General features: G+C 38.9%; 236 protein-coding genes and 7 pseudogenes (2 of these 243 running past the window's edge). 174 read left to right on the top strand and 69 right to left on the bottom strand.

Annotated elements, in window-relative coordinates; all coding sequences use genetic code 11:
* The 5 genes from F887_RS08050 to F887_RS08070 all read right to left on the bottom strand — a co-directional run.
* Window positions 1-1,139 carry the 5' portion of a cytochrome ubiquinol oxidase subunit I gene (locus tag F887_RS08050; RefSeq protein WP_005294567.1) on the bottom strand. It extends 439 nt beyond the left edge of the window, so only the first 1,139 of its 1,578 coding nucleotides appear in the window; its start codon is at window positions 1,137-1,139; its stop codon lies off the left edge, out of view.
* Window positions 1,139-1,330 carry a cytochrome oxidase putative small subunit CydP gene (cydP, locus tag F887_RS08055; protein WP_005294565.1) on the bottom strand — a complete coding sequence of 64 codons (192 nt, stop codon included), beginning with the start codon at window positions 1,328-1,330 and terminating at the stop codon, window positions 1,139-1,141. Before cydP ends, F887_RS08050 begins: the two co-directional genes overlap by 1 nt.
* A gap of 551 nt (window positions 1,331-1,881) precedes the next feature.
* Window positions 1,882-2,493: an OB-fold-containig protein gene (locus F887_RS08060; RefSeq protein WP_171067468.1), complete on the bottom strand. Its 612-nt coding sequence runs from the start codon at window positions 2,491-2,493 to the stop codon at window positions 1,882-1,884.
* Window positions 2,494-2,515: 22 nt separating this feature from the next.
* A complete protein-coding gene (locus F887_RS08065) occupies window positions 2,516-2,821 on the bottom strand; it encodes a Rieske (2Fe-2S) protein (RefSeq protein WP_141669874.1) in 306 nt (101 codons plus the stop codon).
* 16 nt (window positions 2,822-2,837) lie between these two features.
* A complete protein-coding gene (locus F887_RS08070; protein ID WP_005294558.1) occupies window positions 2,838-3,851 on the bottom strand; it encodes an adenosine kinase in 1,014 nt (337 codons plus the stop codon).
* A gap of 289 nt (window positions 3,852-4,140) precedes the next feature.
* On the opposite strand from F887_RS08070, the gene F887_RS08075 reads away from it, so the two are divergent.
* The 4 genes from F887_RS08075 (at window position 4,141) to F887_RS08090 (ending at window position 9,363) form a co-directional block, all read left to right on the top strand.
* Window positions 4,141-4,575, top strand: a complete 435-nt coding sequence (locus tag F887_RS08075) for a GNAT family N-acetyltransferase (RefSeq protein WP_005294555.1) — start codon at window positions 4,141-4,143, stop codon at window positions 4,573-4,575.
* A 128-nt stretch (window positions 4,576-4,703) separates the two neighbouring features.
* The gene (locus F887_RS08080) at window positions 4,704-7,643 is read left to right on the top strand and encodes an insulinase family protein (RefSeq protein WP_005294552.1); all 2,940 of its coding nucleotides are present in this window, start codon (window positions 4,704-4,706) and stop codon (window positions 7,641-7,643) included.
* 21 nt (window positions 7,644-7,664) lie between these two features.
* The gene (locus F887_RS08085; RefSeq protein ID WP_005294551.1) at window positions 7,665-8,834 is read left to right on the top strand and encodes a phospholipase A; all 1,170 of its coding nucleotides are present in this window, start codon (window positions 7,665-7,667) and stop codon (window positions 8,832-8,834) included.
* A 1-nt stretch (window position 8,835) separates the two neighbouring features.
* Window positions 8,836-9,363, top strand: coding sequence for a cysteine peptidase family C39 domain-containing protein (locus tag F887_RS08090; RefSeq protein ID WP_005294549.1), 528 nt, complete (start codon window positions 8,836-8,838; stop codon window positions 9,361-9,363).
* Here F887_RS08090 and F887_RS08095 read toward each other — a convergent pair.
* Window positions 9,351-10,688, bottom strand: coding sequence for a TrkH family potassium uptake protein (locus tag F887_RS08095; protein ID WP_005294545.1), 1,338 nt, complete (start codon window positions 10,686-10,688; stop codon window positions 9,351-9,353). The two genes, F887_RS08090 and F887_RS08095, sit on opposite strands and share 13 nt — an antisense overlap.
* Before the next feature lies 1 nt (window position 10,689).
* Window positions 10,690-11,340 carry a potassium channel family protein gene (locus F887_RS08100; RefSeq protein WP_005294542.1) on the bottom strand — a complete coding sequence of 217 codons (651 nt, stop codon included), beginning with the start codon at window positions 11,338-11,340 and terminating at the stop codon, window positions 10,690-10,692.
* A gap of 234 nt (window positions 11,341-11,574) precedes the next feature.
* On the opposite strand from F887_RS08100, the gene F887_RS08105 reads away from it, so the two are divergent.
* Entirely contained in the window at window positions 11,575-11,973 is a 399-nt protein-coding gene (locus F887_RS08105) for a hypothetical protein (RefSeq protein ID WP_005294539.1), read from the top strand.
* A 75-nt stretch (window positions 11,974-12,048) separates the two neighbouring features.
* Here the strand turns inward: F887_RS08105 and ilvA are convergent, their stop codons facing one another.
* Window positions 12,049-13,593: a threonine ammonia-lyase, biosynthetic gene (ilvA, locus tag F887_RS08110; RefSeq protein WP_171067402.1), complete on the bottom strand. Its 1,545-nt coding sequence runs from the start codon at window positions 13,591-13,593 to the stop codon at window positions 12,049-12,051.
* Between the two features lie 98 nt (window positions 13,594-13,691).
* Here ilvA and rpiA point away from each other — a divergent pair, with 98 nt between their 5' ends.
* Window positions 13,692-14,363, top strand: coding sequence for a ribose-5-phosphate isomerase RpiA (gene rpiA, locus F887_RS08115; protein ID WP_005294533.1), 672 nt, complete (start codon window positions 13,692-13,694; stop codon window positions 14,361-14,363).
* A complete protein-coding gene (locus F887_RS08120; RefSeq protein WP_005294530.1) occupies window positions 14,363-15,055 on the top strand; it encodes a YgjP family zinc-dependent metalloprotease in 693 nt (230 codons plus the stop codon). Before rpiA ends, F887_RS08120 begins: the two co-directional genes overlap by 1 nt.
* 18 nt (window positions 15,056-15,073) lie before the next feature.
* Here F887_RS08120 and F887_RS08125 read toward each other — a convergent pair whose 3' ends face one another.
* The gene (locus F887_RS08125; RefSeq protein ID WP_005294528.1) at window positions 15,074-15,685 is read right to left on the bottom strand and encodes a CDP-alcohol phosphatidyltransferase family protein; all 612 of its coding nucleotides are present in this window, start codon (window positions 15,683-15,685) and stop codon (window positions 15,074-15,076) included.
* Between the two features lie 148 nt (window positions 15,686-15,833).
* Window positions 15,834-17,345, bottom strand: a complete 1,512-nt coding sequence (locus F887_RS08130; protein ID WP_005294525.1) for a hypothetical protein — start codon at window positions 17,343-17,345, stop codon at window positions 15,834-15,836.
* 275 nt (window positions 17,346-17,620) lie between these two features.
* On the opposite strand from F887_RS08130, the gene argC reads away from it, so the two are divergent.
* The 6 genes and pseudogenes from argC (at window position 17,621) to F887_RS08155 (ending at window position 23,172) form a co-directional block, all read left to right on the top strand.
* Complete coding sequence (gene argC, locus F887_RS08135) at window positions 17,621-18,670, top strand: N-acetyl-gamma-glutamyl-phosphate reductase (protein ID WP_005294522.1); 1,050 nt, start codon at window positions 17,621-17,623, stop codon at window positions 18,668-18,670.
* Window positions 18,671-18,751: 81 nt separating this feature from the next.
* Window positions 18,752-19,501: a DUF6776 family protein gene (locus tag F887_RS08140; RefSeq protein WP_005294520.1), complete on the top strand. Its 750-nt coding sequence runs from the start codon at window positions 18,752-18,754 to the stop codon at window positions 19,499-19,501.
* Window positions 19,502-19,523: 22 nt separating this feature from the next.
* The gene (gene clpS, locus F887_RS08145) at window positions 19,524-19,937 is read left to right on the top strand and encodes an ATP-dependent Clp protease adapter ClpS (protein WP_167515355.1); all 414 of its coding nucleotides are present in this window, start codon (window positions 19,524-19,526) and stop codon (window positions 19,935-19,937) included.
* Window positions 19,938-20,319: 382 nt separating this feature from the next.
* Window positions 20,320-20,406 (top strand): annotated as a pseudogene (locus F887_RS18815) (ATP-dependent Clp protease adapter ClpS); the annotation flags it as partial.
* Between the two features lie 118 nt (window positions 20,407-20,524).
* Window positions 20,525-22,810 carry an ATP-dependent Clp protease ATP-binding subunit ClpA gene (clpA, locus tag F887_RS08150; RefSeq protein ID WP_005294516.1) on the top strand — a complete coding sequence of 762 codons (2,286 nt, stop codon included), beginning with the start codon at window positions 20,525-20,527 and terminating at the stop codon, window positions 22,808-22,810.
* Window positions 22,810-23,172: a YnfA family protein gene (locus tag F887_RS08155; RefSeq protein WP_005294514.1), complete on the top strand. Its 363-nt coding sequence runs from the start codon at window positions 22,810-22,812 to the stop codon at window positions 23,170-23,172. The genes clpA and F887_RS08155 overlap by 1 nt, the downstream gene beginning before the upstream one ends.
* Before the next feature lie 54 nt (window positions 23,173-23,226).
* Here the strand turns inward: F887_RS08155 and F887_RS08160 are convergent, their stop codons facing one another.
* The gene (locus tag F887_RS08160; RefSeq protein WP_005294512.1) at window positions 23,227-24,801 is read right to left on the bottom strand and encodes an ATP-binding cassette domain-containing protein; all 1,575 of its coding nucleotides are present in this window, start codon (window positions 24,799-24,801) and stop codon (window positions 23,227-23,229) included.
* A gap of 619 nt (window positions 24,802-25,420) precedes the next feature.
* Between F887_RS08160 and F887_RS08165 the strand changes: the two genes are divergently transcribed.
* Window positions 25,421-26,461: a 3-deoxy-7-phosphoheptulonate synthase gene (locus F887_RS08165; protein WP_005294511.1), complete on the top strand. Its 1,041-nt coding sequence runs from the start codon at window positions 25,421-25,423 to the stop codon at window positions 26,459-26,461.
* Between the two features lie 51 nt (window positions 26,462-26,512).
* Here F887_RS08165 and F887_RS08170 read toward each other — a convergent pair whose 3' ends face one another.
* Together F887_RS08170 and F887_RS08175 are read right to left on the bottom strand one after the other, a co-directional pair.
* Window positions 26,513-27,433, bottom strand: coding sequence for an alpha/beta fold hydrolase (locus F887_RS08170; protein ID WP_005294510.1), 921 nt, complete (start codon window positions 27,431-27,433; stop codon window positions 26,513-26,515).
* Window positions 27,433-27,993, bottom strand: a complete 561-nt coding sequence (locus F887_RS08175) for a PadR family transcriptional regulator (protein ID WP_005294509.1) — start codon at window positions 27,991-27,993, stop codon at window positions 27,433-27,435. The genes F887_RS08170 and F887_RS08175 overlap by 1 nt, the downstream gene beginning before the upstream one ends.
* 124 nt (window positions 27,994-28,117) lie before the next feature.
* On the opposite strand from F887_RS08175, the gene F887_RS08180 reads away from it, so the two are divergent.
* From F887_RS08180 to F887_RS08195, 4 genes are all read left to right on the top strand, one after another.
* Window positions 28,118-30,142 carry an NADPH-dependent 2,4-dienoyl-CoA reductase gene (locus F887_RS08180; protein WP_005294508.1) on the top strand — a complete coding sequence of 675 codons (2,025 nt, stop codon included), beginning with the start codon at window positions 28,118-28,120 and terminating at the stop codon, window positions 30,140-30,142.
* 71 nt (window positions 30,143-30,213) lie between these two features.
* Window positions 30,214-30,621: a nuclear transport factor 2 family protein gene (locus F887_RS08185; protein ID WP_005294507.1), complete on the top strand. Its 408-nt coding sequence runs from the start codon at window positions 30,214-30,216 to the stop codon at window positions 30,619-30,621.
* A gap of 39 nt (window positions 30,622-30,660) precedes the next feature.
* Complete coding sequence (locus F887_RS08190) at window positions 30,661-31,380, top strand: SGNH/GDSL hydrolase family protein (RefSeq protein WP_005294506.1); 720 nt, start codon at window positions 30,661-30,663, stop codon at window positions 31,378-31,380.
* 16 nt (window positions 31,381-31,396) lie between these two features.
* Window positions 31,397-32,482 carry a YheT family hydrolase gene (locus F887_RS08195; protein WP_005294505.1) on the top strand — a complete coding sequence of 362 codons (1,086 nt, stop codon included), beginning with the start codon at window positions 31,397-31,399 and terminating at the stop codon, window positions 32,480-32,482.
* A gap of 77 nt (window positions 32,483-32,559) precedes the next feature.
* Here F887_RS08195 and F887_RS08200 read toward each other — a convergent pair whose 3' ends face one another.
* Entirely contained in the window at window positions 32,560-33,024 is a 465-nt protein-coding gene (locus tag F887_RS08200; protein WP_005294504.1) for a hypothetical protein, read from the bottom strand.
* A gap of 370 nt (window positions 33,025-33,394) precedes the next feature.
* Here F887_RS08200 and F887_RS08205 point away from each other — a divergent pair, with 370 nt between their 5' ends.
* The 10 genes from F887_RS08205 to F887_RS08250 all read left to right on the top strand — a co-directional run bounded on the left by F887_RS08205 (window position 33,395) and on the right by F887_RS08250 (window position 43,369).
* On the top strand, window positions 33,395-35,026 hold the full coding sequence (locus F887_RS08205; protein ID WP_005294503.1) for a CTP synthase: 1,632 nt from the start codon (window positions 33,395-33,397) through the stop codon (window positions 35,024-35,026).
* Window positions 35,027-35,058: 32 nt separating this feature from the next.
* Entirely contained in the window at window positions 35,059-35,916 is an 858-nt protein-coding gene (kdsA, locus tag F887_RS08210) for a 3-deoxy-8-phosphooctulonate synthase (protein WP_005294502.1), read from the top strand.
* 45 nt (window positions 35,917-35,961) lie between these two features.
* Complete coding sequence (eno, locus tag F887_RS08215) at window positions 35,962-37,251, top strand: phosphopyruvate hydratase (protein ID WP_005153307.1); 1,290 nt, start codon at window positions 35,962-35,964, stop codon at window positions 37,249-37,251.
* Between the two features lie 125 nt (window positions 37,252-37,376).
* Window positions 37,377-37,748, top strand: a complete 372-nt coding sequence (gene ftsB, locus F887_RS08220; RefSeq protein WP_005153300.1) for a cell division protein FtsB — start codon at window positions 37,377-37,379, stop codon at window positions 37,746-37,748.
* Window positions 37,732-38,436, top strand: coding sequence for a 2-C-methyl-D-erythritol 4-phosphate cytidylyltransferase (gene ispD / locus F887_RS08225; RefSeq protein ID WP_005294501.1), 705 nt, complete (start codon window positions 37,732-37,734; stop codon window positions 38,434-38,436). The genes ftsB and ispD overlap by 17 nt, the downstream gene beginning before the upstream one ends.
* A gap of 144 nt (window positions 38,437-38,580) precedes the next feature.
* Window positions 38,581-39,057, top strand: coding sequence for a DUF6438 domain-containing protein (locus F887_RS08230; protein WP_005294499.1), 477 nt, complete (start codon window positions 38,581-38,583; stop codon window positions 39,055-39,057).
* 135 nt (window positions 39,058-39,192) lie between these two features.
* A complete protein-coding gene (locus F887_RS08235) occupies window positions 39,193-39,612 on the top strand; it encodes a YeeE/YedE family protein (protein WP_005294497.1) in 420 nt (139 codons plus the stop codon).
* Window positions 39,609-40,019 (top strand): DUF6691 family protein, encoded by a 411-nt coding sequence (locus F887_RS08240; protein WP_005294496.1) that lies wholly within the window; start codon window positions 39,609-39,611, stop codon window positions 40,017-40,019. The genes F887_RS08235 and F887_RS08240 overlap by 4 nt, the downstream gene beginning before the upstream one ends.
* A 10-nt stretch (window positions 40,020-40,029) precedes the next feature.
* Window positions 40,030-40,905: an MBL fold metallo-hydrolase gene (locus F887_RS08245; RefSeq protein ID WP_005294495.1), complete on the top strand. Its 876-nt coding sequence runs from the start codon at window positions 40,030-40,032 to the stop codon at window positions 40,903-40,905.
* Between the two features lie 133 nt (window positions 40,906-41,038).
* On the top strand, window positions 41,039-43,369 hold the full coding sequence (locus F887_RS08250; RefSeq protein WP_005294494.1) for a TonB-dependent receptor: 2,331 nt from the start codon (window positions 41,039-41,041) through the stop codon (window positions 43,367-43,369).
* A gap of 81 nt (window positions 43,370-43,450) precedes the next feature.
* Here F887_RS08250 and F887_RS08255 read toward each other — a convergent pair whose 3' ends face one another.
* Window positions 43,451-43,936: a DUF2867 domain-containing protein gene (locus tag F887_RS08255; RefSeq protein ID WP_005294492.1), complete on the bottom strand. Its 486-nt coding sequence runs from the start codon at window positions 43,934-43,936 to the stop codon at window positions 43,451-43,453.
* Window positions 43,937-44,195: 259 nt separating this feature from the next.
* Here F887_RS08255 and F887_RS08260 point away from each other — a divergent pair, with 259 nt between their 5' ends.
* The 5 genes and pseudogenes from F887_RS08260 to F887_RS18315 all read left to right on the top strand — a co-directional run.
* Complete coding sequence (locus F887_RS08260; RefSeq protein WP_005294490.1) at window positions 44,196-45,293, top strand: LLM class flavin-dependent oxidoreductase; 1,098 nt, start codon at window positions 44,196-44,198, stop codon at window positions 45,291-45,293.
* Window positions 45,294-45,474: 181 nt separating this feature from the next.
* Entirely contained in the window at window positions 45,475-45,735 is a 261-nt protein-coding gene (locus F887_RS08265; protein ID WP_005294488.1) for a hypothetical protein, read from the top strand.
* 162 nt (window positions 45,736-45,897) lie between these two features.
* On the top strand, window positions 45,898-46,719 hold the full coding sequence (locus F887_RS08270) for an AraC family transcriptional regulator (RefSeq protein ID WP_005294487.1): 822 nt from the start codon (window positions 45,898-45,900) through the stop codon (window positions 46,717-46,719).
* A 70-nt stretch (window positions 46,720-46,789) separates the two neighbouring features.
* Window positions 46,790-47,413, top strand: coding sequence for a LysE family translocator (locus tag F887_RS08275; protein ID WP_228129825.1), 624 nt, complete (start codon window positions 46,790-46,792; stop codon window positions 47,411-47,413).
* 157 nt (window positions 47,414-47,570) lie between these two features.
* A pseudogene (locus F887_RS18315) lies at window positions 47,571-47,711 on the top strand (G:T/U mismatch-specific uracil/thymine DNA-glycosylase); the annotation flags it as partial.
* Window positions 47,712-47,850: 139 nt separating this feature from the next.
* Here the strand turns inward: F887_RS18315 and F887_RS08280 are convergent.
* The 9 genes from F887_RS08280 to F887_RS08320 form a co-directional block, all read right to left on the bottom strand.
* Window positions 47,851-48,972 (bottom strand): phage integrase Arm DNA-binding domain-containing protein, encoded by a 1,122-nt coding sequence (locus tag F887_RS08280; RefSeq protein ID WP_005294482.1) that lies wholly within the window; start codon window positions 48,970-48,972, stop codon window positions 47,851-47,853.
* Between the two features lie 2 nt (window positions 48,973-48,974).
* On the bottom strand, window positions 48,975-49,205 hold the full coding sequence (locus tag F887_RS08285; RefSeq protein WP_005294480.1) for a hypothetical protein: 231 nt from the start codon (window positions 49,203-49,205) through the stop codon (window positions 48,975-48,977).
* Between the two features lie 212 nt (window positions 49,206-49,417).
* Complete coding sequence (locus F887_RS08290) at window positions 49,418-50,137, bottom strand: ERF family protein (RefSeq protein ID WP_005294478.1); 720 nt, start codon at window positions 50,135-50,137, stop codon at window positions 49,418-49,420.
* 11 nt (window positions 50,138-50,148) lie between these two features.
* A complete protein-coding gene (locus tag F887_RS08295) occupies window positions 50,149-50,694 on the bottom strand; it encodes a hypothetical protein (protein WP_005294476.1) in 546 nt (181 codons plus the stop codon).
* Between the two features lie 4 nt (window positions 50,695-50,698).
* Window positions 50,699-50,896, bottom strand: a complete 198-nt coding sequence (locus tag F887_RS18665) for a hypothetical protein (protein ID WP_005294473.1) — start codon at window positions 50,894-50,896, stop codon at window positions 50,699-50,701.
* 116 nt (window positions 50,897-51,012) lie between these two features.
* On the bottom strand, window positions 51,013-53,007 hold the full coding sequence (locus tag F887_RS08305) for an AAA family ATPase (protein ID WP_005294470.1): 1,995 nt from the start codon (window positions 53,005-53,007) through the stop codon (window positions 51,013-51,015).
* 1 nt (window position 53,008) lies between these two features.
* Window positions 53,009-53,458, bottom strand: coding sequence for a hypothetical protein (locus tag F887_RS08310; protein ID WP_005294468.1), 450 nt, complete (start codon window positions 53,456-53,458; stop codon window positions 53,009-53,011).
* Window positions 53,455-54,360, bottom strand: coding sequence for a hypothetical protein (locus tag F887_RS08315; protein WP_005294465.1), 906 nt, complete (start codon window positions 54,358-54,360; stop codon window positions 53,455-53,457). The genes F887_RS08310 and F887_RS08315 overlap by 4 nt, the downstream gene beginning before the upstream one ends.
* Window positions 54,361-54,380: 20 nt before the next feature.
* Complete coding sequence (locus tag F887_RS08320; protein WP_005294464.1) at window positions 54,381-55,046, bottom strand: LexA family protein; 666 nt, start codon at window positions 55,044-55,046, stop codon at window positions 54,381-54,383.
* A gap of 133 nt (window positions 55,047-55,179) precedes the next feature.
* Here F887_RS08320 and F887_RS08325 point away from each other — a divergent pair, with 133 nt between their 5' ends.
* From F887_RS08325 to F887_RS08500, 38 genes and pseudogenes are all read left to right on the top strand, one after another.
* Window positions 55,180-55,431, top strand: coding sequence for a hypothetical protein (locus tag F887_RS08325; RefSeq protein WP_005294460.1), 252 nt, complete (start codon window positions 55,180-55,182; stop codon window positions 55,429-55,431).
* A 24-nt stretch (window positions 55,432-55,455) separates the two neighbouring features.
* A complete protein-coding gene (locus tag F887_RS08330) occupies window positions 55,456-55,908 on the top strand; it encodes a phage regulatory CII family protein (protein ID WP_005294459.1) in 453 nt (150 codons plus the stop codon).
* A 75-nt stretch (window positions 55,909-55,983) separates the two neighbouring features.
* Window positions 55,984-56,175 (top strand): hypothetical protein, encoded by a 192-nt coding sequence (locus tag F887_RS18660; protein WP_005294455.1) that lies wholly within the window; start codon window positions 55,984-55,986, stop codon window positions 56,173-56,175.
* Window positions 56,172-56,468: a hypothetical protein gene (locus F887_RS08340; protein WP_005294452.1), complete on the top strand. Its 297-nt coding sequence runs from the start codon at window positions 56,172-56,174 to the stop codon at window positions 56,466-56,468. The genes F887_RS18660 and F887_RS08340 overlap by 4 nt, the downstream gene beginning before the upstream one ends.
* The gene (locus F887_RS08345) at window positions 56,465-57,370 is read left to right on the top strand and encodes a helix-turn-helix domain-containing protein (protein WP_005294450.1); all 906 of its coding nucleotides are present in this window, start codon (window positions 56,465-56,467) and stop codon (window positions 57,368-57,370) included. The genes F887_RS08340 and F887_RS08345 overlap by 4 nt, the downstream gene beginning before the upstream one ends.
* Complete coding sequence (locus F887_RS08350) at window positions 57,367-57,744, top strand: HNH endonuclease (protein WP_005294447.1); 378 nt, start codon at window positions 57,367-57,369, stop codon at window positions 57,742-57,744. Before F887_RS08345 ends, F887_RS08350 begins: the two co-directional genes overlap by 4 nt.
* Window positions 57,741-58,151 carry a DUF1064 domain-containing protein gene (locus F887_RS08355; RefSeq protein WP_005294444.1) on the top strand — a complete coding sequence of 137 codons (411 nt, stop codon included), beginning with the start codon at window positions 57,741-57,743 and terminating at the stop codon, window positions 58,149-58,151. The genes F887_RS08350 and F887_RS08355 overlap by 4 nt, the downstream gene beginning before the upstream one ends.
* A gap of 3 nt (window positions 58,152-58,154) precedes the next feature.
* Window positions 58,155-58,592: a hypothetical protein gene (locus F887_RS08360; protein WP_005294441.1), complete on the top strand. Its 438-nt coding sequence runs from the start codon at window positions 58,155-58,157 to the stop codon at window positions 58,590-58,592.
* Between the two features lie 14 nt (window positions 58,593-58,606).
* Window positions 58,607-58,861, top strand: coding sequence for a hypothetical protein (locus F887_RS08365; protein ID WP_005294439.1), 255 nt, complete (start codon window positions 58,607-58,609; stop codon window positions 58,859-58,861).
* A gap of 144 nt (window positions 58,862-59,005) precedes the next feature.
* The gene (locus F887_RS08370; RefSeq protein ID WP_005294435.1) at window positions 59,006-59,734 is read left to right on the top strand and encodes a DUF2971 domain-containing protein; all 729 of its coding nucleotides are present in this window, start codon (window positions 59,006-59,008) and stop codon (window positions 59,732-59,734) included.
* 251 nt (window positions 59,735-59,985) lie between these two features.
* Window positions 59,986-60,720 (top strand): hypothetical protein, encoded by a 735-nt coding sequence (locus F887_RS08375; RefSeq protein ID WP_005294433.1) that lies wholly within the window; start codon window positions 59,986-59,988, stop codon window positions 60,718-60,720.
* A gap of 278 nt (window positions 60,721-60,998) precedes the next feature.
* Window positions 60,999-61,445, top strand: a complete 447-nt coding sequence (locus F887_RS08380) for a hypothetical protein (RefSeq protein WP_005294430.1) — start codon at window positions 60,999-61,001, stop codon at window positions 61,443-61,445.
* Window positions 61,446-61,606: 161 nt separating this feature from the next.
* The gene (locus F887_RS08385; RefSeq protein WP_005294426.1) at window positions 61,607-61,822 is read left to right on the top strand and encodes a hypothetical protein; all 216 of its coding nucleotides are present in this window, start codon (window positions 61,607-61,609) and stop codon (window positions 61,820-61,822) included.
* A 115-nt stretch (window positions 61,823-61,937) separates the two neighbouring features.
* Window positions 61,938-62,153 carry a hypothetical protein gene (locus F887_RS08390; protein WP_005294422.1) on the top strand — a complete coding sequence of 72 codons (216 nt, stop codon included), beginning with the start codon at window positions 61,938-61,940 and terminating at the stop codon, window positions 62,151-62,153.
* 55 nt (window positions 62,154-62,208) lie between these two features.
* The gene (locus F887_RS08395; RefSeq protein WP_005294419.1) at window positions 62,209-62,850 is read left to right on the top strand and encodes a putative metallopeptidase; all 642 of its coding nucleotides are present in this window, start codon (window positions 62,209-62,211) and stop codon (window positions 62,848-62,850) included.
* 59 nt (window positions 62,851-62,909) lie between these two features.
* Window positions 62,910-63,428 (top strand): DUF2280 domain-containing protein, encoded by a 519-nt coding sequence (locus F887_RS08400; RefSeq protein WP_005294417.1) that lies wholly within the window; start codon window positions 62,910-62,912, stop codon window positions 63,426-63,428.
* A complete protein-coding gene (locus F887_RS08405; RefSeq protein WP_005294414.1) occupies window positions 63,388-64,680 on the top strand; it encodes a terminase large subunit domain-containing protein in 1,293 nt (430 codons plus the stop codon). Before F887_RS08400 ends, F887_RS08405 begins: the two co-directional genes overlap by 41 nt.
* Before the next feature lie 39 nt (window positions 64,681-64,719).
* A complete protein-coding gene (locus F887_RS08410; protein ID WP_005294411.1) occupies window positions 64,720-66,060 on the top strand; it encodes a DUF4055 domain-containing protein in 1,341 nt (446 codons plus the stop codon).
* Window positions 66,061-66,069: 9 nt separating this feature from the next.
* Window positions 66,070-67,176 carry a minor capsid protein gene (locus F887_RS08415; RefSeq protein WP_005294409.1) on the top strand — a complete coding sequence of 369 codons (1,107 nt, stop codon included), beginning with the start codon at window positions 66,070-66,072 and terminating at the stop codon, window positions 67,174-67,176.
* Window positions 67,177-67,196: 20 nt separating this feature from the next.
* Entirely contained in the window at window positions 67,197-67,412 is a 216-nt protein-coding gene (locus F887_RS08420) for a hypothetical protein (protein WP_005294406.1), read from the top strand.
* 48 nt (window positions 67,413-67,460) lie between these two features.
* A complete protein-coding gene (locus F887_RS08425) occupies window positions 67,461-67,835 on the top strand; it encodes a hypothetical protein (protein ID WP_005294403.1) in 375 nt (124 codons plus the stop codon).
* Between the two features lie 117 nt (window positions 67,836-67,952).
* Window positions 67,953-68,744: a hypothetical protein gene (locus tag F887_RS08430; RefSeq protein ID WP_005294400.1), complete on the top strand. Its 792-nt coding sequence runs from the start codon at window positions 67,953-67,955 to the stop codon at window positions 68,742-68,744.
* Window positions 68,745-68,756: 12 nt separating this feature from the next.
* Window positions 68,757-69,707 carry a major capsid protein gene (locus F887_RS08435; protein ID WP_005294397.1) on the top strand — a complete coding sequence of 317 codons (951 nt, stop codon included), beginning with the start codon at window positions 68,757-68,759 and terminating at the stop codon, window positions 69,705-69,707.
* Between the two features lie 44 nt (window positions 69,708-69,751).
* The gene (locus F887_RS08440) at window positions 69,752-70,075 is read left to right on the top strand and encodes a hypothetical protein (protein WP_005294394.1); all 324 of its coding nucleotides are present in this window, start codon (window positions 69,752-69,754) and stop codon (window positions 70,073-70,075) included.
* A 3-nt stretch (window positions 70,076-70,078) separates the two neighbouring features.
* Complete coding sequence (locus F887_RS08445; protein WP_005294391.1) at window positions 70,079-70,459, top strand: hypothetical protein; 381 nt, start codon at window positions 70,079-70,081, stop codon at window positions 70,457-70,459.
* Window positions 70,459-70,827: a hypothetical protein gene (locus tag F887_RS08450; RefSeq protein ID WP_005294388.1), complete on the top strand. Its 369-nt coding sequence runs from the start codon at window positions 70,459-70,461 to the stop codon at window positions 70,825-70,827. Before F887_RS08445 ends, F887_RS08450 begins: the two co-directional genes overlap by 1 nt.
* A 38-nt stretch (window positions 70,828-70,865) precedes the next feature.
* Window positions 70,866-71,579 (top strand): hypothetical protein, encoded by a 714-nt coding sequence (locus tag F887_RS08455; protein ID WP_005294385.1) that lies wholly within the window; start codon window positions 70,866-70,868, stop codon window positions 71,577-71,579.
* A gap of 101 nt (window positions 71,580-71,680) precedes the next feature.
* A pseudogene (locus F887_RS0117990) lies at window positions 71,681-72,088 on the top strand (hypothetical protein).
* Complete coding sequence (locus F887_RS08460) at window positions 72,060-72,428, top strand: hypothetical protein (protein WP_005294382.1); 369 nt, start codon at window positions 72,060-72,062, stop codon at window positions 72,426-72,428. The pseudogene F887_RS0117990 and the gene F887_RS08460 overlap by 29 nt, the downstream one beginning before the upstream one ends.
* Window position 72,429: 1 nt before the next feature.
* Complete coding sequence (locus F887_RS08465) at window positions 72,430-72,828, top strand: hypothetical protein (RefSeq protein ID WP_005294379.1); 399 nt, start codon at window positions 72,430-72,432, stop codon at window positions 72,826-72,828.
* Between the two features lie 68 nt (window positions 72,829-72,896).
* Window positions 72,897-73,250, top strand: coding sequence for a hypothetical protein (locus F887_RS08470; RefSeq protein WP_005294377.1), 354 nt, complete (start codon window positions 72,897-72,899; stop codon window positions 73,248-73,250).
* Entirely contained in the window at window positions 73,250-74,236 is a 987-nt protein-coding gene (locus F887_RS08475) for a phage tail fiber protein (protein WP_005294374.1), read from the top strand. Before F887_RS08470 ends, F887_RS08475 begins: the two co-directional genes overlap by 1 nt.
* 52 nt (window positions 74,237-74,288) lie before the next feature.
* Window positions 74,289-75,206: a phage tail tube protein gene (locus F887_RS08480; protein ID WP_005294371.1), complete on the top strand. Its 918-nt coding sequence runs from the start codon at window positions 74,289-74,291 to the stop codon at window positions 75,204-75,206.
* Between the two features lie 71 nt (window positions 75,207-75,277).
* Window positions 75,278-75,793 carry a hypothetical protein gene (locus F887_RS08485; RefSeq protein ID WP_005294369.1) on the top strand — a complete coding sequence of 172 codons (516 nt, stop codon included), beginning with the start codon at window positions 75,278-75,280 and terminating at the stop codon, window positions 75,791-75,793.
* A 98-nt stretch (window positions 75,794-75,891) separates the two neighbouring features.
* A complete protein-coding gene (locus tag F887_RS18655; protein WP_171067399.1) occupies window positions 75,892-76,047 on the top strand; it encodes a hypothetical protein in 156 nt (51 codons plus the stop codon).
* 278 nt (window positions 76,048-76,325) lie between these two features.
* Window positions 76,326-77,000, top strand: coding sequence for a hypothetical protein (locus F887_RS08490; RefSeq protein ID WP_032863135.1), 675 nt, complete (start codon window positions 76,326-76,328; stop codon window positions 76,998-77,000).
* A 79-nt stretch (window positions 77,001-77,079) separates the two neighbouring features.
* The gene (locus F887_RS08495; RefSeq protein ID WP_005294365.1) at window positions 77,080-81,573 is read left to right on the top strand and encodes a tape measure protein; all 4,494 of its coding nucleotides are present in this window, start codon (window positions 77,080-77,082) and stop codon (window positions 81,571-81,573) included.
* A gap of 101 nt (window positions 81,574-81,674) precedes the next feature.
* On the top strand, window positions 81,675-82,157 hold the full coding sequence (locus F887_RS08500) for a L,D-transpeptidase family protein (protein ID WP_005294362.1): 483 nt from the start codon (window positions 81,675-81,677) through the stop codon (window positions 82,155-82,157).
* A 46-nt stretch (window positions 82,158-82,203) separates the two neighbouring features.
* Here F887_RS08500 and F887_RS08505 read toward each other — a convergent pair whose 3' ends face one another.
* Both F887_RS08505 and F887_RS18810 read right to left on the bottom strand, forming a co-directional pair.
* Complete coding sequence (locus F887_RS08505) at window positions 82,204-82,698, bottom strand: hypothetical protein (protein ID WP_005294359.1); 495 nt, start codon at window positions 82,696-82,698, stop codon at window positions 82,204-82,206.
* Between the two features lie 53 nt (window positions 82,699-82,751).
* On the bottom strand, window positions 82,752-83,105 hold the full coding sequence (locus F887_RS18810) for an Arc family DNA-binding protein (protein ID WP_005294357.1): 354 nt from the start codon (window positions 83,103-83,105) through the stop codon (window positions 82,752-82,754).
* Window positions 83,106-83,215: 110 nt separating this feature from the next.
* Between F887_RS18810 and F887_RS18475 the strand changes: the two genes are divergently transcribed.
* The 14 genes from F887_RS18475 (at window position 83,216) to F887_RS08570 (ending at window position 93,911) form a co-directional block, all read left to right on the top strand.
* A complete protein-coding gene (locus F887_RS18475) occupies window positions 83,216-83,338 on the top strand; it encodes a toxin-antitoxin system HicB family antitoxin (protein WP_155757582.1) in 123 nt (40 codons plus the stop codon).
* A 32-nt stretch (window positions 83,339-83,370) separates the two neighbouring features.
* Window positions 83,371-84,081: a phage antirepressor KilAC domain-containing protein gene (locus F887_RS08515; protein ID WP_005294352.1), complete on the top strand. Its 711-nt coding sequence runs from the start codon at window positions 83,371-83,373 to the stop codon at window positions 84,079-84,081.
* A gap of 80 nt (window positions 84,082-84,161) precedes the next feature.
* Entirely contained in the window at window positions 84,162-84,458 is a 297-nt protein-coding gene (locus tag F887_RS08520; protein ID WP_005294345.1) for a hypothetical protein, read from the top strand.
* Window positions 84,459-84,635: 177 nt separating this feature from the next.
* Window positions 84,636-85,337, top strand: a complete 702-nt coding sequence (locus tag F887_RS08525; protein ID WP_005294342.1) for a hypothetical protein — start codon at window positions 84,636-84,638, stop codon at window positions 85,335-85,337.
* A 19-nt stretch (window positions 85,338-85,356) separates the two neighbouring features.
* A complete protein-coding gene (locus F887_RS18150; protein ID WP_005294339.1) occupies window positions 85,357-86,055 on the top strand; it encodes a DUF1353 domain-containing protein in 699 nt (232 codons plus the stop codon).
* A 79-nt stretch (window positions 86,056-86,134) separates the two neighbouring features.
* Window positions 86,135-86,533: a hypothetical protein gene (locus tag F887_RS08530; protein WP_005294335.1), complete on the top strand. Its 399-nt coding sequence runs from the start codon at window positions 86,135-86,137 to the stop codon at window positions 86,531-86,533.
* Window positions 86,533-87,039, top strand: a complete 507-nt coding sequence (locus tag F887_RS08535) for a DUF1833 family protein (protein ID WP_005294332.1) — start codon at window positions 86,533-86,535, stop codon at window positions 87,037-87,039. The genes F887_RS08530 and F887_RS08535 overlap by 1 nt, the downstream gene beginning before the upstream one ends.
* Window positions 87,036-87,398 carry a hypothetical protein gene (locus F887_RS08540; RefSeq protein WP_005294330.1) on the top strand — a complete coding sequence of 121 codons (363 nt, stop codon included), beginning with the start codon at window positions 87,036-87,038 and terminating at the stop codon, window positions 87,396-87,398. Before F887_RS08535 ends, F887_RS08540 begins: the two co-directional genes overlap by 4 nt.
* The gene (locus F887_RS08545; RefSeq protein ID WP_005294327.1) at window positions 87,391-90,822 is read left to right on the top strand and encodes a host specificity factor TipJ family phage tail protein; all 3,432 of its coding nucleotides are present in this window, start codon (window positions 87,391-87,393) and stop codon (window positions 90,820-90,822) included. The genes F887_RS08540 and F887_RS08545 overlap by 8 nt, the downstream gene beginning before the upstream one ends.
* Before the next feature lie 63 nt (window positions 90,823-90,885).
* Window positions 90,886-91,167 (top strand): phage holin family protein, encoded by a 282-nt coding sequence (locus F887_RS08550; RefSeq protein WP_005294324.1) that lies wholly within the window; start codon window positions 90,886-90,888, stop codon window positions 91,165-91,167.
* Window positions 91,157-91,369, top strand: a complete 213-nt coding sequence (locus F887_RS08555) for a hypothetical protein (protein WP_005294322.1) — start codon at window positions 91,157-91,159, stop codon at window positions 91,367-91,369. Before F887_RS08550 ends, F887_RS08555 begins: the two co-directional genes overlap by 11 nt.
* 214 nt (window positions 91,370-91,583) lie before the next feature.
* Window positions 91,584-92,291 (top strand): hypothetical protein, encoded by a 708-nt coding sequence (locus tag F887_RS08560; protein WP_005294320.1) that lies wholly within the window; start codon window positions 91,584-91,586, stop codon window positions 92,289-92,291.
* 169 nt (window positions 92,292-92,460) lie between these two features.
* Window positions 92,461-93,252 carry a DUF4882 family protein gene (locus F887_RS08565; protein ID WP_005294318.1) on the top strand — a complete coding sequence of 264 codons (792 nt, stop codon included), beginning with the start codon at window positions 92,461-92,463 and terminating at the stop codon, window positions 93,250-93,252.
* 104 nt (window positions 93,253-93,356) lie between these two features.
* On the top strand, window positions 93,357-93,911 hold the full coding sequence (locus tag F887_RS08570) for a lysozyme (protein ID WP_005294316.1): 555 nt from the start codon (window positions 93,357-93,359) through the stop codon (window positions 93,909-93,911).
* A 146-nt stretch (window positions 93,912-94,057) separates the two neighbouring features.
* Here F887_RS08570 and F887_RS18805 read toward each other — a convergent pair whose 3' ends face one another.
* Both F887_RS18805 and F887_RS08575 read right to left on the bottom strand, forming a co-directional pair.
* Window positions 94,058-94,684 carry a hypothetical protein gene (locus tag F887_RS18805; RefSeq protein WP_005294313.1) on the bottom strand — a complete coding sequence of 209 codons (627 nt, stop codon included), beginning with the start codon at window positions 94,682-94,684 and terminating at the stop codon, window positions 94,058-94,060.
* A 154-nt stretch (window positions 94,685-94,838) separates the two neighbouring features.
* Window positions 94,839-95,087, bottom strand: a complete 249-nt coding sequence (locus tag F887_RS08575; RefSeq protein WP_005294312.1) for a CPCC family cysteine-rich protein — start codon at window positions 95,085-95,087, stop codon at window positions 94,839-94,841.
* A gap of 88 nt (window positions 95,088-95,175) precedes the next feature.
* Here F887_RS08575 and F887_RS08580 point away from each other — a divergent pair, with 88 nt between their 5' ends.
* Window positions 95,176-95,811, top strand: coding sequence for a hypothetical protein (locus F887_RS08580; protein WP_005294310.1), 636 nt, complete (start codon window positions 95,176-95,178; stop codon window positions 95,809-95,811).
* Between the two features lie 67 nt (window positions 95,812-95,878).
* Here F887_RS08580 and F887_RS08585 read toward each other — a convergent pair whose 3' ends face one another.
* Together F887_RS08585 and F887_RS08590 are read right to left on the bottom strand one after the other, a co-directional pair.
* Window positions 95,879-96,988 carry an ImmA/IrrE family metallo-endopeptidase gene (locus F887_RS08585; protein ID WP_005294307.1) on the bottom strand — a complete coding sequence of 370 codons (1,110 nt, stop codon included), beginning with the start codon at window positions 96,986-96,988 and terminating at the stop codon, window positions 95,879-95,881.
* A gap of 12 nt (window positions 96,989-97,000) precedes the next feature.
* Window positions 97,001-97,714: a hypothetical protein gene (locus F887_RS08590; RefSeq protein WP_005294304.1), complete on the bottom strand. Its 714-nt coding sequence runs from the start codon at window positions 97,712-97,714 to the stop codon at window positions 97,001-97,003.
* Window positions 97,715-98,077: 363 nt separating this feature from the next.
* Between F887_RS08590 and F887_RS08595 the strand changes: the two genes are divergently transcribed.
* The gene (locus F887_RS08595) at window positions 98,078-99,970 is read left to right on the top strand and encodes a hypothetical protein (RefSeq protein ID WP_005294302.1); all 1,893 of its coding nucleotides are present in this window, start codon (window positions 98,078-98,080) and stop codon (window positions 99,968-99,970) included.
* A gap of 24 nt (window positions 99,971-99,994) precedes the next feature.
* On the opposite strand, the gene F887_RS08600 is transcribed toward F887_RS08595, so the two are convergent.
* Window positions 99,995-100,390 carry a hypothetical protein gene (locus F887_RS08600; RefSeq protein WP_005294300.1) on the bottom strand — a complete coding sequence of 132 codons (396 nt, stop codon included), beginning with the start codon at window positions 100,388-100,390 and terminating at the stop codon, window positions 99,995-99,997.
* Window positions 100,391-100,532: 142 nt separating this feature from the next.
* On the opposite strand from F887_RS08600, the gene F887_RS08605 reads away from it, so the two are divergent.
* The 4 genes from F887_RS08605 to F887_RS08620 all read left to right on the top strand — a co-directional run bounded on the left by F887_RS08605 (window position 100,533) and on the right by F887_RS08620 (window position 103,025).
* Window positions 100,533-101,417, top strand: coding sequence for a phage antirepressor N-terminal domain-containing protein (locus tag F887_RS08605; protein ID WP_005294298.1), 885 nt, complete (start codon window positions 100,533-100,535; stop codon window positions 101,415-101,417).
* Window positions 101,418-101,429: 12 nt separating this feature from the next.
* Entirely contained in the window at window positions 101,430-101,711 is a 282-nt protein-coding gene (locus F887_RS08610) for a hypothetical protein (protein WP_005294296.1), read from the top strand.
* Between the two features lie 249 nt (window positions 101,712-101,960).
* Window positions 101,961-102,551, top strand: coding sequence for a uracil-DNA glycosylase family protein (locus tag F887_RS08615; RefSeq protein WP_005294294.1), 591 nt, complete (start codon window positions 101,961-101,963; stop codon window positions 102,549-102,551).
* Between the two features lie 27 nt (window positions 102,552-102,578).
* Entirely contained in the window at window positions 102,579-103,025 is a 447-nt protein-coding gene (locus tag F887_RS08620; protein ID WP_005294293.1) for a DUF6334 family protein, read from the top strand.
* 1 nt (window position 103,026) lies between these two features.
* Here F887_RS08620 and F887_RS08625 read toward each other — a convergent pair whose 3' ends face one another.
* Window positions 103,027-104,550: a phospholipase D family protein gene (locus F887_RS08625; RefSeq protein WP_005294290.1), complete on the bottom strand. Its 1,524-nt coding sequence runs from the start codon at window positions 104,548-104,550 to the stop codon at window positions 103,027-103,029.
* Between the two features lie 278 nt (window positions 104,551-104,828).
* Between F887_RS08625 and F887_RS08630 the strand changes: the two genes are divergently transcribed.
* The 13 genes from F887_RS08630 to F887_RS08690 all read left to right on the top strand — a co-directional run bounded on the left by F887_RS08630 (window position 104,829) and on the right by F887_RS08690 (window position 118,852).
* Window positions 104,829-105,104, top strand: coding sequence for a metal/formaldehyde-sensitive transcriptional repressor (locus F887_RS08630; protein ID WP_004653592.1), 276 nt, complete (start codon window positions 104,829-104,831; stop codon window positions 105,102-105,104).
* Between the two features lie 20 nt (window positions 105,105-105,124).
* A complete protein-coding gene (locus F887_RS08635) occupies window positions 105,125-106,234 on the top strand; it encodes an S-(hydroxymethyl)glutathione dehydrogenase/class III alcohol dehydrogenase (RefSeq protein WP_032863131.1) in 1,110 nt (369 codons plus the stop codon).
* A 55-nt stretch (window positions 106,235-106,289) separates the two neighbouring features.
* The gene (locus tag F887_RS08640; protein ID WP_005294286.1) at window positions 106,290-106,646 is read left to right on the top strand and encodes a winged helix-turn-helix domain-containing protein; all 357 of its coding nucleotides are present in this window, start codon (window positions 106,290-106,292) and stop codon (window positions 106,644-106,646) included.
* Between the two features lie 250 nt (window positions 106,647-106,896).
* Window positions 106,897-108,723, top strand: a complete 1,827-nt coding sequence (gene atzF / locus F887_RS08645; protein ID WP_005294284.1) for an allophanate hydrolase — start codon at window positions 106,897-106,899, stop codon at window positions 108,721-108,723.
* A gap of 15 nt (window positions 108,724-108,738) precedes the next feature.
* A complete protein-coding gene (gene uca / locus F887_RS08650; protein ID WP_005294281.1) occupies window positions 108,739-112,356 on the top strand; it encodes an urea carboxylase in 3,618 nt (1,205 codons plus the stop codon).
* Between the two features lie 6 nt (window positions 112,357-112,362).
* Window positions 112,363-113,055: a GntR family transcriptional regulator gene (locus F887_RS08655; RefSeq protein ID WP_005294280.1), complete on the top strand. Its 693-nt coding sequence runs from the start codon at window positions 112,363-112,365 to the stop codon at window positions 113,053-113,055.
* 86 nt (window positions 113,056-113,141) lie between these two features.
* Window positions 113,142-113,408 carry a hypothetical protein gene (locus F887_RS08660; protein WP_005294278.1) on the top strand — a complete coding sequence of 89 codons (267 nt, stop codon included), beginning with the start codon at window positions 113,142-113,144 and terminating at the stop codon, window positions 113,406-113,408.
* 58 nt (window positions 113,409-113,466) lie between these two features.
* On the top strand, window positions 113,467-113,778 hold the full coding sequence (locus F887_RS08665; protein WP_005294276.1) for a hypothetical protein: 312 nt from the start codon (window positions 113,467-113,469) through the stop codon (window positions 113,776-113,778).
* A gap of 177 nt (window positions 113,779-113,955) precedes the next feature.
* Window positions 113,956-114,834: an AraC family transcriptional regulator gene (locus F887_RS08670; RefSeq protein ID WP_005294275.1), complete on the top strand. Its 879-nt coding sequence runs from the start codon at window positions 113,956-113,958 to the stop codon at window positions 114,832-114,834.
* A 4-nt stretch (window positions 114,835-114,838) separates the two neighbouring features.
* Window positions 114,839-115,852 (top strand): NAD(P)H-quinone oxidoreductase, encoded by a 1,014-nt coding sequence (locus F887_RS08675; RefSeq protein ID WP_005294273.1) that lies wholly within the window; start codon window positions 114,839-114,841, stop codon window positions 115,850-115,852.
* A gap of 99 nt (window positions 115,853-115,951) precedes the next feature.
* Window positions 115,952-116,827, top strand: coding sequence for a glyoxalase III HchA (hchA, locus tag F887_RS08680; protein WP_005294271.1), 876 nt, complete (start codon window positions 115,952-115,954; stop codon window positions 116,825-116,827).
* 212 nt (window positions 116,828-117,039) lie between these two features.
* Entirely contained in the window at window positions 117,040-117,717 is a 678-nt protein-coding gene (locus F887_RS08685; protein WP_005294269.1) for a winged helix-turn-helix domain-containing protein, read from the top strand.
* A 133-nt stretch (window positions 117,718-117,850) separates the two neighbouring features.
* Window positions 117,851-118,852, top strand: a complete 1,002-nt coding sequence (locus F887_RS08690) for a 2-dehydropantoate 2-reductase (protein ID WP_005294267.1) — start codon at window positions 117,851-117,853, stop codon at window positions 118,850-118,852.
* Between the two features lie 75 nt (window positions 118,853-118,927).
* On the opposite strand, the gene F887_RS08695 is transcribed toward F887_RS08690, so the two are convergent.
* Window positions 118,928-119,800: a bile acid:sodium symporter family protein gene (locus F887_RS08695; RefSeq protein WP_005294265.1), complete on the bottom strand. Its 873-nt coding sequence runs from the start codon at window positions 119,798-119,800 to the stop codon at window positions 118,928-118,930.
* A gap of 742 nt (window positions 119,801-120,542) precedes the next feature.
* On the opposite strand from F887_RS08695, the gene F887_RS08700 reads away from it, so the two are divergent.
* The 6 genes from F887_RS08700 (at window position 120,543) to F887_RS08725 (ending at window position 128,228) form a co-directional block, all read left to right on the top strand.
* Window positions 120,543-121,604: an HlyD family secretion protein gene (locus F887_RS08700; RefSeq protein ID WP_005294262.1), complete on the top strand. Its 1,062-nt coding sequence runs from the start codon at window positions 120,543-120,545 to the stop codon at window positions 121,602-121,604.
* Window positions 121,605-121,628: 24 nt separating this feature from the next.
* Window positions 121,629-123,176 (top strand): DHA2 family efflux MFS transporter permease subunit, encoded by a 1,548-nt coding sequence (locus tag F887_RS08705; protein ID WP_005294260.1) that lies wholly within the window; start codon window positions 121,629-121,631, stop codon window positions 123,174-123,176.
* 150 nt (window positions 123,177-123,326) lie between these two features.
* Entirely contained in the window at window positions 123,327-124,148 is an 822-nt protein-coding gene (locus tag F887_RS08710) for a hypothetical protein (RefSeq protein ID WP_005294257.1), read from the top strand.
* Window positions 124,145-125,731 (top strand): GH3 family acyl-acid amido synthetase, encoded by a 1,587-nt coding sequence (locus tag F887_RS08715; RefSeq protein ID WP_005294256.1) that lies wholly within the window; start codon window positions 124,145-124,147, stop codon window positions 125,729-125,731. The genes F887_RS08710 and F887_RS08715 overlap by 4 nt, the downstream gene beginning before the upstream one ends.
* A complete protein-coding gene (locus F887_RS08720; protein ID WP_005294254.1) occupies window positions 125,728-127,062 on the top strand; it encodes a TolC family protein in 1,335 nt (444 codons plus the stop codon). The genes F887_RS08715 and F887_RS08720 overlap by 4 nt, the downstream gene beginning before the upstream one ends.
* The gene (locus tag F887_RS08725) at window positions 127,062-128,228 is read left to right on the top strand and encodes a hypothetical protein (protein ID WP_005294252.1); all 1,167 of its coding nucleotides are present in this window, start codon (window positions 127,062-127,064) and stop codon (window positions 128,226-128,228) included. The genes F887_RS08720 and F887_RS08725 overlap by 1 nt, the downstream gene beginning before the upstream one ends.
* Before the next feature lie 72 nt (window positions 128,229-128,300).
* Here F887_RS08725 and F887_RS08730 read toward each other — a convergent pair whose 3' ends face one another.
* The 3 genes from F887_RS08730 to F887_RS08740 form a co-directional block, all read right to left on the bottom strand.
* Window positions 128,301-128,774: an SRPBCC family protein gene (locus F887_RS08730; RefSeq protein ID WP_005294250.1), complete on the bottom strand. Its 474-nt coding sequence runs from the start codon at window positions 128,772-128,774 to the stop codon at window positions 128,301-128,303.
* Entirely contained in the window at window positions 128,752-129,111 is a 360-nt protein-coding gene (locus tag F887_RS08735) for an ArsR/SmtB family transcription factor (RefSeq protein ID WP_005294248.1), read from the bottom strand. Before F887_RS08735 ends, F887_RS08730 begins: the two co-directional genes overlap by 23 nt.
* A 92-nt stretch (window positions 129,112-129,203) precedes the next feature.
* Window positions 129,204-130,097 (bottom strand): DMT family transporter, encoded by an 894-nt coding sequence (locus tag F887_RS08740; RefSeq protein WP_032863130.1) that lies wholly within the window; start codon window positions 130,095-130,097, stop codon window positions 129,204-129,206.
* A gap of 90 nt (window positions 130,098-130,187) precedes the next feature.
* On the opposite strand from F887_RS08740, the gene F887_RS08745 reads away from it, so the two are divergent.
* The 5 genes from F887_RS08745 (at window position 130,188) to F887_RS08765 (ending at window position 134,827) form a co-directional block, all read left to right on the top strand.
* Window positions 130,188-131,060 carry a LysR family transcriptional regulator gene (locus tag F887_RS08745; protein WP_005294244.1) on the top strand — a complete coding sequence of 291 codons (873 nt, stop codon included), beginning with the start codon at window positions 130,188-130,190 and terminating at the stop codon, window positions 131,058-131,060.
* 245 nt (window positions 131,061-131,305) lie between these two features.
* On the top strand, window positions 131,306-133,510 hold the full coding sequence (locus F887_RS08750; RefSeq protein WP_005294243.1) for an OsmC domain/YcaO domain-containing protein: 2,205 nt from the start codon (window positions 131,306-131,308) through the stop codon (window positions 133,508-133,510).
* Window positions 133,511-133,789: 279 nt separating this feature from the next.
* Window positions 133,790-134,101 (top strand): CopM family metallochaperone, encoded by a 312-nt coding sequence (locus F887_RS08755; protein WP_005294241.1) that lies wholly within the window; start codon window positions 133,790-133,792, stop codon window positions 134,099-134,101.
* A gap of 94 nt (window positions 134,102-134,195) precedes the next feature.
* Window positions 134,196-134,537 (top strand): ISC system 2Fe-2S type ferredoxin, encoded by a 342-nt coding sequence (gene fdx / locus F887_RS08760; RefSeq protein ID WP_005294240.1) that lies wholly within the window; start codon window positions 134,196-134,198, stop codon window positions 134,535-134,537.
* Between the two features lie 101 nt (window positions 134,538-134,638).
* Window positions 134,639-134,827 (top strand): heavy-metal-associated domain-containing protein, encoded by a 189-nt coding sequence (locus F887_RS08765; protein ID WP_005294238.1) that lies wholly within the window; start codon window positions 134,639-134,641, stop codon window positions 134,825-134,827.
* Window positions 134,828-134,929: 102 nt separating this feature from the next.
* Here F887_RS08765 and cueR read toward each other — a convergent pair whose 3' ends face one another.
* The 4 genes from cueR to F887_RS08785 form a co-directional block, all read right to left on the bottom strand.
* Complete coding sequence (gene cueR, locus F887_RS08770; protein ID WP_005294236.1) at window positions 134,930-135,388, bottom strand: Cu(I)-responsive transcriptional regulator; 459 nt, start codon at window positions 135,386-135,388, stop codon at window positions 134,930-134,932.
* Between the two features lie 13 nt (window positions 135,389-135,401).
* Complete coding sequence (locus tag F887_RS08775; protein ID WP_005294234.1) at window positions 135,402-137,888, bottom strand: heavy metal translocating P-type ATPase; 2,487 nt, start codon at window positions 137,886-137,888, stop codon at window positions 135,402-135,404.
* A gap of 257 nt (window positions 137,889-138,145) precedes the next feature.
* The gene (locus F887_RS08780; RefSeq protein ID WP_005294232.1) at window positions 138,146-138,988 is read right to left on the bottom strand and encodes an SDR family NAD(P)-dependent oxidoreductase; all 843 of its coding nucleotides are present in this window, start codon (window positions 138,986-138,988) and stop codon (window positions 138,146-138,148) included.
* On the bottom strand, window positions 138,989-140,521 hold the full coding sequence (locus tag F887_RS08785; RefSeq protein ID WP_005294230.1) for a flavin-containing monooxygenase: 1,533 nt from the start codon (window positions 140,519-140,521) through the stop codon (window positions 138,989-138,991).
* Between the two features lie 115 nt (window positions 140,522-140,636).
* Between F887_RS08785 and F887_RS08790 the strand changes: the two genes are divergently transcribed.
* The 5 genes and pseudogenes from F887_RS08790 (at window position 140,637) to F887_RS18650 (ending at window position 145,551) form a co-directional block, all read left to right on the top strand.
* A complete protein-coding gene (locus tag F887_RS08790) occupies window positions 140,637-141,662 on the top strand; it encodes an AraC family transcriptional regulator (protein WP_005294229.1) in 1,026 nt (341 codons plus the stop codon).
* A 117-nt stretch (window positions 141,663-141,779) separates the two neighbouring features.
* Window positions 141,780-142,493 carry a helix-turn-helix transcriptional regulator gene (locus tag F887_RS08795; protein WP_005294227.1) on the top strand — a complete coding sequence of 238 codons (714 nt, stop codon included), beginning with the start codon at window positions 141,780-141,782 and terminating at the stop codon, window positions 142,491-142,493.
* Between the two features lie 85 nt (window positions 142,494-142,578).
* The gene (gene iaaH, locus F887_RS08800) at window positions 142,579-144,042 is read left to right on the top strand and encodes an indoleacetamide hydrolase (RefSeq protein WP_005294225.1); all 1,464 of its coding nucleotides are present in this window, start codon (window positions 142,579-142,581) and stop codon (window positions 144,040-144,042) included.
* 178 nt (window positions 144,043-144,220) lie between these two features.
* A pseudogene (locus tag F887_RS0117975) lies at window positions 144,221-145,253 on the top strand (M20/M25/M40 family metallo-hydrolase).
* A 148-nt stretch (window positions 145,254-145,401) separates the two neighbouring features.
* Window positions 145,402-145,551 carry a hypothetical protein gene (locus tag F887_RS18650; protein ID WP_005294219.1) on the top strand — a complete coding sequence of 50 codons (150 nt, stop codon included), beginning with the start codon at window positions 145,402-145,404 and terminating at the stop codon, window positions 145,549-145,551.
* A 104-nt stretch (window positions 145,552-145,655) separates the two neighbouring features.
* On the opposite strand, the gene F887_RS08805 is transcribed toward F887_RS18650, so the two are convergent.
* From F887_RS08805 to F887_RS08815, 3 genes are all read right to left on the bottom strand, one after another.
* Window positions 145,656-147,035 carry a heavy metal sensor histidine kinase gene (locus F887_RS08805; protein WP_005294218.1) on the bottom strand — a complete coding sequence of 460 codons (1,380 nt, stop codon included), beginning with the start codon at window positions 147,033-147,035 and terminating at the stop codon, window positions 145,656-145,658.
* Window positions 147,028-147,708, bottom strand: coding sequence for a heavy metal response regulator transcription factor (locus F887_RS08810; RefSeq protein ID WP_005153017.1), 681 nt, complete (start codon window positions 147,706-147,708; stop codon window positions 147,028-147,030). The genes F887_RS08805 and F887_RS08810 overlap by 8 nt, the downstream gene beginning before the upstream one ends.
* A gap of 121 nt (window positions 147,709-147,829) precedes the next feature.
* Window positions 147,830-148,444, bottom strand: coding sequence for an HvfX family Cu-binding RiPP maturation protein (locus tag F887_RS08815; protein ID WP_005294216.1), 615 nt, complete (start codon window positions 148,442-148,444; stop codon window positions 147,830-147,832).
* 163 nt (window positions 148,445-148,607) lie between these two features.
* Here F887_RS08815 and F887_RS08820 point away from each other — a divergent pair, with 163 nt between their 5' ends.
* From F887_RS08820 to F887_RS08875, 12 genes are all read left to right on the top strand, one after another.
* The gene (locus F887_RS08820; RefSeq protein ID WP_005294213.1) at window positions 148,608-148,916 is read left to right on the top strand and encodes an HvfA family oxazolone/thioamide-modified RiPP metallophore; all 309 of its coding nucleotides are present in this window, start codon (window positions 148,608-148,610) and stop codon (window positions 148,914-148,916) included.
* A 69-nt stretch (window positions 148,917-148,985) separates the two neighbouring features.
* Window positions 148,986-149,849, top strand: coding sequence for an HvfB family MNIO-type RiPP peptide maturase (locus F887_RS08825; RefSeq protein ID WP_005294212.1), 864 nt, complete (start codon window positions 148,986-148,988; stop codon window positions 149,847-149,849).
* A complete protein-coding gene (locus F887_RS08830; protein WP_005294211.1) occupies window positions 149,800-150,558 on the top strand; it encodes an HvfC family RiPP maturation protein in 759 nt (252 codons plus the stop codon). Before F887_RS08825 ends, F887_RS08830 begins: the two co-directional genes overlap by 50 nt.
* A complete protein-coding gene (locus F887_RS08835) occupies window positions 150,555-151,175 on the top strand; it encodes an RNA polymerase factor sigma-70 (RefSeq protein ID WP_005294209.1) in 621 nt (206 codons plus the stop codon). The genes F887_RS08830 and F887_RS08835 overlap by 4 nt, the downstream gene beginning before the upstream one ends.
* Complete coding sequence (locus tag F887_RS08840) at window positions 151,169-151,348, top strand: zf-HC2 domain-containing protein (RefSeq protein WP_005294208.1); 180 nt, start codon at window positions 151,169-151,171, stop codon at window positions 151,346-151,348. Before F887_RS08835 ends, F887_RS08840 begins: the two co-directional genes overlap by 7 nt.
* Before the next feature lie 203 nt (window positions 151,349-151,551).
* On the top strand, window positions 151,552-152,541 hold the full coding sequence (locus F887_RS08845; protein ID WP_005294207.1) for an acyl-CoA desaturase: 990 nt from the start codon (window positions 151,552-151,554) through the stop codon (window positions 152,539-152,541).
* Window positions 152,538-153,815 carry an NAD(P)/FAD-dependent oxidoreductase gene (locus tag F887_RS08850; RefSeq protein ID WP_005294205.1) on the top strand — a complete coding sequence of 426 codons (1,278 nt, stop codon included), beginning with the start codon at window positions 152,538-152,540 and terminating at the stop codon, window positions 153,813-153,815. Before F887_RS08845 ends, F887_RS08850 begins: the two co-directional genes overlap by 4 nt.
* Before the next feature lie 10 nt (window positions 153,816-153,825).
* Entirely contained in the window at window positions 153,826-154,641 is an 816-nt protein-coding gene (locus F887_RS08855; RefSeq protein WP_005294202.1) for a DUF1365 domain-containing protein, read from the top strand.
* Complete coding sequence (locus F887_RS08860) at window positions 154,616-155,815, top strand: SAM-dependent methyltransferase (protein ID WP_005294200.1); 1,200 nt, start codon at window positions 154,616-154,618, stop codon at window positions 155,813-155,815. Before F887_RS08855 ends, F887_RS08860 begins: the two co-directional genes overlap by 26 nt.
* A gap of 34 nt (window positions 155,816-155,849) precedes the next feature.
* Window positions 155,850-156,629 (top strand): DUF1295 domain-containing protein, encoded by a 780-nt coding sequence (locus F887_RS08865; protein ID WP_005294199.1) that lies wholly within the window; start codon window positions 155,850-155,852, stop codon window positions 156,627-156,629.
* 8 nt (window positions 156,630-156,637) lie between these two features.
* Window positions 156,638-157,687: an SAM-dependent methyltransferase gene (locus F887_RS08870; RefSeq protein WP_005294197.1), complete on the top strand. Its 1,050-nt coding sequence runs from the start codon at window positions 156,638-156,640 to the stop codon at window positions 157,685-157,687.
* 31 nt (window positions 157,688-157,718) lie between these two features.
* On the top strand, window positions 157,719-159,044 hold the full coding sequence (locus tag F887_RS08875) for a sensor histidine kinase (RefSeq protein ID WP_005294195.1): 1,326 nt from the start codon (window positions 157,719-157,721) through the stop codon (window positions 159,042-159,044).
* On the opposite strand, the gene F887_RS08880 is transcribed toward F887_RS08875, so the two are convergent.
* The 4 genes from F887_RS08880 to F887_RS08895 all read right to left on the bottom strand — a co-directional run bounded on the left by F887_RS08880 (window position 159,041) and on the right by F887_RS08895 (window position 161,386).
* Window positions 159,041-159,736 (bottom strand): response regulator transcription factor, encoded by a 696-nt coding sequence (locus tag F887_RS08880; RefSeq protein WP_005294193.1) that lies wholly within the window; start codon window positions 159,734-159,736, stop codon window positions 159,041-159,043. The two genes, F887_RS08875 and F887_RS08880, sit on opposite strands and share 4 nt — an antisense overlap.
* 15 nt (window positions 159,737-159,751) lie before the next feature.
* A complete protein-coding gene (locus tag F887_RS08885; RefSeq protein WP_005294191.1) occupies window positions 159,752-160,246 on the bottom strand; it encodes a chalcone isomerase family protein in 495 nt (164 codons plus the stop codon).
* A 76-nt stretch (window positions 160,247-160,322) separates the two neighbouring features.
* Window positions 160,323-160,889 carry a nuclear transport factor 2-like protein gene (locus F887_RS08890; RefSeq protein ID WP_005294190.1) on the bottom strand — a complete coding sequence of 189 codons (567 nt, stop codon included), beginning with the start codon at window positions 160,887-160,889 and terminating at the stop codon, window positions 160,323-160,325.
* A gap of 194 nt (window positions 160,890-161,083) precedes the next feature.
* Entirely contained in the window at window positions 161,084-161,386 is a 303-nt protein-coding gene (locus F887_RS08895; RefSeq protein WP_005294188.1) for a DUF3817 domain-containing protein, read from the bottom strand.
* 421 nt (window positions 161,387-161,807) lie between these two features.
* On the opposite strand from F887_RS08895, the gene F887_RS08900 reads away from it, so the two are divergent.
* Window positions 161,808-162,782: an NAD(P)H-dependent flavin oxidoreductase gene (locus tag F887_RS08900; RefSeq protein ID WP_005294186.1), complete on the top strand. Its 975-nt coding sequence runs from the start codon at window positions 161,808-161,810 to the stop codon at window positions 162,780-162,782.
* Window positions 162,783-162,832: 50 nt separating this feature from the next.
* Here F887_RS08900 and F887_RS08905 read toward each other — a convergent pair whose 3' ends face one another.
* From F887_RS08905 to F887_RS18940, 3 genes and pseudogenes are all read right to left on the bottom strand, one after another.
* Window positions 162,833-164,077 (bottom strand): saccharopine dehydrogenase family protein, encoded by a 1,245-nt coding sequence (locus F887_RS08905; RefSeq protein ID WP_005294184.1) that lies wholly within the window; start codon window positions 164,075-164,077, stop codon window positions 162,833-162,835.
* Window positions 164,078-164,205: 128 nt separating this feature from the next.
* Window positions 164,206-164,334, bottom strand: coding sequence for a hypothetical protein (locus F887_RS18885; protein ID WP_265596639.1), 129 nt, complete (start codon window positions 164,332-164,334; stop codon window positions 164,206-164,208).
* 9 nt (window positions 164,335-164,343) lie between these two features.
* Window positions 164,344-164,448 (bottom strand): annotated as a pseudogene (locus F887_RS18940) (acetoacetate decarboxylase); the annotation flags it as partial.
* Window positions 164,449-164,835: 387 nt separating this feature from the next.
* Here F887_RS18940 and F887_RS08910 point away from each other — a divergent pair.
* Together F887_RS08910 and F887_RS08915 are read left to right on the top strand one after the other, a co-directional pair.
* Window positions 164,836-165,666, top strand: coding sequence for an alpha/beta fold hydrolase (locus F887_RS08910; RefSeq protein ID WP_005294178.1), 831 nt, complete (start codon window positions 164,836-164,838; stop codon window positions 165,664-165,666).
* A gap of 202 nt (window positions 165,667-165,868) precedes the next feature.
* Complete coding sequence (locus F887_RS08915; RefSeq protein WP_005294176.1) at window positions 165,869-167,107, top strand: NADH:flavin oxidoreductase/NADH oxidase family protein; 1,239 nt, start codon at window positions 165,869-165,871, stop codon at window positions 167,105-167,107.
* Window positions 167,108-167,285: 178 nt separating this feature from the next.
* Here the strand turns inward: F887_RS08915 and F887_RS08920 are convergent, their stop codons facing one another.
* The 3 genes from F887_RS08920 to F887_RS08930 form a co-directional block, all read right to left on the bottom strand.
* Entirely contained in the window at window positions 167,286-168,323 is a 1,038-nt protein-coding gene (locus F887_RS08920) for a hypothetical protein (protein WP_005294172.1), read from the bottom strand.
* A 192-nt stretch (window positions 168,324-168,515) separates the two neighbouring features.
* Window positions 168,516-169,325: a type 1 glutamine amidotransferase domain-containing protein gene (locus F887_RS08925; protein ID WP_005294170.1), complete on the bottom strand. Its 810-nt coding sequence runs from the start codon at window positions 169,323-169,325 to the stop codon at window positions 168,516-168,518.
* 122 nt (window positions 169,326-169,447) lie between these two features.
* On the bottom strand, window positions 169,448-169,861 hold the full coding sequence (locus tag F887_RS08930; RefSeq protein WP_005294167.1) for a MerR family transcriptional regulator: 414 nt from the start codon (window positions 169,859-169,861) through the stop codon (window positions 169,448-169,450).
* A gap of 92 nt (window positions 169,862-169,953) precedes the next feature.
* On the opposite strand from F887_RS08930, the pseudogene F887_RS0117970 reads away from it, so the two are divergent.
* Window positions 169,954-170,551 (top strand): annotated as a pseudogene (locus F887_RS0117970) (type 1 glutamine amidotransferase domain-containing protein).
* Window positions 170,552-170,659: 108 nt separating this feature from the next.
* Here the strand turns inward: F887_RS0117970 and F887_RS08935 are convergent.
* A complete protein-coding gene (locus tag F887_RS08935) occupies window positions 170,660-171,364 on the bottom strand; it encodes an FMN-dependent NADH-azoreductase (RefSeq protein ID WP_005294161.1) in 705 nt (234 codons plus the stop codon).
* A gap of 127 nt (window positions 171,365-171,491) precedes the next feature.
* Here F887_RS08935 and F887_RS08940 point away from each other — a divergent pair, with 127 nt between their 5' ends.
* The 10 genes from F887_RS08940 to F887_RS08985 all read left to right on the top strand — a co-directional run bounded on the left by F887_RS08940 (window position 171,492) and on the right by F887_RS08985 (window position 182,827).
* Window positions 171,492-172,349 carry a LysR family transcriptional regulator gene (locus F887_RS08940; protein ID WP_005294159.1) on the top strand — a complete coding sequence of 286 codons (858 nt, stop codon included), beginning with the start codon at window positions 171,492-171,494 and terminating at the stop codon, window positions 172,347-172,349.
* Between the two features lie 152 nt (window positions 172,350-172,501).
* Window positions 172,502-173,023 (top strand): sigma-70 family RNA polymerase sigma factor, encoded by a 522-nt coding sequence (locus F887_RS08945; RefSeq protein ID WP_171067398.1) that lies wholly within the window; start codon window positions 172,502-172,504, stop codon window positions 173,021-173,023.
* On the top strand, window positions 173,024-174,031 hold the full coding sequence (locus F887_RS08950; RefSeq protein WP_005294153.1) for a FecR family protein: 1,008 nt from the start codon (window positions 173,024-173,026) through the stop codon (window positions 174,029-174,031).
* A 202-nt stretch (window positions 174,032-174,233) separates the two neighbouring features.
* Window positions 174,234-177,395 carry a hemophilin receptor HphR gene (locus F887_RS08955; protein ID WP_322782744.1) on the top strand — a complete coding sequence of 1,054 codons (3,162 nt, stop codon included), beginning with the start codon at window positions 174,234-174,236 and terminating at the stop codon, window positions 177,393-177,395.
* A gap of 186 nt (window positions 177,396-177,581) precedes the next feature.
* Window positions 177,582-178,373, top strand: a complete 792-nt coding sequence (locus F887_RS08960) for a Slam-dependent surface lipoprotein (RefSeq protein ID WP_005152951.1) — start codon at window positions 177,582-177,584, stop codon at window positions 178,371-178,373.
* A gap of 106 nt (window positions 178,374-178,479) precedes the next feature.
* Window positions 178,480-179,946: a hemophilin secretion modulator gene (locus F887_RS08965; protein WP_171067465.1), complete on the top strand. Its 1,467-nt coding sequence runs from the start codon at window positions 178,480-178,482 to the stop codon at window positions 179,944-179,946.
* A gap of 11 nt (window positions 179,947-179,957) precedes the next feature.
* Window positions 179,958-180,878, top strand: coding sequence for an energy transducer TonB (locus tag F887_RS08970; RefSeq protein ID WP_005294144.1), 921 nt, complete (start codon window positions 179,958-179,960; stop codon window positions 180,876-180,878).
* Window positions 180,879-180,903: 25 nt separating this feature from the next.
* Window positions 180,904-181,503, top strand: coding sequence for a biliverdin-producing heme oxygenase (locus F887_RS08975; RefSeq protein WP_171067464.1), 600 nt, complete (start codon window positions 180,904-180,906; stop codon window positions 181,501-181,503).
* Window positions 181,504-181,528: 25 nt separating this feature from the next.
* A complete protein-coding gene (locus F887_RS08980; protein WP_005294138.1) occupies window positions 181,529-181,969 on the top strand; it encodes a YbaN family protein in 441 nt (146 codons plus the stop codon).
* Between the two features lie 183 nt (window positions 181,970-182,152).
* Complete coding sequence (locus tag F887_RS08985) at window positions 182,153-182,827, top strand: YjjG family noncanonical pyrimidine nucleotidase (RefSeq protein ID WP_005294136.1); 675 nt, start codon at window positions 182,153-182,155, stop codon at window positions 182,825-182,827.
* On the opposite strand, the gene F887_RS08990 is transcribed toward F887_RS08985, so the two are convergent.
* Window positions 182,822-183,253, bottom strand: a complete 432-nt coding sequence (locus F887_RS08990; RefSeq protein WP_005294134.1) for a hypothetical protein — start codon at window positions 183,251-183,253, stop codon at window positions 182,822-182,824. The two genes, F887_RS08985 and F887_RS08990, sit on opposite strands and share 6 nt — an antisense overlap.
* 160 nt (window positions 183,254-183,413) lie before the next feature.
* Here F887_RS08990 and mhpT point away from each other — a divergent pair, with 160 nt between their 5' ends.
* Window positions 183,414-184,670 carry a 3-(3-hydroxy-phenyl)propionate transporter MhpT gene (gene mhpT, locus F887_RS08995; RefSeq protein ID WP_005294133.1) on the top strand — a complete coding sequence of 419 codons (1,257 nt, stop codon included), beginning with the start codon at window positions 183,414-183,416 and terminating at the stop codon, window positions 184,668-184,670.
* 80 nt (window positions 184,671-184,750) lie between these two features.
* On the opposite strand, the gene F887_RS09000 is transcribed toward mhpT, so the two are convergent.
* The 4 genes from F887_RS09000 to F887_RS09015 all read right to left on the bottom strand — a co-directional run bounded on the left by F887_RS09000 (window position 184,751) and on the right by F887_RS09015 (window position 188,582).
* Entirely contained in the window at window positions 184,751-185,182 is a 432-nt protein-coding gene (locus tag F887_RS09000) for an SRPBCC family protein (RefSeq protein ID WP_005294131.1), read from the bottom strand.
* A gap of 345 nt (window positions 185,183-185,527) precedes the next feature.
* Window positions 185,528-186,532 carry a cytochrome d ubiquinol oxidase subunit II gene (gene cydB / locus F887_RS09005; RefSeq protein WP_005294127.1) on the bottom strand — a complete coding sequence of 335 codons (1,005 nt, stop codon included), beginning with the start codon at window positions 186,530-186,532 and terminating at the stop codon, window positions 185,528-185,530.
* Window positions 186,525-187,967, bottom strand: a complete 1,443-nt coding sequence (locus tag F887_RS09010; protein ID WP_005294126.1) for a cytochrome ubiquinol oxidase subunit I — start codon at window positions 187,965-187,967, stop codon at window positions 186,525-186,527. Before F887_RS09010 ends, cydB begins: the two co-directional genes overlap by 8 nt.
* Before the next feature lie 147 nt (window positions 187,968-188,114).
* Window positions 188,115-188,582, bottom strand: a complete 468-nt coding sequence (locus F887_RS09015; protein ID WP_005294121.1) for a DUF2946 family protein — start codon at window positions 188,580-188,582, stop codon at window positions 188,115-188,117.
* A 332-nt stretch (window positions 188,583-188,914) separates the two neighbouring features.
* On the opposite strand from F887_RS09015, the gene F887_RS09020 reads away from it, so the two are divergent.
* On the top strand, window positions 188,915-189,844 hold the full coding sequence (locus F887_RS09020) for an LpxL/LpxP family acyltransferase (protein WP_005294119.1): 930 nt from the start codon (window positions 188,915-188,917) through the stop codon (window positions 189,842-189,844).
* Between the two features lie 222 nt (window positions 189,845-190,066).
* Here the strand turns inward: F887_RS09020 and F887_RS09025 are convergent, their stop codons facing one another.
* From F887_RS09025 to F887_RS09035, 3 genes are all read right to left on the bottom strand, one after another.
* Window positions 190,067-190,927 (bottom strand): siderophore-interacting protein, encoded by an 861-nt coding sequence (locus F887_RS09025; protein WP_005294117.1) that lies wholly within the window; start codon window positions 190,925-190,927, stop codon window positions 190,067-190,069.
* A gap of 141 nt (window positions 190,928-191,068) precedes the next feature.
* Window positions 191,069-192,580: a hypothetical protein gene (locus F887_RS09030; RefSeq protein ID WP_005294115.1), complete on the bottom strand. Its 1,512-nt coding sequence runs from the start codon at window positions 192,578-192,580 to the stop codon at window positions 191,069-191,071.
* Window positions 192,581-192,919: 339 nt separating this feature from the next.
* Entirely contained in the window at window positions 192,920-193,816 is an 897-nt protein-coding gene (locus F887_RS09035) for a LysR family transcriptional regulator (protein ID WP_005294114.1), read from the bottom strand.
* 124 nt (window positions 193,817-193,940) lie between these two features.
* Between F887_RS09035 and F887_RS09040 the strand changes: the two genes are divergently transcribed.
* From F887_RS09040 to F887_RS09110, 15 genes are all read left to right on the top strand, one after another.
* Window positions 193,941-194,693 (top strand): SDR family oxidoreductase, encoded by a 753-nt coding sequence (locus tag F887_RS09040; RefSeq protein WP_005294112.1) that lies wholly within the window; start codon window positions 193,941-193,943, stop codon window positions 194,691-194,693.
* A gap of 875 nt (window positions 194,694-195,568) precedes the next feature.
* Window positions 195,569-197,728, top strand: a complete 2,160-nt coding sequence (locus F887_RS09045) for a TonB-dependent receptor (RefSeq protein WP_005294110.1) — start codon at window positions 195,569-195,571, stop codon at window positions 197,726-197,728.
* Window positions 197,729-197,771: 43 nt separating this feature from the next.
* Window positions 197,772-199,550: an IucA/IucC family protein gene (locus tag F887_RS09050; RefSeq protein WP_005294107.1), complete on the top strand. Its 1,779-nt coding sequence runs from the start codon at window positions 197,772-197,774 to the stop codon at window positions 199,548-199,550.
* Complete coding sequence (locus F887_RS09055; protein WP_005294104.1) at window positions 199,543-200,733, top strand: type III PLP-dependent enzyme; 1,191 nt, start codon at window positions 199,543-199,545, stop codon at window positions 200,731-200,733. The genes F887_RS09050 and F887_RS09055 overlap by 8 nt, the downstream gene beginning before the upstream one ends.
* On the top strand, window positions 200,733-202,175 hold the full coding sequence (locus tag F887_RS09060) for a DHA2 family efflux MFS transporter permease subunit (protein WP_005294102.1): 1,443 nt from the start codon (window positions 200,733-200,735) through the stop codon (window positions 202,173-202,175). The genes F887_RS09055 and F887_RS09060 overlap by 1 nt, the downstream gene beginning before the upstream one ends.
* Window positions 202,176-202,200: 25 nt before the next feature.
* Window positions 202,201-204,054 (top strand): IucA/IucC family protein, encoded by a 1,854-nt coding sequence (locus F887_RS09065; protein WP_005294099.1) that lies wholly within the window; start codon window positions 202,201-202,203, stop codon window positions 204,052-204,054.
* Window positions 204,055-204,093: 39 nt separating this feature from the next.
* The gene (locus F887_RS09070; RefSeq protein ID WP_228129824.1) at window positions 204,094-204,855 is read left to right on the top strand and encodes an HpcH/HpaI aldolase family protein; all 762 of its coding nucleotides are present in this window, start codon (window positions 204,094-204,096) and stop codon (window positions 204,853-204,855) included.
* Between the two features lie 19 nt (window positions 204,856-204,874).
* Window positions 204,875-206,812 (top strand): IucA/IucC family protein, encoded by a 1,938-nt coding sequence (locus F887_RS09075; protein ID WP_005294094.1) that lies wholly within the window; start codon window positions 204,875-204,877, stop codon window positions 206,810-206,812.
* 69 nt (window positions 206,813-206,881) lie between these two features.
* The gene (locus F887_RS09080; RefSeq protein WP_005294092.1) at window positions 206,882-207,796 is read left to right on the top strand and encodes an ABC transporter substrate-binding protein; all 915 of its coding nucleotides are present in this window, start codon (window positions 206,882-206,884) and stop codon (window positions 207,794-207,796) included.
* A gap of 11 nt (window positions 207,797-207,807) precedes the next feature.
* Window positions 207,808-208,842, top strand: coding sequence for a FecCD family ABC transporter permease (locus F887_RS09085; RefSeq protein ID WP_005294088.1), 1,035 nt, complete (start codon window positions 207,808-207,810; stop codon window positions 208,840-208,842).
* Complete coding sequence (locus F887_RS09090) at window positions 208,835-209,872, top strand: FecCD family ABC transporter permease (protein WP_005294086.1); 1,038 nt, start codon at window positions 208,835-208,837, stop codon at window positions 209,870-209,872. Before F887_RS09085 ends, F887_RS09090 begins: the two co-directional genes overlap by 8 nt.
* 12 nt (window positions 209,873-209,884) lie before the next feature.
* Window positions 209,885-210,733 (top strand): ABC transporter ATP-binding protein, encoded by an 849-nt coding sequence (locus F887_RS09095; protein ID WP_005294084.1) that lies wholly within the window; start codon window positions 209,885-209,887, stop codon window positions 210,731-210,733.
* Window positions 210,727-211,527, top strand: a complete 801-nt coding sequence (locus F887_RS09100; RefSeq protein WP_005294080.1) for an IucA/IucC family C-terminal-domain containing protein — start codon at window positions 210,727-210,729, stop codon at window positions 211,525-211,527. Before F887_RS09095 ends, F887_RS09100 begins: the two co-directional genes overlap by 7 nt.
* Complete coding sequence (locus F887_RS09105; protein ID WP_005294077.1) at window positions 211,520-212,143, top strand: RraA family protein; 624 nt, start codon at window positions 211,520-211,522, stop codon at window positions 212,141-212,143. The genes F887_RS09100 and F887_RS09105 overlap by 8 nt, the downstream gene beginning before the upstream one ends.
* Window positions 212,144-212,288: 145 nt before the next feature.
* Window positions 212,289-214,409 carry a TonB-dependent siderophore receptor gene (locus tag F887_RS09110; protein WP_005294074.1) on the top strand — a complete coding sequence of 707 codons (2,121 nt, stop codon included), beginning with the start codon at window positions 212,289-212,291 and terminating at the stop codon, window positions 214,407-214,409.
* 189 nt (window positions 214,410-214,598) lie between these two features.
* On the opposite strand, the gene F887_RS09115 is transcribed toward F887_RS09110, so the two are convergent.
* On the bottom strand, window positions 214,599-215,297 hold the full coding sequence (locus F887_RS09115; protein WP_032863127.1) for a DUF1826 domain-containing protein: 699 nt from the start codon (window positions 215,295-215,297) through the stop codon (window positions 214,599-214,601).
* A gap of 289 nt (window positions 215,298-215,586) precedes the next feature.
* Here F887_RS09115 and ppk1 point away from each other — a divergent pair, with 289 nt between their 5' ends.
* A complete protein-coding gene (gene ppk1 / locus F887_RS09120; protein WP_005294071.1) occupies window positions 215,587-217,665 on the top strand; it encodes a polyphosphate kinase 1 in 2,079 nt (692 codons plus the stop codon).
* A gap of 257 nt (window positions 217,666-217,922) precedes the next feature.
* On the opposite strand, the gene F887_RS09125 is transcribed toward ppk1, so the two are convergent.
* Window positions 217,923-218,156, bottom strand: a complete 234-nt coding sequence (locus F887_RS09125; RefSeq protein WP_005294069.1) for a hypothetical protein — start codon at window positions 218,154-218,156, stop codon at window positions 217,923-217,925.
* A 356-nt stretch (window positions 218,157-218,512) separates the two neighbouring features.
* Between F887_RS09125 and mdcA the strand changes: the two genes are divergently transcribed.
* The 9 genes from mdcA (at window position 218,513) to madM (ending at window position 225,815) form a co-directional block, all read left to right on the top strand.
* Entirely contained in the window at window positions 218,513-220,192 is a 1,680-nt protein-coding gene (mdcA, locus tag F887_RS09130) for a malonate decarboxylase subunit alpha (protein ID WP_005294067.1), read from the top strand.
* Window positions 220,192-221,061, top strand: a complete 870-nt coding sequence (locus tag F887_RS09135; protein ID WP_005294064.1) for a triphosphoribosyl-dephospho-CoA synthase — start codon at window positions 220,192-220,194, stop codon at window positions 221,059-221,061. Before mdcA ends, F887_RS09135 begins: the two co-directional genes overlap by 1 nt.
* Before the next feature lie 17 nt (window positions 221,062-221,078).
* Window positions 221,079-221,381, top strand: a complete 303-nt coding sequence (locus tag F887_RS09140; RefSeq protein WP_005294063.1) for a malonate decarboxylase subunit delta — start codon at window positions 221,079-221,081, stop codon at window positions 221,379-221,381.
* Window positions 221,374-222,225, top strand: coding sequence for a biotin-independent malonate decarboxylase subunit beta (locus F887_RS09145; RefSeq protein WP_005294060.1), 852 nt, complete (start codon window positions 221,374-221,376; stop codon window positions 222,223-222,225). The genes F887_RS09140 and F887_RS09145 overlap by 8 nt, the downstream gene beginning before the upstream one ends.
* 1 nt (window position 222,226) lies before the next feature.
* Complete coding sequence (mdcE, locus tag F887_RS09150; protein WP_005294058.1) at window positions 222,227-223,048, top strand: biotin-independent malonate decarboxylase subunit gamma; 822 nt, start codon at window positions 222,227-222,229, stop codon at window positions 223,046-223,048.
* The gene (locus F887_RS09155) at window positions 223,045-223,647 is read left to right on the top strand and encodes a malonate decarboxylase holo-ACP synthase (RefSeq protein WP_005294055.1); all 603 of its coding nucleotides are present in this window, start codon (window positions 223,045-223,047) and stop codon (window positions 223,645-223,647) included. The genes mdcE and F887_RS09155 overlap by 4 nt, the downstream gene beginning before the upstream one ends.
* 12 nt (window positions 223,648-223,659) lie before the next feature.
* Window positions 223,660-224,574, top strand: coding sequence for a malonate decarboxylase subunit epsilon (gene mdcH / locus F887_RS09160; protein ID WP_005294053.1), 915 nt, complete (start codon window positions 223,660-223,662; stop codon window positions 224,572-224,574).
* 64 nt (window positions 224,575-224,638) lie between these two features.
* Window positions 224,639-225,055 (top strand): malonate transporter subunit MadL, encoded by a 417-nt coding sequence (gene madL / locus F887_RS09165; protein WP_005294048.1) that lies wholly within the window; start codon window positions 224,639-224,641, stop codon window positions 225,053-225,055.
* Window positions 225,048-225,815, top strand: coding sequence for a malonate transporter subunit MadM (madM, locus tag F887_RS09170; RefSeq protein WP_005294047.1), 768 nt, complete (start codon window positions 225,048-225,050; stop codon window positions 225,813-225,815). The genes madL and madM overlap by 8 nt, the downstream gene beginning before the upstream one ends.
* 46 nt (window positions 225,816-225,861) lie before the next feature.
* On the opposite strand, the gene F887_RS09175 is transcribed toward madM, so the two are convergent.
* The 5 genes and pseudogenes from F887_RS09175 to F887_RS09190 all read right to left on the bottom strand — a co-directional run bounded on the left by F887_RS09175 (window position 225,862) and on the right by F887_RS09190 (window position 229,850).
* Complete coding sequence (locus F887_RS09175; RefSeq protein WP_005294046.1) at window positions 225,862-226,782, bottom strand: LysR family transcriptional regulator; 921 nt, start codon at window positions 226,780-226,782, stop codon at window positions 225,862-225,864.
* Between the two features lie 274 nt (window positions 226,783-227,056).
* Window positions 227,057-227,293, bottom strand: a complete 237-nt coding sequence (locus tag F887_RS09180; RefSeq protein ID WP_005294043.1) for a VF530 family protein — start codon at window positions 227,291-227,293, stop codon at window positions 227,057-227,059.
* Window positions 227,294-227,406: 113 nt separating this feature from the next.
* A pseudogene (locus F887_RS18900) lies at window positions 227,407-227,523 on the bottom strand (site-specific integrase); the annotation flags it as partial.
* A 468-nt stretch (window positions 227,524-227,991) separates the two neighbouring features.
* Window positions 227,992-228,990, bottom strand: a complete 999-nt coding sequence (locus tag F887_RS09185; protein ID WP_005294042.1) for an NADP-dependent oxidoreductase — start codon at window positions 228,988-228,990, stop codon at window positions 227,992-227,994.
* Between the two features lie 56 nt (window positions 228,991-229,046).
* On the bottom strand, window positions 229,047-229,850 hold the full coding sequence (locus tag F887_RS09190) for an oxidoreductase (protein WP_005294041.1): 804 nt from the start codon (window positions 229,848-229,850) through the stop codon (window positions 229,047-229,049).
* A gap of 234 nt (window positions 229,851-230,084) precedes the next feature.
* Here F887_RS09190 and F887_RS09195 point away from each other — a divergent pair, with 234 nt between their 5' ends.
* Window positions 230,085-230,686, top strand: the 5' portion of a protein-coding gene (locus tag F887_RS09195; protein ID WP_005294039.1) for an alpha/beta fold hydrolase. Its footprint extends 412 nt past the window's final position; 602 of the gene's 1,014 nt are visible here — the first part of the coding sequence; it begins with the start codon at window positions 230,085-230,087; its stop codon lies beyond the right edge, outside the window.

Raw genomic sequence — 230,686 nt, 5'->3', positions numbered from 1 at the left:
TCTTTAGTTGCCGCTTGAATATGTGCTTCAGTGGCATCGACTACATTTGGAGAGTATTTTTTCAAGAGTAGACCATAACCTAAGTCTTTTTGATTTTTCTCAAATGAAGCCAACAGTTCTGGCGAACGATCACCAGCACGAAGTTTTTCGAGCTCGCTATAGGCCACCATACCATTACGGATTCGCACTTCATGTTCTTTCATCAAGTCACGTAAACCAGTCACTTCTTTGTCTGTAGAACGTGTTGCAATAATCCCCATCACATAAGGAATCTTAATCGCATAATCGGTACGCATTTCCTGCTGATTTGGGAGACCAAACAAGGTGAATGCAGCAGGTGCAGGTTCGGTATGCCATTCAGCTTCAATCGCAGCAAGTTTGGTTTTCTGAACATCACCTAACTCGTAGCCTGATTCATCACCGAGTAGAATGACAGATAAAGTTGACGCTAAACCAAAAATTGCAGCGATGGCGAATGAGCGACGTGCAAATGGTAAATCACGTTTCTTTAATAAATAGTAGCTTGAAATGGCAAGGACGAAGATCGCACCTGTGACATAACCTGCAGAAACGGTATGTACAAATTTAACCTGAGCAACAGGGTTAAAGATCAAGGCACCGAAATCTACCAATTCCATACGCATGGTTTCGTAGTTAAATGCAGCACCGACAGGGTTTTGCATCCAACCATTGGCAATCAAAATCCACAAGGCAGACATATTCGAGCCAATCGCGACTAACCAAGTCACACCTAAGTGTTGGACTTTAGATAAACGATCCCACCCGAAAAAGAATAAACCAATAAAGGTTGATTCAAGGAAGAAAGCCATTAAGCCTTCAATTGCAAGTGGTGCTCCGAAGATGTCACCTACATAGTGAGAATAATAGGCCCAGTTGGTACCAAACTGGAATTCCATGGTTAAACCAGTGGTTACACCTAAAGCGAAGTTAATCCCGAAGAGTTTTCCCCAGAATTTGGTCATATCTTTATAAATTTCTTTACCTGAAATCACATACGTGGTTTCCATAATGGCAAGAATGAAAGCTAGACCTAAAGTTAAAGGGACGAAAAGAAAGTGATACATTGCGGTCATTGCAAATTGGAACCGCGAAAGATCGACCACGCTTTCAGAAATCATCAACGTGTCTCCTGAGTTTTGGACATGTCGCCAGCAATACGCTCGGCAACTTCATTGTTAAAATCTTTTGGAATCGTTGGGGCATCAAACCAGATATGTTTAATCACCAAGAGCAGTACAACTTTAATAATAAGAATAATTGTAATTTCTCGAATGAGTCGCCGATTTGGGTCTTGAGAACTTATGCTCATAGAACCTAGCCTCATATTTAAAGAAGATGTAAAACATTATTAAATAAAATTCATTAAAAATAAACCTTTAAAGTTTTTAAATAAATTAATTTAAAATTGTTTATGTAAATCAGTTATTTGTATTGATTTTATTAAATTATTTAAAATAATTATTTTAACCAACTAAAATAATATGGATTTATTTTTAAATCTGATTAAAACAGTTGTATTTATCATTTTAAATCTGATTAAAAAGCTATAGTTTAAAATGAATTAAATAAATATTAAACCAACTAAAATAGTATGAATATAAAATTTATAATATATACAGTGGCTTAACTATTTGATTACAAAATTACAGAGTTTTTATAGTGAAATAACCACAAAACCTAGTGTATGACTAGAGATTATTCTAAAAATTGTGATGGGCATCACTGTTGAGTTTTGGGCAATAGCACGATCATGAAAACAATAAGAAGGGAAGAGCTAAACTGAAAAAAATTGCAGCATATATTTGTAATAAAATGTAAAAACAACTCTTTTTTCTTTGAAAGCGCTTTTTAAAGCAGGAATCAGTCAGGAGTAAATAAATTATTTGAGAGCGATATTTTTTTCGCGAGATAGTGTGAATTCGATTTTTGGCTAATTAATAACACTTGTGATTGTAATTCGAGTTCGCCATATTCTGGTTCAACTTGCACATAATAGAGTTGACCAAACTCATCACGAACACGTGCCTGAGCAGAAAAACCTGGGCGGGCATTCCCAGTTGAGATTGTGGCTAAGCGTCCAACCAAATTGGTATGGGTATGTGTAACCTTCGGTTTAATCACTTGATCTAGGCAGTGAATCATAAACACGGTAAAGAAGATATCGATGATCAGTGCTGGAACAAATAAATAGTAAGGCGAGATAAAGTAATGCTGCAAAGCAAAGAACGATAGTTCCAAAAAATAGCCTGCAAAACTAAAATTGATCAGTAAGAAAACAAAGATCAAATACTTAGAAAATTTTACATCGAGTAGTGGAGAGTTCAGTAACCAATCTGGAGTGAGCTTTTGAACTAAATGGCTTGGCCGTAAACCAATTACGATGCCAATGGTTTCCGCAATGCTGAGCACAATTAAAGCGACTACGCTCATATGAAATGGCATAAGGTAGTAGTTTAGAAAAAACTCAGTCATCGCAGAATTCATGATTTAAAGCTTAGTCAATATAGATACCACCATCTGAGTGGACTTCCAAATTTACTTTTTCAAGGAAGTCACCCAAACATGGTCCAGAAATACATTCACCTGTTTCGACAGAAAATAAAGCACCATGCGTAGAACACTGAATATATTCTTTATCTTGGTCCAAGAATTGATTTTCTAAATACTCAAGTTCAGTTTGCAAATGTGGGCAAACATTCTGATAGGCATAAAAACTACCATCTTTTTGAGTAATAAAAATCGTGGTTCCTTTCATGGTGTCATAGGCACGAGATTCCCGTTCTGGGACTTCTTCGGTCATGCAAATCTTTTCCATGTTATGCACATTCCTGTTGAGCTTTTTGGAATTGTTCAAAGAGTTTAGCGTAATTTTCTACGCTTAAACGTGGTCCATATTGAGCAACCACTTCACTTGAGATCAAAATAGCAAGTTGTGCTGCTGCTTCCAAGCTTAAACCTGCATTGATTGCATATAAAAATGCACCAGAGAATGCATCGCCAGCACCATTGGTATCCACCGCTTCAACCGCACGACCATTGACATGGAAGTGATGTGCTTGATCTACAATGACAGCACCTTTGGCACCTTGAGTAATCACCACATGTTGATTTTTTAATTTTAAAATTTCAATTGCAGCATCAAGGTTTTCTGTTTCGGTAAACATGAGTGCTTCTTGCTCGTTACAGAACAATAAGTCAACGCCATCATCTAACAGTTCTTCTAGACCTTGACGTGCGTATTGCACCATCGCTGGGTCTGAAAGCGATAAAGCAATTTTAACACCATGCGCTTTAGCCAATTCACGCGCTTGTTTGACTGCAACACGAGCAGTATCACTGGTAGACAAGTAACCTTCGATATACAGCCATTTTGCAGTTTTAAGCGGCTCAAGGTCGATTTGTTCATCAGACAATTCAGCAGTAATCCCAAGGTAGGTTTGCATGGTGCGCTCTGAATCAGGGCTGATCAGAACCATACATGTACCTGTTACGCCTTCACTAATTGATTGTGTCGCGGTTTTAATGCCTGCTTCATTTAAGCCATCGAGATAGATATGACCGAGTTCATCATTACCGACACGGCAACCATAAAATGCAGTACCACCTAGTGCACTGAAAGCGACTGTGGTATTTGCTGCTGAACCACCACTGGCTTGGCCTTTGTAGCTTTGCGTCGCTTGTAATTGTTGATATAAATTTGCCTGAGTTTCACCATCGGCTAACTGCATTGTGCCTTTTTGCAACGCTTGTTGTGTCAAAAACTCATTTGAGACTTTAAATTCTTGGTCAATGAGTGCATTACCAATTGCAAAAAGATCAACAGTTGCCATGTTTGTCATCACAGTAAAAATCAAAAAGCAAAGTTTACACTAATGCTCAAGATTACAGTAGTTTGTTGAAAGAAATTCATCTTATTTATTCTAAAAACCAAAGATATACAACAAAAAAGGACAATAATCAGAATTGGAGAAGATGTGCTTGTATCGATAATAATTCTCAATTAAAAGTAATCGGAATGTATTGTGGTTACGTGGATCGTGAGAATAGATTCAAATATAAGAGTAGCACGCAGCTGAAATGACGCTTTTTTTAAACTTGTATGGTTTATGGGGATGTTGAATGAGAACAGAACGAATTGATTACTTACCGCCAGCATTGGATGGGTTAATCGAATGTTCAGAACGCGAAGGCTTTCAATTTTTAAACCGATTAAAGCAGGATTTTCAAACTGGTAAGAATTGTTTCGATCGATTTGGTGAAGCTTTATTTGTTGTTTATTCACAAAATCAATTGATTGCAGTCGGTGGGCTGAATCAAGATCCTTTTGATCATTTAAATAAAGTTGGTCGCTTGCGCCGTTTCTATATCCATCCTGATTATCGTCGGAAAAGAATAGGAACGTATTTATTGCTGCATGTGGAACGATATGCACAAGCTCATTTTGAAAGATTACATTTACTCACTGATACAGAAAACGCAGCTTACTTCTATCAAAGTATGGGATATGAGCCACTGGTTTCGCTCCATAGTAATTTTCAAAAAATTTTTGAATAAAGTGTGTTTTGATTAGCCGCTGCATTTTTCTACAAAAACATAGTAATTTACATGGATATCCATACGTATTCTTCGGTAGACTCTCTATAATCAATTGTAATGATTTAAATAGATAAATTGGAGATCACATGACTGTCGATGTTACTGAAAGCATTACTCAAACGACACATCCCGCGTTTCAGCTATTACGTCAACACCATGTAGAAGCACTCGATATTCAAGTTTCAGAATATAAGCACAAAGTGACTGGTGCAGTTCACTACCATTTGGCTACAACACACGATGAAAATGTGTTCTTGGTGGCATTTAGAACTCAGCCGATGGATTCCAAAGGCGCTGCACATATTTTAGAGCATACGGCACTTTGTGGTTCTGAAAAGTTCCCTGTACGTGACCCTTTCTTCTTGATGATCCGCCGCTCATTGAATACATTTATGAATGCATTCACAGCAGCGGATTGGACGGCTTATCCTTTTGCAACACAGAACAAAAAAGACTTTCAAAACTTATTATCTGTGTATTTAGATGCTGCCTTCGCGGCCAATTTGAATCCTTTAGACTTTGCGCAGGAAGGGATTCGGATTGAGTTGGAAAATGATCAAGCCGTTTATAAAGGTGTGGTGTTTAATGAGATGAAAGGGGCTATGAGTTCTCCTTCAGATCAGCTTTATCATCAACTTGCACATCATTTATTCCCAGAAACGACTTACCACTACAATTCTGGTGGCGATCCGAAGGATATTCCAGACTTAAGTTATGAGCAGTTGGTTGATTTCTATAAAACACACTATCATCCAAGTAATGCTGTATTTATGACCTTTGGTAATCAAAGTGCATATGACTTGCAAGAACAGTTCGAAAAACTCGCTTTACATAAGTTCTCTCAAGGGACCACGTTATATTCAAAACCAGAGAAGCGTTTAACGGCACCTGTAGAGGTGACTGAAAGTTATGCCGTCGATAGTGAAGATCTAAAAGACAAGACTTACCATGTAATGTCATGGTTATTGCCTGAAACTAGCGATACTAAATTACGTTTAGGGATGCGTTTGGTCGAGGGGATCTTATTAGAGAACTCGGCTTCACCATTACGTCATTATTTGGAAACCTGTGGTTACGCACAATCAACTGGTCCACTCATGGGCGTTGATGACAGCAACTTTGAAATGACCTTCTATTGTGGTGTTCAAGGTTCAAATGCTGAACATGCAGACACATTTAAAAATGGCATTCTCGATATTCTAAAAGATGTGGCTTCCAAGCCTGTAGATACTGATTTTGTCGATGCCATTCTTCATCAAATTGAATTACATCAGCGTGAGATCAATGGTGATGGTACTCCATATGGTTTAAGTCTGATTCTCAATGGATTAGGTAGTGCGATTCATCACAGTGATCCTGTTCATGTCTGGGATGTGGACTCTGCGATTGAACAAGTGAAAGAAGAGTTGAAAGACCCGATGTGGTTATCAAACTTGATTCAAACCCACTTGTTGGATAATCCGCATCGTGTACAAATGACCTTAGTCCCTGATGCAACCAAATCAGTGAAAGAACAACAGGCTGAACAAGCACGTTTGGCTGAGATTACCGCTCATCTGACTGATGCGCAGAAAGTTGAAATTCAGGAAAAAACCGCGGCATTGAAGCAGCGTCAAGACACACCTGATGATCTTGAACTATTGCCTAAAGTTGGTTTGGAAGATGTGCCTGCTGAACTGCAAATTGTGCAAGGTCAACTGCGTGAAATCATCTGTAATGGTTTAGATACACCGTTGAATCTATATCATGCTGGAACCAATGGGATTTACTACCAACAAGTGTTGATTCAGATCCCTGATGAAATCGTACAGTCTCCTTACTTCAATTTACTCTCAATTTTAATGGGTGAGGTTGGTGCAGGTGAGTATGATTACTTGGAGTTCCAGCAAATCCAAACAGCAGTCAGTGGTGGCTTGGGTATGGGTGCATCTTTGCGCAGTAAGGTCGATGATAAAGACCGTATCAGTGCATGGCTCACTTTGACCACAAAATCACTGACGCAAAAACTGGATGCAATTCAATTATTAAAATTGGCATTTGAGCAACTTCGTTTTGATGAGAAAGACCGCATTATCGAGTTATTACAACAGCGTAAAACGCGTTGGCAGTCACGTTTGTCTGGTTCAGGTCATAGTTATGCGATGCAAGCTGCTTCACGTCAAATGAGTGCTCTTGCACGCCGTGATTATCACAATACAGGTTTAGGCGCATTGAATTGGCTCAGTGACTTGGTTGCGAAAATTGATCAAGACGATAGCGCTTATCAAGCCTTGATTAGTGAGTTGCAATCAATTCATCGCAAATTGCTGCAAGCGCCTAAACAGTTCCTATTGGTCTGCGAAGAACACCAGTCTGATCGTTTGGTTGAAGAGGTTCAAAATGTCTGGGATAAGCTGACCGTTGATCAAGCACCTGTGACTTTAACCTCAGTTGAGCATATCAATACCACAGCAGATGAAGCATGGTTAATCCAAGCCAATGTTCAATTCTGTGCATCTGCTTATCAAGCTGTTGATGTTGCTCATCCTGATGCGGCGCCTTTAATGGTGTTGGCGGCTTATTTACGGAATGGTTTCTTGCATAGTGCCATTCGTGAAAAAGGTGGCGCATATGGTGGTGGAGCAAGCTATGATGGCAATGCGTGTTCGTTCCGTTTCTATAGCTATCGTGATCCACGCTTAGCTGAAACGTTTAATGATTTTGAAGCCAGTGTGCAATGGTTACTCAATACCGAACAACAACCACATCAGCTTGAAGAAGCGATTCTGGGGCTTGTGGCGGGTATGGATAAACCGGGTTCACCTGCAGGGGAAGCAATTACTGCATGTTATGCATTATTGCATGCACGTACGCCAAAATTCCGAAAAATCTTGCGAGAACGTCTGTTAAACGTGAATTTGGATGATTTACAGCGTGTTGCACAGCAATACTTATTGGCTCAAAAACCAGTGAAAGCTGTTGTTGCGCCATTTGCGAAACGCGAAGAATTGCAGAAACTTGGATTTAATATTCAGCAAGTCAATTAAAATAAAAAATCGGAGAAATCTATGGGGTTCAAATCTTTTGAACGTAGTCATTTGGAGCTCAGTATCATGGCGATACTTGGCTCTTTAACGACGTCGTTGGCGAATGCACAATCAACTGCACCGACTAGCCCTGCGAGTGTTGAAGCATGTGTGGCTCTGGCTGCAAATGCGGAACGTTTGGCTTGTTATGATAGCCTGTATAAAGCACCTACCATTATTCCAACACAAGCTCAGACAGATGCCGCGCCTGTGGTTGCTGCAGCGATGCCCGTGGTTGAGTCTAATGAAAAAGCCAAGCCTGAATCTTTAAAAGACAAAGTGGTTCAAAAAGTCAGTGACTTGCATCTGTTGGGTGCTGCACCGAAGTTTGATCCGAATGTTTCTTTGTTGGATCGTCGTTGGGAGTTGTCTGAGGAAAGTAAATTGGGGGTGTGGAATATCCGTGCCTATCAGCCTGTTTACTTATTGCCGATGTTTTGGACCAGTGACAAAAACGAATTTCCAAGTAGTCCAAATCCTGAAAATACAGTCAAAGATAAACAAGACTTAAAGTCGAGTGAAGCCAAGTTCCAGTTGTCGTTTAAGACCAAGGCTTGGGAAAATATTTTTGGTGATAATGGTGACCTTTGGGTTGGTTATACTCAATCATCTCGTTGGCAAGTGTATAACTCGGAAGAGTCTCGACCATTTCGCGAGACCAATTATGAGCCTGAAGCAAGTTTGATGTTTAGAACTAACTATGAAGTTTTGGGTCTCAATGCACGTTTGCTTGGTGTGACTTTGAATCACCAATCCAATGGTCGTTCTGATCCATTATCACGTAGCTGGAACCGTGTCATTTTCAATCTTGGGTTTGAAAAAGATAATTTCGCCTTGATGGTTCGTCCTTGGTATCGTGTCGAGGAAGAAGCGAAAGATGATAATAATCCAGACATTAAAGATTATATCGGTCGTGGCGATTTAACTGCATTTTACCGCAAGGGTGATAACGACTTTTCCTTGATGTTACGACATTCATTGAAAGGCGGAGACCGTTCACACGGTGCTGTTCAGTTCGACTGGGCTTTTCCAATCAAAGGCAAATTGCGTGGTCACCTGCAATTATTTGATGGTTATGGCGAAAGTCTGATTGATTATAACCACCGAGCAACATATGCGGGCTTGGGTGTGTCATTGATGAACTGGTATTAAATTGAGTTTAAATATTCCAGATACTTTGTTGCAGCTTGAAGCAAATTGCGGTGTGTTTGCAGTCTGGCTTATCTTAAAGCAATATCATCCGCATATTGATATTGCTGACCTGATTCAATTATGTGGTCATGATCAGAAAGATGGAACCTTTAGCATTGCTTTGGCTGTGGCACTGAAAAAATTAGGCTTTGAGGTGTCGTTCTATACGGCACCTGATCCTCATATGGATGAAAAAGAAAAGCAAAGTTATCTGGAGGCGCAAAGTCTCCAGATTTCGATTCAGGCTGCTTTAACTTATTCAGAGATCCAGAACACTTTTGAACAAGGTAACTTTGTGATCGTGTTTTATGACACATTACAAGGTGTGGGAAACCAATCCTTGATTTATTCAATTGATGAACAAGAGATTAGTTTCTGTGATCATTTTGACGTGATGCCTAAAGCAGTCTTTGAGCAGCAACGTCAAAGTGATGAAATTTGTCGACAAGTGATTGTGATCGAACAGCCTTTAGATCATCATCCAATCTGAATATTGGCATTGGCATGTTTTAAGCGGCTCTTCTTTGGAGTCGCAATTAAATAGGCAAGGGTTAATGGTCCCAGTCGTCCGGTAAACATCAGCAGACTGAGCACAAACAAACTCCCATCATGGAGTTCACTGGTTACACCACGTGATAGACCTACAGTACATGCCGCTGAGACCACTTCGAACATCAGGTCGAGCACATCGAGTTTTGGTTCAAGCAAGAAAATAATAAAGCAGCCAACAAACACCAGCATACCTGTAATTGAAGTCACGGCCAGTGCTTTATAGGTGGTTTCCTGTGAAACGGAATGATTGAAAATACGGATTTCTTCATTACGCCGTAGAAAGGAAATCACACAGAGCAACAAGATTACAAAAGTACCGACTTTAATACCACCTGCGGTACTGAGTGAACCCCCACCAATGAACATCAATAACATGGTCAATAAGGCCGTACTATGTTCCATAGAGCCTGTATCAATGGTATTAAATCCAGAAGAACGTGGCACAGTCGCTTGGAACCAAGCATTCATGGCTTGTTCGCCCAAACTCATTGAACCTAAGGTGAGCGGATTATTAGACTCTAATAGCCAAATCAAGACAAATGCAACGAGGTTTAAAATAGCAATGGTACTGAGAATGAGTTTACTGTTCGGTGTCAGCTTACTCCAACGTTTATTTTGTTTAACATCAATGAGTACCAAAAAGCCAATCCCACCTAGGGTATATAACATGCTGATGGTTAGACAAATCAGATAGTGGCTTTGAAAGTTAATCAAACTGTTATCAAATAACGAAAAACCTGCGTTATTAAAAGCAGAAACGCTATAAAAAACAGCATAATAAAGCCCACGTGCAAAACCATACATGGGGGCAAAAGAAGCGGTCAGGATAATCACGCCAATTAATTCAAACAACAGGGTATACAGCACCACACCTTTGGCGACAAAAGTAACTTTAGATAGACTGGTTTGACCCAAACTGTCCTGCGCCATCATTTGCTGTTTTAAGCCGAGTTTAGGAGCAAGACTTAATGCAGCCAATATGGCAAAGGTCATAAAACCTAAACCACCCGATTGAATCAACAACAGAATAATAAACTGCCCAAGATGATTAAAAGATTCGTTTAGATTAACGACAGATAAACCTGTAATAGTGACCGCTGAGGTTGCTGTAAACAAAGCGTCCATCCAGCTGACATTACCTTTATTGGCAATTGGCATTTTCAGTAATATCGTGCCAATGATAATAAAACTGAGAAATCCAATCGCCAGCAAAGACGGCGGGCTGAGATTGAAAATTTTCTGGGAGTTTATTTTGAATGCCATGTTATGCGAAACATCCTGAAAGTTTTCTAAGATGGCTGAGTGAACCTTCTAAAATCAGGACATCACCCGTTTGTAAGGTAAAATTTGCATCTGTTTCATAGAGAATCTGTTGATCGCGTTTCAGTAACAGCAGTTTAATGTTTGGTTCTTGTTTTAAGATGCCGGATAAATTCACATGGTTGAGCTTTTCATTGACTGGAACTTTAACGATGTAATGATCATCATCCAAAGCCATATAACGGCTTACCATTGGGTAATTTAGTGCTTGAGCAACGCGTACACCCATATCTTCTTCAGGATGGATAATCTTACTGACATTTAAATGGGAAAGGATCGTGTGATGTGCCTTGGTTTTGGCTTTCACCAGAATCTTCTCTACGCCTAAATTCTTGAGATTCAGCACACACAGGATACTCGCCTCAATATCTTCTCCAATTGCGACCACAACCGCATCACAATTTTGTATATTCAGCTCTTCTAGGACATGTTCATCAGTGGCGTCGGCAATCACTGCATGGGTAATACGATCAGCCAAGCTTTCGACATTGCGTTTGATGGTATCAATACCAATAACATCATGATTCAGTTTAGTTAGCTCTAATGCAACAGTTGCCCCAAAACTACCTAAACCAATGACTGCAAACTGTGCCATAACTGTCCTTAACTAAATGATAAAAATGTCTTTTTATTCATTTTAAGATGGATCAATTTATTAGTTTGTAATGATTTTGTTGGCTTGGCAAAGATACATCAGTTGTTGTTTTGATAAAAATAAAAAAGCGGTTTCAAAGCAACATGCTTTGTAAATTTTGTTTACAATGTTAATTGTATTCAGCAACTCTTTTTAAGGGTAAACATCAATTTTAGATCAAGTTAGTGGATAAAAATGAGTTTCTTAGTAAAAACACAACTCCTTAATAATATATTAAAAGAAATTGTATATGTAGCTCCTAAAAATTGGAGGGAAATTATTTATTATGTTGAAAGGATTAAAGATAAGAGTCTAGATCTGAGGCGTGGATCTACTGCCAAATGTTGGCTATCACCAAGTATGAATGAATATAATGAATCTCAAAGACCTGCTATACCCGTTTCTTTCGAGCTGATAGAGGCTGAAGATAATTTATTTTGGAAGAGTGATATGGTTGGTGAGACTTGGTGTGGTCTTGTGATGAAAATTGATAATGCAGGTAAATATATAAGTAAATTTTATTACGAAGGTACCCCTTTGCTGGATGGAAATGATACTGAATTATCAAAAAGACTAGCAGAAATAAAACCTTAAAAAGATTATTGCCTTGTTTCACAGTACATGATGAAAACAAAGCCGACACGAGGTCGGCTTAAGGTACTAGAACGCTTATTTAAGAAAACGCTTATATCCAATATTATTGCTGATTTCAGCATATGGATAAGTGATTTTTTCCAATGTTTCGACTAAGCCATCTGGATTTTGCTTCGCATCGGTTGCTTGCAAGCCAACCAGAACACGACCTTCAGCTGCGCCGTGGTTGCGATAGTGGAACAAGGTAATGTTATGGGTTGGGCCTAAACGTTCTAGGAAGGTTAATAGGGCACCTGGACGTTCTGGAAATTCAACACGGAACAAACGCTCATGTTCGATATTGGCATGACCGCCGATCAAATAACGAATATGCAGTTTCGCAACTTCATCATCAGACAGATCATCTACTTCATATTGTTGTTTCAACATGTCGTGAATTTCATGACGTTCGGTTTCACCACCTTTAAGGCTGATCCCGACAAAGACTTGAGCAAGATTGCTATCACTGGCACGATAGTTAAACTCAGTAATGTTACGACCTTGCAGGGCACGGCAGAAATGCAGGAAGGCACCTTTTTGCTCAGGAATCGTTACGGCATAGATGGCTTCACGACGCTCACCAAGCTCAGTACGTTCTGCAATATAGCGCAAACGATCAAAGTTCATGTTGGCACCACAAACAATTGACACCATATTTTTGTCGGTCAATTGATGCTCTGCGACATATTTTTTGATGCCTGCTAAAGCCATGGCACCTGATGGCTCTACGATACTGCGATTCTCATCATAGGTATCTTTAATGGCCGCACAAATTTCATCTGTATCGACAGTGACAATAACAGGCTCTACGATTGGACCTGAATTATCCGACTTACGTAAACGGATCACATCAAATGGCAACTCGCCAATTTGCGCAACGGCTGTACCATCAGCAAATAGACCCACATGTGGTAACACCACGCGCTCATTTGATTCAAGTGCTGCTTTTAAACATGCAGATTCTTCGTATTCTACACCAATCACTTTGACGTGTGGTGCAACTTCACCTAAATACGCTGCAACACCTGCAATGAGTCCGCCACCGCCAACGGCAACAAAAACATATTCAACATCACGCCATTGACGCAATAATTCATTGGCAATCGTCCCTTGACCAGCAATCACCAGTTCATCGTCATAAGGCGGGATAAAAACTAATCCTTCATCTTCTGCACGTTGTTTTGCATATTTGTTGGCAACATCGAAACTATCGCCATGTAACACAACTTGACCACCTAGGCGTTTAACTGCCTGGACTTTAATATCAGGTGTCGTGCTTGGCATCACAATGATCGCGGGAATGCCTAATTTTTTGCCAGATAGTGCAACGCCTTGGGCATGGTTGCCTGCGGATGCACAAATCACACCACGATCGAGTTGATCTTTAGGAAGTTGGCTAATGCGGTTGTAAGCACCGCGTAGCTTGAAAGAGAATACGGGTTGTAAATCTTCACGTTTAAATCGAATGTTATTATTAATTTTTTGACTAATTCGTGGAGCTGCTTCAAGCGGTGTTTCAATCGCAACATCATAAACCGTTGCTTGTAAAATTTGTCGTACCACACGAGACAGCATGTTCATCTTCCCTATAACAGTTTAAAATAGGCAATCATTGTAGCAAACCCCCGTGCATTTGCGCTGTTTTCTTAGTGCAAATGTCAAAATAGTTGAGTGAAGTCATGAGTCTATATGCAACCCAAGATGAAAAAAAACAAGCTGCAGCTAAAGCAGCTTTGAAACATTTGCCTAAAGGCGGCATTTTGGGCGTAGGAACAGGAAGTACCGTTAATTTTTTAATTGATTTATTGCCTGAATTGCAATTAGAAGCGGCAGTGGCAAGTTCAACTGCGACAGCTGAACGTTTGAAAAAGTTGGGTATCGAAGTGGTCGATATGAACTCTGTCGGTGGTTTAGATGCCTATGTTGATGGTGCAGATGAAATTGACCGTCATATGCATATGATCAAAGGTGGTGGTGCAGCGTTAACGCGTGAAAAAATTGTTGCATCGATTGCGAAGAAATTTGTATGTATCGTGGATGATTCAAAATGGGTGGATCAATTAGGACGTGATTTCCCGCTTCCAGTTGAAGTCATTCCGATGGCGCGTTCTGCGGTGGCACGTAAGATCGTTGCTTTAGGCGGTGATCCAGTTTATCGCGAAGGTGTGGTGACTGATAATGGCAATGTGATTTTAGATGTATTCAATCTAAATATTCTAAATGCGATTGAGTTGGAAAAGACTATTAATGACATTCCAGGTGTTGTGACCAATGGTATCTTTGCATTAAATGCAGCAACAATTGCTGTTGTTGCAATGGACAATGGCATTGAAGAGCGTACAGCACAATAATGCAATCAGTTTCATTAGAAACGCTGTTACCTGAAATTAAAGTGGTTCGACACGCAAGGGCAAGAAATTTGCGCTTGCGTGTTGAGCCAACAGGTATTCGTCTCACAGTTCCATTGTTTTGTAGTAAAAGACAGATTCAGCAATTTCTGCATCAGTCTGAACAGTGGCTGATTGAAACATGGGGCAAACAACAACAGCAATTTAATCAAACTACAACATTTCCCAAATTTTTGACTTTATTTCGCCATAATCAGCCTTTTAAAATTATTCAACAACAGCAACGACATATTTTTAAGTTTGATTTCGAGCAGCAACAGTTATTGATTCGGGATGAACAGTCAGAGCAGGCTTTACAAGCTGCTGTCATGGCGTATGCAAAACAGTATTTACCCGAATATTTGGCGCAGATCAGTCAAGATATTGCTTTGCTATATCAACAATGTTCAATTCGAAGACCAAAAACACGTTGGGGCAGTTGTAGTTCCAAACATGACATCATGCTTCATGCCGCTTTGGTGCTTATGCCTGAACATATTGTGCGATCAGTCTGTGTGCATGAATTAGTACATACAAAACATTTTGATCATAGTGCCGCTTTTTGGAATGAAGTTGAAAAGCATGATACCAACTATCTTGAGCATCGGAAGCAATTGAAACAGACTCAATTGCCAAGTTGGTACTATAAAAAATAATCGAATATACGTTTTGCCTTAGCCATTAAACAGGCGATTGTTTTGAACGCTTAAACCTTTGCGAATACGTAAGGCTTGTTTTAGGGTGGGGACATCATTTTGCCACTGTTTGAGTACTAAGATAATTGCAATAATTTCAGCTCGTGTCAGGATGCCCAGCCAGAAAACTATAATAAATAAAATTTGCGAGTGTCCTGTGATTGTGACTTGTACCAATAAAGCAAATAGAAATAAGGTCCATATTTTGGCGCCTAGACTATGCGTGGCGACTTCTTTTCGAAATTTAATGAAACTTACGGTATAAATGGCAACTTCTGACAGGATTAAAATGACAATTGCCCAAAGGTGTTGATTAAAGAAATCCGGCTGCTGTAGGTAAATCGAAGCAATTGCAAAAATAAAAAAAACTTGGTCAACGTTAGAGTCGAGTCGACGTAATCTTTCAGTAGCAACACCCAAATGTCTTGCAATGATACCATCAAAGATATCACTGAGAAGTCCCAGTGTTAAAAATACCACGGTGTAAATCGGGAAGAATTGAGGTTGTAGCAGGGTAACTGCGACAATGAGAAAACCCAAGAGTAGTCTGGAATAAACAAGTAAAGTTGGAATTTGATATTTTAAAGACATTCAACATCAATAATAAAAACATTTATTTGAGTATAGCAGCCGACATTGAAAATCAAGAAGGCAAATACATATTTTATAAAAATGAGGCTACATGATACATATAAGCAATGGAATCATTGCTCCATTGCTTATATATGCGAATTAAGTCTTAAAAATTGCACTGTAACAACGTTGTTTGCAATTGATCAGGAGCTTTGCGGCTGTCTAGTCCAGCGCTGGCACTTAAGACCTGATTTGCTTTAAGCTTAAGTTGAACAAAATTATATTGCAAAGTGCTATTGTTTGGTTCTGCTGAGCTACTATTTAACAAATATTCAAAGTTGGCTTTATCGACTTGTAGTAAGTTATCTGTGGTATCACCATCCAGTTTAGAACTGTAGGTTTTTCCATCTTTGGTTAGCTCTAACCACCCATCTCCACGAATATTGAGTTGGCAGTTGCTGGTTGAATCTTTGTAATTCCCAATTAAATATTCAATCGAAGGTAAGTTTGCAGTTACAATGTTAATTCCTGTAATGCCTTGTTTACACGGGTAAATTGAGCCATTACATGTTTGAGTTGTATCTGAAAAACCCACAGCAGGACGATAATCACCTGCGCCAAAAATACGGAACGAGGTAGCCGCATTGCTAGTAGGAGCACTACCAGCATAAGCTTTTTGTTGTAATGAGGCATAACCTTTTGGATTTACTATAGCTTGTTGATGGATATCGGCTAGTTGCAATACCGCTTGTTTCAAAGATATTGCAAAATTTTCTCTTGCACTTTTTTGATTTGCGGCAATTGTTATCGCATTATTCTTGGTCGAATCAATATTATCAGGTGCTGTCGTCACTAATGATGTCAACGCACTTTGATCACCACGTATTTTTTTTGCATCAAGATAGCCATCTTTTAAATCAATGGCTAAGTTCTTGGTAAATTCGGCATAATTATTATTTGGATAGACATTTGCCCATTGTTGAATAAAACCAAAACTTAGATATGTATCGGTATATAAACTCAAATTAGTATTTGGTGGTGAAAATATATCTAAAAGATATGATGAGTTTAAATTGGGGATATCTAACTGATAAAAAGCATTTGTTAATGCTGAATTTACATCAGTTGTTGCAAGGTTTAGCTGTAATGCACTGATTTTTGTTGGAGTGCTATTTGTATCCGTTGGGAGTGTACCTGAACGCACTAAAGCACGTTGATAAACCGCTTCTGAGCTAGGGCTGATATAAATAGTCTGAGTCAGAGTATTGGTGTTTACCTCAACGAGACCGTGTAAAGTCATTGATATGCTTTGGTACTGGCGGCTTTGGGAGTCATAGATCAAAGAATTTGGAGTCGTTGAAATCTCAATCCGATACAAACGATCCCGATCTAAAATTCGTGGTAATACAATATCTATTTCTGAGGTTGTTGTTAAATTTCGTTCTAAGACCAAGCTATCATCAAAATTATCAAAAACTTTTAGAGTGACATTTCGCATCTCGACAGGGGTCTTGATATTGAAGTTTTTAGGTTTTGGGACAGAGACCGTTGGAGTGGTTTCTTTTGTTGCTTTACTTTCACCGCTACCACAACCAATCAATGCTGAGCTGAGTAAAAGGGTGCTTAGTCCTAAGCAAATATGATGATGTAATCTTTGTTTTGACATCAAAGAAGGCATTCCAGCTCTCCAGAAAAATTTTGCATCCATGAAATTTATTATTACCACAATTTTTTTATTCTATTCGAATAGTGAAAGGTTTCAATAGTATTTCTTGACCAATGGTAGAATCAATTTAAATATAATGAGTTTATTAGTCTTTATTTATAAATTTATGATCATTTTATGAGGATTCATTACACTTTTATTTTCTTAAAAGTTAGGTACTTGAAGATTGTGTAAAGCGGGTCAAACTGCCATACTATTTGCCTACATGAAAGCTTGAGGTGTTACACGTGATTTCTGTTGGTATTGTTGGTGGAACTGGATACACTGGGGTTGAGCTATTACGTCTTCTATTAAGACATTCACAAGTTCAAGTTCGTATTCTCACTTCTCGTACAGAAGCAGGAAAGCGCGTTGCAGATATGTTCCCAAGTTTACGAGGGCATACAGCACTTGAGTTTTCAGATTTTGATTTAAACCAATTAAAACAATGTGATGTTGTCTTCTTTGCCACGCCTCATGGTGTCGCAATGCAGCATGCAGAAGCGCTTATTGCTGCTGGTACAAAAGTCATTGATCTCGCTGCAGATTTTCGTTTGCAGAATCTAACTCAATTTGAAAAATGGTATGGCATGCAACATAGCTGCCCTACTGTATTAAAAGACTCAGTATATGGTTTAACTGAGTTAAATCGTGAAAAAATCAAACAAGCTGAAGTGATTGGTAATCCTGGATGTTATCCAACGACCGTACAATTAGGTTTAGCGCCACTACTTAAAAATTCAGATCAGTTGATTGATACACAAAGTATTATTATCGATGCTAAATCAGGTGTGTCTGGCGCTGGTCGTAAAGCAAGCCTTGGCATGATCTACAGTGAAAATGCCGATAATTTCAAGGCTTATGGTGTTGCAGGACATCGCCATCATCCTGAGATTGTAGAAGCACTGGAAAATATATCTGGGCAAAAAGGACAGTTTGATCAACTGATTTTTGTACCGCATTTAGTGCCAATGATTCGTGGCATGCTGAGCACAATTTATGTCGACCTGACTGAACAGGCACAACAGGTTGATCTTCAAGCGTTATATGAAGATTTCTATAAAAATGAACGTTTTGTAGATGTGATGCCTGCAAATAGTTCACCAGAAACACGAAGTGTTCGTGGTGCCAATGAGTTACGAATTGCACTATATCGTCCTCAACCCAATAAATTGATTATTTTGGTTGCACAAGACAATTTGGTGAAAGGTGCAGCAGGTCAAGCCATTCAGAATATGAACTTAATGTTCGGTTTTGATGAAGCAGCTGGCTTGGAAGGTATTGGTTTATTACCATAAAAAACGCTTTTTTACTTCACACACATTTAAATTTCGATTCTAATGTGTGCTTTGATGTAGATCATAAAGATAGAGATGATGATGGAAAACGTTGAACCGACTACTTCACCAGACAGTTCCGTTGAAAAAAATAAATTCTTAAAAACGAATTTACCTTTGATTGTTGGCGCCGTGATTCTGATCGGCGGCAGTTTTACGCTTGGTTATACGGTAGGTCATCGTCAGGGTTTAACTGTGGTTGGTTATGATGCAGATGCTGAGCAATTGGTAGATGTGGTTCAGAAACAAAAAACTGCATTGGATTCTGTGACTAAGAGCCTGAATGCTGCTGTTCAAGAGCGTGATATGGCGGTAGGTAATGCAGATGATTTATTTAAAGCGGTAAACCAAGCCAATGCAGATAAATCGCAGTTTGAAGGAATGAATGCGATTTATCGTGACATTTTGAAACAGCGCGGTGGTGTAAGTCTAACCATTCAAAATATGGCCATTAAGTCTTTACCTGAAAATGCTTATGAATATCAGATTGATCTTGTTCAAGTCAGCCCAACTAAGCGCCGTGCCACAGGTTCGGTTGAGTTGCGCTTGATTAAAGATACAGAAGTTCTGGTTGTACCTTTAGAAGACAAAAACTTTAACTTTGATGATTTTGAACGTTTAACGGGGCGTTGGACAATGCCTAAGGGCTTTATGCCTCAATTTATCGAAGTACGTTTAACAGGGGCTGGTACGCCAGTCATCAAACGTTTTAGTTGGCAACGTGGTAAGCCTGTCGATGTAGGCTCTGCTTTCGTGTCAGAAATACCACAAGCTGAAGCTAACGCTCAATAATTTTTTAGATTAAGAACTCAATATGCGAAGATATAAACGTCAAATGAATTTAAGTGAAGTGAAAAATTCTTTTCATCAATCAGGTTATGTCGATTGGCACTTAAGTCCACGTTTAAGTGATTCGCAAGAGGATCATGAAGGTGAGGTGGTTGTACAGACAGCCCCTCCAGAATTAAAACGACCGCCTTTATATGCGGTTGTTTTAATGAATGATGATTACACACCAATGGATTTTGTCATTGAAGTATTGCAAAGTTATTTTGGCATGGACCTTGATCAAGCAAGTCAGGTGATGCTGACGGTTCATTACGAAGGTAAAGGTACCGCGGGCATTTACCCACGTGATATTGCTGAGACAAAAGCAAATCAAGTGAATAACTATGCACGAGCTCAAGGTCATCCTTTGTTGTGCCAGATCGAACCTGAGCGAGGATAAAAACAAAGCGAAGCTTTGTTCCGAGCGCAAGACGAGCAACTATGTTGCAAGTAACAGCGTTAAGAAAAGTAACGCTCTTGCGGAATTTCATTCCTCATACGCGAGACCTTGCGCCATGGTATGGCTCATATGTTATGAGTAATAGCGTTAAGAAAGAAAAGCTATATTCGTCATGTGATTTAAGTGCTAAATCAACACATATATTGTTTTGTGCTAAAAATATGAATCAATATACTGACTATCTTTATATTCAACCTATAAATGATTAGTTAGGCTTTAAACAAGATCATGGTGTATTACAATTTTTCATAGGTTTAATGCTCTTTCATAAATGAAGAGTAGGTTTGCTGAGTTTTTGAACGATTAGATAAGTCTTATTCTCTTTGTAATTAAATTTTTACAACAATACTTTGTTTTGAATCTTGACCAAGATACTCAACTAATGCTAACAGTAAGATATGAAGCAAAGAGGCTTGTAAGACGTATCTTCAAAACGATTACAGACGCTCAGCGGATCAAGTCAATAATTAGCTTTTTCATGAAAAGATTTCTCTTTTTTGATTAAGCCCAAGAGATAAGGGGGTTACATGCTCAGTCGTCAATTAGAAGTATCGTTACGTTTGGCTGTTAGCATGGCTCGTCAAAAGAGACATGAGTTTCTGACAGTTGAACATTTGTTGCTTGCCTTGCTAGATAATGATTCTGCCGTAAATGCATTAAAAGCATGCGGTGCTGATATCGTTACTTTGCGTAAAGAATTAGAGGAATATGTAGAGCAACATACCCCAAAACTTGGTGATAATAGTGAACAGGCACCTCATCCAACCGAGAGCTTTGACCGAATTTTACAACGTGCAATTTTCCATGTTCAGTCAAGTGGTGGTGATCGTACTGTTGAAGGTGCGGATGTTTTAGTTGCGATGTATTCGGAACGGGATTCTTTTGCTGTTTATTTATTAAAGCGTCATCAAATCAACCGTTTAACTTTGACACAATACTTATCTCATGGCACACGTAAAGATGAGATTCAAGTTGAAGAAGAAGTTGAAGATATTGAAGGTGAAAGTGCAGCTTCAGCAAATGCTGGGCCACTTGAGCAATACACGCTTAACTTAAACATCGAAGCACAAAAGGGTAAAACTGATCCTTTAATTGGACGTGAAAAAGAAATTGAGCGTGCGGCTCAGATTTTATGTCGTCGTCGTAAAAACAATCCACTTTTAGTGGGTGACCCAGGTGTGGGTAAAACGTCGATTGCAGAAGGTTTGGCATGGTTAATCGTCAATGGTAAAGCGCCTAAACCACTTGCGAATGCTGAAGTCTATAGCTTAGACATTGGTGCTTTGGTTGCAGGGACTAAATATCGTGGTGACTTTGAGAAGCGTTTAAAACAATTGTTGAATGCTTTGAAAAAGAATCCAAATGCGATCTTATTCATTGATGAAATTCATATGATTATTGGTGCAGGCTCAAGTATGGGCAGTACCATGGATGCATCGAACTTGATTAAACCTGCTTTGGCAAATGGTAGCTTACGTTGTATTGGTTCAACGACCTTCCAAGAATATCGTCAAGTGTTTGAGAAAGACCATGCTTTATCACGTCGTTTCCAGAAAATTGATGTGAATGAACCAAGTATTGGTGAAACGATCGAAATTTTACGCGGCTTGAAAAGCAAGTTCGAAGATTTCCATCATGTTGAATACGATGATAAAGCTCTTGTCGCTGCTGTTGAGTTGTCAGCTAAATTTATCAATGATCGTTTTTTACCAGATAAAGCGATTGATGTGATTGATGAGGCTGGTGCACAACGCCGTTTGAAAGCTGAAGTTGATGGCACAACCATCTCGGTTGAAAATATCGAAGACATCGTTTCTAAGATTGCACGTATTCCACCGAAAACAGTGTCTAAAGATGACAAGTCTGTACTTGAGAATCTGGAGCGTGATCTTAAACGTGTTGTATTTGGTCAAGATGAAGCGATTACAGCACTTGCATCAGCGATCAAATTATCTCGTGCAGGCTTGAAAGCTCCAGATAAACCAGTGGGAAGTTTTGTCTTTGCAGGTCCAACAGGTGTGGGTAAAACCGAGGTTACGAAACAACTGGCGAAATTGCTTGGTGTCGAGTTGGTTCGTTTTGATATGTCTGAATATATGGAACGCCATGCGGTTTCTCGCTTGATCGGTGCACCTCCAGGCTATGTTGGATATGATCAAGGTGGTTTGCTGACAGATGCGATTCATAAAAATCCGCATTGTGTACTCTTGCTTGATGAGATTGAAAAAGCACATCCAGATGTATTCAATTTGTTGTTACAAGTCATGGATCATGGTGCTTTAACAGACAACAATGGCCGTAAGTCTGATTTTAGAAATGTGATCATTGTTCTTACGACCAATATCGGTGCAGAAAGTATTGTTCGTGCAAGTATTGGTTTCACTGAACAAGATCATAGTGCAGACAATCAGGATGCAATGAAACGTGCATTCTCGCCTGAATTCCGTAACCGTTTAGATGGCGTGATTCAATTTAAATCACTTCCAACCACAATTATCGATTCAGTAGTGGACAAATTCTTAACCGAGTTGCAAGCGCAGCTTGATGAGAAACAAGTGGTACTCGAAGTGGATCAAAGTGCTCGTGATTGGTTGTCAGCTAATGGTTATGATCGTCTGATGGGTGCTCGCCCAATGCAACGTCTGATTCAAGAGCATTTGAAAAAGCCGCTTGCTGAGATGATTTTATTTGGTGAGCTTGCTGAGCATGGTGGTAACGTTGCGGTTTCTGTGAAAACAGAAAATGGCAAAGACGTTGGTTTAAAATTGGAAGTATTTGAAGATCATATTAACCCGAGTGCTGAACCTGCTTAATGTTTGAACTTTCTTTCTCGATAACCCAAGTACTTAAAGTATTTGGGTTATTTTTCGTCACAGCAATTGCTGAAATCTTAGGTTGTTATTTTCCTTATTTAATTTTGAATCAAGGAAAATCGCATTGGTTATGGGTTCCTACGGCTTTAAGCTTAGCAGTCTTTGTTTGGTTACTGACTTTGCATCCTGCGGCATCAGGTCGTATTTATGCAGCCTATGGTGGGATTTATATTTTTACTGCCCTGATGTGGTTGCGTTATGTCGATCAAGTCATGCTAACGCGTTGGGATATTTTAGGTGGGATCGTTGTTCTTTGCGGCGCTTGCCTAATTATTTTGCAGCCGCAAGGTTTGGTTCGTTAAACGGAAATTAGCATGGTGCACATTGTTACCATGCTGATCTATATCAATGAAAGTTTAACCTAATAGATAACTTTCATTGATTCCGCATTCTTTAACAAAATTTTCATCATGCGACACCAATATCACTGCACCATTAAAAGAATCAATGGCTTGGGCGAGTAACTCACGCGATTCAATATCGAGGTGGTTTTCTGGTTCATCCAAAAGTAATAGCTCAACAGCTTGTTGTTTCAACCCAAGCAGAGCGACTTTTAAACGTTCGCCACCACTTAAATTGCTTAAAGAGCTCAGCGCCTTATCTCTACGGATTTTTAGGTTTCCTAAACGTGTACGTGCTTGTTGCTCAGTCAGATTTGGATCAATAGCACATAAATATTCAGCAGCAGATATATTTTCATCGAGTAATGAAAGATTCTGATCCAGATAAATAGAACTTACTTTGCAATAAATTTCTCCTGCACGCGGAGAAATTAAACCTTGAATGGTTTTGAGTAAAGTGGATTTACCCGTACCATTTGCACCGCTTAAATGTAATTTATCTCCCGCAGTTATCGCTAGATCAATAAGTTTAGTTTCGACATAAGCAAGTTTTAATTGTTGGCAACGTAAGATTTCTCCTGATTTACCAGTGGTATGAGTAAACTCAAAAGATTGGGTTTTAAGATGCTCCAGTTGGGTTTGCTTCTGCTGTAATTCATCTTTTGCATCTGAAAGCTGTTTACTCTGTTGTTTGCGTAGGTGAGAAAGAGATTGCTCGGACTGTTCTTTCTTGGCATCCAATAAGATGGGGGCTTGAGAGCCAGAAGCCCTTATTTTTTCACCTACTTTTTTGCGCTTTTGCGCTTTGATTTGGCTTTGATGTTGCTGCTCCTTGAGTTGTTTCAGCTCGCGTTTCTCTTGCGATACAACGTGTGATAATGCTGCGACTTGTGCTTGATACTGTTGTTGATACAGTGCGTAGTTACCACCGTAATAATGCATGCCAAATTGATTGAGCATAAAAATACCTTGTACATGCGCTAAAAGCTGTCGGTCATGGCTAATGATGAGCCCACCTGTAGGATGTTGAACCATTTGATCGATTAACCATTGTCGTCCTTGGGCATCCAGATGATTGCTTGGTTCATCCAAAAGCAGATAATGATCTTTCAATAGGAATAAACGACAAAGGGCAAGTTTGGTTTTTTGGCCCTCACTCAAATTTTGAGTCGGGGTATCTAGTGCTGTAGGTAAACCTGCACTTTCTAAAAGTTGCTGCCATTCTGTTGGTAAGTGCCAAAGATGTTCGACTAGATCGTAATCCGTAAATGATGCGGTCCCTTGCTGGATACGCTCAAAGCATAGATATAAATCTTCAATATCGAGGGCTTGAGCAATGGTATTGGCTTGGACTCGCTGGAGTTGAGCAAGATGTTGATGTGGGCATTGCCAAGAAATTTGGCCTGAATAGGGCAGTTCGGATGCTGTTTGTTCGTGCAAAAGAGACATCAATAGCGATTTCCCTTGACCATTACGTCCGATCAGTCCTGTAAACTGATGTAAAGGAAGTTGGAATGTAAGATGATCAAACAGTTTTTGCTGAGCTAGTTCAAGTGATAAATTCGAAACGATACATGCCTGTTGAGTCATAAGAAACCTCATAAACAGGATATGCAAAATAGCGAGATCGAGATAAATTTTAGAATGACAATCGCTAAACGATAGATAAGTCTATTTTGCACATCAAAAAGAAAAAAGAACTTTGATGATGGAAATAGAACTTACTTCATTGGCGTAATCTCGAATTGGTTTATTTTTCAACTATTCTATGGATGAAAACACGAAAGGTCAAATTTTACTATTTTGAAGTTTTGATTAAAAAAAGATAAAAAGTGCTTGTCAAATGCTGAAATAGTGCGTAATTTAAGGGTTAGGAACAGTTTTTTAGATATTTGAAATAAACATGTTAAAGCATACTGTAAACACAAACGCATACTTTTATTTTTGGCAATATATGTAGTTGCCTGATGCGTTTCGGGCAGCAAAAAAGGGTTGCCCAACCAGTTAATACCTGATCGGCAACACCGATCAGGTTTTTTTATGCTTTAACAATCATGATTTTAGGAGAAATACCATGTATACATTTAATTATTCATATTTTAGCAAGATTTCTTGGTTTTACTTTGCAAAAAAATCAACATCGCTTAGATCACACTTGCTCAAATAAATGATAGGACTGCGAAGAAGGTCAGTCCAAAGGAATTGAAAAATGAATGCTTTAAATACTGCTTTGACACAACCAACACATACAAAAGAATCAATGCTCAGCTTGCCATCACAACTCAAAGCGCAGTATCCCTTGTCTGCAACTTTAGCGCAGCAAATTTCAAAACATCGTCAAACGATTCAGAATATTTTATCAGGACATGATCATCGTTTAATGGTGATTACGGGTCCTTGTTCGATTCATGATCCTATCGCAGTACTCGAATATGCTGATCGCCTCCAACAACTACAAGAACAGGTAAAAGATCAAATATTCTTGGTGATGCGTGCATATATTGAAAAGCCACGTACGACCGTGGGCTGGAAAGGTTTCTTGTATGATCCCAATTTAGATGGATCATCAGATTTACAACTTGGTTTAGAAAAGTCTCGTGCGCTTTACTTGCAACTCGTCGAAAAAGGCTTGCCGATTGCCAGCGAAATTTTAAGCCCAATGGCAACAGGTTACTTTGATGATTTACTGGCGTGGGGTGCAATTGGTGCACGCACCAGCGAATCACAGATTCATCGTGAAATTGCCAGTCACATGCCGTACAGCATTGGCTTCAAAAATGGTACAGATGGTTCGATTCAAATTGCTTTGGATGCGATTCAGTCAGCACTGCATGGCCATCAATTCTTGGGGATGACCCAGCAAGGTTTACCTGCAATTTTGCATAGTCATGGTAATCCATTACCACACTTAATTTTACGTGGTTCAAATCATGGGACCAATTATGATTTGGCTTCGATCCAAGCCATGCACTTCAAACATAAGCATTTACCTGCATTAGTCATTGATTGTAGTCATGGCAATAGTGGTAAAGATCCTTTATTACAGCCACAGGTTTTACAGCAAATTATTGCAGAACGTGCGGAATCAAAAGTACGTGGTGTGATGATTGAAAGTCATTTGGTCGATGGTAATCAAAAGATTTCTTGTGATATGACCTATGGCCAATCCGTTACAGATGGTTGTTTGGGCTGGGACAAAACAGCACAAGTCTTGTTAGATGTTGCTGAACAAATGCGACATAAAAACTAAATTTGAATAAAAAAGCCAGTCTTCAAGACTGGCTTTTTTATTGGTTTAGAATCAAGCAGCGTGGATGGATTGAGCAGCAAGAAAGTGACCAATTTCTTGGCTGAATTTTTTGGGTTCCGTAATCAAGGGTGTATGACCAGAGCGTTCAAAATAAATCGCTTTTGCATTGCTTAAACTTTCTGCAATCAGTGTTTGTCCCGTTTCTGGATAAAGCGTAGATTCGCGGCCAATAAAGAATGTCGTTGGACAGTTGAGTTGGCTGATTGCTTCGCGGTAGTCTTCATCATGGTTTAGATAGTTTTCTACATACCAAAGTAAATAATCTAAACGTTGAATCGGAAGTAAATATTTTTGTAAGAACGGGCGGTGTAGCGCAAGTTTAACGATTTTAGGGGTATAGTTATTGCTGCCTTGCAGTTCAATAAAATCTCCCCATAAGCTCACAAGGTTGTAGCGAACATCATTGGGTAGATACTCTAATGTTTGTGCATTTTTATAATCGAGCAATAAGGTTTGGATATCAATTAACAGTTTTTTAAATTGAGGGTGTTTCTGTCCAAATAAGCCATATTGCCAAGAGTCATCAACAGAAATTTTCGGCGTTTGGTCAATATGCAGATAGGCTTTGAGTTTGGATGCTAATTCACCGTGTTTCATGCCATGCATTGCCGTGGTTGCACCCATGGAATAACCCATCAAAATAAATTGATCGAGTTTTAGTTGCTGGATCAATGAATCAACATCATTCCAGTGGCTTGATATGGCGTCTAAATCTGGAATGTTGCAGTTCTTAGACCCCCCAAAACCGCGCCAATCAGGAATGATAAATTCATATTGTTTACGATTGGCAAATAAGAACGGTAGCCATTGCCAGCTTTGCATACCCAGCCCAGATAAGACGAGTACAGGTTCGCCTTCACCGACACGTCGTACAAATAATTTTTCTTGATCGGGCATGGTATAAAACGGCATTATTTTTCTCCAATATCGTTTGCTTCCTCAAACTTCTTAAGTTGAGGAATCATTTGTTCCAACCATTTTATCCATTCATTTTCTTTAATGATACCGAGTTCCAGAATCATTTTATGGATAAACAAAACACGATTGGTTGGTTCGTTATCTTTAAAGTCTTTATCATGAATTGCTTGATAAAGGCTTAATTTTTCCTTATGCAATACCAAATGACGCTCTAATTCGGGCAAAATATTATTGCCGCCAAGTTGAGCTTCTGCTCTTAATCTGACCATGAGGTCATCACGCAGTTGAGCAGGTTCACTTTGTTGTTCAATCCATGAAGCCAGTTGTATTCTTCCAAGTTGTTCAACTTGATAAGTTTTTTTACGGCTATTGGCAGCTTGTTCTTCTAATGTCGAAATCCATCCTTTTTTCAGCATACCGTTGAGTTCACGATAGATCTGCTGATGAGTCGCATTCCAAAAGAAGCCCATTGAACGGTCAAAGCGACGAGCCAAATCAAAACCGGTACTTGGTTTCTCTAATAAGCTGGTCAATAAAACATGGGCGAGTGACATGATGTTCCATAATAAAAAATGACTCATCAGAATTATGCAATATGTTGCATAAAAATCAAATCTTGTTTATAACTTTATGCAACAAGTTGCATTAGCTAGCAGAGCGCGAGCCAAAGGAGAAACCATGTCAGCTTATCCACATTTATTAAAGCCGCTTGATTTAGGCTTTACCACCTTAAAAAATCGTGTCCTTATGGGGTCTATGCATGTTGGCTTAGAAGAAGCACCACAAGGTTATGAGCGTATGGCTGCATTTTACGCGGAACGTGCGAAAGGTGATGTGGGATTAATCGTAACAGGTGGTATTGCTCCAAATGATGCAGGTCTTACCTTTGCCCATGCGTCTAAGCTTGATAGCATTGCAGAAGCAGAAAAACATAAAGTGATCACCCAAGCTGTACACGATGCGGGTGGTAAAATTGCGATGCAAATCTTGCATACAGGTCGTTATTCTTATCAACCTGAGATCGTTGCGCCTTCAGCCATTCAAGCCCCAATTAACCCAATCAAACCTAAAGCATTGAGTTCTGCGGAAGTCCAGCAAACCATTGATGACTTTGCCAACTGTGCCAAGCTTGCACAATATGCGGGTTATGATGGCGTGGAAATTATGGGGTCAGAAGGTTATCTGATCAATGAATTCATTGCAGCACGGACCAACCATCGCGATGATGAATGGGGCGGCAGTTATGAAAAACGTATTCGTTTTCCGATTGAAATTGTAAAACGTACCCGCGATTTAGTCGGTGAAAATTTCATTCTTATTTATCGTTTGTCGATGCTCGATTTGGTGGAAGGCGGTTCTACGCTGGAAGAAGTTATCTATCTTGCAAAAGAAATTGAAAAAGCTGGTGCAACGATTATCAATACAGGCATTGGTTGGCATGAAGCACGTATTCCAACGATTGCGACCAAAGTACCGCGTGCAGCATTTACCTGGGTGACTGAGAAACTCAAAGGTGAAGTTTCAATTCCTTTAATTACCTCGAACCGTATCAATACACCAGAAATGGCGGAACATGTATTGGCATCTGGCCATGCGGATATGGTGTCGATGGCTCGTCCAATGTTGGCAGACCCAGAATTTGTATTGAAAGCCAGCGAAGGCCGTAGTGATGAGATCAATACTTGTATTGGTTGTAACCAAGCCTGTCTGGATCATATTTTCTCAATGAAAATTGCAACGTGCTTGGTCAATCCACGTGCTTGCTATGAAACAGAACTTATTTTCAAAGAAACCAATGCAGTTAAAAACATTGCCGTGATTGGTGCTGGCCCAGCAGGTTTAAGCTTTGCAGTTTATGCGGCGAGTCGTGGGCACAAAGTCACAGTCTTTGATGCAAGCAATCAGATCGGCGGCCAATTTAATATCGCGAAGACTATTCCAGGCAAAGAAGAGTTCTACGAAACTTTACGTTATTTCAAACGTCAAATTGAATTACAGCCCAATATTGAATTAGTGCTCAATCATACAGCAACCTATGAAGAACTGAGTCAAGAAAATTACGACGATATCGTGGTTGCAACTGGGGTTACGCCACGCCAATTACAGTTTGAAGGGATTGATCATCCAAAAGTGTTGAACTACATCCAAGTGTTGAAAGAGCGTGTGCCTGTCGGTAAACGCGTTGCCATTATTGGTGCGGGTGGTATTGGTTTTGATACTGCGGAATATTTAACTCATGAAGGTGATAGTGGCAGCTTAAATCCTGAAAAGTTTTATGCAGAATGGGGAATTGATACATCTTATGCACATGTGGGTGGCTTAAAAGCAGCCGAATTAGAAAAGTCAGAACGTGAAATTTATCTATTACAGCGTAAGAGCGCATCTGTGGGAGCTGGTCTTGGTAAAACCACAGGCTGGATTCATCGCACAGGCTTAAAACATCGTGACGTGAAAATGATTGCGGGTGCAAGCTACGACAAAGTGGATGATCAGGGTTTGCATATTACGGTGGATGGTCAAAGTCGTGTGCTTGATGTCGACAACGTGGTGATTTGTGCAGGTCAGGAATCATATACCGCGATGTTTGATCAACTTCAAGCAGATGGTAAGCGTGTTCACCTGATTGGTGGCGCTAAAGAAGCGGGCGAGCTGGATGCAAAACGTGCGATTCGCCAAGGTGCAGAATTAGCAGCAACGTTATAAGCAGACCGTGAGCATTTTCTATTGAGCAAATGCTCACGGATATTGCGATTAAATCTCAAGGGAGAATAACAATGACACTGGAAACAACAAAGCAATCACTTGAAAATTGGCATCAGATGATTAAAACAGGTGATTTATCAAATTTAAATGACTTACTGGCGGAAGATGTAGTGTTCCGTTCACCGGTTGCCTATAACCCTTATGAAGGCAAACATGTGGTTTTCTTTATTTTGACCAATGTGATTCAAGTTTTTGAGAACTTTACTTATCACCGTGAGTTTTATACTGAAGATGGTGCAAACGTGGTATTGGAATTCAGTGCCAATGTCAGCGGTAAATCTTTAAAAGGGATTGATATGATTCGCTTTAATGAACAAGGCAAAATCATTGATTTTGAAGTAATGATTCGTCCAATGAGCGGTTTGGCGGCATTGGCAGAAAAAATGGGTGCAAGATTCGCCAAGTATCAGCCTAATTAATGCCTGAAAAATAGCCTAAGTAATATTGAGAGAATGAGAATGTGGTTAAAGCTTTCAACTTTTGCATTATTACCTGTATTGCTGATACAAGGGATAAAGGTTCGTAAGAATACGCCACGTCTTTTAGAAGCCCGTGGGGATCGCCAAGGCATGATTGGTCAAGGAAAACCACTCTCTCTACTGATCTTAGGGGATTCTGCAGCAGCGGGTGTTGGCGTTGAAACCCAGCAAGATGCTTTATCTGGAGCAATCATTTCCGAGCTGCAAAATGAGTATCGTTTAGAATGGAAGCTACATGCCAAAACAGGTGATACAACTCAACAGGTTTTTCAGGCGGTACAACAGTTAGATCGGCAATGCTATGATGTGGTTATCACCTCAATGGGTGTCAATGACGTGACTAAACTGACTTCTGCAAAATCGTGGTTAAAACAGCAGAAGCGATTGTTTCAATACATCCAGAATCAGTTTCAGCCTCAGTTGATTGTGGTCTCGGGTGTGCCGCCAATGCAGCATTTTCCTGCTTTACCCAATCCTTTGGCTTGGTTGTTTGGACAATATGCTGAGCAAATGAATCAAGCATTACATCAATGGCTAGCGCCACAGTCACAATTTAGATTTATTCAATATGATATTGAAGCTTTTCAGGCAATGGACTTGCCTATGGCAAGCGATGGTTTTCATCCAAGCAAAGAAATTTATGCCATTTGGGGACAACAGGTTGCAGCTTTAGTGCGGCAAACATTCAACTCACAGTGAGAGGCGGTTATTGGATATGGGTATATCGGCTTTAGACAAAATTAAAGTGTTAGGTTCAACATTATTCGATTCGGTGCTCGGTGCTGAACAGCCCAAAATGTATTATGACCCAAAAGGGAAAATTAAAGATGTTTTGGAAAAATTACCGCAGCTCAAGCAAAAATATCGTCCGACGCCTTGGCTGAGTAATACCCATATTCATTTGCTCTACTTTGATATCATTCGCAAGAAAAGCATAAAACTTGAATATGATCGTATAGATCAACTGACCATGCAGGACAGTGGCGTGACTGCTATTGCATGGTATGGCTATGATCTTCCTGTTGAAACGCCGACAGTCGTCATTATGCATACCATTACGGGTACACCTGAAAGTATGCGTGAGTTGGTGAAAGATCTACATGAATACACAGGTTGGCGAATTGCACTTTGTTTGCGTCGAGGACATGCAGGCCTGCCGATGCCTGTGCCGCGTATTTCTCTTTTCGGTTCGACCAGTGATTTGAATGAGCAACTAGAGCATATTCAAAACTTGTTTCCAAAATCAGATTTATATGCAGTAGGATCTTCGGCTGGTACAGGACTACTGGTGCGTTACTTGGGAGAGCAGGGTTTAGATACTCCATTTAAAGCAGCTTTCGCAATGTGTCCAGGTTATAATACTGAGCTTGGTTTTAAAAATGTTCATCCTTTTTATAGCAAAATGATGACCAAGAAATTATTTAAATATTTTATTTATCCATATCAGAATACATGGGGACAGATTGCTTCTGTTGAAAAAGTACTGAGCACAACAAGCTTGGAAGAGTTTGAAAAAGAGTACTTTGAAATGGCGGGATTTCAGGATTATCAAAGTTATTGCCAAGCGATTAATCCGATTTATGTATTTGAAAATGTCAAAATTCCGCTGATGATTCTTAATTCAGAAGATGATCCTGTCTGTTCGATTAAGAATTTAGAACCGTATAAAGATGCAATTCAGCATATGGAAAATATTGCGGTTGTAACGACTAAGAAAGGCAGTCATTGTGGTTTTTATGAGAGTTTAAGTGTGAAGTCTTGGGCTTCACGTTTGATGGCCGATTTTTTTAAGAATTATTAATTAATGTCGTAGAAATAAAAAAGCCATGAGCTGCAATTAACAGAGTTCATGGCTTTTTACCGTAAGCAATTAAAACATTAGTTGTTTAATGCAGGTGTAGCAGCGGCAATTGCAGCAGCAACGGCATCATCTTCACTTTGAGCTGGTACAGATGATTTTGGTGCTTTGGCAGTTTGCTCCGCTTTAGGCTGTTCTGTTTTTGCTGGCTTTTGTTCAGCTTTTACAGGTTTTGGCTCTTCAGTTGCAGTTTGTGTTGCAGCAGGCTCTTCAGTTTGAGCAGGGCGAGTCTCACGACGGATTTCAGTCGTCGTGTTTGGTGTTTCTTCACGCGTTGTTTCAACAACAGGTGCTGGAGCTTCGTGTTTGTCAACGCTTTCCAAAGACTCGAACTCTTGAATTTTTTCAGGTTCAGGCTGTGGCTGAGTTTCAGTTGTTGCCTGTTCTGGCTGCTCTTCGTTTTTAGGTTCTTCTTTTTTCACACAAGCAGTTAATAAAAGGCCAGTCGCAAGTGCTGCACAAATTAAAAGTTTTTTATTTGCCATTGCTAAAACAACATATTAAATAAGGACAGCCGCAATTATAACAGTAAATGTAGGTGAAGAAATCCCTGTGCATTGTTGAGTTTGTTTATATTTTATAAATGCTTGCAATTAAACTGACGAGCAGCAAAGAATTTGAAAGTGAAGAATGCACAATTTTGAATGCAGATTTAAGTGGTTTTGAGCTACTCATCGTAATTTATGGATGAAAAATCCACAAATCCCGTAAATTTTTATCGAAAATGCTGATAGAATAGCCAGTTGTTTATAGTTCTTTGAATTGATGCGGTTTGACTTTGCTTTCTAGGGGCAGAGTACAGTAAAATTGCCCAACATTGTAGGCCGATTTCGGCTCGATTGTACGAGAAACTCAATGACCCATTTTATTTTTGTCACTGGTGGTGTGGTTTCATCACTAGGTAAAGGTATTTCTGCTGCTTCTGTTGCTGCACTTTTGGAAGCTCGTGGCTTAAAAGTCACTATGGTAAAAATGGATCCATACATTAATGTCGATCCAGGTACCATGAGCCCATTTCAGCACGGTGAAGTTTTCGTCACAGAGGATGGTGCTGAAACTGACTTAGATTTGGGATATTACGAACGTTTCTTACGTCGTGCGAAAATGACCAAACTGAATAACTTTACCAGTGGTCGTGTATATCAAGACGTTTTGAATAAAGAACGTCGTGGTGACTACTTAGGTGGTACGGTTCAAGTTATTCCACATATTACAGACAACATTAAAGAACGCGTACTTCGCGCTGGTGAAGGTTACGACGTTGCGATCGTTGAGATTGGCGGTACGGTTGGTGATATCGAATCACTTCCTTTTATGGAATCAGTACGTCAGTTAATGGTAGAACTTGGTCATAAACGTACCATGTTGATGCATTTGACCTTGTTGCCATACATCAAATCTGCGGCTGAGTTAAAAACCAAGCCAACGCAACACTCTGTGAAAGAGCTGCTTTCTATCGGTATTCAGCCAGATATCTTGATCTGCCGTACCGAATACGATGTCGATGTTGATACGAAACGTAAGATTGCATTGTTCACAAACGTTGAAGCTCGTGCCGTTGTGGTCTGTAAAGATGCAAAAACGATTTATCAAATTCCACGTACATTCTATGAACAAAATGTTGACGATTTAATTTGTGAACGTTTTGGTTACAACGATCTTCCAGAAGCAAATCTTGAAGATTGGGATAATGTAGTAGAAGCATTACTCAATCCAGAATACACAGTGCGTGTAGCGATGGTTGGTAAATATGTAGAATTGCCAGATGCTTATAAATCTGTCAATGAAGCGTTGTTACATGCAGGTATTCAAAACCGTGTCAAAGTTCAGATTGATTATGTCAATGCTGAAGAGCTTGAACAGCAAGACATTAGCGTTTTAAGTACTGCTGATGCGATTTTAGTTCCAGGTGGTTTTGGTGAGCGCGGTACTGAAGGCAAAATGAAAGCCATTCAATATGCACGTGAAAACAAGATTCCATTCCTTGGTATTTGTTTAGGCATGCAATTGGCTGTGATTGAATATGCACGTAATGTTGCAGCAATGCCTGAAGCAAGCTCAACAGAATTTAACCGCTCAACCAAATATCCACTCATTGGTTTAATCACTGAATGGTTAGATGAGCGTGGTGAATTACAGCAACGTAGCCTTGAGTCTGACCTGGGCGGCACGATGCGTTTGGGTGCTCAGAAATCTGAACTGGTTGAAGGCACTAAAACACGTGAAGTATATGGCAAAGCTGAAATTACTGAGCGTCACCGCCATCGTTATGAAATGAACGATCGTTTTATTCCAGCGCTTGAAGAAGCTGGCATGAAAATTTCAGGTTATTCATCAGTACAACATTTAGTTGAAACTGTGGAAATTCCTGAACATCCTTGGTTTATTGCTGTACAATTCCACCCAGAATTTACAAGTTCACCACGTGATGGACACCCATTATTTGCTAGTTTTATCGGGGCTGCTAAAAATCAGCACCAAAAGTAAGTACTGAGTTTTAAATAAACTGGGAAGTTTAAATGTCACAATTAAAACCACAAGAAGTTGTACGTTTAGGCGATATACAAATGGCAAATCATTTGCCATTTGTATTATTTGGCGGAATGAACGTATTAGAGTCAAAAGATTTGGCATTTGAAATTGCTGAAACTTATGTCGATATTTGCAAGCGCTTAGATATTCCTTATGTATTTAAGGCGAGCTTTGATAAAGCAAACCGTTCAAGCCTGAACTCATACCGTGGACCAGGTTTGGAAAAGGGTATTGAATGGCTTGCTGACATAAAAAAGCATTTTAATGTGCCCATTATCACTGACGTTCATGAGCCATACCAAGCAGCGTCAGTTGCTGAAGTTGCCGACATTATTCAACTTCCTGCCTTCTTAAGTCGTCAGACTGATCTCGTTGAGGCAATGGCAAAAACCCAAGCCATTATCAATATCAAAAAAGCACAGTTTCTTGCGCCACACGAAATGCGCCACATTTTGCATAAGTGTTTGGAAGCTGGAAACGATAAACTCATTCTTTGTGAACGTGGTTCAGCATTTGGCTATAACAACTTAGTTGTAGATATGCTTGGTTTTGACACCATGAAAGAAATGAATGTGCCTGTATTCTTTGATGTTACCCATGCATTACAAACACCTGGCGGACGTGCTGATTCTGCTGGTGGTCGCCGTGCTCAAATTACGACTTTAGCGCGTGCGGGCATGGCAACAGGTTTAGCAGGTCTGTTCTTAGAAGCACATCCTGAGCCAGAAATTGCAAAATGTGATGGACCATGTGCATTGCGTTTATCTCAGCTTGAGCCATTCTTGGCGCAATTAAAAGAATTGGATACTTTAGTTAAAGGATTCAAAAAGTTAGACACCCATTGATGCAATAACTTGCATCTTGTTTTTCATTCAACAGAGGAATTGTTCATGAGCCAAATCGTTGACATCCGCGCACGTGAAATTTTGGACTCTCGTGGTAACCCAACCATCGAAGCAGACGTTATTTTAGAATCTGGGGTTGTTGGTCGTGCATGTGCACCATCTGGTGCTTCAACTGGTTCTCGTGAAGCTTTAGAACTTCGTGATGGCGATAAAGCACGTTATTTGGGTAAAGGTGTTAAAACTGCGGTTAATAACGTAAATACGATTATCCGTGACGCTTTAGTGGGCAAATCAGTATTTGAACAAAAAGACATCGATAATACGATGATCGAACTTGATGGTACTGAAAACAAAGAAAAATTAGGTGCTAACGCAACTTTAGCTGTTTCATTGGCCGCTGCTCGCGCTGCTGCAGATGAAAAGAAAATTCCTCTTTTCCAATATATCGCAGATCTTCGTGGTCAAACGATTTTGACTATGCCTGTACCAATGATGAACATCATCAATGGTGGTTCGCATGCCGACAACAACGTTGATATTCAAGAGTTCATGATTGAGCCTGTAGGCTTCACATCATTTGCTGAGGCATTACGCGCAGGTGCTGAAATCTTCCATTCTCTAAAATCAGTTTTAAACAAAAAAGGTTTAAACACTGCTGTGGGTGATGAAGGTGGTTTTGCACCAAACTTGCGTTCAAACGAAGAAGCAATCACTGTTATTCTTGAAGCGATTGGTCAAACGGGTTACAAAGCTGGTTCTGATATCATGCTGGCACTTGACTGTGCTTCTTCAGAATTCTACAAAAATGGTCAATATGTTCTTGCTGGTGAAGGCAATAAAGCATTCACAAGCAACCAGTTCTCTGACTATTTAGCGGGTCTTGTAAATCAATACCCAATCATTTCGATTGAAGATGGTCTAGATGAATCTGACTGGGAAGGTTGGAGCTATTTAACATCAATCCTTGGTGACAAAATCCAATTGGTTGGCGACGATTTATTCGTAACTAATCCTAAGATTTTACAACGTGGTATTAATGAGAAAGTCGGTAACTCGATTCTGATCAAATACAACCAGATCGGTACATTGACTGAAACTCTAGATGCAATCTACCTTGCGAAAGCAAACGGTTATAGCACTGTAATCTCACACCGTTCAGGTGAAACTGAAGATTCAACAATTGCTGACTTGGCAGTAGGTACAGCAGCTGGTCAAATCAAGACAGGTTCACTATGCCGTTCTGACCGCGTAGCGAAATATAACCAATTGCTTCGTATTGAAGAATTAACGAACGCAGCTTACCGCGGTAAAGCTGAATTCAAAGGTCTAAACTAAGGTCAATTTATCTATGTTGAATACGTCTGATCATCTTTCTTTACAAAAGACAGAAACTCTGCAAATTCATAATCCTATAGAATTTGCAGATGATCTTCCTTTGAGAAGGATGTAGGGATTTTTTCATGCTAGATATGTTTCGATCGACCTCGAGTAAATTGATTCTGTTGCTTGTCATCTTTTTGGTGGCAAGCTTGCAGTACCAATTTTGGCTAGGTGAGGGTGGTTATTTTCCTCACCAAGCTTTGACTCAACAAATTACCCAACAAGCAGAAATTAATACTGAGCTCAAAGAGCGAAACCGTATTTTAGCTGCTGAAGTTTTTGATTTAAAAAGTGGCAGTGAAGCAATTGAAGAGCATGCCCGTTTAGATTTAGGTTTGGTCAAACCGAATGAAACTTTTGTGCAAATGAGTACGATCAGTACCCATTACAAACCTATCTATATCGATCCAAACGCAAAAGAAGATACCGCAACAAATGAAAACCCAGACTAAGCTGTGGGCGGTTGTACCAGCAGCAGGTTCGGGCAGTCGTTTTTCAAAAACTGAATTAAAACAATATCAATATATTCAAAATCATACTGTACTTGAACATACGGTTAATCGCTTGAATAGCTTAGATTTAGCCGGCTGTGTACTTGCAATCGGTGAGCAGGATAGCTTTGCCAAAACGCTTTCTTTTCAGCATCAACACAAATTGCATTTTTGCACTGGCGGCGAAGAACGAGTGCATTCTGTTCTGAATGCCTTAATCTATTTATCTGAAATTGCTGATGAAGATGATTGGGTCTTGGTTCATGACGCAGCACGGCCATGTGTAGCTGAGGATTGCTTAAAACGGTTGGTTCAATCAGCTCAAGATTCTAACCAAAGCGCAATTTTAGCAATTCCTGTCCGTGATACGCTTAAATACGTCGCAAGCCAAAATCAAATTGAGAAAACAGTGAGTCGTGAATCTTTGTGGCAGGCGCAGACACCACAAATGGCCAAGCTTGGTGTTCTTAAACATGCGATCCAAACAGCATTGGCAGAACAAATAACAATTACTGATGAAGCAAGTGCTTTAGAACACGTGAACGAAGTGGTGCAAGTAGTGCAAGGACGTTCAGATAACATCAAAATCACTTATACAGACGATTTAGAACTGGCTCGATTAATCCTTCAAGCGCAAACTCATTCTTAATGCATCAAATAAATATTTTTGACCTGCTATTTAAAATAGCCTAAGTAAATTTAAATGAAATTTATTGATTTTTACATCAATCTAAATGACAAAATTTCTACTATTTGTTAAATTTGAACAACATACTTTATAACGGATCAACAAATGAAAAAATTATTACTTGCTGGCCTTTTCGCTTTTTCTCTCGTTGGCTGCGCTACAACATCTCAACAACCTCAAGACAATGTACAAGAAAGCATTCGTTATTCGACTAGTCCTTGTTTTGGTACATGTCCAATCTATTCTGTTGAGGTTACACCTGAAGGGGATGTTCACTTTGATGGAAAACAATACACTAAAGTAACAGGCACTCAGGATTTAAAAGTTGATCCTTCGGTCTATAAAAAGTTACAGCAAGAGTTGAAAACTTACCATCCAGCAACAGGTGCAAACGTAAAAACGACGGGTTGTGCAGAAACGGCTAGCGATCATCAAAGTGCTTATTTTTCTTGGAAGCGTCCAGATGGTACAGTTACTAAACTCAGCCATTACACGGGTTGTATCTCACCAGCAAATGCTGAGTTGAATAAAGTAATCGAAAAATTACCTAAATTGATTGGTATTGAAGATCTAGTACGTTAAGTTCACTTTAGAACTTAAAGAGAGGCTTAATTATCAAAGGTAATTAAGCCTTTTTAGTTGCAGAGATCAATTTACGCTTTAGTTAATATTTAAAATAACATATTATAAAAACATATATTGAAATGTGAGAGGACAATGACCAGCATTATCTTAGCGTTGATTGGTGGTGCACTGATTGGTTTCGCAGTCGTAGGCTACTTATATGTCCATGGACGAATTGCAGGTGTTAGTGGACTAATCGCACAACTATTAAAGCCAAAAACATTTTTTAGTAGTTCTGCATTCTGGTTTTTGTTGGGGCTCATTCTTACTCCATTTATTTATCAAATTTTTGTGCAGCCAGAAATCATCATGACTTCATCGCCATTGGCATTAATTATCGCAGGCTTACTTGTTGGTTTTGGAACCCGTCTGGGTTCGGGGTGTACCAGTGGGCATGGTATTTGTGGGATGAGTCGATTATCAATCCGTTCAGTTATTGCCACGATGACGTTTATGTTTGCGGGTTTTATAACAGTGTATGTAATACGTCATCTTGCAGGGGCTGTATTGTGAAAAATCTACTAGCTCTGTTGTTTGGCAGCATATTTGCATTAGGTTTACTTGTCTCAGGCATGTCAAATCCCGAAAAAGTGTTAAGTTTTCTAGATATTTCCGGGAATTGGGATATCAGTCTGATGTTTGTCATGATTGGTGCAATTGCAGTTGCATTTATCCCATTTCAGCTGGCATTGCGTCATCCAAAAACCTTATTTGGTGAAACAATCGCATTACCAACAAACACTCAAATTGATCGGAAGTTAATCATTGGTGCGGTATTATTTGGGATCGGTTGGGGGATTGCAGGAATTTGCCCAGCACCTGCGATTACATTAATTGGACTTGGTTATTTTGAGATTTGGTATTTTATTGGAGCAATGTTACTTGGCATGTTGATCCATCGCCTTTGGGCCAAGCAGTAGGAGCGAGTCAATGCAATATCCAGTAGTCAAAGCCTTCTTCGACGAAAATAGCAATACTTTTAGCTATGTTGTACATGATCCTGAAACAAAGCATTGCGCCATTATTGATAGTGTCCTAGATTATGATGCAGCTTCGGCTTCAACATCAACTCAGCAAGCAGATAAGATTATTACTTACATTGATTCCAAGGCATTGACTGTTGAATGGATTTTGGAGACACATGTTCACGCCGATCATTTAACGGCTTCACAATATTTAAAGTCGAAGCTTGGTGGAATAATTGCTATGAGTGAGAAGATCGCAATTGTTCAAGACACTTTTAGTGCGATTTATCATATTGATATTAAATATTTTAATACACATCAAGTGTTCGATTATCTATTTCAGGACAATGAAAATTTTAGCATTGGAAATTTGAAGGCATATAACATACCGACACCAGGTCATACGCCAGCGTGCTTAAGCTATGTCATCGGTGATGCAGTTTTTATTGGTGATACATTATTTATGCCAGACTATGGCACGGCGCGTTGTGATTTTCCTAAAGGGAGTGCTGACACTTTATTTGAGTCTGTGCAAAAGTTGTATCAATTACCTGAGCAAACCCGTGTTTTTTTATGCCATGACTACAAACCTGAAGGCAGAGATGAATATATTTATCAGACCGATATCGGTTCGCAGAAGCGAAGCAATATCCATTTAAATGCAAAGACACAGAAGCAAGACTTTGTTCAGATGCGTCAAGCGCGTGATAAAACTTTGTCTATGCCCAAACTGATACTTCCAGTAATCCAAATGAATATGAATGCTGGGCATTTCCCTGAACCAGAATCAAATGGAATCCGTTACTTAAAGTTGCCTCTAAATTACTTTAATCAATCATAAAAAACTGAATAGCTCAAAAGGATTTGAGCGATGACCTTTCCACATACATTAAGAATGAAAAATGGAGCTTAGGTTTTGTTTGAACACTTAATTGTTATGTTATAACATAACAATTGAAAATAAGGAGTTCAATGTGCGTTACAAAGCCTTGGCACTAGCCATTCTATTTATCAATCAACAAGCATCTGCAAATGAGCAGGATAGTCCTGTCATTTTGCCAAATATTAGTTTAAAAGCAGAAACTGATCTTTCAATTGGAAACAATATCGTTGTAAAGAATCGAAAGGCAGAAAATCAAACTTTGGGAGATGCGCTTAAGCATGTATCAGGGGTGCAAAGTAGTGCTTTTGGCCCAAACTCTGGTGCACCTGTCATCCGCAGTTTAAGTGGTAATCGCGTACAAATTCTTGAGGATGGACTTTCAGCTTATGGAATGAATGCGGTCAGTGGCAATATTAATATTCCTTTTGATCCATTATTTAACCAATCTATTCAGGTAAATAAATCTTCTGATAGTGTGCGATACGGCGGAAACGCAATTGGTGGCAGTGTAAATATTGAGAACGACCTGATTAGCAAAGAAATGCCAAAGAAAGATCATAGTTTAGAGTTGGCTGTACGAAAAGGTTGGAATAGTGCAGATGCTCATGGATTTAAACTGAATTTGAATAATCAAAGTAATTTTTCAACTAACTTCTTATTTTCTAAACAGGACATTTCGTCTTATAAGATTCCTGGGCAGAGTAAAGCCGAACTTTGTAATAGTGCTGTTTTTCCTGCCACAGGAGGCGTAAATTCAGCATTGGCGGATGCTTGTCAAAAGGATTCCCGTATCCAGCAGATCTACAACACAGCATCACAAAAATATATTGATCAATTCATGACTGAAAATCCGGATTGGGCGGATGGGAAGTTTTCATTTTATACAGATAAACCTACATCCGTTTGGAGTGGTAAAACATATACCAATCCTATTAATCCAGAGTATGTTCCTGATACGGCTAAGTTTAAAGAAAACAGAATTAATAATGATGTAACGCCAAACTATAATCGGAAATTGGGTAATAGCTATTTAGAAAATCAGCACTATGCGATCGGGACGACCTATTTTGTAGATAATGGCTATATTGGCCTGAGCGCAGATTCAAAGAAAAATGCCTATGGTGTCCCTGGTTTTTCTTTAGAAAATAAGTCATTTCAATCGTCCTATGATGATGGTCTGCCTGTTGGGATAAAGACGGATCAACGAAAATATACATTGGATAGTCAATTTAACTTCGATACACCATTCCTGAAGGGAATCGATTTCAAAGCGAATCAGGTGATCAATCGCTCTGGTGAATACTTAGGCACACAACTTGCAAATGATTACCGCTTTGATACCAAACAAGCCGAATTATTACTGAGACATCAAGCTCTGCCTTATTTAAGTGGATTAGTGGGCGCTAGTCTAAGTAATCGAACTGTCGAAGGTCAGGGCAAGTTACGTTACCTTCCTGATGTGAAAACAAAAACTCAGGCGTTCTTTATCCAAGAAAAAATTGATCTGGATCGCGTGTCTTTCGATGCGGGCTATCGCCAAGAACGTTTGGATCATGCAATCAAAGCCAGCGATTTTAAGAGTTCTCGTAATTCCGCCAATACAACACTACAAGATACCAGTTTCGATCTCGATAGCTACAGTGTGGGCTCTTATCTGAAAATGAATGACTATTTAGGCATGAAGCTTAGATATTCTGTATCGGAGCGCGCACCAGAGCTCAATGAACTTTATGCTAGTGGCAACCATTATTCGATTATGATTAATGAGCAAGGAAATCAAAAGCTAGAACCTGAAAAATCCAAGAATACAGAGCTTACAGGTTTATTTAGTTATAAAGATTTTAATCTTGAAGCCACTGTATATAAGATGAAATTTGAAAACTATCTGTACTTAACTCATTCTGGTAATCAAGTAGCAAATCGATTACCACTGAAATACTGGACACAAACAGATACTGAAATCACAGGGTTTGAGGTTGATTTAAAACAAAAAATTAATGCTCAACAGTTTGGTCTTTTTACGCTTGGTGCATTTGCTGATTTTGTAAAAAATAAAAACTTAAGTCCAAATCAATATAGCTTATTTAATGACGGCAATTATTTACCGAACATGCCAACAAGCCGTTATGGTGCAAGCGTAGAGTGGAGTAAAGGGGATTGGGCAGCACGCTTATCAAGCATTTATTATGATAAGCCAAAATATCTAGGGAAGAATGTTTCGGAGGAAGTACCATTACCTGCTTTTAATATGCTTGATATGCAAATCAGCAAGCATCTTAAGTTAAAGAATTCTGATATTGACGTATTCCTGAACGGCTCAAATCTACTGAATGAGGAAGCGAGACCGCATAATTCTCCATTGAAATATATAGCACCGTTACCAGGGCGTGGTTTTCAACTTGGAATTAATATGAAGATCTAGAGCTATCTGGTCTACAACTTCGAGTCTATTCACTAAAAGCGATATTGAATATCCGCTTTTAGTGATGATCCGCTCAACAGATTAATTCAAATTTTTTAATGAGTTTCTGACGATCAAGCCATGAACTAAAGAGACAGGCAGCATGTAAATCTTTCCAAAAAAATTATAAGTCACCACACTGGTTGTAACGGTGAGCTTATTTTGGGTGTCATCATGTTCATTAATCTGTAAGGCTACTAATACACGTAGATGCTTATCTGTTGATTGTAAAAATAATTCTGTCTCTCTGATTTTTACTACATCAAAAAAATCTAATTTTTCATTAACTTGAACAATTTGTGCTTTTAACGAGCCAAAACCCTGAATTGGTTGTACACCTGCCAATTTAAAGCTCCAAAAATCTCTGACTCTAAAGGCGACGCGTAGCCAAAATGGTGGATTGCCTGTCATCAGCTGATAGGCTTGAAGAGCATTGAGTTGTTTATTGATATATCGATAATCTTTATGCAGGAAATTTAATGCTTCAAGTGGGGCAACCAAAGGAGTGATGTCGTTTTGATTTTGCATCCCAATTCCTTTATTTTATATTTACATGAAAATTCCTTTAATTTATAGTTTGATTCTTGAAGTGATGTCAATCACTAATACTTATTAAATCTTTTTTATTTATAGAAAATTTAAACATATTTCATATAATTAAGTAGCTATGTATAGAAAATATCCTCTAATAAAATGGTGAAATGTGTAAATTTTATAAAGCTTAACTTTACTCAATAAATAAATTTTATTCCTACCTCTTAACTATTCATATGAAAAAGGAAAAATCATGCTTCAACATAACTTCAATTTATCTGATTCTTTTAAACTTGGTATTTTTGCTTCTAATTGTTCAGGAGGCCTAACACCATCAACATTGGATGATGGTTGGGATGCGAGTTGGGATAAAAACCTAGAACTAGCGCAAATGGCAGATGAAGCAGGAATTGATTTCATGCTATCTGCTGCACGCTTTATTGGTCATGGCGGTGAAAAAGATTTTCACGGTACTGTTTTGGAAACCGTAACGTGGACATCTGCACTATTAGCCAAAACTAAAAATATTCAGATTTTTGCGACCCTACATACTGTGCTGAATCATCCGATTGTAGTCGCAAAACAAATCGCAACCATGGCACAGGTGAGTGATAATCGTGTGGGGCTAAACATTGTCGCGGGATGGAATAAACCTGAATATGATGCAATGGGCCTGCAATTACCTGATGATCACGAAACAAGATATGGCTATGCGCAAGAGTGGTACGAATTAATCAAAAAAACCTGGCAGAGCACTGAGCCATTTAATTGGGAAGGTCAATTTTTTCAAACACAAGGTACTTACGGCAAACCGAATCCTAAAATATTTCCCCCGATTTTTAATGCGGCTGGTTCCAAAGAAGGTCGTGAGTTTGCTATTAAAAATTCAGATTTCTTATTTACGCCTGCTTCTGATCTAGCACGTTCTGTTGTGGAAATAAAAGAACTTAAAGCAGAGGCAGAAAATTTAGGTCGAAAAATTAAAGTCCTGACTTTTGCACACGTGATTTGTCGTCCTACAGAACAAGAAGCCAAAGCAGAGTGGAATAGACAACTGAATCATGCGGATCATGGTGCAGTGCAACGTTTAATGGATACTTTATTTGCATTTTGCAAATCGTTTCCTGCAGATTTGCGAGAAGATTTACGTCAACGGATTGCTATTGGTCATGGTGGTTTTCCCTTAGTTGGTACTCCTGAACAAGTTGCAGAAGGGCTAATACAGTTACATGAAACTGGTTTTTCAGGTAGTACCTTATCTTTTCTCAATTATACGAAAGAATTTCCATATTTTAGAGAGCATGTTTTACCAATTTTAAAACAAAAAGGGCTGTTGAAATCGGTTACATGACCTGAGGAATATACTTTATTTACATTTTGAGCGGCAATCCTTAACCTGTTAAGGATTGTCTTGATGTGCTATGAGTCCTTTATTTATATGAAAAATTTCTTCAACTCGATCGATTTCTAAGTAGTGCTGTCTATTTTTTATGATATAAAAATAGTTCAACAATTAAACTTGAGAATAACAAATGTCTGAACAAAAATATCATTGGTATTTAATTGGTTATACGTTTAATGATAAGAGCAATAACGGCAATACGAGAAATTTCAGTATCCAATTGCCCTTAGAAACGTTCTTGCCGCCCGTTTCCAAATCTAAATTAAATGAGCTAAGTATCATTGGGGCAGAGTGGATCCAAAAGAATGATCCAGCAACACAGCCTGAGAATTTATTTGCCATTTCGATTTGTTATTTAGGTGAAATGACACAATCACAATTTAATGCTTAAGAATGCATATTTTGTAAGCACTAATTTAATAAAATGACAGTTGTAGGGATTGGCATTTTATTAAATATGAAGCAAAAAAATAATGGAGATTTTCTTTAAGATAAACTTATAATTAATTTAACATTCATTAGGAATTATCTAAATCTTTAAGATTGAGTTGATATGAAAAATTCTGCACGAATACATTGTTTTGACGATCTAGATGGCTTGGAGCTACTTGTAGCAGATTTTTCCGACCATGAGTTTGAAAGACATTGGCATGATACTTGGTCAGTTGGTGTTGTATTGCGAGGGGCAAATAACAATAGTGCTAAACGAAAAATGGAGGGGATTGTTAAGTGTGGTGAAGTCAGCATCATTGCTCCTGGGGAAGTCCATGCCGGAACAGTCGTTGGGGAGCAAGGATGTAGATATTTTATGTTCTATCCTAAGGTGGAGAGTGTATTTAATACTGCTGAAAGTATGGAAATGCATTTACCTCCGAATATTGTAGCAGGTCTAAAGCAAAATATATTTGCGAAAAAGCTTTGTGAAGCTGCCACAGTTCTAACAACCATAGACACTGATAAATTTGAAAGAGACGTTGTTTGGAGTAATTGCATGGCTGAATTTCTTCACGTATTTTCTTCTGTTAGAGCACAAGAAATTGCAAGTCAAAAGAGTTTAGCGTCATTACATTTAATACGGGCAAAGGAATATCTTCATGATTATCAATTCGAAGGAATTAGCCTAGATAGATTAGCGCAAGCAGCAGGCATATCGAAGTTCCATTTATGTCGTCAATTTACAGCAAAGTTTGGTTTGTCCCCAAGTCGTTATCAACGGCAACTTAAGCTACAGCAAGTTAAAAGAATGCTTTCGACAGGTCGTGATATCGCAGAAATTGCAGCTAGTTGTGGCTTTTCTGATCAATCTCATTTAGGAAGAGCATTTAAATCTACTTATGGGATTACTCCTCGTAACTATCGTAACTTCAGTCACTGAGCAATATCATTCTATCTTGTTGGTTTAGAGATATTGAAAATATATCTATTTAACGTTTCAAATGATGTTTATGGATATTTCAACACTTTGGCTATTTGCTATTTCTGCTACGATCTTAACGCTCATTCCAGGTCCTGATATGTTACGTGCATTATCGAATACAATGAGTCTGGGGGCTAAGGCGGGATTGATCACTGTATTTGGTGCTGTGACTGGAGTGATGTTCCATATCCTATTTGCGATTGCTGGTGTAACGGCATTAATTTATTCTTCTACTGTATTGTATAAAAGTTTTATAATTATTGGTGCGTTATACATTTTGTGGGTTGGTGTTAGTATATTTATAAATAATAATCCACTCAGTATTGATAACATTAAGTCTAAGAAAAGCTGTAAAAAAATTTATTCAGAAGGATTACTCACTAATCTTTTAAACCCTAAAGCTATCATATTTACCCTGGCTTTTATTCCTCAGTTCATTCGTATCGAAGCTGGTCGTGTTACATTTCAAATGTTAATACTTGGTCTTGAGTTGATCATTGTAATGTTATTAATACAAGTTCCTCTCGTATTTTTAGCTGGAAAAATTGCTGTTAATGTCAAAGGAAGTTCTAAAATCGGTATTTATATCAACAGATTTTTTGGAGTTATTATTGTTTTTTTAGGTTTAACGATCTTATTCATTCGCTTATAAAAATATTAGTCTTATTTAAAACTGAATGGAAAAAGATATTTAGAATATTTTATTGAAGGTGAAATTTTCACCAACAAAAGACCCAAGCAAAAAACCGTAAAATTCTATAAAATAAACGAAACTTTTCGCTCAATTTAAAATTTGGCTCTTTATATAAATGACTGATATAGAAATAGAAACACATCCATTACAACCGTTTTTACCTGCGACTGCAAAGCTGTTAATGCTCGGCAGTTTTCCACCGCCGCAAACTCGTTGGAAGATGGATTTTTACTATCCGAATTATCAAAATGTAATGAAGTGAAATCAAATTAAGACATTGATTTATATTAATTATAGCTATAAAAATCAGTGTTTTTTAACGCAAAAATGGGACTTATAGAAATCATAGAAAACAATAACTTACAAACCCCATTTGTTAAAAGATTTTATGTCATTTAAGCAAATGGCAGGGCGATTCCCACATCTACATCATTCCAAACAATTTCATGTCCTGCCTCATAATGTTCTGTCATTTTTACTGAGCTGTGACCAGCCAAAGCCTGAGCACTACGACCAGCTTTTTTATGCAGAAAAATAGCCAATGCTCGTATTTCATGAAAAGTCGGAATTTGCCTACCTTTCAGATCTGGATATGCCTTAGCACGTTTAACAATCCTCAAAAACTCTTCGGATAAATATTGAGGGAGAATTTGAGTCCAATGCTCTTTATTTGCGTTCTTGGTTTTACGCTTAGGGATTTGATGAATTACAAATGGAGTAAGAACTTTATCTGGTTTGCATCGATCTAAAACTTTTTGGAGTTCTGCATCAATTTTAATTCGCACATACCCAGCACCTTCCATAACCTCAAATTCATCCATTGAATCGGTCGTGGTTTTCTGTTGTGCAATATGTATGTATCCATCGTAAATATCAGTCCAACGCAAGGCCACAATATCAGTACGTCTTTGTGTGGTTAAAAGAGATAAATCAATTGCGTTTTGGAGCCACAATGGGGAATGAGCCCTAATCTGTTGTAGACCTGCAAGAGTATGGCGTTTTCGCTGTCTCTGGACATGCTTTGTCAAAGTGATGCGTGCAGGATTATCAGGACAGATCCCTTTACTCATCGCTACATCAAAAATATTGCACAGTAAGCTTCTTATCGCCTTTCTGTTTGATGGTGTCAGTTCATCTAATTGATCATTTACCATTTTTAAAGTAATTGAGTCTAAAGATATCTTGCCCCAAACCCTGTAAATTCGGTTTAAATGGATCTTATAATTCTTCTTTGTGTTTTCAGATAAAGGCCGACCATCTTTACGTCTCTTTTCTTCTAAAAACTGTTCGCAAAAATCCTTAAATGAGATTGTCTTGCCTGTGACACTAGAAACATAATCTTCTTCCTGAATCAGTAATGAGTTAAGTTTGCGTGCAGCTTGGACTGCAATTGACTTGTTACTCCCCATGGAATGAAACTTACCCGTATCAGGATGGCGATATCGCCATGACTTTCCATTCGCTTTATAGAGATTCGCAGGCAAGTCTTTGTTGCCTGCATTTCTTGACCGTGACATTTTTAACCTTGCAATACTTTATTTACTAACTCATCGCCAGTTTGCTTTTCATAAGCTTCCCAGTTGATGTACCAGGTACCACGTTTGCCATCTTCTGCACCATGTAATTCAGCAGGCAATTTACCTATTCGGCATTTACGTGTGATGGTTTGAGGAGTAGGAGGCGTCGCACCATCGCTAGCTTCTCCATAGACTCTTTTAATAAATTCAGATACTCGAATTAAGCAAGACATAAATATTTCACCTTAATTTAGTTATTTATTTTTTTCAAAAGGCTGCATGCGCGCAGCCTTTTGATTGGTTAATAGCGATACTGAGACATCCTTAATCAATTCATTGTCTTGCAATATCTGCTGTTTCGCCTGGAGAGCTGTCGTAGCCTCTACACGTCCTCGTAAGCTGCCTTTGCCGTGAAGCTTGGCCACATACTTAAAGATGTAGGTTTTTACGCACTCCAACCCTCCATGTCCTTTTTTGCCTTGCAGGCCTGCACAATCTGAGCTTCATAGCGAGTGCCTTTAAACTGCTTATAGATCGCACCTAGATCTGCTTCTTTGTTGGTGTGATGAATTGCGTTTAAAGCCTGCTGAAAATCATTGGTCAGTTGTTGAGCCGCATTGGGTGGTGCAGTTTGGTTTTGCTGCTGACGTTGTTGCTGTGCAGGTGGTTGGTTTTGGTTGCGTTGCTGATTTTGAGCAGGTGCATTCTGTTGATTGTTGCGAGTCTGCGTATTGCTTTGTTGATGGTAGGCATCAGTATCGGCATCTTGGGTATCATCAATCAGGAACAGGCCATTCAATGCGTATTTACGGGCATATGAACTGGAAGAACCAAAAGTCTGAGCTACATCCATTCCTTTTTTATTGATCTCCACACCAGCATGTGCAGTAGTCATGGTTTGTTTACCATCGGCATCGGTAAAGACAGCTTTGGCCGTAATCACCACTACAGGGCCAATCTCTTGTACTTCATCACTGACCACAAGGGTCGCACCATACTTTTGCAATAGTGGTTTAACACCTTCAAGTATGTCTTCAAGGCTACGGTAATGGAATTTACCAAAGCTGTTGTATTTGCTCTTTGGTGCTTTTAACTCAAGCTGTATAAGTTGTAAGGCATCTAGTGTACTTGTTGATGCCATTTGTTGATTCACGGCTGCATTCATCATAAATCTCCTTAGGCACCGTTATATTGCGCGTTGCGGTAATTGATACGCTGTTCTTTGCTATAGCGTGGTGTTTGGCTTTTCGCTCTGCGTTCTATGGCACGTTGGTAATTTACGATTTTCTTGATATTACCTTTTAGCCAATACACGGATAATTCTTCATCTGTGATCGGGCGTGCTTCGTTTTCAAGTGATTCTTTAACCAGAATAGAATGCCATTGAAAACGTGGGGCTTGAGCGCCACCAAAGAATTCACCATCAAAATCAGGGGTGTAATTTAACGATACTTTGACCAGATAAATTTTTGGGCCAAGGCGTACGTTGTAGTAGCCATTCACGTCTTTACAGATGAATTGCGCGAAAGGTGTGGTGTAGCATTTCTTTTGCATGACAGGCTCCAAATTCTTGGTCTTACCCTGTGTATATGATGCTGAAACCCCAGTATTTACAGGGCTTACAAGTCGCTGTGCGTCATAGCTTGTCGGTTGTATTTTGTTCGATAATGAGCCGTTGAAAGGTTTGATTTTTGGGTTAGAAGCTGTATGTAATTGTCCCATGTGCTTATCCTCCAAAGATGCCGTAAATGACAAAGGTAAGGACAAGCCAGAGTAGGAAAACGACTAAAATAATAGGGAAGAGCTTAAGCGCATCTTTTAGGTTTGCTTTGATGAAGTCGAGTGTACTGACCTGATAATCAGTAGCAGAAGGATGTTGGTGTAAACGTTGGGACGTTTGACTCGGTATAGGCTTTTGTTTCATACTTATCTCGCAGGTTACTGTAAAGCACCCATGAGTTCGAAGGCAGGGGTGCTTTTTGTTGTCTGTAAGATAAATATTACCAAAAAGGTAATTTATTGCAAGTGATAAATTACCTTTTAATTTTTGGCTTGCAATATGTAATCATCAAAATAAATTATATTGGCCTTTTCAAAGTCACTACTTAACGATTCTAGATTCTCAAAACTTGTAGTGAATATTGCTTGACCTGAATTTTCAAATATTTGAGAAGAATATTTAATTAAATCGTCTAGGCTTTGAGTTCGAGCTTCATGTTGACGTGGTTCATCGAAGATTACAAAACCTCCGTGCTTAATATTTAATTTACTATTAGTAGCTAATTCTAATAGTGCTAACGTAAAGGCCCATATAGTCCTAATATAGTCACTTGCTGAAGTTTCAGCAATAATATCGTATCCATTTTGCTCTGGACGTAAAGTATTGCGAGAAATGGTGATTCTATCTATTTCGGAGGTTGAAAAACCAAATAGATCTAAGTTCTTTTGCATTAACTTTTCTAAAGTTATTATAGTTTTTGAGTCCGAAGTGTCGCTAAGTTTCTTTTTTAATAAAGAATAGCTCTCATAGGTTATTTGCCAATTTGATTGTAGTTTTACTAAGTTTTCTTCAAAATTACTTGTTTTTTCAATAAAGTTTTCGATATCTTCAATCTTTTTTTCAAGCTCAATTTTTTTTCTAATTTGAAAATGAACGTCACCAAAAACTTCAGAATAATCATTCTCAAGCTTTTTAAGTTTTGCCTCTTCTTCTTTTAAAATTAGAAGTTTTTGCTGAATCTTATGATTTAAGGTTGAAATTTCTTCAGAATGTTTTTTGCCTATATTATTCATAAAATCATACTGTTCCTTGATGAATAATATATTTTGTTCAAGTGTCATTGGAGTAATGTTTGATTTTTTATGTGAAATATGCAAGAAGTCCGATAATTCATTATGACAAATTGGACACTCTTCTAAATCTACAGTAAAGTTGTTTTCAGAACCTAATTTTGTTAATAAATCTAATTGCTTATAACGTTGTAGATCATTAAACAAAACTTTAACTTTTTTAACGGAATCAAATTGAATTGTCTGTAAGTTTTCCTTTAATTGTTCTAGATTTGACAGACTTTCATATAAGCTTCTAAGTTTATCTTTCTGATCTTCAATTTCTTCAATTAAATTATTATCACTAGGTACATTTTCATTTTCAGCTTTTAAAGCGTGTTGGAGGGAAACTTTAGCAGTATGTAAAGGAATATCAGCATTCACTCCACTAATAAAATATTCAATAGGAAAAGTTTGATTACCAATTGGTTTTATTTCTGAAAAATTGAAATTTGAAAGATCACAGAGGGCTTCTATGGAGTTAGATAAAAATTTCCATTGATCTTCGCAATGGTCTAACTTATTTCTTAGAGTATTTAACTTGTTTTCAATTTCAAAATTTGAAATATCCAAAACATACTCAATTGCCGTTTTTTTAACATTTTTTATTCCATAATTAACTGGCACATTAGCTTGTATTTCAGACCAACCTCTTTTTTGCTCTATAAAAAATAAAGGGAATATGGCCTCAAGATATAATTTTACTTTTTCACCATTCAGATGAGGGACCAAAGGAAGTTCCCAACCCATAAAGTTTTCTAACCAATTGTGGAAACCGTATTCTGACTTCGCAGATCCTAAGGTTCCATATGATTTTAAGAAATAATCTTGTGTGTTACCGTTCTCATTTACAGTGATAATATTATTTTGATCTTTAATAAGTCGTTTTACAGTTACCTCCTTGTGTTCATTATTTTGAATTTTTAGTTCAACATAAGAATGAGTAACATTGTAACTTATACCATCAGTTTTACTATCGTTAATAGTTTCATATAGTGATTTCGGGAATGGTTTACTCTTAAGAGGTCCTAAAATAGACTCTAAACCCAGTGCATAAGCAATGGCATTCACACAAGTAGATTTACCTGAAGTATTGTCAGCACGAATAACATTAAGACCTGTTTTAAATGGAATTTTTGTAGAAAATACTTTGTTTTGTATCGTGTTAACAGTTATATTTAATTCAATAAGTTGTAGTGCAAGCATTTTACTTTTTCCCCATCATTTTTTCTATTTTGTCATAAGTTATTTTTGATAGATGGTTTTCTAAAAATATAATCTCATCATTGAATAAGTTATGCTCTAATATGTTTTCATAGAAATTATTAGCTAATGGTGTGGTTTCAATTTTTTCGTTATTGAACTTAATTAAATCCTTTTTAAAAGTAAGTTCAATTGCAATATAATTTGCTTGATCAGAAGATATGAAAGGAGCAGGGTACTCTTTTTCTATTAAAAATTTCTTAAACTCACCCCATTTTTGATTCCTGATAAGCATCCATAGCATGACATTTAATTTTTTTAAATCAATGGTTTTGTTTTTAAGCAACATTGTTTTTACGATAATAATTACAAGACTAATACGCCACAAGGGGCGCATTTCTACAGGTACAGGATAAGGTTTATTATCAATTTTTAATTTTAATAATTTACTCATTGTTCAAAATCCATATTACATTCTGCAATCCATTTGGCTATATAGCCATATGATAATTCACTTCTGTTGAATTTTGAGATAATTGAATTAAAAATTTCAGTTATTTCTAATTCATTTTGATCTCGAACTGCTTTAATAAATTTAAGATCAGGGTCCATACCTTCTATTTCAATTAAATCTTGCATTTTCCCTAAAAGCATACGACCACACTCTTCTACTTCTTGAAAAGTATCCGGAAAATTATCTCTAAGATCCTCTAAATAATTGGTAATTTTCAAATATTTATTAGTCATGCTATTGGCGAAAACTTCAGGTTTGTTTGAAATGAAACTAGATTTCCTAGATATATTTTTTTCAAAATATGAATCTTTAAAGCTGCTTATCGCACTTTCATCAATATGTTTAAATGGAAGATTTATTAGTTCATCTCCATATTTTAATGCATATAATTTTGATGCAGGATAACTATCAGCGGTTTCAATTTTTACTGCAAAGTCTACAGGATGTAAGTAACTTACGTTTTCAGATAAAATTTTCCTTTTATAACTATTACAATAGGTAATAAGGTCTTTTGTTCTATTATCTGGTAATAATAAAACCCATTGTTTAATAACTATATCATCTAAAAAATTTTTTATATCTTTTTCATAAGTTTTTAATTTCATAATATCTGTTCGTATTTTTTTTTGAACATGCTTCTTATATTCGGCCATGGAGTATTGTGGGTCTGGAAAATAACATTGAAAAATACTACCATCTTTAGTAAAGAATTCTAATCCACAGTCGCCACGATCGTCTGCGGTCACAGAAGTAAAATATGGTTGTGTGTAATGATGACGAATCATTTTTTCACAAAACTTTTCCCACTTATCCCCATCAAAATTAAAAAAAATATCACTCATATTAATTTCCTTAATTATGTTTATACATCCCTATATAATCCAACAACTTTCCCAACAAGCTTACATCCTTCACGAAGCTCTATGATTTTTTCAAGCCATTTAGGGTTTAAAGGCTCCAAATACATACCGTTACTTTCTACGATCAATTTCTTGAACGTTGCCTCTGTTTCCCCTTCACATGCAACGATAACCAAATCACCAGTTTTTAAATCACTTATTTGAAAGTCAGGATTTACATATATTTTGTCACTAGGTCGGAAGTCTGGAAGCATTGATTCACCAACAACTTCTAAACCATAGCCATTTTTTCCACATTTAGGATTTGGAGGAAGCCATTCTTCAAACTGAGTATCAGAAGGTATAGCTTCCGTTGATGTCCAAGTACCAGCTTGTACCCAAGAAATTACTGGAATTAATTTACCAATTAAAGGAATAGGATCAGAAATATTTACATCTGTAGATGTGATTTCCTGTTCATGAGGTAAGTCTAACCACCCATGAGGTTTATCAAAAGCAATCTCTATTTCACGGGCAACTTTGTTACCAATTCCTTTAATCGGATTAGTTCCAGCGAATTGGCTTGCTTGCGATTGACCTTTCCCAATTTTGTCAGCAAAACTGGATACACCGCCAACTTGATCAACAAGTAAACGAGTATTTTTGTATCTAATTGATTTGCTGTCCATATTTATCCTGAATGCTCTGTGACTAGTCACATATGTCAATTGTAGTTTTATCACCAAAAAGGTAAACAAGAAAAAAGGTTGTATTTACATTACCTAAAAGGTAATATTTAGATTGGTTAGAGAGGATCAATCTATGCGATTTCGAGACTTCATTTTAAAAATGACTCCTGAACAATTAGAAAAGTATGCAAAAGCTGCAGGCACAACAAGTGGTTATCTAAAGACGCATCTTTTGTATGGGTATAAAGAACCACGTAGAAAGCTCCGTACAGCTTTAGTTCAAGCAAGTAATGGGCAAGTTTCTGAACAGGAAGTCTTACAACATTTTGGGTTGTATCCAGTTCAAACATTACCTAACCAAAATGGTAATGAAGTAGCCATCTAATAAACACGTTCAAAAGGACTCGCAATGAACATATTAGATGCGGCTTACCACACGGTTCACGACTTTAAGGGCGGGGCAAATGCGCTTGCGTCACGTATGGGTATCAAAAGCCCTGCGGTACTTAACAGCAAGGTCAACCCAAACACGGAAACGCATCACCTGACTTTGCTCGAAGCTTCAAAGTTGATGGGCATAACAGGGGATTCCCGAATACTACAGGCGATCTGTGCAGAACACGGTAAAGCTGCCATCGACTTACCAGATATACCAGAGAGCAAAAGAGACAGTTGCCTGATGGATACCTTTCTCAATATCAGTATCAAGAAGGGCAACGTAAGCAAGCAATTTAGAGAAATGCTTGCTGACGGACGAATAACAAAAGGTGAGGCAATCGACATGGCCAAGGTCATCCACGACATGCATGTACTGCTTGCCACGTTGGAACAACAAATTCATGCCTGTATTCAGGGCAAATAAAAAACCGCTTCCTGTTATTAGCAGCGGAAGCGGTTTTATGACCTTTTATTCATACTTGCTAAGCGAGACTAAAATATGAACGAACACAATCTAGCAAAACAGTCTGGCAAAGATAAACACAATTCCGATGATTCGACGCAAATCACATTGATCATGGGCGCAGATCGCCATATTGAAAACCATATTTCTAAAAACTGCCGTGTGATTAGCGATGACGTTTCTAAATTTCTAAGTAGAGCTTTGTATGCTCAAAAGGAGATGACATGAATCAACAGTTAAAACGACTTCCAGATTTTAAGCAGATCCAAGCCGTTCAATCTTGGTATGAACCTGCATTGGAGCTTCTTAATAAATTGCTCGAGAGAAACAAAGCGAATCTGCGTAGGCGTGGATACAGCGAAGAAAATGCGGCAATCACCCGTGAAGAGTTCAGACAACAACTTGCTCGCCGTGGCCGTATTACGTTGTATTTGGCTGGTGAGATTGAGACGAGTTTGTATAACGCTCAGATGGTTGAATTTATGGGTGGATATATTCGACCTAAGGTTGGTGAGTTATGAGTTTAGATGCAACCATTTGGGCATTTAAGGCAGCGGTCAAAACATCAAGCCAAAGACTAGTCTTACTTGCCTTAGCCGATCGTGCTGGTGATGAACACAAATGCTATCCAAGCTTAAAGCGCTTGGAGAAAGATACAGTACTTAACCGTAAAACAATCATTAAAGTTCTGGATGAACTTGAAGAAGCTGCATTCATAAAATTTACAGGTAAAACGACGGGTAACGGAGTGAAAATCTATCAACTGATTGGAGTTGTTGGCCGTGAAGATGAAGATCCAACCAGTACCAAAAACGGAACGGGTACCAATTTAGGTACTGGTTCCAAAAACGGTACTAGTACCAATAACGGAACTGCCAGTAGTCCCAAAAACGGTACTGCAACCAGTACCAATATTGGGACACAGAACCTCCCAATGAATCTCTCATTAGAATCTAAAAATAAAAAACACTGGCTTTGTTCAAAAAAATTGAGTGAGGAAATTGCTCAAGCAAATCCTGAGATCGATCCAAACAAAATCATCTCTGCAAGTTGGTTCAATCGTGAATTTAGAGCATTCGAAAAATTCAATGCTGAAAAATCTATGTGTGATGAACTCATGATTTACCACTTTGCAAACTGGTTACTTGAGGCAAATGCAAAGCTTGACCGTATCAATCGTTCTGCTCAACCAAGCAAGAAACAGGAATCAAAATCTGAAAACAGCCTCACTGAAAAACAAATCAAATTTTTAGCAGGGAAGTTATCCCGTCTTCCTGATTTCGGAAAATACGCCGTAGGTAACGAATCTCATGAGCAACTAGCAGTTCGTTTAGAAACCATGCTGAAAGATCCCATGAATATCCAAAAGTGGGCTGAGTATTTGACTGCTGTGGGCTTTGAGCAAAAGAGGAATGCAGCATGAAGCTCACAGAGGTTCAACGTGCAGAATTAAAAATGAAGTTTGGTGGAAAGTGCGCTTACTGTGGCGAGGATTTAAATGGAAAGTGGCATCCAGACCATCTGCAAGCTGTGGTTAGAGATCTAGTCACAGGCAAGCCAACAAAGCCTGAAAATGATGTTTATGAGAATCTAATGCCTGCTTGCACGCCGTGTAACCACAACAAACGCTCTTTGTCTTTGGAGTCATGGCGAGAACTATTGACGCATTATCGAGATGTACAAGTTATTCGTGACTGTTCTCAAATTCGTCATTTAATGCGTTTCGGATTAGTTGAGTTTGTAGCAAAGCCAGTTGTTTTCTATTTTGAAAAGTTCAATGAGGTTAAACCTGAATGACCTCAATGAGCATCGATCAGTACCGCCGTGACATTTTGAAGCAATGCGATAAGTCTAAGGCTACTAAACGCAACAAGTTCAATGCTCAGAAAGTTGAGCTTGATGGCATGACGTTTGACAGCAAGAAGGAACATAAGCGGTACATTCAGCTCAAAGCCATGCAGCAACGTGGGGAGATAACTAGCCTAGACCATCACACCAAATTTGAACTTGCATCTAAAACCAAACTTGAAGGTGAGAAGCGGGCAAAGCCAGCAGTTAGATATTTTGCTGATTTCACATACTACATAGCGGATAAATACATAGTTGAAGATGTGAAGTCAGCAGCAACTAGAAAGTTACCAAGTTATCGCACTAAAAAACACTTAATGAAAACGGTTCACGGCATTGATATTAAAGAGGTATGAACAATGAATGCAATCAATACAAATAAAACCATGGACTGGTCTAAGTACACAATTGATGGATGGTTAGAGCAGTTCGGTGCTTGGTGTGAAACTTTGCGCATGAAGGGTGGTGATTTACCTGATGGTCTGCATATCAATCAGATTTACTGGTTGATGCGTGAAGCGGGTATGAAGATGCCTAAGGGCAAGTCTTATATTCGTTGTAATATAGATGATTATGAAGCGGATCAGGTGCAGGCATTACTACGTAGCTTAATGAACTCAGACAATACTGATTTCATAACAAAGTTTGCTTTGATTTGCTTAATTAAAAATAAGGTGGAGAATAAAGGATTAGGTATGGTTGCAAAAGAAACTAATCAGTCTAAAGCTCAAGCAGCAATTATGGTTAGTTGTGCTAGATTTTATATTGCTGGACATGATAAAAGATTAAAAAATTAATTGTGGGTTATCATATGGCTTGGAAATTTATAAAGTTAGATAAAAGTGTTTCCCAAAAACAGTGCAATAATTTTTTTGAAGAAGAAAATTGTGAAGAGCTTTTGAAAATATTCAGAGTACAAAAAACATCTGCTAATGGTGTTATAACTATAAAGTTATATCTTAATGAAGGGGTGGTCCTCGAGGATGCTTTGCGAGAAGCATATGCACTCATCATTCGAATGGCTTTTTATCGTTTGCAAATCGAATCCCATGATTTAATAATTTGACTGTCTAGACGGATTGTGGCATATTTCTGTTATACTGGATGAAATTATAGTAGTTCACAAAGTTTTTAAAAGCTCGCATTATAAATGCGAGCTTTTCTTTATCATCATATAATTTTAAGTTTAAATCAAAGCAAAGGAAGTAAAATGAAGCTTTGGAAATTTATGGATTTAATAAAATTTCTCAATTTAGTTTTAACAGAGCAGTTACATTTTCAAAGAATTAATTCTTTTAAAGATACATATGAGGGGTATGATCAATATTTTTATAAAAATGAATTAAGTAAAGTTTTCCCAGGAGAGCAGGATCAATTAAAGAAACTTTCTGAAGCTATTCGATTTAATAGTTATGTATCCTGTTGGCATTCAAATGAATATGAGTCTGCAGCAATGTGGGATTTATATGCAAGTAAAAATGGTTCTATTGCGATTGAATCAAATTTAGAAGCACTAAAGGAATCAATTTTAGAACATCCTGAAATGATGTTTGAATTTAATAATGTGACGTATATTGATTATAATAAACATGAAAAAACCAAAGCATCTCAACAAATTGATGAGATTTTTAGATGCCAATTCTATAAGAGGAAATCATTTAAACATGAAAATGAGTACAGAGTGATTTTACGACCATTTAATAATAAAAATAACAAAGGGATATTAAATATCGTAACTATAGCTCGCAATCAATCTCTTGAAGTAATTAGAAGTACTCCCGTTACAATGAAGGCACCTGTAGATATTAAAAAATTAATTAAAAAAATTTACATATCTCCAGATACTTCGGAATGGGAGACTAAAACAATTATAAGCCTGCTTGAAAGAATTAATTTAGATATTGAAATTGTGAAATCTGAACTTTACGAAATTATCTAAACCCTTAATCCCTACTTCAGTGGCTTTTTTATGGAAGAAATTTGTGGTCTGTAAATAATCTATCCAAGATTAAAGTTACAGAGAATAATGTACTGTGTGGTAATGGTGATATTTACAATCTAGATTTTTTATGCACATATTGTCGAAATGAGCAGATGTTGATAGAAGGTAAGGTATTTATCTATAAACAGTAAAAATTCTCGTAACAATTGTGTATGATTGAATGCTTTTAATATTCAGATGTTTACTTAATGAATCTAATGGTTGTTTTTTTTAAAAAAGCAAATTTACTGGAGATGCTTACAATCTTATTTTTTATAAGTGTTGGAATATCTTTAACTTATAAAATAGGTTTTTATAATACAATTGGTGCAGATTGGTACATCCAAAACCTATCACCTCAACAATTATTTATTTCATCTTTTAGAGTAAGCCTTGCTTCAATTGTAGGTGTTGCTATTGGATGTTACTTAGGATTTAAGCTAAAGTATAAAGCTGTTGAGATAATTACATACATAAGCTTTGTTGTGTACGTGGTTGGAAGATGGGTGATTGGCTATTTTTTTTCTGAACACCAGATTTCAATTAATTTGGAAATAATACTGTTTATTTTAAATACCTTAGCAGTCATGTTCATGATCACATTGGAACGTGATAAAAGAAATCTAAATAGCCATGGATTTGTAGGGCCAATTAAAGAGAAACAAAGTAAAGCTATATCAAATTTTGATGGTTTTTTAAAAATTTTATTTCTATTTTTAATAATATTTGCACCCTATACAATTGGTTGTGATAAAGGAAGATTGGTAAATAAAAATGCGTTCAATTCAAGTTTTGTCAAGATAAAGGATGACGTAAGTAATTGGCAATTGATTGATATGAATGGAGATAAAATATTGTTAAAAAAATGTATTGAAAATGAGAAAATATTTAAATTAGTAGAGTATAAAGAAATTATTCAAATTACTTCGCAAGTTGATAAGTAAAATAAAACCTTAAAAGGGGGTAAATTTTTCTATAAATGACTACAGATACCTCCTTAAACTTTACTTATGAAAAAATTTAATTTTTATAAATATGTTAAATTCGGATTTAGGGATTTAACAGAAAAATAATGCCCTCCTAATCAGTAGATATTTTTACTTTTGTTTAAATTTAAGTGGAAAAATTGAATTACAATGTTTACAAAGAGTTAAACAATTTTTACTTTAAGTTAATAATTTTATTAGAGATACTTTTTTCACTATAAAGCGGAGCTTGAGTAATGCCACAATATTTACGTATTGCAGACAATATCTATAAGCGTTTTGATCGTGAAAATAAATTTAGCACGCCACTTCAAGAATGCTTAAGTTCGATTGTTGAAGTACTGCGGGAAGAATTAAAAGATACTGATCTAAGGTTGATGTATAGCCGCATTAACTTTGTAAGAGGGTTGCAAGAAGAACCACCAAGCGATCATTTAAATGTTTTTTTGAGTCTTGTTCCCAACCCTGAAAAAAAAGATCAATTCGTAATGTGGTTGTCCAATCTCATTGAGAAAGTTACAGAAGGTGGGGTCAAGAGAATGCCCCCCAAACTTGAAGATATCCCACATGATATAAATTTTGATTCTGAAATATTGAAATCATTACAACATCGCTCTAAACCAAAGTCTTCTAGGGATATTGCAGCATATTTTAAAAGCCAGGAATACCAGAGTTATAGTTGAGAAATTGGGAGTTAAGTTTTGCAATGGGTATAGGAGCCTCCGAATCCTTCCTGTATCTAGCATTTGCTGAGATTAAGCAAACCGCCACTGCTGGCGGTTTTTTTTGAAGTGTGTTAAAAATCAGTCATAATCTAAATTTATAATAATTAGAGGATATTGATATGACTAAGGAAATTTCGATCAATCAAACACATTTGATCATCGCTTCGATCACTGCCAGTTTTGCAAAAGCGTTAGACAAAACGAATCCAGGATTCAAAGAAGAATTTTTAAAAGAACTTGGTGAACGTTACCATGAGATAAAAGATTACTCAGATCCTCAAACGGAGGTTCTAGAGACCTTAACTTGGACAAGAGACTTCTTAAATAAGGAATGAATAGAAGTCAGTATTTGAGTTTATCTTCATTTAATTATCTTAATAACTTAGCTCATCATACGATGGGCTTTTTACATATCTGTGATAGATTGTTTTCTTTTAGCGGATATTAACAATGAATAAATTTATTGGGGGTTCTCTGGATGAGACAGACTTCAATATTGAAAATTTTGAAGATGAAACATTTCTTTTGACGAATATCGATACATTGCAACAAGAAAAATATCAGAAAATCAAGATACACACCAATGGCTTAGCTTACACATTCTGGATTTTTGAGGGCCTTGATGAAACGCTTAAGGCTCAAAGGATTACTGAATATCTTTCTTAGTTTAAATTTTGAAGACTGAGCTCATCGAAAGGTGGGCTTTTTTAATGGGTGAAATATGGACCAAATAAGACCATTCCCACCGACTGAGCTTTTAGATCAAGCCGAGGAAGAAGAAGCAATTCGTTTAGCCCCAGCACCAGGTTTAAAAGAATGGGTAATTGCTAATTATCTCACTGCTGAAGCTGAACTTTACAATCCTGACCATGATCATATTGCTGAGTTACTTCACGACAATGAAGAGTTTTTAGCGTTTGCATGGGCATCACAGGCTTGTACCGTTAAAAAGCAAATGGTGTTAGGCCAGTGTGAAAAGGTGATGTTTAACGCTGGTGGATGGCGTAAAGCACGACAAGAACAACAGATGCAGGATTGGTTTGGTTATGTTCCTATTTACCTCATAACCATAGATGCCAGTTTTTGTGAGCAAGCCTCAGATCGAGACTTTTGTGCATTGATCGAACACGAGTTGTATCACATAGGCGTGGAACGTGATGCAGATGGTGAGCCACAGTACAGTGATAATACAGGCCTTCCGAAACACTATTTAGCTGGGCATGACGTGGAAGAATTTATAGGCGTAGTCAAGCGACATGGGGCAAGCGAGAACGTTAAGCGACTGGTGGAAGTCGCGAAGCAAGCGCCGTTTGTTTCGGATTTAGCTATTACAAAGTGCTGCGGGACATGCATTATCAGTTGAGCCAATCGGCTCATTTTTTTTGTCTATTTTGCTTTACGTAGCTTTACGAAGAGGTAGGTATGGCTGCACTTAAAGAGCCTGTTAAAATCTTTATAGTTCAGTCGCTTGCATGCATGGATACCCCTCAACAAGTAGCAGATGCTGTAAAGCAAGAATTTAACATAGAAATTGAGCGACAACAGGTAGCACTCTACGATCCAACAAAGACAACTGGGAAAAACCTAAGTAAGAAACTGAAAGCTTTGTTTGAAAAGACACGTGAAGATTTCAGAAATAATGTTTTTGATATTCCGTTGGCCAATAAGTCATTTCGTATTAATGAACTTCAAAAGATGTATGACACAAGTAAAAACAAGGTCATTAAGCAGAACATCATCAAACAAGTTAAAGACGAGATGCATGGACATTCAGCACAGTTATTAGATCTTGAATTGAAACAGCTTGAGATCGACAAAATCAGAAATGGGGACGGCGAAGGTGCTGACGATCCAACACCAGTAAAAGTAACCATTCAAGTTGTAGATGCGAGTAAGAAAGATGCCGAATATCAATCCGACACTGAATGTACCTCAGGCTAATTTTTTACAGATGGAGAAGAAATTCCGGGCTTTCGTGGCGGGGTTTGGATCTGGAAAGACATGGGTAGGGTGTTCAAGCCTATGCAATAAAGCTTGGGAGTTTCCTAAGGTTCCATTGGGTTACTTTGCACCGACATATCCTCAGATCCGAGATATCTTCTTTCCTACAATTGATGAGGTTGCATTTGATTGGGGCTTAAAGACTAAAGTTTATGAAACTAACAAAGAGGTGGATATTTACTATGGTCGACAATACCGGACCACGATTATTTGTCGATCTATGGAAAAACCTCAAACCATTGTGGGGTTCAAAATTGGCCATGCACTGATTGATGAGCTTGATGTCATGGCCAAAGTAAAGGCACAGCAAGCGTGGCGTAAAATCATTGCACGTATGCGATATAAACAAGCCGGTTTGCTAAATGGTATTGATGTAGCGACTACACCAGAAGGCTTTAAATTTACTTATGAGCAATTTGTAAAAGAAGCCAACTCAACGCCAGCTAAACGCGCATTGTATGGAATGATTCAAGCTTCAACTTATGACAATGAAGCAAATCTTCCTGATGACTATATTTCATCGTTATATGAGTCTTATCCACCCCAGTTGATTTCTGCTTATCTGAAAGGGCAATTCGTTAACTTAACTAGTGGTGCAGTTTATCCAGACTTTGATCGAGTACTGAATCATACGGATGAGGAAATTCATCAAGATGAGCCATTACTCATCGGGATGGACTTTAACGTACTGAAAATGGCCGCCGTAGTTTATGTAATTCGTGCAGGTCATCCACGTGCATTAGATGAATTGGTGGGAGTTAGAGATACACCAACAATGTGCTATTTGATTAAGGAACGTTTTCCAGAGCATGACATCACTGTAATTCCAGATGCCTCTGGTCAAGCAACTTCTTCAAAGGGTTTTAGTGAGTCTGATCATGCAATTCTAAAGAAGAACGGTTTTAAGGTTGAAGTGAACGGCGTTAATCCTGGCATTAAAGACCGTATTAATGCAGTGAATGCTCAGATTCTGAATGCAGATGGTGAGCGTACTTTAAAAGTGAATACCAATAAATGTCCTAACTTTACAGCAACTTTAGAACAGCAGATTTACGACTCGTTTGGGATGCCTGATAAAAGTGCTGGTCTTGATCACGTAGGGGATGCTGGTGGATATCCACTGGCCAAGCGATTCCCGATCATTATTCAGAAAGTATTTAAACGGCGTCGAATTGGCGGTATGTCTTATTAACCAACGCACCTTTACAGGTGCTTTTTTTATGGTGTTTTTATGGCAGTTACTGATAAACATCCGCAGTATATTGCTGCACAAAAAAGCTGGCAGATGATGCGTGATGCTGTTGCTGGCGAAGAAAAGATTAAGCAAGCTGCTGTACGTTATTTGCCAAAATCAGCAGGCATGATCGAAGCTGAGAAGCAGGGCGATACTGCAAGTGAGATCTATAAAGCCTATGTAAACCGTGCTCAGTATCCGTTATGGGTTCAAGACTCATTACGAACGATGATTGGTTTGGTATCAAAGCTTGAGCCGAATATTGTGATAGAAAGCAATCTTCTCACAGGGCTAATTAATAACGCCACTAATGACGGGTTTGGACTTAAACAGCTCTTTATCCGCATTTGTGTAGAACTGCTTGAATGCGGTCGTTGTGGCTTATTGGTGGACGTTGATGGTGACGGTGTACCTTACTTTGCTCTGTACGATGCACTATCAATCATCAACTGGAAGGAGAATAGCATCGGAGGTCGTAAGGATCTCAAACTTTTGGTGCTCGAGGAGCAGTTTGATAATAGCGAGGATGAGTTCGGACATGAAACGAAAACCGTGCACCGTGTTTTATCCATGCAAGATGGATCTTTAACGGTACGGCTTTTTGATGGGGCAATACCTGAAGATAAAACCCCTGATTTGGGTGGTAATCAACTGACCTTTACGCCGTTTGTATTCTGCGGTACCACAGATAATTCACCGCATGTGGGTACGGTACCGCTTTTAACCATGGCTAAAGCTGCATTAAAGTATTACCAGTTGAGTGCGGATTATTTCCAGTCATTACACCACACGGCGCATCCACAACCATGGATCAGCGGTCTGGATGATGAATCTGATATTAGTGTCACAGGTGTAATGGCCGTTTGGGATCTACCTAAGGATTCAACCTGCGGTTACTTGGAAATATCAGGTGATGGGATTGATATGACCAAAAAGGAAATGGATGCCCAGAAAAATTCAGCATTGGAAGCAGGAGCCAAGGTCATTGACACCAATGCTCAGGAATCAGGGGAAGCCCGCCGTGCGCGTCAAGATGATCAGCATGCAAGCTTACACAGCATTGTAATGTGTGCAGCTGAAGCCATTGAACAAGCCATTAAATATGCGGCTCAGTGGCTCAAGCTGGATCCAGCTAAATATGCATTTACGGTTGAGCCTGAATTTATTGTTCAGCAATACGATATCAACTTGGCCAAGCAACTTTATGAAGGCGCACTTGCAGGTAAAAACTCATTTAAAACCTATTGGGAATATATCGCTACAGGCAAGCTTCCGACGCTCGAATATGAAGAAGAACTTGACCGAGTTGAGGATGAGCGAAATAGTCTGCCTTTGTAGAGGTGTTAAATGGCTTCAAATGACCATAAAAATCTGATTGAGGTTCTCACCCAGCATCAAGCTTATTTGTATCGAGTCTCATCTCAATCAGTAAATGAATTAACCAGGTTATTTAACTCTGAAAGTCTCTTGATGCTTTCAAAGCTTCGAGATTTGCTAGATGAATTAAATGAGTCTGAGAAAATTGCACTTGCTGGTGGTCAGTACACTACAAAGAACCTTAAAGAGATCCGCGATCTTATTTCACAATGGTTCGCCAGTTTAAGCACATCATTGCCAGAGGCCTTCGCTGTTTCAGCAACTGCTCTGGCGGTATATGAAGCAAATTACACTGCCAAGCTTTACGGCGGCAAGATAAAGAAGCCTAACGGGAATAAGCTTTATTCTACAACGAAGAAAACGCCGTTAATTGGTGGGGCTTTGGTAGATGATCTACTCTTTAAGATTGCTGAAAGTGCTCGGCAAAAGGTCGAGTACGCGATTCGAGATGGGATCAGCAGCAGCAAGACCAATCAGGAAATCATACAGCGCATTCGTGGTACCAAACGTCAGAATTATGAGGATGGAATTCTAAATACCAATAAGTCTGACATCGAACGCACGGTGAGAACTGTACGTAGCCATGTCGCAAATCAAGCCTATCAAGATAGTTTTAATCAGCTTGGTTTTGAATACGTGAAACTGGTTGCTACCTTGGATGGGAGAACATCAAAACTTTGTGCATCTCTAGATGGCACAGTATGGGCGATAAACGATTCTGCTAAGCGTGTACCGCCACTTCATCCTAATTGCCGTAGTATTTTGGTGCCTGTCGACAAAGATGGTTTGTTGGCTGGCCAACGTCCATTCGTGATGGATGAACGTAAGGTTAAAGACATCCCTAAGGATGAACGTGAACAGCTCATTGGCCAGATGGATGCAAACACCACTTTCAAAGCGTTTTTTAAGAAAACAGATAACTTCTTCCAAAAAGAGTGGCTAGGGCCGAAACGGTACAAGCTCTATAAAGATGGGAAGTTTGATTTTGATAAGTTCTTTGATCCTGAGGGACAGCTTTACACACTGGAACATCTTAGGAAGCTAGATGGGCTAAAATTTAAAGAGCTTGGAATTTAACAAACGTAGAGGTACTTACAATGTTAAAGGTATCAATTTGCGAATGCAGGACGCGCAAGGAAGAGTTAGAAAAGGCTTTAACCAATCAGATTGCAGAGTTGGTCAATAAGTTTGAAATCGAAACAGGGGTAAATGTACGTGATATTTACCTGAACTTTACCGATGTGTCTGAGATAGATCGACCAGATAAGTACGTATTTACTAGTGTTACGGTTAGAACGCTGGAATCTGATTGAATATTTCAAATGTGATATATCTTATTGAAAGTATATAAGAGATAAGAAATGAAAAAAGCTTTTGTTCTAATCGGACTTTTTATATCAAGTCATTGTTTTGCAACTTACAACCAAGATTTTGAAAAGGAATATTTGAGGATTTTGGATGGAAGCACTGAAAAGCTTTTAAAAGAGCATGAGTTCAATGAGTCTTATAAAGGTCAGGAATTAAGTGAGGCAGAATGGAAAGAAGCAAAAAAGATTCAATGCGATGGGATGAAAGCAGAGTTTGCATTTTATCAACTCGTTACTAGTCGCTTTGACGAATTCGTGGCTTATCAGAAGCAGAATAATTTAGAGATGGTTTATGACGAAAGTAGATACATTCAGGAATTTACTAACTTAAAAAAGATGATGAGTGATCCTGAAAATGAATGTAATTAAGAAATTAATACTTCTGATCCAATTATAAATTTGAGATTTAACAATGTAAGCAGCCAAATGGCTGCTTTTTTTATGCCTTGAGATAAGGCTCAACTTAATCAAACGAGAGGTTTGAACATGTCATTGCCATTTATTGTGGATTCACTGGACCAGATTAAAGAAGAACATCGTGCTTTATATGTTGAGGAGAACGGGAAGTTTCGCCTTGACCTAGAAGGCTACGAAGATCCAAAAGGTCTAAAAACTGCACTTCAAAGCGAGCGTGATGCCGCTAAGACCGCACAACGCGAACTACAACGCCTGCAAAAACAATTTGAAGGTATTGACCCTGAAATTGTTAAAAAGGTTTTCGACCAACTTGATCATGACGAAGAAGCCAAACTAATTGCTGAAGGCAAGGTGAACGAAGTGATTCAGAAACGCACCGAGAAGATGCGTGAAGAGCATGCCCGTTTATTAAATGCAGAAATAACGCGAGCCAACAATGCAGAGGCTTATGCCAATAAGTTTAAGCAATCGGTCGTGCAAGGCCAGATTGTCCAGGCTGCAGTAGAGCTTGAAGCTTTACCCGAAGCGACTGCAGACATTGCATTCCTTGCTCAATCTAAATTCGCTTTAGATGAGGATGGCAAAGCGGTAGCTGTGGATGAATCAGGTGAAGTGGTCATTGGAAAAGATGGCAAAACGCCATTATCACCAAAAGAGTGGGTTGAATCCCTTCGCGAGCAAAAACCTTATTTCTGGCCAAAAGCGAATGGATCTGGTGCACCAGGTAGTAGCAATAACAAAGGTCAGGTCGACATCCTCAAAGCAGATGGTTCAGTGAATCTCACCAAACTTGCGCAATTACGAAATGAAAATCCGCAGCTGGCCAAAGAGCTTGCTGCAAAACACGGTATTAAACTTTAAGGAGAAGGCCACATGGCTGAAACAAAAATTGCTGATGTAATCGTTCCTGAACTATTTACACCATATGTTTTAAATAAGACTGCAGAGAAATCTGCATTATGGCAATCAGGTATTGTCGGTGAACCAGATGTAGAAATCGCTTTTGGTGCCAAAGGTGGCAGCACTGTGAATATTCCGTTCTGGAATGATCTAAGCGGTGAATCAGAAGTGCTATCAGATTCTAAAGCGCTTACAGTAAACAATATTACTTCTGGTCAGGATATTGCCATTCTGCATGCACGTGGTAAGGCGTGGGGAGCAAATGACCTTGCTAAAGCTTTATCGGGTGATGATCCTTTAGGTGCTGTGGGTGATCTGGTTGCTGATTACTGGTCGAGAGAGTTTCAAGGCTTCACCGTAAATACTCTTAAAGGTGTATTTGGTACGGCAAGCATGGAAGAAAATGTTCATGATATTTCGGCAGGTGCCGGAGCCGCTGCAGTCATTGATGGTCATTCATTTGTTGATGCGTCTTATAAGCTTGGTGATGCTGTAGACAAGTTGACGGCGATCTCAATGCATTCAGCAACGATGGCAGCCTTGTCTAAACAAGGTTTGATTGAAACCGTGCGCGATGCTGATGGTGTATTGCTCTATAAAACCTTTATGGATCGTCGTGTCATTGTCGATGATGGCATGCCAGTAGAAGGTGATGTATTCACCTCATTCCTGTTTGGTCAAGGTGCGATTGGCTTCCAGGATATCGGTGCACCAGTAGGCGTGGAAACAGATCGTGACAGTCTAGCTGGTACTGACATTCTAATTAACCGCCGTCATTTTGTATTACATCCCCGTGGGATTAAATGGGCTGGTGCTACAGGTATTGCTCCAAACAATGCTGGTCTTGCTCTCGGTGCTAACTGGGAGCGTGTTTATGATCCTAAACAGATTCGAATTGTGGCATTCAAGCACAAGATCAAATAACTATAGGCGGCTTATACCGCCTTTATCTTTTTGGAGATCCTCACATGGGACTTTCATCATTTAACCGAGCACGAGAACGACAGATGACACAAGAAAAAGTGAATGAACTTGAAGAGCAATTGGCTGGTGTTAAGGGCGAGTTTATTGCCTTCATGAATGATCCTGAAGCAATGACAGCACGAATTGCAGAACTTAATGAAGGTAAGGGAATACCTGATCCTTTAGATGGTCCTAAACCTGGTGATTATGAAAACTGGAAAGTAGATCAAATCAAGGCTCACTTAACCGATCTTGGTATTGAGTTTAAGAACTCAGCCTCTAAGCCTGAATTGATTGCGCTCATTCTTCAGCAACAACAAGGGGAATAAGCAATGAGCTTTATCACTGAACAAGAAGCAATTGATTATGTACAAAGCTTTGATGCTTTATCTGCCAGTGATAAGGCTGATTATTTGCAAAAGGCAGAAGCCTATCTGATCGCCCGAAACGTGAAACTTTATGATGATGTCTCAAAAGTGCCTAAGGCATTAAAGACAGCTTCATATGAGGTCATTAAGGGCATCATGAAAGGCGAGCTCTACCAAGGACAGGAACAGACCTTAAAACGTAAAAAGGTTAAAGCCGATACGGTAGAGTCTGAAAAAGAATATCAGGATGGATCTGTAATGCTGAATGCCACTGAGCAATATATTCTGGATCTGATTAAGCCATTCACCAAGCGTTCTTCAGTATTCTTTACGAGGAAGATCTAATGACACTACGTGATGAACTGCAGGCAGACATTGCCGAGGCATTTAATGAAGATCTGGCTGATGCTGTTCAATCTTTTACGTGTGAGCGGATCATCAGAACAGAATGGGATCCTCTGACTGAAACGCATAAGACGATTAAAGAGAAATATTCTGGCCGTGGGGTTTTGTTTGGCTCATACAATCAATATGAGATCCAGACGTTGGGAGTCTTGGCCACCGATAAAAAGGCGGTTGTTCTGCAGAATGAAGTAACCATGACACCGCAAATTGATGATGAGTGGTTTACACCCTTGGGCAAATTTAGAGTCAAGCATATTCAACAGGATCCAGCGGAAACGATCTGGAAATGTCAGTTGAGAAAGGTTTGAATAGTTGTTCTAATATCTTTTTAAATTAGGGGGGATATATGATAAAAAAATCTTTAGAAGATAAGATTAAGGATATTGCATTTTGGACCATTGTCTTTTTTATCCTTTACACAATCCTTGGATTTCTACTTGAAACAAAATGGTTGAGCGAAATAATAAGTTTGCCAAAAATAAATGAGATTTTAAAAGATAGTTTAACTATTACGGCAACCTTTTTAGCACCTGTAGCCGCTTTTGTTCTTTTTAGTGACTGGCGAGAACAACACAATAAACAAGTCCGAAATGAGTTTGGATTGAAGGTGTTCAGCCAATTCGAAAAGTTCTCAAAAGAAATTGATCATGCTGGTTTTATTTTTACGGAACTAGATTGTTTAATGCCAGATGAGCATCGAGATAAACTAGATCCTAATAGAATGCCACTGGGATTGGATCATCCAATTTTTGAAAAGAATCATAATTTAATTTTAAGTTATTTGAAGCAAATACATGTAATTCAGGAAGAATTTAATACTTTAGTTGATAAGTTTAGGTATTTTGGTGTGGTAACAAACCAGTTAAGACAAATGGAAGGCTGGCTTAAAAATATACTCGAGGAGTTTGGGAATATTTATGATGAGTTGAATGATACTTATAGTGAATACTTACAATTCCTTGAAATTATGGATGAAAAAAATAATCTTTATATAAAACTTAGAAGCCAAATAGAGCGGAAACTTACTTTAAATATACTCCAACAGCTTCAAGAAGGATAATTTTTAACGATTGAAAGTTAATACTGGTTTATAAAAGAAACTAGCTATAAGAAATATCCCACTCCGGTGGGTTTTTTATTGTCCAAAAATTAGGAGGAGTGATGGTAAACTCAAACTATGTACCTGAGTGGTATATGTCACCATTTCGGCATATTCAATATACGCTTGCCCGCAATCAGCTTCACATGGATCTGTTGTTTGATGACATGGAAGAAGCTGATCAGTTTCTTTCGATAGATGGTGCAGCAGCTCAAGTTGATTATTACCAGAAGGGGACCTATGCAGTCGTTCAACTGGGTGATACTTCGGAACGAGATCTAATCGAAGTATATGGACTGCTTTTGCATGAATCGGTGCACGTCTGGCAGCGAATCAGAAAGCTAATGGGAGAGCGTGAGCCGAGTAGTGAATTTGAAGCTTATTAAATTCAAGCGATCGCCCAAAACCTTTTTGAGATGTATCAAGCAAGTGAGGTGAAGTATGGGGTGGAAGGGCAAAAAGCCTACTGAATTCGCCGTACAGATTGTTAGCGACTCTGAAGTGCATGTAAAAAATATTGTTATGGATACTGTTCAGTCCTTGGTTGTATCTAGTCCAGTCGATACGGGTGCTTATCGTGCATCTCACATTGTCTCTATTGGATCTGGTGATTTTGGTGTACGAGGTCCAGAAACAAATGCCAATCAAGACGCAGCAATTCAGGCCGTCAAAATCAAGTTGGGGAATCTGGTCTATATCCAGAACAATCTGCCTTATGCTGAACGCTTAGAAAACGGTTGGTCAGATCAGGCACCGCAGGGCATTTATAGCACGACATTTAACTTCATCTCTCAAAAGTATGGTGGCTAATATGGCTATGACACTTGAACAAGTAAGACAAGTCATCATTACTCGTATGCTGAGCTTCACTGGCATCGATCAAGCGCGAATCCAATATCCCAATGCACCAAGTTTTAAAGTGCCAAAAGATGGCTTATGGTGTCGTTTAACGATAGCAGGCGGATCAAGCTTTATTTCAGGTATTACAGATTTGCCGTGCACGCGGCGTACAGGGAGTATCATGATTCAATGCTTTGCTCGACCACATACTGGAGAAAAAGATATAACTGTTCTAAGTGATGCTTTACTAGGCCACTTTGAGTATTTTTTTAAAGATCATTTGCAGTGCCTACAAGGTCAATCGATTTATGCAGGCAAGGTTAGTGATTTCATACAATACAACATATCAATTTTTTACTCAGTAAATTAAACACAACACAATAATTCTTATCCAATACCACCTCATTGGTGGTTTTTTTATGTCTATAGGAATCACTTATGAGCAATTTTGTTTTTAAGCGCGGTGACACCTTCAATTTAAATCTGCAGCTTGTCGACACAGATGAAGCATTGCAATTTCAACCTGATGACGTGCGCCGTGCAATTGATTTAACTGGATTTGTATTTTCATCTCAAATTAAAACTTTAGCGGATGGAACTGCTGTGGTCGCATTAACTTGCACGGCACTAAATCAGGGAACTCAAAAAGGCTGGCTTAATGTTAAATCGAGCGCCAGTACAGCTTTATGGCCACTTGGATTAGTCCAAATGGATATAAAAGCCGTTGTTGGTGGTGTTATCCAACATTCTGAAACGTTGATATTTCAGGTTATTGATGGAGTTACTGTGTAATGGCCAATCTTGTTTTTAAATTTAATTGGGATCATCGACCTTATCCCTTTAATTATGCACAAGGTAAGCGTCAATTTATGTTGCCTTTTGCATCAGGTATTCCAAACTTAACGCCTGATTGGACTCAAGTTCAGGGATTAAGAGATGCTGCTACTAAAGCTGTTGGTGAACAAGCTGGGAATGTAATGCAAGTTGGGGCATTTGGGTGGGGTGTTGCTTCTCTATTGGGAGCCGCCGGCTCAAGAGAAGCAAATGACAAAAAGGTGAATTGTATGTTTGCAACACCTTCAGAGTGGATCGACTCAGTCTCTCCAGGCGTAGTTGGGTCTAATCAGGGGGTAGGAATAAATTTGGCGGCAGTATCTGGAAATTATTGTGTTCAATTTTGGAATCCGATTCAGTCTTATAATCCTCAAATTAGAGTAAAAAACAACAACGTGTGGGACACTTGGTCAAAAATCTATTGTTCAAGGAATACCGTAGTTGATGCGAACGGTTTTATTAAGGCAGCATCGCCAGTAGTTAAATTATATAGAGACTTTATTGAGCTGAATGATGATGCTGAAGATCAGCCAATTGAGTTTCAGAAAATTGATGCAGGTGATTATCTGCTTAAAGGCTCACTAGGTTTTGCACAAGTGGGTTGGTATATCGAAGTACCAAAAGATGCGAATGGAAATACAGTTATTGCTGTTGTCTTTGACACACTGGAAAGCGGTGATATTTCTATTAAAACCTATAAGCGCAAGTTTGATTTTGAACTTGCTGCAGTTGTTGCTGATCTGGACAATCCGATTGACATTCCAGAAGGTCGCTGGATCGATATCCGCCTACATGAGGAGCCTATTCCAGAGCATTTAATCAATGAAATGGAAGAACATATTTCTGAAACACCTATTGATTTTCAACCGACAAATCTGGCACAGGCAGTAGCTGCAGCAGTGTCTGGTGTTGAACCGCCCGAAATCAATGAAGAATCAATTTAATGGCCCGCTTAATCAGCGGGTTTTTTAATGCCTAAATCTTGGAGAACAATAAATGAGTTCAGGCGCAAAAATCCGATTATATGCTTGTGAAGAAGCAGTACTTGGTACAACTCCAGCAAATCCAGTCTGGTACACCATTCGCCGTGTGTCGGATGGTTTGTCAGAAAACGTATCTACCGAACAAAGCAATGAGGTTGTAGATTCTCGCTTCCGTCAAGGTGCTTCGGTAACAGAAGCCGAGGTTACTGGACAATTAGAGTTTGAATTATCACTAGGTACCTTTGACTTATTCTTGAGTGTTTTGGCTTTCAATAACTGGGCTGCAAATGCAATTAGTTTCGGTGGTGGTGTTCGTAAATCTCTAACGTTAGTAAAAGTATTTGAGGATGTTGGTCAGGTCTTTATCTATCGCGGTGTACAGGTTAATACAGGCGAAATTACCATTCAGACCACAGGCAAGATCACCGGTAACTTTGGTCTGGTTGGTAGTTCATTTACCCGTCAGCAAGTAAATCCAGTGGTAAATCCAGTTGCAGCATCAAGCCGTCCAGTAGTCAGCATGCCAAATGTTGAAAAGTTACTGATTAATGGTCAGTCGATTCAAGGTAAAGCATGTCTACAATCACTCACGCTTTCATTCAACAATAATCTTGAAGCCATTCGCTGTATCGGTTCAGGTAAATACACGCCAGAGTTTTATTTAGAGAAAATGATGGATATTGAGGTAAATGCTTCATTCATGTTCTCGGCAACCTCTGCAGCATGGATTGATGCAATCAAAACCCGTGATGTGTTTACCTTGGGATTTGATATTACTGATAGCAAGGGCAGCAAATACTCACTGAATTTCCCACAATTGGAAGTCATGGAGGCAAATCATCCAGACGGCGGTGGTGATAACATCATCACCGTTGATATTAACTTTGCTCAGGTGCGCACAAGTCCAACCATTGTACGTGCGTTGGTGTAATTCAAAAAATCCAAATATAAAGCCTATGGCATGCCATAGGCTTTTTTATTGCTTAAATTATAGAGGTCGTCATGGCGTTAAAAGTCGGTATCGTAAAAAGTTCAGAAGTTTCTAAATGGTGTCAGTTCAAGAATGCTGCAGGTGAAGTTCAGGCAGAGTTTAAGATTCGTGGAATTGCTTATAAACCCTTTCAAGTAGCCATGGAGCGGGCTGGGAATCAGATCACATCAAAAGGCTATGACGTAATGGCTACAGATCCAACAGACAAGCTCTATCATGAGTTGTTAATGGATGCTTGCGCAGCACATCTGATTGAGGACTGGAAGGGCGTGGTATTTGCTGAGGTGGTTGACGGTAAAACCGCAGAGACTGATATGCCTTATACAGCCGGGAATGCATCAAAGCTATTTAATCTTGGTGACATCGGCATTTCCCTCTGGCTATTCATTAAAACTGAAGCTCAAAAGATCCAAGAAGATGCTGATATGGATAAGGCCGTAATTCTGGGAAAGTCATTGAGCTCTACAAATACCAAAAAACCTATGCGACAAAAACGCCGCACGAAATCGAACAGATCAAATTCTTAGGTGGTCATATTCCTAAACCACCAGAATCATCCTATGCTGCTGAATCAATATTGCTAGCATTCAGAACGATTGCCAGATCCAGACGTTATGAGCAGGGCTTGCCACTATCGATAGACCAGCAAGCGATTAACGTTTATGCCGAACATAATGATCTGCCTGTTGGTCCACATATCTTTAATGATTGCATCTTTGCTTTAGACGATTTGTTTCTTGCAGAAGCTTATAAAAGAGCAAGCCCAAGAATGAGTAAATAAATTTACCATTTGGTAAAAATGTGAAATTTTCATTATACTTTAAAGCAATTTTTCAAGGGGTTGGAAATGATGAATATGATAAAATTTTTGAAAAGCTTTAATACCGTGGGATTTTATTTAACGCTTGCGAGCCTTCTGCTAGCCACGCTTATTTTGTATTTCTATTTTATCAATCCTTAACTCTAATGATCAGTTCTTAATTGCCACCTTAGAGTGGCTTTTTAATGACTTCATTTCAACCATTTGCTAAATTATCACTAATTATCGGGGTAATTTTTATGAAGAAAATTCTATTAATTGGATTAGTTTTAGGTTTGGTTGGATGTGCAACTCCAAAATATAACTATCAAGCAGTACCACAGAATATAAGCAAACCACCTTTAGGTTCTGTCAATCAAGTATTTGTCGGAGACAAAATGCTTGAGCAAGGGATTTTCATAGATCGCGAGGCGTTATACGTACCAAAAGCAGTAAAACATAGTGGTTATACTTTTAATTCAGGATATTACTTAAAAACTGGTGATGATAAAAAAGGTCAGTATTTTCAAGCTATAAATATGATTCCTAATGGTGGGAATGTGCAAAAGAATTTTATAGTAGACCCATTTAGAGCTGTGATGTTGGATGATAAGAATGAAATATGTGTAATAACCGTTTTTAATGCTAAAGCTTGTACTGATGAACATGAAGCAAAGCTTTCTAAAATCGGTATAGCCGCTGACAACTCATTTCAACAAACATTAATCTATAGTGGAAAGGTTGGGAATAAAATAAATATTGGTTACAGAGAGTTTTCGAGCAATATGGCTCGTCCAGCTTTTAATAATGATGTCGAATATGATTTAAATGAATCAAAGCAAATAGGTTATAAAGGTGCATTGCTTGAAATAGTTGATGCAAACAACCAAAATATTACTTATAAAGTTTTGAAAAACTTTAATAAAGTTGATTAGTTTTTAGCTTTTTAAAGAGCTAAAAACTAACTTTAAAACCGCCGAAAGGCGGTTTTTTTATGTCTGAAGGAAAGTCGATATGACCCAAGAATCACGCTTAGTTATTGTGATTGACTCAAAAAATGCTGAACGTAATGCAAAAGCTCTGGCAGAAGAAATGTCGAAAATCACGGAAAGCGGTGATTCTGCATCACAATCTTCTAAGAATATGGGTAAACAGTTTTCTGTAACCAATAACATTGTTCAAAACTTTAATACCAATGTTAACAATGCAAATTCAACAGTCCAAAAATCGGTTGAAGTTACTAAACAAGCGACTCAACAAAATCAGAAATTCTCACAGGAAATTAAAAACACCTCACAAGAATTCGAAAAGCAGGAAAAAGCAATTGATTCCTATGGGAATTCGATCAAATCATTAGCCGTTTTTATGCTTGGGATGGTGGCTGTGAGTGATGCAGTTTCAAGAGCTGATGGCTTCACACAAATGGCGGCTCGTATTCGTAATGCAACCGATAGTGCTGAAGAATATGACCTTGTACAAGGGCGTTTATTCGAATCAACAAAAAGTACTTATCGCGCTTTGAATGAAGCACAAGAAGTTTATCTCGGGCTTGCTGGTGGTATGAAGGCCTTAGGTTATCAAACCAAAGATACACTTGATGTTTCAGATTCACTTTCTTTTTCATTCGTTGCCAATGCCGCACGTGCTGATCAAGCTCAATCAGCAATTGATGCATTTTCTAAATCTATGGCCAAAGGCAAAATTGATGCAGACGCATGGATTTCAATTGTATCTGCTGCGGATAATGTCATTGCGGATATGGCTAAAACTACAGGGAAGTCAGAAGTTGAAATTCGCCAACTTGGTGCAACAGGTAAGATTTCTTTAGAAGATCTCATCAAGACGCTAAAAGCGACCAGAGACTCAAATAAAGATCTTGCAGATGCAATGGAAAACAGCCTTGCTGATGGTCTCACCACACTCTCAAATGCCGTAACCAAGTATGTTGGTGAAATGAACATGGCAATGGGTGTAACGAATAATGCTGCAGGTGTGTTGGGTGTATTTGCCGAGAATATCGATATTGTTATGAATGCGGCAATGGCGGGTGGTCTTGCCTATTTAACCAAGACAATTATTGCAAAAACCATTGCGACTGATAGCGGTATGATATCTACACTCGCAAATCGACAAGCCTCAATAACCAATGCCCAAGCACAATTAGCCGAAGCTACTGCAACAGTAAATGCAGCTAAAGCACATTTAGCGAACGTACAAGCGACGAATGCAGCAACGCAAGCCAAGTATGGTGCAACAGCAGCTGCAACTCGATATGCCCAAGCACAAGCTGCTGTAACCGCGGCTACGAATGCACAAACAGCAGCACAAGGGAGACTTGCTGCGACATCGATGAGCGTTGGTAAGTTGGCAAGTGGTGCATTTGCTTTGATTGGTGGACCAATTGGTGCGATCACTTTAGGTGTTGCTGGATTAACAGCTGCTTATTCGTATTTCAAGAATAAAGCGGATGAGGCAAATAAAATACTTGCTGAGCAGGCTGAGGTTGCCAACAGAACTACCGAAGAACTCAAAAGCTTACAAGGTGCTGCAAAAACCAAAGCCATTGATGACTTAACAACCGCTTTTAAAGCACAGAGTGATGAGTTAAAGAAAACTGAACAAGGTGTTGGATCTGCTTTAATTGAGATACAGAATTACGCCCAAGGAAATGTAGAAGTTACTCGGATCTCTAATCAGGCACGTTTAGGTACCATCAGCTATAAAGAGGCTGTAGAGCAATTAGCAGCTGTGAAATTGCCGCCTACATTAAGAGATGCTCTTAAAGAGCAGATAGACAAATATAATGAGGCCTATGAGGTAGCCGACAAAACCAAAACGGCAGTCAAATTATTTGGTATAGAAGTCCAGTTGACAGGAAACAAGGCTCAAAATGCTGCAATTGAGCAGCAGAAACATACCAATGCGATCAATGAAACCAAGAAAGCTGCGGATGAAGCTGTTCAATCTCTTAGAAAAATGTATGACGATAAATTGTGGGATGTGCAATTTATCGAATCATTGATGAAGAAAGGTTTTAGTGAATCTAAAGCAAATGATTTACTGAAACTTTATAAAGAGTCAATTTCTAAAGGACTTAAGGAGATTGATAAAGAAGCCCTTAACACTCAAGTAAAGACGTGGAAAGCAGAGGATTCAATCAAGTCTATAACAGACAAAAGAACTGAATCATTACGCCAGCAAAATAAGGAGCTAAAACAACAGGAATCTCTTACCAAGCGATTAGTCGGTGTTTCTGGGAATTCAGGTATTGGAACAGGAGCACATCTTGATGTTCGGTATGGTGGTTCGATGTCAGGTCAAAAAGTCAGTAATGAACATCTAGCCCGATTAAAAGCAGCAGATAAACCACTATCTTCATATAAAGTCAGCTCAGATTATGGACCACGAAAAGCCCCAACTAAAGGGGCTTCTTCTTTTCATAAGGGAATTGATTTTGCAATGCCAGTTGGGACACCAATCACAACCAACGTGGCAGTGAAGGATGTCAAAACGGCTTATGATCCCAAAGGTGGAGGGTATTACAGCACGGTAACTTTTGAGGATGGTGTCGTTCTAAAACTTCTACATCAATCGCCAAGCATGCAAAGTAAGGTGAAAGGTGGCTCAAGTAATGGGAGTGATAAGGCAGGAGTTGATATTCAATCACAGCTTGACCGTCAACTAGATGCTCAACGCTCATTAGAAAATGAAGTGGCCAATGAAGTTCAGCGAATCAAGAATAACTTAACTGTTCGACTAGAGGATGTTGATAAAGCTGGGTTCACTCCAGAACGTTCAACTGAGATCAAAGCTGAATTACAACGTCGAGCGGACAATGATATAGCAATCGCTCAACAGGCTTTACGCACTAAACTTGATGATTATAAGGATTTTCAAAAAACTGAGGAGCAGCTATTAAACGAAAGCTTTGCCCGCAAAAAGTTCAATGCCACCCATGACATTGAATTAAGCAAAGCTGAGCTGAAACAGACTGTTGAATTACTGGAACAACAATATCAGCAAGAGTTGGGATTGTTGAAGTTGGCACAAGAGCAGCGCTTGTTCCAAGCTAAATTAGCCTTGTTGTCAGAAACTGAGGCTATGCAAGAACGATATCGGCTTGAACGAGAGGAGATCCAGAAGAATACCAAGCTCAGTAATGATGAGCGCAAAAAAATGATGATGTTCTCTAAAGCCGCTCAGGAACAGGAGATCCGCGACAAAATCATTGGTGTAGTTCAGAACTGGGGTGGTATTCAAGCTGATATGAATGGTACCAGCGATTTCTATCAACAATCTCAGGAGCGTTTCAGTCGTTTAGGTGCTGCTCAGGATCTATTTGATAGCAAATCAGCTGCAGTTGATTACAACGAGCAAGGCGGTTTGGATGCGATTAAAGCTCAGATGGATCAGCAGCTAATTAGTCAGCAAGCATTTGAGGATCAGAAAACGGCAATCATGCAGGCTGCACAGGAACAGCGGAAAATTATAGCTGATGAATATGCTCAAAATGCTAAGGCGATTGAGGACCAATATCAGCAAGATCGTTTAAATACTCAGATCCTGCTCGGTCAGCAGATGATGGGATCTGTAACATCGATGTTCGGCTCAATGTTTGGTGAGCAATCCAAAGCCTATAAAGTAATGTTTGCTGCTGACAAAGCTTATGCGATTGCCGCTTCGGGTATAGCGATTCAACAGGGTATATCGAAAGCGATGGCTTTGGGTTGGCCCGCTAACATTGGCGTCATGGCTCAGGTCATTGCTCAAGGTGCCAGCATTATCGGCAACATTCGTGCAATCAAAGATCAGGGCTTTGCTGACGGTGGTTATACAGGACCTGGGCGTAAATACGATGTCGCTGGATCTGTTCATAAAGGTGAGATCGTATGGTCACAGGAGGACATTAAACGTTGGGGCGGTGTAAATCTAGTTGAGCGTATGCGTAAGAGTGCGAACCCTGAAAACTTCCTCAAAGGCAGTAACAATGCTTCGGATGATGTCATGGGTCGTGCACTGATGAGCTCAAATGCATTTATGGAAAGCCAGAAGAAATCAAATATCTTCAATCAATCAGGAGATGACAAGATTTTGTATAAGGCTAATCAGACTGTAGATACTCCAAAGATCTCTATTGGTTCTGATCTATACCATGATGGAAAAGTGTATTTCTCTCCGAATGGGCTGGTTCAGGATAGATCAAATCTTGAGGATGTGTATGACTTCACTATGGGTAGATCTGCACGCCCTCAGGCTGAGGCGATAGCTTCAACTCAATCCTCAACACCTACGATTAATTTCAAGATTGAAGTTGTGAATCAGGTGAAAGGTGTAGCGGTTGAAGCAGAGCAATTAGATGAAAATACTGTCCGGCTTATTGTTAAGGATGAGTTAGACAGAACTCTTCCACGTGAGGTTCCGAAGATTGTGAGTGATCAAATCAAAGATCCAAGCACACCTATCAGTCGAGCCATTTCAACGAATACGACTGCACGACGTAATCGTTAATTAGATAAAGCCACCTTTCGGGGTGGTTTTTTATCGCCTTTCATTTGACTTGCTCTGTATATGATTGTTTATTAAAAGAACAATTATAAAAGGAGAGATTTATGAGAAGTTTTGTTTTATTGGTAATATCTGTTTTTGTATCTGTTTTTGTATCTGCTGGTGAAATTAATTTAATTAAGGTTTCTAAAAGTGAAAAAAAGCTTTATTTGATCAGTGATGGGAAAGTAGAAAAAGAATTTAATGTAGTTTTTGGAAAGAATCCCAAGGGGCATAAACAACAGGAAGGTGATTTTAAGACACCAGAAGGTAAATATACTATTGACTGGAAAAATCCTAATAGTAAGTATTATCTAGGGTTACACATATCATATCCTAACGAAGCTGATAAGCAATCTGCGGCGAAACGGAAAGTTAAGCCAGGTGGAGACATTATGATACATGGACAGAAAAATGGATTTGGCGGCTTATCATTTATATCTCAAAGATTTAATTGGACAGATGGATGTATTGCACTAACAAATAAAGATATGAAAACTGTCTATGATTCAGTTAAAAAAGATACACCAATTGAAATTAGTCCTTAAAAAAACAGATAAAAGAAAAGCCCTGAGGGGCTTCTTTGCTTGGACTCTAAGAAAGTCCTAGATATGTTGAAATCAAAATAAGCGCACTCGGAAGATTCTCAAGCCCTTCATCTAATAATTTTGTAGTAAGGTGCTTTATACCCTCGGCTGGTAACTCATCGAGTGCAAGGTTCATAGCTCTTTTTTGCTCTTGAGGTAAGTCTGATTGATTAATTCTATTTTCTAAAATTGCTTTTAAAGTGTCTGTTTCAAACTTAATGGTTACAACTCCGAGAATGGCAGAAAGTCCACCATCATCAGCTAGGAAATCCATACCAATATTTGTAATGGTCACACCGCCAAAACTATAAAAACCATCAAGTGAAATTTGTACTGAACCTTTCTCTATTAATCTATTTTGTTCTAAATATTTGAGGTTAGCGGCCAGTTCTTTTTCTTCTAAAGGTTCATAAATTTCATTTAATTCGTGATTTGCTGAGGTTGGGTAACAACTTGCAGCAATATGCAAAATGGAGTTTTGTAGTTTTCTATTTAGCAGCATAAAACATCCTTGGCTGTAAGGGGCTATTTTATATTGTGAGAATTATATTAAAGTCAGTCGGTTTTTTTTGATAAGTCATCATTAGACTCGTAGATCTCTTTTAGAGTTGGGTACTTACTAAATACAGTTTCCATGTATTCATCTTGCTTTCCATGAAGCATTGAATTGAAGTAACCATGAAGTATATCCATCATCTTCATTGATTCAGATAGCTGATTTTGAAGCATGGTAATTTTTATATCTTTAACCAAATCAGAATCAATGCTTGTGTCAAAACTTTTCTCTAGTCTTGCGACCATCTCTGCACTTTGAGAGCGATTATTATATTCAGCAGCTTCTTCTATTTGTTTTTTTAATTCTGGCGGAACACGCAATCTCACAATAGTGTGGTCAGTTTGGTTGCTCATATTTACCTCATGCCACAAAAAGTGGCAAATATATTAATCTATCTATTTACAATACCACAATGTGTGGCTATATTTATTATATGCCACAATTTGTGGCATATGGAGCAGAAATGAAATCTATAAAATTTGTATATATCAAAGGTCGGCTTGATGCTGACTTACACAAGAAGCTGAAAGCGAAAGCTCAGCAAGAAGAACGCTCAATGAATTATTTAATCAATAAAGCAGTTTAGTTAATGGTAAATCAAACTAAAGAGGTAAAAGCATGAATGCAATTATCCCAGTGTTAACTCAATCAATGACAAGTTTAGAAATTTCTGAACTTGTAGAAAAGCGCCATGATAATGTTAAGCGCACGATTGAAACTCTTGTAAACCAAGGTGTTATTACTTCTCCTCAAATTGAGGAAAAGCCTACAGCAGGTCGACCAAGTACATTTTTCGTATTCACAGGTGAACAAGGTAAACGGGACAGCATCATTGTCGTTGCTCAACTTTGCCCAGAGTTCACAGCTCGCTTAGTAGATCGTTGGCAGGAACTAGAAGCTCAAGTTGCTAAACCAATTGATCCAATGAAACTATTGGCAGATCCACATACTTTGCGAAATGCCTTACTGACATATTCAGAAAAAGTAATCGAGCTAGAACAGCAAGTAGAAGTTATGCAGCCAACAGTTGAAGCTTTTGATCGTATTGCGACAGCAGATGGTAGCTTATGCCTAACAGATACAGCGAAAGCATTACAAATGCGACCGAAAGATCTGATCTCATGGCTGAATCAAAAACAGTGGATTTATAAACGTACAGGCTCAGCACATTACTTGGGCTACCAAGAAAAAGTTCAGTCTGGGTACTTAGAACATAAGGTAACCGAAATCACCCGTGGAGATGGCTCAGCTAAAATCACGGAGCAGGTGAGAGTAACCTCAAAGGGGCTGACTAAGCTTTCAAAGCTATTAGGAAATCAAAATGCATAATTCAGGCAATAAAAAAGCCCTCACGAAACTTGCAGGAATCAAAGGGCTTAGCATTGTCATCACATGGAGTAATAAACAACATGAACAGTATGGTACAGATAGGAAGTAAAAATCAAGCCTATGATGCAAGTGATGTTGCAGAAGGCTTTGCATTAGCATACGAGCAAGTTTCCGATATTGCTGCAATGCTTGATGCAATCCAGCATAAGCAAGAGCGAACCATTGAATATGTGGGCAAGGTCTATAACGTTCCTGAATCCGTATTCAAAGAGCTCATTAGGCTTTTTCGAATCACTGAAAGCATGATTCAGGACTCACTTGAGTTTAGTAAAAAGCAGGAAGACCATTACCAAGCCGAAGTAGATAGCAAATCATAAATCATACTTAATCTAATCAAGCCACCTTTCGGGGTGGTTTTTTTATAGTCAAAATTTGTCAATTCGTACCATTTTTTTATCTTATATAACAGTTAAGTAGGTCTGTTTTTTATTTGTTGACGTAAGAGGTTAAACTATTGTTTATTAAAAGAACAATAATCAAAAAATGGTTTAAAAATGAAAAAATCTGTGAATAAAATGTTTGTTGGGGTCTTATTGTCGACTATTGCATTTGGTTGTTTTGGAGGCACAAATACCAACCCCATAGATGAAAAAAACAATCAAGAAGCTGGGAACAAGGTAGAGGAGAAACCTAAAGATCCTGAAAAAACAAATAATCCTTTTCCTGTTGTTGACGATAGCGATGGAAAATCATCATTTATGGGGCTTGGTCTAGGTATTGGGGTTGAACAATACAGACAGGGGAATTATATCGACACTGCTACAACAAATGGTACAGATCGTATCGTGAGTATTGATAAAGAATATAGAACTGTACCAAGTTTGTGGTTTACAGCAAACTGGTCTATGGCTTGGCGAAATTTTGTGAACAAAGAAAAAGACACAATTTGTGGACAGCCAGTAAATGATGGAAATGTAAAGGTTTGCTATGGGGGCTTTGTTGGAGCAAAACTATTCGATGCAAATGCGACTTCAAGTTTATTAAGAGGATTCGCTATAGGTCCACAAGTGACATTCAAAACAAAAAATAGAAGTTATAGTCTCGGCGTTGGCTGGGTTAATCACCAAACTAAAAAACTGGCTTCAGGAATTGAAGATGGCAAGCCATTACCAAGCCAATTTTCTGATATTAAATATCGAGAGCAATCAGAAAATAGTTATATGCTAATGTTTAGTACTAATCTAATTGAAAAATAAAAAAAGTTAGGGAATTAAAATGAAAAAATTTCTTGCATTTAGTGCACTTTTGATCACATCAATGAATGTATTTGCTGAATTTGAAGGTGAGGTTAAGCTCACACCAATTGATTGTGAAAAAGTTGAAAAATGCTTCACTATTGAGTCCATAAAATTTACGGATCCTAATGGTCTAGTTTGGTACGCTGAGGCGGGAACAGAAACTGATGGAGCAACAATACCCAAGGTAATTGAAAAACCAGTAAAAATTTTAGTTCAAAGATTTGAACCAGAGATTATGAAAGCTGTTGTATTACATGATCACTATTGCAGACAACATGTACGAAGTTGGTATCAAACGAATAGAATGTTTTATGATGCATTGCTAGCTTCGAAAGTAGATGTAGCAAAAGCTAAATTAATGTTTGGTGCTGTACTTGTTGGTAGTAATGTTTGGATAAAAAAAATTAAAGGTCAACCATGTAATGGCTACAAAGAGAGTGTATGCGTAAAGTCCTTTGGGGCAATATCTATTGAAACACTCCATGTTGCTAACAAATTAGAACCAGATTCAATTGAGTTCATAAATGATTATATTGAATTAGATCAGACTATTTCATCTAATCCAGACATATCTTTAGAGGAAATCGAAAAAAAAGCTGCGGAACTACGACCTGATATTCTGAATAGTACGCAAAATATAGAGGACTTTGTTGGAAATCAATCTATCTATGAATAATTGAATTAAAACATTTTTTTAATAAAGTTAAAAAATCCGCCGAGTGCGGATTTTTTATTTTATTACCTGAAGGAAAGTTATGTACAAGTTAAAACTTAATCCTCAAACCAATGGTTATGGCGTGACACCAGGTGATGATGTGAAGCGTCAGCAGTTTGATGGTGGTCGTGGCCGCTATTACATCGATGTAAAGCGTAATAGCCATATTGTTGATGTGAATTGGAACTTAAGCAAAGCCGACTTCAATAAGATGATGGCCTTTTGGCGGATCTACCAGACTATGCCAGCTTCATTCTATGCAGATCTGGTAATCGATCAGGGCACACGTCAGCAGTACCAGTGCAACTTTATCCCCAACTCATTCAAGACCAATGAGGTCAATGGTAACTTGTATCGGGTCAATGCCCAGTTGGAGGTAGTACAAAATCAGCGGGATCCGAATGCTGATCAGGCTTTAATTAAAGATTGGGTGGTGTAATGGATCAGGAATACGCAAAGTTTTTTCTCAATCGCACGGTTGATATTTACCAACTGGAGTGTATTGAACTGACACATCCATCTTTTATAAATACCTATCGGGTTGTCCGCAATGATGATCAAGGTGTATATGTGCGCCATCAATCTGATGGCAGTCAACTGTTCTATGAATATCTACCAGCAAAGATTCAGAGATCGGGCATGCTCGGCGATCTGGACCAGTCATTATCGATTTCAATCTCTGGGTTAGGTGATGTGTTGCCTGACGAATTTGAGCGGGTGATGGAGGGTCAATATCCCGACATTAAGCCAACGGTTAATTATCGACTCTACAGCTCAGACAATCTCAATTCACCGATGTATTACCTGCTTGGACTGCAACTCTCAGGTGTGGCCATGGATCACAAAGCGGTAACCTTTAAAGCTGAATCACCACGACTGAATACCGCCAAGACAGGTGATATCTTCTCACTAGATCGCTTCACTGGTCTCAAGGGAGCTTTATGAAAAGTCATGACCATTTACTCGATCGGCAATATGATCAGGAACGTTATAACTGCGTTCACTTTGCCCATGAGGCGGCAATGGATCTATATGAGATAGACCGTGGTGAAGCACTGGAGTTGTTTATGCAGCCTAAGGGCGAAATCACTTTTTTACCATCACGATTGAAATTGTTAAATCCGCTGCCCATGCCCAAGGAGGGCTGTATTGTTGCCTTCCACCCAAGACTAAGAAACAAGCCCCCGCATGTGGGGCTTTTTCGTGGGGGTAAGGTTCTGCATCTAATGGAAGGCGGAGTGTCTTATTTATCTGAACAAGTCGTAATGGCTATGGGGTTTAGTCGGGTCAGTTACTATGATTAAGATTATTTATAAACAAGATCCTTTATCTGAAAAGAAAGTGATTGAACGGGCTGCCACCTTAGGACAATGGTTGACTGCAAAGTATGAGCACATGCCTGAGCATCTGCGTATTTTCTACAATCCAAGCGATATGGAACATGCTGAAATTTCCGTGGCCAATGAAGTCACTCCGAAAAATGCATATGATCTGAAGCAACTGGATTTTCTACCTGGCACATTCATTGTGATTGAAAACCCCAAGGGCATCGCCGCAGTCATTGCAGCAGTGGTTTCTTTGGTGGTTGGGGTTGCTGTCGCTTTATTGATGCCAACGCCTTCGATTGTCCAGACCAACCAAAATAACAATCAATCCTCATCTGCCAATAACGAGCTCTCTAACCGTGAGAACAAGATGCGGGTAAATGGTCGGATTGCTGAGATATTTGGGGCAGTGAACGATACGCCAGACCTGATTGCTGTGCCTTACAAGGTGTATGAGAATAATGTAGAGGTCGAGCATATTGTGGGGTGTATTGGCCGTGGTCATTATCACATCAAAGGCGCGTATGACGGTGAGACCAATATTGTCGATATTGCTGGTGCGTCAATTGAGGTGTATAGCCCTGATATCGACATCGTTCATGGAAATCCGTACTTTTCGATTGGTAGTGAAATTACAACGCCACCTTTGTCCGTGCAACAGCAGAATTCAGTCAATGGTCAGATCCTACGGTCAGCAGATACACAAGTACTTGAAGGCACTAATCACCTGAGATTTGGTTATCCAAATGAGATTTTAAGATCTGCATCAAATTTCACGGATTTAACCACCAAGTTCGTGAGTAATGATCGGGTAGAAATCACTAATAGTGGTTTCTGGTTCAATAACCAGTTTTATCATCTGGATGGTGTCTACAGTGTTTTGTCGGTCGGGTATGACCGTATGACTTTATCTAATCCTGCTGCAGTCAATCTGGGTTGGTGGATACTGAAAGAACTTGCTACTCAGAAAACTGCTGAATTATCACCAAGGATTGTATCTATCGGCGAGAAATGGATTGGGCCATTTGTCCTGGACAATGTTGAGCGTAACCGTGTGCTCTGTAACTTTGTTGCGAGTAATGGTCTTTATGCAGTTTATGAGGGTAATAATCAGGGATATGTGGACGTTACGATTGAAGTTGAAGTTACACCTGTAAATGTAGCAGGCGAGCCATTAGGTAATCCAATGATTCAACGGATCAAAATGAATGGATCCTCTAAATCACGCCAGACTGTGGGTGTCACGCTGGATATGACCACCTTTCAGGGCCGTTGTAGTGTTCGTGCACGCCGTGTGACTGGAGTAATCAATGCGCCCAGTGTTGTGGATGAGGTGAAGTGGCAAGCTCTCTATGGTGCTTTCCCGTTGCAAAGTACACGTTATGAGTTTGAAACGGTTTTTCGCGCTAGAACCTATGCCACCACAGGTGCTTTATCGGTTAAGACGCGGAAGATTAATTTTGATCTGCAGCGAATGCTTCCTTTTTATCAAAATGGAGAAATGACGAAAGAGGTATTTCCAACATCAAGCTTTGCCGATGCTTTAGTCTCTATGGCATTGGATGACAAGATTGGTCGTCGTACCGTTGATGAGTTGGATTTAGAGAATATTTACCGTACTTACTTTGAGATAGTGGATTACTTCGGTACGCCACTTGCCGCTGAGTTCTGTGCAACCATTGATGATACAAACTTATCCTTTGAAGAACTGGTGACCAATCTCTGTGATGCTGTGGGTTGTACGGCTTACCGTCAGAACAACAAACTTAAATTGTATTTTGAACGGCCAACGAATAACTCTGTACTACTGTTCAATTTCAGAAATATTTATCCTGATACTTATCAGAAAGACTTAAGTTTTGGTCTAATGGATGACTATGACGGGCTGATCTACGAGTATACAGATCCTACAGATGACAGTCGTATCAATATCTATTTGCCTGACAAAAGTGCCAAGAATCCTAAAGAAGTGAAATCAGTTGGTGTACGCAATAAGTGGCAAGCCCATTTCAATGCATACCGGCTTTGGAACAAGATGCGCTTTCAACGTAAATCCATCACCTTCGATGCCGCTTCTGAATCAGAACTATTGGTTTTACGGGATCGTATTGCGGTAGCAGATTATCGTAACGGCATTCATCAGAGCGGGGATGTTCTTCAACAAGAGGGCTTAATTCTTACACTCAGTCATGATGTAGATTTTATTGCAGGCAAAAGTTATGTGATCTATCTGCAGATGAGTGATGGAAGTGTGGACCTGATTCCAGTGACCGCTGGTACTGCGAAGAATAAGGTCATTTTAGGTCGATTACCAAACGGCCCGCTTAAGCTAAATCCAGAGGATTACATCAATACCACTTATATCGTGGTCAACGATGATACCAAAGGCTCTTTACCTTATCTGGTGGCCAAGAGAGAGCCCGTGGATCAGATGACCAATAAAATTACAGCGATTAACTATGACGATCGCTATTATCTCAACGATAAAGACTTTACCGATACACCCGTTGACGATACTCCAATCTATATTCGTTACGACCAGTTAGATCTCAATTTGGCGCGGTTATATCAAATGCAAAGAGGTGAGTTGCCAACGGCAGGAGAAATCAATTTTGTGGTAGAGCCTGGTGTCTTGATTTTAAGTTCAAGTGCGTTCCGACCATTGACTGAATTGATCTATAAGCACTGGAATGATCGTCCTTCGATTAAATATATTGTGCCTGAAATGAGAGAGGTTCCTGCAATCGATACGGGTGAATTTCCTCCCAATTTGGTGGTAAATCTGACTGTTAAAGGGGCTGTTGTTGGTCGTGGTGGAGATGGTGGTATTGCACATGCGGCTTATGGTGGTTGGGAGAACGATTACGAAACCAACTTCACTAAAACACGTCGTGATGGTAGTCCGGGTGCACCAGGCTTATTGGTTCGCCATAGCAAGGTGAACTTGATCATTGATGGTGGAATTGTTGCACGTGGTGGCTCAGGTGGTGGGGCAACACCAAGTGGTATTAGTACGAAATATAACTATGCCATTCAAGGTGCTCCAGGTGGCGGTGGTGCACCATTTGGTAGAGTTTTAACTGATGTACCCATTAGCCAAGAAGTGCCTCAATTCAGAAGTTATTTCAATAATAACTATCAAACCGATAAGGTTTCTGATGCCCAAAGAGATATTTCAGGTCGTGGGTATCAAAGGAATAATGGCGATTCTGTAACACCACTTTCTGGTAATGGTGGCGGTTGGGGTCAGCGTGGTACCAAGTCGATTAATGCTGGGGAATGGAACTGGCGGTATCACGGGACACTTGAAGGCGAGCCAGGGCTTGGTGGACCTGCAATCATTGGCATACCACTACTGAACCTACAAATAATCAATGGAGGACAAATTTTACAAACGCTTTAACAGCCTTAATCTTTATATAAGCACCCAAACGGGTGCTTTTTTATTGTCTATCGGAGACAGGAAATGCAAGAACATGCAGCAAGCGCGGTTGAAGCTGCTACAAACACAATCGCAGCAACAGCACCAAAAGTTTCATATGTATCAGCGGGGGCATCAGTGGCAGCGTATGCAGCAAGTATCGATTGGGCAGTATGGTTTTCAGTCTTCATCGGTGTGATTTCATTTTTTACTACGTTGTACTTTAAGCGGCGTGATGATAAGCGAGCACAAGAGATCCATGAATTGCGTAAACAGCAATACGAGCAGACCAAAGATCGTTTAAAAGGGGATATTGATGACAAGTGAACAAACTCGGGCTTATTTGGCCTTTGCATTAGTTGGGCTGATGTTTGTACTGGTGATTGCTTTATTTTTTGTTGATATGCCACGGGAGAACAGCAACCTCATCAATACAGCCTTAGGTTTTATTGCTGGAGCAATGACAACGGCCTGTGGTTTCTACTTTGGTAGTTCGGAGCAGGAAAAGAAAAAAGATAAAGACAGTTAGATATCGCAATCTATAAATAGCCGCCTTAGGGCGGTTTTGTTCAGATCTAATTTTCTAAACATATTATTTTGATTTCAACTCTCTGTATTTCACAAAAATCCAGTGTTAAAAATAAAGAAGTTGTTCAAGTACTAAAGAATAGCTCTTAAGGGCAATTATTTGAATAAACTAAACTTTTAAAGCAACTAAAACATAATTTTAAAGGAGTTTGCTCATGGTAAACAACGCAGTAGAAATGCTATTTGAAAATTTAACAGATACTAATATTCCAGAAGGTCATGTCGCACTTGTACGTATTCAAAATGACGTATCTTATGATCAGGTTATGACTAATCTTGAACAGGTAGATGTGCTGCCTGGATTTAGTGTAATTGGGGTTACCAGTATTCCCAATCCTGATACATCTGACTGGACACTAACCAACTGTACTTATGAGAATGGGGTATTGAGTTGGACAGAGGGGCAGCTTGATTTGGGAACTGAAAATTCCCCAGATCTGGCATATGGTTATCATGCTGGCATTACAGCAAATATTGGTGACAAGCTTGAAATGATTGTTCCTAATGTGATGTCTTTAACATCAGGGGTATTGAGTGGAGCACGCCTAGCAGACGTAAATGGTGTCGCAGCAGGCCAAGCCAATATTGGATTTAACTGTATCAATGATGGTTCAGGGAATCCAGGTTTGGGGTTAACTCTTCTTGGCACTTCATATCAAACTACGGACTTGCCTGTAAAATACTCAATGATTTATGTATCAGCAACTGCTGTAGAGCATGTTATAACTTCAACTGATGGAACGATCGAGCTTTTCCGTGAAACACAAACTATTCCAGCATTTGTGGGAACTGCGTATTTTAACGTGATTGCTACTGTTAACGACGAAATTGAAATGTTTACGACAACTGTTTCGGTAAGCTAAAGCAGGATCAATACAAGAAATGACCTTAATTAAGGCCAATATATAAACAAGGGTGAGTAGAAATTAAAGCACCTTAGGGTGCTTTCGTTTATTTCCACTCATCTGATTTAGCAATATTTTATAGATGTTTATTTATACTGAACGTTCAATTATAAAAAAGGTGAAATAAGTGAAAAGACTAATAATTGGTACATTAATTAGTGTGAGCACCATAGGAAGTGCTTTTGCGGCCTGTACTTATAACTTTGATGCCACACCTGCAGAAATTTCTGCATTACCTAGTAATATTCCAACTGCAAAATTTCCAATTCTTATCAATCAGAAAAGTTCGTTTTTAATTCCTAGCTTTCAATCTACTTCAAATACAGTCCAAATGTATATGGGGACTAGTTCTGCTGTAGCACAAAGTACAACGACTAATAATCAGAATGTAATTTCTGATAAAAATATTGGTATAAGTGGTGAATATGCTTTTGAATTTTTGATTGATAACTTTATTAATACGCCTATTACGAATGATAGTTATGTTTCTATAGGGCAGAGTTTTATCCTTTCAGATACAAACAAAACTATAAAAGTGGGGGCTATCAACTTAATCAATGATCCAAGAAATGGAATCAATCTCATTGTTTCTTTTAGCAAAAATGATGGAAGTGGTGAGACTTCTCAATCATATCCAGTTTCGTCTATTCCCGCATTGGGATTAAGGGTTGGTGTTTTTATTAACCAAAATTCAAAACAAATTGGTTTAAATATCAATGGGGTGAATAAAGGTTATATTGATTCATTTAGTAGTACACCAAATAGAATCGGATTTATCACATATGGTATTGCAATGGGATTTAAAGGCAGTGATCCAAATATCGGCAAAACAATTTCTGGTGAGCTTATGACGGATAAAAGTAAAATCGCTCTAACTTATGCAGCTGGTACGAAAGATATCTGTGAAATACCGCTCTGATTTCGATCTCATTTATCGGCATTATTGTTTGAACAGTTAAAATTTATTGAATAACAAGTGGCCCACTCTTTGAGTGGGTTTTTTATTACCTAGAGGAAAGCAATATGGATCGTAAAGCCTTTTTTGATGCCGCCCGTGTGCTGCTTGGTGGCAAAATTACCCAAAAGCAAGTTGATCAATTTAATGATCTAATTGATGAGTTCCAATCAGGTGGAATGAAAACTAGCCAAGTGGGTATCAATTTAATCACCAGTTTCGAAGATCTTGTGCTTACTGCCTATGATGATGGTGTGGGTGTCTGGACGATCGGCTACGGCACCACTGTTTATCCAAATGGCATTAAAGTGAAAAGAGGTGATAGTTGTACCAAAGCGCAAGCAGTGTCCTTTTTTCAACATGATTTGAGGCGTTTTGAGGCGGCAGTAAATCAAGCTGTGAAAGTTGTAGTTAATCAAAATCAGTTTGATGCATTAGTGAGCCTTGCTTACAACATTGGTGAAGCCGCGTTTAAAGGATCTACATTGGTAAAACTACTGAATGCTGGCAATTATAAAGCTGCAGCTGATGAATTTCCGAAATGGAATAGAGGCGGTGGTAAAGTCATGAAAGGCTTGGTTCGTCGCCGTGCAGCAGAACGAGAGTTGTTCTTAAAAAAGTAATTTATCACTGCAGGCGCTCAGTGATTTCATTGATCATAAGCGCCTGTATCTTGTGTTTTTTATCTGGTTGCACAGCACATACGATCAATAACAATATTCATGTCGGCATATGTGTAAAGGCCCTCTGATGAGGGCTGGGGCATAATTTATTTAATTAATATATAGTTACTTAACGCAGTATTTATTTTAAACTGAAAATTAACTGCGTCACGCATAAAATCATAAGTTATATCGATAAATTTTTGATCAATCATGTCATAGGGTTGCTTGGAACTTGTTGATTCAAGAAAATCTAAGTATTTATTGAAAACTTCTGAATAATCAAATGTCAAACTAGTTATTTCTTCATTCTGTGCTAATGTCGAGAAATATTTCAAATCAATTATTCGATTACTTTTTGCATCCATACATTTTTTAAATTCATCTAAAATTTCTAAAGCTAAATCATCTTGAAAAGACTCTCCTCTTTTTGTTTTAACCGCGTAATTATAATCAACGCAAAGTTTAATATCTGAGTTGATATTTTTATAAATTTCAATGGCTTCTGGTGCAAGTATGGTCTTGTTATGTTGTTCTTTCCAGTCATTGAATAGTGCAATTGCTATTAATGCAGCAGCTAAAGTTGAGCCGATTGAGAAAATATCTTTAACAAAAGCTATATCTATTGCTTGAGCATAGAAAGTTTTTAAGATTATTGTGAGGATTACACAAATAGTTACTACTATTCCAAATATACATACTGCATTAACTACATTGTCTTTTGTTATACGCATAATAATTAATTTATAAATTAATTATTAATAATCAATAAATCATTCCAAGTAAAGAGATTTTTACTCAACTTATCTCTACTCATCGACCAGTTACGATTAGGAACAAAGCAGGGGCCAATTCCTATCTTTTTTCCAAATCTCTGATAAACACAATCTAACCCTTCGGAATCTCCTCATTCCTCGGCTTTCTCACATCCTTAACAAATCGTTTTTCCATGGCTCCATACTTTTTAAAGTTTTCACGGGCTTGGTTTAGTGAAGGTACGTTTGCACCACCACACCAATCATGGTCTTCTGCTTGTACAGGATCATCCTCCCAGAAGCATACAGGGCAAATGTCATAGTAGCCGTTAGATGGTTCGTCTCTGGTTAAGTAGCCACAGCATAAGCACGGGTAGAGCATTCTATTTTCCTATTTTGTTGACAAAGTTAAGAAAAACCAATAAATGGATAGCTTACAAACTTAATTATATAAAATAGCTTTTTGAAATATGGAAACTTTATTAAAAATCACTGGGGTGATTGCAGCATTAGTTATACCAATTGTACTTTGCATTTTGAATAACAGAATATCGAAATTTAAGCATAGTCGAGAGCATCAAGCCGAGCTTCTAAAGCTTGCTGCTGATTTTGAGAATGGAATAGAAAGTAAGTCTATTCTTTATCGAGATAGAATGGCAAAACATCTGTTTAATAATGAATATTTGACTTATGAAGAAGCAAAATTTTTCTCGGTCTATGAGAATGCAGATGCCTGGGTTCAGTTATATTCAAAGATAAGAGGATTATTAAAAAAAGAAAGAGATGAGAGTGGTAAAATAATTAAACTGAAGCCAAGGTACAATGCTTTAAAAATTATCCTTGCAGTTGTGGGGTATGCTATTTTTTGCTTTATTGGGTTGATGCCTTTCATTATTATCCATAAATACACATCTTGGATTCAATATTATTACGAAAAAGGTGTTTTGTTGAACTCCATAGGATTTGTTGTTCTTCCTGCACTTTTTCTTTATTTAGCCTATTTTTGTCTAAATTATGCTCAGAAATGTGCTGAATGTGGAATTTTCTTACATGATTTTGAAAATGAAGCCTTTAAGCAAGTTGAGTCTACCGTGGAAAATATGTAAAAAGAGAAGCACTACAGACTATTTTCTCCATCTAGTTTAAAAAAGCTGGCGGTAAGCCAGCTTTTTTCTAATCAACAATATAAAGTTTGGTTTTCTTCTTCGGGATATCCACTTTAGCAAGTGCATCAAAGGTTAATTGGTTAAAATCATCTTCAGAAATACCTATTTCATCCAACATCTTATTTTTGTCAAATGTTGGTTGGGAAACCAGTAATGAGACGATCTTTGGAAGCATCATACTTTCATCACGGTGGGTTTCTTCGGGTTCTTCAAGGTGATACCCAAGAGAATTAATTTTCATCAAATTGCTACGATTAATCCAGTCACTAATTAAACCTAGTTTATGAGCTTTGTAGTTCACAGCTTTTAATGAAGTTCTCCAAGTTTTCTTATAGTCAATCATATTGTCGATTGATAGATAGCGTGGAGTAGTTGCAAAAAAAGCTTCGCTAGGCATTAAGAACTCAGAGGCAAACTGATCCGCTTCAATCTCTAATAATTTATTATCCTTTTCTTCACGAACCTTGCGGTTATGAGTATGCATAATGATATGGCCAAGCTCATGTGCGCAATCAAAACGTGAACGTTCTGCTGACTTGAAGTTATTTAGAAACATGAATGGCGAACCACTTTCATCATCGAAATAGGAGAGTGCATCAATTTCTTTAACTTCATTTGGAAGTCTGAAAATGCGGATACCTTTTAGCTCACAGAGAGAGACAATATTGTTAATTGGCTGTACACCTAAGCCCCATAATGCCCTTAATTCAATTGCAAAATGATCAACATAACGATAGTGCTGATCCTGCACTTCTGTAATGTCCAAATCAGGACGTGAGAACTGAGGCAACTTAACTGTATTGAGCAAATAGGTATTAATATTCTTTGCTAGAAGGGTGTAAGCCTCATTGGCTTTACGATGCTGTGCCTTAATTCTAGCGACAGATCTATAAAATATCTGTTCAGTTTCATGTGGCTGCATATCATTTTCAATAAAAAATGACATCGGCAAATTTAAGACTCTACAGATCTCGGTTTGATCATTTTCACTGATTTCTTTATCTGCATCTAAAAGCTGCTTCACTTTGGATAGTGAACAGCTTAGTTTTTCTGCAAAATCAGTATTGCTAAGACCACGTAAGTCTTTAGCAATCCGTAAACGATCTTTACTAAACACGTTAACCTCAAATTAGACTACAAGCTGAATATCAAAATCATCTGGTTTAATTTCATTAGATGGTTCCAATATTGGCTTTTTAGGATCATTGTCGACAGGATGAGTATTATCTATCTCAAATGCAATTCTGCAAGTGTGATTACTAGGTAATATGTCAATTTTTGTCTTATCAGGTGTTTGTACGAAGCTTGTTGGATATGCAATTTCAAATGGAATAGTTGGGATATCTGTTGCTGTGTAAGCTGGATGAGATGTAGAAGGGAAATAAAGAATCCAGGTTCTTAACTTTGAAGCATCATCATAGCTAGATTGATTTTCTTTAATATTCTTCAAAGTCATGAAGCCTTTCTCACACAGGGCTGATAACATAAGCTCTGGATGACCAAGGGCCAAATTGCCGCTCATGAAAATAATCTGAATTTTCTTATCTGTGTTTTCTAGTCTTGGTTGGCTTTCATTATGGTAAACCCAAGCTGGATCGGATTTTTTAAGAAGCAAGGCAAGTTGCTCCCCAATTTTTCCCCATCGAGAAATAAATCTGGCTCTATTACAGTATGTATTGGTTCTAAACTCTGAGTCACCGACCATGATTGCTTGTGTGACTATGTAAGGATCTGGCAGACCCAATTCTCTAGCTTTTGCGATAGCTTCTTCTCCACTGAAGAAGTCGCAAGGTGTTGGTTCCGAATCCCGAAGGAATTCATTGTCAAACATATCCAAATTCATAAAAACAAAGTCCAATAAGATAGCGAATGTCTTTTTTATAACATCTTTTGATGTTTAAAAAAAGACATTTTGATAAAATTAAGCTACTTCTAAAAAACATATTTACATAGCAAAGGAATAAATGAGTGAAAATCTAATTAACTATAAACAATGTCCAAACTGCGGAGTTCTTATAAAGCACTATTAGTCTTATTGAGGTAAGTGTGAAAATAATGATGTTGTGAGCTGGAAGATTGCTGAATAATTTTGACTTATAGCTAGAGAAATTTTTCTAATTGTGGTGTACTTTGCAACTAAAAAATTTTGCAGTCATCCGTTTTTACGCAAGTTGAATTTTGCAAATATTTATAAAAGGAGAAAATTATGATAGTAGAAGTTTTTGAAGCTGAAAACGGATTAAAATTAAATTTATCAGATAAAGCAATGGATCATATTATTAAGGGGGATTTATCCTTAAGACCTGAGGTTAAAGATGGTTTTAAAGTTATTCAGCCAATACTTTCTGGTGGAATGCATACAATTAAAGGATGGTTAAATTTAAAAAGTAAAAATAATGGATTGGTAAATATCCTTAACTATGATCATCGGATTCATCAAGGATGGTATTATGCACGAGAATTACAAAATGGCACTATAGTTTTAAGGTTACCTAAAAGTTTTTACTCTGGGAAAGCTGCAAACATTACAAAATATCCAGATAATTATTATAAATCTGGTTATTTATGGAAAACATTATTTCCAGCTGATTTTGATGAAAAAAAGGTTAAAGAAACAATTTCAGAAGCATTAAACAATATTGACACAGAAGCATCTTCTGAAGGGCAGATAGTAGGCTATTCTAATTTTAGTGATCCATTGAAAACGTTAAGAGTAACTATTCAATATCATGGGAATGAAATAAAATCGGCTTTTCCATCGTGGGGTCAGCCTAATACAGGAAATAATGGTAAAGCATATTCCCATTTTGATAATATTGGATTTGCTATAACAGCATCGAGTTGTAATTTTGATGATGTACGGGATAATAAAGAATCTGAAATGAGTATTGTTTATAAAGATTTTAATAAAATTGTAGATATTACTCCAAATGTTTTTAAGGAAAGAGATATTGTAAAAATAAATGCTAAAAAATACAACTCAAATCGTTTGAAAAATTTGTTGAAATATGCTGAAAAAATTAATGAAAATGAATTGATTGAAATTAAATCCTATTTATCTATTTTGGAGATACATAAGGATTATTTGAATATTACAAAGAATGCTTATTATCATATGGCTAAAAAAATTCAAAGTGATAAATTTTTCTTTAATAGTATACATGTTTTAGAGAATGTAGTTGATGGGATGAGAATTCTGGCTTTTTATGATTTAAAAAACTCAACAAAATATTTTTACGAATATTTGGAAACTTTATTGCATAACCTTGTTATACATGATTTTACAGATAGTTTTTTAAAAAAAAGGCTATATAGCTGTATGTTGGATTTGGTTATGTTACTTAATAATAAAGAGCTAAATGAAATGTTTATTAATCTCTTTTGTGTTGCTCCTTCTAGAAGAGAATTTATGAGAGAAATATCGAGAGATACACTCTTAAGGAAGCGTATTAAATTACCTGCTCATAAGATAACGAGTGAGCTGATGATTATTATAAATCCTGATTTAAATTTTGATATAAAATTTATTGATTTTATTGAATTTGTTAAAGAAGCAATTGGTGAAACTTATTCTATTCATAAGCAATTCGATGATGAGTTTCGCAGTAAAATTATTTTTGAGCAATATTCAGGTGTTAACTATCCTTTAAAAAAAATGATGGATGATTCTCTAAAGTTCATGAGTTGTGATGATTTAAATTATTTTTCTATAAAATTTGTTAATTTTATTAAAAATGTAGACTTTGATTATTCTAATATTAAAGATTCAATAAAAATTTTAATTAGAGATTATTGTCGATTGCAGTTTTCTCATAGAATGCGATTAAATCTTGTTTATAAGGAGTTTTGGGGTTTTGAACCTGGAGAAATGTATTTACCAATAGATAGAAATTTATTGTATACACAAATCCTTAAGCATGAAAGAATTATTAATATTCAATTATTAGAAAACTTATTAGATGGGATTGCTGATTTAAATGATGATGAAGATGTAGAGGAGTTAATTAATAGTTTTCGAGAAAAAATTGGGAAAGAAATCCCTCCTATCATTGATGTTATACCTGAATATATCTTGAAAAGATATAGCAGAAAAATATGAAAAAAAGCACCTCACGGTGCTTTTTTAATCCCTAAAACTCTCACCTCTAGGAATAGAATACCAATAACGAATTTTCTTCCCATCGTTAAGGGTTTCAATATTGATAAGGTGGTACTCAGGATGATCATAAAAGATTTTTGAGATCATTACGGTAACTTGCTCTTGTTGTTCTCGAAGAGATATTTCTTTCAAATCTTCAACACAATTTAGATCATTAAAATAAATTGAACGACCAGTTTTTTGACCATCCTTTTTAGATAAGGAATGTATACCTCTATCCATTAATTCAAGCATGGCATAATTCAGCGAGATATTATGCTGTTCAGCATGTTGAACCACATCTTCATAAAGTGCAATTGGAATGCGAATTTGTGTACGCTTCCAATCGTCTTGATTTTGTATTCGAGCTTTCTCGTTCATTTTTAGCACCAAATCTCATATTGACACTAGATTAGTATTATAATAAATTAATGTCAATGTTACTAAATTAGTGACAAAAAGAAAGCCCCGGAACTTTGGACGGCTACGGGGCTTGTTATCAATTTTCAGAGAGAAAAAAGACATGAATAGTCTAACACAAATAAGTGTACCGTTTCACGGCGCAAATTTACTAATAGTCGAATACAACGGACAACCGTATACACCAATGAAACCCATTGTTGATGGCATGGGTTTAGATTGGAAAAGCCAGTTTGTGAAGTTAAAAGATCGTTTTGATTCAACTATGGTGGAAATCACCACAGTTGCCAATGATGGTAAAGAGCGACTTATGATTTGCTTGCCTGTTCGAAAACTGGCTGCATGGTTATATTCAATCCATGCAAATAAAGTCAAAGCTGAGCTAAGAGATAAAGTCATCACTTATCAAAATGAATGTGATGATGTGCTTTGGGATTACTGGACGAGAGGCCAAACATCAAATCAAAAATATTTAGACACACGTATCAAAATCAATAACCGCCAAATTGCTGAGCTTAAAGCAATTGTCGATCGGCGCTGTGAAGGCAGCGTCAAGAAACGTACAGAGATGTGGCATAGACACCATCAACACTTCAAAGTATCGAGTTATAAAGATTTACTTGCTATCCATTTCAATGACTCAGTAACGTTCCTTGAAACAATGAAACTACGCAGCCTCGAAGAAGAGGCGAATATCCGTAATCTTGCTTTACATATGGTATGGCTAAACCAATGGTGGAGTGAGTTCGGTATTGCAATGCAGCAATTAAATCCAAAAATGAGTTATGGCATCCATGATCATTTTAAAAGTGGTGCGTATGAAGCACGCTTATTGTTGGGTGAACGAAACTATTCATCTCTATTTCAAATTGCTCAAACACATGACTGGCAAAATGAGAATCTGGATCTGCAAGGCTTAATGAACAGATTGATGAACATGGATAGAAACTATTCGAATTTTCTTTCTTTAAATTACATAGATAAATAAAGGGGAATAAAAATGAAAACCCTGATTGAATCTTATGACGCAAGTGACGTAGCTGAAGGCTTTGCATTAGCATATGAGCAAGTTGCCGATATTGCAGCAATGCTGGATGCAATCCAGTACAAGCAAGAGCGAACCATTGAATATCTGGCCAAGGTCTACAACGTACCTGAATCCGTATTTAAAGAAATGATTAGGCTTTTTCGAATCACTGAAAGCATGATTCAAGATTCCATGGCATTCAGTAAAGAGCAGGAGGACTCCTATAAAAGCTTAGATGAAGAGATGGCTTCTTAATTTGTTGACTTCTACCGAAACCGCTTCTTTAAGCGGTTTTTTTTATATTTTGAGAGCAGGTTTTCACTCAATCTATTGCTGTCAGATCGGCAAACTCAAAGCTCAAAGAAAAAAATGATATTGCGAATATTTTGTTAAAATTTTGTTAAGGTGAAATTTTCACCAACAAAAGACCCAAGCAAAAAACCGTAAAATTCTATAAAATAAACGAAACTTTTCGCTCAATTTAAAATTTGGCTCTTTATATAAATGACTGATATAGAAATAGAAACACATCCATTACAACCGTTTTTACCTGCGACTGCAAAGCTGTTAATGCTCGGCAGTTTTCCACCGCCGCAAACTCGTTGGAAGATGGATTTTTACTATCCGAATTATCAAAATGATATGTGGCGAATTTTTGGTCTGATTTTCTTTAAAGATAAAGATCATTTTTTAGATTTGCCCAATAAAAACTTTAAAGAACAGCACATCCGTGAGTTTTTAACTCAAATAGGCATTGGTATCTTTGATACGGCCTATCAAGTGAAGCGCTTACAAGGCAATGCATCAGATAAATTTTTAGAGATTGTCACACCGACAGATTTATCAAAATTACTTGAGCAGATTCCGTTGTGCCACACCATTATGACCACAGGAGATAAAGCAACAGATACGCTGATGCAGCATTTCCCTGATCACATCGCCAAGCCAATGATTGGTCAATCTGTACAGGTCAATTATGCTGATCGAGCGTTGAATTTATATCGCTTACCATCATCATCCCGTGCCTATCCGTTAGCACTGGAAAAGAAAGCAGAAGTCTATCAACAATTTTTTGAGCAAATTGGCTTGGTATAGTTATATAAAACAATAAGAGGTGTAAAGATGATTCGAAGTAATATTTTTGAGAGTATAAAGGACGAAAGAGGCCTCAGAAGAATTGATAATATTTATTTATATAAAGATGAAAATAGCACAGAGAATTCATTTTCTATAGAACAATTAATGATTGAAATTGACTATAAGTTTTGGGTGTTTCAAGTAAATCGTGAATTTGATGAAGTTGAATTAATCCTTAAAACTCAATTAGAGATAAATTTTGATGAATATGAAGAGTTTAATAGCCTTTCTAATTTAAAAGGCTTAGAAATAGGAACATTATTTGCCATTATCAATGATAGGGGTTACACCGATGGAGTTAAATTAAAATTATTTAGTGGAAAACTGACAGATGAAAATCACTCGTTTCATGCAACACTAACTTTGATTGCTTTAGCTTCTGGTTTGCAGTATGAATTAAGTTCGACAGGAATTGATACCTATTTAATTTAATCTACATCATCCATTCAATAGGTAAGTAGGACACAAGTTTCATGGTGAATCGCTGAAATTTAGTGCTTTCAGGATCATGGTGATGCTCCACGATCTCACCGTTTTCTTTATGCTCATACCAGACAATATTACCTTTTTTATCAAGTTTGAGTTTATACGCAACTTGAAGTAAACGCTGATCCAGCATGGCCGTAATTTGATCCTGCAATTGATCCGATTCCACTACTAGACCGACTTCTGTATTTAAGTGTGCAGAGCGAGGGTCGAAATTGAATGAACCAATAAATACTTTGCCATCTATGTCGAAGAATTTAGCATGTAAGCTCGAACGGTTTTTACCTTTGGCGGGAATGACACTACCTGTTGCGATTTCATACCAAAAACGTTTTTTTCTTTCAATATTCGGTTTGAATTCATAAAGTTGTACGCCATTTTGCAAGAGTGGTTTACGGTATAGGCTATAAAATGAATGAACCACAGCGACATCATTGGCAACTAGGCTATTGGTCAGAACCCGAACTTTGACTCCATCTTTAGATAATTTACTGAGATAGTCCGTTCCTTGTTGCGTTGGTACAAAATAAGCAGAAACCAATTCCATATGCTTTTCAGGCTTGCCCTTGAGTTGCAGCACTTGCCAAAACAAAAGGTCTTCTTGTTTCGCTTGTCCCAATACTTTATTCGGTGGATCAGCGACAAAATGTGCTTTGGCCCATTGAATCGGGTAATTCTGTAAGCGTAATTTTAAATAATCCTGTGCTGTTTCTAGTTTTTCTTCTGTCGGCGTATCAATTTTGTCTATAGCTTTAAAGGTTTGTCTTAAGTTTTCAAGTTGTTGAGGTTGACCAGTTCCAATCAATTGCTCAGTTGGATAGCTCAGATCGCTGTCCCAAAACTCATTAAAGACGTGTTCCGCGTGATCAACTGCTTTGCCATAAAATACAATATCCATATCGCTAAACTGGAATTGATCACTGGCTTCAAAATATTCACTGCTAATGTTTCTGCCACCCGTGACAGCAATTGATGCATCTGCAATGGTCAGTTTATTGTGCATGCGATGATTAATTTGCTTTAGTCTAAACACATAGTCAATCACTCTTAAATGCCGAAATTTATAGGGATTAAAAATACGAATTTCAAAATTAGGATGCTGCGAGAGGGCTTTTAGAGTTTTATCGAGTTGTACGCCATTTTGATCGTCAATCAATAAACGGACCTTTACCCCACGATCAGCAGCTTTTAACAGCTCGTTCAGCATCATGTTGCCAATAGCATCGTCATTCCAAATATAATATTGCAAATCAAGCTGATGTTTGGCATTTCGAATTAAATGAGTACGCGATGCAATACTTAAAAAGGCATCATCTAAAGCTAAAAATGCAGTTAGACCATTTTCAATATTGAGATCGGCTTGTGGGTCGTTCATCCACTTTGTTTTAGTTTGCAAGGAATTACTCCGATCATGATTTTGATTGGGCGGCAAAGCGCAGCCACTTATTCCGAATATAATAACAACGGTCATTATCTTGAAATGGTATGAATTGTTTATCATTTTATTGATCAAGCGTGAATCCAATAATAATTTATAGGTGGTTGATTTTCTTATATATCCAAATGATTTTTCTTTCCAAGGGTTAAATGTAATTGTAAACGGAATCAACTGGTTATAACTTTTATTATTTTTTCTCGATATAAATCAGTTTGAATGAATGCGACATTATCATCTGTGGATCAATAAATATTGAGCTAAATTACTATACTGGTGTATAGTATATTTTTAGATTTAATGTGGTCGACATTATGCCTAAACAATTAGAGGATAAAAAAAAGATTCTCACGCGTGTAAGGCGAATTCAGGGTCAAGTCCAGAGTGTTGAACGTGCTTTGGAAAATGACACAGAATGCGCTGATATCTTGCAGCAAATCTGTGCAGTTCGCGGTGCATTAAATGGTTTGATGACTGAACTACTCGAAATTCATTTAAAAGATACTTTAGTTGTCGGTGAATCTTCTGAGTTGCAACGCAGTCAAGAGCTTATTCAAGTCAGTAAAATTCTTAAATCTTATTTAAAGTAAAATTCAGGAGTGTCATTGTGATTAAATCTCGTGCAGCCGTCGCTTTTGCCGCAGGTGAACCATTACAAATCGTAGAACTTGATGTTGAGCCACCTAAAGCAGGTGAAGTCCTCATTAAAATTACCCATACAGGGGTATGTCATACCGATGCTTTCACACTATCGGGTGATGATCCTGAAGGTGTTTTCCCAGCAGTACTTGGCCATGAAGGGGCTGGGGTTGTGGTTCAGGTGGGTGAAGGTGTCACCAGCGTTGCAGTGGGTGATCATGTGATTCCACTCTATACCGCTGAATGCAAAGAATGTCTATTCTGTAAATCAGGTAAGACCAATCTCTGTGTTGCCGTGCGTGCCACTCAAGGTAAAGGCGTGATGCCAGATGGCACCACTCGTTTTTCTTATAACGGCCAACCGATTTATCACTATATGGGATGTTCAACTTTTAGTGAATATACAGTGGTTGCTGAAGTGTCTTTGGCAAAAATCAATCCAGAAGCCAATCATGAACAAGTCTGTTTATTGGGTTGTGGTGTGACCACAGGCATTGGTGCTGTTCATAACACTGCTAAAGTGCAGGAAGGCGATAGTGTTGCTGTATTTGGCTTAGGCGGTATTGGTCTTGCTGTGGTACAAGGTGCGCGTCAGGCCAAAGCTGGGCGGGTTATCGTAGTTGATACCAATCCAGATAAATTTGAGTTGGCAAAACAGTTTGGGGCAACAGATTGCCTCAATCCAAAAGATTATGAACAGCCAATTCAACAAGTGATCGTGGAGATGACAGGTTGGGGGGTTGATCACTCTTTTGAATGTATTGGCAATACTAATGTCATGCGTTCTGCACTCGAATGTGCACACCGTGGTTGGGGACAATCGGTGATTATTGGCGTTGCAGGTGCAGGTCAGGAAATCTCAACGCGTCCATTCCAGTTGGTGACAGGGCGTAAATGGATGGGAACTGCTTTTGGTGGTGTAAAAGGCCGTTCACAACTGCCTAAAATGGTTGAAGATGCAATGAAAGGTGAGATTCAGCTTGAGCCATTCGTAACGCATACGATGCCTTTGGACGATATTAATGATGCCTTTGATTTAATGCATGAAGGTAAGTCAATTCGTACTGTGATTCATTTCTAAATTTCAATGATAAGATTTGATGATGTGATGCATCATCAAATCTTGGTAAGCCGAAATGTCAAAGCCGCGTTTAAAATTACATCTTCGTATCTTGTCTGATGAACAGATTGCCTTTGGCCCTGGCAAAGCAGAATTACTCGAAGCCATCCAGCGTACAGGCTCAATTTCTCAAGCAGCCAAATCCATGGATATGAGTTATCGACGTGCGTGGCAGCTGGTCGATACCATGAATCAATGCTTTCATTCTCACCTTGTTGAAACCCAAACTGGAGGAACGCATGGTGGTGGTGCAATCGTGACTGAATTGGGGCAAGTCATTTTAAGAAAGTTTAGAACCATGGAACAACAGGCGATTCAGTCCGTTGCTTCTGAATTTGAAGATATAGCGAATTACCTGAAAGTAAATAAATAATTTTATAAAAAGAAACAATTTACCAAGAACCGCCCCACATTTGCGCTGATCTTTTCTTGTTCCCTAAAAAACTGCTGATTTATAGCGCATATCAATTCGCACAAGATTTTTTTAGCACCACAACTAAACCATTCTCATGAGACTATATTTTATTAAATAGATTAAGTTGTTAATTTTTTTGATAAAAATTTTATTGGCACACTTTCTGCATTTACCTATTCAAACTTGTATACAAGATAGGATTCATAAAGTGAGCGAACTAAAAACTTTAGGCTGGACAATTTCTGAATGGCAAACGGCGTATTTAAAGCAAGAAATTCAACTCGATATTTTAAAAGAATTAGTTATCGCACTTGATCCTAAGGATGTTGCTTGGATATCTCTTGCTAGCATCGACTTGATTGAACAGCAAATTCAAGCGTTAAAGCAATTAACCCAAGATAGCGACAACCTGCAAAAGCAATTTCCGCTTTATGGTGTCCCGTTTGCAGTTAAAGACAATATAGATGTTGCGGGCTTTGCCACTACTGCGGGCTGTAAAGCTTTAACAACGATTGCAGAACAAGATGCCGAAACAGTACGTTTGCTTAAACAAGCAGGTGCAATTGTGATTGGCAAAACTAACCTTGACCAATTTGCAACTGGTTTGGTTGGGACACGTTCACCCTTTGGTGCAGTACCGAATAGCTTTAAACCTGAATATGTCAGTGGTGGTTCAAGTTCGGGTTCTGCCAGTGTCGTAGCAAGAGGCTTAGTTCCATTTTCTCTAGGTACAGATACAGCTGGATCGGGTCGTGTACCAGCGGCATTCAATAATATTGTGGGCTTAAAACCAACCAAAGGGCGCTTCTCAAATCGAGGATTGTTACCCGCAGTTAAAAGCATCGATTGTATTTCCATTTTTGCACTTACTGTTTCTGATGCGGAATTGGTTGCCCAGCAAGCTGAAGCCTATGATGCTTTAGACAGTTACTCTCGTCCACATCCTAAAAATGTACCTGCTCGATTCTCTAGCAAATTGAAATTTGCGATTCCAAAACAATTAAATTTTTTTGGCGATGAGCAGGCAGAAAAAGCCTTCCAGCAAACCATTCAATTACTTGAAAGTTTAAATGCAGAAATCACAGCGATTGATTTTTCTGCCTTTGAGCAACTTGCAGCGCAGTTATATCAAGGGTCTTGGGTTGCGGAGCGTACTGCGGCGGTTGCGAATCTACTGAAAAGCAATGCCGAGGATTTTGATCCAACGGTCTTGAAAATCGTTCAACAAGGCGAAAAATATTCTGCGGTAGATGCCTACAATGCTGAATATTTGAGACTGGATTTGGCCCGAAAAATCCAAGAAAGTCTGACTGAATTTGATGCATTGATTGTTCCAACTGCACCAACGATTTATACCATTGAGCAGATTCAACAACATCCGATTGAATATAACGCTCGCTTTGGCATTTATACCAACTTTACCAATCTTGCCGATTTAAGCGCACTGGCATTACCCGCAGGCTTTAGAGCAGACAATTTACCTTTCGGTATCAGCTTAATTGCACCCGCGTGGCACGACGCCGCTTTAGTCCATTTTGGTAAGGCTTGGCAAAACTATTTAGCACTCAAATTGGGTGCTTTAGACAAGACCTTAGCTTCAAACCCACCAACTTTGGTGTCTCCGCATCATATCCGTGTGGCTGTGGTGGGCGCACATTTGACAGGTATGCCACTCAATTTTCAGCTCACGACACGGGGTGCGGTACATGTTGAAACCACCAAAACTTCGAAAGATTACTCACTTTATGCCTTAAACGGCACTGTGCCACCTAAGCCAGGCTTGGCCCGCCAACAAGACGGTCAAAGCATCATTGTGGAGCTTTGGGATGTACCAACGGCGCGATTTGGAGAGTTTGTCGCAGAAATTCCAACACCATTAGGCATGGGCAATGTCGAACTTGAAGATGGTCGTTGGGTCAAAGGTTTTATTTGTGAACCCTATGGTTTAGGCGATGCAGAGAATATTAGCCATTTTGGCGGATGGAGAGCCTATATCCAGCATCGTAACAGTCAAGCAGCAAACACAGCGAATTAATTGGGGGAAATCATCATGTTTAAAACAGTTCTTATTGCAAACCGTGGTGAAATTGCTGTCCGAGCAATTCGAACACTAAAAAAATTAGGGATTACCAGCGTTGCTGTTTATTCCGATAGTGACCGTTACGCGCAACATGTACAGGATGCTGACGTCGCGATTGCGCTGGATGGAATCAAGCCTGCCGATACTTATTTGAGTATAGAGAAATTGATTAGTGCGGCTAAACAAACAGGCGCAGAGGCGATTTTTCCAGGCTATGGTTTTCTGTCTGAAAGTGCCGATTTCTCTCGTGCTTGTGAAGAAAATAATATTGCCTTTATGGGCCCAACAGCAGAGCAAATTTTGGAATTTGGTCTAAAACATCGAGCGCGTGAATTGGCCGCAGCTGCCAATGTGCCGATGACACCCGGTACCGGATTATTAGATAGCTTAGAAGAAGCGTTGACGGCTGCTGAACGGATTGGTTATCCAATTATGCTGAAAAGCACCGCAGGTGGCGGTGGGATTGGCTTAACCCGTTGTGATACTCCACAAGCTTTGACGGATGCTTATGAAAGCGTAAAACGCTTAGGTGAACAGTTCTTTAAAGATGCGGGTGTTTTTATTGAATGCTTTATTGATAAAGCACGTCATGTCGAAGTACAAATTTTTGGTGATGGCAAAGGCCAAGTGGTGGCGTTTGGTGAGCGTGATTGTTCATTACAACGTCGCAACCAGAAAGTGGTTGAAGAAACACCAGCAGCCAACTTACCTAAAGCAACTCGTCAGAAATTGCATCAAGCAGCGGTTGAATTGGGTCGTTCTGTCAATTATCGCAGTGCAGGTACGGTTGAGTTTATTTACGATGCGCAACGGGACGAATTTTATTTCCTTGAAGTGAATACCCGTTTACAAGTGGAACATCCTGTCACTGAAATGGTCACAGGTCTAGACTTGATTGAATGCATGCTCAAAGTTGCAGCTGGCGATGCATTGGACTGGGACTATTTAAGCAATATCCAACCCAAAGGTGCGGCTATTGAAGTCCGTGTCTATGCCGAAGATCCTGTGAAAAACTTTCAACCGAGTCCCGGTGTATTGACTGAAGTGTCTTTTCCAGAAGGCATTCGTGTGGATACTTGGGTCAAAACAGGGACTGAAATTTCTCAATACTTTGATCCGATGATTGCCAAAATCATTGTCCATGCTGAAGATCGAGCTACAGCAATTGAAAAATTAAAAGTGGTTTTGGCTGAAACCCGTTTAAATGGAATCAGTACCAATCTGGATTATGCACGTGCCATTGTTTCAGACCAGCGTTTTGAATCTATGCAAATCTGGACACGCATGCTCGATGATTTTAACTACTCACCTAAAGTCATTGAAGTGATCCAAGCAGGCACGCTCAGTTCAATTCAAGACTATCCAGGGCGCACAGGCTATTGGGATATCGGGGTACCACCATCTGGTCCAATGGATGATTACGCATTTCAACTGGCTAATCGTATTGTCGGCAATGATACCAAAGCCGCAGGTTTTGAGTTTACCTTAGTCGGGCCAACATTAAAGTTTCATATGGAAACGACCATTGCACTGACGGGTGCAAGCTGTACCGCGGTATTGGATGATCAGTTGATTGCATTTTGGCAGCCGATTAAAGTCAAAGCGGGCCAAACCTTAAAAATAGGGCAAGTAGCTTCAGGCTGCCGTACCTATTTGGCGGTACGTGATGGACTGGATGTACCCCTATATTTAGGTAGCCGCTCAACCTTTGCTTTAGGTAATTTTGGTGGTCATGCAGGACGTACTTTGCGTGTTGGCGATATGATCAAAATGGTTGATTCAAGCTTAGCAAACGCCGAATTACCATTGGCAACCGAGATACCGCAAGCCTTATCGAAGGATTTAATTCCTGAATACAGCAATGAATGGGAAATTGCTGTGCTGTATGGACCACATGGCGCGCCTGATTTCTTTAAACCCGAATATGTAGAAGAGTTCTTTGCGTCTGAATGGACCGTACATTTTAATTCAAATCGTTTAGGCGTCAGACTTTCAGGACCTACACCAAGCTGGGCACGTGAAAATGGCGGTGAAGCGGGTTTACATCCTTCCAATGTGCACGACTGTGAATATGCGATTGGTGCCATCAACTTTACTGGTGATTTCCCTGTGATTTTGGCAAAAGATGGTCCAAGTCTTGGCGGCTTCGTGTGTCCAGTCACCATTGCCAAAGCAGAACTGTGGAAAGTGGGACAACTCAAAGCCGATGACAAAATCCGTTTTTATCCAATTACAGTTGAACAAGCCAACGAATTAGAACGTAAGCAAATTGAGACTATTCACAATTTTAGCCAAAACTTTGTAGCTGCTTCCAAAGTCATTGAAACCATTGAGCCTGCTCAAGAGGTATTCACCACAATTCTGGCACAACGTGAAGAAACTGAATTATCACCCAAAACACTGTATCGCCAAGCAGGTGATAGCTATATCTTATTAGAGTACGGTGAAAACGTTTTGGATTTGGCACTACGTTTACGTGTGCATCAACTCATTCAGATGATTCGCAGTGCCAATCTTGCAGGCGTTTTGGAACTGTCACCAGGAGTGCGTTCACTACAAATTAAATATGATGGTCTGGTTATTCCTCAAGCTGAGCTGATCAAGCATTTGCTGAAACTTGAAGATCAGATGGGCGATTTAAGTCAGCTGAAAATTCCATCGCGTATCGTGCATTTACCAATGGCATTTGAAGACAGTGCCACTTTAGGAGCTGTGGAACGTTATCAGGAAAGTGTCTGTGCTAAAGCGCCGTGGTTACCAAATAACGTCGATTTTATTCAACGGATTAATGGTCTAGCACATCGAGACGAAGTAAAAGACATTATTTTCGATGCCAATTATTTAGTATTAGGGCTAGGTGATGTGTATCTAACAGCACCATGTGCTGTGCCGATTGACCCACGTCATCGTTTACTCAGCTCTAAATATAACCCTGCACGTACTTTTACCGCCGAAGGAACGGTGGGGATTGGTGGTATGTACATGTGTATTTATGGCATGGATTCACCTGGTGGTTATCAGCTGGTTGGGCGGACGCTGCCGATTTGGAACAAGTTTAAAAAGAATAAGCAATTTGGTGATAAACAATGGTTCTTGCAATTCTTTGATCAAATTAAATATTTCTCTGTGACTGAAGCTGAACTGAATGAATGGCGTACAGATTTTGAAAATGGTCGTGCTCAGATCCAGATTGAAGAAACTGAGTTTGACTATGCAGACTATGTACAGTTCTTGGAAAATGAAGCGGAGAGCATCGCCGCATTTAAACAGAAACAGCAACAGGCTTTCAGTACGGAAGTGAGTCGCTGGAAAGAAGCGTTTGCAGTACAACCTGAACAGCATGTGGAGCAAGCCAGTCAGGTCGATTACAGCCATCTTTCTTCTTTAAATGCTTCAATGACAGGAAATATTTGGAAGATCTTTGTTGAACATGGACAAGAGATCAAAAAAGGTGAAACTGTTGCTATTATTGAAGCAATGAAAATGGAGTTACCTGTTTATGCAGAAGAAGATGGCATTGTCAAAGCCATTATTTGCAGAGCGGGGCAAACGGTACACAGTGGTGAGCCATTGGTATATATGGAATAGGGTTGAATGAAAGAAGCAAAAATAACAACAAAAAGCTCAGACAACTTGTCTGAGCTGGTTTACCAACGCATCAAGAATGACATCTTTGATTTCAAATTGATGCCTGGTGAACGCTTCACTGAGTCTGAAGTTGCCAAAGCCTATGAGGTGAGTCGTACCCCAATCCGACAAGCCTTGTATCGTTTGCAACAAGAGGGCTATGTCGATGTGAGCTTTCGGAGCGGTTGGCAGATTCGACCGCTTAATTTTCGTTATTATGAAGAGCTTTACGATGTGCGTATTGTTTTAGAAAAGGACTCAATTCGTAAACTCTGTCAGATTGATCATCACAACTCAGTTGAGCTGTCTGTATTAAAAGATCTTTGGCTGGTCGAGCCTGATGCATACTTAAAGGATATTAAACAACTTTCTCAGCAAGATGAGGATTTTCATTGTGCTTTGGTCCGTGCCTCGGGCAATAATGAAATGGCAAGGATTCATCGAGATTTGAGTGAGCGTATCCGTATTATTCGCCGTTTGGATTTTTCTAAAGATTATCGAGTGGAAGCGACTTATCAGGAACATCAAAAAATCTTAGGTTTTATTTTTGAGAGACAAACAGAGCAGGCGATCAATGCGATTGAAGCACATATCATGCAAAGTCGTGATGAAGTGAAAAAGATTACCTTACAGATGTTGGATTCGAGTCAGTTTTATTAGATTGATGGTTTTAGTATTTATATGATGAATCTAAACTAATATGATGAAAATAAAGATAAGAAGGCATAAGAGCTTAGAGAACTGGCATGGAAGAATTATCAAAAGAACGTTTAGAACAGATTTTAGATGATTGTTCGAAAACGACCGAAGGGCCTTGGCTTTCGTATGTAGAGGGCAGAGATCATGAATCTGGATCCAATTTTATTATGACAGGCGATGATGATATCGAGTTAACAGGAGCAACTATTGCTGATCAGGATTTTATAGCAAACGCGAAACAAGATATCCCAAAGTTAATTTCAGAAATTTTTAGACTTAGAGTGCTTTTAGAAATATATAGAAATAATAATTAGTATAGTAGTTTTTTTAAAGCCAATAACGGATAAATTTAATTGTTTTAAAAGGACTTTTATGAATAACTGGGATTATGCTTTTATAGCATCGATTGTAACGGTAGTTGGAATGAGTCTAATTTCTATACTTACTGGTTTTAGGCTCTGGAAGGTATCTATAAGTGTTTTCTTAGTCTCAAGTATAGGTTTCTGCATTCTTGTAGTGCTAGGACGCCGTTTGGATAATAGAGGTTTTGATGATGGTCCATGGGGAGCACATGGTGTATTGATGGAATTTATGAATCTAGAAATAATTATAATCAGCTTGGGAGTAGGTGCATTTATAACTTTAATCTTCTTCTTATCCATTCTTTTGTCTGATAATAAATAATAATTGAATTTAGTATCAGGATTAAGTTGTTAGTTTTTTACCAATCTACACATGATATAATAAAGCGGAATTCCATCCAAAACTCTCTTTTCCATGCCTAATTCTGCATAAAACTAACAGCTTTTATCTCTTTGCTATTTAATAATAAAAATCACATTTCCAATCATCAGATGACACATGATGAATGACCAGATACTCATCAACTTATTTCTAAAACTCATCTCCAAAGAAGGCTTTTTTGCTACAGCCATTGATGGCATTACTTTGATGCGCGTTGATCACAATACACCACCGATTGCGGTATTGCAGGAACCAACCCTAGTCTTTGTATTGCAAGGCCAAAAACGCGGTTATATCGGTACAGAAACCTATTCCTTTCAACAAGCTGAATGTCTGATCGTATCGGTTTCAATGCCATTTGATTGTGACACCATTGCCAGTCCAGAAGCACCGATGATTGCAATTAGCATGAAACTGGAAGCTGATACAGTGAATGAGTTACTGGCAAAAACCTATTTTGAGAATTACCAATTCAAGCCACTCACTACTGGTATGTGCGTGATTCAATATGATCAAACCATATCTAGTGTATTGATCCGTTTATTGAATACACTGACTTCTGAACAAGATGTACTGATTTTGGGTGATCAAATCAAACGAGAACTACTGTATCGGGTGATTCAACATTCAGGTGCAGATGCTTTAAAAGGCTTGGTTGCTCAAGGCAATCTCAGGCCTATTTATAAAATTTGTGAATATATTCAGCATCATTTTACTGAAAAACTCACAATTGAAATGCTGGCAGATCAAGCCAATATGAGTACATCTGCATTCCATAAAGCCTTTAAACAAGTCACACAACATTCTCCTTTGCAATATCTAAAGGTAGTTCGGTTGCATAAGGCAAAACAATTGTTGCAAAACGCAGACCAAAGTGTGGCTCAAGCAGCTTATGCTGTTGGATATCAGAGCTCTTCTCAATTTAGCCGAGAATTTAAAAAGCAATTTGGTTTTCCACCGAAACATGCTGAATTTAATACTGAAACGGAGTCATGATCAGATGAATCAAAATAGCGTAGAACAAATGAAATATATCGAAATTATACAAGCTGGCGGTCCCGAAGTTTTACGAGTAGCTCAAGGGCCTCGACCAGAGATAAAAGAAGACGAAGTACTCATTGAAGTCTATGCAACAGGGATCAATAGACCTGACATTTTACAACGCCAAGGACTATATCCCATGCCCAAAGGGGTCACATTGGTTCCTGGACTTGAGGTATCAGGTGTGGTCGTTCACGTGGGTGCTCAGGTCAGCAAATTTAAAGTCGGTGATAAAGTCTGTGCACTCACCAATGGTGGTGGGTACGCTGAATATTGTGCGGTTCCAGCAAACCAAGCGTTAAACATTCCGAAGAATCTGAGTTTTGTTGAAGCAGCGGCCATTCCTGAAACCTATTTTACTGTTTGGGCGAATCTGTTTCAGATTGGACAATTAAATAAGAATGAAACCGTGCTGATTCATGGCGGCGCAAGCGGCATTGGTTCAACCGCGATTAGTTTATGTCATGCGATGGGTATTAAAAACTTCTCTACGGTTGGGAGTGATGACAAAGTTGAAAAATTAGCTTCTGTGTCACAGGTGATTAACTACAAAACGCAGGATTTTGAAAAAGAAATTTTGGCCCAAACTGATGGTCAAGGTGTTGATGTGATCTTGGATATTATTGGTGCAGCCTACTTCAACCAAAACTTGAGGCTGTTAAAGCGCGATGGACGTTTGGTGATTATCGGTTTCATGGGCGGTCGGAAAGTCGATGGCTTTGATATACAAGAGTTGATGTTAAAACGTGCTGTGGTGACTGGCTCAACCATGCGAGCTAGAACCAATGATGAAAAAGCCAAAATTACCCAAGAGCTTGAACAGTTTGTCTGGCCGTTGATTGAAGCAGACCAATGTAAGCCGATGATCTATAAAACTTTCACTTTTGAAGATGTTGCTCAGGCACATCAATGTTTAGAAAGCAGCCAACACACGGGCAAAGTGGTACTCGAAATTAAATCTGAATTTGCCTAATTGTATTCATTGCATGCCTGTTCATACTCAATACTTGAGTGGGACAGGACAGTTAAGCAGTATGTATTAAATATAACAACACGATGAGGAATCTTGAAAATGACGACAAATCCTGATGATCGCAATCCAAGTCCAGACCTAGCAGAAGACAACGCTTTTTTTCCGTCACCCTATTCACTCAGCCAATATACCTCTGCAAAGACAGATTATGATGGTACAACTTATCCAACCCCCTACAAAGGCGATAAAAAGATTTTAATGATCGCGACTGACGAACGTTATATCTTGATGCAAAACGAAAAATTCTTTTCGACAGGAAATCATCCAGTGGAAATGTTATTGCCAATGTTTCATTTGGATAACGCAGGCTTTGCTTTTGATGTGGCAACACTTTCTGGAAATCCAGTCAAACTGGAAATGTGGGCAATGCCACATGAGGAACAGGTGGTCTTAGATACCTACAAAAAATACGAAAAACAGCTCAAAGCGCCGTTAAAGCTGGCTGATATTTTGGAACAAGCTTTAAGTGCAGATTCGCCTTATGCCGGTATTTTTATTCCAGGTGGACATGGCGTACTGGCTAAAATTCCAGAGAGTACAGAAGTAAAAGAGCTGTTAAAGTGGGCAGTTGAAAATGACAAATATGTGATCACGTTGTGTCATGGCCCAGCATCTTTACTCGCAGCTGCAGTTGATGAAAATCCACAAGATTATATTTTTAAAGATTATCAGATTTGTGTGTTCCCAGATACTTTAGACAAAGGTCCGAATATTGAGATAGGTTATATGCCAGGTCAATTGCCATGGTTAGTCGGTGAAAATCTTGAGAAGCTTGGCGTTAAAATCTTGAACAAGGGAATTACAGGTCAGGTACACCAAGATCGAAAATTATTAACAGGCGATAGCCCACTGGCATCTAATAACCTGGGTAAACTCGCCGCTACAACGTTATTGGCAGACCCAGAATTCCATTAAATGTTAATGAACAGAAAAAGCCTAACTGAACTGTTAGGCTTTTTTATATGAGAATTTAGTCATCTCATTGTGCAGTTTTCACTGTATTTTCCATGCTCAGTCTTCTACAAAGTAACATTTAACTGACAGCTAAATTACATTTATGTCATTTGAAACTATTTCAAGTTTCAGGAGGCTATTATCGTCTTAAGCAAAGCTTTAGTAGGTTTAAGATGAAGATATTACTAGTCGAAGATGATCATAAAACAGGGAGTTATCTTAAACAAACATTATCAGAAGCAGGTTACATGATCGATTGGGTCACCGATGAAATTACAGCAAAACATCTGACACTTATCTTGGGCGAATATGATTTGGTGGTATTGGATGTGATGTTTTCTGGTTTAAATGACTGGAACATCCTGAATGATGTTGGACGAAATGGCAGGAAAATGCCTATTTTATTTTTGATTGCCCGTGATCAAATTGGAGAGCGTATTAAAGGATTTGGTCTTTCTTTTACTTTTGCAGAAATACTCGCTCGGATAAGAAGTTTATTGGCCAGAGAGCCACGAAATAATGAAAGCAGTAAGATGAGTGTTGCAGATCTTGAACTCGATTTATGGAAACGTTGTGTGAGCCGTTCAGGGCAACGAATTAACCTCACTGCTCAAGAATACGCATTGATGGAGCTATTTATGAGTAGACGTGGAGAAATTTTGCCTAGAGCACTGATTGCATCCCAGATCTGTGATATGAATTATGAAAGAGATACTAAAGCGGTGGAAGTGGCAATTAGTCGCTTAAGAAATAAAATTGATCGTAACTTTCTTCCGAAGCTGATTCATAATATTTATGGAATGGGCTATGTGTTAGAAGAATGGAACAGAGGACGTGCCAGAAAACATTAACCATGAGTTTTCTTAATCTTTAGACAAAGTTTAAATGAGTTGTATCGACTAATTGTCAGCTATTTGACAATTCAGGACCTAGATTCTAATTAAAGTAATACAGCGATGTAAAGTAACGAATCTGGGATGAAGAATGAAAATATGTATTTATGGCGCGGGCAGTATTGGATGCTATTTAGGTGGACGATTAGCCGCAGCTGGGCATGATGTCGATTTCATTGTTCGGCCTAAAATACAACAACAACTTCAACAATATGGGCTCACGGTTTCTGACTATAAGGGAATGCGACAAACTGTTCCTGCGAATAAACTTCAACTGAGTCAGGATTTAAATACTGCGGCTAACGCAGACTTTATTTTTGTTTGTGTGAAATCAGCAGCAACTGAGCAAGTTGCTTATGAACTAAAAGATATTCTGAAGAAAGATAGCATAATCATCAGTTTCCAGAATGGCTTAGGTAATGTTGGAATCCTAAAACAGGTGTTATCTGGACATACAATTCTTGAAGGTATGGTACCGTTTAATGTGGCTGCTTTGGGAAATGGGGTATTTCATCAAGGCACAGAAGGGGCTTTATATGTCAAAAGTCATCCAGCCCTCGCTGAGCTAGAGACTACATTTCACACTGCAAAATTTGAGTTTAAACTTGAACAGAATATGCAAGAGATTCAATGGGCAAAGTTATTATTAAATCTCAATAATTCAGTCAATGCATTATCTCAGCTTCCACTCAAGCAACAACTTTCCATTCGAGCTTACCGTCAATGTTTGGCGATGGCACAGACGGAAGCTTTACAACTTTTGAAACTTGCTAAAATTCAACCTGCACAACTTACTGCGGTGCCTGCTCAGGTGCTGCCTAAGCTATTAAGTCTTCCAAATTTTATTTTTAATCTACTCAGCAAGAAAATGTTGGCGATTGATCCACTGGCACGGTCATCGATGGCTGATGATCTGATGGCAGGCAGGGCAACGGAAATTGACTGGATTAATGGCGAAATTGTGAATTTGGCTGCACAGCTCAATCGACAGGCGCCGATCAATACAAAGCTCATCCAGCTGATTAAGCAGGCAGAAAATACAGCTAAAGCTTGGTCTGCGGAAGAATTAAAAAAAGTATTGGAAACAGCTTAAACGACCAATAAAAATAATAGCCTTAGCATAAGGGAAACCATGCTAAGGCTGTTTTGATCGTGAATTTGAAAGGCTTTAAACTTTGGCTGTTTCTTGTGGCCCAAATCGGGTAATCAAAATACCAAAGATGGTTGCGAAGATATACATAAAGATTGAATAGACTGCGGCAGGCATTGCAATCGTGGTACTGGCCATGATGGTCAATGCAATGGTCATTGCCAATGTGCTGTTATGAATGCCGATTTCAAAAGCACATGCCCGTGCTTGATAAGAACTGATACCAAACAGTCGCGGTACAAAATAACCAATACAAAGACTAATTGCACAGAATAACGCTGTGGCTAATCCTATTTGACCAATATATTCAATGAGATTACTTCGCTCTTTGATAATTGCACCAAGGATGATAATCACCAGAAAAACCACCGCAAAGATGCGAACTGGACGATTTAGTTTTTCAGCTGTGCGCGGGGCATAATGACGAATCAACATCCCGATACCTACAGGAACAAGGATAATTGCAAATACTTGAAGCACTTTTGAAAATTGTAACCCAAGCTGCTGGCCTTCATTCATGAAATGAAGAATCGAGAAGTTCACAATAAACGGTAGAAAAATAGCGGCAATAATGGCATTGATTGCGGTTAAGGTAATATTGAGTGCGATATCACCTTTATATAGATAGCTAAATAGATTTGCTGTAGAGCCTCCAGGAGAAGCTGCGAGTAGCATCAAGCCTACGGCCAGCAATGGTGGTAAAGCCAGTATTTTACAAATTAAGAAGGCAATGCCGACCAATAAAATCAGCTGACAAAATAGAGCAACTAAAACAGCTTTGGGGTGTTTACTTACGCGAGCAAAATCTTTGAGAGTGAGTTCCAACCCCAAGCCCGCCATAACGATTGCTAAAGCAAGGGGCAGAAAAAGTGTAATTAGTCCAGAATCCATAACTATTTATTCCTTTTAGATCAATTTAATATTATTTCCTAAAATTTTTATACAATTTTGTCCGATCAAATCACAACTTGGCAGTATCTAAGTTGATATAGTTTTTACCCTTAAAAGCCATATAAACATCAGTTTTAACATAAAATTTAAGATTTTTACGACCTAGATAATCAATTAGCATATTTAGATTATTAATTCTAATGATTTCTTTAGCTTTTAAAAATTATTCACTTTTATTTGAAAGTGTGCTATTTATCACATTTTATTTAAGTGTAGTTTAGAAAATTTAATAAGAGAAAAAGAAAGTTTTTCTATTTTTACATTTTATAACTCTTTATTAGTTTTGTTACTCAGCTAATTGTTGTGTGCAAATTAATCAAAATGCAAAGTTTTTTTGACTAAATAGTAAAAACTAAATTTAAATTTGGAAAAATAATATTTATATATTTAACAATGGTGTATACTGCATTCACACATATGAAAATGCGAATCATTTAGGTTTCCTTCAAACTTTCATGATTCTTAAACAAAAACTTTATAATATGCGACCAATTGGCAGAAAAATAAAAATCAGATGTAAAAAAGGTCAATGACTCTTTGTTACTTTAAGAAAGATAATTTGCGCCGATTATTACATTGTAACTATTTATTTATATAAAAATAAGTGAATAGTTACGTGAAAAGATGACCATTTTAGTGTGGCTCAAAATAAAAACTGAATATTACAAATAGCGGATTAAATATGGATAACGTAGCTCAGCTCGAAACTGATACTAATTTCCAAAGTCGAAAAAAAATAACTTGGGCTGTTTTTAGCGTGCTCATCTTATTTCTGATCTTAGGTATTGCATATTATTTTTTGGTATATCGATTCTACCAATCTACCGATAATGCTTATGTGCAAGCCGATGTCACTTGGGTCATGCCAAAAATCTCTGGAGAAGTCGTCGAGCTGATAATCAATGACAATCAGTTTGTAAAAAAAGGAGAGGCATTAGCCATCTTAGATCATCGTGATTATCAAGCGCGTTATGATCAAGCAAAGTCCGTCGTGACTTTGAAAGAAGCTGCGCTTGCAGTACAACAACAAAACGAAAAATCTGCAAAATCATCAATTAGTGAGGCCAATAGTGGTGTTGTTGCCGCGCAAGCAGACTTATCTCGTTTGAAAAAAGATTTCACTCGTTATCAGGATTTATTAAAAGACGGTGTGATTACCCGACAGAATTTTGAAGGCATCCAATCTCAGTATTTAACCGCGCAAGCACAAGTCACTAAAGCACAGGCCTCGGTGAATGCTGCTGAAGCTCAATTGGGTAGTTTACAAGCCAGTCGTGCGCAGCTACTTGCCGATATCCAAAATGCAAATGCGACTTTGGATCTTTACCAAATCGATCTTTCATCCTCAAAAGTCATCAGCCCAGTCACAGGCAAAGTCGGTAGCCTTTCAATCCAAAAAGGTTCTCGTGTGTCTCCACAAACACGATTGATGGCGATCATCCCTGAAAAAAGTTTGTATGTGCAAGCTAACTTTAAAGAAACCCAAATTGAGAAAATGCACATTGGACAGCAAGTTAAATTAAAAATTGATGCGTATCCAAGCCTCACTTACACCGGAAAAATCGAAAGCTTTTCTCCAGCATCTGGCGCAACCTTTTCACTTATGCCACCAGATAATGCGACTGGGAACTTTAACAAAGTTGTACAGCGTATTCCTGTACGGATTGCACTCGATTCGAGTCCACATATTGATCTTATAAAACCTGGAATGTCAGTCAGTGCGACTGTTGATCTAAGAACTTAATCAGAAAGTTTTAGGTATAAGAAAATGAATAAACCGATCGAACATGAGTGGAAGTTTGCGCCAAAAACAGCATGGCTCATTTTTGCTGCCATGATCTTTGGTAACTTCATGGCAATTCTGGATATTCAGATTGTTGCAAGTTCTCTGAATGAAGTCCAAGCAGGCATGAGCGCCAGCCGTTATGAAGTGACATGGGTTCAAACGGTTTATTTAATTGCTGAAATTATTGCAATTCCAATGTCCAGTATTGTGTCTAGAGTACTTTCTACACGCATTTATTACACGATTTGTGCCATTGGGTTTACGATCAGTTCTTTACTGTGTGCTTTGGCTTGGAATCTGGAAAGCCTATTGGTATTCCGTGCGTTTCAAGGCTTTATGGGTGGAGGTATGATTCCAACGTCAATGACGGCGTTGTATTTACTTTTCCCAGAAGCAAAACGTGCATTGCCTTTGGTGATGTTTGGCATGATTAGTACGCTGGGTCCTGCGATTGGTCCAACCATTGGTGGATGGCTCACCAACAACTTCTCATGGCACTGGATGTTCCTAATTAACATCATCCCAGGTATTTTGATTGCGACAATTATTTACTCAGGCCCGAATATTGATCGCGCCAATTATTCACTGATTAAAACCATGGATTGGTTCAGTCTGATTGGTATGGCCATGTTCTTGGGTGGTTTGGAGTATTTTCTGGATGAAGGCGCACGCCATGACTGGTTAGCGGATACAGGCGTTCGTATTGCATTTATCATCTGCTTGATTGGCGGCATGATCTTTTTCTCGCGTAGTTTTACTCAGCCTAAACCGCTATTAGATCTCAGTGTATTTAAAAATAAGAACTTCGCTTTAAGTTGCATGATTACCTTTGTGATTGGTATGGCCTTGTATGGTTTGGGCTATATGATTCCTGTATTTCTTGGACAAGTTCGAGAAATGAACAGCAGTCAAATCGGTCATATCATGATGGTGACAGGTATTGTCATGTTCTGCTTTGCGCCATTTTTAGCTTGGCTTATTCCAAATTTTGATACGCGAAAAACCGTGTTTGTTGGCATGGTCTTGGCGGGTTTTGGTGTTTGGCTCAATTCACATCTCAGTATTCACAGCGATTATGACTTTATGTTTTGGCCACAGATCTATCGTGGGATTGGTCTGATGATTTGTTTGATTGTGGTTTCGCATTTGGCGATGAGTACCTTGCCACTCACGAAAGTTGCAGATGCCAGTGGTATTTATAATCTGATGCGCAATATTGGCGGTGCTGTTGGGCTGGCATTGATCAACTCATCACTGGATTGGCTCACGGCATTGCATGTCACCCAGATCAATCAATATATGACACCGCAAAATTGGATCTTTGTTGAAAGGCTAGACCAACTCACTGCCCAATACCAAGAAGTCGGTGCAAATGCACAGCAAATCGCGCTGAGTGTGATTTATCGCGATATTCACTATCAAGCGCTCACGTCTAGTTTTAATGATTTATTACGTATGTTAGCCATCATTATGTTTGTGGCGGCTTTCTTAACCATTTTTATGGATAGGGGGAAGAAAATGGACATATAGAGATTCAATGCTAGAGGGTTTCATATAACGAAAAAAAAATCGGGGCATCTATAACAACTTACCCCGTAATAAAAAGAATAGTGATACGCATTTTTATATTTCTTTATGAGATAGGGGAATTTGCATATCCAAATTTAGAGGTACAAGCTGATGATTAATACAACATATAAACTGATCTCGAGATTCAATAACAAAGAATCTACCTATGGCCAATATGTCGAGAAAGAACAAATCGATATTGACCGCCTAAAAGTGATGTATTCCATCTACGAGCAGTATTATGAAAACACCAAATTTTCCATCTTTGTAGATGATTTTAAAAAGAAAAGTGGTGCGATCTTAATTTTCAACTCGGAAACGGATGAAATTGTTGGGTTCTCTACAGTGGTGGTTCAGCATTTTTATTTAAATGGTAAAGACTATACGGTGTTATTCAGTGGCGATACGGTGATCTTAAGAGCGTATTGGGGCACACGTACATTGCAAAGTACGATGCTTAAGCTGATGATTAAGTTACGGGTGAAATATCCGTTTAATGAGCTGTATTGGTTACTGATTTCCAAAGGCTACAAAACCTATTTGTTGCTTGCCAACAACTATTATGTCTATTACCCAAATATCAAAGATGAAAATCAACATTTATCAACGGTGGTTGAGCATTACTGTGAGAATTTCTTTGGTGAGTATTATGACAAAGAAGCCGGTTTATTAAACTTTGGTAATGACTATCAGCCGCTGAAAGGTGAAGTCGCGCCTATTACCGAAGAAATGAGAGCAAAAAATCCAAATATTCATTTCTTTGAACAGATGAATCCAACATGGACGGTCGGCACAGAACTACCGTGTATTGGTCGTTTAGGTTGGAAAGATCTTGCGCGGTTCCCTGTCAAATTAATCACTAAGCCAGCCAGTAAAGGTCGATGCGAAGCATTGTTAAAGACACCAGCAAATCGCCAAGGAGTCCTGCAATGAAGCATTCAGAATGGCTTACCACAGGTTCACATCTTATTTTAAAACAATGGTGTGATGTCTCTGACCGAGACTTTAAAAAGCATGCCAATAGCCTAGAGCACACACAACTTCAAATCTTGAGTTCAATTTTGCAGACGTCATACTTTGCCAAAGAGCGCAAGGTGCAAGATTATGCACAGTTTGTACAGGCTTTTCCTGCTTCGCGTTATGGCGCGTGGCGGGAGGATATTCAGCGTTATCGAGATCAGCAGATACAGCTTTCAAACAGTAAATTGGTCCGTTTTCAACCGACCAGTGGATCTAGCGAACAAATCAAATTTATTCCTTATACCAAGCTGTTTTTAGACGAACTTGATCACGCAATTGCACCGTGGATGGCCAGTTTATACCGTAAATGTCCGCAGTTACGTTCTGGCACACACTATTGGTCAGTTTCATGGTTGCCAGAAAGCCAGCGTGAAGTATTAAAAGATAAAAATTTAAATGATGACAGTGCTTTACTCGGTATTGGTAAACGTATTTTATCTAAATTTACTCAAGCAGTTCCCAGCAATGTTGCTTTTGCAGCCAATGCTGATGATGCACTGTTTGCAACGATTTGCTATCTGGTCGCCAATCGTAATCTCGCCATGATTTCGGTGTGGAGTCCAACCTTTGCTTTGCAGCTCCTAGATCGTTTGGAGGTAATGCAACAAGACGTAATTGAAGTTTTAGAGACAGGTCGTTGGGGAGCGCGTCAAGTTTCATTAAAAGAAGTCAAAGCCCCATTCAGCCCAGAAAGTGCAAAATGTCTGATCGACAGTTCAAATGGCGAACAGATTGATTTTAACCAATTATGGCCGAGTTTGAGTTTGGTATCGAGCTGGGATACTGCTGGCTCCAAAGCGTGGGCTGAAAAATTGAAACAGCGTCTTCCTTCGGTGCAATTTGAAGGCAAAGGCTTATGGGCCACTGAAGGTGTGGTGACCATTCCTTACAATGATCATTATCCATTGGCTTATCAAAGCCATTTCTATGAATTTGAGTATTTGGAAGGCGAAAAACAGGGACAGATTATCCCGTCATGGGAACTTAAAGTCGGTGATGTGGTCAGCCCAATTATTACATCAGGGAATGGTCTATTGCGCTATTGTCTTGATGATTGTCTACGTGTGACCAGTTTCCTTGAACAAGTCCCATGCTTTGAATTCCAAGGACGTCGTTTCGGGGTCGATCTAGTAGGCGAGAAGCTTGCACCAGAAACGGCACAGCAACTGCTTTCACAACTCAATGAAACGGAATCTAAAGCAATCTCTTTGCTTGCCATAGATACTGAACAACAGGTTAAGCCGTTCTATTGTGTTTTGTTTGAAGGTGAAATTCATCACAGCATTAATGATGAATATATCGATAGTATCTTACGGCAGAACTTCCATTATGAACTTGCCCGCAATCTCGGTCAGTTAGATCAGCCTCAGATTCGTCAAGCCAACAATGGTTGGAATGCTTATAAAAAGCTGGTCATGTTTGATGGCATCATTGAAGGCAATATTAAGCCTGAGCCACTCAAGAAAGTTACCCTCAATAGTTTGGAACAACTATGAAGAAAGGGCTGATGCAATTTAACGATCGAGTTTTTAAGTCCTCACATATTGCAGTATGTATGGCAATGTTATTGGTTTCGAATACTGTTAGTGCCATGACTTTAGATGAGGCTTTGTCAGCAAGTTTAAGGCATGAAAGTCAATTGGAGGTGAGCCGTTTAAGTGTGAATCAATCCACGGCAATGCTTGAACAGGCAAAACAACGTGATGGCCTGAAAGTAAACTTGGTTGGACAACTCGATTATGAAAGAGTCGAAACTCCCACCAATGTCATGTTTCCAACGGAAGGAAACCGAAAAGGTCGTAGTTTGCAATTACAAATGGATTACCCTATCTACACATCAGGGCGACATCGCTTGGGGATTGATGTTGCCAAAAATCAACTTTCTGCATATTCGCAAGGCTTGTCGGATCAACGTTCAGAAACGATTTTGAATACCGTCATGGTCTATACCGACGTTTTGAAGAAGAAAGCGATTTTAGAACTCAGAAAGAAAACCATGTCTAACTTACAGCGTTCGTTGTATGAATCACAACGACGTTTTGATGTCGGTATGATCACACGCGCAGACTTAGCGCAAGTGTTGGCTCAAGTTGCTCAAGGGCAAGCTGATATTACACAGGCGCAATCCAATCTTACTATGAGTGAAGCGCAGTTCTATCAAATTACAGGCACGACACCAGATAACTTGGTGAAAATTAATCGTCTGCCAGAGATTTCCAGCAATCTGGATGAGATCTTGGCCAAAACTAAGAATCATCCGGCATTACTGCGTGCCAAATATGAGAAACAAGCCTCTGAGAAACAATACGCTTTAACCAAGCGAGAACTTTGGCCCACAGTCATGTTGACCAGCCGTGCGGGCAAGCAACATGAAGCCAGTTATATTGGCTCGGAAAGTAATAATTACATGGTGGGGGTGCAACTGAACGTACCGTTGTATGACGATGGTTTAAACCGCGCCAATATCCGAAAAGCACAGGCAGATGTTGATTTAGCTAATCAAAAGATTCGGAGCCTTGAGCTTGATTTGAATCAGCGCGCACGTACCACGTATGCGCAGTTACAAACCATTCGCCAAAACAAAGACGCATTACAGAATGCGATTGATGCAGCGTCAATTGCTTTTGTTTATACCCGCAAAGAATTTGAATTGGGGACCAAAACAACTTTTGATTTGTTGAATACTGAACAAAAGCTATTGGATGTACAAACTCAGAAAACGGTCAATGAGCAAGACGAAATCGTTTTTGTTTATCAGCTCTTAGATCAAATGGGGCACTTAAACGATCTGGTGTCCACACAAAATATTGAACAGGTGAATAATTAATGAAAACAAATCCACCACATGCTGAGGCAAATCCGCTAATTACACGAGAAGCAACATTGGCAGATGATCAAGCTTTGCGTGAACTGATTGCCGTGCCGATGACCACCAAGGGTGTGCAGATCAGCTTTCAGCGTGAACCCAGTTATTTTAAAGCGTCAGATATTCTGTATCGGCACAAACTGCATGTGGTGATTGAAGACACTGAAAATCAAAAGAATGTTGCGTGTTATAGCAACGGACATCGTCCATGTTATGTCGATAAAACTGTACAGAATGTGCGATATGCCAGTGATTTGCGTGTTGATCCAAACTATCGAGGTAAATCACTGGTCAAAGTTTTAGGTGCACATGTCAAACAAACGCTGCATGAACCCAATTTCAGCCAGATGATTATTTTTAATGATAATTATGCAGCACGAGCAGCCATACAAACTGGTAAAACAGGAATTCCTGATTATTACGATGAAGGTCTGATTGAAACTTTAACCTTGACGCATTTGGGGACCAAAAGAAAAATTAAGGCTTTTTTAAATCTAAATAATCAAGTTCAAACAGAGATGCGTGAGATTAAGTCCTGCGTTGCACGGCCTGAGCATATTGCTGCAATGAATCGCTTTATTGCAGCAATGGCGCAGCATTATAATTTTATTCCAGCTTATGATTTTGCAGAATTACACGCAGCACATCACTATTTTACAGGGCTACAGCTTTCTGACTTTCAGCTTTATTTTCAAGATGGAAAACTTGTTGGGATGTTTGGGTTATGGGATCAACATAGCCTAAAACAAACCAAAATTTTACATTACAGTCCCGTGATTGGTGTATTTCGTCCCGTTTATAATTTATTGACCAAAATTACCAAAGCGATGCCTTTGCCTAAGCTCGGTGATTCGCTGAAATATCATGTATTACACACCTTGTTATGCCACCCAAAACATTTGGCACTGCATCATCTGATGCTTGAAAATGCCTATCAACTCTCAAAGCAAAGAGGGGTTGGTATCATCAGTTTTACCCTATCTCATCAAGATCCACGTTATCAGTTGAATCAGTTTTATAAAGGTGAACGATTAACGGGAATGCATGGATTTATTAGCTTTGCAGGAGATCCACGTCCGAACTTCGATCAGAATTTAATTCCATATTTGGAAGTTGGTCGGATTTGATTTGATCTCTAAGAAATGCCTCAAAGTATTGGAAAGTCAACTTTGAGGCATTTATCGAGTAGATAGGGGGAATTATTTAGCTTTTAAGCTGTTTGCATATTCGACCAGTTGATCAACTACCGTACCCCAACCTTCAAAAAAGCCCATATCTTCATGCTGTTGACGAGTTTCCGCAGTATGATGTCTCGCAATCGCAGTATATTTAGTTGCGCCTTCACCTGCATCTTCAAGCAATAGAATTGCAGTCATAAATGGATTTTCAGCCGGTTTCCAATCCTCTGTGTAGGTATCAGTAAAAACCAGTTTTTCTCCTTCAACCACTTCTAAGAAAACACCTTGATTATTGATTTCATTGCCATCGACATCAAAGACCGTATTGAATTTTCCACCGACTTTTAAATCAATTTCACAGGCCTTGATGGAGTGAGGTCGAGGAATAAAGAAGTGTTTGATATGTTCTGGTGTGGTCCAACATTCCCAGACCAGCTTACGTGGTACATCAATCACTCTTTCTAGTTTTAAATCAGTTTTTGGATCCAGTTTCATTTTCTCTTTTCCTTTTTAATTCGAGTGCGTAACGATCAAATTGATTAAGTCTTTGTTCCCAGATGGCCCGTTGCTCACTTAACCAATTTTGCATAGGCGTAAATGCATCAGGGGCCAGAGCACAAGTTCTGATTCTTCCATTTTTTTCAGAATGAATGAGTCCTGCTTGTTCTAGTTTATTCAGATGTTTTAGAAAAGAAGGCAGGGCCATATCATGTTGTTCAGCCAGTTCAGTAATTGAAGCTGCTCCGAAGGACAGCCGAGTCAGTATTTCTCTGCGCGTTGGATCACTGAGAGCACTGAACAATAAATCGAGTTTAGAATCATACTTAGCCATAGAGCTAAGTATTGTGTGTTTATTGATCTGATGTCAACAAAAACTTAGCTAAAAAGCTAAGTTTTTTAAAGATGATCGCTATCACTTTGTTTTTAATATTTATTCACCAATAAGATACCGACGAAACTGAGGACTGCACCCACAGCCATTGATCCAGTAATCGGTTCTTTTAGTATAAAAAAGGCCAGTAATACAGCAAAGATCGGAACAAGATTGGTAAAAATAATGGTTTTGGATGCTCCAATGGCATGAATGGCTTGTGCATACCAGACGAAGGCCAATACGGTACCCAATGCACCCAAATAAAGAACAGCTAGCCAACTGTTCAATGAGATATTGATAAGCGTTTTATAACTTAACTCAGGCATTGAACTGATGAAAAGAAATGCGGTCCCCCAAAGGACGGCGTATGTGGTCATAGTCAAAGCTGATGTATTCGCTTGTTTCAAGCACAAGGTATAAATCACCCAACTGAATACCGCCCCACACATCATCATTTCACCAAGCCCAAAAGACGGTTGTAAAGCATTAAATACTTCACCCCGAGTCACCACCAGCAGTGTTCCAACTAGGGCAATGCAGACACCAAGATAGTTGATTTCCCTTAATCTTTCGTGAAAGAAAATTCGCAAGATCAACACAGTCAGAATAGGTGACAAACTAACAAATAAAGCCGTTCTACCTGCCTCAATTCGAGAAAGCGCAGCAAAGAAAAACAGGTTATAAGCGCATACTCCAGTTAAGCCCATCATAATTGCATAGATATGCTGTTGAGTGGAAAGACGGGGAAAACAGCCTGTTGCTTTGATCATTAAAATAAGCAGCAAGATGGCAGCAATTGTGAAGCGTAACAGTGCAGACAAGGCTGGAGAAACTTCTGCAACAAGAACACGTCCAGCAATAAAGGTGCCACCCCACATCAAAGCTACACAGATCAATTTAAAATAAACAGTACAACTTGGCAGAGAAATTGCGAAATGACGCATGAGGTTTTTTAATCGACACAGAATTAAATCAAATCGTAAAACTAATTTATCTTTATAGTAAAATGAGCTTTTACTCATGAATGCTCCATCATGACGCTGACTCAACTCGGAATCTTTTCAAAATTGGCAGAATTAAAAAACTTTACCCTAACGGCACAGCAACTGAATATTTCACAGTCCGCAATTTCACATGCACTTAAATCCTTGGAAAAGAAATGGGAAACTCAGCTGTTTTATCGCAATAACAATGAAGTGGAACTCACCGCAGCAGGGCAAGGTTTACTGCCTTATGTGAATGAAATGCTGAATGTTTCAACCATCATTCATCAACAAGTCATGGACCTGAAAGGTTTTAAAACAGGGAGTTTGCGTATCGGCTCCTTTGGCGCATCTTCTTCTAATGTACTGCTTCCATTGATTTTAGAAAATTTCAGTCGGAAATATCCTCAGGTCGACGTATTGATTTTTGAGGGAACAGATAAAGACGTGTTGCAATGGATAGATGAGCGCAAAGTTGACCTTGGTTTTGTGGTTTTACCTGAGACTCGCTTTGATACTTTTGCTGTATTGGAAGATATCTTTGTGGCTTTGATATCAAAGCATTTACCGATTGCCCAACAAGCTGCGGTCAAACTGGAAGAATTGATGGATTATCCTTTCATTTTGACCAGTGCTGGCAGTCAAAATCATGTGCTGGAATTGTTTCGTGCAGCTCAACTGACACCTCAAGTGAAGTACCATCTCTCTCAAATCCTGTCGATTTTAAATATGGTAAATAGCCATGCAGCGGTATCTATTGTGGCTGATTTATCCCTTGATCAGAACATTCTGCAACTGTATCCCAATATCATAAAACGACCATTATCACCAAATATCAAACGCTCAATTGGTTTGGCTGTGAAAAACAAGCAGCAAATGACACCAATTGCAAAAGCATTTATCGAGATTGCAACACAGCTGTAAATATCAGGTTAAATCATCAACAATTCAGCTGATTGCTCATAAAAAGGCTAGAAAAACAGACAAAAGTTATCAATTACACAAAATACTTCTATAATAGCGTCCATTATTACTAGGGTCAGCGTTAGATCAAGCGACAAGATGACCTTAGCCACACTTTTTTAAGCAATCTCTTATCTACGATTTGGCTTATATCAATATTTTCAATCTTATGTGCTTGCAACACATAAGAATATTTAGGTGCTCGCATGGAAATCAAGGTTAATTATCTCGACAATCTTCGACAAGAAGCGAAGTTTGATGATTTTACGGTAATCGCCGATCAGCCCATTCGCTATAAAGGCGATGGTTCTGCACCTGGCCCATTCGACTATTTCCTTGCTTCATCTGCATTGTGTGCTGCTTACTTTGTCAAAGTGTATTGTGCTGCGCGTGACATTCCAACCGACAATATCCGTTTATCACAAAACAATATTGTCGATCCTGAAAACCGCTATAAACAGATTTTTAAAATTCAGGTTGAACTTCCAGCAGATATTTCTGAAAAAGATCGTCAAGGGATTTTACGTTCGATTGATCGCTGTACGGTAAAAAAAGTGATTCAGACGGGTCCTGAATTTATCATCGAAGAAGTGGAAAGTATTGATGCAGATGCACAAGCGTTGCTCATGCCAAGCCTGACTACAGAAAACAATACTTATATTTTGGGCAAAGACCTGCCGCTAGAACAAACCATTGCCAATATGTCAGAGATTTTGGCTGGTTTAGGCATGAAGATTGAAATTGCGTCATGGCGTAATATCGTACCAAATGTATGGTCCTTACACATCCGTGATGCGCAGTCTCCAATGTGTTTTACCAATGGTAAAGGCTCAACGAAAGAAAGTGCGTTGGCATCAGCTTTAGGTGAATTCATTGAACGTTTAAACTGTAATTTCTTCTATAACGACCAGTTCTGGGGTGAGGAAATTGCCAATGCAGAATTTGTGCATTATCCGGATGAAAAATGGTTTAAGCCGGGTCCAAATGGTGAATTACCAAAAGAAATTTTGGATGAATACTGTTTAGAAATTTATAACCCTGATGATGAATTACTGGGCACACATCTATACGACACCAACTCAGGCAATACTGAACGTGGTATCTGTTCATTACCATTCGTACGTCAATCAGATGATGAAACAGTCTATTTCCCATCGAATTTGATTGAGAATTTATATCTCAGTAATGGCATGAGCGCAGGGAATACCTTGGTTGAAGCTCAGGTTCAATGCTTATCTGAAATTTTTGAACGCGCGGTTAAGCGTGAAATCTTAGAAGGTGAAATTGCCTTGCCAGACGTACCACAAGAGGTATTGGCAAAATACCCAAGTATCGTGGCAGGTATCCAAGGTTTAGAGGAACAAGGCTTTCCCGTGCTTGTGAAAGATGCTTCATTGGGTGGTCAATTCCCTGTAATGTGTGTGACGCTAATGAACCCACGTACAGGCGGTGTCTTTGCCTCATTTGGCGCGCACCCAAGTTTTGAAGTCGCTTTAGAACGTAGTTTGACTGAATTATTGCAAGGCCGTAGTTTCGAAGGTTTAAATGACTTACCGCAACCGACTTTCCAGAGCAATGCGGTGACCGAACCAAACAACTTTGTTGAGCACTTCATTGATTCAAGTGGTTTGGTCTCTTGGCGTTTCTTTAGTGCTAAATCTGATTATGACTTTGTAGAATGGGACTTCACCAATGATGGTGAAAACTCCAATGCTGAAGAAGCGGCTGAGTTGTTTGGCATCCTTGAAGAAATGGGCAAAGAAGTCTACATGGCGGTGTATGAACACTTAGGTGCAACGGCATGCCGCATCTTGGTACCTGATTATTCTGAAATTTATCTGGTTGAAGACCTGATTTGGGACAACACCAATAAAGCCTTGTTATTCCGTGAAGATATTCTCAATCTACACCGTTTAGATGAAGAACAGTTGGAGGCATTGGTCGAGCGTTTAGAAGAATGTGAACTGGACGATTACACTGAAATCACGACATTGATTGGTATTGAGTTTGATGACAATACTGTGTGGGGTCAGTTAACCTTGCTCGAATTGAAGCTATTGATCTATGTTGCATTGCAACAGTTTGAAGAAGCCAAAGAGCTGGTTGAAACCTTCTTGCAATACAACACCAACACAGTAGAACGTGGTTTGTTCTATCAATGTATGAATGTCGTGCTTGAAGTTTTGCTCGATGATGAAATGGAACTGGACGATTACGAGATTAATTTCCGTCGTATGTTTGGCAATGAACGTATGGATGCAGTGGTTGGTTCGGTTGAAGGTAGCGTTCGTTTCTATGGTTTAACCCCAACCAATATGCAACTGGAAGGACTTGATCGTCATTTACGTTTAATCGACAGCTATAAAAAATTGCATAAAGCGCGTGCGAAAGCCGTCGGCTTAAATGTCTAAAACACGTTAAATATTCATTTAAAAAGTGCATGTTGATCATGCACTTTTTTTATTTAGAGCCGATAAAACTGTGTTTTTTTATCACTCAAAATTTTAATAAATTGATTGCTTGACCTTGCAATTATTGGAAGGACTACAGTGTCTTTCATAAAGGTAAATATGCAGCATTAGATAGAAGCGCTCATCTATTGACCGCATCATTCCCTTTATTTTCATCAATACAGCATATCAATCACATCTTAAATGAATGTTGATACTGCTCAATAAAAGGAAACAATAATGAGTGAACAACAATCTGCAACAACGTCTAACTCAAATGATTCAAGTGAGTTCTATAGTCTCTCTACACGTGCTTATATGGAACTAACGAGCCGTATGCATGCGGATATGCAAATCAATTACACTGGCAATGCCGACATCGACTTTATGCGTGGAATGATTCCACATCATCAAGTCGTAGTCGATATGGCCAAGGTCGCCTTGAAATATGGTTATGATCCAGAAGTCCGAATGTTGGCAAAAAATATGATTTTGGCACAGGATATTGACATTAAAGTAATAAATGCTTGGTTAAAAAGGCATTTCTTATAAGTCGGTATTGTTGACTTATTTTAGATAAAAGGCTTTAGACAAAGCCTTTTATCATTTGTTATTTATCATATCAACAAATGCAATGGTACTGACTATGCCGAAAATAACGGTTCTCCCGAATGAAAAAATTTGCCCTGAAGGTCGGGAAATTGAAATAGAACGCGGAGAAAACCTCTGTAGACGCTTACTTGATCATGGTATCGAAATCGAACACGCCTGTGATTTTTCAGGGGCATGTACAACCTGTCACGTAATTGTGAAAAAAGGATTCGATAGCTTAACTGAAATGGACGATATTGAAGCTGATTTACTCGACCGTGCTTGGGGGCTAACCCCTTATTCACGTCTATCCTGTCAGGTGAATGTACAGGAGGAGGCCCTAGAAATAGAAATCCCGAAATATACAGTGAATTATGTGTCCGAAAAGAAAGGCTGAACAGCTAATTTTCTAATTTAATGACCAAAAGACTTGACCTTCCAATTATTGGAACGTTTATATTGAATCTATCTTATTGAATAACCAAGTGGAGAATTCGTATGGAATTTCATGTTGAAAATATGACTTGTGGTGGCTGTGCACGTGGTGTAACGCGTGCGATCCAAGCAGTGGATGCCAATGCAAAGGTAATCACTGATCCACCTCACCGCAGTGTAAAAGTAGAAACTACGGCATCACAACAGCAAATCGTTAATGCTTTGGCAGAAGCGGGTTTTCCGCCACGTTAATTTACAGTGAATGAAAAATGCGGCCATCTCGGCCGCTTTTTTTGATTTAAGAAAATGCTCAAAAATAAAAAAGGCCATATTTCTATAGCCTTTTAATTTGTGTCACTTACGACCCGTCAGTGGAGACAGAGAGAGCAGATCATTATGGTGATGGATATCCTTCATTTCATGACTCGGTTCTTTTAAACCTTCAAGAATCGGACAATCAGGTCGATTATCACCCGCACAGCAATCAACCAAGGTTTGTAAGGTTTGCGCCATTTGTTGTAGATCTTGGATACGTTGTTCTAACTTATGGATATGCGCCTGAGCCAAATGCTTTACATCTGCACTATGCCTATTGCGATTATTCCATAAATCCAGCAGATCAGTGATTTCTGCTACAGAGAAACCCAATTCACGACTACGCTTGATAAACTTCAAACGTTCAACATCATTATCAGAATAAGAGCGGTAACCTGCATTGCTGCGCCCAGCAGCTGGAATTAAGCCAATTTGTTCGTAATAACGAATCATTTTGGCTGTCACACCTGAAACTTGAGAGACTTTACCAATATTCATGAGAGATCCTCCATTAGCCTCTGTTCACAGATGGCGGTTGGAAACGACGCAAACGTAGCGCATTACTAAGGACAAACACACTTGAAAGTGCCATTGCACCTGCTGCAAAAATAGGTGACATCAAAATGCCATAAGCAGGATACAGTACGCCAGCTGCCACAGGAATCAACATAGTGTTATAGGCAAAGGCCCAGAATAGATTCTGATGAATATTACCAATCGTCGCTTTGGATAAGGCAATCGCATTGGCTACACCTTGCAGATTACCAGACATCAGCACCACATCTGCAGATTCAATCGCAACATCCGTACCTGTACCAATAGCAAGGCCGACATCAGCTTGAGCCAGAGCAGGGGCATCATTAATACCATCACCCACGAAGGCAATGTTGCCATATTTTGCTTTCAGTTCTTGCACGGCATTGACTTTACCCTCAGGTAAGACTTCTGCAATCACTTCATCAATACCAAGCTGTTTGGCAATTGCGTGTGCTGTGCGTGCATTGTCACCTGTAATCATGGCGACTTTTAAACCAAGCTGATGTAATGCTTGAATGGCGGCTGGTGTTGTTGGTTTGATTGGATCTGCAACAGCAATAATCCCCGCAAGTGCGCCATCAATTGCAACATAGAGTGGCGATTTGCCTTCATCACCTAAACGCTGTGCTGTTGCTGCAAATGGAGAAACCTCTATACCAAGTTGAGTCATATAACGATCTGCACCAATGTAAACAGTCTGGTTATGATTGACTGTTGCATTGACGCCCATACCTGTGACTGAATCAAAAGTATCGACTTTCGGTAGTACCAATCGCTCATCTTTGGCAGTATCCACAATGGCTTTTGCAATCGGGTGCTCAGATAGGGATTCAACCGCTGCCACGACACTAAGTACATAATCACGCTCAAATGCTGCCGTCACCTCAAAGTCAGTCAGTACTGGATGACCTTCAGTTAGAGTACCTGTCTTATCCACCGCAACCACTTGCGCATCTTTTAATAACTGTAAAGCTTCACCTTTACGGAACAGGATACCCAATTCAGCACCACGTCCAGTACCCACCATAATCGAGGTTGGGGTTGCCAAGCCCATGGCACACGGACATGCAATAATCAGTACCGCAACGGCATTGACCAATGCAAAAGTTAAAGCAGGAGAAGGACCGAAAATCAGCCAAACGAGGAAGGTGAGTAGAGCTGCAATCATCACGGCGGGCACGAACCATAACGTCACTTTATCGACCACGGCTTGAATCGGCATTTTAGAGCCTTGCGCTTGTTCAACTAGACGAATAATCTGCGCTAGCATGGTGTCGCCACCGACAGCAACCGCTTTAAAGCTCAAGGTGCCGTTTTGGTTAATGGTGCCGCCAACGACCTGACTGCCGAGATTTTTCTCAACAGGAATGGGTTCACCTGTAATCATCGATTCATCGACAAAACTTTGTCCTTCAATCACTTCACCATCGACTGGGATTCGCTCACCTGGTTTGACAATAACAAAATCACCAGAGATGACTTGATCAATTGGAATATCAATGACATGGTTATCACGCGAAACATGGGCTACTTTTGCCTGTAAGCTAACTAAACGCTGAATCGCCTCAGATGTCCGTCCTTTGGCTTTGGCTTCAAGAAAACGGCCTAATAAAATTAAAGCGACAATAACGGCAGCAGCTTCGTAATAGACATTTACTGTTCCCGCGGGAAGCACATTCGGGGTAAACGTCGCAACCAAAGAAAATAGGTAGGCAGCCAAGGTACCGACTGCAACCAAAGAGTTCATATCGGGTGCTAAACGGAACAATGCAGGTAAACCTTTGCTATAAAAGCGACGACCCGGAATCAGCAAAACCAAAGTCGTTAAAATGAATTGGAGATACCAACTATTTTGCATCCCTATAGTTTGCTCAATCAGTTGATGTACACCAGGGATCAAATGAGAACCCATTTCTAGAATAAATACAGGTAAAGCGAGAGTCGTGGCTAGTATCAAGTCACGTTTTAATTCAGCTCTTTCTTGATCTTTTTTCTCAAGATGTTCAGTTTGATCAGGAATGGAAGCTTGTATTTCCTTGGCATCGTAACCGGCTTTATCAATCGCTGCGATTAAACTTTCCACACTTGCATTACCTGTGACGGTTGCTCGTTCCGTCGCTAAATTGACAGACGCAGTTTTTACACCAGAAACAGCACTTAGAGCCTTTTCGACACGACTGACACAAGAAGCGCAAGTCATCCCTTCAATCGATAATTCGATATTGCTTGCAGGAACGTCATAACCCGTCTGCTCAATCGCATGGATAAGTACTTGTCGATCGACGGGTTTGGCAAGGGTAATATCTGCACGTTCTGTGGCTAAATTGACAGAAGCGGACTGTACTCCATCCACTTTCTTTAGTGCAGTTTCAACTCGACCCACACAACTGGCACAAGTCATGCCTTCAACTTGTAATGTGACATTTAGGTCTTTAGATGCTGTATTTATTTGAGTTCCCATAAGATATACCTATAGAGATGATCTGATTGCTTGCAGCATAGACCTTAACATTATGGGAAGGTCAAGCGGATTTATCAACTCTTAGAATTTTATTTATTCTGATCATAAAAATTGTATTTTGAGCTGAGTCAAAACTGCTTCAATTCATCTATATATTGTGCGTTATTATTTTTTTATTGCTGTTACAGGAAAGGTGAGGGTGAATGGATTGACCATTGCTTTTATTGAGCTAAGGTCAATCCATCGCAAAGCTTAAGTTATTGCAAAAATTTAGTTTGCAGCGCAGTCGCTTTGGCAAATATTTTTTGATATCCCTGTGGCAGTATCCGTTGTAATAGATCTACAGCTTTTGCGTCAGCACCAATCAATAGGCGACGTTTATTTTTGAGTACCGCTGTTAAAATTTGATTTGCCGCCTCATCGGCTGGTGTTCTCAAGATTTTGTCAAAAGCCTGCTGACTTTTTACAGGATCCATCCCTAAAATTTCGACACTGTTATTAATCCGCGCAGCTTTAGCAATATTGGTCCGAATTCCACCTGGATGTATACACGTCGCGCTTACGCCTGAATCTTGTATATCGAGTTCTTGCCGCAAAGACTCGGTAAAGCCTCGAACTGCAAATTTACTCGCATTATAAGCACTTTGAGTGGGCTGTGCGGTCAGTCCGAACATACTTGAGATATTAATGACATGTCCGTCACCACTCTGTTTCAGATAGGGCAAAAATTCTTTGGTCCCGTATACCACACCCCAGAAATTAATCCCAATCAACCATTCAAGATCTTCATAGCTGACACCTTCAGCAGTGCTGCCGATGGCAACGCCCGCATTATTAAAGATCAGATTGACTTGCTGATGCTGTTCAACCACGCTTTTAGCCCACTTTGCCATGTCTTGGCGATTGGCGACATCAAGCACTTGTACTGTAACTTTGACTGGATATGACTTTAATAAAGTTTGGGTTTTGGCCAGACCAAACTCATTGACATCCGATAAGGCCAAATGACAGCCTTGTTTTGCCAATGCAATTGCAAGTGCTTGACCAATCCCTGAACCTGCGCCTGTAATTGCTGCAACTTTGTTATTGAATGATTTCATTTAAACCGCCATTTGTTTTTCTAAGGGTTGTACCTGAACAACAGTAGATGACGACTTTGCGACTTGGGTATAATTTTCCAGATCAAAACGGCGAGTTCGCTGACGATATTCCAATGTGAAACCCGGCCAATTATTGGTATTTTTGCCTGTCGCGGTTTGATACCAACTGGTACAGCCTTGAGACCACATGGTTGATTTCATACGCTCCTGAATTTCTTGATTGAACAGTGTTTGGATTTCAGTTTTTAAGTCTGCAAAACATAAATTATTTTGAATATGCGCTTGAATTGCATCCAGAATATAGTTCACCTGACTTTCAATCATATACACGATTGAGTTATGCCCAAGATTGGTATTTGGACCATACAGCATGAAGAAATTAGGGAAACCGCTCACTGTTAAGCCTAAATAAGCTTCTGCGCCATCAACCCATTGTTGTTTAAGTGTCTTGCCATGGAGTCCAGTAATTTGCATAGGTGCCATAAACTCAGTTGCTGCAAAACCTGTTCCATAAATAATGGTATCTACTTCACGTATTTTGCCATCTTTATCGACAATACCAGTGGCGGTGACTTCCTGAATTGCGGTATTGATCACCTCGACATTGGGGCGAACCAGACTCCGATACCAATGATTAGAAATCAGGATACGTTTACAGCCAATCGGGTAGTCAGGCATCAGGCGATGACGGAAATGTGGATCTTTGATTTCTTCGCGGATATGGCGCTGAAAAATATATTCTGCCAAAGGAATTTCATTCAAGGTTGCAGTAAAACTCTTAAGGCGAATCTCGTTATAACTATATTGAAAGACGCGATCAAGACTTTGCAGGATCGGTAGTTTTTGGAAAACTTTTCGTTCTAATTTGGAATAAATACGGTCTGGTTTTGGAATGACATAAGGTGCAGAACGTTGATAAATATCTAAGTGGGCGGCTTGCTTAGCGATTTCAGGTACAAATTGAATCGCACTGGCACCTGTACCAATCACAGCCACACGTTTATTATTTAAATCATAGTCATGATCCCAGCGCGCTGAATGAAAGCTTTTGCCCTGAAAGGCGTCCAGTCCTTTAATTTTAGGATAGGCTGGACGATTGAGTTGGCCGACCGCTGCAATCAGAAATTCTGCCTCGAATTTTTCTCCTGTTTGCGTTTGGATATGCCAAACACCTTGTGCTGCATCAAAATCCGCACTGGCAATTTCAGTATTAAATTGGATATGCGGATAAAGCTGATATTTCTCAGTGCAATGTTTCAAATATTGGTGAATTTCCTGTGATGAACCATAGCGGTTTTTCCAGCCAAGTTCCTGTTCAAAAGAAAAGGAATACAGGTGAGAAGGGACATCACAAGCAGCGCCAGGATAAGTATTGTCACGCCAGACACCACCCACATCATTGGCTTTTTCAAATAAGGTAAATTGTTCAAATCCAGCAAGTTTCAGTTGAATCGCCAAGCCTAAACCGCCAAATCCTGTTCCAATAATGGCGATACGAATATTTTTATTTGAAGATAATTGTTGTTTGAACATAACTGACTCGAGTAAAAAATATCATCTATAGCTTGCAGAATAATCGTTTCATGCATTGATTTAGAGGATGGATGAGGACAGAATATTGTGATTAGCGGACATTGAGGAAATATACTTGAAGTATTTATGGACATATGAACGTAGTATCCATAGTGTTCGCCTCATGGCAGATTTTGCGGCTGAATTAGGTGTGAGTCATGCACAGATCCTCAAGAAAACAGGACTGGAGCAACAACAATTGCTTGATCCAAATAGGTTGGTGACTGGGCAGCAGGAATTACAGCTCATATCTAATCTAGTTGAAAAATTTAGCCAGAGACCTTTGCTTGGTTTGGAGGTTGGTCAGCGTTATCACTTTACCACCTTTGGTTCTTTAGGCTTGGGCTTGATGAGTAGTGCGAATATTCGTGAAGCTTTGAACTTTGCTTTGGCCTATTTTCCTTTATCTTTTGCCTTTAGCCAGTTTGTGGTATCTGAACAGCCTGAGGCCCGTAGTATCCAAATCGAAATTGTGGTTGATGATGGGATTCCGCCAGCTTTATGGCAATTCATTATTCTGCGAGACCTTGCTGCGCTGATTACAGTTCAACAAGATTTGATTCGGGAAAATCTCTGCCAAAGTGTGGTATTTGCTTTTCAGCCTCATGGAGAAATACAGTCTTATCGAGCGTTATTTGGGATTACACCCGAATTTGGTGGATCGAAAAGTTTTGTGGTATTAAATGCAGAAAAAATAGATCAGAAGCTCAGTATGGCAAATGAGTTGGCGTTACATTCAGCAGAACAGCAATGCCGAGAAATACTGGACAAGCGGCAATCTCAAAAAAAATATACCGACCAAGTTGAGCAAATCTTGATGAATAGTAGAGGGGAAATTCCTTCGATGGACGAGGTCGCGGATGGTTTATGTCTAAACTCTCGAACTTTACGCCGTTATTTAGCGCAAGAACAAACCACCTTTATTAAAATCAGGGAAGAGGTCAGAAAAATTCTGGCCGATTCATATCTGTCTTCAACTCAAACCTCAATTGAACAAATTTCTGAATGGTTAGGCTATGCTGAACCCGCCAGCTTTATACATGCCTATAAACGCTGGTATGGTAAAACACCACATGCCACCCGATTAAAAAATAAAGTGTAGAAAATAATGGCGCAGTGACATATAAAAGATAAAGGAAGCTGAAAATGAAAACAAGGAATCACTGTGCATCCTCATTCTAATTAGGAGAGGTGTCTTAAGATAAAAAGGTAACATTCTATGCTTTTGGAATATGATTTAAGCTCATCCGAGTTTAGTCTTCTCTCTGAAATACTTTGGAAATTAGGTTCAGAAAAAGGACAGCAAAGCTTACGCGAAACGGTCCTTGTTGATATCGCGACTTTATTAAGAGCAGATTTTGCCGCTTCTTATATTTGGGATGCAAAACAGCATGTGTCTAAACAGGGCATCATGTGGCAAATTGACCCTAAAGCAATTCTAGAATATGAGCGTATTTGGCAACATTATGACCCGATTACGTCTCAGTTGCGGGAACGGCAACAGGCTACTTTCGTTAATGAAATCATTTCGCTATCAGAACTAAAAAGAACGGATTATTACAATGAGTTTCTACGCCCTCATGGCTTGTATCATGGGCTAAATATTTACTTTGTTCGGGATGGGATAGATCTAGGTGATTTGCGTATCTGGCGTGCTCAAGATTCGCTGATGTTTAGTGAGCGTGAGAAAAGAATCTTAAATTTACTTGAACCTTATATGACTCAAGCCTTACCGATGGATTTATCGACTCAATACGATTTAACCCAACGGGAGCAAGAAGTGGTCATATTAGTCTGTAAAGGGTTGAGTGATAAACATGTTGCCAATTTACTCGATATTGGTTTCACCACGGTCAGGACACATCTTAAAAATGCCATGAAAAAAATAGGCTGTCATAATCGTACCGAAATGGCTTCACTGATTCATTCTTGATGATCTCCTCAATTTTGAGGATATCCAATGGACTTAAAACGGTACAAATTATAAAAATAATTACTTAAATGGATTTTAAGTCAAAATGTTAAATATGAATGAAAAATTAGATCAGGACCAAGAATTTCAACTTGATAGAGCCACAATCAGCGAGATTACAACTTTGGTTCGTGATCGAAAAGTTTCTTGTGAACAATTGGTATGCCACTATTTTGAAAAGATTGAAGCACAACAATCTTTAAATGCATTTATTAGCCTTGATAAAAAAGCAGCAATTCAACAAGCACAATTCTGGGATCAATCCATCCGTGCAGGAGCTGCTTGTCCAGACTTAATTGGTGTATTGATTGCCGTTAAAGATAATATTCATGTTGCAGGTTTCCCCAATAGTGCTGGCACACCTGCATTAGCGCAGTTCAGACCCAAAACAACAGCTCCTATCATTCAAGCATTAATTGATCAAGGAGCCATTATTGTTGGAAAAGCCAATATGCATGAATTGGCTTTTGGCGTCACAGGTTATAACACAGCCATGCATATTGACGGGGTTGTTGGTACACGCAATGCGGTGAATCCTTTGCATATTGCTGGTGGTTCTTCTTCTGGAAGTGCCGTTGCGGTTGCCGCAGGAATGGTTCCGATTGCAATCGGAACGGATACAGGAGCTTCGGTTAGATTACCGAGTGCCTTGAATGGTTGTATTGGTTTTCGTCCAACGCTAGGACGATATGCGCAAACAGGGATTACACCAATTTCTCACACCCGTGACACTGCTGGACCTATGGCGCATTGTATGGCTGATATTATTGTGATTGATCAGTTAATTGCACCGTCAACTCAACCATTTTCATTGCCAAAGCAGCCCATCAGACTTGGAATCAATGCTTATTTTTGGGAAAGTTTAGATGACGATGTTCATGAACAAGCGCATAAGGCACTGCAACTGTTAAAAACAGCAGGCATCGAAATTATTCCTGTCGATCTGCCTGATTTAGCACAGATAAATCAACGTATTTCATTTCCTGTGGTGATTTACGAAGGCAAATATGATTTGATCCAATATCTAGAAAATAATCAGATTGGAGTGAGTCTAGACGCTGTGGTTGATCAGATATCCAGTCCAGATGTGCAGCAGATTTTTAAGCAAAATATTTTGCCTGAATTGATTGCTGATTCGACTGGGCAATTGGTGTCCGTTGATGCTTTATATCAGGAAGCAATTACAGAAGCTCGACCACAATTACTTTCACTCTATGAAAAAGTCTTCAGAGAGCTTCAACTTAATGCATTAATATTTCCAACATCTCCAATCGTTGCGCCGTTGGTGAGTGAGCAGGTAAGCTCAATTGAAAACTTTCAAACCCTGATTCGTAATACTGATCCTGGGAGTAATATTGGGTTGCCAGGGCTGAGTTTACCGATTGGTCGTGGAGCGAAATCAAAACTACCAATTGGATTAGAGATCGATGGTTTGCCAAATACGGATCAGGAGATATTGGCGATTGGGCAAGTATTGGAACAGATTTTTAAGGGTTTGAATCATCACTAAGATAACTTTGATTACCACTTAAAGCCTGTCTCATTGAGGAAAGGCTTTAAATAAATAAATCTAAGCAGCCATCTGATTTTGATTAAACAATATGAAAAGATACAAATCGAAATGGCAAATACCGATTTGCAAATCTAGTATTAAGCTTACTTTATAAAAATCGGTTTAAGTTTATTTTATGTTTTTAAAGAAGTTTCTAGGAATTTGTGTTTTAAGTAGCATGTTTGCAATCAGTGGCTGTCAAAAAAACGATCAACAAGCCAAAGAAAACGTTGAAGATATAACTCAATCGGGTCTTAAGCTAGATGCGACACAGATGATGGCGCATTTACAAGCTTTTGAACAAATTGCCAAGCGTCATGGTGGTAATCGTGCTGTCGGTACGCAAGGTGGTTTGGCAAGTGCAGACTATATTTTTAAATCAAGCCAAGCAAGCAGGTTTTAGTACAGAGGTTCAAACTTTTGAAAATCGGGAAAAGACCAAAGGCCGAAATATTATCGTGAAGATTCCTGGGGAGTCAAAACAAAACGTGATTTTGTTAGGTGCACATTATGATTCAGTCAAAATGGGGCCTGGCATCAATGACAATGCTTCTGGTGTGGCCTTATTGCTTGATTTAATGACACAGCTATCGACCAAAAAAATACAGCCGAAAAACACCATTTATTTGGCATTCTGGGATTCAGAAGAGGTGGGGATTGCGGGTTCTCAAGCTTATGTGGAGAAGCTGACTGCTGAACAATTAAAGTCAATTAAAGCTTATATCAATCTTGATATGATCGGCACCAAAGAACCTGAAATCCTGATTGCAGATGGTGATAAATCATCTGTGGATGAGATGGAAAAAATGCTAAAAGAGCGTGGCATGCAGGAACAGGACTATAAGCCATTACTCGATGGTTTACGTAGTCTTCCGAGCCATGCCGGTGATTTAGCATTAGAAAAAACGCTCAAGGAATTTTTTAAAGCAAAAAATCTAAAAATTAAAGAAGATGTCTCGACCTTAACGGCCAGTGATACAGCTCCATTCTTAGGCAAAGTTCCAGTGACCGCTGTCATCTTGTTTAATGAGCAAATGAAAGGGGATGAACTTGAGTTCGCACCGTGCTATCACAAAGCGTGTGATACGATTGAGCAGGTTGATCCAAAGTCAATGCAATTGGCAGGTGATGCAGTCACTCATTTATTAACCGTTCTAGATAAACAATAAGATCGAATGGAGAGATCTTTTATATTTGATGAATCAATTGTACTGTTAAGCCTGTGTAGAAATAACAAAATTGTCATTTTCAGGTCATGCTACTGTTGGGAAGCCTGTTCTATCTTATAGGAAGTTAAGAGAGAAAAGGTAAGTCGACATGAAAGCATTAGTTAAACTCATCCTTATCGTATCATTTGCATCAACAGCGAGTCTGAGCTACGCAGATGGTGGATTAATGTTCCTTGAAAAAAACAAGGAGCGTAATACTGTTGTACAAGGTAATGATGGTCAGGCTCCATCAAAGTAATACAGGATTTCAAGAACGAGATCATAAAACTTAGGGCTGAGTTTTATGATCTTTTACTGTATGTTCGCCCATTAAATGAAAACTTTTTAAACCAATTATCCAATTTATTTGCTGAAAATAATCCGAAAGACGATGTTTTCACCGTCAATAAATACATCAATTTTAGCATTGTGAATTTCTACAATTGATTTGGTAATCGCCAGTCCTAAACCTGTGCCATCTTCTGCTTTATGCCTAGACGAATCCAAGCGATAGAAGCGATCAAAAAAACGCGATAGCTGCAAAGCTGTGAGGGTCTGCATTTCAGCGGGAACTTTATTTTTAATCAAGATCACTGAGTTTTGAGCATCTTCACTCAACTGAATTTGTAAAATAGAATCAGCTTCACCATATTTAATGGCATTAGAAATCAAATTATTAAAGGCCCTGCGAATCATGGCTGGTTCTGCTTCAATATATGCCTGACCTGTTTGCTCTAAAGCGATATTCTTATCGGCAGCGAATGCTTCAAAGTATTCAAACAGAACTTTCATTTCTTGTACTAGATCAATGCTCTTTTTATTTTTCAAGGCCAAATTGTGATCTGATTTTGCCAGAAACAGCATATCTGAAATCATTTTTGCTAAGTGTTCATATTCCTCCAGATTGGAGAAGAGTACATCTTGATATTGCTCAATTGTTCTTGGCTTGGTTAAGGAAACCTGCGTTTGCATCATCAGGTTATTGATCGGTGTTCTGATTTCATGTGCCAAGTCACTTGAAAAAGCAGAAAGTTTATCGACCGAGATTTCTAAGCGATCCAACATGTCGTTGAATGCTGTGGCCAATGGCGCAAGTTCAATCGGGATATTTTTTAGATCCAGACGATTTGATAAATTATTGGCAGATATATTTTCTGACAGTCTTGCCATGTTTCGAATAGGACCCAGACCTTGCCATGTTGCTAACCAGCCTAAAAACATTAACCCGATGACACCTAAAATACCAACCATGAAAAGCTGTTGTTTAAATGAATGTAAGAAGTAGAAATTATCTGTGACTTCAATCGCAGCGATAATTTGCATGTTTTGATTGGCATTATTGTAGTCAATATTCTTGTTAACAATGACGCCTTGATAGCTTTGATTGTTATTTTTCCAATTGACCCAACCTGCTTTTTTATTTTGAACAAATTGACTTAAATCAGTATCTACGTTTTTTTTATGATAGAGCATTTGACCGTTGGCAAGCATGATTTGAATCACCAGATTGTCATGGCCGATCAGTGCTTCATCAAGACTATTTTTAAAATTGGCTGGTTTTTGCAGCATCAGATTTTCAATCAGTTGAATTTTTCCCTCTAATTCTTTCTGATTTTGCTGATAAAAATAATTAACCACATGCTGATTAACGAAGATCCCCATAATAACCAAGATCAAAATGGTAAATAGGGTTGAAATAAAACTGATTCTAAAACCAATCGAACGAAATAATTTATTATTCATCTTCGATCTCTAAGACATAGCCCATACCGCGAATGTTCTTAATCAACTTGGGACTAAAATCGGTATCTATTTTATTTCTGAGTCTACGAATGGCCACTTCAACAACATTGGTATCGCTATCAAAGTTAATATCCCAAACCAAAGCCGCGATCAGCGATTTTGGCAAAACTTCACCTTGTCGACGCATAAACAGTTCAAGTAAAGAAAACTCTTTTGCTGTCAGGTCGATTCTTTGACCAGAACGCACCACACGGCGTTTGATCAGATCAAGATGCAAATCGGCGACAGAATAGAAAGTTTGTTCTTCTTTAATCTGGCCGCGTTTTAAAAGTGTTTTGATACGTGCCAATAATTCAGCAAATGCAAAGGGCTTGATCAGGAAATCATCTGCACCCAATTCCAATCCTTTGACCCGATCTTCAATTTGATCTCTGGCCGTCAGAAATAAAACGGGCAGGAAGGTATTCACTTTACGAATCTCGGTTAAAATTTTCCAGCCATCCAACTTGGGTAGCATGACATCTAAAATAATAAGATCATATTGTTCAGTCACAGCATGGTGCAAGCCTGAAATACCATCTTGACTCCAATCTGTAACATAGCCTGCTTCAGTTAAACCTTTTTGGAGATAGTCTCCCGTTTTCTGTTCATCTTCAACGAGAAGTATTCGCATTTTTCAATATCGCCCCAAGTCTTGTTCTGTCATTTTAGCCTCAAAGATTATGACTTTTTTATAAATGACAAAATTGTAATATTGCGGTCAGCTTAATGACTTTATTGGTGCTGAGCTAATTTTAAGAAAGCCACTTCGAAATTTTTTGCTTTATCCAATAGTCCAGACTGAAATATCGACCACCACCCAATACGATCAGAGCCAATAACATGATCATATAAGTAACAGCAAACTCGATTCCATTATTCAGAATCACAAAAGAGCCGCTGGAGGTCAGCCAATCATAATTGCCATAATTTTCTAACAGTTGTCGAGCTTGTTCTAATTTCTCCGCTGAGGCCAAGACTTGTGCATTCGCAAATGGAGCATTGGGATCAGCTATCGCTTGCCAGCCATTTGGCAGATGCACTGTGACAATGGCAACCAGCATGGTAACGATCAAGGGAATGCTCATCAAACGGGTGAATAAACCGAGTGCTAATAGCACAGCACCTGCGATCTCGGTCGATGTTGCCAATGCCGCCATAAGCTGAGGAAAGGGTAAACCTAACCCCCAATCTGCATTGCCAAACCATTCGACTGTATCTTGGAAGTGCATTAGCTTATTTGTACCTGCCATCCAAAAGATAGGAACTAAATAGCAACGCAGGGCGAGTACTGCGATCCCATCACTATGTTTAAGTACATTACAAAGCTTTTGATAGTGCTGTGCGAGGGAATAAATAAATTTCTTCATGATAATTTCACACCGAATACGCTTGAATAATAATTAGTCGGGTGAGTGTTGAGTTTCTTACATAAAAAAATTTTTATTTGCACTGTAATAAATCGAGATTTAGTCCGTCTAACTTTATGTACCTATGTACAAACCGAGCAATAACCTTAAAAGGAATAGAAAAATGAACAAACTTAACTCAATGACCTCTGTCGCTGCTTTGTTAGCACTTTCAATGGTTGGTGCAATACAAGTGGCTATCGCAGCAACCACGACAACAACAGAGGCACATGCAAGCAAAGCCGCTGATGGAAAATGTGGTGAAGCCAAGTGTGGTGCAAATAAAGCGAAACAGCAGCAAAAATCGGCTGAAGCGAAATGTGGCGCAGCAAAAAAAGCAGCGGATGCCAAGTGTGGTGCAAGCAAGAAAGCTGCTGATGCAAAATGCGGCGCAGACAAAAAAATGGCTGATGGCAAGTGTGGCGCTAAATAATCAATTAAGCCTTGGATGATGTCGGTCTAAATCTTAGATCGGCATCATTTCGATGACAGGAGCATAGATATGTTCGAATTGACTGGTATCGGACTGGGTTTAAGGCGTGAGTTTATCGATACTTTCTTAAGTGCTGATACACATCCCGATTTTATTGAAGTTGCACCTGAAAACTGGATGAGTCTTGGTGGTCGGCATGCCAAGTTATTGGCTCAATGTGTTGAGAAAGCACCATTGATTTGTCATGGCTTATCGTTATCGATTGGCGGACCGCATTCACTGAATCTCGAATTTATCCAACACGTTAAAAGTTTCATGCAACGCTATGAGGTTGCGATTTATTCTGAACATTTAAGCTATACCCACGATAGTGGCTATCTATATGATTTATTACCCATTCCAATGACCGAAGCGGCAGTGAAATATGTAGCTGAACGAATTTTACGTGTTCAAGATATTTTGGGGCAGAAACTGGTGATTGAAAATGTTTCGACTTATTTGATGCCTAATGCAGAGATGAGTGAAGCTGAGTTTGTGCGTGAGGTAATTGAACAGGCAGACTGTGAATTGCTGCTTGATGTCAATAATGTCTATGTGAATAGTATCAATCATGACAGCGATGCCTATGCTTTTATTCAATCGATGCCGAAAGAGCGCATTCGTTACTTGCATATCGCAGGCCATGAACAAGTTGAACCAAACCTATTGATTGATACACATGGAGCTGCAATCAATGATCCTGTTTGGCAGCTTTTACAATACACTTATCAAATTTGTGGTGTTAAACCAACCTTATTAGAACGGGACTTTAATATCCCATCATGGCAGCAGCTACAAGATGAGTTGAACAGAATCAAAATCATGCAACAACAGGAGAGTCGTGATGGAAGCAAAGCCAATGTCCTTTCACACCACGCAACGGCAGTTTTGTGATTGGGTTCGAGATCCTGAATTAGAGTTGCCGCAAAACTTTGCTATCGATCGAATGCAGATCTATCGAGATTTACTGTTTAATAATATCTGCTCATTTATAAATCTAGTATTTCCAGTTGCACGTTCTATGTTGCCTGAGCTGCAATGGCAGCAATTATTGGTAGAGTTTTTTCAGAAATCTCAGTGTCAGTCGCCTTTTTACAATGATATTTCTTTGCAATTTCGAGAATACCTGAATGAGCAACAGCATCCTGTATTAAAAGAATATCCTTGGCTGGCCGAATTATTGCAGTATGAGTGGTTAGAATTATATTTAGATACGGTTGAGATCGAATCTCCAATTTTGGCTCAAGACCAAGATTGGCAATTCACCACGCAAGTATGGGTCTTGGCTTATCAATATCCTGTCTATCATTGGACAACTACAATGACGCCAGCTTTAGTAGAAACGATGCCAACTGCGATTATGGTGTGGCGCGATGCTCTTGATCAGGTATGTGTTGAAGCGTTGTCACCTTTATTCGCTGTATTGATCGAACAACTGAGTCAAAATAGATTGGTACAACAAGATTTGCATGATGTCATCCAATCCTTTCTGCCAGATTTATCTGAGCAAGAGATTCAAATACAAATCTGTGCGTTAAAAGCATTATTAACTCGGTTAAGATTAATTTATGTTGCCCATAATAATGATGAGATACAGGGATGAATTCAGCTTCAGCGCATAATCATGAAGACTTTTTAGATCAGTTGCATAATCCCGCTTTTTTACAGGATTTAAGACAGCAGATGATTAAATTTGCCGTCTTACAACTTGCTTCATTGCCTCAGGCAGAAGATGTAGTGCAGGAAGCGCTGGCCAGTGCATTCCAACATTTAGACTCTTTTACAGGGCGCGCTGCGTTTAAAACCTGGGTGTTTGCAATTTTAAAAAATAAGATTATTGATTTGATCCGACAAAAATCTCGTTTAGTGAGTATGAGTGAACTTTTTAAAGATGAAGAGAGTGAACTCAGTATCGATGCTTTATTTGATGCTTCAGGACATTGGCACAAATATGAAGCACCACAAGCGTGGCTAAGCCCAGAAGAAATGATGGAGCAACAAGATTTCTGGATTATTTTTGATGCGTGCTTGAATCACTTACCCGCGAAATACGCTCAGGTGTTCATGCTACGAGAGATGATTGAGCTGAGTTCCAATGAAATTTGTGAAAAGCTTGAACTCACCGTCTCAAATTTTAATGTACTGATGTATCGAAGTCGGACGCGCCTGCGCGAATGTTTGGAAAATAAGTGGTTATTGAAGGAGGATTGCTCATGTTGACCTGTCGCCAAGCCACGCAACTATTATCCGAGAAGCAGGACAGAACACTCTTATTACGAGAACAGAGTAATCTACAACTGCATTTATTGGCTTGCCGTTCATGCCGCCGTTATGGAAAGCAGATTAGGACTTTATCTCAACTTTCAAAAGAATTTAAAACATTTGATCGTTGATTTATTTCATATGGCATCTTTAGTTTGCTCTTGATGTTTATAGATGTATTATCTTGTGTTGAAGAAAATTAATTTCAACATAAACCTATGTTTTTTTAATAATTTTGAATTAATATTAACAACTAAAAAACAGGCTTCACATAAACTTCATATCGAGTTTCCTAAAATGATAATTATAAAAAAGAGGTAGTCAGGAAGAATCAATGTTTAAATTTTTTCTGGGATGGATAGATAGTTGGTCAAATACAAATACGCTTGGATCAAATCCAGTTGATGGCCCTAAAAACATTAAAGATACTCAAGTCCAATGGTTGAGAATCGTTCCATTTATTTTACTGCACATTGCTTGTTTAGCTGTGTTCTGGGTAGGCGTTTCATGGTTTGCAATTATTTTTATGATCATATTTTATGTGATCAGAATGTTTGCAATTACCGCCTTTTTCCATCGTTATTTATCCCATAAAACATTTCAAACTTCACGGCCAGTACAATTTATTTTTCTGCTTATAGGAACAATGAGTGCACAACGTGGCCCGCTTTGGTGGGCTGCACATCATCGGTATCACCATCATTTTACCGATACAGAACAAGACCCTCATTCATCTACCCATGGTTTTTGGTACAGCCATATTGGGTGGTTTTTGAATGAACAGAACTTTTCGACGCGCAAACATGTCATTAAAGACTGGCTAAAATTTCCTGAAATCATCTGGTTAGATCGCTTTAGTTTACCCATTGTTCTAATGACCGCCTTTACTATCTATGTATTGGGCGAATGGCTCGCTGTTGCTCATCCGAATTTAGGCACTTCGGGACTGCAACTATTGGTGTGGGGCTTTGTTGTTTCGACCGTATTATTGATTCATGCGACTTTATGTATTAACTCACTGGCTCATTTATATGGCAGCAGAGATTTCGATACCACGGATAATAGTCGTAATAATCTTCTTCTCTCAATTATAACGTTAGGTGAGGGATGGCATAACAATCATCATTATTATGCAGGTAGTACGCGTCAAGGTTTTTTCTGGTGGCAAATTGATATCACTTATTATGTTTTAAAAGCAATGTCTTGGCTGGGGTTAATCTGGGGAATAAAACCTGTGCCACAACGTATTTATGCTGCTTATAACAGCCAAAAACAAAATCTGAAAATGAACCCAATCAAAACTCAAACGAAGGAGTCTTCATGAAAATTGCAATTGTTGGCTCTGGTATCTCTGGAATGTATGCTGCTTGGAAACTTTCAAAAAAGCATCATGTCACTATTTTTGAAAAAGAGAATTATTTTGGTGGGCATACCGATACCCATGAGTTTAGTATTGATCAAAAGAATGTAACCATAGACAGTGGTTTTATTGTCTTCAATGCGTATAACTATCCACTCTTTAGCGCCATGATTGCTGAATTAGGTGTCCAAGCACAAAGCAGTGACATGAGTTTTTCAGTGAATAACCAAGTGACAGGACTGCAATATAATCCTTCAAAAAAATGGTCATTATTGGTTAGACCACAAAACTTTTTAAATAAAAACTTTCGGGTGATGCTGTCGGATTTACTTCGCTTTTATAAAGAAAATAAAGATGTTTCAGTTGAAGAAAGTCATCCTGAATTAACCATTGACGAGTATTTAAATCATCATGGATATTCTCAGGTGTTTAGAGATGAACATCTGTATCCAATGTGTGGAGCGCTTTGGTCAAGCCCTGTCGATCAAGTGGGCAATATTCCCTACAAGTTCGTGGTAAGTTTTTTTCAGCACCACCGTATGCTGCAATTAAAAGATCGACCGCAGTGGCAAACTGTTAAAGGTGGCTCAACATCCTACATCTATGCAATTCAACATCATTGCCCAACGATTATCTGGAAAAAAAATCAAGTAAAGCAAGTGATCAGAAGCAAAGATCATATTTCCATTGTGACAGCACATGGGCAAGAGCAATTTGATTGGGTTATTTTTGCAAGTCATGCCGACGACACTTTAAAACTATTAGATGAGCCTTCAAACATAGAGCTTGAAGTCTTAAGCAGTTTTGATTACCAAGATAATCGTATGGTGGTACACCATGATACATCGATTATGCCGAAATCTAGATCACAGTGGGCAAGCTGGCATGTTCATGTGACTCCCCAAGCTCAAAATGAACAATCGACATTGACTGACAATGTTCACTTTGGATTTACCTACTGGATGAACAGTTTGCAAAATTTGAACTGTAAAACACAGGTTTTTTCTACACTCAATCCCAATACACCGATCGCCAAAGATAAGATTTATATTGAAAGACATTATCGGCATCCCGTATTTAATAAAACTGCACTTGAGGCCCAATCCCGTTGGTATGAATTAAATGGCCAAAATCGTAGTTCATTTTGTGGGGCGTATTGGGGTTGGGGATTTCATGAAGATGGGGCAAGAAGTGCTGAACGTGCTGTAGAACATTTAATGACTATGGCTGATGAATAGGGGGCTGAGTATGTTAGAAACTCCACTTGCTATCGCGAAAGCTAAAATTAGACATCGCCGATTTACACCCAAGGCACATCAATTTGAAGCTACATTAAGCTATTTATATTTTGATCCAGATCAGATAACAACGAAACTCAGTGATTCATGGTTATGTTCAACAGCACACTGGAATCTTCTAAAGGTAGATGAAAATGATTTTTTGCAGGGTTATACAGGGAATTTAAGGCAAAGAATAAAAAAAATCTTATTGCAGCAAGTAGATGTGGTCTTGCCGATACAATCAGAAATTCGTGTATTGGCTTTACCACGAATGCTTGGTTTCAGTTTTAATTCGGTTGTGTTTTATTTTATTTTTAATAGTCAAAAACAGCTTATTTTTATCTTAACTGAGATCACCAATACGCCGTGGAAAGAACGCAAAGTTTATGTGCATGATTGTCGTGATAAGTTAGAACACCATTCTGAGTATCAGGGTGCAGCGTTCGAATTTCAAAAAAGTTTTCATGTTTCTCCATTTATGCCAATGGATATTCAGTACAAATGGCGCTTTAACTTTTCTGATGCTCAAAACGTCATTCATATGCAGCTTTATCAAACACAAAAATTAATTTTTGATGCAACAATGCTTTTCGAATTAGAAAATATCACAGTTCCTTCACAGCTCAATCGTTATGCTATTCATTATGTTTTTGAACCTTTCAAAATGCTCGCTTCGATTTATTTACAAGCATTTTATTTATGGCGAAAGAAAGTTCCATTTTATCGGCACCCTAAAAAAGATAAGGATTTAAAACAAAATGATCAAAACGCTTATTTTCGGTGAAAACGATTCACTGCCATTGGTTTTACGTAGCTTACTCAAACTTCGTCATGGTCAAATTCATTTCCGTGGTGAATGGAATGGCACAATAGGTGAAGTTTCTGATTTAGAAGCAACGGTAGATGTACATAATAAAGCCCTCATTGATCTAATTTTTAAAAATGGTGTGCTTGGGGCTGCTGAGGGCTATATTCAGGGGTATTGGAGCAGTGAAAATTTAGTTGAACTGATCCAAATTTTAGCGAGAAACCGTGATGTTCTCGATAAAATTAATCAAAATATGCTTTCACAAGCAAGCCAGTTGATTTTAAAAGCGTGGTACAAAACACGTAAAAATTCATTATCAGGCAGCCGTAAAAACATTGCAGAGCACTATGATCTCAGCAATGATTTTTTCAAGCTCTTTCTAGACTCTTCCATGATGTATTCTAGTGCCGTCTATAAACAAGCAAACATGACATTAGAGCAAGCATCTGATTATAAAAAAGAATTGATCTGTCAAAAATTGCAATTGAAACCGATGGATCACGTCGTTGAAATCGGAAGCGGTTGGGGCGGCTTTGCGATCTATGCGGCCCAGCATTATGGTTGTAAAGTGACCACAATTACGATTTCACAGGCTCAGTACGATGAGGCAAATAAACGTATTGCAGCGGCAGGGTTAAGCCATCGTGTACAGGTTGAACTCAAAGATTACCGTTTATTGGAAGGCAAGTTCGACAAATTGGTTTCCATCGAAATGATCGAAGCTGTGGGTGAGCAATATTTATCAACTTACTTTAATAAATGTAGATCCCTGCTTAAGCCAACTGGTTTGGGATTGATCCAAGCCATTACCATTGAAGATGCACGTTATAAAAAGGCCTTAAGCACTGTGGATTATATTAAGCGCTATATTTTTCCAGGTAGCTTTATTCCATGTATTAGTGTGCTGACCCAAGCCGCATCTGAACAGAAACTGCGTTTAAAACATCTTGAAGATATTGGGCTTAGCTATGCTGAAACGATTCATCAATGGCGTGAGCGTTTTTTAAATGCCAAACCACAAGTATTGGCACTGGGTTTTGATGAAAACTTTATTCGAATGTGGGATTTCTATCTTTGTTACTGCGAAGGTGGCTTTAAAGAAGGTGTAATTAGCAATGTACAGCTCTTATTCGAAGCAAATCCTTATTAATAATCAACTTATGTGATACGTCAGGGAGACAGTCATGTTGTGGCAATTGTTTGTACTTGATGTTGTCGTGATGACAATTTGTTGGTTATGGGCGACATACAACCATCGTGCAGGCATTGTTGATGTGGCATGGGGTTTTTGTATTGCCCTGAATATTGTGCTTACCGCAGGGTCTGTTGATACCGCTCCAATCGAGATTAGATGGTTTATTGGAATATTGAGTACTGTTTGGTTTTTACGCCTGAGTGCGCATTTGTTTCGTCGTTACCTTGCCGAACATGAAGAAGATCGCCGATATGCCAATATGCGTCTAGCGATGGGAAAATATCAACACCTTGGCTTTTTTGCTTTTTTTATGTTTCAGGCTGGTTTAGCAATTTTATTCAGTATTCCAATGTGGAGTTTACTGAATGTGCCAAGTACGGTTTGGAATAACCAAAGCAATGATCTTCTCATTATTGCAGGCATCATTATGGTGCTTGCATTTATGGGAGAAGTAATTGCAGACCAGCAATTGTACCGTTTCAAGCAAAATCCACAGAATCATGGAAAGACGATGGATCAGGGGCTATGGAAATATTCACGTCATCCAAATTACTTTTTTGAATGGATACATTGGTTTGCCTACCCAGTAATTGGGTTGGCGGCAGGGTTATATAGCCTGTGGATTTATCCTGTTTTGATATGGTTCTTTTTGTATTACATCACGGGGATTCCATTTAGTGAACAGCAGGCATTAAAAAATCGGGGTCAGAATTATCTCGATTATCAAAAACGAACTTCTATGTTTATTCCATGGAAACCCAAACAATAGGTGAGCGTATGGACTTTATTATTCAGCAATCATTGAAACTCGTTGAGAGCGGTCTAGTGCCCGATCAAGCGATTCGTGCAGCAATTCGTACATTAAGTAAAAAGCGTTTGATTCAAGAGGGTCGCTATGATCCAGAACAGGGTGCTCAACGCTATATGGATGTGTTGAACATGTTGAAGCAGAGTGAAATTGCGATTGAAACAGACAAAGCCAATGAACAACATTATGAGTTGCCAACTGCTTTCTTTCAGGCAGTTTTAGGCAAAAGATTAAAATACAGTGCCTGTTTTTTTGATGATGATACAACCCAATTAGATGAGGCAGAAGAGTTCGCGCTGCAAGTTTACAGTGAACGAGCGCAATTGCATGATGGTCAAAATATCTTGGAACTCGGCTGTGGTTGGGGTTCTTTTACCTTATGGATGGCGGAGCATTATCCGAACGCTAGAATTACTGCTGTATCTAATTCCGCAACGCAACGTCAACATATTTTAGCTGAAGCGGAAAAACGTGGTCTACAAAATATTAAAATCATCACCTGTGATGTCAACATACTCGAATTAAAAGAAAATTCGTTTGATCGTGTTGTGTCTGTAGAAATGTTTGAGCACGTTAGAAACTATCAAAAATTATTTCAGAAAATTCAATTATGGCTCAAACCTAATGGATTGTTATGGTGTCATATTTTTTGCCATCGCTTCTTACATTATCCATTTGAAATAAAAAGTGAATATGACTGGATGTCACGCTACTTCTTTACGGGTGGATTAATGCCAGCAACGTCTACATTTTTACATTTTCAAACGCATTTGGAGTTATCACAGCATTGGCAATGGTCAGGTACGCACTACGAAAAAACAGCAAATGCCTGGCTGGAGAACATGGATCGTAACGCTGCACAATTAAAACCACTTTTCGAGCAGGTATATGCACAGCATGCCGATGCTTGGTGGCAACGTTGGCGTATCTTTTTTATGGCTTGTGCGGAATTGTTTGGATTTGAACAAGGACAAGAATGGGTCATCGGTCACTTCCTGTTCAAAAAGAAAACCGTATAATTAAAATCAGAATCTACCAGTAGATAAGCTTATGTTTAGATCCAATAAAAGCGGTGAAAATATTCATCCATTAAGTGAGATGTTTAATCGTCATTATTGGTTGCAAATTGGGTTGATTGCGCTGTCGATTATTATCGGTATTGCATGTAGTGCTTGGGTCATTAAAGGCTCACTGCTCAAAACAGCACTTGAGCAAGAAATGGAACATTACTGGATGCGCATTGATCGTAATCCCAGTGCTGATCTACCTGATACAAAAAATCTATATGGCTATCGCTGGCTAACTAAAGATCCACCTTTAGCGTTTAAAAACCAAACTTTAAAACAAGGTGTTCACCGAGTCTTCGTCGATGGTAAAGATCGAATGACAGTTTATGGTGAAAGAAATGGACAACATGTACTGCTTGTTTTTGGTGAAAGTAACGTCAACAAAATTGTGTGGATGTTTGGTTTAGCGCCGTTAATGTTCAGCTTGATTGTACTGTATAGCATCTTATGGTTTTCAAATCGGCGAGCTAAACGTTATTTTTCACCGATTACACGTCTGGCAAATGCTTTAGATCATATTGATTGGGCGCATCAAAATAAAGAAGCTTCGCCCTTTCAAGGCATTAGTACCAACGGCAATCTGGAAGCTGAATATTTAAAACAGGCATTAGAAAAATATCATCAAGTTTTAAACGATTTCATCAACCGAGAACGTGAGTTTACAGGAGATGTAAGCCATGAATTGCGCACACCACTCACGATTTTAAAAGGCAATGTGCAGCTTTGTCAGGTTAAGTATGGGGAAGATAAAGCATTGCATCGTATTTCTAATACCATTGAGGATATGCAATTGCTTGTGGAAACCTTATTGGCGATCGCACGCAATACCACCAATACCTTAACTGCCGAACAAACCCGATTATCCAATATAATTAGTGATTTGCTAAAGGATCTAGAGTCTGTTAGCCAAAGCAAAGGCGTTCAAATTTTTGTTCACTATGACCCTCAAGTGTTACCTCGACTGATTTATCCCTCAATGACTAAAATGGTGCTGAGTAACATTCTTCGCAATGCATTGAATTATTCTCAAGGATCTAATATCCATATTATTCAACGCCAAAATAGTATTGTGATTGCTGATAATGGGATTGGCATTGAAATGCCCAATGATCGTAAAGTTCAGGAGTTAAGCTCACAATTTCAACTTACAGCCAAAGGGCATGGGATTGGTTTACAACTGGTTAGAAAGTTATGCACTCAGTTGGGATGGAGAGTTGAGCTATTTGACCGCCAATATTATTTAAGCACTCATCCACATTTACAATTAGAAAATACAACCGGTTTAATTGTTGTGGTGTATATGAATTAATGAGTACTCAAATCAAACGCAACTTTTAAGCCAACGCCTGAAATGGTATGGATCAGTTTCTCTTGAAATGGCTTATCAATCATTTTTCTTAAGTTATAGATATGACTACGTAATGCATCACTTTCAGGTTCTTCATCACCCCATAGTTCGATCACAATTTCTTGTTTAGTAATGACTTTGGGAGAGTTTCTCATCAAAATTTTAAGTAATTTGAACTGAATGCGGGGCAGCTCAATCGACTGACCTGCACGCGTTACGGTTTGAGTCGAACTATCTAAAATCAAGTCATGAATTTGGATTTTACTTGTTGATACTTCGCCAAGAGAACGCTTAATAAGTGCCCGAATACGCATCACCAACTCATTAAAATCAAAAGGCTTGATTAAATAATCATCTGTTCCTGCGGTGAAGCCCTTTAGTTTATCATCCAATGTGTCTCTGGCCGTTAACATGAGAATTGGAATATCTTTTCCTTGATCAGTCCTCAGCCATTCACATAAATCATAGCCTGAACCATCGGGTAAATTAATGTCGAGTAAAAGTAAATGGTAAGGGTTTGTTTTTAAAAAATTGCGTGCAGCATCTAAATTACGGGCATGATCAATGACAAAGCCATGTTGTTCTAGAAACTCACAGACTGTTGCAGCAAGCTCGAAGTGATCTTCGACCATAAGAATAAATTGATTGTTCATAATAATTTGATCAAGTTATAGATTTAGTAATTGTTGCTTTAATTTAGCATTAAATGGTGAGTCCCCAAACCATATTTTAAAGTATTGATTCGCTTGAGAATCAGTAATTGTACCTAAGCGTTTTTGGTTCAGAGACAAGCTTAACTGTTTGCTCATTTGGTCATAATTTAAAGTGTAGAGATCGCCCTTTTTTACGGGGTGATATAATGCAGTAATTTTGTTTAAAACAGATTGGTCTGAAAAATTACTAACATTCTTCTTAAGGTAGTAAGTGGCCGCTTTTTTAAATGCCCATTCTGGAATATTTTGGTTATAAGAAAAATCTAATCTAATATTTTGATTTTCCCAATTTTGACTGCAATTATTGGCATAATAGCTTACTGATCCCACATTTTTTGTCGTGACGACAAGGGGAGCTGTTTTACATAGTTGCGTATTTGCATGTACTAAGCTTAAAGGTGTGATAAGACATGTGACGCTCAGTCCAATTTTTCTTAAATAATTAAGCATTTCGCACCTCTACTTTTATATTTAATTCAACAATCTATAGCTGTTCATGAATCTTATTTACTAGGCTGAATTTAAACTATTTTTTAAATGGTAAAAGCAAGGAATAAGCATTTCCTACATAGGGTAGAGAACGATATAAACCATTAGCAGGGTCCCAATAATCTTGCTGAAAAATGATCAAACCCTTGTTGTTAATTTTGATTTGGCTAATTCCATATGAGGACATCGTTTTTATACGTCCAAACATTTTGAAGTCATACACCATATGCCAATGAATATAGGCAGAATCATCTGTGTGCGTTGCACTGATTAATTTTACTGAGACATTGCTGACATGTTCATTCATTCCTCCAAAATGTTTAATCAGCTCATTTTTTGTGGAAAATTGGGAAAGGGTATCATTGATGTATAAATGATCTGCGTAGAGTCTGCCTGTATTTTTGACAAAATCAACGGTTCCCATTGTATTAAAGGCGGAAACAAAACGCTGACCGATAAGTAAGGCTTGTTCATCATTCAATAGAATTCCTGAGATTTCCTTATTTGCCTTATCATAGTCAGCGCTATAGCTTGGTATACTTTTACAGGCAACCAAAGAAAGTAAGGTCAGTGCAGAGAGGGTCACAGTTCTTAGAAATGTCATATTGCTAAACTCACGCCATTTTAAAACTAGCTTAAAAGCAGAGGCGTGAATATGATGTGAAATAATAATGTACGGATAAAGAACCAGTTTTCTGATTTGCTAGACAATAATTTATATTTTTACTTTAATATTCATATAATTTTAAAAATAAAAAGGAAATCTAATGATTTCCTTTTTGCCTAAATCGACCAAAGTTATTTAAGGCTTGCTTGACGTTGCGCGATGTATTTTTCGTTAAAGAATCCACCCAATGGGATAAAGGCAAGAATAAATAATCTAAGCAACTCTATTCCTGACCAAACCGATGCGGTGCGAACCAAGTTCCAAAGATAGAATAAAAAAGCCAGACCATGAATTGGCCCCATAATTTTTGTCGCAATGGGTAAATCAAACGCGTACTTTAATGGAATCGCCACAACAAATAAAAGTAATAAAGTCACTGCTTCGAGTACAGAGGCAAACCGCATCTGTTGCAATTTTTTTGTCATCGCGCTCATAACATAGCTCCAGGAGATTGATAAAAGAATAAAAATTAACGAAGCATATCATCTTTAGGAACTATCGCATTGATATTGTTGGTAACGATTCTTATTTAATCAATTATATAAAAAAGTATAGATTATCTTGTCTATATAAATTTCTAATCTTGATCGTAAGCCTTTTGAACCAGTCTAAATCATCTTTTACTTATGAAAATAAAGCCAAAATCAGAATAAGTAGCAGATATTGCACGGAAAAATGACTGTTTTCAGGCAATAAGTAGGTTGTTTTTATCATGTCGAAAATTGTGAATAGAGAGTTTATGCAACTTGTTGCATAAAAACTTTTATCCCGATATGATGAAGCGAATTTAAAGAAAGCGAAATGCTTATTATTTCTAAAACTAATTTTATCTATTTGAAATAAAGGATATAATTGATGTCAAAACTTCCAGACATAATGAAAAATCTGAGACTCCCTGTTATTGCATCTCCTCTATTTATTATTAGTACACCCAAGCTCGTGCTGGCTCAATGTAAAGCAGGGGTGATTGGTTCAATGCCTGCATTGAATGCACGTCCAGCAGAGAAATTGGAGGAATGGCTTAAAGAGATCACGGAGGGAATCGCTGAACATAATGCTTTGCATCCAGACCGCCCAGCTGCACCATTTGCAATTAATCAGATTGTCCATAAAAGTAATAATCGTCTTGAACATGACATGGAACTGATCGTCAAATACAAAGTACCGATTGTGATTACATCTTTAGGTGCACGGACAGAAATCAATGATGCTACACATAGTTATGGCGGTGTGGTCTTACATGATGTCATCAATAATACCTTTGCCAAAAAAGCCATAGAAAAAGGGGCGGACGGCTTGATTGCAGTTGCAGCAGGTGCAGGTGGTCATGCAGGCGTGAAGAGTCCATTTCCGTTAATTCAAGAAATCCGTGAATGGTTCGATGGGCCTTTAGCTTTGTCAGGTGCAATTTCTACGGGTGATGCGATTCTAGCTGCCCAAGCGATGGGCGCAGATTTTGGTTATATTGGTTCGGCCTTTATCGCGACACATGAAGCCAATGCGACTGAGGCTTATAAGCAAGCTATTGTTGATCATAATTCAGATGAAATTGTCTATTCCAACTTGTTTACGGGCGTACATGGCAACTATCTGGCGCCAAGTATTCGTGCTGCGGGACTTGATCCAGCCCATTTACCAGAAGGTAATTTAAAAGATATGGATTTCAGTACACCAAATGATGATGGTTCACAGCATAAAGTTAAACCTTGGCGTGATATTTGGGGATGTGGTCAGGGCTTAAATGCAATTAAAGCCACTACGTCGGTTGAAGAATTAGTTGAGCGTCTTGAAAGAGAATATCTGGCTGCAAGAAAGCGCTTAATGCTTTAAGGTTTAATCTATAGGGAGTTATATTTTAACTCCCTATTTTTTCCTTTGTCCTAAATACGTTGAAACACCAACCCTGCATGATCTGATAAACGCTGAATGAATCGATCGTCAAACATCGTTGCAGGTGTCCAAAAACCGCCATCACGACTCATTTTTTCACCCGACTTGGCATGATCAATTGCGAGGCTCAATGCTGCTTGTCCCAGCATTTTTCCTGTAGAGCCATAACCTGGATCTCGATCACCTGTAACTTTAATTTTTAGGCTTTGTCCTGTGTCGGTTTTTCCAACAAAGCGCAAGTCAAACCGACCTGCCAATTGTTGCTCAGGCGTAGGGCCTTCTCCAGGTTTTGGTAAAAGGTAGCGTTCCATCACCTGACTTACAGGTTTACTGACAGCAGCAAGCATAAATGCAGCTAAGCCAGAAACGACGCCTAATGCTTTTAAGCGTCCTTTCAATCCTTCACCTGTCAAAATCGCTTCGTTATAACTAAAGTTGTTGCCATAAGCATTGCCAGACAATGCGTTGGAACGGTGTACCACACGTTCATTGACAGCGGCCATCACAAAAGGCGCAATCCATGCATTAAAATCAGGGTCTAATTTGGCACTTTTAATATAAATTTGTCTTTGTGTATTGCCATGATCTGCAGGGCAAAGGATGTAGGGATTAAGCAGATCTTTTCGAAGCGCAGGGTCAGCCGCAGCCTCTTGAATCACATTAATCAAACTAGCGACTGTACCACCAGATGCTCCACCTTTTAAGGTTTTAACTCGCATGCTAACTTGCGTTGCAGGTGTAGAAAACTGTTGCTGCGCTTGCTGTTGCAGATAATAAACACCCATATCAGATGGAACTGAATCAAAGCCACAACAATGCACAATACGCGCACCTGATTGTTGTGCCTGAGTTTCATATTTGGTGATCATTTGTTTAATCCACTGGGTTTCTCCAGTCAGATCACAATAATCGGTGCCATTGTTTACACAGGCTTGAATTAGCGGTTCACCATATAGAGCATATGGACCAACTGTCGAAACCACTACACGTGTTTGGGCACAAAGTGCATCGAGTTCGGTTTGATTATTGGCATCGGCCACCAAGATTGGGACAGATTGTCCAACTGAGCCAAGCGTATCTTTAACTTGTTGTAATTTCTGTTGAGAGCGTCCTGCAATCGCCCAATAAAGTGGTTCTTTGTGAGTGGCTAAGTATTCTGCGAGATATTTTGTGAGGATCTGCCCGACAAAACTAGTCGCTCCGAAGACAATAAGATCATAATTTGGCTGAGTCATTGTAAGTTTTTCCTTAACTGTTCTATAGATTGAATTTTTTAAAGTGCTTTAAGTAAATGTAGCACTACTTGTGCGGCTTAAATCAGATCTAAGCGAAGAATCTTGGATGCCCCAAGTTCATCTAATAATTAGCCGAGACAACCACCATGCCATACAAGTTTGATGTTTCGAGGCACAAGTTTCTGCATAAAAGAAACCAGATCGGCTTGAACCAAGGTATGCTGCCATTGGTCATCAACAACATGTAACATGGTCACTTAGACTCAGTCTAAATCTGGATTGATCCCGAAACGATCGTAATAGCCATCTTTGGGAACTTTAACTTTGTGTTGCCCAAACTCAACTTCAGTAAACTGTTTATTGCTCTTCATATGCATAAACCTTTGATTGACCCAATTAAGATCACTATAAGATTAAAGCCAACTTTAATGTCAAGCCACAAATTTTGATATTTGAAAGGTGAAAGGCGTATTCGTTGAAACAATGTAAAGAAAATCGGCGCTGAAAAAACTTTAGATCGTAGAAAAAATATTTGATCTCAATGAGTAAGCCTATTCACTTTAGCTTTATTTTTAAATCATAAAATTACATTTTTATTATCAGAATGGGACTAAAAGCATTGACCTTAAAGCCAACTTTAACCTTAGTATAGGGGGACTGTCCATATGGATGTTCGTTAAAAATATGAAATTCCAGCGCAATCCATTACAACATAGATCATGACTCGACAGTGTAATTCTTACACAGGAGAAATAAAGATGGCATTTGTTACAACAAAAGATGGTGTAGATATTTTTTATAAAGATTGGGGACCTCGAGATGCTCAGGTCTTATTTTTCCATCATGGCTGGCCACTCAGTTCAGATGATTGGGATGCCCAATTATTATTCTTTTTAAATGAAGGTTTTCGTGTAGTCGCCCATGATCGCCGTGGACATGGTCGTTCCAGCCAAGTTTGGGATGGTCACGATATGGATCATTATGCTGATGATGTTGCAGCTGTGGTGAAACATCTTGGGATTAAAAACGCGATTCATATTGGCCACTCAACGGGTGGTGGTGAGGTAGCTCACTATATTGCACGTCATGGTGAAGCACATGTTGCTAAAGCTGTACTGGTAAGTGCTGTACCGCCCATCATGGTAAAAACGCCAAATAACCCTGATGGTTTACCGAAAGAAGTCTTTGACGACTTGCAAAATCAGTTATTCAAAAATAGATCACAATTTTATTATGATTTACCTGCAGGCCCTTTTTATGGTTTTAATCGTCCAGATGCAAAACCATCTGAACCAGTCATTTGGAATTGGTGGCGTCAAGGTATGATGGGTGGTGCCAAGGCACATTATGATGGGATTGTGGCTTTTTCTCAGACCGACTTTACTGAAGATTTAAAAAAGATTTCAGTACCTGTACTGGTTATGCATGGTGATGATGATCAGGTTGTACCTTATGAAAATTCTGGGGCATTGTCCGCCAAACTGGTACAAAACGGAACCTTAAAAACCTATAAAGGGTTCTCGCATGGGATGCTTACAGTCAATGCAGATGTTATTAATCCAGACCTATTGGCATTCATACGGGCATAAGCTGTATTGATTGCAATACAATTAAAAAATAGAGGCCATATGCCTCTATTTTTTATTTTCAATATTTTTCGGAGATTGTAGCTGCTGCAAGTTTATAACCTAGTTCGATTTTTCAAATAAATTTATACAAAGCAATAAAACCTATTGACATTAAAGTTTACTTTAATCTTAAAGTAAGCACATACTCAAAGAGGTTTCAAAAATGAAAGTATTTGAAAAATTAGTTTTCCCGAATGGTTCGCAGATCCCCAACCGTATTGCAAAAGCTGCAATGGAAGAAAACATGGCCGATTTAAACCATGCACCATCTGAACAACTGATGCGTTTATACCAAGCGTGGGCAGAGGGTGGTGTCGGTCTGATCATCACGGGCAACGTGATGGTGGACCGTCGTGCCATGACTGGACCGGGTGGTGTTGTATTGGAAGATGAAAAGTATTTGGATACTTTCAAGCGCTGGGCACAAATTGCTCGTTCTAAAGGTGCACAAGCTTGGTTGCAAATCAATCATCCAGGGCGTCAAATGCAATCCAATTTAGGTCAAGAAACTTGGGCACCATCCGCCATTGCACTCGATCTAGGGAAAATGTCAAATCGTTTTAATACACCAATTGAAATGAACCAAGACATGATTGATGAAGTGATCCAACGTTTTGCCAATACTGCACGATTAGGAGAACAGGCTGGCTTCACTGGTGTAGAAATCCATGCAGCCCATGGTTATTTACTCAGTCAGTTTCTTTCACCACTGAGTAATAAACGCCAAGATCAGTGGGGTGGTACTTTAGAAAATCGGGCTCGTATTTTGATTGAGATTGTCAAAGCAGTACGAGCTGTAGTTTCAGACACATTCACCGTTGCGGTGAAACTCAATTCTGCTGATTTTCAACGTGGCGGTTTTAGTGCGGAAGATGCGCAACAAGTGGTCATGATGTTAAACGAACTGGCTGTTGATCTGGTTGAGTTATCTGGTGGGAGTTATGAAGCACCTGCAATGCAAGGGCAGGCACGTGATGGACGTACTTTGGCACGAGAAGCTTATTTCTTAGAGTTTGCCCAAGAGATTGGTAAAGTTGCCAAGATGCCTGTCATGGTAACTGGTGGTATCCGTCGTAAACAGGTGGCAGAGCAAGTGATTGAAAGTGGTGTTGATATGGTCGGGATTGCCACAGCACTTGCGATTGATCCCAATTTACCAAATGAATGGAAACAAGGGCAAAATAACGCACCTGAACTCCAACCGATCACATGGGAAAATAAAACTTTAGCATCGCTTGCCAACATGGCAACAGTGAAGTTCCAGTTAGGTAAACTCAGTTTGGGTAAAACGACCAATCCAAAGGTATCGCCATTATGGGCATTGGCTTTACAGCAAACAGCAATGACTTGCCGTACCCGCCAATATAAAAAACGGATGCGTAGCTATTCATTTGCTTCATAACATAAGCGAACAAGTCGCCAATGTTAAAATAGCTTGATTGATCAAAAGCCAATTATAGAAAAATCTGTAATTGGCTTTTTTATGGAAAAAATGATTAAAAAATTTTTGAAAGGGAAAAATAATTCCTGACAATACAAATATCCGCTTTCGGATTGAAGCGGATATTTTGTGCATAAATTTATTTTTTATTAACTTTAGCTTGATCCAGCGCAGGATAAGGAACTGGCATATTCAGTGCCAATTGAGCATCTTTCACAACATCAAGACGTAGAATTTTACCTGCTCCTAAATCATCAAGTAACTGACTCAGCGGACCACCGCTACGCACCAATTGTACATTTTTAGGAAATAAGCGCTGTCCAAATGCAAGTGTATTTGATTCAACAGAAGTGCTATGCCATTGACCATCGACGAGTTGATACATGGTTTTAGTTTCAATCCGTGATTGTGGTTTGACAGTCTTAATTTTAGGAACAGGAGCAGTCAGAGTTAAATCTGGCTTGCCATCCGTATTAAGAATATGTGCTTGCAGATTTTGAGTACCAATCTGCATATCAATCGGTGTTAACCATTTAGGCAATTGATAACCATATACACCACGCACACGGCCAATTTCAGTGTCTACAGGTAAGGCCAGTACATGCCCATAATACCTATGATGACGCATCGAACTGAGTAATTCGGTACTATTGAAGCGGTGTGCATTGGGTTGACGCACCACAATGGCAACAGAAACTTCATCATAGGGATCAACATCACCAACCGCATAAGAGAAGAAGGTGAGTGAAACTAAACCATAACCTGGAAATAGCTGTAGTGGCTCAAGCGGTACTGGCAGTTTGGCTTTTAGTTTTGCAATAGGTGCCAACATTAACACCTGCACATTGCTGGTACGGTAATAGAAATTTGGTGACCAGACTTTACCCACCCGTGTATCCACAAGCTTTTTAGGAATTGTACGGAAATAATCAATATTACCTGCTGCAGGGTCTTTGGCCACTTCGTCTAAATTTGGATTCATACGAAAGCGATCATAATAACCACCCTTGGGGACATTCACCTTATATGGTCCAAATTCAACGATTGTAGTCGGTGCTGTATTGGTACTGCCATTCATCTGGGGTGAGTTGAGTTCCGTTGCATAGGCTGCTGTAGCGAGTATTAAACCGATGGATATCGCAGATACTGAACGACGTAAATGAAGCTTGTTGAACATGATGTAGTTCCTCCTATAGATCTAACTAGAATGCTAAGATTAAAGTTGGCTTTAAGGTCAAGCGTTTTTGAATAATAAAATTGAATGGATCAATGCACCGAACGGATCGTGATAAAGTGTGAGGAGATAAAGCTAAATTTATATGAACATTAAAAAAACCAGATGATGAAATCTGGTTTTTTTAAAGAAAGCTCAATTTAAAGCATTTAAGCGTTTCACTACGGCTTGCGCAATTGCTTTACTGGATTGCGGATTTTGCCCCGTAATAATTCGATCATCAACGATGACGTAAGAAGTAAAGGGGAGAAAAGCACGTTTATAGTTTGCCCCACGTTGTATCAAACCATCTTGCAATGAAAATGGTACTTGAGATTTAATTCCGGACAGCGCTTCTTCAATATTGGCAAAACCTGTTACAGTCCGTCCTGCTATCAAAGCTTTACCGTTATTATCTTGGAGTGGCAATAACCCACCCACACCATGGCAGACTGCCGATAAGACACCACCTTGCTGGTAAATCTTTTCACTAATGTTCTTTAGACCTTGGTTCTGGGGGAAATCCCACATCGTACCGTGACCACCCGTATAATAAATTGCCTTGTACTGGGATGGATCAATTGCATTGGGTGCAAGTGTATGATTTAAACGTTGCATAAACTTAGGGTCTGCTAAATGAGCTTTGGCAGATTTGTCCATATAAATTGGCTTTAAGCTACGTTCATCCAAAGGAACAGCTCCACCTTGGGGACTGACAAAATCCATTTCATAACCAGCAGCTTCTGCAATGTCATAAAAATGAGTGAGCTCAGTCAACCATAAACCCGTGTGATCTGAACGAGTAGGGTAAGCAGAATGGTTGGTCATCACCACCAGAATTTTGCCTAGCGGTTTATGATGTAGATTTTGCACAGGTTCAACTGCAAAGGCTGAACTTAAACTCACAGAAAAGATCAGCATAAAAATATGGATAAACCTCTTTTGAAGATTCCAACGTTGCAACATGACAGGCTCCTTATTCATCACCTGTCAAATATCCTATGCTTAAAGTTGGGTTGAAGGTCAATCGTTTTTATGCGTTATTGATTCGTATCAAAGGTGCTTGATTTTAAGTTTCCAATAAAGCTTTAGGCCTTATCATTGTCGTAATAGAGATTGAGTAAACGCTGTGCATTTTCTTCACAGGTGATTTCGTCAGGTTTACTATTGATTGCAGTGATCATCATACGCAGGTTTTGTTTGCTGATGGCCAGTTTTTGTTCTAAATCTTCAATATCCTTGATTTTACTTTCCAACACACCAATCAAAATATCATGGTCCCAAGACGTCACATTTGAAGGCAAAAATGACTTAATTTCTGTCAAAGAAAAGCCAACTTGCTGTGCTTGTTGGATCAGGAATAACTGTTTCAGATCATTGTCACTATATTCCCGATAGCCATTTGATTTACGTTTAGCCTTGGGTAATAGTTTGATTTGCTCGTAATAACGAATTGTTGGGGTAGTTAAACCACTTTGTTTAGATAGTTCACTGATATTCATTGACTGATTTTTCTCTTGACATTAAAGCAAACTTTAAGCTTATAGTGATGCAAAAGCAAGATTAAAAATAAATCAAATAGCCGAGGTGAAAGATGTCAAAGCGTATTCTGCATGTTGTAACCAATGTCTCTGAATATAAAGGAATTCATCGACCAACAGGACTGTGGTTGGGTGAGTTGACTCATGCCTATGACGAGTTCGAAAAGCAAAATTATTTTCAGGATATTGTCAGTCCTTTGGGTGGCCATTCTCCGATTGAACCTAAATCATTAGAACGTTTCGTTGCTGATGCCTCTGTATTAAAACGTAAAAATGATCCTGCATTTATGCAATTACTCGAAACAACCAAAAAACCCTCTGAAATCAATTGGCAAGATTATGATGTCATTTATTACACAGGTGGCCATGGTGTGATGTGGGACTTTCTGGACAATGCTGAATTGCAGGACATCACCAAAAATATTTATGAGAAAGGTGGCATGGTGTGAAGAAGTGTTGGCTGGTGTAGCGAAGAAAGTTCCTTATAACGCTGAAGAGCTGGCGAAACAGCGTGGGGCGCATTATGAAAGAAAATTTATTCCTTTTGTACCGAATGTAGTTAGAGATCATAATTTGATTACTGGGCAAAATCCGTTTTCAGCACGTGTTACAGCAATTGCGATTATTGATGCTTTAAACAAAAAACAATAAACAATAAACAATAAATCCTATCGATGAATAAAAGACCGAATAAAGTGATTCAAAAATCACTTTATTCATCAAAGCAGCACATCGCTGCTGTACTCATTTTAGATGCCACTACGCGTCATATTCCGCATGCATTTGCGTATTTTGTCGCTGAGAACGTGCTAGCTCTAATGCAAGTGTTTCTGCTCGGTCAAATGCATTTTCTAAAGATTTTTGATGGCGAGTATCACCAAACTCTTGATACTCAGACACAATTTCATATATCTGCTCAACGCCTAGATATTTACTCAGTGTCCGTAAATGCGGTCGTAAATGTCCCATCTCAGCCCGAATACCGTCTTCTTCAAAACCAAACTCACCACTCGATGTAATCACGACGAGTGTTTTGCCTGAAAGTAATGGCTTTAAGGGAAAATCACCACGGGTGAGGTCAAAGTCAAACGTTTTATTAATACGGATAATTTGGTCAAACCATGCTTTTAAGTGAGCAGGCATACCATAGTTATACATCGGTGAGGCAATCACAATGGTATTTGCAGCAAACAGCTCGACAATCAATTGATCAGATAAGGATAAGATTTCTTTTTGCTCAGCTGTTCTTTTCTCCTCTGGTGTAAAAACAGCACCAATCCAGTCTTGGTTAATAAAAGCAGGTGGATTCATTCCGACATCCCGATAAATATATTCATCTATCATACCTTGGCTTTGCAATGCACTGATAAAACGATGTGCAATACTTTTTGAAATTGAATTATGAGCTGGATTGGGATTAAAAACCGCTCGGACACTGGCATCAATATGTAATACAGTTTTCATTTTGAGTACTCAACCTGTTCAAGATAAGGTCATCTTAAAAGCATCTTACTGACTGGACAAATGAGTAAATCAGGGTTATGAATGAGTTTAACTCAGCTATAAACTTAAACTCGGGGGGCCAAAACCTATGCAGGTTTCTTTACAAGCATTGAAAGCATTTGAATCTGCAGCCCGTTTAGGGAGTTTCAAATTGGCTGCTGAAGAACTATCACTTACACCAACTGCTATTTCTCATCACGTGAGTAATTTAGAAAGTCGCTTAAACGTTGATTTATTTTATCGGCAGGTTCGAAAAATCAGCTTAACTGAAACAGGTGAAAAATTAGCGATCGCCATTTCTAAGGGATTTCGAACGATTGAAGACGCATTAGAAGAGGTGAGTACAGCGGGAAGAGTGATTAAGATCACCACAACTTCATCCTTGGCTGCAATGATCTTGATTCCAGCCATGCAGACCTTTTCACAACTTTATCCAGAGATCGCGCTTGAAATTTCAACAGGGGAAAATCTGGAAAACCATTTGTCTGCACTTCCCATCCGCTATGGGGCTGTTGCATCCGTTTCCCCAACGGACATTATTAAATATGAGTCATTTAATGTATTTGCCGCCGTAGGGTTGCATAAAGAGAGTAGGTTGAAGCAGCCGATTACGCTGTTTAGCACTGAATGGAAAAATAAAACCTTGCCTAAGCCACCATTACAAACATGGCTTGACCACAATTCTTTGAATGGTAAAAAGATCAGCCTGCATCACTTTGACCAAGAAATTTTCGGTATTCAAGAAGCCTTAATGGCCAATGGCTGGGTATTTTGTTCTAGTACCTTGGTCAGTCGATTAATTCAGGCGAAATTGATCCAGCCACTGTCAACTAAATGCGTGCAATCAGAATTGTGTTATTACATACCAAACAAGGAACAATTAAAGCGTAGAAATCGGCATATGCATGAACTGATCGTGTGGATAGAAGCACTGTTAAATCAATAATTTATAATTTTCAGCATTACGCTTTTGAGCAATGGAATATAAAAAATGTGCTTATAAAAATAACAGTCAACAAAAGTTTGTACGATTCTTTCTTGATTTTATAAATGATAATTATTATCATTTGATTACACTTTGTTTTGAGTCAGATGATTGTGAACAAAACCCCTATGCTTGTAGATCAGTTATACAGAAACCATAGAGGCTGGCTTCATCAATGGTTGAGACAAAAAATAGGCAACACTGAGCAAGCCGCAGATCTGGTGCAGGACACCTTTATCAAATTACTGCAAACACGTGATGAGTTGTTGGGGATTAAAGAACCACGTGCTTATCTGACTTCTATTGCAAAAAACTTACTTATTGACCAAGTACGTCGCAAACGCATTGAACAAGCCTATTTAGATGGTTTGAGCCAGATGGAATACATGCTGGATGTGGTTGCTTCACCAGAAGATCAAATGCAAATCATTCAGGCACTTGACCAACTTTGTAAAGCTTTGGAAGATGTTTCTGCAAAAGCACAACAAGCATTTATCTTGCATTATCTAGAAGGCTATACCCATAAAGAAATCGCAGAGCAACTGGGCGTTTCGACCAAAATGATTCAAAAATATCTGGCAAGCTGTTTAATACGCTGTTATCAAACACGACTAGATATGGATGTCAGCATCTAAATGGCTATCGATAAACAAGATCACAATCAATTGGTCGAGGAGGCGGCATTATGGATTGTGCAATTAAGTTCAGATGATGAATCGACCCGCGAAAATGCACAATTAAAATTTAATCAGTGGAAGCAGAACAGTCAGCAGCATCAAAAAATTGCAGCGGATATTGAACAGTGTATTCGCTCGATTCAAAAGGTGTCTCAAACACCACAGCATAAAAAAGTTGTTAAATCAGCACTCAAAGCAGGTTTTGGATCTGCAAAAATATATAAACATGTTCGTGCAGGAAGTGCATTTGCCATTGCATTCGTTATCGTCAGCGGCAGTTCTCTGTATGTATCTGATACTTCTATTGCCTATCTAAGCGCTGATGTTCGCAGCGATTCAGCACAATGGACAACACAAACCTTACAAGATGGCTCTCGCTTAATTCTGCGGGGGAAAAGTGCAGTCAATATTGATTTTCAGGCAAAGCAAAGAGTGGTTGAATTGGTTCAAGGGCAAGTCTATGTTGATGTTGCCAAAGATCCGAATCGACCGTTTTTAGTCAAAACCAAACATGGGCAGATTCAAGCACTTGGAACAGCTTTTAGCGTGGCTTTTACGCCTTCAGCAACAGAGTTAAAAATGTTGCACTCGCGAGTACGTGTACAGTCTACAGCACATGGTTATACAACTCAGCAGGTGATAGTCAATGCAGGGCAAGCCGTCAGTATGAATCAAAATGGCGTGCAATCATTACCCGCACTGAATATTTATAATGAACAACAAAAATGGAATAAACATCAATTGATGGTAGAGGATTTACCGCTTGATCAGGTGTTAAAAGAATTAGATCAAAATTATAAAGGCAAAATCTTGTTTAATGCCGAAGTACTACACGACATCCAAGTGAATGCTGTGTTGCCATTAGATCAAACACAGGATGCACTTAAATTATTAGCAACTGTATTTCCCAACTTAAAGGTATATCAAGTTACACCATATCTCATTGTTATTTCATTAAAAAAATAAAAAAATCCTGTATTTTCATATCCAAAATGAATAAATTTTAAAAAATTTTTTAATTTTTTTTAAATTTAGGTTCCACTTTTTTCAAAGCTGTTCGTCATAGTAAGTAGAAGCAATAAATTTGGATCATTTTATTCAAACATATTGAATGATTCTTATTTCTATTTACTGGGGCGGCAAAATGAAGAAAGTTGTAAAGGGTCAAATGCAAAATCGGAACTTATTTCGATTTTCGACACTCGCATTTGCGATACATACAGTTTGTATTGGTGGCTTAACTTTGCCTTTACAACAGGCTTATGCTGAAACAGTTGGGATAAAAACCTACGATATCTCAGCGGGAACCTTAGCCAATGTCTTGAATCAATTTGCTGAACAATCTGGTACCGCTATTGCAATTGATGCCCAGCAGCTAAAAGGGCAATACAGTTCTGGTTTAAAAGGAAACTATGCAATAGAACAAGGCTTCCAACATATTTTAGCATCTTCAACATTTTATGCAGTAAAAGTGGGACAAGGTTACACTCTGGCGAAAAAAACCACTCAACATGCCAATACCGCGTCCGTTGCTACAACTACAGTTCCAAACAAGACAGCGTCTGTACCGACTCAGGATGATGAGGTTTCAGTTCGTTTGACCCCACTTGTTGTTTATGGTCAAGAAGATCGTGATACTCAGGGCAGCAACAGAGTTTATGATGCCAATCGCTCTTCAGTCTATGCAGGAAAAGACTATATTGAACGCTTTAAAGGCACCAATCCTGCCGATGTTTTACAAGGTATGGTTGGCGTTTATAGCGGTGATGCCCGAAATAGTGGCGCATTGGATCCGAGTGTTCGTGGCGTACAGGGTGTAGGTCGCGTTCCATTGACCATCGATGGCACTGAGCAGTCGATTGCAGTATGGCGCGGCTATAATGGCGTGAATAACCGAAATTACATCGACCCTAATTTGATTGCTGGCATTGAAGTTATTAAAGGGCCATCGTTAGAACGAAATACCACAACTTCAGTGGGTGGTGGTGTTGTGGTCAAGACCTTGGAAGCGGATGATATCGTTCGCCCAGGTAAAACATTCGGTGCAGAGTTAAAAGTAGAAGGTTCAACCAACTCTATTGACCCATCGCTTCCTGACATGAGCAAGGTTGGCAAGAATTATAATGATACAACCCCTTGGAACAATGTGGATGGCAAACAGTATGACCCTGATATTTATAAGAAGAACCGAACTAAAAATGATAACTCCAACTTCTCGGGGGATGATCTAGCAGGTCGACTTGCCTTGGCAATGAAGCAGGATAAATTTGATTTATTGGCAGTTTATGCGGTTCGTGAACGTGGCAACTATTTTTCGGGTACGCATGGGTCGGGCTACTATAAACGGGCAGAACCAAGTAATAGTCTCGATTTTATTCCTTATTTTGCTCATTCCTATAAGCCAGGTGATGAAGTTCCGAATACCTCAAGTCAGATGGAGTCATGGTTATTCAAAGCAAACTATCGACCAACTGATGACCAAGCCCTAAAATTGACCTATCGAGACACCAAAAATAGATTTGGTGAAATCATGCCTTCACGAATTGAATGGGGGCTAACACCTGAAATTGGTGTACCACAGTGGCCTCTCAGTGACATTCGTTCCAAAGCCTATAGCTTGGAGTATAAGTTCAAACCCGAAACGAATCAGTGGGTCGACTTCTATGCCAATATTTGGCAAACCGATACAGAAAGCCAAACCTATACACGCGGTGGTTGGCCAACGACGATTGATTTTCGGGACAATCGCATTATCAATACGGCAATCAGCCATTCTGACAACCGCCGTCAGGGCATTAATATCAGCAATAAAGCCCTATTAACGGACCAACTTAATTTAACCTTAGGTGGCAGTTTCTTAAAAGAAAAACTGACTTCTGATGATGTCTATGGTGAATACGGTCCAATGTATAGTCTATTTCAGGCTTTACCACGAGCAGGACGACGTGAAGAAAAAACCTTTGATTTTAATTTTAACTATCGTCCTGCCTCTTGGTTAAGTTTTGATGCGGGTATGCGCTATCGCTCATACTGGGCCTTTGATGATTTCTTAAATAAATCCTTGAGAGATGGGGGCGATCCTGCATTAAACCCATTATTTACCAAGAAAAGTAAACTCAAAGAATATAGCTTTGAATATGTGACGATGCCTGAAAGTTACAATGCTCAGCAGCAACGTCTGCTGGACCGATTCTCACAACGTTATGCCACCAAAAATCCAGACTGGGATGGTAAGTTAGAGAGTGTACCTGCATCAGAAACACAGCTGTATAACCTGATTTGGACACTGAAAAATACACTCACGTGGAAGGCAGATGAAAACGGTCATTTGGCTTTGGCTGATAATGTATTAGATCGACTAAATGCTCTAGGTCAAAAATATGTGATTACTGGCAATGGCAATCTGAGTCCTGCAGTGATTGAACAGGTTCCAATTGAGTCTGCTCAGAAAGTAAGAGACAGTGGCTGGGCACCTCAGCTCGGTGCATCCATTCATTTGACTGATAATAATCGGCTCTATGTACGTTATGCAGAAGAGTATCGCTTACCCAGCTTATTTGAAAGTACAGTCGGTTTCTCTGCGATGATGCCATATCAAGCGATTAAACCCGAACACGCGTTTAATTATGAAGTGGGTTATGTCTATGACATGCGTGACTGGTTAAGCTCAGCACGAAATGCCGATATTAAACTGGCGTATTACTACAACAAAACCAAAAACGTGATTGAGCGAAATCAAAATCTGATTTTCACCAATATGGATGAGCAAAAACTTTCCGGCCTAGAACTGCAAAGCCGTTTTGATAATGGTGCTTTTTTTACCGATTTAAGTTTGGCTTATAACCTCAAAAATGAAGTCTGTGACACCAATAGCGCCATCGATAAAATGATTAACAGCGGTACTGTACAAACAGATCAGGGGATTCAATTCCGTGATGCTTACCAACGCTGTGTCGATGATGGCTTTCCAAATGGTTATCTCGTCACCATGTCGACACCAGAACTCAGTGCACATGCCTTGTTAGGCGCACGTTTTCTAGATGAAAGATTGGAACTGGGTGCCCGAGCAACCTTCTACAAAGGCTATGAAAGTCCGCTGCGTAAGAATAACGATGCGGGTATCAATAAAGGCTATTACCTCAACGTACCGCTGGCTTGGGATGATACTTGGATTTTTGATGCTTATGCACGCTACCAAGTCGATACCTATAACACGGTTGAATTTGTTGGAAATAACCTTTCAAACCAATTCTATATCGATCCTCTCACTCGGAGTGCAATGGCTGCACCAGGCCGCACGCTAAAAGTCAGCTGGACAACTAAGTTTTAACACAGAATTTAATTTCCTCTTTTAAAAAGTGGGAATTAGATGGATGTAAATAATAAGTTTGAATGATTATTATTTACAAAATCAAGGGTAGTAATAGATCCAACTGCTCATACAACTAAATAGATAACGATATCGTTATCTTCATTGAAACAATAACTTAGCTTTAGAAAAATGGAGTAACAATAAATGAAAATCTCTCAACTGTTCATCGGTCTTGTTGCATGTTCTGCTGTATTTGCTCATGCAGGTATTGAAGGTGCTTCTAGTAACGAAGCAAATATCAAAGTCGGTGCGGCAGCAAGTGCTAGTCATCCGGGTGGTGCAGCTGCAGTTTCTGTGCAGGCGGCAGGTGCACCATATAACGCTTTTACAGGCTTTAGTTCACTAAAAGGTTTAGCGCAAGCATTTTCTGCGCAAGGCACAAGTAATACGAATGTCACTGTAGGTACCAAGACATTTAATATCTCTCATATTCCTGTATCGGCAATGCCGCCTTCACATAGTGCTTTAGGTAACTTTAATTTTGGTCAAGTCGGCACGCAAGAAGTTTATTTCGGTGAATGGTGGAAAGCGGGTGATACACCTGCAAGCGCAAGCCATACGGTTTATTACGCAGGTGACAATACCAATACCACAGTACCAACTGCAGGTACTGCGACGTATACCGTTGCAGGGATTAACGGCTCGGCAGCCAATCTGTTAAGTGGTAATTTTACTGCAAACTTCGGTGCGGGTACTTTGGAAGGTTCATTAGCTGGAACAGGTACAACCGTTTCAAACGTAACGCTTGATGGTGTGACGTTTAATCCAGGTTCAGCTGCATTTAGCGGATTTGCAGTTGCAAATGGTACAGCTGGCTTAAATGACTCAGGTATTGTTCAAGGACATTTCTTTGGTGCAAATGCTGCTGCTTTAGCGGGTATCGCGAAATTTGACAATGTTTCTTATAACACTGCATTTGGCGGTGCGAAGAACTAATTATAGCGAAAGGAATCTACAACTGTAGATTCCTTTTTCTTGCTTAAGACTTAATGATTTTATTTTTTGTTTTACGGTTTTTATGAAAAGAACATTGCTGTGCTGTCTGACTCTATTGGCTACTTCATCACTCTATGCAGATGATGATACTCAACTTCGCCTGAATCAAAGCTTGGATCAAAATTTATTACAACAACAGCACCAACTACAACAACAAGGCACAATTCGTGATACCGAGAAACTACCTAGTATTCTTATCAATGGCCAAATTTTTGCGGTAGAGAAAAATCAAGATGATTTGGCAAAAGCCCTCTATTTGGCTGTCATGCAAAAACAATGGGGCAATGCTGCGGTTTATTTAAAGCATTATCAGCAATATCAAGACTATGATCAGGCTTTAACTGATTTTGCCGAAGGGGCATTGGCACGTGCTCAGGGTCAGCTCAAATTAGCCGAGCAAAAATTTCAAAGCAGTCTCAATAAACAACCGAATAATCTTATTTGTGAACTAGAGTTAGCGCGCGTGCTGTTTGAACAGCAGAAGAACAAAGAAGCAGCACGCCTTTTTACATCAATTCAAAACAAACTGGGACAGAGTGATCGTGCGGTGATACCGCCAGAAGTAGAACAAACGGTTAATCTGTTCGTCAAAGCACTCGATCAGCGGGATTCATGGCAAGGCAGTGTCGCGATTGGTCCATCCTATGCCACAAATCTGAATAGTTCTTCTGAACAAAGTAAAACATGGACGTTATATGGCATTGACGATAAGGGCAATGCGACTCCCATTCAAGAAATTACCCGTGGCAGCCCTAAAGCAGCATCAGCAACAGGTATGGACTATGAAGCCAGTTTAATGAAACGCTTTTCTCTCTACGGCAATCATGGGGTTTCCTTACGTGGGCTAGCTTATGGACAGTCCTATGATGATCATGCCGACTATAACGAATCCACACTAAATATTAATGCAGGCTATAGCTTTCTCGATTTAAAAAATCAGATCAGCATTGCACCATTGTTTGAACATAAACGTTATGCAAATGACGGTTTATACAATGCATGGGGTGCACGTGCTGAATGGATGCGATTTATTGCCGCAGACAAAGCATTCAAGCTCGAAGCTGAAATCAAAGATCTAGATTATCAAAAATATAAGACATTAGATGGTAAAGAAAGCTCAGCGATGTTCACGTTTTGGAAGATTCTACCTAAGCAATGGACATTATTTAGTGGACTGGATGTGCTTGATCATGACACTCAAGAAAAGTATATGGCAGCCTATCAGCAGCAAGGCATTCGTTTAGGCTTAAGTAAGTCTTGGAATGTCGGGTTGAATACCACCTTATTCAGTTCATATCGCTGGCGGCAGTTTGATCAATATGTCGAGACATTTGCGGCCCGCCGTCATGATTTTGAACAAAATTATACCTTTGTTGTGCAGATGCCCCGATTTAAATTTTACGGCATGACACCAAATCTGACTTATCGTTATAACCACAACAGTAGCAATGTGGATTGGTTATATTCCTACGATAAACACAATGTCAGCTTGAAGCTTGAGCATCGTTTTTAAGGGGGATGACGATGAAATCAAAGCTCCAATATCTAGCTTATGAGTTGACCTCAAAACCACCATCTATTTTGGTTTTGGCACATTCCAATCATAAGTCGATCATTGTATTGCTGGTCATTGCGCTGCATCTAATAGGATTATGGTTTCTGAGTCATTTTATTGAACCTTACACTTTGGCTACTTCACCGAAAGTAAATGCACTCAAGGTACGTTTTGTGTCCTTAGCACCATCAGAAAATCTATCTCCTCATACAACGGCTCAAAGTGCCATTGCTCAGCAACCCAAACAACAACACTTAAAAAAACAATCTGCACCTCGTGCTACGCAACAAAGTGCTGAGACCATCGAGCAAAAGAGATTCATTAGTCAAAATGCAACGAATACGGTGCAGAAGAAACAGCCGAATAAAAAAGATCACTCCGTCGCATCTCAATCAACACAAATTGTTGCCGTTCAGTCCGTAGAAAGCAAAGCGTTTAAACAACAGATACAGACTGGTCAACAATCTACTGCGGTGAATGAAAATCAGCAAATGCATAAAGCGCAATCTGAAGAAAATCAATCACGCCCGAGTGGTGTAAAAACACCCGCAGCGCAACAGGAGCTAAGTCGAGCACCTGAAAGCCAAGTTCAGAATGATGAACCTATCCAAGTCAGTAGTGTCGATGTGCTCAGTTTTGGAAAGTTTAGCTACGATGATCGCGAGCTCAGACAACAAACTCGTATGGTGGAGTTACGTTTACGCATCAATGAAAACGGACAGCCTATCGATATCCAATTAAAACAAAGTTCAGGTATTGCCAGTTTAGATGAGCGCGTTCTAAACGCAGCCCGTCAGTCCAAATTCAAACCCTACAAAGTCAATGGCCAAGCAGTGGTTATTGTCGTTGATTTCCCAGTGCAACTTAAACTCAGTCGGGACAACCGATGAGCAATATTCTTTCTTCAGGAGAATGATAATGAACGCAGCAACAGAACAAATGGTCGCCAATAGCCTTTCTCAACGTCTAAAGCAAGAAACGGCAGCAGAACATGAACGAATGCATCGCTTAATGGCTCAGGCAGATGTCTTTGCAAGCAAAGAAAAATATGCGCAATTCACGTTGTCTCAATATTATTTTCAGCAAGAAATTGAGCATCTTTTTGAACAAGAAGGTGTGGCTGGATTAATTCCAGATCTCGGTATCCGTGGTCGCTCTCAGCAAGCTTTTGAAGATTTACAAGATTTGGGTGTTCAACCCGCAGGGCAGCCATTGCAAAGTGCAGCGGTTAAATTACCTGAAGCTCTCGGCTGGATTTATGTCTCAGAAGGGTCAACCTTAGGCGCAGCTTTTTTATTTAAAGAAGCCCAAAAAAGTTTAGGTTTCTCTGAAACATTTGCGGCGCGTAATCTCGCGGCGTATCCAGAGGGACGTGCCAAGGTTTGGAAACGCTTTGTCCAAGCACTTGATGATGCTGACTTTGACTCAGTTTTACAGGATCGCGTGGTGCAAGGTGCTTTAGATGCTTTTGGCTATTTTGGAAATGCATTAATCCAGTTGGATGAGTTGAAATAAACAAGTGGATTGAGCATCGCTAGGGATGGAGAATATTGATCGCATGAATAATGATGTGAAAACAGATATTTTGTCACAACCGCCACAGCCAGCAAGCAAATTAGCACGCTCAGTTTGGTGGCGATTATTCTTTATCTGCCTCGCCTGGTTGTGCATTGGACTCGGTATTCTTGGAATTTTTATTCCGGGATTACCGACCGTTGACTTTATTTTATTGGCTGTTTTCTTTGCAGCTAGAGGGTCAGAAAAGCTGCATCAATGGTTTCTAAATCATCGTCTTATTGGTCCAATCATCAAAGAATGGCAAGAAAATAGACGTATTCCCAAAAAAGCCAAATATATTTCGACGATAAGTATGAGTGTAGCTGCTGGGATTATGATCTGGACCATTCCACATCCTTGGGTTGTTTATCCTCTTGTGGCGTGTATGGCAGCAGTATTAATCTGGATGTGGTTGAGAGATTAGACCACAAAGCCGATTTCTGGAATGAAGTGAACCTAAATCACTAAATTTGAAATAAATCACATCCATTATCCAGCCAAGACAGAACTCAATACCAATGAGCAAGCAGCCCTAGGCGGCTTGCTCTTTTATCTATCGGTATAATAAAATTATTTCACTATTTGCTTCGGTTGTAAGATTGCTGAGATGTATAAAGCTATATTCTTTGATATTGATGATACTTTGCTTGATTTTAGTGTAGCCAACCGTTCTGCATTTGTGAAATCGTTTGGAGAGTTTAATTTACAACATGATGATTTGACCTATTCTACTTATAAAAATATTAATCATCAGTTATGGGAAAAACAGAAGTTAGGTCAAATTACTGTACAGAATGTGATTGATTATCGATTTAAAGAATTATTTTTGGCTTTAAATATCGAATTAGATCATGATCATTTTCGAGATACTTTCCAAGGAAATTTAGCCAAAGAACATACACTTGAGGATGGGGCTGCTGACGTAATTCAGTACCTGAGCCAAAAATATAAGCTATTTGCAGCATCCAATAGTTTTCTGAATCAACAAAAGTCACGTTTGGGCCTTGCGGGGCTGTTATCACATTTTTCTGATTTGTTTATTTCAGATGACATCGGATATGAAAAACCAGATCAACGTTTTTTTGAAATCTGTCTGCGTCGAAGTAATATCGCGAAAGAAGAAGTTTTATTCATTGGCGATAGTTTAGAAGCTGATATGAAAGGGGCGGCATCCTGTGAGATCTCGACCTGTTGGTACAACCCTAAGAATTTACCCAATCGTTATGATTTAAATCTTACCCATACAATTCAACATCTATCTGATTTAGCAAAAATTTTATAAATCAAGATGATCTGGCTGATGAGATTTAAGATTAATCAAAATCAGCCAGTAACAGACCGCAGGAATAAGAGCGAACAATAAGGAAAAACCGTCTTGATAGATCAACCACCATCGTTGAGTGACTTGACCTGTATGAGCCCAGCTCAACAATATCAAAAACGGTGCTGCGATAAGTAGTGAGCTTAAACAGATAGAGAAAAAATTCAGATATTGGTAACGATTGAGAATGACAGAGAATAGAAAGGAAAATGGAACAGTTAAGATACAATAGGCAAGATAAACGAGCAGGTGTGCTGCAATCACCGTCAGTATCGAATAAAGTTTAAATTCGTTATTTATCACGATAAAGAGGAATGCAATGATAACGAGAAAGGGAAGAGGAGCAAGTAATAATGATTTTAGAATGATAATCTTTTTATATTTCACAAACACCCTCAATGCATTTTAATTACATATTGCATAAATTAATTTTGAATTTCGTAACTCAATCTGCTCTGCTAGTCTTTTACATGCGCTAAAAATAGGCCAAAAATGCGTACAGCGTATAAGGGATTATAAATTCGAATAATCAAAAAGGAAGATAGGAATGTTAAAAGATGCTGAAATCGCATCAAAGTCATCAAAAATTGGCATGATCATTACATTAGTCTTATGTTTCATTTTTGCCATTATTGAAGGTTTTGATTTACAGTCGATGGGCGTTGCTGCACCACGAATGAAAGCAGAGATGTTACTTGATAGTACCCAGATGGGATGGGTCTTTAGTGCTGCTGTTTTAGGAACATTACCTGGTGCATTGATTGCAGGGCGAATAGCCGATGCGATTGGACGCAAAAAAGTTTTTATCTTCTGCATTGCTATCTTTGGTTTTATGTCACTGTTAACGCCTTTTGCTAAAGATTTAAATACCTTACTTCTGGTTCGTTTTTTGACTGGCTTGGGCATGGGGGGTGCATTACCCATCGTGATCACCATGGTCTCTGAAGCAGTATCTGAAAAATACAAAGCAACCGCAGTGAGTATCATGTACTGTGGTATGCCAATAGGTGGCGTTTTAACCTCAGTTGTTGCTTTATCTTTAACAGCCGATCATGAATGGCGACATATTTTTTATATAGGTGGTATTGCACCTTTACTGCTGGTACCTATTCTTATTTTCTTGTTACCAGAATCCAAAGCCTACCTTGTTAGAAGCACACAACCGCAGAGTAAAAAGCAAAGTGTAATTGAAGTTTTATTCGCTAAACCACGTGTCTTGATCACGTCCAGCCTTTGGATCAGTTTCTTTGGTACGCTATTGGTACTTGCGTTATTTCAAAACTGGTTACCGACGCTTATTTCTGGTCTAGGCCTAAACAAAGAACAAGCCAGTTATATTCAAATTGGATTTAATCTAGGTGGATCAATCGGGGTACTCATCTTAGGTTTCATGCTGGATCGATTGAATAAGTTCGTTATTGTCGCAAGTGTATATAGTGGCATTCTGCTCTCGCTGATTGGACTTGCTTATTCCAATAGCGCATCTAGCTTTATCATATTTGCAACAGGGTGCGGGATGTTTGTGATTGGCTGTCAGTCCATTTTATACACGCTAGCAGCCAAGTATTATCCAACGGAAATGAGAGGAACCGGAGTCGGCGCAGCCGTTGCGATTGGAAGACTAGGTGCTTTTGCAGGTCCGTTAGTGGCAGGCTATTTACTAGGTACAGGACAAAGTGAGATTGTTGTCATCGCATCCAGTATTCCAATGATTTTATTGGCCGCAATATCTGCATTGATTTTGCTGCGTAAGCCAGAACATTCCGCTAATAGAAAAGAATCGCTTGAGACAGCAACATCTTAATTCATACATAGAACTACGACTTGACGGTTGATGTTGCGCATTTCACCGTCAAGTTTTACAGATTACAGAGCAGCTTAGAATTAAAACTTCAGTTTTTTAAGACCTCGATTGATACCATTTTGCAGCGCAGCTTTAATAATTGGACCAATAAAAGGCAGTCGTCCCTTAAAGCTGATGGTGTAATCTAAGCGAGTTCGACCATTGCCTAAATCGCTAAACTTCATCACGCCGCGATGCGCTTTAATCGGACTAATTCCGCTCGTAATCGCATATTCAATTAATTCATTTTCTTGGTAAACCAAGTTTGTTTCAACAAATGAAGGCGCTAAAGGAATTGAAAGTTTCCGCGCTGAACCCACACCATTACGTGCATCTTTACCATCATTTATTCGTGTGATTTTAGCAGGTGCAAATATTTTACTTAAATTTTCATGCTCACTGAGAACGGCAAAGACCTTATCTACGGGTGCATTGAATTCTTGTATTACCTTAACCTGTTGTGTTTTTAGCATATTGGAATCCCTCTAAATAAATTGACATGATGTATTGTCAGTTTTTGAATGTTAGCATGCTTTTAAAAATTGCGGCACTTTCCTTGGTCGGAAATTAGAGCTTTATCGTATGCTCAGTTTGCTGACTAAGTGCAATGTTGCGAAGCGCTAGAGCAACTGGTTTATTGCTGTATAAAAAAAAGCGATGTCTCGACATCGCCTTTTTATATAACAAGGAAATTCAACTTAGTAGGCGAGTTTTAATAAGACTCTAAAAAACATTGCGATCAATAACAAACCTAGAAACCCTGCCAACCAAAGAACAATAAACCATTGTGTTTTAGATAGTTTCATTTGATGACACTCCTAGTGATAGCCTTCATCACCGACACGGACCTTATCTCGAAATACCCAGTAGGAAACAATGGTATAGGCAATGATAACCGGGATCAGAATCACAGCACCCACAAGCGCGAACTTCTGACTGGAATGGGGTGCTGCCGCTTCCCAGATCGTAACTGAGGGTGGAATGATATTCGGCCACAGGCTGATCACAAAGCCAGTGAAAGCCAAGAACACCAAGGCCAAGGTGTAGATAAAAGGCTTAAAGTCTTGACGTGTTTTGCAGGCTTGAAGAATCAACGCCGTAAATAACAACACCAAAATGGGCACAGGACTAAAATACAGTAGATTCGGTAGAGCAAACCAACGAGCTGCAATTTCAGGATGTGTCAGTGGGGTATACAGACTGACACCTGCAAATACCACAAACAGAAGTATGATCAGCTTCGGCATTAAACGGTACATTTTGTCCTGTAATTCATGGTCAGTTTTCATAATCAGCCAGCCACAACCCAGTGCTGCATACATGGCCACTACACCAAGCCCTGTAAACAGCGCGAAAGGTGTTAACCAATCTAGACCTGAACCTGAGAAAATGCCATTGGTGGTTTGAATACCCTGAATATAAGCACCTAGAATCACGCCTTGCAGGAAGCTGGAGAGAATTGAACCCCAAATAAAGGCTTGATCCCATAAATGTTTGGTTCGATTGGCTTTAAAGCGAAACTCAAAGGCAACGCCACGGAAAATCAGTGCAATCACCATCAAGGTAATGGGCATGTACAACGCTGAAAGGACGGTTGAATAGACCAACGGAAAAGCTGCGAACAAGCCAGCACCACCGAGGACCATCCAAGTTTCATTGCCATCCCAGACAGGCGCGACGGTGTTCATCATCACATCACGTTCTTCGCTGTTTTTAATAAAGGGAAACAGTATTCCGATACCGAGGTCGAAACCATCCAGAATGACATAGATCAATACACCAAGTCCGATAATACCCACCCAAATCAGAGAAAGATCAATCATGGTGTTTCTCCTTATTTGGATCTTGTGTATCAATGGTTTCATCAACCGCGCTTAAAGGACGCATCGGTGTTTTGAAATGTCCATGACCTGCGGGTTCAAGATCAATCGCTTCGATAAATTCAGGACCTTTATGCATCAATTTCAGCATGTAATAGATCCCAATTCCAAAAACAACACAGTACACCACCACGAAAATGATCAAGGTGAGACCGACTTGTTCTGCTGAAACAGGAGAAAGTGCATCTTTGGTCCGCATTACCCCGTAGACCACCCAAGGTTGACGACCAACTTCAGTGGTAAACCAACCTGCGAGTACAGCAATAAATCCTGATGGCCCCATGACTAAAGCAAAGCGGTGAAACCATTTATTTTCAAAAAGTTTACCCGTTTTTCTGAGCCAAGCCCCAGTGAAGGCAAGCAAAAGCATGAGCATACCTAAGCCCACCATGACACGGAAACTCCAGAACACAATGGTTGAATTTGGTCGATCTTCAGGGGCGAAGTCTTTTAAGCCTTTGACCGTGCCATCCATAGAATGAGTCAAAATCAGACTACCAAGATTTGGAATTGCAATGGCATATTTAGTGCGTTCTTCTTGCATATCTGGAATACCAAACAGATAGAGCGGCATCCCTTCATCATAATTGGTCTCCCAATGACCTTCCATCGCTGCAAGTTTTGCAGGTTGATGTTCTAAAGTATTCAAACCATGTGCGTCCCCAACAAATACTTGTAAGGGGGCTAAGACCAGGATGAGCCACATTGCCATAGAGAATGAGGTCTTGACCAATGCATCACGGCGACCTTTGAGCAAATGCCAAGCGGCGGTTGCCGCGACCAATAAAGCTGCAACCATGAAGGCCGCAATCGCCATATGGACTAATCGATAAGGGAAAGATGGGTTAAACACAATTGCCCACCAATCTGTCGGCACAATAATGCCATTCTCAATGGTAAAGCCTTGCGGTGTCTGCATCCAGCTGTTCGAGGATAAAATCCAGAACATGGAAATACAGGTGCCGATGGCAACCATCAACGTGGCAAAGAAGTGCGCTTTGGGACTGACACGTCCCCAACCAAATAACATGATGCCAAGGAAACCCGCTTCCAAGAAGAAAGCACTTAAGACCTCATAGGTGAGCAAAGGCCCCGTAACACTACCAGCAATTCGTGAAAATTCACTCCAGTTGGTTCCAAACTGATAGCTCATCACCACGCCTGAAACCACGCCCATTCCAAAGGCGACAGCAAAGATTTTGACCCAATACTTAAACAGATCTTTATAAATTGGATCTTTGGTACGTAACCAACGCCATTCCAAAACAGCTAAGAAGCTGGCCAGCCCGATAGAGATTGCAGGGAAAATAATATGAAACGATACGGTAAAAGCGAATTGTATTCTCGCCAATTCGAGTGCAGTAAAACCTAAAGTCATGACAGCACCTCATCTTTTCCTTGATGGGATAAATTGCCAGCTGTATGAGGCTCTACCCAACGAAGAGTATGATTAGAAAAAGGAAACATTACTATAATCTCTTGAATATATAAGTTTTTTCAAAACTTAAACGTTTTGAGCTTCAAGTTAGAGTGATAGTAAAACTGGGGGCGCTCGACCTTGAGGGGTAAGAAAGAGTTGCTGTAGCTGAAAGAAAACATGGAAATAGTTTTCAATAAAGGCGAGAAAACGAACCTGAATCCTGACCAAAACGTGTCTTAGATCAATATCTGGTAACGGCAAAATATGGCTATACACCACACAATATTGACATTGATGATTTGCATCATGGTGGTGATGAGCAGATGACGTTTTCGCTTCAGCTAAAAGAGTTGGGTGTATATGTTCCATATCATGTTGTGGACTCAACACATGGTGATGCTGAGTCGTTACATGATGATCATGGGATGCAGAAGCGGAGTGCGGGGCTTGCAACAAAACTTGGGCAATAGTTTCACATACTGGAGAAACTTGATATTTCTCTGGCAGTAATGGCTGTAAGAACACAGCGAGTTGTAAAAAGATTGCATAGAAGGCTAGCAATCTTCCAATCATCAGCACCCGATTGATCTCTTTCTGGAAATCATTGGAGAAACACTATAACAAAGAAATCCTTTTTTTAAAGTAATAATTAACGTTTTAATAAAAATAGCTGTACTTGTATACATTTTAAATATTTATCAAGCATATGATGTTTAAATTATGGGCTTTAATTTCGGGAAGAAGACTAATTTTCTTGATGAGTGCTGAGCATATTTAAATCAATTTTTTGTTTTGATTCATCCTTTAAAATTGAACTCAAAATTAGACTTGAATATCTGAGATATAAATAACACAAATAATCTAGGTATGTTAGGCTGATGAGTTTTTCTTAAGAAACAGCCGCTATGACGTATGAACGGAAATCTAAGGCAGGGGAGTTTCAATGGTCATTTTTACGACCGAAATATTGGGGAATCTGGGTTGCTTTAATTATTTTAATGATATTTGCCATTCTTCCGTGGGCAATACAATGGCGGCTAGCTGACATTCTATCTAAGTTGGCTTGGAAAGCGCTCAAATCTAGACGTAAAACCACAATTAAAAATTTGGAAATCTGCTTTCCAGATAAAAGTGAAGCCCAAATACAGCAAGAAGCGAAGCAAGTATTCTTTAATATGATGTTAGGGCTATTTGAAGCATTAAATGCTTGGTACAGCCCGCATTGGTTTAAGAATCGAATGCACATCAGGGGCTTAGAGCATCTTAAAGCTTCGGAAGGAAAAGGGATATTACTCTTAGGAACACACACCACGCTCTTAGATGCAGGTGGTTATGTATGTGGCTGTTTTTTCAACTTAGATGTTGTTTACCGACCTCAAAATAATCCTCTGCTTGATATGTTAATTAGTCGATGTAGAGCTACAATTTATCAAAATCAGATTTCTAAAGATGACATGAAAGGATTGATTTCAAATCTGAAGAATGGACATGCGATTTGGTATAGTCCAGATCAAGATTTTGGCTTAAAGCAAGGGGTCATGGCGCCATTTTTTGGGATAGAAGCTGCAACGGTCACAGCACATAGACGGTTGATTAAAATTACAAAAGCTTCGGCAATTCCTTTATTTTTTTATCGTGATGGCGATATTAGAAATCCTCAATATCATGTTGTACTAGAACCTGCTTTAGAAAACTTCCCAAGTCTGGATGAGCTTGAAGATGCGACACGCGTCAATTTAGTGATTGAGAATCAGATAAAAATGTACCCTACACAATATATGTGGTTTCATCGTCGTTTTAAAACGAGACCTGCGGGGTATGAGAAAATTTATTAACTCAGTTTTTCATAGATAAGAGAAGCTCTATTTCAAAAATCTATATTGATCTGAATGCTTTGACAATGCATCATTCAATCGATAAAGAAATAGAGCTTATGCGCTGAAGTATTCAATCCCTGTATCTGTTTTGAAGACGTAAAAATCGTTTTAATTTTGACTATCTGTCTATTCTTTCACATTCAAACTTGAACAGCCCCAAACCTGTAAAGCATCATCAAACTAAACAGGCATGTCTAAGTCATCGAAGCTTTCTAAAGTCTTTCCTGCATCAATATGTTTTTGATAATACTCAAGTCGTACCTTATCTAGTATTGTACTGGAAAGACCAACATTCCAATAACCAGTGACCTGTACATCTTTTTTAGCGAGCGATTTTTCTTCTACGAAAAATTGACGGATTGCTCTAGCTTCATTACGTTCGCATGCAGCCCAGACTGTAATGTTATTCATTTGCTTAAATTGATAAGCCGCTTTAAGCAGCAGCCCCATTTTACCAGCTTGATCTTGACCTTCTCGAAGTAATAAATGCATTTGTACTTTTAAGCATTTAGGGAGATATGCAAGGATATGAGGTTCCGAACTCTCAACAAAGATATCTGCACTGGCATCAGTTGGCCAAGATTTTAGGATGGAATAAAGTGCTGGAAGGGCAGTTTCATCCGCAAACATGAGCACATGCTTTTTCTCATCAAAATTTGGAACAAAGTGCGGTCTTGGTCCGATTAATTGAGTTTTTGTACCTATTTTTGCAGTATGTACCCACTGCATCGCAGGACTTTCATCCTCATGTTCAATCAGATCAATTTCAACTTCATATTTGTCTCGATCAAATGAACGAATGGTATAAACACGTGTTAAAGAGGCATCCTCATCGTTTTGAGAAACCCCTAAACGAACAGCTAAATTCGGCTTATCCCATAAATCAGGCTGATGAGTATCAATTTTGCCATGTACGCGTAGGATACTTGGGAACGGTCTTGAAATGGCTGTAATGGTCATTTCAATATGTTCCAGATTTCTCATGTGATCATTTTGTTTAAGTATATTTTTATCATTTGAAATTTGATTTTGCGTAGTCATTATCAATTTACTCAACATTATTAAGTGAAATTTCACCCATTATGCATGATAATGATAATTATTTGCAATTAGATCGCTTAAAAAGATCTAAAAACTAGAGAACTTGTTTATTCTCTAGTTGTGGAATACAAGTGGGTACTGTTAAAACTTTTCTCGTATCCAGCCATACGCAGCAGCAAAGGGTAAAGCGGTTCTGGCTAAATATGGAACATGCCAAAGTCCACCATGGTTAGCATTCTCCATAATGAGTTCCAATGGGTGGTCCAATGATTTTTCAGGATTGGTTGCGCTATCAGGATTGTTTAAATCATGTACCCAAAGTGCGGCCATAATGGCATTGGTGGTTTCAGGGCTAAAGGTTTCAACCTTGAACAAGTCAGCTCCAGAGAATGCTGCTTTGAGGATTGGATTTTTCACAACAGAATGAGTTGTGGTCGAAGGTGCAATATTAATGACCGTCTTTTGGCCACGTGCACGTGTACTGATGGCAAACCACTGTTGCAGTCGTTTAGCCAATGCATAATTTGGCCCTTGTTCAATCACCATACAATCAGAAATACCGTACTGTTGACCATTATCTGATTCAATCAGCTGCTTGGTATTGGATTGGAAAAAGTTGGATAACGAAATATTATGAATAGACCGAGTCAGGATCTTTTCTAGAATAGGACGCTGTATAATTTTCTGTTGTATCGATTGCACCACAGCTTTAGGAATCGCATAGATATCGGTGGGGGTGAGCATGAACATGATGCTGCTGTCTGGTTTTTGGCGGCTGACCTGTTCCATGATGCTAATCATGGCGATCGAAACACGCACATGTTTTTCACCGTCTAAATAAGCAATACCAGCCAAATCTAAAGTTTCAGTAAAGGTATTGAGCCAATTGGCAATTTCGGGTGTTTGAGTCAATAAATTCGCACCAAGCTGTTTGTCACCATTTGCCAAAGTGATTTGTGGCGCGATTAATGTGGCATTACCTTGCTGAATAGTTTGGGTGATTTTTTCCCAGATTTTTGGGTGAGGTAAATCAATAGCAACGATATTGGCACGCCATTTTGCAAGCCAGCTGAGTGGTCCTGCTTCAGATGCGGCGCCAAATAACACCATAGTACGTGTAGATAAATCAAACCATTCAGGATGAGCTTGCAACAAACGTAATGCTTTAGCATGGCTAGGCTCAATAATTCGTTGTGTTTCCCAACGATCAATTTGCTCCGATAATGCTTGACCCTGTAGTTTTTTACCCGCGAAAGGAATAAACCAGGGTTCAACCTCGGAAGGACCAGAACCTTTTAAGACATAGCTTTCAAATGGCTGATCGGTAATATCGACCATGGCTTGTTGCAAAGAAGACTGTTGTGTCTCTCGATTAAATCTAAACAGTTCTTTGGCTGTATCCAGTCCATGTTGGGCAATGAGCAAAGGATGATTGACCGATGTGATGCCAGATTTAACCAACTCTTGAAAGTAAACCGGATATTTCTTTCTCCAATTTTTTTCAGCCGTGAGTTGCGATGCATAAGGAGAATCGACACTTTTCAGTGCGGCATATAAAATTTTCTTTGCTGTGTCGGTGGTACTAGGCGTCTTTTTGCCAGATTTAATGGGGAATTGTATTCCATCGATTTTAGACTGTAATGTATTGCTCAATTCATTGCTCCCATCTTCTGAATCAAAAATTCAAAAACTAGTGTGGCTCTATGCTTTATTCAGTGTAAATTTCAGAATAAAGCGAAACAATGAAATACAAAATAGCGAAAAAACTGCAATTTCAAGTGTTTTTAAAACATAAAAAGTCGTGTTGAAAAATCAAATAAGATTTAAAAATCGAACAAATACAATTGAGTATATTTCAATTATGGCATTTCTGTCATTTTTCTAGACAGGTAAAATATTACTTCATGCACACTTAAGTTAGGTTTAACAAGCTTGATCATTCGCAAAACAATATTTATAAAATTTCAATTTTCGGCACCTAAAAGCTCAGAATCAGCTTAAAGGGTGATCCTTAAATAATTGGACGATCCATTCAATAAAGACTTTTTGTCGAGGTGAAACCAATGTTTTTGAAGCATAGAGCAGAGAAACTGGAAGCGACGGAACAGGATAGTTTTCTAGAATTTGACATAGCTTTCCTTGCTCCAATTCGCATGTTTGGGCGTAGTGCGGGACTTGAATAATGCCAAAATGCTGTTTAGCTGCGGATGAATAAGTATGTGCTCCATTGACTTGAATCATATATGGCAAATCATGCAATTCCATTTGCTGCTGAACGATGAACTCAAGTGGTAGCGGTTTCTGTCGAGCTGTTGAATAAAACCCAACCATAAAATGATCATTAAGATCTGCCAACGTTTGAGGTGTTCCGTATTTTTCTAAGTATTGCGGACTCGCCAAGGTAATTTGTTGAATCTCGCCAAGATGCCTGACAATTAAATCACTGTTATTGAGTTGTCCAATCCGAATAACACAATCAATTCCTTCTTTAATGACATCAACATAACGATCGCTTTCAGTCAGTTGCAGTTGAATTTGAGGAAACTCGGATAGGAATTCATGCAATTTGGGCATAATAAAATAGCTGGCAAAAATACCATGTACTTCTATTTTTAGTGTTCCTTGAGGTTTTGCATGTAGAAAATCATGATCCGATTCATTGATATAAGCCAGAATGTACTTACAACGCTCGTAGTAAATTTTCCCTTCATCAGTGAGTCTAACCTGACGTGTGGTTCGAAATAACAAGCGTGTATTCAACTGTGTTTCTAATTGCTTAACTGCGTCAGTCAATGTAGAGCGAGGTAAATTCAGGATTTGTGCTGCCTTGGTAAAGCTCTGCTGTTCTACAACCTGTATAAAAGCAGACATCGCATTTAATTTATCCATCGCGCTTAAGCCCTTTGTTCGGTTTATTCGGATAAAGATGTCAGAATTAGCTAGATTATCCAAGTATATCTGAACAGTATCATAGAACTTATTAAATGGTAAATTTCATTCGATGAGGTCTTAAATGAACACAACTGTGCATGCAAACCAAAAGAAAATTATTTTAATTACAGGCGCTTCTCGAGGAATTGGTGCTTTTACAGCGAACTTATTGGCTCAACAAGGCCATACGATCATTGTTAATTATGCCAATAACGAACAAGAGGCCAATGCTGTGGTCACCAAGATCCAAGCCTCTGGTGGAACGGCATCTGCCTTTAAAGCAAATATCAGCCAATCAAATGAAGTGACTCAATTATTTGATTATGCGATCCAAACCTACGGCCGAGTGGATGTACTGATAAACAATGCTGGAATATTACGATTAAATAAGATTGAACAGCTCGATGATGAAAGTATTGATCAAATTTTGGCAATCAATATAAAGGGCCCTGTCTATACCATGCGTGAAGCTGCAAAACGAATGGCACACGGCGGTAAAATTATCAATTTATCCAGCAGTGTTGTAGGGCTGAAACTCGAAGGTTATGGTATTTATGCAGCATCAAAAGCAGCGATTGAATCCTTAACGGCGATTCTAGCCAAAGAACTAAGGGGTAAAAATATTACCGTAAATGCAATTGCACCAGGACCGACAGCAACCGAACTTTTCCTAGAAGGCAAAAGTGATGAGCTAATTGCACAACTCAGTAAAGCTGCACCTTTAGAGCGTTTAGGCACAGTAGAAGATATTGCTGCCGTTTTAGATTTTGCAGTTAGCGATGCAAGTAACTGGGTAAATGCCCAAGTACTTCGAGTGAATGGTGGAATTGTATAAACGGAGTTCGTTTAGCCGAAGCTCAATCATTTAATGCTTCGGCTAAACCATTCATTATACATATAAATCAATCGATAGATGGAATAAAAATACCGACTTATTAAAAATATGAAATTATTATCAGATAAGTTTTCTTAGATTCTTTAGTACAGTTATGAGATGAAAAATTTTATAAATTTTTATTATGATTATTACGCGCAATCATTCATAAGAAACCTAAAATAAAATCATAAAAATAAATTATAAATAAAGACAATATTTACAATAATGTAAATTCTATACCACCATGAATATTAATAGTTTCGTTCAAAATTAGCTTTAAATTTATCATTTCAGGAAATTAAATTTAATAAAAAATAGTTTTTTTAAATTTAAATCAAGTAATTTCAGATAATTATCTTTATTTAAAAGATCGGTTAAATAAAAAATTAAATAAATTAAACATTTGTTTTATATAAATTATTTATTTAAAATTTCTAACAAAAGGGGACATTTAATTATTAACAATAATTACATATATTAACTTTATTTTACAATACAAATTTAACCTTAAAATCTTATCTATTCTGAACCAAAATTTTTATTAACTATATAATTTGAAAAAAAATATCACTTTACCCAATTAAATATTATTAAATTTGATAATAAAAATCAGCAAAGAATAAAATAAAAATGGAGATTTTCGAAATTGACAACCCAAATGAGAGTAATTAGCATTCGCGAAATACTTTTATCCTTGAAAGCGCAAATTAAGTCTCATAAATAATCAGTTCATGGAAAGTAGACAGCCGTATTGAAAAAATCTGCTGATTATAAATTCATTGGCTTAAATTTAGAGCACTTGTAATCGTTTTAATTTTTTGGTGGTTATTATTGTGGAAAAACGCTTTTTTCGATCTTTAACTCTTCCGTTAAGAAAAAAACATTCTTTACTTCTACTGACTCCTTTAATTTTTAGTCATTATGCCTATGCTGAAAATCATGATGAAATGGAAAAAGACTCAGTTCAAAAGTTAAAACCGATTGTTATTTCGGCTTCCCGTTCTGAAGTAGAGCAAAACAAAGCACCTCAAACCATTGTTGTTCTAAAAAAAGAAGATATACAAAAACAGTTGGCGATTTCTTCTAACTCATCGGATGTCCTGAGTAATTTATTACCATCGTATACACCGAGTCGGGGCAAAATGAATGGCAGTGGTGAGACACTAAGGGGAAGAACCCCATTGATTATGACTGATGGCGTACCTCAATCAAATCCATTGCGCCCAACGGGCAGAGAAGTACATACACTTGATTTTTCCATGGTTGATCGAATTGAAGTCATTCAAGGGGCCAATGCAACCAATGGTATTGGTGCAACAGGCGGGGTAATTAATATTATTACCAAACGCCCAGAAGATGGCGAGATTAATCAATCATTGAATGTTCAGACAACGATGCCCACAGATCAGCTCAGCTCTGACACACTCAATTATAAAACTGACTATAGCGTGAATGGGCGCAATAACAATTTCGACTATTTACTGTCCATGAGTTACGAGGATCAAGGCTTATATATTGATGGAAAGGGACGTCCAATCGGTGTTGATAATACCCAGGGCGATTTAATGGATTCGCGCATGTATAACATACTCGCTAAATTGGGTTATCAAATAGATGATGATCAACGTGTTCAAGCGAGTGTAAATCGTTATCAAATCAAAGGGGAAAATAACTATACAGCGGTTACAGGAGATCGCAATGCAGGTCTACCAACGACGTCTATAGAACAGACGCCGCCTGGAATTGCTCCTCATAATGATGTTTGGACCTCAAGTATCAGTTATGAACATAATAATTTGGCTGGAATGAAGCTGAATGTCATGGCTTTTAATCAAGAGTTTGAAGGTCTATTTGGAGCCGACAACTCTCCTACATTTCAAGACCCACGTATTGCCCCCAATGGCACCTTGTATGATCAGTCCCGATCTGTTGGATCAAAATTTGGTAGTAAACTGAGTCTGATTAAAGACAATTTATTCCAAGACCATCTCAAGCTGACACTTGGCCTCGATACGCTTTACGACAAGGGTAAGCAGGATCTTTATAGCACCAATAGAACCTATGTTCCTGTTTCTCGATATAAAAGCTATTCACCATTTGTACAGGCAGAAGTAAAAGTATTAGATAACTTGTCGTTGCATGCAGGCGCACGTCGTGAGATTTCAACATTAGAAACAGATAGTTATACAACACTTGCTCGCTATAACAATACCTTTGTTCAAGGTGGGAAGTTAGATTTTGAGAAGAATTTGTTCAATGCTGGCATCGTATATTCACCACTCGATGAATTGACCTTTTTCGCAAATTATAGTGAAGGGTTTGGCATGCCAGATGTTGGTCGAGCATTGCGGGCCATTAATACGCCTGGGTTAAGTATTCAAAATTTAAGCAATCTTGAGCCTATACTTACCGAAAATATTGAGACGGGAACTCGGGTCAAGTTTGGGGATACCAGCTTTGATTTAAGTCTGTTTCAATCCAGTTCAGATTTTGGTGACCGTTCAAAATATGATCCTGAAACACGAGCATTCCTGATGGCTCGTGAAAAAACCAGAATCAGAGGGATCGATACCAGTGTGAGTCATCAACTCAAAAATCATAATTTGAAATTATCTTATTCATATACCCAAGGTAAATACGATAGTGATGAAAATGGTTCCTTAGATAGTCGTATGGATGGTCTAAGCATTGCACCAAATCGACTAGTTGCCAGTTGGGGAACCGATTGGACAGATAAATTAAGCTCATATCTTCAAATTAATCATGCATTTGAAAAGAACTTTGATGATCCAAATCTTAATTTTGGTGGTTATACCTTGGTTGATGGTGTGGTTGCATATCAATTACCGAAAGGGACTGCCAGTGTTTCTGTCTCAAATTTATTAGATAAAGACTACATTACATATTATTCCCAAAGCGCACTGAATGAGCCTAAACGTTATTTTGCAGGTCGAGGTAGAACCCTTACCTTAGGTTACTCCATTAAATTTTAATAAAGAATTCATTATATAAAATCTTTAAGAATAAGGAGTTAGTATGAAACAGTTGAGTAGTCCCTCAAGATCAAATTTGATTGGTGACTTAGCCGCCTCACACGCTTTATTAAACTGTCTAATTAAAGAGTTTGCTCTCCCAATGTCGCTGGTAAAGTACGAGTGGCCAGAAGACATGCGTGGAATCCCAATTGGTGTTTTCTTTAATGGCGAAATTGTGAAGGGAACTCCTCTTTATATTAAGATGCCCAATTTACAGGAGTTCTTTATTCTTGTTGATCGACAAGATTGTTTAGGAAGTCACTATTATTTATCAGATATTTATGGAAAGCAGAATCAGGATATTTGGCAATATTTAGATTTTGGACAATTTGTTATTGCCTTAGTCGAGAGTTGTAGTGATGCTACGGGACAAAAAAATAATGAGTTAATTGAGCAGATTTTTGAGAGCAGGGCACTCAAAGAGAAAATTTATAACTATGCAAGCAAAGAAAAGCAGAATTGCTTAGAGAACTATAGACGGAGTGAGCAAGCCTTATGGTTTGGACATCCGACCCATCCTGCACCTAAAGCTCGACTCTGGTCATTGGTTACAGATCAATTGCAATATTCACCTGAATTTGGCTGTTGTTCAGCTCTTCATCAATTTGAAGTGAATAAGTCCGACTTGTGGATTAAAGCAAATGGTCTAGATGATAACCAAGTCCTTTCGGGAGTCACAGATCAAAGCAATACAAAAACGGAGAAAGCGATTATTGCTCTTCATCCTGTACAAGCCAAATTATTTATTTCAGACGCTCGTACTCAGCATTTACTTAAACTTGGTGTGATTAAAGATCTGGGCTGTAAAGGTCATCCATTCTATCCAACGGCTTCTATACGAACATGGTTTTCACCACAGCATGATTATTTCATCAAAGGATCTTTGCATGTCCGTATCACAAACTGTGTAAGAAAAAATGCTTGGTATGAATTAGAAAGCACAATTTTAATTGATGCCATTTTTAAAGAATTAATGTCCAACCAAATGGACACATTAGGTGGCTTTGAACCCGTAGAAGAACCTGCTGTTTTATGTTGGTGTCCCTCAGACGCTCAAGCAGAAGATAGAAACTGGTTTAAAGAACAGACTGGAATCATTCTACGTCGAAACTTTTGTAAAAAAGAAGGGGAACAAAGTTGCCTACTTGCAGGTACAGTTTTTGGCCGCTCTACCAACTTAACGCCTAATATTCTAGGGTTCTTGGAAGAGGCTTCCACTAAAAATTTACAAGAACAGGACTTGCTGAACTGGTTTAGACAATATCAGACCTTACTTTTACGTCCAGTTTTATATTTATTCTATAACCATGGCATCGTTATGGAGCCTCATTTACAAAATACGGTTTTGGTGCATCAACAAGGCCAACCTAAAAAAATATTATTAAGAGATTTTGAAGGGGTTAAATTAACGTCAGATATTGGTATGAATCTAATCGCAAATAAGCAGATTCATCCTAGAGTTCAACAGTCAATGGAATATTCTAGACATAATGGGTGGCAACGTGTTTGTTACTGTTTATTCGTGAATAACATATCTGAAGCTATTCTTGCGTTGACCTGGAAGCGTCCAACTTTAGCAACAAAGATGTGGGATATCGTACAAGACGAACTCAAAACGATTCGAACAGAACTACGAAAACCAACACCTGAACTTGATGACTTATTAAGTGGTGGGCCAATTCATTGTAAGACTAATTTTAAGGTACGTCTCGCAGCCGAAGCTGATCGTAAAGCTGGCTATGTAGAATTAAAATCACCTTGGGAAAAGTCTTATGTTTGATATTTCTCAGCGTATTGTCGATAAAGCCTTAAAGGCTAAAGCAATTCATGACGATCCTATTGCATTATTTGCTTATGACTTGGATGCCTTAAAACAGCATGTCTATAAGTTGGTCACGGTTTTACCTGAAAGTGTCTCACTTTATTATGCAATTAAAGCCAATAGTGAAAAAGAAATTCTGGATACCTTAGCGCCTGTTATAGACGGGTTTGAAATTTCTTCTGGTGGAGAGATATCAAAAGTTCAGCAATGCGAATCGAATAAGCCTTTTATTTTTTCTGGGCCAGGCAAATTAGATTCAGATTTACGCTTGGCAATACAACATGGTGTGGAGTTTATTCATGTGGAAAGTCTGCATGAAATCCAACGGCTAAACCAGATTGCGGGAGAATCAGGAATTGTTCAAAACATATTGATCCGCATTAATCCATCATTGCCAGACAACTTATTCACGAAACTGTCGATGGCAGGTACCGCAACACCTTTTGGGATTGAAGAAGCTGATTTGGTTGAAGCGATTCAACTGACAGAAACAAGCCCTCATTTGAGTCTTTGCGGTTTCCATATACATGCAATGTCTCATCAAACTGATGTATCCAAACATTTACAGTTGATGGAGTGGTATCTGCATCAATGGAAGCTTTGGAAAAAAATATCTACTAAACCCCAAACCATTCAACATCTCAATGTAGGCGGTGGGATTGGGGTTAATTATTTGAATAACCAACAATTTGATTGGCCTTTATTTTGTGGAGAGTTGCAGCAATTACTTGCTCGTCAAGAGCAGGTTCCTTTCATCCGTTTTGAAATGGGTCGCTTTATTTCAGCATTTTGTGGTTATTACATTGTTCAGGTCTTAGATATAAAAAGTAGCCATGGACAAAATTTCCTTGTATGTCGAGGCGGGACTCACCAATTTCGGTTACCAGTCGCACAGGGACACGATCATCCTGTTTCTCATATTTCCTTGAATAATACTGTCAAGAACCAACCCGTCAAACTTTATAACATCGTCGGTCAATTATGCACTCCAAAGGACATTCTGAGTCGAAACCAAGCACTGAGTAACGTACACATTGGCGATTTATTGGTTCTCCCTTTAGCAGGAGCATATGGCTATAACATTTCGCACGCTGACTTTTTGTGTCATCCACGGCCCCAACAAATCTTTATTGGGGGCTAATGGTGCGTGTATTTCCACAACAACCTATTCCTCGATGGCTGGTCGTATTAAGCGTTTTATTAGGTACAACCACCGTAAGCTTGAATAATAGTGCGTTAAATCCAGCCGTTCCTGAATTTATGCATGTATTTGGTGTTGGCCCCATTTCTGCAAGCTGGATTGTGGCTGCTTTCATGATCAGCATGGGTATGACCATGCCGCTCACGGGTTATCTCAGCCGAAAATTTGGCAATAGATCCATGTATTTATTGGGCTTGATGGTCTTTATTGTGGGCTCTCTGCTTGGTGCCTGTGCAAATAGCATTTGGTGGGTGATTTTTGCCAGATGTATACAGGGCATTTCGAGTGGCCTCATGATTCCTTTATCACTTGCACTGATTTTCTCAGTTTATCCCAAAAATGAACGTGGCCGTGTCACAGGCTTATGGGGTGCAGCCGTTATGCTTGCGCCTGCAGTTGGGCCTTTAATCGGTGGGATTCTATTAGAACTTAGTTCATGGCGAATGTTATTCGTCATGAATATTCCAATCGGAATCATTGGCTTTATTTTCGGTTTAAAGTCTTTGCCAAAAGAACAGCTGGGGCAAGATGTAAGCTTTGATTGGTTAGGATTTATCTGCATTACCTTTGGCCTAGGCCTGTTGATGTTTACCTTAAGCCAGATTCGCACATTGGACGCCTTGATCGACCCACTGAATGCATTATTTTTGATGATTTCGGCTTTATTTTTATTGCTGTTTATTATCGTCGAGTTAAGCAAACAGCAGCCATTGCTTAATTTAAGAGTCTTCAAAATCAAAAGTTATTCTTTCAGCGTTGTGATTGCAGTGGCGCAAGCTGTTGGTATGTTCGAATGTTTGGTTCTATTACCTTTATTTGTACAAATGGTGTTGGGCTATAGTCCAATTTGGACTGGTTTAGCATTGTTATGTACTGCTGTTTCAGCAAGCTGGTTTGTTAATCTGGGTGGTAAAACACTGGATCGCTATGGGCCAAGAGGCATCGTTACGATTGGTGTATTTATCTCGGGTATCGCTACACTCAGTTTAGGCAGCTTAAATAGCCATGCATCGATTTGGCTCATCATGACCTTAATGATCGCGCGTGGGATTGGTATTGGGCTGTCATACATGCCTGTAACTACAGCGGGTTTAAATGCAATACCAGAACAATTCATTGCTCAAGGTGCTGCAATGAATAATATTTTACGTCGTGTTTTTTCTTCAGTGGCAATCATTATCGCCGCCGTATATCTAGAAGTTCGTAGTCATCAAATAACAACTCTAGGTACATCTCATAGTTTCGCAATGCATACCGCAATCAGTGAAGCTTTTTTGGCTACAGGCCTTTTTATTCTTTTGACATTACCATTTGCCTTTTTCTTTCCTCTAAACCGTGAAGAAGAGGGCTTTGCTTCAATGTCATCAGAACAAATGAATTAATTCGGATTTGATTAAGGATAAAATTATGAGTTCTTTAAACGAAATTAAAATATTAGACCAAATCACTCAAGGTCAAATGGCGCAAAGCTGGTTAAACCAACCTCAACAAGAGATCTTTAAACAAGTAGAACATCGCGTCATTCGACAGTTAATTCAAGCAATGCTGTATGAAAAAATAGTGTCTTACCAGACTAAAAAACAATCCAACGGAACCTTTATTTTCACTATTCAAGGAATCAGTACAGATCAGGAAGAAGTTGAATATCAATGTACTGGCAATATTTATCAAAGTTTCTCCTTAATTCGTTTAAGTAAAGAGATACCCGTTCTGCGTATATCAGGCCAAGATAAACGTGAAGCAACATTACAAGATATAATCAGTGAAATCCTTTTGCACTTGCCAGACACTGTCAATTTAACCAGTTTTATTCATGAACTAGAACAAACTTTAATCAAAGATACTCAAGCACGTAGTTTGTGTACACAAGGTATTTTGTCGAAGCAGGAACGTGAATTTGATGAGTTGGAAAGTAACCTATTAGATGCCCACACTTACCATCCATGCTATAAGTCACGCATTGGTTTTACATTAACAGACAATTATAACTATGGTGCTGAATTCAAACAGCCAATTCATTTAATCTGGGTGGCTGTACATAAAAATCATGCTTCAATTAATATGTCATGCCGTCTTGATCAAGAACTTTATATTGATCAACAGCTAGATCAGAAAAATCAACGAAAATTTAAAGATGTTTTAATCAATAAGGGCTTAAATCCGCGCGACTATGTATTTATGCCAGTCCATCCTTGGCAATGGGAAAATACATTAATTACGGCTTTTTATCTTGAAATAAAAGAACAAAAGATTATTTTGCTTGGCCAAACACAGGACAGCTACCGAGCACAGCAATCTTTACGCTCATTGACCAACTTCAGTGATCTGAAAAAGCCTTACATCAAACTGTCCATGAATATGACCAATACGTCCAGTACTCGTATTCTCGCGCGTCATACAGTGATGAATGGTCCCATTATCACAGACTGGTTGCAGCAACTGATTCAGTCCGATGAAACAGCAAAAAAATTAGATTTTGTAGTATTAGGCGAGTTTTTAGGCGTGAGTTTCAATCATGAAACATTAGTAGAAGAGAGAATGCCTAAAGCCTATGGAACAATGGGCGCAATTTGGAGGGAAAGTATCCACCAGTATCTAAGAGACGGGGAAGAAGCGATTCCATTCAATGGCTTAAGCTATATTCAATCCAATAAACAGCCTCTAATTGATATCTGGATTCAACACTATGGTGCAGATGCATGGACTCAACAATTACTTAAGGTCGCCGTTCTGCCTATCATTCACATGCTGTATGCAGAAGGGATTGGAATGGAATCTCATGGGCAAAATATTGTTCTTATTCATAAGGATGGATGGCCAACTCGTATTGCTCTTAAGGATTTCCACGATGGTGTCCGTTATTCTCCTGCTCATCTAGCTCGACAAAAGCTAACACCCAATTTGGTTCCTTTACCTGCAAGTCATGCAAAAATTAATAGAAACTCGTTTATTTTGACTGAAGATCTAAACGCTGTACGTGATTTTTCTTGTGATTGCTTCTTCTTTATTTGTTTAACAGATATCGCCATTTTCCTGCAAGAGAATTATCAGTTTGACGAAAATCACTTTTGGAAGATCACCGCAGATTTAATACATCAATATCAGGCTGAGCACCCACAACATCAACAACGGTTTGATTTATTCGATTTGTTCTCTGAACAATACCAAGTTGAAGAATTGACGAAACGACGTTTGTTAGGTGATTCCCAACCACGCTTCAAAACGGTACCGAATCCATTGCATCAATTTTCTAAAGTCTAAGGAATCAACATGCTTGGAGAAAATCAGCTTAGGAAAAAAATGCTAAGCGGGAAAAAGGTATTTGGTGTATTTAGTTCAATTCCTTCACCTACAGCAGTTGAATTGATAGGCGAATCGGGCTTTGATTTCGTCATTATTGACACTGAGCACGTCCTAACAAATCCTGAAACCTTAGAAAATATGATTCGGGCTGCCGAAGCTGTTCATTTAACTCCTTTGGTTCGGGTTGAAGATACTCACCCTAAGCGGATCTTAAAAATATTGGATGCAGGCGCTCAGGGCATTGTATTACCAATGATTGAACATGCAGAAGAAGTTCGACAAGTTATTCAAGCTTGTAAATACCATCCATTGGGTAAACGCAGTTTGAATGCAGGTAGACCAGGTGCTTTCGGAAGAAATAAAGCATTTGGCAATAACGGGCTCGTCGACTATATGGCCTTTGCCAACCAGCAGATCATGATCATTCCAATGATTGAAAGCATCACTGGCGTTAAAAATGCAAAGGAAATTGCAGCGGTTGACGGTGTCAGTTTTGTACTTGAAGGCGCCGCAGACCTATCCCAATCAATGGGTCGCCCTTGGGAAATAAACCACCCTGAAGTACAGCATGCATTAAAAGAAGTCTTGGATATATGTAAAGAAACAGGTACGCCATATTGTGCGATTCCTCGCCAAGACACTCAACTTCAACAGTGGTTTGATCTGGGCGTAAAAACTTTTGTTTTAGGTGATGAGCGCGGGATTGCCTTTAGAGCACTCTGTTCTCGCCTAGAACTGGCAAAACTAGAAATTAAATAGAATTTTGTGGAAATTAAAAATGAATGCAAATAATCTTTTTTTTAAACAAGCAACAAAAATAGTGATGCAGGATCTTGTTGATTGCTTATTGGTAGAAAAATTTTTTGATGATTTATCTCCTCGACGCTTTAACTTAAAGCAGTGGAATGAACAAAATTCTCATGTTTCAAACCTGAATAGTTCAACATTATTTCCAGTGCCATTACCAGAAAATACATCGATTTGGCAGCTACAATTACCAGCGAAAAATACCTATCTCATTATTGCTTTACAACCTGCTGTCACACAAACATGGCAAAAAATACTAAATACGGCTGTGTACGCTATTCGTCACGAACCTGACGGCCTAGAACCTTTGCACATTGTTGTTCTGGATCCAGTTACATTGATGGAATATATCTTTCAATTGATTGGTCATAAATATTCAGATAAAGATGAAGGTATTCAACGTTTTATGGATACCTTAAAACAAAATATACTACAAATGGAATGGTCTCTTGATCATTGTATTGAACATCAGGGCTTATTTGATAAATCTCCAGCCACTTTTTTCCAGACCATGGAGCAATGGGGATCTCTGCGTGATCGTCCATATCATCCATTAGCCAAGGCAAAAATGGGACTTAATGAAAAAGACTATAAACAATATTTAGCTGAGTTTTCTCATGGCATTCCGTTGTTTTGGGTCGCCATTGATAATGAAAAATTAATGTTGGGTGAGGGCATTACTGAATCTAAAAAACAGCAACCGATGCATTATTTTTTATCCGCAACTGAGCAAGATCACTTGATACAGGAATTGGAGAATTTAAATATTTTCAGTACACATACTGCAATTCCAGTTCATCCTTGGCAAGTTGAAAACATTCTAAAAGATATGTTGCTAGAGGCTTTCTCTTCTGGTGACTGCCATTTTTTACATTTTAAATCGGAACCTTATTTTGCTACCTCGTCATTGCGCTCAATGGCACCAGCATCCGAAAGCCCGTATTATTTAAAGCTCCCCATGTCAGTGTACTCGTTGGCATCTTCCCGCTATTTACCTGCGATTAAAATGATCAATGGCCAAAAAAGTGAACGCTTATTCCGTGCAGGAATACAGTTAGATGCTGTGCTCTTGGAAAAAGTATATATTTGTGATGAAACAAAATGGTGGGCCTATTTACCAGAACAAATCGCCGATTACACACCAGACAATCAAATATTGTTTTCTCAACCACCGCGGCATTTATCAGCCATGTTGCGACATTACCCAGATGAATTATTGAATGATCAATATCGTCTGATTCCAATGGCCGCTTTAGGGACTAAACTGCCAGATAGCCAGCATCATTTCTTCGATGATTGGATAACATACCGTCAATTAGAACGATCAGAAAATTCAGTCAAAATGCTGTTCAAAGAACTTTGTCATACCTTTTTCGAGATTAATCTTCGTATGTTTAAAATCGGTATGCTCGGTGAAGTACACGGCCAAAATGCTGTTTTCATTTGGAAAGCAGGTCAAGCACACGGCGTTTTATTCCGTGATCATGACTCTGTACGAATTCATGTGCCTTGGTTAGAAAAAAATAGTTTATACGATCCAAGTTACAGTATTAAAAAAGGTCATCCAAATACGTTATATCACCAACGGCCTGAAGATTTATTCTTTTATTTTCAAACCTTGGCAATACAAGTCAATATTCGGGCCATTATTGATGTACTAGCAGAAATTTACACAATCCCTGCACCAGCCCTGTGGAAAACGCTTGAAGATGTTTTAAAAGACCTTATCCATCAAATTGATTTTGATGAAGAAACCCAAACCATGCTACATCAGCTCTTGTTTGTAGAGCCAACATGGCCCTTTAAAATGTTACTCAAGCCGATGATTGATCGTGGTAACGATCCGGGTAGTATGCCATTTGGTGTAGGAAATATTCCTAATCCTTTCCAGCAGATAACAAAGATCTGAGTTTGTAATTTGCCAATGAACTTTTCCTTTTATTTTTTAAAAAACACACAGAAGGATAGACAAGTAAACATGTATGTTTACTTGTTCTCTATCTGTTTGCTGCTGCTATCTATTCCAGCAGTAGCCTCTGCTTCACAAACGGTCAAACATGCTTTGGGAGAAACAGTGATTAAAGGTCAACCTGTACGTGTCATCAGTTTGTTTCAAGGCGCTACAGATACTTTAGTGGCTTTAGGCATTAAGCCGATTGGAGTCGTTGAATCTTGGTCTGAAAAGCCGATGTATAAATATTTAAGACCCTCATTGACGGGAGTTCATTACCTTGGTTTAGAAACTCAACCGAGTTTAGAAGATATCGCATTGCTTAAACCCGATCTGATTATTGCATCAAGATTCCGTAATGAAAAAACCTATACTTTACTCTCTCAAATTGCTCCAACCATCGCGTTAGACGAAGTGTATGAGTTTCGCCAAACACTTAAGATTGTTGGTCAAGCCGTTGGAAGGCAAAAGAAGGCAGATCTGTTACTAAAACAATGGGACAACCGAATTATTGCTACACGTGCAAACTTAAAGCAGCAGTTTGGTGAGAAGTGGCCTGAAAGTGTTTCATTATTAGAGTTCAGAGAAGACCATGTCCGAGCATATTCACCGCATAGTTTTTCTGGCTCAATTTTATCTGAATTGGGCTTCAAATGGTCTAAAGGCACAGCAAATCAGCAATGGGCTTTACAAAAACTAGTTAATAAAGAAAGCATTCCGATTATTAATGCTGACAATTTCTTTATTTTTATGCGCGACAAGCCCGCTGTTCAAAAGAATTATCAGCAATGGACTTCACATCCGCTTTGGAAGCAAATGCGTGCCGCCCAAATGAAACAGATCTATCAAGTCGATAGTGTCAGTTGGAATTTATCAGGTGGGATTCTAGGCGCCAACAAGGTTTTAGATGAAGTCAACCATACAGTTAGACATGCTGATTAGGTCCATCTCTTATGAATAAAAATCAGCGTGTCACTCTTCCTAGCAATCCATTTATCTTGCAACCCATACATAAACTATGTGTAGCTCTCATTCTTTTAATCTTATGCGCGCTCTTTAGTCTTGCGATTGGACATGAATATATTCATCTCAACGTTGTCTTACAAGCGATGGGGCAATATGATCCATTGAATATTCAACATGTCTTAGTCCAAACCACTCGCTTGTCTAGACCAATCATTGCAATGGTCGTTGGCGCTTGTCTTGCAGTTGCAGGAACGCTGATGCAAGCACTGACTCGAAACCCGTTGGCTTCACCGGGTATTTTTGGCATCAATGCTGGGGCAATGTTTAGTATTGTTTTATTTTCTGGACTCTTTGCACTTGATTCACTTGGGCAATATCTATGGCTGGCATTTTTCGGTGCCGCAGTCGCAGGTATTTTGGTTTATTTTTTAGGAATGGTAGGGCAAAGACAACTCAATACGCTCAGAATTGTATTGGCAGGAGCTGCTGTTACTGCATTATTTAGCTCATTTACCCAAGCAATGCTGGTGATTGATCAAGAAGGATTGGATAGCATTTTATTCTGGTTGGCAGGTTCAGTTGCAAATCGGCAATTAAACATCGTTTGGCCTGTTTTGCCTTATATGATGAGTTGTCTGTTTCTCATTTATCTCTTGGCAAAGCCAATTAATATCTTAATGGCAGGTGAGGAGATCGCAAAAGGTTTGGGACAACGAACTATCCTGATTCAAGTCATGATGGGTATTGCCATTATTATTTTAGCAGGCGGCGCTGTAGCCATTGCAGGAAATATTGCCTTTATCGGTTTAATCGTACCGCATATTGTACGTCGACTTATCTCATCAGATCACCAATGGTTAATTCCAGGCTGCGCTATTTTGGGTGCATTATTATTGTTACTGGCAGATATTCTTGCTCGATTGGTGATTTTTCCTCAGGAAATACCCATTGGGGTTATGACTGCTTTATTGGGCGCACCATTCTTCATCTATTTAGTCCGTAAAGGTATGCGCCATGGATAAAACTTTTATCTTACGTTTCGGTCAATTTTCAAGAATTATCCATCTCCGTACAATGATTGTAGTGAGCTGCCTCACGCTTTTAACTTTTTTTCAGATTTTTCTCTCTTTATCTGTCGGTAAAATTCCCATTGCTCTAACTGAAGTCCTAAATGAATTCTTTTTTAAAGGAGATGGTGATTATCACTTTATTTTAGAGACTCTTCGATTACCAAGAATCTTAATGGCACTGATGATTGGGGCAGCCTTGGCTTTATCAGGGCTTATTTTGCAGAGCATTATTCGCAATCCTCTAGCTTCGCCAGATATCTTGGGTATTACGGCAGGAGCTTCAGCCTCTGCTGTCTTCTTCATGTCCTTCCTTGCAACCAGTTTATCAATTCAGTGGTTGCCTGTTTTTGCAACTTTTGGAGCATGGTTAACCGCATTGCTCATTTACCTATTGGCATGGCGAAATGGTGTAACGCCCATACGCCTGGTACTGATTGGTATTGGTCTTTCTTCGATTATGGGGGCAGTCACTACTTTAATTTTAGTATTGAGCCCTTTGACTACGACCTTATCGGCATATGTTTGGTTAACTGGCAGTATCTATGGGGCTTTATGGCAGGATGTAACGCAGCTTGCGATCTGGTTAGCAGTATTACTATTTTTAATGATCTGGGTTGCTCGTCATGTTAATCCACACGAGTTAGGTGATGACATATTGGTGGGTTTAGGCATCAAACCTGAACGACATCGCATGTGGTTATTATTTCTTGCCGTGGCATTAGCAGCGATATCTGTAGCATATGCAGGTGCTATTGCTTTTGTGGGCTTAATTGCCCCACACATTGCAAGATATTTGGTACCTCGTTCTTTTCCTGATTTAGCCGTCACATCCTGTTTAGTCGGCGCCAATTTATTAATGCTTGCTGATTTGGTCGGACGAACTCTGTTTTTACCCAAAGACTTGCCTGCAGGTATTTTTGTTTCTTTATTGGGAACACCATTCTTTCTTTATTTGTTGTTCAGACAACGCCGTTCTTTTTAGGGAGGAGAGTAGATGATATATCCTATCCAAAGTAAATCATTAACATTGGCTTATGAACAGCAAATTGTAATAGATCAACTCGATCTAAATATTCCAAGCGCTAAAATTACAGTTCTGGTTGGTAGTAATGGGTGTGGAAAAAGTACTTTACTTAAATCGTTTGCACGACTCATTCGACCTAAACATGGTTCTATTCTGTTGAATGGGGCAGATATCCATCATCAAATGACTGCAAAAGTTGCTCAAAACTTATCGATTCTTCCGCAATCACCTCAGGTGCCAGATGGACTTACTGTTTATCAACTTGTTCGAATGGGTCGATATCCTCATCAAAACTGGTTAAAACAATGGTCAGTTGAGGATGAAGATAAAGTAACTCAGGCTTTGAATCATACTCATTTGTCTGAACTTAGAAATCGTTTGGTCGATTCGCTATCTGGAGGACAGAGACAGCGTGCGTGGATTGCAATGACTTTAGCTCAAGACACCGATATTTTACTGTTAGATGAACCAACAACCTATTTGGATCTAGCGCACCAAATTGAAATTTTGGATTTGCTTTATGATTTAAATCAGCAGCATAAAAAAACCATTGTCATGGTGTTGCACGATCTCAATCTGGCCTGTCGCTATGCCCATCATATGATTGCTGTGGCAAATAAGAATGTTTATGCACAAGGCATTCCATCTGAAATACTCACTGCAAATACAGTAAAAAATGTTTTTGGTCTAGACAGTCTTATTGTATCGGATCCTCTTTTTGGAACACCCTTATGTATCCCTTATGGAAAAGGACAACACAGAGAACATCCCAATGAGGCAAAAGAACAGTATATTTCCCCAGGATCTGATCAATGTTGATATCGACCGATCTTTTTTTAGCAGAAGAATGGAAAATACTATCGGAATCTCTAGCACTGATTAGCGCTCAAGAACGGCGTATTGAAAACTGCATAGAAGTTTCCATGCTGCTGGATCACGAACGTTGTGAAAAGCTGCTATTTGAATTGACGCCAGTCATTCATTCGCCGTCTATAAAAATTACGGCGTCCTTATTAAGTAAACGTTATGCATTTCTTGCAACTGCTTCCAGCTTATATGCGATGACCGTATTCAACAAAGGGATCGATTTTTCAGCAGATAATTGTTTCTTAGATTTTAGCTTTGAACAACGGCTTTGGCGCTCAAAAATGCCAGTAAAAGATCTGTCTTATTCTCTACCTCATGATCATAGGGCACAGTGGCGTGAAGGCATTGTGAAAAAAATATTTGCAGATAATCTAGCGCAAGTTTGGCAAGTTTTTGTCGATGTATCAAAAGTAAACCCAAGAATTCTTTGGGAAAATACTGCAGTTAGAGTATTTTCACTTTATGAAAAACGAATTCAGAAAATCAATAATTGTGCGGTGCAGAGAAATCTGCAGGAAGATTTCCGTTATTTACTTGAACAAGCACCACCCGAAGTGTTTGGACTTAGTGATAATCCATTAAAACGCTTCAATTTCAAGAAAATAAGAGTAGTAGAAACTGGCGAAGAAGTCCGGTATCGGAAAAGTTGCTGCTTTTATTATAAAGCCTCAGACCCTGTTGAGTATTGTTCAACATGTCCTTTAGTGCATCCAGATATAAAAAAACGTAAGGTGAAAAATGTTTAAAATTAATCCCCGAATAGAAGGGAGTGATCATGTGTTAAGGAAGCTTTATCAAGATATAGATACTTCTGTAATTGGTCATTTTACTGATTTTGGACATGTCAGAAATGTTCATTACATGGGTAATCAAGCGCCACATATTGTTGGTAATGCGATTACAGTACGAATCCCGCATTGTGATGGAAGTATTCTCCGTGAAGCATTAATCCAAAGCCAACCTGACGATATACTGGTGATTGATACCTCGGGAGATTATCAACGTGCATGCTGGGGAGAGCTTAGGACTCTTGCCGCAATGATTAAAAATCTTGCAGGTGTTGTTATTGATGGTGCTGTGACAGATATCGACTCAATTAAAACATTAGGCTTTCCAGTCTTTGCCAGAACCATTAGTCCACTTACAACACGATCTTTAAAACTAGAAGGTGAAATCAACTCTGTCATCAGTGTAGGCGGTGTTTGTGTACAGGCAGGGGATTTGGTTATTGCTGACAGTAATGGAGTTTTTATCTTAGAACCCACGAGAGCCAACGAGCTAGCTGCGATATTTATAGAAAAAAAAGAACAAGATAAGATTCGATATAATGAGCTTTTGTCAAAATATAAAATGACGCGATAACACAAACTGATTTCTACACGCATAGAATCCACTAAAAATATCGAAGATATGTTGTAGAAATACTTGTTCAATCTGAGAAAATTGGGAATACTCAAGCCCGTAAAATTCGGGCTGTAAAATTATCTTTTGGGGTTAGGCAACTATTGTGAAAACGTATCCATTTTCTCGTTTACAAAAAGCATTATTGGCGGTTGGTTCATTTTCATATCTAGGACTAAGCCCTGTGGTTTTACATGCGGAAGAGCCACAAAGACTTGAAACAATCACTGTAACGGCTGAAAGCTTACCCACGATTTATTATCAACCCAAAGTAAATTTATCGGGTTTTACTCAGCAACAGCTTGCAGAAATTCCAGCCTCTATCAGCACCGTAACAGCAGAGCGTATTGCAGACCAACACGCTAAAACCTTAACCGATCTGATTAAGAATGATGCTGCAGCAGGCGATGGTTATGCGCCAATTGGTTATTATCCAAATATTGTTATGCGTGGCTTTGCTTTAAATTTGGGCTCAAGCTATTTGCTGAATGGTAACTTGCTACGGGGTGAACAAAATGTTGCGCTTGAAAACAAAGAACAAGTCGAAATTTTAAAAGGCATTAGTGCCATTCAAAGTGGCATGTCGACAACAGGTGGCGTCATTAACTATGTCACTAAGCGTCCTAAAGACATCCGTTCACTAACGCTTGAAGTGGACAGTCATGGTGGTCATCGTGTAGCAACCGATCTTGGCGGTTTACTCGGTGAAAAGCAGCAGTTTGGTTATCGTATCAATCTGGCCAATGAAGAAATTCATCCGCATGTTGAACATGCAGATGGAAAACGTTTGTTTGGTTCTTTAGCTTTAGATTGGAAAATTTCAGACCGCTCAAAACTAGAGTTTGATCTCGAGTCACAGCGCCAACGCCAACGATCAGTACCAGGTTACCAGTTACTGGATGGTAAAACAGTACCTACAGGTATTGATTGGGACCGATTACTTGGTTATCAAAGTTGGGGCAAACCCGTCACCAATGAAAGCCTAAATGCGGGCTTAAAATATAGCTACCAAATCAATAATAACTGGGCGACTAATCTCAGTGCTTCTCAAAGTCGGGTTGTAGTTGATGATTACTCATCATTTGCATACACCTTCGACCAAAACGGAAACTATGATATTTATGATTTCCGCAGTCCTGATGATAGCTATTTAACCAATCAGTTTAAAGCTGGGCTAAATGGCAAATTTAATACAGGAACTTGGCAACATAAGCTTAGCTTAGAACTATCGCAAAGCTATAAGCGTCATGCGCAATACGATGCGTTAAATGAATGGGTCGGTACAGGAAATATTTATCAGGACCCTGATCCATTTACGCCAAGTGGAAAAACCTTAGGCAATCATTACAAATCATTTAAGAGTCAACAAACAGCTCTAAATTTGCTCGACCAAATTGATTTGAATCAAGAATGGTCAGTTATCGCTGGTGGAAAACTACTTCATTTAAATGAAGATGCCTATGATGCAACAGGTAATAAAATTAGAGATACCAATTTCAATCGGTTCTTACCACAATTTGCCTTGATGTATCAGCCATGGCAGGACACTCATCTTTATGCTTCATATGCAAAAGGTTTAAGTGATGGTGGACAAGCACCGTGGTACGCCAATAATGCATTTGCAACATTGGCACCTAAACACTCAACCCAATATGAGATCGGTATTAAGCAACAGTGGCAAGCCTTACTATTGACTGCTTCTTTATTTGAGTTAAAGCAAGATAACCAATATACCAATACGGATAGTGACTATGTTACTGATGGCAAACAACAGAATCTTGGCTTGGAACTTGGTGTGCAAGGCCGTTTAGGACAAAATCTGGATATCACATCTTCTCTAGCACTTACACGTTCACGTTTAAAAGACATTCAGGCAAACGAATATCAAGGCCATCAAACGCAAAATGTCCCTAGCATACGCATCGCGAACTCTGTGTCTTATCAATTACCACAAGTAGATGGATTACGTTTACTGGCGGGCATGCAATACAGCAGCAGTAAATATGCCAATCGAACAGGGAGTGTGAAAGTATCAGGCTATACCTTGTTTAATGTAGGTACGGCTTATAATTTCCGAGCCTATGGCTATGACAATACCCTCCGATTTAACATTGACAATGTATTTAATAAGAAATATTGGCGCGATGTTGGAAGCTTCTTCGGGGATGATTATTTATTCCTTGGGACACCACGCACAGCTCAGTTGTCATGGAATGTAAGCTTCTAATTGAGCAAATTGATTTTTGCTTTCGCATCTAGTGTAAACCCCAAAAGCCCTAGAGATTTGTGTTGAGTTATTGATAGTAGCAATGTGTAGGGCTAAATTTCTGGATGGTGGATTGCGGGAAGATACTGATTCGGAGCAATTAGATCAATATCTTTTAAACCCGTAGAAGTAATGACATCGAATAGATCTTTAACAAATCAAGAGCAATCTGTACTCACCATCCTTCTCAGCAGGTGCTCGATGCACACATGGCGACACCTGTTGTGTAGGATGATCTACCGCCAGACGCCAAAGATGTCCCGAACCTAAATTCACAGGTTTCGCATCTGTTTTAGGCTGATAATGTAGATCAAAAAAATACTCCGCCAAGAAAGTTTCAAAGTCAGCCGCTGGGCCGTCATATAATTTCTTTAACTTTTCTCTAATTTCTGGAATCAAAATCTTTTGTTCAACTTGATCTTGAGCCAGAATATCGCTTGCAGGTCCATGATAGGTACATAAAAAAGTATCGGTTTCGATAGGTGATCGATCCACATGATATGAATATACATCGGTTGAAATGAAATCGAGCTCTTCGTCCCGTTCATAGCTCTTCAGCAAATTAAGGCAAGGGGATGCACCTAAATTAGTGAGTAACTGTATATCTGCTAAGATAATTTCCCTTGCCAGATGGCCTTTTTCTGAAAGTGGTAATGCCAAAAGATCTTCAATAGAAACTTCAGTAATATTCTCTTTTAATTCAAGTTTAGCCACAATTTCATTAAAATCACCCACCAAACTTCTATGCCAGCAAAGAGCATTGATATCACCGTGAAAATGGGTATTGATAAGTTCAGAAAATGTAGAAACTACACCCACTTGAGCATGTTCAGAATATGGATTCTTCATATGAGAATTAAAAAATAAACTTGGCTTAATTATACAAGTAACTTTATCGAAATGTTGTTCGCCCATCAATGATATTGATTTAAATACACTTTATTAATTCAACCTAAGCTATTGATTAATTTTACTATATGAGTAGAACCTACAAATCTGATGTCATTTAGATGATTGAATAGAAAAATATGATTTTCATTAATTTGCAATGTAATAGGCACAAAATAAACAATGAAAAATTTTACGCCTGTCTGTTCGCGTATTGGAAAAAGCACTTTTATATCATTTAGAGTAATCAATGACTTCTATGCATGCACTAACAAATGGTCAGGAACACTGTTTGGAAACTTATATAAATCGAGAGTTATCTTTATTAGAGTTTCATAAACGCGTGCTTGCACAGGCAAAAGATGATGGTCATCCACTGCTTGAACGCCTTAATTTTTTAATTATTTTTTCTCGCAATCTGGATGAGTTCTTCGAAATCCGTGTTGCTAGTTTACGACAGCAAATGAATTTGTCGACTCAAACGCTGGGACCAGAAGGGACGGCGCTCAATGAAGTATTACAGCAAATCTCGAAAGTTGTTCATGAAGCGGTAGAAGAACAATATAAAATATTAAACCATTCTATTCTTCCTCAATTGCAAGGTCATGGTGTTCATTACATCCAGTATGCGGACATACTCGAAAAGCATAAAGCTTGGATTAAAGATTATTTTTTTAATGAAGTGCAACCTGTTGTTACCCCGATTAGTTTAGATCCAGCACATCCATTTCCACGTTTGGTCAATAAAAGTCTGAATTTTATTGTGACCTTAGAAGGAAAAGATGCATTTGGACGAGAAATTGATTTAGCTATCGTACCAGCGCCGAGATCATTGCCTCGATTGGTTAAATTGCCAAATCAAATTTCAGGGAACTCAGAACATTACATTTTACTGTCTGCAATTATTCAGGAACATATTGCAGATTTGTTCCCAGGTATGAAAGCCACGGGATGCTATCAATTTCGTGTCACACGGAATGCCGATTTAACCGTTTCAGAAGATGTTGAAGACTTAGCCATTGCATTAAAAGGTGAATTATCCGCTAGACGTTTTGGGCGTGCCGTTCGATTAGAGGTGAATAAAAACTGTCCTGAGCATATTGCAGACTATTTGTTGGAACAATTTGAGTTAGAAAAACAGCATTTATATCATGTGGATGGCCCTGTCAATCTAGCTCGTTTTATTGCCAATTTTGATTTACCAGCATTACGCTTCCAGCCCTACCAACAAAAAATCCCAAAAGCACTCTATACCCAAAAACCAATTTTTGATGTGCTACAAGCAGGAGATGTATTGTTACATCATCCATTTGATAGCTTTGCTCCAGTGATCAAGCTCCTCAGAGATGCTGCTTATGATCCCAATGTACTTGCGATTAAACAAACGCTCTATCGGAGCGGCGCAGACTCAGAGATTGTCAAAATTCTTGCAGAAGCCGCTAGAAACGGCAAAGAAGTAACAGCGGTTATTGAATTAAGAGCTCGTTTTGATGAAGAATCAAATATTGAAGTGGCCAATGTACTTCAAGAGGCGGGTGCTGTTGTGGTGTATGGAATTGTTGGCTATAAAACCCATGCCAAAATGATTCTGGTAGTGCGCAGAGAACAAGATAGAATCAAACGATATGTGCATTTAGGTACAGGAAACTACCATGCGACCAATGCAAAAATTTATACAGATTATGGCTTGTTAACCAATGATGATGACATTTGTGAGGATGTACATAAAGTCTTTCAGGAGTTAACAGGTATGGGGAAGATGGCAAAATTGAAAAAACTCTTCCATGCTCCATTCACCTTACATTCGCAACTTATTGAATTAATACAACAAGAAATTGAAAATAGTAAAGCCGGTAAAAAAGCACAGATCATGATCAAGGTAAATGCCTTGACTGAACCTCAATTGATTAATGCACTTTATAAAGCTTCGCAAGCCGGTGTTCAGATCGATTTGATTATCCGGTCAATTTGTTGTTTACGACCACAGGTCAAAGGGCTTTCAGAAAATATTAGAGTTCGTTCAATCGTGGGACGCTATTTAGAACATACGCGTGTTTATTATTTTTATAACGATGGTGAGATTAAACTGTATTGCGCCAGTGCGGACTGGATGGGCCGAAATCTATTCTCTCGTATCGAATGTTGTTTCCCGATAGAAGATAAGAAGCTAAAAAAACTCATTATTGAAGATGGCCTGAAGAATTATTTGAAAGATAATCGCAGAGCATGGGAGCTTCAAGCAGATGGGACATGGCTACAATGTCAACCGAAACCAGATCAAGTTGTCCATATCGCACAAAGATATTTAATGGATCGAGAGATCGGGTGACACTGAATTGTCATGAACAGCGATTAAGCTAATTTTAGAAGAACAAAAAAGAGCTCATAGGGACGTAACAATAATAATTTTATCTCTTATCACACAACATACCGTTCATTTTCCAACCCACTTCGCTGGGTTTTTTATTGCATCAGAAAAAGTGATGCGTCTAAACGTTTGTAGAAAAGCCGCAACTTTTTTGGCTTCATTCTGAGCCAACAAAACTTGTAAAATCTGGATAAATAATTTTAGGCTTCAACAAGGGTTTATTCCAATTTAAGCTGATAGTCATCCTTGGTAATTTTAATTTTGATTTTTTGAAATTTTCTTTTATTTGGATCTAGAGCAGAATTAGTAACCTCATTGGCAAAATCTTTGTTTCTCATCAAGTCATAATAGGCTTTATAACCGAGTAGCATCTTCTGAGGTTTCTCTCCATGTTGTTGGCTATAAGACTCAATCAATTGGCTAAGGGACTCGAAGATAGAGTTTACTGTCATATGAATTGCCTCTAAATACGTAGAAGAAGTACAGTTAAGTTAATCAATCTTTATTAAATATTTAAGACAATTTTATAAATAACAACATTCGACCCGATGTCCATTTCCGAGCCATGATTTTCATCTTATATGTGCTTAGCAACTACTTTAGTCCGGGTTGGTGATCATCTTTTACCTTTGAATATGAGTGGGCAAAGTATTAAAACCACTTATGTTTATTTTTAACTATTGAAAAAAGAGGCAATGCATCTTACAAACTCATTAACTTCAAGTTAATGGTATTGAATTTAGGTTGATTGATCAGACATAAGAAAAAGCTTTTCATAAGGTAAGTCATCGTTAGCAAGGAAAAGCACATGGAATGTTCTGTTCAAAATAAAGCAAATCTATGGACAAAACGTCGACATGCTAAACAATTGAAACTAGAACAAGTACGTCAATACACTGATGGTGTTGTGATTCCTAGACAAAATATTATTCAAGTCTTGGAAACTTTGATCAGTTCAGGCGATAAGGTTGTACTTGAAGGGAATAATCAAAAACAAGCTGACTTTTTATCGCGTGCTCTCGCTCAAGTTAATCCAAAGACAGTTCATCACTTACATATGATTATGCCTAGTGTCGGACGTCCAGAACATCTCGACATTTTTGAAAAAGGAATTGCACGCAAGCTCGATTTTTCATTCGCTGGAACGCAAAGTTTACGCATTAGTCAGTTGCTTGAAGATGGGCTGCTTGAGATAGGGGCTATTCATACATACATTGAACTGTATTCACGTTTACTGGTTGATTTAATCCCAAATGTTGTTTTATCGGCAGGATTCATGGCAGACCGTCATGGCAATATTTACACAGGTCCAAGTACAGAAGATTCACCCGCATTAATTGAACCCGCTGCCTTCAGTGACGGTATTGTGATTGTACAAGTGAATGAGCTTGTCGATGATGTGCAAGATCTTCCTCGTGTGGATATTCCAGCGTCTTGGGTTGATTTTGTCGTGGTTGCGGATAAACCTTTTTATATTGAACCGTTATTTACGCGAGATCCGAAGCACATTAAACCCGTTCACGTTTTAATGGCCATGATGGCAATACGTGGAATTTATGAACGTCATCAGGTGCAATCACTGAATCATGGCATTGGCTTTAATACGGCGGCAATAGAATTAATTTTGCCGACTTATGGCGAATCATTAGGTCTAAAAGGAAAAATTTGTCGTAACTGGACTTTAAATCCACATCCAACGCTTATTCCTGCAATTGAAACAGGTTGGGTTGAAAGCGTGCATTGCTTTGGTACAGAACTAGGGATGGAAAAATACATCGCGGCACGACCAGATATTTTCTTCACTGGCCGTGATGGATCTTTACGTTCTAATCGCATGATGTGTCAGTTAGCTGGACAATATGCAGTGGACCTTTTCATTGGTGCAACCTTACAAGTGGATGGGAGTGGTCATTCCTCAACCGTAACCAAAGGGCGTTTGGCTGGATTTGGTGGGGCTCCAAATATGGGACATGATCCACGTGGTAGACGACACTCAACACCTGCATGGCTCGATATGCGTATCCAAGGTGCAAATGAGACCGAAACATATCTAGCACGGGGTAAAAAATTAGTTGTACAAATGGTTGAAACATTCCAGGAAGGTGGAAAACCAACATTTGTGGATACGCTTGATGCAGTGGATGTCGCGAAAAAGGCAGGGATGCTTTTAGCACCAATCATGATCTATGGTGACGATGTGACCCATCTTTTAACCGAGGAAGGAATTGCATATCTCTATAAAGCACGAAGCTTGGAAGAGCGTCAGGCGATGATTGCAGCTGTGGCTGGTGTTACGGATATTGGCTTAAACCATGATCCGAAAAAAACCGAAAAATTACGACAAGAGGGCTTAGTGGTTTTCCCTGAAGATTTAGGCATCCGCCGTACCGATGCAACGCGTGAATTATTGGCGGCTAAAAATATTGCTGACCTTGTGACATGGTCGGATGGTCTGTATCAACCGCCTGCAAAATTTAGGAGCTGGTAATGAATGCACTCTTGAAAAAGACAGGTTTTAGCACGGCAGAATTCTTGGCAGATATGGCGGTACAGGCATTAATTGATGAAGTGAATTTAACCCCAAAACCTGCTTTGGTCGATCAGCGTGGTAGTGGCGCTCATGATGATTTAACGCTTGAGTTAATGGAACGTTCTGCTCAGTGCTTATTTCCAATGTTTAAGGCAATGGCAGAAGCTGCTGAGCTCTATGGCGAAGTTTGTACCGCTTTGCGAGAGGATATTGGACAGCTTGGTCGCTATGGTGAGCATCGTATGTTGCAAGTCACTCAGGGAGTAAATACACATCGTGGTGCAATTTGGTCAATTGGTCTGGTCGTGACATCTGCCGCATTAACGCTTTTAAATCAGCAAAGATGCACCGTTGAAGGGTTGTGCAAAACTGCCAGTGAACTGGCAAACATTGAAGATCAATTTGCCCCTAAACAACCAACCACGCATGGGCAGCAAGCCAGACAGAAATTTGGAATCAATGGAGCAAAACAACAAGCGCAACAGGGTTTTCCAGTGATTACCACATATGGACTCGCTCAACTACATCGTAGCCGTGTGCAAGGAATGCCTGAATCCGCAGCTCGATTGGATGCGCTACTGGCGATGATGGGGCAACTGACGGATACCTGCGTCATCCATCGAGCTGGGTTGGACGGACTTCATAAAATGCAGGTGGGTGCCCAACATGTATTGGCGCTAGGCGGTTGTTCAACAGTGCAAGGACAGCAACGCTTGTTACAACTTGAACAGGACTTATTGGCGATTCGAGCTTCTGCAGGCGGTGCAGCAGATTTACTGGCAACGCTCTTGTTCCTCGATGGCATAGAAAAATATCACTGGAAATAATCTTAGGGAAGATAACGATGGAAACATTAACTTTTGAATTTTCAGCAGGAGAGATTCCCAAAAAATCAGCACTCGTCGGCTGTGTGGGATCTGGTGATCTTGAAATTCTGATGGAACCAAATCGTTCAGGTCAAACCACGACAATCAAAGTGGTCACTTCTGTCGATGGTAGTCAACAACGCTGGAAAAATTTGTTTGAACGAATTTTTTCAATTCAACACCCTCCAGCAGTCAACATTGATATTCATGATTTTGGTGCAACCCCTGGCGTGGTTCGTTTAAGACTTGAACAGGCTTTTGAGGAGGTGAAAGGTGGCTGATCTTAATCACTTATTGAATAAACAAAGCTTTATTGAGCTTGGAGCGCGTGATCGAGCTAAATCTTTACTCGATGCTGGAAGTTTTCGTGAATTATTGGATCCATTTGCACGAATGATGTCTCCTTGGTTGCCGAAACAAAATATTGTTCCTCAAGCCGATGATGGCGTTGTTGTTGTTAAGGGAACAATTCAACAACACCCTGTTGTTGTCATCTCTATTGAAGGCATATTTCAAGGCGGTAGCTTGGGAGAAGTGGGTGGTGCCAAGATTGCAGGGGCTTTGGAACTGGCAATCGAAGATAATGTGAAAGGTATCCCGACAACGGCAATTTTATTGCTAGAAACAGGTGGAGTCCGCTTGCAAGAGGCAAATCTAGGATTGGCAGCAATTGCTGAAATTCAATCTGCGATTGTGGAACTGAGACAGTATCAACCCGTTATTGGTGTGATCGCTGGCAGCGTAGGCTGCTTTGGAGGAATGTCAATTGCGGCTGGATTGTGTAGTTATTTGATCATGACACAAGAAGGGCGATTAGGTTTAAACGGTCCTCAAGTAATTGAACAAGAGGCTGGTGTTCAGGAATACGACTCAAAAGATAGACCTTTTATCTGGAGTATTACGGGGGGAGTACAACGATTTGCCAGTGGTCTGGTTGACTTCTATGTTGAAGATGATCGCGTATCGATTCTAGAGCAAATTATCCATTGTATTTCACAAGGTAAACCTCGGATTCATAGAAGCAGTAATGCCACTTTTTACCTGTCAAAACTTCAACAGGTAGATACGACAGCACAGATATTGCCAACCGAAGTTCAAGCCTTATATCAAGGCAAAGAGGTCTAAAATGAATACACATATTACTCAAGCCTCCTCACGTGGACGAAACTGGTTTAATGCTTTAACCCAAAACTTTGATTTCATCAAAACCCAAATTGATTCATTGCTCATTGCTGATGGCCAATTGGATGGTCAAGACGTTCGTGTTTTTGCCATTGTCGCAGATGAACTGAATCGCTACCCACGTGCACGAAATGGTGAAGTTGGTTTATTGGAAGGTTGGTCATTGGCGCAAGCAATTGATGAAGTCATTCAAGCTGATCAAAGTAAATCTGTGAAGCGGAGTATTGTATGTATTGTCGATGTACCCAGTCAGGCTTATGGGCGTAGAGAGGAAGTGCTTGGCATCCATCAAGCGCTTGCGGGCGCCGTAGATGCGTATGCTACTGCTCGTTTGGCAGGGCATCCTGTGATTAGTTTACTTGTAGGTAAGTCGATGTCGGGTGCCTTTTTAGCACATGGTTATCAGGCTAATCGTATTTTGGCACTTAAGGACCCAGGAGTCATGGTACATGCGATGGGGAAAGAGTCTGCTGCTCGCGTCACTTTGAGAAGTGTAGAAGAGCTGGAAGTCTTGGCCGCCGCCATTCCACCAATGGCGTATGACATCGAAAGCTATAACACATTAGGATTGTTATCCAATGTCCTTGAGGTTGAAAATGCTGAGCAACCCACTCTAGCCGATGTCAGCGCTGTTAAAGCAGCATTGAATGAGGCGATTCAAGATATTCAGCAACAAGGCAAGGTTGATTTAAAACATCGCTTAAATGGGAAAAATCGTCAAGCATCAAAACAGGTTCGTGAATTATTACGTGAGCAATGGTCATGAACAGGTGTATTCAGGCACATGATTTATTGTGGGGAATGAGCCCACACATGTTACCTGATAACGTACCCGATTGGGCCATTCAAGTGCTATTAGAACAAAAGCCCGTTGTGGTTAGACGGGGAATGACTAAGATACATATGATCCCTGTGGGAATTCGAGGAGAACAAAGAAATCAACGCTTTGCAACCGAAATGCCGACTCAGGCGATCATCAAAACAGTGAGTCCAGAAAGTCTGCTTGCAAAGAATTTGGCCTTTTTCCCTCATTTACAGCACAAACTGCAGCAGATTTATACAACTATGCAAAGTTTTGCTTTGCCATGGGGATATACAGGAAGTGTAGGTTATGAATTGGCAACAGGACTTAAAACAGTCAATCAAAATAGTGATGTTGATTTATTGATTCGTACAGAACAATTTATCTCAAAATCAGAAGCGCAAATCATATTAACGGCTTTAGAAAATTTAGGTATCAACATTGATGTACAACTACAAACACCTTTAGGCGGCGTCGCACTCAAAGAATGGGCAAGGACAGCAGGAGAGGTTTTGCTAAAACAAAATGACAAAGCTGTTTTAGTCAAAAATCCTTGGCATTAAAAGGAAAAAGGCATGAGTTCAATGTGGGTATATCCAGGACAAGGTTCTCAGAAAGTGAATATGTTGCATGATTTACCTCAACATTCACTGGTGAAGACACATTTGGAACAGGCGTCAGATTTATTGCATCAAGATGTACTGTCGCTTGATCAAAAAGAAGCCTTGAAATCGACGTATTCCGTTCAGCTTTGTTTGTATATTGCTGGTGTAATTTGCTCTGCGCTGTTGAAAGAACAAGGTCTCAAACCAGATTATGTTGCAGGTTTATCGATTGGTGCATGGGCTGCGGCGACCGTCGCAGATGTCATCAGTTTCGAAGATGGTCTTGCATTGGTGGCCAAACGAGGAAAGTTGATGCAACAAGCCTATCCGAAAGGCTATGGCATGACAGCAATCCTCAGTTCGGACTCATCTAAAGTTCAGGAGTGGGTTTCAACGATCCATAAGCATCAATCTGATGTTTATATTGCAAATTTTAATGCACCGAATCAGATCGTGATTTCAGGTTCAGATCAAGCAATGCAACAGGTCGAAGCGCTTGCGATGCAATCTGGCGCAATAACTAAAAGATTAGAGGTCAGTGTGCCATCACACTGTTGTTTATTGGAAAAACAAGCCGAGCAATTGGCCTATTTGGCGGAGGGAGTTCAATTAAATCAACCAAATATTAAATATTTAAGCGGGACTTCTGCGCGTTTGCTTAGAACAGGTGAACAGATTCTTGATGATCTCGTTTTTAATATGAGCCGAACGATAGATTGGGAAAACACCGTTCAGGCTGCATGGGAGCGAGGTGTTCGATTACAGATCGAAGCTTTGCCAGGCACAACACTGACAGGTTTAGCACGGAAAGTATTTAAGGAAGGAACTGTTTTGTCTTTTCAAAATACAAGATTGGAAAATTTGATTATTGAAATGCAGAAATAAGGTAATTTTGCATAAACAAAATCAAAAATAAATGAAGTCACTCAATGGATAGAGGAAATTGAAAATGATTATTTATGGCGTTGGTTTACTCGCCTTATGTACGCTGGTAGGCGTCATAATTGGCGATGCTCTAGGTGTTCTGTTAGGCGTATCCTCAAATGTTGGCGGTGTCGGTATTGCGATGATCCTACTGATTTGTATTCGTTTATGGATGGACAAACGTGGTCTGATGAATGTCGATACAGAAAAAGGTGTGGTCTTTTGGGGCATGATGTATATCCCAGTTGTAGTTGCAATGGCAGCACAGCAAAATGTTGTTTCTGCGATTACAAGTGGACATATGGCCGTTTTAGCCGCAATTTTTTCTGTAGTACTATGCACTATCACAATTGCAGCCTTAAGTCGCTATAAAAAAGGCACGCCTTTACCAAAAGAAGAAATCAGCACATTAACAAGGGTAGGAGGCAAAGCTCATGGTTGAGATGCTATTAAAGGATTTAACGCATTTGGGCTTGATTACAGCATTTGCACTCATTGCCTTAATTATGTGGTTATCCACTAAATTATCAAAATATTTAACCAATGGTCGTGTGCATGCCTCTGCAATTGCAATCATTATTGGTTTGATATTGGCGTGGGTGGGTGGAACCGTTACAGGCGGTGAAAAAGGGATTACCGATATTGCCTTATTCTCTGGTATTGGCTTAATGGGCGGTGCGATGTTGCGAGATTTTACAATTGTCGCAACAGCATTTGAAGTACAAGCAACAGAAGCTAAAAAGGCAGGGTTTATTGGTGCATTCTCACTACTTTTAGGCACCATATTACCCTTCATAGTTGGATGTATCTTTGCATGGATTTTCGGTTATCGTGATGCTGTAAGTATTACCACGATTGGTGCAGGGGCTGTTACCTATATCGTTGGACCTGTTACTGGCGCAGCGATTGGAGCAAGTTCAGAAGTTATTGCGCTTTCAATTGCCACTGGTTTGGTAAAAGCAATTTGTGTCATGGTTTCGACACCGATGACTGCGAAATTTATGGGGCTCGATAATCCTCGTTCAGCAATGATTTTTGGTGGGCTGGCGGGCACAGTAAGTGGTGTGTCTGCTGGATTGGCAGCAACAGATCGCCGTTTAGTTCCTTATGGTGCATTAACTGCAACATTCCATACTGGTCTAGGCTGCTTAATGGGACCAACAATCTTGTTTTTTACCGTTAAAGCTTTGCTTGGCAGCTAAGCATTTATATTTGAAAAGCCCTTCATCAAATGTATGCAGGGCTTTTTTACATTTCTAAAAATCTTTTGGAAAACATACGGCATTCTGCAATTAATGCAAGTAGGTTTGGATCACGTTCTTTACTTTTTAGAAAAACCAAACCAATTTCTTGTTTAATTTGGAAGGGTGCTTTCAAAGGAATGAGCTTAACTGAACTTTCATAGATCGTTGAAATACGACCAGGTAACAAGGCAAGACCAACACCTGTACTCACCATGCTAACCAAAGTAAAAATGTCACTGACTTGTAAAAATACTTTTGGGTCAATTCCTGCTTTTTCGAACAAGATATCTGAATCATTACGGGTTGCAAAACCTTTGGAAAGCGTTAAAAACTTTTCATCCTTTAACGTCGTGAGATCCGCTTCATTCATTAAAGCCAATGGAGAATTTTTATTTACAGCCAAATAAATATCATCTTGAAACATCGGAAGTGTTTCAAAGTCAGCGTCATTGGTGGTGTCATTCAGAGCGACAATAATGGCATCTAATTCAGTGGATTTTAGTTTCTTTACCAAGTCCAAATTTGAACTCAGCAGGAGCTGAATATCCAACTCACCACGTCTTAACTTTAAGCCACTAATTACATTTGGAATCGTATTCACAGTAAGGGAATAGAGAGAGCCCAAATTCAATATTTTTGTAGCAAAGCCAGCTGCCTCACGGGTTTTATTTACCGTGACAATCATATCCTGAATAAGTTTCTGTGAATGCTCTTGCAAGACATAGGCACTTTTCAGTGGAATCAAGTTTCTTCCTTCATTCTTAAATAAAGGGCAGCGTAAAGCACTTTCTAAAGAATGGAGCGCCTTATGCACACTGACATTACTTATTTGCATCTCATCGGCCGCTTTGGATAAATTTCCATGACGCATAAAAGCCAAAAAAATTTGGATCTTTTTGAGGGTCAGTTCTTCTTCTATTTTCATAAAATTATCTAAATTAAAATAATAAAAACAATTATATAGATAAAGTCTCAGATATACTATTTTACTTATGTTCACCTAGAATCTAATTCACAATTAAATTTATGTTTAATAAACAATAAATTTAATTGCTTCGAGCATTAAAATTATAATTTATAAAATATTTGGTTCATGAACCTAGCTATGAATACAAATTTTCCTACTAAAAAGGCCTCAAGAATAGACTAAATTTATCTAGGAGAGTGGTGGCAGTCCACCACTAATTAAAATGCTGAGGCTACGATTTCTGTTTGGCTTTTTGGCGTAAAACATACAAATATAAGTTTTCTACTTTTTCACGTGCCCATGGTGTGGTGCGTAAGAATCGCAATGATGATTTAACACTTGGATCTATACAAAAACATCTAATTTCAATTTTACGACTTAAGCCTTTAAATCCACCGTAGTAATCCAATAACTCATCCAAAATGTCAGCAAGTTTTTTACCGTGTAAAGGGTCATTGGAAGTGTTCATAATAGATCAACAATATTTTTGGAGTCCATTATTATAACCTGAGGGAGTTAGAAAATGAGAGAGCTGGAATTTAAAAGTAATTAACATATAAAAAAGTACAGCTTATCTTCCTATACTGTGTAAAGCATAGGGTACAAACATGGACAAGACGAATCTAGATCAAATAACAGAATAATTTAATTTTGGTTTGAGACTTTCTTTTCTAAATGAATTGTCTTAAGGGCAAACATAGTAAAGTTTATGAAGTATTCCAAAGGTCAACTTATCATATTCTTTTAATAAAATAGAAATCACTTAAGTTATTGAATAGTGGTCAGGGAATGGACGTCATGCGACACATAAATTGCTATTCCTGTAACCTAATAATCAATAGCTTAAAGCTTTTAATGACAAAGAACGTTAGCAGTTTACGACACATAAGTTGTCATTTTTATAATCAATGTATTCAATTACCTGAAGCAAATGTTTCAAAAATAAATTAAGCTCTCATTTATTCTTTAAAACTACTTTTATCAATAAAGATTTTTCATTTAATTCACTATGTTTATAGGACATAATGATTCATGGATCTAAGCATTTTGTTAAAACTAATTGTACAAGGGCTTGTAAAACCATAAGTTCTTTCATTTGATTGAAGCCTATACTCCTATATTGAAGAAAAGGCATCAAAAGATGCCTTGTTTCTCTTTTTCCTGAATTTATTTAGCCATTTTTAAGACAACCTTACCTTTAGTTCGTCCAGTATTTACATATTGAAGAGCTTCATTCATTTGTGAGAATGGATATTCTTTATCAATGATAGGTTTAATTTTCCCAGCCTCAACAAGTTCGGCTATTTGAGATAGCTGAGATCCATTTGGTTGCATGAATAAAAATGAATAGGTAATGTCTCTTTTTTTCGCTTTATTACGAATGGACCAACTTAGAAGCGGAATGATAAATTTTAGTAACCAATTTGCTTTAATTGCTTCAGCAAAAGCACGGTCAGGTGGCCCTGAAATACTGATAATACGACCACCACGCTTTACAACATTTAATGATTTCTCTAAGGTTTTTCCACCTTGAGTATCTAAGACCACATCATAGTCTTTCAGTTCTTGCTCAAAATCCATTGTTTTGTAGTCAATAATAATATCAGCACCTAGTTCTCTAACCCAGCGAGTATTTTTACCACTTGTCGTTGTAGAAACAGTTGCACCTAGATGTTTAGCAAGCTGAATTGCAATCGATCCTACACCACCTGAGCCAGCATGAATCAATACTTTTTGGCCAGACCTAAGCTTTGCAATTTCTACTAATGCTTGCCATGCGGTCAAGGATACAAGCGGTAGTGATGCAGCATGCTCCATTGAAATATTTTGAGGTTTTAGTGCAAGTGACGATTGCTGAACGATGGTGTATTCGGCAAAAGCCCCATTCAAATCTGTCTTGGCATAGACTTCATCACCGACTTTAAACTGAGTAACATTTGAACCAACTTGAGCAACTACTCCTGCAAAGTCATTACCTAAAATAAATGGAAATTTAACAGGTAAAATCGCTTTGAATTCACCTTCTAGTACTCGTAAGTCAAGGGGATTAATGCTTGCTGCATGAACCTTAACAAGCACAGCATTTTCTGTAATGGATGGTTTAGGCTGTTCATCTAGCTGTATATCATCAATTTTGCCATAACGTTTAATATAGGCTGCTTTCATTTGGGACCTCTATATATTTCTTTTTTAATCGTTAGAAATGGATTTATTAAGTTGGGTTAAACTTTCAAACTGCGTTGAATCAATGTGTCAAAGATCTTTACTGGGGCAAATTTTCGTAAATTCTTTAAGTGTCTTGCTGTCTTGCCTGATGTATAACGAGGCAAAATGTTTTTACTGTTGATTACCGTTAAAATCGTCTTGGCAACAACACCCGGATCATCTGACTTATTAATTGCTTTTATCATGTGTTGATGGAGCTTCTCACGAATGTCGTCATATGCTGAGACTTTTGCATCTGCTTCTAGTAAATTTATGCCTAATGAAGTTTTGGTGTAAGCAGGTTCAATCAATGAAACACGAATGCCTTGTGTTCTCAATTCATGGTCTAAAGACTCTGAATAACCTTCAAGTGCATGTTTTGATGCGGAATAAAGCGCACCGAAGGGCATTGGCATAAGTCCTAAAACAGAGCTGATGTTCAGAATCAGTCCTGCTTTTTGCTCACGCATCACTGGAAGGACTGCTCGGGTCATTCGGACAACACCAAAGAAGTTGGTATCAAAAATAGCTTGAGCTTGTTGCATTGAACTTTCTTCCGCGCCAGCGGGTGCAATTGCGAATCCTGCATTATTGATCAAAACATCAATTCGACCTTCATTCTGAATCACTTTCTCAATTGCATGCTGAACCGAACTTTCATTATTTACATCTAGCTCAATCAGATGGAATTTATATTGGGATGAATCACTCGCACGTCGACTCGTACCATAAACAATAAAACCTGCTTCATGTAAAAGGTCTGCTGTTGCTAAACCAATACCAGAAGATGCACCCGTAATAAGAACTACTTTACTCGTCATACAATTTTCTCACTTGCAATAGGTCGGTGATGGAATGACCAATTTCACCTTGATGTTTTGATCATAATCTAAAAATAAAATAGTTACTACTAAAAAGATAGTGACAACGTGTTTTTGCTGATGTATGGTTAGTATTAAATTGATACTGATTTTATTTTTTATTTTCTTGATTTAAGAAAAAATTCATAAAACTCAGTGAAATCAGCTCAATGCATTAATCCTGAGGATGAAAAAATGAATTTTTTATTAAATACAATTGCGATGGGATTGACGGTGGTCTCTGTTTTTATTTCGCCATTAACTCAAGCCGAAACAGTGGCATCGATCTCTTTTAGTGACTCGGTGGCTAAAGGTGAAGACCTGTCAAAAAAAATTATTATCAATCAGCAAGCTGTTCAAAATCCTCTGTTAGCTACGAATTGGACGAATGTACCCACTCAATTTATAAATGCTGGTGGAGTTAATTTCGCCTACAGAGAATATGGTCAACAAAATGGTAGAACACCTATTATTTTTCTGAATCATTTAGCTGCTGTATTAGACAATTGGGATCCAAGAATTATTGATGGAATTGCCGCAAAACATCATGTGGTGGTTTTTGATAACCGAGGTGTTGGTGCTTCTACAGGTAAACCTACTCAGTCGATTGAGCAAATGGCAGATGATGCAATTACCTTTATTCAAGCAAAAGGTTTCAACAAAGTTGATTTATTTGGCTTTTCAATGGGAGGTATGATTTCACAGGAAATCGTTCTTAAACAACCAAAATTGATCCGTAAAATGATTTTATCGGGAACTGGCCCTGCAGGTGGAATTGGAATTAGTACAGTTGGACG

The sequence above is a fragment of the Acinetobacter sp. NIPH 2100 genome, from assembly GCF_000369805.1.
Classification (GTDB): Bacteria; Pseudomonadota; Gammaproteobacteria; order Pseudomonadales; family Moraxellaceae; genus Acinetobacter.
This window is presented reverse-complemented; position numbering and strand designations above follow the sequence as displayed.

What these genes read in the sequence shown, in the direction of transcription:
- F887_RS08955 (WP_322782744.1), top strand. Translation starts at nt 174,234, where the DNA reads ATGCAAAATCGGAACTTATTTCGATTTTCGACACTCGCATTTGCGATA.
- F887_RS08560 (WP_005294320.1), top strand. Translation starts at nt 91,584, where the DNA reads ATGGTAAACAACGCAGTAGAAATGCTATTTGAAAATTTAACAGATACT.
- F887_RS08440 (WP_005294394.1), top strand. Translation starts at nt 69,752, where the DNA reads ATGGGACTTTCATCATTTAACCGAGCACGAGAACGACAGATGACACAA.
- F887_RS08295 (WP_005294476.1), bottom strand. Translation starts at nt 50,694, where the DNA reads ATGGGACAATTACATACAGCTTCTAACCCAAAAATCAAACCTTTCAAC.
- F887_RS08500 (WP_005294362.1), top strand. Translation starts at nt 81,675, where the DNA reads ATGAGAAGTTTTGTTTTATTGGTAATATCTGTTTTTGTATCTGTTTTT.
- F887_RS08750 (WP_005294243.1), top strand. Translation starts at nt 131,306, where the DNA reads ATGGAAATCAAGGTTAATTATCTCGACAATCTTCGACAAGAAGCGAAG.
- F887_RS08495 (WP_005294365.1), top strand. Translation starts at nt 77,080, where the DNA reads ATGACCCAAGAATCACGCTTAGTTATTGTGATTGACTCAAAAAATGCT.
- F887_RS08930 (WP_005294167.1), bottom strand. Translation starts at nt 169,861, where the DNA reads ATGAATATCAGTGAACTATCTAAACAAAGTGGTTTAACTACCCCAACA.
- F887_RS08875 (WP_005294195.1), top strand. Translation starts at nt 157,719, where the DNA reads ATGTTTAGATCCAATAAAAGCGGTGAAAATATTCATCCATTAAGTGAG.
- F887_RS08815 (WP_005294216.1), bottom strand. Translation starts at nt 148,444, where the DNA reads ATGAAGAAATTTATTTATTCCCTCGCACAGCACTATCAAAAGCTTTGT.
- F887_RS09135 (WP_005294064.1), top strand. Translation starts at nt 220,192, where the DNA reads ATGAATGCACTCTTGAAAAAGACAGGTTTTAGCACGGCAGAATTCTTG.
- F887_RS08810 (WP_005153017.1), bottom strand. Translation starts at nt 147,708, where the DNA reads ATGCGAATACTTCTCGTTGAAGATGAACAGAAAACGGGAGACTATCTC.
- F887_RS08895 (WP_005294188.1), bottom strand. Translation starts at nt 161,386, where the DNA reads ATGAGCGCGATGACAAAAAAATTGCAACAGATGCGGTTTGCCTCTGTA.
- F887_RS08920 (WP_005294172.1), bottom strand. Translation starts at nt 168,323, where the DNA reads ATGTTCAACAAGCTTCATTTACGTCGTTCAGTATCTGCGATATCCATC.
- F887_RS09095 (WP_005294084.1), top strand. Translation starts at nt 209,885, where the DNA reads ATGATATATCCTATCCAAAGTAAATCATTAACATTGGCTTATGAACAG.
- F887_RS08155 (WP_005294514.1), top strand. Translation starts at nt 22,810, where the DNA reads ATGTTTGAACTTTCTTTCTCGATAACCCAAGTACTTAAAGTATTTGGG.
- F887_RS09050 (WP_005294107.1), top strand. Translation starts at nt 197,772, where the DNA reads ATGAAACAGTTGAGTAGTCCCTCAAGATCAAATTTGATTGGTGACTTA.
- F887_RS08835 (WP_005294209.1), top strand. Translation starts at nt 150,555, where the DNA reads ATGAATTCAGCTTCAGCGCATAATCATGAAGACTTTTTAGATCAGTTG.
- F887_RS08080 (WP_005294552.1), top strand. Translation starts at nt 4,704, where the DNA reads ATGACTGTCGATGTTACTGAAAGCATTACTCAAACGACACATCCCGCG.
- F887_RS08100 (WP_005294542.1), bottom strand. Translation starts at nt 11,340, where the DNA reads ATGGCACAGTTTGCAGTCATTGGTTTAGGTAGTTTTGGGGCAACTGTT.
- iaaH (WP_005294225.1), top strand. Translation starts at nt 142,579, where the DNA reads ATGTTAAATATGAATGAAAAATTAGATCAGGACCAAGAATTTCAACTT.
- F887_RS09055 (WP_005294104.1), top strand. Translation starts at nt 199,543, where the DNA reads ATGTTTGATATTTCTCAGCGTATTGTCGATAAAGCCTTAAAGGCTAAA.
- F887_RS08885 (WP_005294191.1), bottom strand. Translation starts at nt 160,246, where the DNA reads ATGCTTAATTATTTAAGAAAAATTGGACTGAGCGTCACATGTCTTATC.
- F887_RS08590 (WP_005294304.1), bottom strand. Translation starts at nt 97,714, where the DNA reads ATGAATTTGGATATGTTTGACAATGAATTCCTTCGGGATTCGGAACCA.
- ppk1 (WP_005294071.1), top strand. Translation starts at nt 215,587, where the DNA reads ATGACTTCTATGCATGCACTAACAAATGGTCAGGAACACTGTTTGGAA.
- F887_RS18810 (WP_005294357.1), bottom strand. Translation starts at nt 83,105, where the DNA reads ATGAGCAACCAAACTGACCACACTATTGTGAGATTGCGTGTTCCGCCA.
- F887_RS08785 (WP_005294230.1), bottom strand. Translation starts at nt 140,521, where the DNA reads ATGTTCAAACAACAATTATCTTCAAATAAAAATATTCGTATCGCCATT.
- cydB (WP_005294127.1), bottom strand. Translation starts at nt 186,532, where the DNA reads ATGATTGATCTTTCTCTGATTTGGGTGGGTATTATCGGACTTGGTGTA.
- F887_RS08545 (WP_005294327.1), top strand. Translation starts at nt 87,391, where the DNA reads ATGATTAAGATTATTTATAAACAAGATCCTTTATCTGAAAAGAAAGTG.
- F887_RS08325 (WP_005294460.1), top strand. Translation starts at nt 55,180, where the DNA reads ATGCGATTTCGAGACTTCATTTTAAAAATGACTCCTGAACAATTAGAA.
- clpS (WP_167515355.1), top strand. Translation starts at nt 19,524, where the DNA reads ATGCGAAGATATAAACGTCAAATGAATTTAAGTGAAGTGAAAAATTCT.
- F887_RS08705 (WP_005294260.1), top strand. Translation starts at nt 121,629, where the DNA reads ATGAATAAACCGATCGAACATGAGTGGAAGTTTGCGCCAAAAACAGCA.
- F887_RS09085 (WP_005294088.1), top strand. Translation starts at nt 207,808, where the DNA reads ATGAATAAAAATCAGCGTGTCACTCTTCCTAGCAATCCATTTATCTTG.
- F887_RS08430 (WP_005294400.1), top strand. Translation starts at nt 67,953, where the DNA reads ATGTCATTGCCATTTATTGTGGATTCACTGGACCAGATTAAAGAAGAA.
- F887_RS08890 (WP_005294190.1), bottom strand. Translation starts at nt 160,889, where the DNA reads ATGACATTTCTAAGAACTGTGACCCTCTCTGCACTGACCTTACTTTCT.
- F887_RS08445 (WP_005294391.1), top strand. Translation starts at nt 70,079, where the DNA reads ATGAGCTTTATCACTGAACAAGAAGCAATTGATTATGTACAAAGCTTT.
- F887_RS18475 (WP_155757582.1), top strand. Translation starts at nt 83,216, where the DNA reads ATGAAATCTATAAAATTTGTATATATCAAAGGTCGGCTTGATGCTGAC.
- F887_RS08830 (WP_005294211.1), top strand. Translation starts at nt 149,800, where the DNA reads ATGGAAGCAAAGCCAATGTCCTTTCACACCACGCAACGGCAGTTTTGT.
- F887_RS08165 (WP_005294511.1), top strand. Translation starts at nt 25,421, where the DNA reads ATGAATGCTTTAAATACTGCTTTGACACAACCAACACATACAAAAGAA.
- F887_RS08620 (WP_005294293.1), top strand. Translation starts at nt 102,579, where the DNA reads ATGATTCGAAGTAATATTTTTGAGAGTATAAAGGACGAAAGAGGCCTC.
- F887_RS08465 (WP_005294379.1), top strand. Translation starts at nt 72,430, where the DNA reads ATGGCTATGACACTTGAACAAGTAAGACAAGTCATCATTACTCGTATG.
- F887_RS18805 (WP_005294313.1), bottom strand. Translation starts at nt 94,684, where the DNA reads ATGCGTATAACAAAAGACAATGTAGTTAATGCAGTATGTATATTTGGA.
- F887_RS08870 (WP_005294197.1), top strand. Translation starts at nt 156,638, where the DNA reads ATGGACTTTATTATTCAGCAATCATTGAAACTCGTTGAGAGCGGTCTA.
- F887_RS08780 (WP_005294232.1), bottom strand. Translation starts at nt 138,988, where the DNA reads ATGAAATCATTCAATAACAAAGTTGCAGCAATTACAGGCGCAGGTTCA.
- F887_RS08525 (WP_005294342.1), top strand. Translation starts at nt 84,636, where the DNA reads ATGAAAAAATCTGTGAATAAAATGTTTGTTGGGGTCTTATTGTCGACT.
- F887_RS08480 (WP_005294371.1), top strand. Translation starts at nt 74,289, where the DNA reads ATGAGTTCAGGCGCAAAAATCCGATTATATGCTTGTGAAGAAGCAGTA.
- F887_RS08960 (WP_005152951.1), top strand. Translation starts at nt 177,582, where the DNA reads ATGAAAATCTCTCAACTGTTCATCGGTCTTGTTGCATGTTCTGCTGTA.
- F887_RS08855 (WP_005294202.1), top strand. Translation starts at nt 153,826, where the DNA reads ATGTTAGAAACTCCACTTGCTATCGCGAAAGCTAAAATTAGACATCGC.
- F887_RS18150 (WP_005294339.1), top strand. Translation starts at nt 85,357, where the DNA reads ATGAAAAAATTTCTTGCATTTAGTGCACTTTTGATCACATCAATGAAT.
- F887_RS08485 (WP_005294369.1), top strand. Translation starts at nt 75,278, where the DNA reads ATGGCGTTAAAAGTCGGTATCGTAAAAAGTTCAGAAGTTTCTAAATGG.
- F887_RS08370 (WP_005294435.1), top strand. Translation starts at nt 59,006, where the DNA reads ATGAAGCTTTGGAAATTTATGGATTTAATAAAATTTCTCAATTTAGTT.
- F887_RS08730 (WP_005294250.1), bottom strand. Translation starts at nt 128,774, where the DNA reads ATGAAACTGGATCCAAAAACTGATTTAAAACTAGAAAGAGTGATTGAT.
- F887_RS08160 (WP_005294512.1), bottom strand. Translation starts at nt 24,801, where the DNA reads ATGACTCAACAGGCATGTATCGTTTCGAATTTATCACTTGAACTAGCT.
- F887_RS09175 (WP_005294046.1), bottom strand. Translation starts at nt 226,782, where the DNA reads ATGAAAATAGAAGAAGAACTGACCCTCAAAAAGATCCAAATTTTTTTG.
- F887_RS08260 (WP_005294490.1), top strand. Translation starts at nt 44,196, where the DNA reads ATGCTTCAACATAACTTCAATTTATCTGATTCTTTTAAACTTGGTATT.
- F887_RS08270 (WP_005294487.1), top strand. Translation starts at nt 45,898, where the DNA reads ATGAAAAATTCTGCACGAATACATTGTTTTGACGATCTAGATGGCTTG.
- ftsB (WP_005153300.1), top strand. Translation starts at nt 37,377, where the DNA reads ATGCTAGATATGTTTCGATCGACCTCGAGTAAATTGATTCTGTTGCTT.
- rpiA (WP_005294533.1), top strand. Translation starts at nt 13,692, where the DNA reads ATGAGTCTATATGCAACCCAAGATGAAAAAAAACAAGCTGCAGCTAAA.
- F887_RS08640 (WP_005294286.1), top strand. Translation starts at nt 106,290, where the DNA reads ATGTCAAAGCCGCGTTTAAAATTACATCTTCGTATCTTGTCTGATGAA.
- F887_RS08725 (WP_005294252.1), top strand. Translation starts at nt 127,062, where the DNA reads ATGAAAACAAATCCACCACATGCTGAGGCAAATCCGCTAATTACACGA.
- F887_RS08290 (WP_005294478.1), bottom strand. Translation starts at nt 50,137, where the DNA reads ATGAATGCAGCCGTGAATCAACAAATGGCATCAACAAGTACACTAGAT.
- F887_RS08315 (WP_005294465.1), bottom strand. Translation starts at nt 54,360, where the DNA reads ATGAGTGATATTTTTTTTAATTTTGATGGGGATAAGTGGGAAAAGTTT.
- F887_RS08410 (WP_005294411.1), top strand. Translation starts at nt 64,720, where the DNA reads ATGGCAGTTACTGATAAACATCCGCAGTATATTGCTGCACAAAAAAGC.
- F887_RS08065 (WP_141669874.1), bottom strand. Translation starts at nt 2,821, where the DNA reads ATGACCGAAGAAGTCCCAGAACGGGAATCTCGTGCCTATGACACCATG.
- F887_RS08095 (WP_005294545.1), bottom strand. Translation starts at nt 10,688, where the DNA reads ATGGCATTCAAAATAAACTCCCAGAAAATTTTCAATCTCAGCCCGCCG.
- F887_RS08690 (WP_005294267.1), top strand. Translation starts at nt 117,851, where the DNA reads ATGAAAATATGTATTTATGGCGCGGGCAGTATTGGATGCTATTTAGGT.
- F887_RS08070 (WP_005294558.1), bottom strand. Translation starts at nt 3,851, where the DNA reads ATGGCAACTGTTGATCTTTTTGCAATTGGTAATGCACTCATTGACCAA.
- F887_RS09115 (WP_032863127.1), bottom strand. Translation starts at nt 215,297, where the DNA reads ATGAAGAATCCATATTCTGAACATGCTCAAGTGGGTGTAGTTTCTACA.
- F887_RS08390 (WP_005294422.1), top strand. Translation starts at nt 61,938, where the DNA reads ATGAATAAATTTATTGGGGGTTCTCTGGATGAGACAGACTTCAATATT.
- F887_RS08205 (WP_005294503.1), top strand. Translation starts at nt 33,395, where the DNA reads ATGACCCATTTTATTTTTGTCACTGGTGGTGTGGTTTCATCACTAGGT.
- F887_RS08625 (WP_005294290.1), bottom strand. Translation starts at nt 104,550, where the DNA reads ATGACCGTTGTTATTATATTCGGAATAAGTGGCTGCGCTTTGCCGCCC.
- F887_RS08190 (WP_005294506.1), top strand. Translation starts at nt 30,661, where the DNA reads ATGTGGTTAAAGCTTTCAACTTTTGCATTATTACCTGTATTGCTGATA.
- F887_RS08280 (WP_005294482.1), bottom strand. Translation starts at nt 48,972, where the DNA reads ATGTCACGGTCAAGAAATGCAGGCAACAAAGACTTGCCTGCGAATCTC.
- F887_RS08350 (WP_005294447.1), top strand. Translation starts at nt 57,367, where the DNA reads ATGAAGCTCACAGAGGTTCAACGTGCAGAATTAAAAATGAAGTTTGGT.
- F887_RS08275 (WP_228129825.1), top strand. Translation starts at nt 46,790, where the DNA reads ATGGATATTTCAACACTTTGGCTATTTGCTATTTCTGCTACGATCTTA.
- F887_RS08170 (WP_005294510.1), bottom strand. Translation starts at nt 27,433, where the DNA reads ATGCCGTTTTATACCATGCCCGATCAAGAAAAATTATTTGTACGACGT.
- F887_RS18665 (WP_005294473.1), bottom strand. Translation starts at nt 50,896, where the DNA reads ATGAAACAAAAGCCTATACCGAGTCAAACGTCCCAACGTTTACACCAA.
- F887_RS08255 (WP_005294492.1), bottom strand. Translation starts at nt 43,936, where the DNA reads ATGCAAAATCAAAACGACATCACTCCTTTGGTTGCCCCACTTGAAGCA.
- F887_RS09185 (WP_005294042.1), bottom strand. Translation starts at nt 228,990, where the DNA reads ATGAAAGCAGCCTATATTAAACGTTATGGCAAAATTGATGATATACAG.
- madM (WP_005294047.1), top strand. Translation starts at nt 225,048, where the DNA reads ATGGTTGAGATGCTATTAAAGGATTTAACGCATTTGGGCTTGATTACA.
- F887_RS08355 (WP_005294444.1), top strand. Translation starts at nt 57,741, where the DNA reads ATGACCTCAATGAGCATCGATCAGTACCGCCGTGACATTTTGAAGCAA.
- F887_RS08980 (WP_005294138.1), top strand. Translation starts at nt 181,529, where the DNA reads ATGGAGAATATTGATCGCATGAATAATGATGTGAAAACAGATATTTTG.
- F887_RS08715 (WP_005294256.1), top strand. Translation starts at nt 124,145, where the DNA reads ATGAAGCATTCAGAATGGCTTACCACAGGTTCACATCTTATTTTAAAA.
- F887_RS08450 (WP_005294388.1), top strand. Translation starts at nt 70,459, where the DNA reads ATGACACTACGTGATGAACTGCAGGCAGACATTGCCGAGGCATTTAAT.
- mdcE (WP_005294058.1), top strand. Translation starts at nt 222,227, where the DNA reads ATGAATACACATATTACTCAAGCCTCCTCACGTGGACGAAACTGGTTT.
- F887_RS08915 (WP_005294176.1), top strand. Translation starts at nt 165,869, where the DNA reads ATGAAAGTATTTGAAAAATTAGTTTTCCCGAATGGTTCGCAGATCCCC.
- F887_RS09155 (WP_005294055.1), top strand. Translation starts at nt 223,045, where the DNA reads ATGAACAGGTGTATTCAGGCACATGATTTATTGTGGGGAATGAGCCCA.
- F887_RS08540 (WP_005294330.1), top strand. Translation starts at nt 87,036, where the DNA reads ATGAAAAGTCATGACCATTTACTCGATCGGCAATATGATCAGGAACGT.
- F887_RS08425 (WP_005294403.1), top strand. Translation starts at nt 67,461, where the DNA reads ATGAAAAAAGCTTTTGTTCTAATCGGACTTTTTATATCAAGTCATTGT.
- F887_RS08405 (WP_005294414.1), top strand. Translation starts at nt 63,388, where the DNA reads ATGCCGAATATCAATCCGACACTGAATGTACCTCAGGCTAATTTTTTA.
- F887_RS09080 (WP_005294092.1), top strand. Translation starts at nt 206,882, where the DNA reads ATGTATGTTTACTTGTTCTCTATCTGTTTGCTGCTGCTATCTATTCCA.
- F887_RS08580 (WP_005294310.1), top strand. Translation starts at nt 95,176, where the DNA reads ATGGAAACTTTATTAAAAATCACTGGGGTGATTGCAGCATTAGTTATA.
- F887_RS08940 (WP_005294159.1), top strand. Translation starts at nt 171,492, where the DNA reads ATGCAGGTTTCTTTACAAGCATTGAAAGCATTTGAATCTGCAGCCCGT.
- F887_RS08805 (WP_005294218.1), bottom strand. Translation starts at nt 147,035, where the DNA reads ATGAATAATAAATTATTTCGTTCGATTGGTTTTAGAATCAGTTTTATT.
- F887_RS09125 (WP_005294069.1), bottom strand. Translation starts at nt 218,156, where the DNA reads ATGACAGTAAACTCTATCTTCGAGTCCCTTAGCCAATTGATTGAGTCT.
- F887_RS08910 (WP_005294178.1), top strand. Translation starts at nt 164,836, where the DNA reads ATGGCATTTGTTACAACAAAAGATGGTGTAGATATTTTTTATAAAGAT.
- F887_RS08175 (WP_005294509.1), bottom strand. Translation starts at nt 27,993, where the DNA reads ATGTCACTCGCCCATGTTTTATTGACCAGCTTATTAGAGAAACCAAGT.
- F887_RS08845 (WP_005294207.1), top strand. Translation starts at nt 151,552, where the DNA reads ATGTTTAAATTTTTTCTGGGATGGATAGATAGTTGGTCAAATACAAAT.
- mdcH (WP_005294053.1), top strand. Translation starts at nt 223,660, where the DNA reads ATGAGTTCAATGTGGGTATATCCAGGACAAGGTTCTCAGAAAGTGAAT.
- F887_RS08505 (WP_005294359.1), bottom strand. Translation starts at nt 82,698, where the DNA reads ATGCTGCTAAATAGAAAACTACAAAACTCCATTTTGCATATTGCTGCA.
- F887_RS08610 (WP_005294296.1), top strand. Translation starts at nt 101,430, where the DNA reads ATGAAAACCCTGATTGAATCTTATGACGCAAGTGACGTAGCTGAAGGC.
- F887_RS08265 (WP_005294488.1), top strand. Translation starts at nt 45,475, where the DNA reads ATGTCTGAACAAAAATATCATTGGTATTTAATTGGTTATACGTTTAAT.
- F887_RS09100 (WP_005294080.1), top strand. Translation starts at nt 210,727, where the DNA reads ATGTTGATATCGACCGATCTTTTTTTAGCAGAAGAATGGAAAATACTA.
- F887_RS08060 (WP_171067468.1), bottom strand. Translation starts at nt 2,493, where the DNA reads ATGACTGAGTTTTTTCTAAACTACTACCTTATGCCATTTCATATGAGC.
- F887_RS08085 (WP_005294551.1), top strand. Translation starts at nt 7,665, where the DNA reads ATGGGGTTCAAATCTTTTGAACGTAGTCATTTGGAGCTCAGTATCATG.
- F887_RS08330 (WP_005294459.1), top strand. Translation starts at nt 55,456, where the DNA reads ATGAACATATTAGATGCGGCTTACCACACGGTTCACGACTTTAAGGGC.
- F887_RS08595 (WP_005294302.1), top strand. Translation starts at nt 98,078, where the DNA reads ATGATAGTAGAAGTTTTTGAAGCTGAAAACGGATTAAAATTAAATTTA.
- F887_RS08905 (WP_005294184.1), bottom strand. Translation starts at nt 164,077, where the DNA reads ATGACTCAGCCAAATTATGATCTTATTGTCTTCGGAGCGACTAGTTTT.
- F887_RS09000 (WP_005294131.1), bottom strand. Translation starts at nt 185,182, where the DNA reads ATGCTAAAAACACAACAGGTTAAGGTAATACAAGAATTCAATGCACCC.
- F887_RS08925 (WP_005294170.1), bottom strand. Translation starts at nt 169,325, where the DNA reads ATGTTGCAACGTTGGAATCTTCAAAAGAGGTTTATCCATATTTTTATG.
- madL (WP_005294048.1), top strand. Translation starts at nt 224,639, where the DNA reads ATGATTATTTATGGCGTTGGTTTACTCGCCTTATGTACGCTGGTAGGC.
- F887_RS08380 (WP_005294430.1), top strand. Translation starts at nt 60,999, where the DNA reads ATGCCACAATATTTACGTATTGCAGACAATATCTATAAGCGTTTTGAT.
- F887_RS08575 (WP_005294312.1), bottom strand. Translation starts at nt 95,087, where the DNA reads ATGCTCTACCCGTGCTTATGCTGTGGCTACTTAACCAGAGACGAACCA.
- F887_RS08775 (WP_005294234.1), bottom strand. Translation starts at nt 137,888, where the DNA reads ATGGGAACTCAAATAAATACAGCATCTAAAGACCTAAATGTCACATTA.
- F887_RS08630 (WP_004653592.1), top strand. Translation starts at nt 104,829, where the DNA reads ATGCCTAAACAATTAGAGGATAAAAAAAAGATTCTCACGCGTGTAAGG.
- F887_RS08740 (WP_032863130.1), bottom strand. Translation starts at nt 130,097, where the DNA reads ATGCGTCATTTCGCAATTTCTCTGCCAAGTTGTACTGTTTATTTTAAA.
- F887_RS08365 (WP_005294439.1), top strand. Translation starts at nt 58,607, where the DNA reads ATGGCTTGGAAATTTATAAAGTTAGATAAAAGTGTTTCCCAAAAACAG.
- mhpT (WP_005294133.1), top strand. Translation starts at nt 183,414, where the DNA reads ATGTTAAAAGATGCTGAAATCGCATCAAAGTCATCAAAAATTGGCATG.
- cydP (WP_005294565.1), bottom strand. Translation starts at nt 1,330, where the DNA reads ATGAGCATAAGTTCTCAAGACCCAAATCGGCGACTCATTCGAGAAATT.
- F887_RS08185 (WP_005294507.1), top strand. Translation starts at nt 30,214, where the DNA reads ATGACACTGGAAACAACAAAGCAATCACTTGAAAATTGGCATCAGATG.
- F887_RS09025 (WP_005294117.1), bottom strand. Translation starts at nt 190,927, where the DNA reads ATGACTACGCAAAATCAAATTTCAAATGATAAAAATATACTTAAACAA.
- F887_RS08140 (WP_005294520.1), top strand. Translation starts at nt 18,752, where the DNA reads ATGGAAAACGTTGAACCGACTACTTCACCAGACAGTTCCGTTGAAAAA.
- F887_RS08455 (WP_005294385.1), top strand. Translation starts at nt 70,866, where the DNA reads ATGATAAAAAAATCTTTAGAAGATAAGATTAAGGATATTGCATTTTGG.
- fdx (WP_005294240.1), top strand. Translation starts at nt 134,196, where the DNA reads ATGCCGAAAATAACGGTTCTCCCGAATGAAAAAATTTGCCCTGAAGGT.
- F887_RS08320 (WP_005294464.1), bottom strand. Translation starts at nt 55,046, where the DNA reads ATGGACAGCAAATCAATTAGATACAAAAATACTCGTTTACTTGTTGAT.
- F887_RS09040 (WP_005294112.1), top strand. Translation starts at nt 193,941, where the DNA reads ATGAACACAACTGTGCATGCAAACCAAAAGAAAATTATTTTAATTACA.
- F887_RS08375 (WP_005294433.1), top strand. Translation starts at nt 59,986, where the DNA reads ATGAATCTAATGGTTGTTTTTTTTAAAAAAGCAAATTTACTGGAGATG.
- ilvA (WP_171067402.1), bottom strand. Translation starts at nt 13,593, where the DNA reads ATGAACATGCTGTCTCGTGTGGTACGACAAATTTTACAAGCAACGGTT.
- clpA (WP_005294516.1), top strand. Translation starts at nt 20,525, where the DNA reads ATGCTCAGTCGTCAATTAGAAGTATCGTTACGTTTGGCTGTTAGCATG.
- F887_RS08660 (WP_005294278.1), top strand. Translation starts at nt 113,142, where the DNA reads ATGGAAGAATTATCAAAAGAACGTTTAGAACAGATTTTAGATGATTGT.
- F887_RS09035 (WP_005294114.1), bottom strand. Translation starts at nt 193,816, where the DNA reads ATGGATAAATTAAATGCGATGTCTGCTTTTATACAGGTTGTAGAACAG.
- F887_RS08765 (WP_005294238.1), top strand. Translation starts at nt 134,639, where the DNA reads ATGGAATTTCATGTTGAAAATATGACTTGTGGTGGCTGTGCACGTGGT.
- uca (WP_005294281.1), top strand. Translation starts at nt 108,739, where the DNA reads ATGTTTAAAACAGTTCTTATTGCAAACCGTGGTGAAATTGCTGTCCGA.
- F887_RS08340 (WP_005294452.1), top strand. Translation starts at nt 56,172, where the DNA reads ATGAATCAACAGTTAAAACGACTTCCAGATTTTAAGCAGATCCAAGCC.
- F887_RS08880 (WP_005294193.1), bottom strand. Translation starts at nt 159,736, where the DNA reads ATGAACAATCAATTTATTCTTATGGTCGAAGATCACTTCGAGCTTGCT.
- F887_RS08535 (WP_005294332.1), top strand. Translation starts at nt 86,533, where the DNA reads ATGGATCAGGAATACGCAAAGTTTTTTCTCAATCGCACGGTTGATATT.
- F887_RS09070 (WP_228129824.1), top strand. Translation starts at nt 204,094, where the DNA reads ATGCTAAGCGGGAAAAAGGTATTTGGTGTATTTAGTTCAATTCCTTCA.
- F887_RS08120 (WP_005294530.1), top strand. Translation starts at nt 14,363, where the DNA reads ATGCAATCAGTTTCATTAGAAACGCTGTTACCTGAAATTAAAGTGGTT.
- F887_RS08655 (WP_005294280.1), top strand. Translation starts at nt 112,363, where the DNA reads ATGAAAGAAGCAAAAATAACAACAAAAAGCTCAGACAACTTGTCTGAG.
- F887_RS08345 (WP_005294450.1), top strand. Translation starts at nt 56,465, where the DNA reads ATGAGTTTAGATGCAACCATTTGGGCATTTAAGGCAGCGGTCAAAACA.
- F887_RS08695 (WP_005294265.1), bottom strand. Translation starts at nt 119,800, where the DNA reads ATGGATTCTGGACTAATTACACTTTTTCTGCCCCTTGCTTTAGCAATC.
- F887_RS08360 (WP_005294441.1), top strand. Translation starts at nt 58,155, where the DNA reads ATGAATGCAATCAATACAAATAAAACCATGGACTGGTCTAAGTACACA.
- kdsA (WP_005294502.1), top strand. Translation starts at nt 35,059, where the DNA reads ATGTCACAATTAAAACCACAAGAAGTTGTACGTTTAGGCGATATACAA.
- F887_RS08735 (WP_005294248.1), bottom strand. Translation starts at nt 129,111, where the DNA reads ATGGCTAAGTATGATTCTAAACTCGATTTATTGTTCAGTGCTCTCAGT.
- F887_RS08520 (WP_005294345.1), top strand. Translation starts at nt 84,162, where the DNA reads ATGAACAGTATGGTACAGATAGGAAGTAAAAATCAAGCCTATGATGCA.
- F887_RS08795 (WP_005294227.1), top strand. Translation starts at nt 141,780, where the DNA reads ATGCTTTTGGAATATGATTTAAGCTCATCCGAGTTTAGTCTTCTCTCT.
- F887_RS08235 (WP_005294497.1), top strand. Translation starts at nt 39,193, where the DNA reads ATGACCAGCATTATCTTAGCGTTGATTGGTGGTGCACTGATTGGTTTC.
- F887_RS08400 (WP_005294417.1), top strand. Translation starts at nt 62,910, where the DNA reads ATGGCTGCACTTAAAGAGCCTGTTAAAATCTTTATAGTTCAGTCGCTT.
- F887_RS08615 (WP_005294294.1), top strand. Translation starts at nt 101,961, where the DNA reads ATGACTGATATAGAAATAGAAACACATCCATTACAACCGTTTTTACCT.
- F887_RS08515 (WP_005294352.1), top strand. Translation starts at nt 83,371, where the DNA reads ATGAATGCAATTATCCCAGTGTTAACTCAATCAATGACAAGTTTAGAA.
- F887_RS08825 (WP_005294212.1), top strand. Translation starts at nt 148,986, where the DNA reads ATGTTCGAATTGACTGGTATCGGACTGGGTTTAAGGCGTGAGTTTATC.
- F887_RS08435 (WP_005294397.1), top strand. Translation starts at nt 68,757, where the DNA reads ATGGCTGAAACAAAAATTGCTGATGTAATCGTTCCTGAACTATTTACA.
- F887_RS08860 (WP_005294200.1), top strand. Translation starts at nt 154,616, where the DNA reads ATGATCAAAACGCTTATTTTCGGTGAAAACGATTCACTGCCATTGGTT.
- F887_RS08130 (WP_005294525.1), bottom strand. Translation starts at nt 17,345, where the DNA reads ATGCCTTCTTTGATGTCAAAACAAAGATTACATCATCATATTTGCTTA.
- F887_RS08385 (WP_005294426.1), top strand. Translation starts at nt 61,607, where the DNA reads ATGACTAAGGAAATTTCGATCAATCAAACACATTTGATCATCGCTTCG.
- F887_RS08820 (WP_005294213.1), top strand. Translation starts at nt 148,608, where the DNA reads ATGAACAAACTTAACTCAATGACCTCTGTCGCTGCTTTGTTAGCACTT.
- F887_RS08950 (WP_005294153.1), top strand. Translation starts at nt 173,024, where the DNA reads ATGGCTATCGATAAACAAGATCACAATCAATTGGTCGAGGAGGCGGCA.
- F887_RS08840 (WP_005294208.1), top strand. Translation starts at nt 151,169, where the DNA reads ATGTTGACCTGTCGCCAAGCCACGCAACTATTATCCGAGAAGCAGGAC.
- F887_RS08105 (WP_005294539.1), top strand. Translation starts at nt 11,575, where the DNA reads ATGAGTTTCTTAGTAAAAACACAACTCCTTAATAATATATTAAAAGAA.
- F887_RS08850 (WP_005294205.1), top strand. Translation starts at nt 152,538, where the DNA reads ATGAAAATTGCAATTGTTGGCTCTGGTATCTCTGGAATGTATGCTGCT.
- F887_RS08985 (WP_005294136.1), top strand. Translation starts at nt 182,153, where the DNA reads ATGTATAAAGCTATATTCTTTGATATTGATGATACTTTGCTTGATTTT.
- F887_RS08700 (WP_005294262.1), top strand. Translation starts at nt 120,543, where the DNA reads ATGGATAACGTAGCTCAGCTCGAAACTGATACTAATTTCCAAAGTCGA.
- F887_RS08475 (WP_005294374.1), top strand. Translation starts at nt 73,250, where the DNA reads ATGGCCAATCTTGTTTTTAAATTTAATTGGGATCATCGACCTTATCCC.
- F887_RS08245 (WP_005294495.1), top strand. Translation starts at nt 40,030, where the DNA reads ATGCAATATCCAGTAGTCAAAGCCTTCTTCGACGAAAATAGCAATACT.
- F887_RS09065 (WP_005294099.1), top strand. Translation starts at nt 202,201, where the DNA reads ATGAGTTCTTTAAACGAAATTAAAATATTAGACCAAATCACTCAAGGT.
- F887_RS09015 (WP_005294121.1), bottom strand. Translation starts at nt 188,582, where the DNA reads ATGATTGGAAGATTGCTAGCCTTCTATGCAATCTTTTTACAACTCGCT.
- hchA (WP_005294271.1), top strand. Translation starts at nt 115,952, where the DNA reads ATGACGACAAATCCTGATGATCGCAATCCAAGTCCAGACCTAGCAGAA.
- F887_RS08230 (WP_005294499.1), top strand. Translation starts at nt 38,581, where the DNA reads ATGAAAAAATTATTACTTGCTGGCCTTTTCGCTTTTTCTCTCGTTGGC.
- F887_RS08200 (WP_005294504.1), bottom strand. Translation starts at nt 33,024, where the DNA reads ATGGCAAATAAAAAACTTTTAATTTGTGCAGCACTTGCGACTGGCCTT.
- F887_RS08285 (WP_005294480.1), bottom strand. Translation starts at nt 49,205, where the DNA reads ATGTCTTGCTTAATTCGAGTATCTGAATTTATTAAAAGAGTCTATGGA.
- F887_RS08420 (WP_005294406.1), top strand. Translation starts at nt 67,197, where the DNA reads ATGTTAAAGGTATCAATTTGCGAATGCAGGACGCGCAAGGAAGAGTTA.
- ispD (WP_005294501.1), top strand. Translation starts at nt 37,732, where the DNA reads ATGAAAACCCAGACTAAGCTGTGGGCGGTTGTACCAGCAGCAGGTTCG.
- F887_RS09140 (WP_005294063.1), top strand. Translation starts at nt 221,079, where the DNA reads ATGGAAACATTAACTTTTGAATTTTCAGCAGGAGAGATTCCCAAAAAA.
- F887_RS08710 (WP_005294257.1), top strand. Translation starts at nt 123,327, where the DNA reads ATGATTAATACAACATATAAACTGATCTCGAGATTCAATAACAAAGAA.
- F887_RS08195 (WP_005294505.1), top strand. Translation starts at nt 31,397, where the DNA reads ATGGGTATATCGGCTTTAGACAAAATTAAAGTGTTAGGTTCAACATTA.
- F887_RS08600 (WP_005294300.1), bottom strand. Translation starts at nt 100,390, where the DNA reads ATGAACGAGAAAGCTCGAATACAAAATCAAGACGATTGGAAGCGTACA.
- F887_RS08395 (WP_005294419.1), top strand. Translation starts at nt 62,209, where the DNA reads ATGGACCAAATAAGACCATTCCCACCGACTGAGCTTTTAGATCAAGCC.
- F887_RS08125 (WP_005294528.1), bottom strand. Translation starts at nt 15,685, where the DNA reads ATGTCTTTAAAATATCAAATTCCAACTTTACTTGTTTATTCCAGACTA.
- F887_RS09020 (WP_005294119.1), top strand. Translation starts at nt 188,915, where the DNA reads ATGACGTATGAACGGAAATCTAAGGCAGGGGAGTTTCAATGGTCATTT.
- F887_RS08755 (WP_005294241.1), top strand. Translation starts at nt 133,790, where the DNA reads ATGAGTGAACAACAATCTGCAACAACGTCTAACTCAAATGATTCAAGT.
- F887_RS18650 (WP_005294219.1), top strand. Translation starts at nt 145,402, where the DNA reads ATGAAAGCATTAGTTAAACTCATCCTTATCGTATCATTTGCATCAACA.
- F887_RS08415 (WP_005294409.1), top strand. Translation starts at nt 66,070, where the DNA reads ATGGCTTCAAATGACCATAAAAATCTGATTGAGGTTCTCACCCAGCAT.
- F887_RS09060 (WP_005294102.1), top strand. Translation starts at nt 200,733, where the DNA reads ATGGTGCGTGTATTTCCACAACAACCTATTCCTCGATGGCTGGTCGTA.
- F887_RS08675 (WP_005294273.1), top strand. Translation starts at nt 114,839, where the DNA reads ATGAATCAAAATAGCGTAGAACAAATGAAATATATCGAAATTATACAA.
- F887_RS09105 (WP_005294077.1), top strand. Translation starts at nt 211,520, where the DNA reads ATGTTTAAAATTAATCCCCGAATAGAAGGGAGTGATCATGTGTTAAGG.
- F887_RS08900 (WP_005294186.1), top strand. Translation starts at nt 161,808, where the DNA reads ATGTCAAAACTTCCAGACATAATGAAAAATCTGAGACTCCCTGTTATT.
- F887_RS09090 (WP_005294086.1), top strand. Translation starts at nt 208,835, where the DNA reads ATGGATAAAACTTTTATCTTACGTTTCGGTCAATTTTCAAGAATTATC.
- F887_RS09075 (WP_005294094.1), top strand. Translation starts at nt 204,875, where the DNA reads ATGAATGCAAATAATCTTTTTTTTAAACAAGCAACAAAAATAGTGATG.
- F887_RS09180 (WP_005294043.1), bottom strand. Translation starts at nt 227,293, where the DNA reads ATGAACACTTCCAATGACCCTTTACACGGTAAAAAACTTGCTGACATT.
- F887_RS08470 (WP_005294377.1), top strand. Translation starts at nt 72,897, where the DNA reads ATGAGCAATTTTGTTTTTAAGCGCGGTGACACCTTCAATTTAAATCTG.
- F887_RS09010 (WP_005294126.1), bottom strand. Translation starts at nt 187,967, where the DNA reads ATGACTTTAGGTTTTACTGCACTCGAATTGGCGAGAATACAATTCGCT.
- F887_RS08305 (WP_005294470.1), bottom strand. Translation starts at nt 53,007, where the DNA reads ATGCTTGCACTACAACTTATTGAATTAAATATAACTGTTAACACGATA.
- F887_RS08670 (WP_005294275.1), top strand. Translation starts at nt 113,956, where the DNA reads ATGATGAATGACCAGATACTCATCAACTTATTTCTAAAACTCATCTCC.
- F887_RS08490 (WP_032863135.1), top strand. Translation starts at nt 76,326, where the DNA reads ATGAAGAAAATTCTATTAATTGGATTAGTTTTAGGTTTGGTTGGATGT.
- F887_RS08935 (WP_005294161.1), bottom strand. Translation starts at nt 171,364, where the DNA reads ATGAAAACTGTATTACATATTGATGCCAGTGTCCGAGCGGTTTTTAAT.
- eno (WP_005153307.1), top strand. Translation starts at nt 35,962, where the DNA reads ATGAGCCAAATCGTTGACATCCGCGCACGTGAAATTTTGGACTCTCGT.
- F887_RS08555 (WP_005294322.1), top strand. Translation starts at nt 91,157, where the DNA reads ATGACAAGTGAACAAACTCGGGCTTATTTGGCCTTTGCATTAGTTGGG.
- F887_RS08180 (WP_005294508.1), top strand. Translation starts at nt 28,118, where the DNA reads ATGTCAGCTTATCCACATTTATTAAAGCCGCTTGATTTAGGCTTTACC.
- F887_RS09190 (WP_005294041.1), bottom strand. Translation starts at nt 229,850, where the DNA reads ATGACGAGTAAAGTAGTTCTTATTACGGGTGCATCTTCTGGTATTGGT.
- F887_RS08685 (WP_005294269.1), top strand. Translation starts at nt 117,040, where the DNA reads ATGAAGATATTACTAGTCGAAGATGATCATAAAACAGGGAGTTATCTT.
- F887_RS08460 (WP_005294382.1), top strand. Translation starts at nt 72,060, where the DNA reads ATGGGGTGGAAGGGCAAAAAGCCTACTGAATTCGCCGTACAGATTGTT.
- F887_RS08605 (WP_005294298.1), top strand. Translation starts at nt 100,533, where the DNA reads ATGAATAGTCTAACACAAATAAGTGTACCGTTTCACGGCGCAAATTTA.
- mdcA (WP_005294067.1), top strand. Translation starts at nt 218,513, where the DNA reads ATGGAATGTTCTGTTCAAAATAAAGCAAATCTATGGACAAAACGTCGA.
- F887_RS08550 (WP_005294324.1), top strand. Translation starts at nt 90,886, where the DNA reads ATGCAAGAACATGCAGCAAGCGCGGTTGAAGCTGCTACAAACACAATC.
- F887_RS08970 (WP_005294144.1), top strand. Translation starts at nt 179,958, where the DNA reads ATGAAATCAAAGCTCCAATATCTAGCTTATGAGTTGACCTCAAAACCA.
- F887_RS08530 (WP_005294335.1), top strand. Translation starts at nt 86,135, where the DNA reads ATGTACAAGTTAAAACTTAATCCTCAAACCAATGGTTATGGCGTGACA.
- F887_RS08720 (WP_005294254.1), top strand. Translation starts at nt 125,728, where the DNA reads ATGAAGAAAGGGCTGATGCAATTTAACGATCGAGTTTTTAAGTCCTCA.
- F887_RS18660 (WP_005294455.1), top strand. Translation starts at nt 55,984, where the DNA reads ATGAACGAACACAATCTAGCAAAACAGTCTGGCAAAGATAAACACAAT.
- F887_RS08745 (WP_005294244.1), top strand. Translation starts at nt 130,188, where the DNA reads ATGACGCTGACTCAACTCGGAATCTTTTCAAAATTGGCAGAATTAAAA.
- F887_RS08075 (WP_005294555.1), top strand. Translation starts at nt 4,141, where the DNA reads ATGAGAACAGAACGAATTGATTACTTACCGCCAGCATTGGATGGGTTA.
- F887_RS08310 (WP_005294468.1), bottom strand. Translation starts at nt 53,458, where the DNA reads ATGAGTAAATTATTAAAATTAAAAATTGATAATAAACCTTATCCTGTA.
- F887_RS08570 (WP_005294316.1), top strand. Translation starts at nt 93,357, where the DNA reads ATGGATCGTAAAGCCTTTTTTGATGCCGCCCGTGTGCTGCTTGGTGGC.
- cueR (WP_005294236.1), bottom strand. Translation starts at nt 135,388, where the DNA reads ATGAATATTGGTAAAGTCTCTCAAGTTTCAGGTGTGACAGCCAAAATG.
- F887_RS08865 (WP_005294199.1), top strand. Translation starts at nt 155,850, where the DNA reads ATGTTGTGGCAATTGTTTGTACTTGATGTTGTCGTGATGACAATTTGT.
- F887_RS08665 (WP_005294276.1), top strand. Translation starts at nt 113,467, where the DNA reads ATGAATAACTGGGATTATGCTTTTATAGCATCGATTGTAACGGTAGTT.